The sequence below is a fragment of the Pradoshia sp. D12 genome, from assembly GCF_008935075.1.
Classification (GTDB): Bacteria; Bacillota; Bacilli; order Bacillales; family Pradoshiaceae; genus Pradoshia.
Genome location: NZ_CP044545.1, coordinates 337,501 through 568,186 on the forward strand (window position 1 = coordinate 337,501; position 230,686 = coordinate 568,186).

The window sequence follows — 230,686 nt, forward strand, 5'->3', positions numbered from 1 at the left end:
GTGCGGACGGGATAAGTGCTGAAAGCATCTAAGCATGAAGCCCCCCTCGAGATGAGATTTCCCATAGCGCAAGCTAGTAAGAACCCTGAAAGATGATCAGGTTGATAGGTCCGAGGTGGAAGTGTGGTGACACATGGAGCTGACGGATACTAATCGTTCGAGGACTTAACCAAATGAATCAAGCATACTTGCCAAACTTACATTATCCAGTTTTGAAAGAATGATTTCTTTCTAACCAAATAGTCCGGTAATGATGGCGAAGAGGCCACACCCGTTCCCATTCCGAACACGGAAGTTAAGCTCTTCAGCGCCGATGGTAGTTGGGACGCGAGTCCCTGTGAGAGTAGGACGTTGCCGGGCAATTTAAGAAACCAGTTCAGTTGATGAGCTGGTTTTTTTGTGCGGTTTTTTAGGGACCAAGAGAGATCATTTATACTTGTTTGGGCTTGATGGGATCGGGAAGGATTTTTCGTCAAGGGTACTACCTTAAAGACGTGTGGAAGCTATAGAAAAGCTGGGCTATTCAACACCTATGGGACATCTTTGCCTGATCTATGGATAAAAGGTGTCTGAAAGGTAGGTGAAGTGTGGAGGAAAGCAGCTATGCCCTACCTATGCCCTACCTATGCCTGACCTATGCCGGGTTAAAGGTGCTTCATAGGTAGGTGAAGTATGGAGGAAAGCCGTAAGAAAACATGTATAACACACTTATTAGTGAACATACGAGATAATAATAAAATTGGAAAACATATATTAAGGACTCAACCTGGAATTTCAGCTGGGAGACTCCTAAACCTTTTTAATCAAAATCTATAGGGAAGAAGGTCAGGAAAACGTAAGAGAATTGGTTCTTCACTTCTTCTTAATCACAAGCTCATGGATATATACTTACTGAATGTATCCAAGTTAACTAATCGATTGATTAAAAGAAATCCTTGCTAAAATCTCACCGTTATACTCACTCTATTGCTTGAACACAACATAATTGATTCATCTTTACATAGAGAAAGGTTAATGAAATATTGCATATTATAGTGAAAGAAATATATGAACTAAACATCTTTAGAGCATGTCACGAGTTTTAAATATTTCTTTGTAAGAAGAGGAACAGTTTCCTCTTTCATCAGGAGAATTAGTTGCCGTTTATTTTGGTGATGATTTTTATTAACTATGCAAAGAGATTAAGGATAAGGTTCGTATAATTCAATGAATATGGGCTCTTAATTGGCGATTCCTCATTTAAAGGCTATTTGCATAGGGTGGTGCTCCTAAATAAAAAAATAAGCATCCATATTCAAAATCAAGATAGTTCTTTAACTAAACCTTAATACAGAATTATCACTTGTATGAGGAAAAAAGATTGGCTTACAATAACACAAAGGATATATTTGGAAGGTTGGCTGTATTGAGAGTGGCCAAGAGGAGTCTTAAACTTTTAACTAATCAATGGCCTTTTGGAATAACGCTAATAGCACTTTGCATATTTGCATTCTTTAGATTTTTTATAGCAGACTTAGAAATGAAACATGGGTGTATTGTATTACCTTATTCCTTTTTCGCTTGTATCACTGAGTATAGCTGTAGTTGGGCTGCCGCTAGAAAGGAAAAATGATAAGAAAGTGATCATTAGATCTGTCTTTTCGATAGTCATGTCTCTTTTATTAATTTTACTATTATGTTTTATCTACATAGCTCCAATATTCTTCCCTTTCGGAATACCACCGTTATTTTAGCGAACCCATCAATGTTAGGTTCGCTTTTTTATTGATTCAATACACTTCACCATTGCAAAAACTAAGTGATTAGCTTTTTTAAAAGCAGCTAACGGGGCACAGGTTAGTGGATGAAGGAAGTCACTTATACAGTGTTGTATTTAGTATGTTATATAAACAAAAGGGGGTAGTAGGTTAATTAATTATCTATACTATGATAAAAGGAAAGGTACAATCAGAGCTCTCATGCCTTTAAATATAGAGGATCATCTGTAAATAAGGAGGGATGAAATGAAAAAACCACTGTATTTTCTAATCTTCTTGTTGCTCTCTGGGTGCGCACAAAGCGATGAACAACTACCATTAACGGAAAATGCGAGAATTTGCAAAGGATTCTAGAGGATAAAGGATATGATGAGCTGTCCTATGAAGGAGAGAGGACTAGGACGTATACGATAAGTGACTTAACGAAACTTCCCGCTAAACAGGACTGGGCTGTCCAATCCATCGAACCCGAGCCCTATTTGAATAAAGAGATTCATTTAGTCCGTTTTTTCGTTAAAGGTCATCCATTAGATAATGAGTTCCAGGAGGGGAAAATAAGTGTAACGGTCATGATGTGGAACCGAGAAGTGATTGGAGGAACCTCGTTCCCCTATTCCAAACACAATGATATGCTCGGAGGATCCTATTCACTGGACGGGAAAACCAGTGAAGAAATTCAAAGTAAATAGCATATGACATAAGGTTTAATACTGGATATTAAAAACGAAGTATAACTTTACCAGTCATGAACTAATTAATCAGGGGATCTAAAAGAAAGACCGGAGCTGAATATGTTGAATGTTGGGTTGATTAAAAAAGAAGATGTTCTATACTCTTATAAGTTTATCGGCTGGATTGCTGGGTTTTAGTGAAGGTACGAAAGCTTTCTGGAAAGATTGCATTGCATCATTATAAAGAAGAGAATCAATCGATCCATCAGTAATAAAAGATTGTCTTATTCTATAGAAGAAAAAGAAAGTATCAGTAAGTAACGTTTTATATAGTAATTAGAGTAATATCAACATTCCTATATATACTTTGTCTCATGCAAGTATATTGTCACACTGAAAGAAGGTATACCATCTAATATAAAATAACAAGTTTCCGAGAAGATGCTTACCAGGTTGTTTAAGGAAATCCACTATTTTTTTTATGGTTCTGTGTTGGCCATCTCTTTATACATATATAAATAAGACAAGCTAACTGTGTGATTAACGGAGTTATGTAAAAAAACCGATCTTTTTTTCTGCATTATAGAAATATCAATTTTGCGTTTAATTAGCTTCGTTTCTTCTTGATATGGTAAATCGTAAAGTGAGCATAAATATCTCATGCATGCTAACCGCCTCCTGTAGAAGTAGTTTTGAACAAGCTGAGAGTTTCGACGTGAACTGAAATACAGATAGAATCGCTAAATATAGAGGAGATTCGAAGAGATAGAAAAATACATATAAATTCCAGTTTTATATTACTCGAAATAGTGGTATTATAATTAAGTCGCTATGAGATAGAAGGCGGATAAATCCTTGAATGCAAACTTATAAAAAATAATTTATAAAAAGGGTTGCATTCATAAAAAATATAAGTTATTATATAAAAGTTGCTTCTGCAACGCGAAACATTTTGAGAGATTGTTAGTGAATAATATCAAAAAGAAAATGCTTGACAAAAGCTAACTGAATTGATATGATATAAGAGTCGCTAACACGACAGATTGTTCTTTGAAAAATAAACAAAACGAAACGCCAAGCAAGTCTAAAAACAAGAGATTTTTAAAATCTCGTCAATTTGCTTTAAAATTTAGCTAGATCAAACATCTTTCGGAGAGTTTGATCCTGGCTCAGGACGAACGCTGGCGGCGTGCCTAATACATGCAAGTCGAGCGAATCTGAGGGAGCTTGCTCCCAACGATTAGCGGCGGACGGGTGAGTAACACGTGGGCAACCTGCCCCTAAGATTGGGATAACTCCGGGAAACCGGTGCTAATACCGAATAGTTTCTAACACCTCATGGTGTTGGAAGGAAAGTTGGCTTCGGCTAACACTTAGGGATGGGCCCGCGGCGCATTAGCTAGTTGGTGAGGTAACGGCTCACCAAGGCAACGATGCGTAGCCGACCTGAGAGGGTGATCGGCCACACTGGGACTGAGACACGGCCCAGACTCCTACGGGAGGCAGCAGTAGGGAATCTTCCGCAATGGACGAAAGTCTGACGGAGCAACGCCGCGTGAGCGAAGAAGGCCTTCGGGTCGTAAAGCTCTGTTGTCAGGGAAGAACAAGTACCGTTCGAATAGGGCGGTACCTTGACGGTACCTGACCAGAAAGCCACGGCTAACTACGTGCCAGCAGCCGCGGTAATACGTAGGTGGCAAGCGTTGTCCGGAATTATTGGGCGTAAAGCGCGCGCAGGCGGTCCTTTAAGTCTGATGTGAAAGCCCACGGCTCAACCGTGGAGGGTCATTGGAAACTGGGGGACTTGAGTGCAGAAGAGAAGAGTGGAATTCCACGTGTAGCGGTGAAATGCGTAGAGATGTGGAGGAACACCAGTGGCGAAGGCGACTCTTTGGTCTGTAACTGACGCTGAGGCGCGAAAGCGTGGGGAGCAAACAGGATTAGATACCCTGGTAGTCCACGCCGTAAACGATGAGTGCTAAGTGTTAGGGGGTTTCCGCCCCTTAGTGCTGCAGCTAACGCATTAAGCACTCCGCCTGGGGAGTACGACCGCAAGGTTGAAACTCAAAGGAATTGACGGGGGCCCGCACAAGCGGTGGAGCATGTGGTTTAATTCGAAGCAACGCGAAGAACCTTACCAGGTCTTGACATCCTCTGATAACTCTGGAGACAGAGCGTTCCCCTTCGGGGGACAGAGTGACAGGTGGTGCATGGTTGTCGTCAGCTCGTGTCGTGAGATGTTGGGTTAAGTCCCGCAACGAGCGCAACCCTTGATCTTAGTTGCCAGCATTCAGTTGGGCACTCTAAGGTGACTGCCGGTGACAAACCGGAGGAAGGTGGGGATGACGTCAAATCATCATGCCCCTTATGACCTGGGCTACACACGTGCTACAATGGGTGGTACAAAGGGCTGCAAAACCGCGAGGTCGAGCAAATCCCATAAAACCACTCTCAGTTCGGATTGCAGGCTGCAACTCGCCTGCATGAAGCTGGAATCGCTAGTAATCGCGGATCAGCATGCCGCGGTGAATACGTTCCCGGGCCTTGTACACACCGCCCGTCACACCACGAGAGTTTGTAACACCCGAAGTCGGTGGGGTAACCCTTACGGGAGCCAGCCGCCGAAGGTGGGACAGATGATTGGGGTGAAGTCGTAACAAGGTAGCCGTATCGGAAGGTGCGGCTGGATCACCTCCTTTCTAAGGAAAATAGACTTATTGGCCAGTAGTTTTGTTTAGTTTTGAAGGAGCAATCCTTCGCAATAATCGTTCTTTGAAAACTGGATAATGTAATGTAAGGCAAAGTAAATGCGTTTTAATAAAAACCGAGTAAGAGTTTTTTAACGGTTAAGTTAATAAGGGCGCACGGTGGATGCCTTGGCACTAGGAGCCGATGAAGGACGGGACTAACACCGATATGCTTCGGGGAGCTGTAAGTAAGCTTTGATCCGGAGATTTCCGAATGGGGAAACCCACTGCCCGTAATGGGGCAGTATCTTACACTGAATTCATAGGTGTATGAAGGCACACCCGGGGAACTGAAACATCTAAGTACCCGGAGGAAGAGAAAGCAAATGCGATTTCCTGAGTAGCGGCGAGCGAAACGGAATCAGCCCAAACCAGATGGCTTGCCATCTGGGGTTGTAGGACACTCATTGTGGAGTTACAAAGGAACGGGGTAGATGAAGCGACCTGGAAAGGTCCGTCAGAGAAGGTAACAACCCTGTAGTCGAAACTTCGTTCCCTCCCGAGTGGATCCTGAGTACGGCGGGACACGAGGAATCCCGTCGGAATCCGGGAGGACCATCTCCCAAGGCTAAATACTCCCTAGTGACCGATAGTGAACCAGTACCGTGAGGGAAAGGTGAAAAGCACCCCGGAAGGGGAGTGAAAGAGATCCTGAAACCGTGTGCCTACAAGTAGTCAGAGCCCTTTTATGGGTGATGGCGTGCCTTTTGTAGAATGAACCGGCGAGTTACGATCCCATGCAAGGTTAAGTTGATGAGACGGAGCCGCAGCGAAAGCGAGTCTGAATAGGGCGTTTGCAGTATGTGGTCGTAGACCCGAAACCAGGTGATCTACCCATGTCCAGGATGAAGTCCAGGTAACACTGGATGGAGGTCCGAACCCACGCACGTTGAAAAGTGCGGGGATGAGGTGTGGGTAGCGGAGAAATTCCAATCGAACCTGGAGATAGCTGGTTCTCTCCGAAATAGCTTTAGGGCTAGCCTCGAGTTTAGAGTCTTGGAGGTAGAGCACTGTTTTGGACTAGGGGCCCTCATCGGGTTACCGAATTCAGACAAACTCCGAATGCCAAAGACTTATACTCGGGAGTCAGACTGCGAGTGATAAGATCCGTAGTCAAAAGGGAAACAGCCCAGACCACCAGCTAAGGTCCCAAAGTATACGTTAAGTGGAAAAGGATGTGGAGTTGCCCAGACAACCAGGATGTTGGCTTAGAAGCAGCCACCATTTAAAGAGTGCGTAATAGCTCACTGGTCGAGTGACTCTGCGCCGAAAATGTACCGGGGCTAAACGTATCACCGAAGCTGTGGATGCATACCGTATGGTATGCGTGGTAGGAGAGCGTTCTAAGGGCTGTGAAGCATGACCGGAAGGACATGTGGAGCGCTTAGAAGTGAGAATGCCGGTATGAGTAGCGAAAGAAGGGTGAGAATCCCTTCCACCGAATGCCTAAGGTTTCCTGAGGAAGGCTCGTCCGCTCAGGGTTAGTCGGGACCTAAGCCGAGGCCGAAAGGCGTAGGCGATGGACAACAGGTTGATATTCCTGTACCACCTCTCTTCCATTTGAGTGATGGGGGGACGCAGTAGGATAGGGTAAGCGCGCTGTTGGATATGCGCGTCCAAGCAGTTAGGCCGATGAGCAGGCAAATCCGCTCATCACATAAGGCTGAGCTGTGATGGCGAGGGAACTAGAGTACCGAAGTTCCTGATTCCACACTGCCAAGAAAAGCCTCTAGCGAGGAAGAAGGTGCCCGTACCGCAAACCGACACAGGTAGGCGAGGAGAGAATCCTAAGGTGATCGAGAGAACTCTCGTTAAGGAACTCGGCAAAATGACCCCGTAACTTCGGGAGAAGGGGTGCTCATTAGAGGTTTATAGCCTCGAAGAGCCGCAGTGAAAAGGCCCAGGCGACTGTTTAGCAAAAACACAGGTCTCTGCGAAGCCGCAAGGCGAAGTATAGGGGCTGACGCCTGCCCGGTGCTGGAAGGTTAAGAGGAGCGCTTAGCGCAAGCGAAGGTGCGAATTGAAGCCCCAGTAAACGGCGGCCGTAACTATAACGGTCCTAAGGTAGCGAAATTCCTTGTCGGGTAAGTTCCGACCCGCACGAAAGGCGTAACGATCTGGGCACTGTCTCAACGAGAGACTCGGTGAAATTATAGTACCTGTGAAGATGCAGGTTACCCGCGACAGGACGGAAAGACCCCGTGGAGCTTTACTGCAGCCTGATATTGAATTTTGGTACAGCTTGTACAGGATAGGTAGGAGCCTTTGAAGCCGGAGCGCCAGCTTCGGTGGAGGCATCGGTGGGATACTACCCTGGCTGTATTGACATTCTAACCCGCACCCCTGATCGGGGTGGGAGACAGTGTCAGGTGGGCAGTTTGACTGGGGCGGTCGCCTCCTAAAGAGTAACGGAGGCGCCCAAAGGTTCCCTCAGAATGGTTGGAAATCATTCGCAGAGTGTAAAGGCACAAGGGAGCTTGACTGCGAGACCTACAAGTCGAGCAGGGACGAAAGTCGGGCTTAGTGATCCGGTGGTTCCGCATGGAAGGGCCATCGCTCAACGGATAAAAGCTACCCCGGGGATAACAGGCTTATCTCCCCCAAGAGTCCACATCGACGGGGAGGTTTGGCACCTCGATGTCGGCTCATCGCATCCTGGGGCTGTAGTCGGTCCCAAGGGTTGGGCTGTTCGCCCATTAAAGCGGTACGCGAGCTGGGTTCAGAACGTCGTGAGACAGTTCGGTCCCTATCCGTCGTGGGCGCAGGAAATTTGAGAGGAGCTGTCCTTAGTACGAGAGGACCGGGATGGACGCACCGCTGGTGTACCAGTTGTTCTGCCAAGAGCATAGCTGGGTAGCTACGTGCGGACGGGATAAGTGCTGAAAGCATCTAAGCATGAAGCCCCCCTCGAGATGAGATTTCCCATAGCGCAAGCTAGTAAGAACCCTGAAAGATGATCAGGTTGATAGGTCCGAGGTGGAAGTGTGGTGACACATGGAGCTGACGGATACTAATCGTTCGAGGACTTAACCAAATGAATCAAGCATACTTGCCAAACTTACATTATCCAGTTTTGAAAGAATGATTTCTTTCTAACCAAATAGTCCGGTAATGATGGCGAAGAGGCCACACCCGTTCCCATTCCGAACACGGAAGTTAAGCTCTTCAGCGCCGATGGTAGTTGGGACGCGAGTCCCTGTGAGAGTAGGACGTTGCCGGGCAATTTAAGAAACCAGTTCAGTTGATGAGCTGGTTTTTTTGTGCGGTTTTTGGGATTGAGGTTGAGTTATCAGCATGATTAGTAGGTTGGAAAGAAGACATAAGTTGAAAAAATGGGACAAAGATGAGTAAAATCTGAGGGAAAGCCAAGCTTTTTAAAATTGTTATATCTACCCATGACAATTCATATTAAGCACATTTCAGCTCAGATTCTGACATCACTTATATACGTCTTACCGTACATACTTTGATGTGTTTTTGCTGGAGAATAGGTGTGAGACGGCACAGTGTTAAACTGAAATTCCTATCCATAAAGAAGAAAACTTTTGCCAGTCCACGCTTACACCAGTCACATAAAATTCTGTAACAAAACTTCCGAAAAGAGTACTAAATGGGATACACTACTAGTAGAGTAAGTAACAGAAAGGACGAGGGTCGATTGGCTAAGCCAAAGAAACAAAAGTTTGAATTGCAGGAGAATGAAAGCATTGATGAATGCTTGGAGCGTATGAAAAAGGAAGGATACTTTCCCGTAAGACGTATGGAGAAACCAATTTTTAAGGAAGTGAAGAATGGCGATCAGATAGAATATATTCCGGTTGCACGCCAGATTATTTTTGAAGGCAAATCAATTGATTGAAAACCGAACGATATTGCATTAAATAACAGAAGTGTTCGGTTTTTAGTTGACATACAATTAGCCCTATTGGTAAGATAGGTACGAACAATAAGCATTAAAATAAATAATTCTCTCATATAATAGCGGGGATATGGCCTGCAAGTTTCTACCCAAAGACCGAATAAATTTTTGGACTATGAGAGAAAGCGGACCTCACCTTATATGTGAGGGCATAGTACTTGTCCTAAGTGCTCGGTTTGGCATAGCATATAAGCTGTGTGGACTGCTTTCTCTTTTTTGAAAGTGTGTTCATGCAGCTTTTTTATTTGGAGGCGAAAATGATGAATGACCTTAAGGTTGGAGTAATCATGGGAAGCATATCAGACTGGGAAACGATGAAGCATGTATGTACTATTCTGGATGATTTTAAGGTGGCTTATGAGAAAAAAGTAATTTCAGCTCATAGAACGCCTGATTTAATGTTTGAATATGCCCAAAGCGCGCGAAGTCGTGGAATAAAAGTGATTATAGCCGGTGCAGGCGGAGCAGCCCATTTACCTGGGATGGTAGCAGCCAAAACTACTTTGCCTGTAATTGGTGTGCCTGTGCAATCCCACGCTCTAAACGGTTTGGATTCTTTGCTGTCTATTGTTCAAATGCCGGGTGGTGTTCCTGTAGCAACGATGGCGATTGGCAAAGCCGGTGCAAAAAATGCAGGTCTTTTAGCAGTACAGATATTAGGGACCTTCGAGCAAGAATTGGCTGAAGAACTTGAACAATATAGATTAAAAATTCAAAGACAATCAATTGAAAGTTGTGATGAACTTGAGTAAGCAGGCACCAGTTATTTTACCTGGCCAGACGATTGGGATAATAGGTGGCGGCCAGTTGGGGCGAATGCTGGCATTGGCAGCCAGAAATTTAGGTTTTAAGATAGCTGTGCTTGATCCAACGCCCAACAGTCCTTGCGGCCAAATTGCGGATATGGAAATCACGGCCCCATTTAATGATGTAGAGGCTCTGCAGCGCTTGGCAAAGATAAGTGATGTACTCACATTTGAATTTGAAAATATTGATGCTGATGCGTTAGATCAACTAACGGGTAATCCATATATTCCGCAGGGTACGGATATATTAAGAATTACGCAGGATCGGGTTCTTGAAAAACAGGCGATTGAGAAATCAGGTGTCAAAGTTGTCCCGTTCGAGGTCATTGCAAGTTTTGAGGATCTTCGTCAAGCTATTTCTAAACTTGGCTATCCTTCTGTCTTGAAAACAGCGCGAGGTGGTTATGATGGAAAAGGACAGCTTGTTATACGGGATAAAGGAGATTTAGCCAAAGGCTCTGAATTGCTGAGCCATGGAGTTTGTGTTTTGGAGAGTTTTATACCGTTTCAAAAGGAAATTTCAGTGATAGTAACTCGAAAATTGGATGGTTCCATACGGGTGTTTCCTGTTGCAGAGAATATTCACGTCAATAATATTTTGCATCAATCGATTGTCCCGGCGAGAATCAATGAAAACACCCAAATCCATGCAATCGGATCGGCTGTACAATTGGCAGAATCATTACAGGTGGTTGGTACATTAGCCGTTGAAATGTTCCTGCTCGACCAGGATGATATTTTGGTGAATGAATTAGCGCCGAGACCTCATAATTCCGGACATTTTTCGATTGAGGCTTGTGAAACCTCTCAATTTGAGCAACATATAAGAGCGGTGTGTAATTGGCCGCTTGGTCATACTGAATTACATTCCAGTGCGGTAATGGTCAATGTTTTGGGTCAGCATTTAGAACCGGTTATAAAGGCTTTAGGGAATGAGCCTGATTGGAAAGTACATATTTATGGGAAGCGTGAAGCGAAGAAAGATAGAAAAATGGGGCATATTACAGTCTTAGGAGAGCATCCGATGGAAATATTAGAGATGCTTAATCAATCAAATATATGGACTGAACAAACAGGAGACAAAAAAGAAAAGGTGGATATGAAATAATGATTGAACGTTATACAAGACCGGAAATGGGAAAGATTTGGACAGAGGAGAATCGTTTTCAAGCATGGCTCGAAGTAGAAATTTTGGCTTGTGAAGCCTGGGCAGAGCTTGGTGCAATCCCTAAAGAGGATGTAAAAGTAATGAGAGAGCGTGCTTCCTTTGATGTGAATCGTATCAAAGAAATTGAAGAAGAAACCAGACATGATGTGGTTGCCTTTACGCGTGCCGTTTCAGAATCGCTGGGAGAAGAACGGAAATGGGTTCATTATGGTCTGACTTCTACAGATGTAGTCGATACGGCTTTATCTTATTTGCTCAAGCAGGCCAATGATATTTTAATCGCTGATGTGGAGCGGTTTATTACAATTTTGGCAGAAAAAGCGAAGGAGCATAAATATACGGTTATGATGGGACGTACTCATGGCGTCCATGCTGAACCAACGACATTTGGTTTGAAAATGGCATTATGGTATGAAGAAATGAAGCGGAATCTAAAAAGACTAAAAGAAGCTGCAGATACAGTAGAGTATGGTAAAATCTCCGGTGCTGTTGGAACATATGCGAACATTGATCCATTTGTAGAAAAGTTTGTGTGTGAAAATCTTGGGATCAAACCTTCTCCAATCTCTACCCAAACCCTACAGCGCGACCGACATGCACAATACATGTCTACATTAGCATTGATTGCGACTTCTATTGAAAAATTTGCAACTGAAATTCGTGGTTTGCAAAAGAGTGAGACACGTGAAGTAGAGGAATTTTTTGCGAAGGGGCAGAAGGGTTCTTCCGCTATGCCGCATAAACGCAATCCAATCGGTTCGGAGAATATGACTGGGTTGGCCCGTGTGATTCGCGGCCACATGATGACGGCCTATGAAAATGTTTCACTTTGGCATGAACGGGACATTTCACATTCTTCTGCTGAAAGAATTATCCTCCCGGATGCGACCATTTTATTGAACTATATGTTAAACCGCTTCGGTAATATCGTGAAAAACTTAACGGTGTTCCCTGATAATATGAAGCGTAATATGGACCGCACTTATGGTCTGATTTATTCACAGCGTGTATTGCTTGCTTTAATTGATAAAGGATTGTCTCGTGAAAAAGCGTATGATACCGTTCAGCCTAAGGCGATGGAGGCATGGGAAACACAGATTCAATTCCGTGAATTGCTAGAAGCGGATGAAACAATTACGGCCTACCTGTCTACTGAAGAATTGGATGATTGCTTCGATTACCATTATCATTTGAAAAATGTAGATTTCATTTTTGAACGTATGGGGCTGTAATTTTAACGAGGGGCACTACTTAATAAAGGTTGAGGGGTGCCCCTTTTACATTAATTCCATCCGTGTTTGGCTTATCAGGATTATTACCATATAGGAGGATATCCAATTGGCGAAGAATGAACTTCTTTACGAAGGCAAGGCAAAGCAAATTTATGCAACTGATAATCCGGAAATCGTCCTAATCCGATACAAGGACTCAGCAACTGCATTTAATGGGGAAAAGAAAGCAATGATTGAGGGGAAGGGACATCTGAATAACCAAATCACGAGCCTGCTATTCGAATGGCTTCACCTTAAGGGTATTGAATCGCATTTTATTAAAAAAATATCAGAAACAGAACAGCTCGTTAAACGAGTCACCATTATTCCTTTAGAAGTAGTAGTCCGCAATGTTGCTGCCGGCAGTTTTTCTAAAAGATTGGGTGTAGAGGAAGGAACACCTCTTAAAAGGCCGATTGTGGAATTTTATTATAAAGACGATAAGCTTGGTGATCCGCTATTAACAGAAGATCATATTAACGTCCTGGACCTTGCTACAGCTGGAGAAGTCGAAATATTAAAAAAACAGTCTATGCAAATCAATGAAATGTTGCGAAGCTTATTTGCTTCTATGGACATCAGATTAATAGATTTTAAGCTTGAGTTTGGCAAAGATGAGAAGGACCATGTCCTGCTTGCGGATGAAATTTCACCGGATACTTGCCGTCTTTGGGATTCGCATACAAATGAAAAGTTGGATAAGGATATATTCCGCCGGAATCTCGGCAGTTTAACAGATGCCTATAAAAAAATTCTTGCTAAGCTGGAGGACGTTCAACATGTATAAAGTAAAGGTTTATGTCACTCTTCGTGAAAGTGTATTGGATCCGCAGGGAACTGCTGTACAAAAGTCATTGAATGCCATGAATTTCCCGGAGGTTCGGGATGTGCGAATTGGCAAGTATATGGAGTTGGAACTCTCTGAATCTACTGCTGATGTTGATGAGGCGGTCCGCAATATGTGCGAAAAATTGTTAGTCAATACGGTCATTGAAGATTATCGATACAGCATAGAGGAGGTAATCGGACAGTGAAATTCGCCGTAATCGTCTTTCCGGGATCCAATTGTGATATTGATATGTATCATGCCGTTCGTGATGAGGTTGGAGAAGATGCGGAATATGTTTGGCATACGGAAACGAGTCTCGAAGGCTTTGATGCTATCCTGCTGCCTGGAGGGTTTTCGTATGGTGACTATTTACGGTGCGGTGCAATTGCCCAATTTTCACCCATTATGGAGGCTGTGAAAAGAGCGGCATTGGATGGTATTCCGATCCTCGGTGTGTGTAATGGATTCCAGGTATTACTGGAGGCGGGATTGCTGCCGGGAGCTATGCGGCGTAATGCTGATTTGAAGTTTATTTGCAGACCGCAAAAGTTGAATGTTGTGAACAACGAAACTCCTTTTACGAGCTCCTATACCAAAAATGAACAAATCACTATCCCGATTGCTCATGGCGAGGGAAATTACTATTGTGATGAGGAGACGCTGGAACAGTTAAAGACACAAAATCGAATTCTGTTTACGTATGATAGAAATCCAAATGGCAGTCATCAGGATATCGCGGGAATTATGAATAAGCAAGGCAATGTTCTTGGGATGATGCCCCATCCGGAAAGGGCTGTTTCCTCCTTACTTGGCAGTGCCGATGGAATCAAGTTATTCAAATCGATTGTTCAATACTGGAGGGAAACAAATGTCGTTAATGCTTGAGCCAAGTCCAACCATGATTAAAGAAGAACGAATTTATGCCACAATGGGATTGACGGATGATGAGTTTGCCAAGATAGAAAAAATTCTTGGGCACTTGCCAAACTATACAGAAACTGGTTTGTTTTCAGTTATGTGGTCTGAGCATTGCAGCTATAAAAACTCAAAGCCTGTATTAAGGAAGTTCCCAACAACAGGTAAACGTGTACTGCAAGGGCCCGGAGAAGGTGCGGGTATTGTGGATATTGGTGACGGGCAAGCGGTTGTTTTTAAAATTGAAAGCCATAACCATCCCTCCGCAATCGAACCATATCAAGGTGCAGCCACAGGCGTGGGTGGAATCATCCGCGATGTCTTTTCCATGGGGGCTAGACCGATTGCCATGCTGAACTCCTTGCGTTTTGGAGAATTAACAACTCCACGGATGAAGTATTTGTTTGAGGAAATTGTAGCTGGGATTGCCGGATATGGAAACTGTATCGGAATACCAACTGTTGGTGGTGAGATTCAGTTTGATCCTTCCTATGAGGGGAATCCTCTTGTAAATGCGATGTGTGTCGGCTTAATCAATCATGAGGATATTAAGAAGGGTCAGGCGCATGGAGTTGGAAATACAGTTATGTATGTCGGGGCAAAAACAGGTCGTGATGGCATTCATGGAGCAACCTTCGCCTCGGAGGAATTAACAGATGATTCTGATTCCAAACGGCCAGCCGTACAAGTAGGGGACCCATTCATGGAAAAGCTTTTACTTGAAGCATGCCTGGAGCTTGTAAAATCGGATGCACTTGTAGGAATACAGGATATGGGCGCAGCTGGATTAATCAGTTCCTCTGCAGAAATGGCCTCCAAAGCGGGATCCGGAATTGAAATGAATTTAGATAGGATTCCTCAGCGAGAAACAGGAATGACACCTTATGAAATGATGTTATCTGAATCACAGGAGAGAATGCTGATTGTAACCAAAAAAGGACGGGAGCAAGAAATCGAAGAGCTGTTTGGAAAGTATGGCCTTGAAGCGGTCGATGTGGGCACTGTAACGGAAGATAAAATGATTCGCTTAACATATAGAGGCGAAGTGGTGGCAAATGTACCAGCAGATGCACTAGCTGAGGAGGCGCCAGTTTACTATAAACCGTCCAAAGAGCCTAATTATTTTCAAGAGTTTCAAGCGATGGAAGATGAAGTACCTGTCATCAACAACTATACAGAAACTCTGCTATCGTTATTGGCACAACCGACTATAGCGAGTAAGGAATGGGTTTATGACCAGTATGATTATATGGTACGCACGAATACGGTTGTAGGGCCAGGTTCTGATGCAGCCGTCGTTCGTATTCGCGGCACGGAAAAAGCGTTGGCGATGACAACAGACTGCAATTCCCGCTATCTCTATTTAGACCCGGAAACAGGCGGTCAAATTGCGGTGGCTGAAGCAGCACGTAATATTATTTGTTCAGGCGGTGAACCGTTGGCGATTACAGACTGTTTGAACTTCGGGAATCCGGAGAAGCCTGAAATTTTCTGGCAGCTCGAAAAAGCGGCAGATGGATTAAGTGGAGCATGTCGTGTACTAGGGACACCGGTGATTGGTGGGAATGTTTCCTTGTATAACGAAACAAATGGAGAAGCGATCTACCCGACACCGGTCGTTGGCATGGTTGGACTTGTTCATAATCTCAAGCATATCACCACTCAATCCTTCAAAGAAAAGGGAGATTTAATCTACTTAATAGGAGAAACATATGCTGAATTCGGCGGTAGTGAGCTGCAAAAATTCATGAATGATGGACGGATTTTTGGTAAAGCGCCCCATCTGAATCTTCAGGTTGAAAAAGACCGGCAGGAAAAGCTGTTGAAAGCGATTCAGGCAGGTGTAATAAAGTCAGCTCATGACCTGGCAGAAGGAGGATTATCCATAGCACTTGCAGAAGGATTGTTTGGCGCAGAAAACCTTGGTTTTGAAGTGAATTTAGAGGGGGATTTGGCCACCCGGTTGTTTGCAGAATCACAATCCCGTTTCCTTGTGACTGTATCGCCTGAACAAGTCGGACCTTTCAAAGAAATTATTCCGGAAGCGGTTCAAATAGGTATTGTAACAGATACAGAAAAATACGTTATTCATGCCGGCCAGGAAGAGACAGTTATTGATATTGAAGCAAAACAACTACTGATAGCCTGGAAGGGAGCCATACCATGCTTGCTGAAATCCGTGGACTAAATGAAGAATGTGGATTGTTTGGAATCTGGGGACATACTGAAGCATCTCAACTAACCTATTATGGTTTACACAGTCTGCAGCATCGTGGACAGGAAGGAGCGGGAATGGTCGTTACAGATGGCCAAGTATTGAAATCGCATAAAGCAGAAGGACTTGTGAATGAAGTTTTCAATCAAAAGATCATTGAGGATATGAAGGGACGGAGCGCAATCGGCCATGTTCGCTATGCGACAGCAGGAGGAGGCGGAGTGGCAAATGTTCAGCCATTTTTGTTTAATTCTCAGACTGTCGGTAGTTTTGCTCTCGCTCATAATGGAAATTTGGTAAACGCAACCCAATTAAAAAATCAGCTTGAAATAGATGGGAGCATTTTTCATACAACCTCGGATACAGAGGTCCTGGCCCACTTAATTAGGCGCTCTGGTTCAGCTTGTTTTAAGAAGCGAATAAAGCAGGCTTTATCGTTCGTCCAAGGGGCCTATGCATTTCTGGTCATGACAGAAACAGAAATGATGATTGCTGTGGACCCACATGGATTGCGTCCTGTCTCCATCGGACGAATCGGTGAAGGATATGTAGCTGCATCTGAGACATGTGCCTTCGATTTAATAGGTGCTGATTATATTCGGGATGTTCGGCCCGGAGAGCTGGTGACGATTAATGATGACGGCATCCAATCAGAGTATTTTGCTGAATCACAGGGCAGAGCCATGTGCAGTATGGAGTATATTTATTTTTCAAGACCCGATAGCAATATAGATGGTATTAACGTTCATACGGCCAGGAAGAACCTGGGGAAACAACTGGCTATTGAAGCGCAAATTGAAGCGGATGTTGTCACAGGTGTACCGGATTCAAGTATATCGGCAGCTATCGGTTATGCCGAAGTAAGCGGGATTCCATATGAGATGGGGTTAATTAAAAATCGATATGTGGGACGGACCTTTATACAGCCATCCCAATCTCTACGTGAGCAAGGGGTGAAAATGAAGCTGGCCCCAGTGCGCGGTGTGGTCGAGGGCAAAAGGGTCATCATGGTGGATGATTCGATTGTAAGGGGAACGACCAGCAGGAGGATTGTGACGATGCTTAAAGAAGCCGGCGCAAAAGAGGTACATGTGTGCATTAGCTCTCCTCCAATCAAAAATCCCTGTTTTTATGGAATTGATACATCGTCCAAAGAAGAGCTGATTGCCGGGTTTAACTCGGTTGAGGAAATCAGGGAGATGATCGGAGCAGATTCTCTGACCTTTTTAAGTGTGGAGGGGACGGTTGAGGCAATTGGCAGGCCTTTTGGTGGCGAGTATCGAGGTCAATGCATGGCATGCTTTACGGGGAACTATCCAACTGAAATTTATGCCACCGATGATCAGGCATATGAAAAAATAAAGTAACGGCAATAGATTATTGACAGGAAGTATGAAAGGATGGTCACTTTGGCGAACGCATATAAACGTGCAGGAGTGGATATTGAAGCAGGCTATGAATCCGTCTCACGTATGAAAAAGCATGTAAGCCGTACACAAAGACCAGAGGTACTCGGTGCTTTGGGCGGGTTCGGAGGTATGTTTGATTTGTCGGCATTGTCCCTTAAGGAGCCTGTACTCGTTTCGGGAACAGATGGAGTCGGGACTAAATTGTTGCTCGCTATGATGATGGATAAGCACGATACAATTGGTGTTGACTGCGTTGCCATGTGTGTAAATGATATTATTGCCCAAGGTGCAGAACCATTATATTTTCTTGACTATATTGCTTGCGGAAAAGCAGAACCGATAAAAATTGAGGCAATCGTAAAAGGAATAGCGGATGGATGTGAGCAGGCAGGCTGTGCCTTAATTGGCGGTGAAACGGCTGAAATGCCTGGAATGTATTCTGTAGATGAATATGATCTGGCTGGTTTTACGGTTGGTGCGGCAGAAAAAAGGAAGCTGATTGATGGAAGCCTTGTACGAGATGGCGATGTATTAATTGGGCTGCCTTCAAGTGGGATTCATAGCAATGGGTTTTCGCTAGTGAGAAAGGTATTACTTGATGAATCGTCAATGAAATTGGATCAATTTATCAAAGAGTTGGATTGTATGCTTGGAGAAGAATTACTGCGTCCAACTAAGATTTATGTAAAACCCATCCTTGAAGTTTTGAAGTCCGGCTCAGTTCATGGAATCGCCCACATTACCGGAGGAGGATTTATCGAAAATATACCGCGCATGCTTCCGGATGGATTTGGGGCGGAAATTAAAAAAGGAACATGGGAAATTAATCCGATTTTCAACCTTATAAAGGATAAAGGATCACTTGAAGAGAATGACATGTATTCGATTTTTAATATGGGGATTGGCATGGTTCTAGCTGTACAGGCTGAAAAAGCGAGTGAGCTAATTGGTACCCTGAATCAATTGGGGGAAGACGCAAAAAGAATCGGTCGGGTGATTCAAAAAGAAGGCGTGCATTTCCGTTGATTTACAAAAAGGCAAAGACAATTTAGTAGCTTATTAAGTTGAAATCATATAAGACTAAGGGAGAAGCTATGAAAAAAATTGCTATATTTGCATCAGGTAATGGCAGTAACTTTCAAGCGATAGCAGAAGCGGTGGAAAAAGGAAAATTGTATGCCTCGATAGAATTGCTGATTTGTGATCATCCAGGTGCTTACTGTATAGATAGGGCGGAAAAGTTAAATATTCCGGTATTATCCTTTTCTCCAAAGGATTTTCCTTTGAAAGAGGATTATGAACAGCAAATTTTACAGGAGTTGCAGGCGAAAGAAGTCGAGATGATTATTTTGGCAGGCTATATGCGATTAATTGGCTCAGTGCTGTTAAGGGCCTATCCTAATCACATTATTAATATTCATCCTTCTTTATTGCCAGCCTTTCCAGGAAAAAATGCCGTTTTGCAGGCGATAGAAGCAGGCGTCGAAGTGACGGGGGTTACGGTTCATTATGTAGATGAAGGCATGGATACGGGACCGATTATTGCACAGAGAGCCGTCTCGATACATAAAGGGGAGAGCGTGGAGGAGATCCACAGGAAAATTCAGCAGGTAGAGCATAACCTATATCCACGCATTATAGAGCAGTTAAGCAACGAACAGGAGGAGAAAGTATGAAAAAGCGGGCATTGATCAGTGTATCAAACAAAGAGGGGATTGTAGAATTCGCCAAAGGAGTTACGGAGCTGGGCTTTGAGATTATTTCCACAGGTGGAACCAAAAAAACATTGTCGGATCATGGTATTCCAGTTATCAGCGTCAGTGACGTGACAGGTTTTCCGGAAATAATGGATGGGCGCGTAAAAACTTTACATCCCTATATTCATGGGGGTCTCCTTGGAAAACAAAACGATGAATCCCATATGGCTCAGCTTGAAGAACAAGGGATTGCTCCTATTCAGCTAGTTTGTGTGAACCTTTATCCATTCCAAGAAACGATTGCTAAACCAGGCGTGACAGTTGAAGAGGCAATCGAGAATATTGATATTGGCGGTCCTGCAATGCTGAGGGCCTCTGCTAAAAACCATGAGTCTGTAGCAGTTGTGGTGGATCCTGCTGACTATGGAAAAGTACTTAATGGTTTCCGTAATGGAGAACTTTCCTTATTGGATAGAAGAAAGCTGGCGGCAAAGGTTTTTCGCCATACAGCGGCTTATGATTCCCTGATTGCTGAATACATGACAAATTTGGCAGAAGAGGATCAGCCTGAAAACTATACTGTTACATACACGTTAAAGCAACCACTTCGCTACGGTGAAAACCCTCATCAAAAAGCTGCGTTTTATGCAAAACCACTTGGCTCTACTTTTTCAATTGCAGCAGCCAGGCAGCTGCATGGTAAGGAATTATCCTATAACAATATCAATGATGCAGATGCTGCCCTGCAAATCGTGAAGGAATTTGAACAGCCGGCTGCTGTTGCTGTGAAGCATATGAATCCTTGCGGCGCAGGAACTGGAGACACTATTTATGAAGCATTCCAAAAGGCATATGAAGCGGATCCTACATCTATCTTTGGCGGTATTGTTGCGTTAAATCGGGAAGTAGATGCTGAAACGGCGAAACTGCTTCATGAAATTTTCTTGGAAATTGTGATTGCCCCATCATTTACTGACGAGGCATTAGAGGTCTTAACATCTAAGAAAAATATTCGCTTACTTACTATTCAATTTGAGGGAAGAGAGAAAAGGGAGAAAAAACTATCTTCCATTACAGGCGGTTTACTTGTCCAAGAGTCAGATGAGGCAACTATACAGGATGCAGAGCTTCAGGTTGTTACAAAAAGAGAACCTACTGAAGCTGAATGGAAAGCTCTTCAATTTGGATGGAAACTCGTAAAGCATGTTAAATCAAATGCAATCATCGTAACAGATGAGCAAATGACACTGGGAGTAGGTGCTGGTCAAATGAATCGTATCGGCGCTGCGAAGATTGCCTTAGAACAGGCTGGTGAAAAAGCGAGAGGCGCCATTATCGCATCAGATGCATTCTTTCCAATGGATGACACAGTGGAAGCCGCGGCCAGAGCCGGGATTACCGCTATCATTCAGCCAGGCGGATCAAAGCGAGATGAGGACTCTATAAAAAAAGCAGATGAGTATGGTATTGCGATGGTTACTACCGGAGTACGGCATTTCAAACATTAAGAGGGAGAGACACGAGATGATGAAAGTACTTGTTATAGGGCGTGGAGGTCGCGAACATGCATTGGCCAGAAAATTTGCTGAGAGCAAGCGCGTTACAAAAGTATTTGTAGCACCAGGCAATCCCGGAATGGCAGATGTTGCTGAGATTGTGGATATCCAGGAGATAGATCATACCAGATTAGTTGATTTTGCGAAAGAAAATGAAATAGAACTAACATTTATAGGTCCGGAAACTCCTTTAGTGAACGGAATTGTAGATGAATTTCTGGACCATGACCTAATCGTATTCGGACCCACCAAAGCTGCCGCCATAATAGAAGGAAGTAAGTCTTTTACGAAGGATTTGCTGAAAAAATATGATATTCCTACAGCAGAATATGAAACATTTACGGATTATGAAAAGGCAGTCCAATATGTAAAGAAAAAGGGTGCACCAATTGTTATTAAGGCGGATGGTCTTGCAGCAGGCAAGGGTGTAGTCGTCGCAATGACGGAAGGGGATGCGCTCAGTGCCTTGAAAGAAATGCTGCTCAATCAAAGGTTTGGAGAGTCTTCTAAAAAAGTTGTGATTGAGGAATTTTTGATTGGGGAGGAGTTCTCCTTTATGGCTTTTGTAAATGGAGAAAAGGTCTATCCGATGGAAATTGCTCAGGATCATAAACGTGCTTTTGATGGTGATAAAGGTCCGAACACAGGTGGAATGGGAGCTTACTCTCCTGTTCCGCACATCAGTCAAGACATGGTTAGCCAGGCGTTAGCGAAAATTCTGATACCGACAGCAAAGGCAATGGTGAAAGAGGGTAAATCATTCACCGGGGTCCTTTATGCCGGATTAATCGCTACTGCTGAGGGTCCAAAGGTGATTGAGTTTAATGCCCGATTTGGTGACCCGGAAACACAGGTCATCCTACCAAGGTTAAAGTCAGATTTTATGGATGTGGTTGAAAACGTTCTGAATTCTGTCGATATGGATTTGGAATGGTCTGAAGAAAGCGCCCTTGGAGTCGTCATGGCAGCTAATGGCTACCCAGGTGAGTATGAAAATGGCAGTATTATAAAAGGCTTAAAGTATGTTGATATCGATACACATATTTATCACGCAGGGACAAATAAAAATGAACTGGGTGAGTTTTTGACAAATGGAGGAAGAGTCCTCTTACTAACTGCACTCGGTAAAACACTGGAGATTGCCCAGAAAAAGTCTTATCGGGAGCTAGAGGGAATTCAATGTAATGGTCTCTATTATCGCCATGATATTGGAGAGCGTGCTATTGAAAAATATAACGGTTAGAGGCTGTTTATTAGCTAGTTAGTAATGCAAGGAACATTAAATTGGCTACTGGTCGACCTGAAGAGGTCGGCCTTTTTCATATGCCAAAAAGGTATGCAGAGGAGCATGGTTAACATTGGCAAAAAGTGATCCAATCACTTTATGTTTAGTAATAAGATAAATTTTAAATCGCTTCAAACAAACTTCAACAAATCAGAAGGGAATTCGCGTAAAATCTATTAATATCGCTCAATCACAGTATAATTCGCTCTATTCTCTGAAATTCGCTCATAAATCCTCTAAAATCGCTCAATAATCTTTGTTTTCGCTCATTTATTTTTAAAATCGCTCAATAGTTTAACAATTTCGCTCATATACCTTTAAAAAACAATAATATTCTTAAATATTAGACTAGAAAAATCATTAATTGATTTTCTGCGACAAAAATCACTAAAAAGATATCATCTTTTAAATAGAAATGATGTTTTCTGAAGAAATATAGGATAGTTCCTATCCACATGTTTTTTCTTCCTGCATCTTGAGAGCGATAAAATAAATAATGCGGCTTTACAGGTTTAGTTTAAAGGGGCAAGGGAAGAGTCTATTTGGGGGTTGTCCAATCTTTTTCCTTTATTAAAGGGAACTTTTTAATGTGATTATACGTAAAAGTCATATATCCAAAAATACTTATAGTTATTTAATAATGCTGAAATGTAAAGAATTACAAATTAATTTCATTCTTTAATGCTCTAAATAATAAAAATATGTTAGTATATTGAAAAGGCTTACATTTTAATTTTAAAAATGGAAGGGCGATGCTTCCGTTTTTTTAAATATAAGAAATGATGTTTTGCGAAGGGGGTATTTTTATGCTTGGACAACGATATAGATGGAAAAATAAACAACTGCGCGAGCATGTTCATGTGATAGATGGTAAAGTAGCGCCAACTCTTGTTTTAACGAATGCCGTGTATTTGAATCAGGTGTTTAAAAAGTGGATGAAGGCGAATATATGGATCTATGAAGATCGAATTGTATATGTCGGGGATAACATGCCTGTTATACAGGACGGGTATGAGATTGTAGACTGTACGGATCAATACCTGGTACCAGGTTATATTGAACCGCATGCCCATCCATATCAATTATATAATCCGGCTACTCTTGGCATGCATGCTGCTCAATATGGAACAACCACCTTAATCAATGATAACATGCTTTTGTTTACTCTTTTGGACAATAGACAAGCGTTTGCACTGCTGAAGGAATTACGTCATCTTCCAATCAGCATGTATTGGTGGGCCAGATTGGATTCTCAAACTGAGCTGAGAAATGAAGAGATGGTATTCTCGCATTCTAATGTAAAGAGCTGGCTTGAGCACGATGGAGTCCTGCAGGCTGGAGAGCTAACAGGATGGCCGCGTCTTCTTGATGGAGATGACATGATGCTTCACTGGATACAGGAAGCAAAAAGAATGAGAAAGAAAATTGAAGGACATTTCCCGGGCGCTTCTGAAAAAACATTATCTAAATTAATGCTGCTTGGTGCGGATTGTGATCATGAGGCTATGACAGGAGAAGAAGTCATTCGCAGACTGATGCAGGGATATGATGTGTCCTTGAGGCATTCATCCATTCGTCCGGATTTACCCCGTATTTTGGATGATTTAAAAGAATACGAATTGAACTCCTATGATCGATTATTTTTTAATACAGATGGTTCAACACCTGGATTTTATAAAGATGGATTTACGGATCAATTAATCTCGATAGCAATTGAAAAAGGTGTGCCTATTATTGATGCGTATAATATGGCTTCCTTAAATATAGCCCGCTATTATAATATCGATTATTTACACGGAAATATTGCGACAGGACGAGTAGCCAATATTAACTTCCTGTCTGCCAAGGATCAGCCTACTCCTCACTCTGTTTTATCAAAAGGGCAGTGGGTGAAAAGGGATGGAAGACAGGTTGAAACGAATCGAACATCGATCGCCTGGAAAGACTTTGGCCTTAGCCCTCTGGAGCTTGATTGGGAGCTTACAGATTACGACTTCCAATACTCAATGCCATTTGGCATCAATATGGAAAATAGCGTCATCACTAAGCCATATTCGATTCATATTGATATTTCAAGAGAAGTTTTGGATGAAGACCATGATGAGAGCTTTTTTACGTACCTAACAAGAGATGGTAAATTCAGAATCAATACGATATTAAAGGGGTTTGCCAACCGTTTGTATGGATTTGCTTCATCCTTTTCTAACTCTGGGGATATATTGTTGATTGGAAAAAGTAAGAAAGATATGAGACTGGCTTTTAACCGAATGAAAGAAATCGGTGGGGGAATTGTGATTGCAGAGAAAGGTGAAATATTGTTCGAAATGCCTCTGGAGCTGCAAGGAATGATGTCTAATCAAGAACTCCCGATTTTAATAGAAGAAGAAACTAGATTGCGAGAAATATTGACTGAAAAGGGATACCCATTCGAGGATCCGATTTATTCTTTACTGTTCTTTTCCTCTACTCATTTACCTTATATAAGGGTAACACAGGCAGGATTATATGACGTTATGAATAAATCTGTACTCTTTCCGACTATAATGCGTTAAAATAATAAAGAATAGAGAAAAATAAAAGGTAGATCATGGTGGGTTAATTTCACTTTAAGGGGTGTAGGGCATGTTGAGGAAAGCTGGGTTCATGGTGGCTTTAGTTTTTGTCCTTCTGGCAGGGTGTTCAGGGAATAAGGAAGAAACCATTATTGATAAACCTCAAACTGATAAAGAAGAGGTAGCTGCTAAGCCGGTGAATACGTATCCGTTAACGGGTGTGGGAACGGACGAAGAGGTCAACCACAGGGCTGTATCGGTTATGGTCAATAATCATCCCAAAGCAAGACCACAGTCTGGCCTATCTAAAGCAGATGTCGTATATGAGGTTTTAGCTGAAAGTAATATAACTAGGTTTTTGGCTATCTACCAAAGCGAATTTCCCGAAAACATTGGGCCAATTAGAAGTGCGAGAGATTATTATATAGAGATTGCCAAAGGATATGAAAGCCTGTATATTTTTCATGGCTGGAGTCCTGATGCGAAAAAGCTGATTCAATCTGATTATATAGACCACTTGAACGGACTTAACCATGACGGGACACTCTTCAAACGATCTTCTGATCGAAAAGCGCCGCATAATTCCTATATCACCTATGAAAATATCTTAGAGGGTGCACAAAAAGAAGGTTATTCAATGGAAGAGAATACCCCGCCGTATAGCTTTTTTTCCGACGATGAAACAGGATTAATTTCCGGTGAGGACTATAAAGTTGCTGCTCTATCTTATGGATCTCTAGATTATGATGTGACCTATAAGTATGATTCGGCGAGTGAAAAGTATACACGCCATACAGCGGGAGTACGCACGGAAGATCAAGATACGAAAGATCCCGTTCTACTGGATAATATCCTTATTGTGGAAGCTATTCATAAGGTGATTGATGATAAAGGCCGCAGGAGTATTGATTTAACTGCGGGCGGAGATGCATACTTACTGCAAAAAGGTAAACGCCTGGAGATTCAATGGGTAAGTAAAGATGGTCGAATTGTACCTGTATCCGGTGAAACGGAAGTAAAATTGGTGCAGGGAAAAACATGGATTAATATTATTCCGGATCAACCGGGCTTAAATAATAGTGTCAAACTCTCAAATGATTAGGAGGAACCTGGATATATGCAAATTAACAAACTAAAAGGGAAAGAGTTGGATCAATTATTCAACGCGATATTATCCTTGAAAGATCTCGATGAATGTTATCGTTTCTTTGATGATTTATGTACGGTGAATGAAATACAATCTCTTGCCCAACGCCTCGAGGTTGCCCGAATGCTTGAAGAAGGTAAAACGTATCATATGATTGAAACTGAAACCGGAGCAAGCACTGCAACTATTTCAAGGGTTAAACGTTGTTTGAATTATGGGAATGATGCGTACTCAATGGCACTGGGAAGATTAAAAGAAGATAATGCCTGAAATAAATAAAAGCAAGCAGACCGCGTGGAATATGCACATCGGTTGCTTGCTTTTTTATATGTACTCAGGCTGGGAACGTATCATCTAATTGACAATTAAGTAGGCGCGCACCAGAGTAGAACACATATTTATAACCAGTTAGATAACAGTTGTGCATATGAATTTTCTAACTCTTTGGGAACTCTAAAAGGAATGCTATAATGGTTAAATGGAAATTAGAATGGGGGCTGTTTTGCATGTACGATTTTCGCGAGTGGAAACATGTGTTTAAACTCGATCCTAATAAGGAAATTTCAGATGAAGCACTCGAAAAGGTTTGTGAATCGGGTACGGATGCTATTATTGTCGGAGGAACAGATGGTGTTACACTAGAAAATGTTCTGGACTTAATGGCCCGCGTTAGGCGTTATACATTGCCTTGTGTGCTTGAAGTATCAAATATAGAATCCATAACCCCGGGATTTGATTTGTATTTTATACCATCTGTTTTAAATAGCAGGAATCCGGATTGGATTCTTGGTTTGCATAAAGAAGCAATTAAAGAATTTGGCCACATGATTAATTGGGACGAAATGCATGTGGAAGGATATTGCATCATGAATGCTGATTGTAAGGCAGCAGATTTAACGGATGCCAATACCGATTTGACGGAAGAAGATGCGGCAGCCTATGCTCTTGTGGCAGAAAAAGTATTAAATTTGCCTATTTTTTATTTGGAATACAGCGGAAAGTATGGGGATCCAGCACTTGTCAAGACCGTTAAAAATACATTGATGAATACAACGCTATTCTACGGCGGAGGGATTACAAGCATCGAAAAAGCTGAGGAAATGTCCAGCTTGTCAGATGTAATTGTAGTCGGAAACCTCGTCTATGAGGATTTAAAAACGGCTCTCTTGACAGTAGATTCTGCCAAAAAGAATAAATAAAATTGTCGTTAAAGCCATTGGATGAAGTATAATAAGAACAAATGTTCGTTAGGGTGGTGTCATAATGCAATTCTTAACAGATCGACTGTTAACGGGATTAAATAATAAACAAAAAGAGGCTGTACAAGCTACGGATGGACCTTTGCTAATTATGGCCGGAGCGGGCAGTGGGAAGACAAAGGTACTTACCCACCGCATTGCCTTTCTAATTGTAGAAAAAGAAGTAGCACCGTGGAATATTCTTGCCATTACGTTTACCAATAAGGCAGCAAGAGAAATGAAGGAAAGAATTCAGGGAATCCTAGGCGGCGCTGCAGAGGATATTTGGATTTCTACTTTCCACTCAATGTGCGTGCGAATCCTGCGCCGTGATATTGACCGAATTGGTATGAATCGCAATTTCTCAATTCTTGACCCAGGTGATCAGCAAACGGTTATTAAGCAAATAATGAAAGAGAAGAATATTGATACGAAGAAATTCGATCCTAAGACGATTCTTGGTTCCATTTCCTCTGCCAAAAATGAATTGATCAACTATGAGGAATTTGCGAACAGTGCAGGCAATTACTATGAGCAAACAGTAGCTGATCTTTATACAGAGTATCAGAAGCGACTCCGTAAAAATCAGGCATTGGACTTTGATGATTTGATTATGAAGACATTTGAACTTTTTGATAAGGTTCCGGAAGTACTGGAATTCTATCAAAGAAAGTTTCAATATATTCACGTGGATGAGTATCAGGATACGAACCGTGCACAATATATGCTTGTAAAGAAATTGGCACAGCGTTTTAAAAACCTATGTGTAGTTGGTGATTCCGATCAGTCCATCTATCGCTGGCGTGGTGCTGATATTGCCAACATTCTCTCCTTTGAAAAGGATTATCCTGATGCCAATGTTATTTTGCTTGAGCAGAATTATCGCTCCTCAAAACGGATTTTAGCGGCTGCCAATGGAGTAATTAACAACAACCTGAATCGTAAGGAAAAGAATTTGTGGACAGAAAACCTGGAAGGGAATAAGTTGGCATATTACCGTGCGGACAGTGAACAAGGTGAAGCACAGTTCGTTGCTGGAAAGATTAAAGAGCTGACAGAACAGCAAGGGAAGAAGCTATCTGATATTGCCATTTTGTACCGTACGAATGCTCAGTCAAGGGTAATGGAGGAAGTTCTGCTTAAATCCAATATTCCATATACGATTGTTGGCGGTATTAAGTTCTATGATCGTAAAGAGATTAAAGATATTCTTGCTTATCTGCGACTCATTGCCAATCCGGACGATGATATTAGCTTGCGCAGGGTCATCAATGTTCCAAAGCGTGGAGTTGGAGCAAGCTCAGTTGATAAAATTGCTAATTATGCTGCCGATCATGATATTTCTATGTATCAGGCTATGATGGAGCTTGAATTTATTGGACTTAGCGGTAAAGCTTATAATGGGGCTGCTGAATTCAGGGACCTAATTAAAAACTATACGCAAATGCAGGAATTCCTGTCTGTTACAGAATTAATAGAAGAAGTCATTGAAAAATCAGGGTATCGAAAGTCGTTGGAAATTGAGAAGACGATTGAAGCAGAAACACGCCTAGAGAATATTGATGAGTTCTTATCTGTTACGAAAAACTTTGAAAAGGGCAGTGATGATAAGAGCCTGGTTGCCTTCTTAACAGACCTTGCTCTTGTTGCGGACATTGACCGTATGGATGAGGATGAAGCCGTGACAGATGGCGTTGTATTAATGACACTTCACTCGGCAAAAGGGCTGGAATTCCCTGCTGTATTCCTGATTGGACTTGAAGAAGGTGTCTTCCCGCATAGCCGTGCCTTAATGGAAGAAGCGGAAATGGAAGAAGAACGACGGCTTGCTTATGTTGGGATCACACGGGCTGAACGTGAATTATTTATTACGAATGCACAGATGCGTACATTATATGGACGTACTAATCTGAACCCTGTATCTCGCTTTATTAAAGAAATTCCACAGGATTTAATTGAACTGTTAAATCCGCCTGAAGAGCAAAGGCAGTCAAGACCTTCCTTTATGCATTCAGGTTCAGGTACAAGAACTAGAACGGGTATAAATGGTGCCGGTCTTAACAATTCAGGAATCAATGGTGCAGCAAGACCTAAAACTGTCGGAAGATCGATGATGAATGAGTCCGGCGGAGAAAAACTCGACTGGCAGGTTGGCGATAAAGCGGCCCATGGTAAATGGGGCGTAGGTACAGTTGTCAGCGTAAAAGGAAGCGGAGACGGTCTGGAGCTGGATATTGCATTCCCATCTATGGGTATCAAACGACTCCTTGCCAAATTTGCACCAATCACAAAACAATAGTCCGCAAGAGAAACATTGAGTAGAGAGGGCTGAAAATATGGATATAAAAGAAGCGCAAAAACGAGTGGCTGAGCTTCAATCACTATTAAACCAATATGGATATGAATACTATGTTCTCGACCAGCCATCAGTTCCTGATTCTGTATATGATCAGACGTATAAAGAGTTGGTGGAATTGGAGAGTCAATATCCGGAGCTGCAAACCCCAGATTCACCTACTCAAAGAGTTGGTGGACAAGTGCTTGATACGTTTGCAAAAGTAGAACATATTACACCGATGCTAAGTCTTGGTAACGCCTTTAACGAAAGTGATTTGCGCGATTTTGACCGCCGAGTAAATTCAGGGCTTGGTACAGACCGATATTCTTATATATGTGAATTGAAAATAGATGGACTGGCAGTTTCCCTGCGTTATGAAGAAGGGCTATTTGTTAAAGGGGCTACAAGAGGAAATGGAACAATTGGTGAGGATATTACTGCTAATCTTAAAACCATTCGTTCCATCCCACTCCGATTGAATGAACCAGTTACATTTGAGGTACGCGGTGAGGCATATATGCCAAAGAAATCGTTTGTTTCCTTAAATGCAAAGAAGGAAGAAAATGGGGAAGAGCCATTTGCCAATCCACGAAATGCAGCAGCAGGATCCTTGCGTCAGCTTGATCCACGCATAGCTGCTTCGCGGAATTTGGATATTTTCCTTTATGGGATTGGTGAAACAGGAGAAACAGGTGTTGAATCCCATGGTGAAGGACTTGACTTTCTTCAAAAATTAGGATTGAAAACCAATCCGCATCGCAGAAGATGTGCTACGATTGAAGATGTATTAGAGTATATTGAGGAATGGTCAGCCAAAAGGCCTGAGCTTGATTATGATATTGATGGAATCGTCATCAAAGTCGATTCACTTTCTCAACAAGAGGAATTAGGATATACTGCAAAAAGTCCAAGATGGGCGATTGCATATAAATTCCCTGCAGAGGAAGTCATCACTATTCTTCGCGATATTGAATTGACTGTCGGTCGTACAGGCGTTATTACGCCAACCGCCTTATTGGACCCGGTAAGAGTAGCAGGTACAACAGTTAAACGGGCTTCCCTTCATAATGAGGACCTAATCCGTGAAAAAGATATTCGGCTTGGAGACCATGTTGTCGTCAAAAAAGCCGGTGATATTATTCCGGAGGTTGTCAATGTTCTGTTTGATAAGCGGACAGGGGAAGAAAAGGAATTCCATATGCCAACGCATTGCCCTGACTGCGATAGTGAGCTTGTTCGTTTGGAAGGAGAGGTAGCTTTGCGCTGCATCAATCCAAAGTGTCCAGCTCAGATTAAAGAGGGGATGATTCACTTTGTTTCACGAAATGCCATGAATATTGATGGTCTGGGTGAAAAAGTCATCATTCAATTATTCGATGAATCGTTAATTAAGGATGTAGCGGATATTTATAAATTGACATATGACCAGCTGATTAATTTGGAGCGTATGGGGGATAAATCAGCGAACAATCTTTTGAACGCTATTGAAGCATCTAAGAGCAACTCATTGGAGCGCCTTTTATTTGGACTGGGAATCCGCCATGTTGGTGCTAAGGCTGCAAGAATCCTCGCGGAAGAATTTGAAGACATGGATCGTCTAATGTCGGCAAATGTAGCTGAATTGACAGCTATTAATGAAATTGGGGACAAAATGGCTGATGCGGTTGTGACTTATTTTAATCAGGAAGAATGCCAGCAATTGATCGATGAATTAAAAAATGCTGGGGTTAATATGCTCTATAAAGGTAAAAAGAAAAATATCGCTGAAGCTACAGATAGTTATTTTTCTGGAAAAACCATTGTACTTACAGGAAAGATGGAAAAGTACGGACGAACTGAAGCAAAAGAGTTGATTGAAGCTTTAGGTGGAACTGTAACGGGTAGCGTAAGTAAAAAGACAGATTTAGTAATAGCCGGAGAAGATGCCGGATCAAAATTAAAAAAAGCCCAGGATTTAGGAATTGAAATATGGGATGAAAGCAATTTACTGGAAGAACTGGGCAAGCAGGGATAGAGGTGTAGGGATGAAGCGTTTGATAGCAATAACCATGGTACTGGCACTTATGCTTGTAGGCTGCGCACCACAATTTGATAAGGATGAGGTAGTAGAGGATAATACCGAGAAAGATTCCAAGAAAGAGTCTTCCATTATTCCCGAATATCAAATCTCCGACAATTATTATCAAACGATGCTGCCTTATCAGATAAGCAGTTCCAGAGGTCTTGTGGTTTCAAACATTAATACGCGACTTGATTTGGAAGAGTTTGAAACAGGGCTGATGAGATTGTCTCATGACCCATTCTCAACGGAGGAATATATTTTTAGAGAAGGTCAGTTATTGGACACGAAAACGATTAAAAGCTGGCTGAATCGTAAATATACAAAAGGGCAGTTGAAAGAGAACAAACTGACTGCTGAGGACAACGTCGGCTTAAACCCTTTAGATGATGGGAAGGGTGATATTGAGGAAAGATATGAGAAAAATCCAGAATATCTTGCCCATATTTTAGAGCATGATTATCTGATCAAAACAGATGATAATAAAGTTGAGTTGGGCGGCATTTCGATAGGGCTTGCCTTGAATTCAGTATTTTATTATCAAAAGGAAAAGTATGGGGAAACGTACGAAATAAAAATTGAAGAAGATAAACTGCTTGAAGAAGGTCAAAAAATTGCAGCTGAAGTTGTGAAACGAATTAGAACAATGGAAGGCGGAGAAACCGTTCCGATTATGGTTGCTTTATTTGAACAAGGAAGCAAGGATGCGGTTGTGCCTGGGAATTTTATTTCTTATACAAAAGTAGGAGAGAAAAGTAATAAGATTTCCAAATGGACAAACGTACAAGAAGAGTATTATTTGTTCCCATCCAATAAAGCAACAAAGGATTTCCGTGATGATGCAACGACCTTTGCTAATTTTAAGCAGGATGTTGAAGAATACTTCCCTAATTTTAATGGAGTAATTGGAAAAGCCTTTTATGTGAATAAAGAATTGCAAAAGCTGACCATCTCCATAGATATGCAGTTTTACGGAAAAACAGAGGTTATTGGATTTACACAATATGTGGCTGGATTGGTGAAATCGAGTTTCCCTGAATATTTATCGGTGGAGACAAAAATTGCATCTTCCAATGGACAGGAATCACTCATTGTGAAAAAGGCAAATTCCAAAGAACCAGATGTGTATATATATAATGAATAAACAGAGCTACCCATTGTGGTAGCTTTTTTGTGGATATAGATATGTAGTTAGTTTCTTGTGAAGATTTTGAATATAAACTATATTAGATGACTTACAAGCTTCCAATAGAGTAGAATAAAAAGGGGTTACTACAGAAATATAGGGAGGGAATCAAATGGTACAAGCATATAAGCACGAACCACTTACTGATTTTTCTGTAAGCGAAAACAAAAAAGCGTTTGAGGATGCTTTGGGATTAGTAGATAGCTATCTTGGCAAGGACTATGATTTGATTATCGGTGGAGAAAGAGTATCTACAGATGATAAAATTGTTTCCATTAGCCCATCAGATAAAAAAGTAGTAGTAGGCCGCGTTTCCAAGGCAAATAAAGATTTAGCAGAAAAGGCAATGCAGGAGGCACTAAAAGCTTACAAGACTTGGAGTAAAACGAAACCTGAAGTGCGTGCAGATGTTTTATTTAAAGCAGCTGCCATTATTCGCCGCAGAAAGCATGAATTTTCTGCCATTATGGTAAGAGAAGCGGGAAAACCATGGGTTGAAGCGGATGCGGATACAGCTGAAGCAATTGATTTCCTTGAGTACTATGCTAGACAAATGTTGAAATTAAAGAATGGGCAGCCGGTACAAAGCCGTCCTAATGAATATAATAGATATGACTACATACCACTGGGAGTGGGAATTATTATTTCCCCATGGAACTTCCCATTTGCGATTATGGCCGGTACATGCGTAGCAGCTGTTGTTACGGGTAATACAGTATTGCTAAAACCAGCTTCCACAACACCGGTCGTGGCTGCTAAGTTCGTAGAGGTTATGGAAGAGGCCGGTCTTCCTGCAGGCGTTATTAACTTTGTACCTGGAAATGGAAGTGAAGTGGGAGACTATCTTGTTGATCATCCGCAAACTCGTTTTGTCAGCTTCACAGGTTCCCGTGAAGTTGGAACCAGGATTTACGAGAGAGCTTCTAAGGTACAGGAAGGCCAAATTTGGCTGAAGCGTGTTATCGCTGAAATGGGCGGTAAAGATACAATTGTCGTAGATTCAGATGCTGATCTTGAATTGGCTGCCAAGTCAATCGTTGCGTCAGCGTTTGGATTTGCCGGACAAAAATGCTCTGCTTGTTCAAGAGCTGTTATTGTAGAAGATGTGTATGATAGAGTACTGGACAGAGCGATTGAATTGACAAAAGAATTGACTGTAGGAGATCCGACCGATTCTGCTACATTTATGGGACCAGTCGTGGATGCTTCTGCATTCAAGAAAATAACCGAGTACATTGAGATTGGCAAAAATGAGGGTCGCCTCATGACAGGCGGAGAATCGGATGATTCCAAAGGATTCTTTGTTCAACCGACCATTATAGCCGATTTGGCACCTGATGCTCGAATTATGAAAGAAGAAATCTTCGGTCCTGTTGTAGCATTCAGCAAAGCCCGTAACTTTGATGAAGCAATTGAAATAGCTAATAATACAGATTACGGATTGACAGGCGCTGTAATTACTAGAAATCGTGCACACCAAGAAAAAGCCCGTGAAGATTTCCATGTTGGAAACCTATACTTTAATAGAGGCTGTACAGGTGCGATAGTCGGCTACCAACCATTTGGCGGCTTCAATATGTCCGGTACGGATTCAAAAGCAGGCGGTCCTGACTACTTAACATTGCATATGCAAGCTAAAACTACATCTGAAACCTATTAATATATATGGCTATATTAAAGCTCCTCTCCGATTGTTTTCGGTGGGGATCTTTTTTATTAACAGGGGGAATAAGAGTCTATTAACATAAAAAATTTGATTGAGGGGGAAATCAAATTTTTTAAGCAAACTATCAAAAATAATAAGCTTTTGAGTTTCTTGGGTAAGAAAACTAAGACTTTTAATGGAGAAATGAGCGAAAGAGCACTTTATTGGGCGGATTTTGGTAGGAATTGAGCGGAAATAGATCCTAATGAGTGATAATCATAGTTTTTTAGCGATTGTTACTTTGATTGAGCGAGATTATCAATCAGTCGTCTTGTGTTCAAGATAAAGTTAAGAATATCAAAATGGTTATTGTCTATGAAATTCATACTATACCTGTAATCTCTAAATATTACATTTCTCCTTAGTTTGTGAGATGTTTTACCCTATTTTATAAAATATGCAAAATTTTACTGCAAAATAGTTTGCAAAAACCACAAACTGTTATATAATACAAAATATAATAATTTTTCTGTTTTATAACAAAACATACAGGTAAAGGAAGTGAATGTCTTACATGGCAGTACAAACGAATGGAATCAATATTCTTGGAAAAATGGAGAATGGTTTTGATGAGATATTGACTCCGGAAGCTCTTGAATTCATTGAGAATCTGGAAAGGCACTTTGGATCAAGGCGAAAGGAATTGCTTGAGCAGCGTACCAAGCGCCAAGAAGAAATTGATAATGGTAAACTTCCAGACTTTTTGCCGGAGACAAAAAGTGTTCGTGAAGGTGATTGGACAATTGCACCTTTACCACAGGACCTGCAGGATAGAAGAGTTGAAATTACAGGACCTGTAGATCGGAAAATGGTGATTAATGCTTTAAATTCAGGCGCTAAATGCTTTATGGCTGATTTTGAAGACGCCAACTCCCCAACATGGAAAAACAATATTGAAGGCCATATTAATCTCCGCGATGCTGTAAACCGTACAATTACTTTTGAAAATCCAAACGGTAAAAAATATAAATTAAATGAAGAAACTGCTGTTCCCATCATTCGACCAAGAGGTTTTCATTTGGAAGAAAAAAATGTCACGTTGGAAGGACAGCCGATCTCCGGTGGACTTTTTGACTTTGGACTTTACTTCTTCCATAATGCAAAGACCTTACTCGAAAATGGAAGCGGTCCCTACTTTTACTTGCCTAAAATAGAGAGTCATCTGGAAGCACGCTTATGGAATGACGTCTTCGTTTATGCACAAAATCACCTAGGTATTCCACAAGGTTCCATTAAAGCAACTGTCCTCATTGAAACCATCCTTGCAGCATTTGAAATGGATGAAATTCTGTATGAATTGAAGGATCATTCAGCCGGTTTAAACTGTGGAAGATGGGATTATATTTTCAGCTATCTGAAGAAATTCAGAAACCATGATTCTATCATTCTACCGGATCGATCTGTTGTCACAATGGCTGTGCCATTCATGTCTGCCTATTCCCAGTTGGCCATTAAAACCTGCCATAAACGGAATGCACCAGCTATTGGCGGCATGGCTGCACAAATCCCGGTTAAAAATGATGAAAAAGCAAATGAAGAGGCCTTTGCCAAGGTAAAGGCTGATAAGGAACGCGAAGCGAAAAATGGCCATGATGGAACATGGGTCGCCCATCCTGCTCTTGTACCAGTGGCAAAGGAAGTATTTGACCACTATATGCCGAAGCCGAATCAAATCGATAAAAAGCGTGACGATGTTCAGGTTACAGCAACTGATCTCCTCGAGGTGCCAGAGGGCTCCATCACAGAGCAAGGTGTTCGGACTAATATTAATGTTGGAATTCAATATATAGAATCCTGGCTTAATGGAAGAGGTGCAGCACCGATTAATAATCTGATGGAGGATGCAGCTACTGCTGAAATCTCCCGAGCTCAAGTGTGGCAATGGTTACGTCATCCTAAAGGTGTATTGGATGATGGACGCAAGATTGATATGGAGATGTACAAAACATTAAAAGAAGAAGAGCTGCAAAAGATTAAACAGGATCTTGGTGAAGAACGTTTTGAGAATGGGCGTTTCACCGAAGCAGCAGAGCTTTTTGATAAATTGATTATCAGTGATGAGTATTATGACTTCTTGACTTTACCTGCCTACGAAATTCTATAAAACAAATCATTAGGTTTCATATAAAAGGAGGAAGTACAAAAGATGAGAGAAGAACTGATTAAACAAATAGAGGCTGAGTGGAAAGATGAAAGATGGGAAGGAATTGAACGTTCTTATACAGCAGAAGATGTATTAAAACTGCGTGGTTCCATGCAAATTGAACACACTTTAGCAAGAAGAGGTTCCGAAAAGCTTTGGAATTACCTTAAAACAGAGGATTATATTAATGCGCTAGGTGCATTAACAGGTAATCAGGCTGTCCAACAGGTAAAAGCAGGATTAAAAGCGATTTACTTAAGCGGATGGCAAGTTGCTGCAGATGCGAACCTTTCCGGAAATATGTATCCTGACCAATCTTTATACCCAGCCAATAGCGTACCGGCTGTCGTAAAACGTATAAACCAGGCGCTTCAACGTGCGGATCAAATCCACTACTCAGAAGGTAAAGAAGATATCGATTGGTTCCAACCGATTGTTGCTGATGCTGAAGCAGGCTTTGGCGGTCAGTTGAATTGTTTTGAACTGATGAAAGGCATGATTGAAGCAGGTGCAGCAGGTGTTCACTTTGAAGATCAGCTATCTTCTGAAAAGAAATGCGGCCATTTGGGCGGTAAAGTACTTCTTCCAACGCAAACAGCAGTGAGAAACCTAATTGCAGCTCGTCTTGCTGCAGACGTAATGGGTGTCCCAACTATTCTGATTGCCCGCACGGATGCGGATGCAGCTGACTTAATCACAAGTGATATTGATCCTACTGATAAGGAATTTATCACAGGTGAAAGAACTCCTGAAGGATTCTATCGTACGAAGGCAGGCATTGATCAAGCAATTGCAAGGGGACTTTCTTATGCACCATACGCAGATTTAATCTGGTGTGAAACATCTGAGCCTAATCTTGAGGATGCGAAGAAATTTGCCGATGCCATCCATGAAAAATATCCAAATAAAATATTAGCCTATAACTGTTCACCATCCTTCAACTGGAAGAAAAAATTGGATGATGATACCATTGCAAACTTCCAAAAGGAAATCGCGAAAATGGGCTACAAATTCCAATTCGTTACACTTGCCGGATTCCATGCCCTGAATCATAGCATGTTTGAATTAGCAAGAGGATACAAAGAGCGCGGAATGGCTGCCTATTCTGAGCTGCAACAGAATGAATTTGCAAGCGAACAATACGGCTACACAGCAACAAGACACCAACGTGAAGTAGGAACTGGCTATTTTGATGAAGTAGCACAGGTTATTACTGGAGGAACTTCTTCTACAACGGCCCTAAAAGGTTCTACGGAAGAAGAGCAATTCCAAGAAGCCTAATATACAAAAGGAATCTGAAACTTATTCAGATTCCTTTTTTTATATTTGGAAAATGAATCTCCAAACTATTTGAATAACCGAAGTATTTTCGAGCTATTCTGCTGACAAAAAACAGGTCATAGGTGGAAAAAGGTTGAGTTATCTATCGGGTCTTTGAAAGAAATGTATAAGTGACTGGTCAAAGAAGGAAGATTGATTTATAAAAAGGTGTAGTATGTCGTATTTTATCAACAATTGAGATTAATGGATTTTTCAAATCACGACAAACTTTTCCCGGGCAATAATTCGGTGATCAGGGGAATAATTCCATCTTTCTTTATTTAATTGTCTATAAGCTAGTTTCTGTGGTTAATTCCGATTGCTTTAACGCGCGAAAGTTTGGTATTATCATAATAATTGTATTTGGAGCACGTAGCAAAATGGAGGTGTATGAAATGACTCGCATTTCAAAAGAAGAAGTAAATCATGTTGCTAATTTGTCAAGATTAGCTATTACAGAAGAAGAAACTGAAAGGTTACAAAAACAGTTGGATTCAATTATTACGTTTGCTGAACAATTGAATGAGTTAGATACTGAAAATATCGAACCTACTACACATGTTTTACATATGAAGAATGTCTTGAGAGAAGACAAGGCATCTAAAGGATTGCCTAGGGAAGAAGTACTGAAAAATGCTCCTGACCATCAAGATGGACAAATACGTGTACCGGGAATAATGGAGTAGTCAGGGAGGGAAAATCATGTCTTTATTTGATCGTAAAATAGCGGACTTGCATGAGTCGCTTCGTAAAAAGGAATTATCAGTAACAGATCTAGTTTCAGAATCCTTTTCTAAAATAAAAAAAGTTGAAGACAATGTAAATGCATTTCTAACATTAAATGAGGAAAATGCATACAAAGAAGCTGAAAAACTGGATGAACAGCTAGTTTCCGGAGAAATCGGCGGTCCTTTATTTGGAATGCCAATTGGAATTAAAGATAATATTGTAACTAAGAATCTTCGCACGACCTGTGCCAGCAAAATATTGGACAATTTTAACCCGATTTATGACGCAACAGTTGTGGAAAAGTTAAAACAAGAGCAAACCATCACAATTGGTAAGTTGAACATGGATGAATTCGCGATGGGTTCTTCCACAGAAAATTCAGGTTACAAAAAAACAGCTAATCCATGGGATTTAGAACGTGTGCCTGGAGGTTCTTCAGGTGGATCAGCGGCTGCGGTTGCGGCTGGTGAAGTCCCATTTAGCCTGGGGTCAGATACAGGCGGTTCTATCCGTCAACCGGCTTCCTTCTGTGGGGTTGTAGGGATGAAGCCGACATACGGACGTGTATCCCGTTATGGTTTAGTAGCATTTGCTTCTTCATTGGACCAAATTGGGCCGATTACACGTAATGTAGAGGATAATGCTTATTTATTAAATGCCATAGCCGGACTGGATCCAATGGACGGAACTTCAGCGCATATTGAGGTGCCAGATTTTACAAGGGCATTAACTGGTGATGTAAAGGGGCTTAGGATTGCTGTTCCGAAAGAATATCTTGGCGAAGGCGTGACTGAGGAAGTACGTCAGTCAGTCCTCGATTCATTGGCAGTTCTGGAGAAATTGGGAGCAACATATGAAGAGGTATCTCTGCCGCATTCTAAATATGCTCTATCAACGTATTATTTATTGTCTTCTTCTGAAGCATCTGCAAACCTTTCTCGTTTTGACGGTGTTCGTTATGGACATAGAACGGAAAACCCACAGAACTTGCTTGAAATGTATAAACAATCGAGAGCCGAGGGCTTTGGGGATGAAGTAAAAAGACGGATTATGCTTGGTACCTTTGCATTAAGCTCCGGTTACTATGATGCATACTACAAGAAAGCACAAAAAGTACGTACATTAATTAAACGGGATTTTGAAAACGTATTTGATCAGTATGATGTCATTGTAGGACCAACTACACCGACACCTGCATTTAAATTGGGTGAAAACACAAATGATCCGATGACGATGTATATGAATGATATTTTAACTATCCCTGTCAATCTTGCTGGAGTGCCGGGAATTTCCGTTCCTAATGGATTTAGTAAAGGCTTACCGCTTGGTTTACAAATTATTGGGAAGCATTTTGACGAAAGTACGGTTTATAAAGTTGCCCATGCCTATGAACAGGCAACAGATTTTCATAAACAAAAACCGTCTCTACAGGAGGTGGAGTAATTTGAAATACGAAACAGTCATTGGGCTTGAGGTCCATGTTGAATTAAAAACCGAATCAAAAATATTCTCCTCCTCTCCGAACCAATTTGGAGCGGAGCCTAATACGAATACATCCGTTATCGACTTAGGATATCCAGGTGTTTTACCGGTGTTGAATAAAAAAGCAGTTGAATATGCTATGAAAGCAGCAATGGCACTGAACTGTGAAGTGGCGACTGATACAAAATTTGATCGTAAAAACTATTTCTATCCGGATAATCCGAAAGCTTATCAAATTTCACAGTTTGATAAACCGATTGGTGAAAATGGTTGGATTGAAATTGAGGTAAATGGTGAGAAGAAAAAAATCGGAATTACTCGTCTTCATTTAGAAGAAGATGCCGGGAAATTGACACACACTGCTGATGGCTATTCTTTGTGTGATTATAACAGACAGGGAACACCGCTTATCGAGATTGTTTCTGAGCCGGATATTCGTACACCTGAGGAGGCGTATGCTTACCTTGATAAACTAAAAACGATAATTCAATACACAGGTGTGTCTGATTGTAAGATGGAAGAAGGAAGCTTACGCTGTGATGCGAATATTTCCTTACGCCCATATGGTCAGGAAGAGTTTGGTACGAAGACGGAATTGAAGAACTTAAACTCCTTCAACTTTGTTCGTAAAGGACTTGAGTTTGAACAACAAAGACAAGCGGAAGTACTGAATGAAGGCGGAGAAATCCAGCAGGAAACTCGCAGGTTTGATGAAGCGACAGGTGCTACCCTTTTGATGCGTGTTAAAGAGGGCTCTGATGATTATCGTTATTTCCCTGAACCAGATTTAGTTGAATTATATATCGATGATGAATGGAAAAGCCGTGTGCGTGCGGAAATTCCTGAATTGCCGGATGCAAGGATCAAGCGTTATACAGAAGATTTCGGACTGCCGGCATATGATGCGGGTGTGCTAACTGTTACAAGGGAAACAGCCAATTTCTTTGAAGCAACAACGGCTGCCGGTGCTGAACCTAAGCAGGCTTCCAACTGGATTATGGGTGAGCTTTCAGCTTACTTAAAAACGTCTCAAAAAGAACTGCATGACACGGCTCTTACTCCAGAAGGATTAGCTGGCTTAATCAAATTGATTACGGATGGTACAATCTCTTCGAAAATTGCTAAAACTGTATTTAAAGAATTAGTGGAGCATGGTGGAAATCCTGAAACGATTGTAAAGGAAAAAGGTCTTGTACAGATTTCTGATGAGGGAGCCTTACGTACAATCGTCACAGAAATATTGGATAAGAATCCTCAATCCATTGAGGACTTTAAAAATGGTAAGCAAAAAGCGGTTGGATTCCTTGTTGGACAAATGATGAAAGCAACAAAAGGGCAAGCCAATCCGCAAATGGTCAATAAATTGATCATGGAAGAGCTTCAAAAAAGATAAATGGTAACTGACAGCCTCCCTATATGTATGGGAGGCTTTTTAAGTATCACTGGAAAGCCAACAGTCTTTGTCGGCTTTTTTTAGGTTCCTCTCTGTCGGAAAGTTTGATATGGTAGATATATACATATTTTCAGATTAGTCAGTTATTTAGGTGTTAACAACTTTGGTAAGGTGGAGGTTTTTTTGATGAGTAGAAAGAATATACATGATAGAGAAAAGGGGTGAAAGGATTGAAGTATGAAAAGATGACGAAAACAAGTTACCTGATTGGGCTGCTCTTTGGGTTGAGCGCGATCATTTATTTTTTTGCGGCCAACTGGGGAGGAATGGACCGCTATGTGAAAATAGCATTAATCGTAATTTTAATGCTTTTATTTTACGGAGTAAGCTATGGCTTTTCAAAATGGAAGCAGCATCAGCAGGACGTAGGAGCCTGGATATTCTGGGGAGGATCAATCGCATTTGGAGTAGTGGTAGCACTTTTGGGGCAGGTATATAATTCACACGCTGATAGCTATACATTATTTTTAGTGTGGCTGATTCCCTCTGTCCTGTTAGCTGTGTTTACCCAATATCCGATATTTTTTGTTCAATCCTACATACTTTTGAATATAACGGTATACACGTATTTCTTTCCTTTAAATAGCTGGATTGATAGAAGTAATACAGAGCACACATTAATTCTTCTGGGAGTCATTATGTTAAACATTGCTTGTCTGTATGGCTTCTCAAAAAGAGGACCAAGGCTTATTTCTTATTTATCCAGCGCCTGGATTCAGTTATTATCTATTGAACTGACTATCCGGTGGACATCTATCTATTTATTTAATGAGGAGCATGCTTTTTCTTATATCGGGATCTTTGTCTATCTGGCAGTTGCCCTCATTTCGGGCTGGATTTTCTATGACTATATGAATAACAGACAGAATAAAGTAGTTATTGTCATTGTTTCTTTAGGAATTTCAATTAATCTCATAGCGCAGTTTATCATGGTTTCATCATGGATAAATGGATTCTTAGCATATTTTGTTGGGTTACTTATTGCAATCACCCTCATTATTTTGGGCTCTAAATGGCTGGCTAAATTCACTGCTTCCAAAACAAATGATGAAAATAACTTTCTCCCAACACTTATTAAGCTAGTCTTTGTTTTCCTGGCAGTTTTACTTTTATCCTCCTCTTTAATCGGTATGCTTTATTTGATTGGATTAGGTGAGGATATCGCATGGTTAATGGTGAGTATGGTCATTCTCGTTCCAATTGGCAGTCATATTGGCAGGGAGCAATCCATTCTTCGATACACAGTGATGTTGACGGGCTGGCTTATTTCATCTTCGATTCTGTGGTATCACTCAAGCGTTGTTCTAATCATCTATTTACTCCTGATTGGCTATACAACCTGGCGTGAAAGAGAGAGAATCATATACCCATTGGGTTTAGGTGGGACGATTTATGCAGTGGTACTTCTGCTCTATGAATTATTCTCAGGAATATCAGGTGAGTTGGTCGTCATACTACTGATTGCATTAGCCTTTGGACTTTACTTTTGGCTAAAAAATCCATATACAAAAGGATGGAACCTGGTTGCGATTCTGACACTTTGGCTCATTCTTACATTTTTCTCGGAAAACAGTGTGCTTTACTACCTTTACAATTTCAGTTATCTTTTCTTCCTGGTTTATTTTACATACCGTGTTGTACATAAAAGAAATCACTGGTTAGAGTATGCCGCTATTCTTTATCTGATCGGATACCTCGCTTATAAATACTATGATTTATTTTGGACACTGCTCCATAAGTCGATTACCTTTGCGATTGTAGGAGCAATATTCTTCTTTATAGCAATTTATCTGGATAAGAAAACAGAAAGAAACAATAGCACGGGGCGATTCGAATTTGTCCTAAGGAGTGTGCGTAAATGGGTACCAATTGTATTCGTTCAGCTAATCATCCTGATCGTGATTATTTTTCAGAAGGAAACGATCTTACGGAATGGGACAGATATTATCTTAAAAGTAGAGCCGGTTGACCCGCGTTCTATTATACAGGGGGATTATGTTCAATTATCCTATAATATTAGCCAGATAGATTCCGATGAACGTTATGATCGTGTATATGTGCTTGTGGAAAAGAATTCAAAAGGGATTTATCAAATGAAAGGGATATATGATACTATAGAAGAAGCTAAAAAAGAAAGAACAGATGACCATCAAGTGATTGTTACAGGAAAAGCAAATGGAAATACGATTACCTATGGCATTGAGAATTTTTTCATTGAAGAAGGCACGGGGATAGAAGTAGAACAGAATGCTAAATATGCAAATATAAAAGTCGGCAGTAATGGGGATGCCATTTTGATCAGTGTATCATCAAATCTGCCCGAAGATAAGTAAAATTAGCAATTGTTTTATCACGGATGTATAATAGTAGAGGTATTTTTTTTGACAGATATATTAACTCCGAATTTGTAATATAGGATGATGATTGATTATGAAAAAGGCAAGGATAATATACAATCCTACCTCCGGGAAAGAAGCATTTAAAAGACAGTTACCTGAGGTTTTGGAAATTTTAGAGAAGGCTGGATATGAAGCTTCCTGTCATGCAACTACTGGAGCGGGCGACGCGACAAGAGCGGCACAAATTGCTGTGGAAAGGCGCTATGACGTGGTTATTGCAGCGGGTGGAGATGGAACGATATATGAAGTGGTAAATGGATTGGCCGAACAGGAATACCGACCTAAATTGGGAATTATCCCAGTAGGTACCACAAATGATTTTGCTCGCGCTTTACGTATATCAACGAAATCGATACTTGAAGCTGCTGAAACTATTGCAGAAGGGCTTACGATTCCAATTGATATTGGAAAAATGGATAATCGTTATTTCATCAATATAGCAGCTGGTGGCCGCTTAACCGAGCTTTCATATGAAGTGCCAAGCAAGCTGAAAACCAGACTGGGACAGCTGGCCTATTATATGAAAGGGTTGGAAATGTTGCTTCCGTCTCTTAAGGCGACTCCGGTGTCAATAGAATATGACGGTAAACTGTTTGAAGGTGATGCAATGCTTTTCCTTGTTGCTAACACGAACTCAGTTGCTGGTTTTGAACGCTTAGCACCAGATGCTTCCCTCAATGATGGTATGTTTACGCTTTTAATTCTAAAGAAAATTAACCTGCCAGATTTTGTACGGATCGCAGCGTTGGCTTTACGAGGAGAGCATATTCATGATCCGTCTGTGATATATGTGAAGGCGAACCGCATTAAAGTACATTCATCCGAAAAGCTGCAGTTAAATTTAGATGGAGAGTTTGGCGGTTTGGCACCTGCTGAATTTGTTAACCTCTATCGTCATTTGGATGTATTCGTGCCGGAAAGCGTACACGAAAAGCAGAAAATAACAGATCGGCATATACTTGTTTCAGACGATGCCGTATTTGAGAAGCCAGATTTAGACCAACTTCTTTAAGAGGTTGGTTTTTTTATCCCGTTCAAACTAGCATAGACACCTCTATATTAAACGTAAGCAGAAGTTAAATTGGAAGATAAGCGCCAGCAGAACCTGAGTAGTCAATTACTCCTCAATGGGAGATGAATGAAAACCCGTTTGAGCAAAGTTTCACTTTATGGTAAAATCCATGGATTATCTGTCTGTCCTGTTTTATGATACAATCATGAGTACTCAATAAAAAATCGAGGTTAGCAAAGAATGACTGAAAAGAAAAAAGCGCCAATTCAAAAAAATGATTATATAGATGTTGTATTTGAAGATCTGACTCATGAAGGCTCCGGAGTTGCAAAAGTGGAAGGGTATCCTATTTTTGTTCCGTTTGGTTTACCGGGAGAAAAAGCCCGCATTAAAGTGACCAAAATTAATAAAGGCTATGCCTTTGGCCGCTTGATGGAGCTATTGGAAGAAAGTCCTGATCGAGTAGAGCCTCCCTGTCCAATTTATCGTCAGTGCGGAGGCTGCCAGCTTCAGCATTTATCCTATGAAGGCCAGCTGAAAGCAAAGGAAAAAATGGTTCGGGAAATTATGGCGAGAATCGGAAAACTGCCTGATGTACCGGTCCATCCAGTACTTGGTATGGAACAGCCATGGAACTATCGTAATAAAGCCCAAGTACCTGTTGGAGAAATGGAAGGCGGCTTAGTTGCCGGCTTTTATGCTAAACGTTCACATGAAATTATTAATATGGATGAATGTCTGATTCAGGTTTCAGAAAACGACGATACGATCCGCACAGTGAAGAATATTTGCGAAAAGTACCGTGTCCGTGCCTATGATGAACGGAATCATAAAGGATTGCTTCGTCATATTATGGTACGTCATGGACAAGTGACTGGTGAAATTATGGTTGTCCTTGTAACAAGAACACCTGAGCTCCCGCATGCGAGAGAAATCATCAAAGAGATTATTGATGCAGTTCCTGGGGTTAAATCCATTATTCAGAATGTGAATTCCTTGAAGACAAATGTTATTCTTGGGTCGAAAACAACAGTATTATGGGGAGCAGAAGTGATCTATGATTATATCGGTGATGTTAAATTTGCCATCTCTCCGCGTTCCTTCTATCAAGTGAATCCTACTCAGACGAAGGTTCTCTATGATAAGACGCTGGAGTATGCGAATCTATCAGGTAACGAAACGGTTATTGATGCTTATTGCGGAATCGGTACAATTTCCTTATTTTTAGCACAAAAAGCCAAAAAGGTATATGGAGTCGAAATCGTCCCAGAAGCAATCGAAGACGCCAAAAAGAACGCAGAACTAAACGGCATCACCAATGTCGACTTTTCGGTAGGCAGTGCTGAAACCGTCATCCCGGCCTGGTATGAAGAAGGAATCACAGCAGACGTATTAGTTGTCGATCCACCACGTAAAGGCTGTGACGAAAATCTCTTAAACACCATCGCAGAAATGAAGCCGAAAAAAGTCGTCTATGTTTCCTGCAACCCAGCAACATTGGCACGTGACTTAATGTATTTGGAGGAGCATGGATATCAAACGGTGGAAGTGCAGCCTGTGGATATGTTCCCGCAAACGATGCACGTAGAGTGTGTCTCGCAACTTATTTTAAAATAAGGCAGTAAGCCCTCTAAATAGGGGGCACTGCCTTTTTTCGTTTCTTACAAAGGAATTACGAAGTGATACTTAATCCTAATTTCCTCACTAGATTTACAAGTAATTTTTTCTACAAAAATTTGTAGTACCTGTGGAGTTAAGTAATAGAATTGCCCTCGTGGTTTTTAAATAAAACCTTATAAATCTTATCTTTTATAAAAAAGTTTCATAAGAAATCATTTAATAAAATTGGAGTATTACTTCCTTTCTATTTGTCTATACTGATAAAAATAGATTAGGAGAGTAATAGGATGATACTATCTGAAGCGTGGGATTTATATAAAGCTGATAAACAGATCCAAGGATATTCATTTCAGACTTTAAAAGCCTATAATGTCCAATTAAACTTGTTAATCCGGAATCTCGGTGATCGATCCCTTGATGAAATAACCACCGATTCATTAAAGCTTTATCTTGGGAATGTTGCTGATCAATTAAAGGCTGCTAGCCTGAGTCATAGGATACGTTTTATAAAGTCGTTGTTTAGATGGGCTCAAGATGTAAATGTCCTGAATGGTAATCCAGCCGCGAAAATTAAGGAACCGAAACTAGATGTCCGCATACCAAAGTTTTTAACTGAAGTAGAAATTGAGCATTTAAGAGAAGCTTGTGATACAACATTAGAAAATGCATTGTTCGAGTTTATGTATTCAACCGGTTGTCGAATTGGGGAAGCCGTTAATTTGAATCGACAATCTATTAATTTTTCTAACCAGTCCGTAATTGTCTTAGGTAAGGGAAATAAAGAAAGAGAAGTTTACTTTAATACTAGGTGTGATATCTGGTTGAAGAGGTACCTGGATGAGAGAACAGATGATCAAGAAGCTTTATTTGTAACCGTACGTGCTCCTCATCGTATGAGCATAGCTCAAATGAGATATATCATAAAACAGATATCGAAAAGATCTGGCATCAATAAAAGTATTCACCCCCATCAGTTGAGACATAGTTATGCCACTACTTTATTGAATAATGGGGCAGCTTTAGAAGTCATTCAAAATTTGATGGGACACGAAAAGAGCGAAACGACTAAAATTTACGCTTATTTAAGTGGGGCATTGCGAAGGGAGTTATATAAAAAGTTTTTCTGATACGATCAAGGGCATTGATCCAAGAAGGATTAATGCCTTTTTATGTTGAACCTCTTATAGAGCTAAAGGGCAGTTTAGTTCAATAAGAAACAACCATTTTATAGCAATACACCCTAAATCAAATGTTATAATTAGGAAATTGTTTTTTTAGTTTGGGGGATGAAAATGCTAAAGAGAAAATATGCAAACTGTTCAAAATGGAAACGTGTCTTGGATAAAAAATATGCACAAGTGTTTTTAGATACTAAAGAATTTAAGGGCTATATATCCCTATTACAAATAATTAAAGTTGCTGAACCATTATTCTTTCGATATAAGGCACAGAATATATGTATTGTTGATGATGGTTATATGTGGCTTCAACAATTCCCCTTAGAAAAAAAGCATTCAGTAACGACAATGTTTGATAATAACGGGAATATAGTGCAATGGTATATTGATGTTTGCCTTGAGAATGGTGTAGATAATGATATTCCCTATTTGGATGATTTGTATTTAGATATCATTTTGTTGCCTTCTGGAGAAGTAATTCAAAAAGATGCTGATGAGCTTGAAGAGGCTTTTTTTAATGGAATTATTGACAAACCTCTTTACGATATAGCTTGGGATGAGGCACAAACCCTTACTGAGTTAATAAAAAATAAAAGCTTTGAATTGATTGATTTATCTCATCATCATAAAGAATTCTTAGCCAATGAATTAAAAAAGCCTGATTAATCCCTTTTGTAATGAATTTCTTATGGAAGTAACGGGGCAGGTTAGTTGCATAAGAAATATAATATATAAACCCTTTTAAAAAAAAGTGAGTAATTACTCACTTTTTTTTATTGAAAACCAGTTAACTTGGAATTATAATCAACCTAAGTGAGTAAACGCTCACTTTTGAAAGGAGGATTACATAATGAATGAAACTAATACTATTCAAATACAAGCAGTAACGAAAAGTTTCGGCAAAAAAGTGGTATTAAAAGATATCAACTTAGATATTAAACAAGGTAGTATCTATGGTTTTATAGGGCCTTCAGGAGCAGGAAAAACAACCTTGATAAAGTTGATTGTTGGAATGGATTTTCCTGATGAAGGTTACGTCCATTTATTAGGTGAAAAAATGCCTAATTTAAACATCTTGCAAAAAATTGGCTATATGGCACAATCAGATGCCTTATATGAAGCACTTACTGGTAAAGAAAATCTTATGTTTTTCGCATCGCTCTTTAAATTAAACAAAACTGAAAAACAGAAACGGATTGCCTATGCAGCACAATTAGTTAACTTGACCGCAGATCTTAATAAAAGAGTGTCAGCGTACTCAGGTGGTATGAAACGTCGATTATCTCTTGCAATCGCTTTAATTCAGGATCCCCAAGTTTTGATATTAGACGAACCTACTGTGGGAATAGATCCTGAATTAAGATTAAGTATTTGGAATGAGCTGTTAAGATTGAAAAACGAGGAAGGCAAAACGATTATTGTAACGACTCACGTAATGGATGAAGCCGAAAAATGTGATTATATCGCAATGGTTAGAGATGGTTCATTCATAGCATCTGGCACACCTCGCCAATTGAAAGAACAATATAATGTCAATAGTTTAGATGAGGTATTTTTGGATGCTGGGAGGAAAGTACAATGAGAACAGTAGCACTTATTAAGAGGATTTTATTGCAAATACTTAGAGATAAGCGTACATTGGCTCTTCTCTTTGTTGCTCCATTATTAGTATTAACACTAATGAACCTAGTCTTTAATGGAAATACCGTTGATCCTGTTTTAGGAGTTGCTAATGGGAATCAGCAAATCATCGAAAAATTAGAAGACGCAGATATTGTAGTAAAAGAATATAACAAAGTTTCTAATGTTAAGGATATGATACTTGATAAAGATTTAGATGGTTTTTTACAAGTGGAAGGCGATCAAACAACCTTAACTTTACTGAATGATGATCCGACAATAGCAAAAAGCTTAGAAATGAAAGTAAAGCAAATTGATACTCAAGCAAAGCAATTAAAATTGATGGGGACTAACGCAATACAGAGTGAATTGCTCTCACAAGATTCCTTGAACACAAATTATGTTTATGGCAGCAGTGAAACAGAGCTTTTTGATACCTTTAGTCCTATTTTAGTCGGGTTCTTTGTCTTCTTCTTCGTCTTCTTAATCTCTGGCATAGGCTTATTAAACGAAAGAACAACTGGCACGTTGGAACGACTATTAGCAACCCCTATTAAAAGAGGAGAGATTGTCGCAGGATACCTTGTTGGCTATGGTTTACTGGCATTGATACAGACAGTTATAATCGTTTTGTTTGCGATAAATGTATTAGATATGGTTTTAGTTGGTTCCATTTGGACTGTTATGTTAATCAATGTCATCATCGCCCTTGTAGCCTTGTCACTTGGAATATTATTATCTTCTTTCGCAAGTTCCGAGTTTCAGATGATTCAGTTCATACCAATTATTATTGTGCCACAAATATTCTTCTCAGGTATTTTCTCCATTGAGGGAATGGCGGATTGGCTACAAGTATTCGCAAACTTTATGCCGTTGTATTATGCAGCAGATGCATTAAAAGGAGTAATGTACGAGGGCTTAAGTTTATCTGAAATTAGTAGTAATCTATATATTCTATTGGCTTTTGCAGCAGTATTTATCGTTTTAAATTTGTTTGCTTTGAAAAAGTATCGTAAGCTATAATACGGAAGCGATACAGCTTTACGCAAAGATGGTGATTTAAATGGTTAATAATAATCTACTGGATGAAATGGCTAAAATACTTGAAAAATCCAATAAACAAACGGTTAAGCAAAAGAAAATTATTGAGGTTGCTATCACCTCTTTTGCGGAAAAAGGATATTCAAATACATCAACATCTGAAATAGCTAAAAAAGCAGGCGTAGCAGAAGGAACAATTTTCAAACATTATGGAACAAAGGAAAATTTATTGTTATCTATTATGGTTCCTTTTCTAAAAGATTTTTTTCCTACGATGGCAGATGAACTCATTGGGGAATTAATGAATGATAAGCGTTCTTTTGAGGAATTCTTAAGAGTTCTTTTAACAAATCGTAGTGCTTTTCTTGCGGAAAATAGAGAAATATTTCAGGTGTTCATTAAGGAAATATTTTATAAAGAGGAACTTAGAAACGAATTCCTTCCCTTTGTTTTAGAAGTTGGATCCAATCACTTAATAAAAGTGATTGAAGCGTTTAAACAACGGGGCGAAATTAGAGATATACCGAATGAAATAATTTTAAAAATGCTAGGCACTGTAATAGGTGGATTATTTATTTCTAATTTTGCATTGTTAAATAAACATTCGGTTAGCGAAAATGAAATTGAGGAAGCCATATTTTTTATACTGAATGGTCTTGGACAATCTCCTCAATAGAGGGATTTTTCTTTGAAGATTATGGATAACCTCTCTTTTCATTTAAAGGCAGCTATATTTTAGCTGCCTTTCCTTTTTATACAGAAAAATGATGGAATTATGCCAATTCACATAATAAACATTGTGAATGTTTGTACTTAAACTAACAGGGGCGTTGATCCAAGAAGAAGGATTAATGCCTTTTTGTGTTGAATTTCTTATTGAACAAACGGGGCAGGTTAGTGGAAGAAGATAACAAAGAATTGTTAAGGCATATAGTCTGGAACAATTGGTTAATAAAATGACAGGGGAGAATGATATAGAAACTTCTATTTTGTATTATAAAATACATCAAAGCAATGTTAAACCTAATGACTATATTAATTGGGCTTTGAGGATGTTGGAAAATGATTATTCATCTTTTTCTTTGAATATCCTTTCTTCTCTAAGAGAACCTCTTAATATCTTTGAGGTGGAAGGTTATTTTAGAAATGCTGTAAGTGAGCTAAGCATAAAGGAACCAACATATACAGAATGTGCAGAATTTTACATTCATCAATTATCAAAAAAGATACTAGAAAATGAAAATAATGCGATTGATATAGCATATCAGATTTATGAGATAGTTCAAGACCTAGATTATCCCGAAGACCTAGAAGAATGGTACAACATCAGCGAATTTTTAGATGATTTTAAATATGGAGATAATCATTCTAAATTAAGTAAGGTCGCCTTAATTAGAACTATCGTGAACGAAGCAAAAAATCACTTAAGAAGAAACAGCAAGTAAAGGTTCTTATTTAACTACGGGGGTGTTGATCCAAAGGAGGATTAATGCTCTTTTTTGTTGAATTCCTTATTGTAGAAACTGGGCAGTTTAGCGGAAGAAGGAATGTAATACTTTAAGGGGGATTACTATGCAAGATTTAGAAGTCAGGAAAAAGTTCTTTTTGTCGCTTCTTATTTTCCCGCCAATTGGTCTCTTGATTAGAACATACGATGAACTGTCATTGGTAAAGGAAGGCATACTGACTACGGATATGTATGTTTTGATTTTAATTACAATAGTCGGAACAGTTGGGTATGTGAATGCCAAAAAGAAAAATAAACAGTAAATAGATGTCAGTATGTTCTAGTCATTATTAGACAAACGGGGCAGTTTAGTTAAAGAAGAAAATGAGGAAGCGTGCGATAGATTATTCTATGCACGCCTTTTGTTTAAGGGATATCTATTATTATTGGTTCTACAGGTGAATGTGTTTCAGCATATGATGGCCAAACAGTTAAAGTTGTATTTCGCAGCAATTTAGGAATAACTAATTTTCTAACAATAGTTGTCTCATCTCCATTTGTTAGTTGATCGATTTTCCCATCACTTGTTCCTTCCTCTGTTAATTTAGCATTACTGTCAACATTCAGCATTGCAAAAGAGGAATCTAATTTCCCCTTTGGATAAGTTACGCTATAAATGATGGCAGTAGAAGCTTTACCAGTTATAACAGAATCCACTTTAAATACCACATCGCCCTCTGGATTCGTGCTTTCTTTGTTTTCAAACACGTATTCCTCGACTGGGTTTTGTTGCACAGGTACATCAAATTGCCAATTGCCTTTGTTCATCCCTATTTCTTCAAAGGAAATGGGAATGGTATCATTCTTAGGCAGGTCCTTATATGGATAAACAATTCGGATATGTCCAGTATATCCATCTCTCGTTTTTGTCAAAGTAGTCAGTTCCTTTGTCTCATCCGCCAATGGGTCGCCATTAAACAATTCATATAATGCATAATAATATCCATCTTTCTCCTGGAGATTCCCTTTCACATCAAACGTAATTCCAATTAGATATCCGTCATAGTATGCACTTGTTAACGCAACATCCACACCATTGCTTGTAAAGGTCTGATTGAGCTCCTTCACTAGATTTTGCTTTTCTAAGTTCCTCCCAACCATATCGTTAAAGGTTGCATACAAACCTCCGATTATTGGTGCATCCGCCAACACTCTTGAAAAAGAAGGGACGATGAAGCTAGAAGACATTAGGGTTACCGCAGCAGCAGTTGTCATAAGCCAAGTCTTTAAAATAGATTTTTTCCTTTTCTTAGGTCGTTGTTCTTCTACCGATCGACTAATCCCCATTTTTATTGATTGTAAAACATCTTCTTTTGGTACATCGACTTCGTTAACTTTGTTAGAGAATGTGTTTTTGTCCATTAAAATAATCCCCTCCTAATAACTTTCGTAACAGTTTTTTTCCACGGCTCAAATATGTTTTAATGGTATTCTCAGGTGTGTCTAAGGTTTTGGAAATTTCCTTCAAACTCATATCGTTATAATAGAAAAGGATAATACTCGTCCGATATTTTTCTGGTAATTTCCCTATCGCTTCAGTAAGGTCTATCTTTTCATCAATTTTTTCTCTCGGTAAGGTGAATTGTTCTGCTAAAGCAACTACATTTTGCCTTTTCTTTTGAACATCATACGCACAGTGAATGAGAATTCTTGTTATCCAAGTTAAGAAAAATTCTTCGTGCCTTAATTGCTTTATGGAGGAGAATGCCTTATAAGCTGTCTCTTGTATGACATCTAGAGCATCATCTCGATTTCCAACATACAGATATGCTGTTCTATATAAGCGATCGCTATGTACAATTAGCAATTGTTCAAATGCTTCTGAATCACCCTGAATCGCTTTTCTGATTAAAATCAACTCATCCAACTTTTTTCCCTCCTTTCACTCATTAGAGGTGGATATATGTTAAAAGGTTTCATTTTTTTTAAATATACTATTTTATCGGTTTAGATGTTAGGAGTATGAAATTGATTGGGAAATGAAATATCAAATTATAGGTGGTTTTTTAGTGATTAGAGAGTTTCTCTATTGAATTATTGTTAATAAATACACTTAAACTAACAGGGGCATTGATCAAGGAGGATTGGTGCTCTTTTCTGTTGAACTTCTTATAGAAGTATCGGGGCAGGTTAGCTTTAAATGCTCATTGTTATTTACATATTTAACCACTTGCATTACCATTGAAATATCATTGATTTAAGAAGGTGTGGAATTTGGATTTATTGATGTTTTGTTTATTGTTCGCTGGGATTTTTGCGATATATAATGCCTTAAGAGTTTTGAATAACAATATTATTGATCAAACAAAAGAAATAAGAAAATTAAACAAGTCATTAAACAAAGAAAAGGATTAATGACTTGTTTAATTTCATTGGCTCAATCAATTTATATAATTGGTCGATTGAGTCTTTTTCTATGCTGCTAAAGGGGCAGGTTAGTTGAAGATCGATATTAAACTTATGTTCAACAATCGGTCCATATTGTCAAGTAAATATTTACTTGTATAGCATTACATCAGGTAAGACCGTATCGTAAGTAAGTACGGAATTATAAAATATCTACCTGAGATGCTGTTTAGTCAGCATCTCAGGTAGATATTTTAATTAGGATATGTTAAATTTCAACGTTGAAAAATGAGAGAAGATTTTAAGTGGTAATTAGTAGTAGATTTAATTTTCTTATTAAATAATTGTAGATAGCCGTAAAGGAGGCTATCCCTCTTTTTCTTAACATTCAATTTTAACAGAGCTAAAGTCTTAAAAATTTTACGGTTTGTTAGAATGTGGGGTTTATCATTCACATCTATTTTCATTTTACATTTTGCTACGAATAATAACATTAATGTTATACTCCGTTGGTAGATTTACTACTAAAATAGTATTTATAATTACATATGAGAGGATGAAAAGTATGATTAATATGAATTTATGCTCGATGAGAAAACGTCATAATCTAACTCAGGAGCAATTAGCCCAAGAATTAAATGTTTCACGTCAAGTAATTGCAAAATGGGAAAAAGGCGAATCGACACCAGATTTACACCATAGTATGAATATTGCCAATTTCTTCGGAGTAACCTTAGATGCGTTAGTAAACCATAACCCAGAAGAAATGGGTATAGATATTCCACCCAAAGGCCAGCATTTTTTTGGGACAGCAACAGTAGGGGAACGTGGTCAAATTGTAATTCCCAAAAAAGCCCGTGAAATTTTTCAAATTACCCCAGGTGATTCAGTCGTTATTATAGGGGATGAGGATCGTGGGTTGGCGTTAGCACCTGAAAAAATGATTAAACAGTTTTTAAATATGGTGAAAAATCATCAAAAAGAGGAGGAATAAATTAATGAGTGCTGCAATTGAACTTCAAGGTTTATCAAAACGCTTTAAAGAAAAAGTTGCCGTTTCTCCGATGACACTTACGATTAACCAAGGTGAACTATTCGGACTCCTTGGAGTAAATGGTGCTGGTAAAACGACAGTTATCAATATGTTAAGTGGCCTTGCCAAACCGACTTCAGGAGATGCGCTTGTACTTGGGCATTCGCTTAGTAAAGAGTTGCCAAGTATTCGGGGATTACTCGCTGTCTCACCTCAGGAAACGTCCATTGCACCAAATTTATCTGTGCGCGAAAATTTATTATTAATGGCACGCATTCACGGCTTTTCGAAGGATGAGTCCATTGAAAAAACGGAGGCTTTAATTAGCCAGTTTTCACTACAGCCTTACGAACATCAACGTGGTAAAAAATTATCCGGTGGTTGGCAACGAAAGTTAAGTATTGCAATGGCTCTCATTGCAGATCCAAAAATTTTATTTTTAGATGAACCTACATTAGGGTTAGATATTATTAGCCGCCAGGAACTATGGGCAATGATTAATAAACTGAGAGAGACGACTACAATTGTACTTACGACGCACTATTTAGAAGAAGCGGAAGCATTGTGTGATCGCATTTGTATTATGAGGGATGGCGAAATAAAGGCACTAGGTACAGTAGACGAGCTCCTTACAACAGCAAGTAAAGAAAACTTTGAGGATGCATTTGTGCATTTCGTAACAGGAGGCGAATTATAATGAGGGCATTGGCATTTGCTGGACGTTGTACGAAAGAAATTGTACGTGACCCGATTTCATTATTTTTTGGTATAGTCTTTCCAATCATTTTACTTATGATTTTAACTGCGATTAATCGCAATGTTCCAGAAGCACTTTTTAATATTGAACATTTGACACCTGGCATCGCAGTATTTAGCCTTTCTTTCATTGCTTTCTTTGCAGCACAAACGTTAGGAAAAGACCGTTCTACTTCTTATTTAATAAGATTGCTAACTACTCCTATGAAAGCAAGTGATTTTATTATTGGATATACGCTTCCTTTAGGGATATTTGCTGTGCTTCAAAGTATTACTTGTTTTATAACCGCTTACTTTTTAGGTTTGGAGCTATCTTTCAACCATGTATTTGCATTTATTGCCTTACTCATTACATCTACTATTTTCATAGGAATCGGACTGTTATGTGGCTCCTTATTTAACGAAAAGGCAGCAGTAGGCTTATGCGGAGCTTTATTAACTAACTTAACAGCATTTTTATCTGGCGCATGGTTAGATTTATCGTTAGTTGGAGGAGCTTTTGAAAAAGTCGCTTATGCCCTGCCATTCGTCCACGCTGTTGATTTAGTTCGAGCAATTGTGGCAGAAGACTTTAGCGCAATGTTTCCCCATTTATATGTTGTGGTAGTTTATGCAGCTGTCCTTTTTAGTCTTTCGATTTTTATTTTCAAATATAAAATTCAGCAAAATTAATTGTTAATCAAACTTACGTTACTTAAACGTAGGTTTTTTTATTAAAATTAATAGCTCTGTTAAAGTTGATTATTGAAATAGAAAGCGCTAGCCTCCGTTACGTTGCTGAAAATAAAAAAATACTTTCTTAGACAAATTAGAAAATGAGCTTAAAAGCTGATTGTTATTCAATTAAAAGGCGCAATTGTTGAATAAGATTGCTTCTCTTTTCCTTATTGAACTAACGGGGGCGTTTGTTTAAGAGCAAGTATACCGACTTTCTTTCTGAAGGTGCCTGTTTTCATATCTCGAATAAATATTAGACAAAAGCAACAATCCTTACGAAAACAGGTAAAGATGTTGATAAACCCACCAACATCCCATTGTGTTGCCACATACATTCCACACACGTGGAAAGTGTAGCAAAATTAGTATTGAAATAAGGCAGTTGCCCTTTGGCGCTGCTTTTTTCTTTTCCCTGTAATTAGATTTAAGTACTGTACTTTTTCAATATATAGCAGTAGAAAATTTTCTTAATGATTTCAATCGGTAATACTATTTAAAAAAATTTGGTAGTCGTATCCTCATAATTCTTTCGCCTTTCAAGTCCAATACAGACCCATAAAAGCAAGCTATATTTTTCTATGTATTTATATCTACTCTCATTCTTAGCTCCCCTTTGCTGATTTCTATTCGGGAATATTTCCGTTTTCCTTGCTCTAAAGAAAACGTTCCCTTTGGGTTTAAAGCAAACTGCTAATAGACAAGTGAAAAAGGAGGGTATCAAAAAGAGCGAAACCACAGATGTGATTTCGCTTACTCCTTAACTATATCGCTTAATTCCATTGACCCGCTTTTTCTAATTTTTCTTTACCTTTGAACGCAATGATGATTAACAAGACACTTAACAGAATCATCCCTGCAACAGCATATAACACGTATAGATAGCTGCCCGTTGCATCAAATACAAACCCATAAGCAGGGAGCGCCGTAATACCTGCTAATGCTAATCCTAATGCTGCCGTTCCATAAATGGCGCCATATTCTTTCGTGCCGAAGATAGAAGTAGTCAATAACGGTCCTAGCGTTCCAACTGATGAAGAAACAAATCCAAATAATCCGATTGCCACTGAAAATACCATTGGATTGTCTGGTATGAAGATCAATAAGAAAACGGAAATCAATCCGACGAACATGGAGAAAAAGGTGGTTTTCTTTGCACCCATTTTATCGGTCAAGAAACCGAACACCAATGATCCAACTAAAACACCAAACATGAACACACCCATGACATTTCCGGCAAACTGGACATCATACCCAATGCTTTGTGCGTAAGGGGCAATAAATTGAGCAAAACTTGCAACCGCGGTAATTAAGAATAAAAAGAATAATAGAGCATAAAAGGCCAATGACTTTTTCGCCACTGCGGCTGTGACACCTTTGTTTTCTACCGTTTGTGCATCTTGTTTCGAATCGTTAGCTTCTACCTTGTCTAAGCCATAAGGTAATAGACCTTTTTGTAGTGGTGACATACGAATGAACAGTAAAACCACTGGTATTACAATGACAATCGCCGCAATCCCAACAATGATGTAAGAAGTTCTCCAACCTTGTGAGGCAATTAACGTTCCTACATTCGGTTGAATGATCGCCCCAAACATACCGCTCGCTGCCATCATAATACCAAGGGCTAGTCCGTTTCGTTTTTTAAACCATTGGTTTATAAGAACGGGACCTGCCAATTGTGTCACAAGAACACTACCGACAGACAGCGGAATCGCTAATAAATACCAGCCCCATACCGAATTCATCATTCCAAATAACGCAAATGCACCACCTTGTAACAGAATGGATACAATCAAGACCATACGAATATCGTATTTACCCATTATCTTTCCGGCAAACGGCAAGAATACCATCATCGCAATGGAAGAGACACTCAAGTATAGGGTAAGTTGTCCCATACCAACGCCTAAATCTTCTGACACAGGTGTTAAAAATAAACTAGCAGCATTATTTATGCCACCACGTGCAACACCCATCATAATGGCTAACCCAAACAATACCCACCAAGCAAAATGAATTTTTTTCTTTTTCTGTTGCATGTTCTACCCCTCCTGTCCCTGTATAATTTTTTCTTTCCATAACCCTTTGCTTTCGCAAAAAAATATATCAGTATGTTCTATATTTATTTTACCTTATAAAAAAGGAGAGTTACAATTTTGACCTTCCTCTTTTTTATATACTCACATAATACCTTTATCGAAGCTTAGTAGGATTAACACCTGTTTTTAATATAGCTAATGAAAAGTTCAAAGATTTTACTCAGTATATTGTTGAATCGGCTATATCAATAAGATCAATAGAAAGTAAGATTGGCAATTTAAAGGTGAAGCAACATAAGAGACATTTGGGACTTGCAAATAATTTGGCTGTTAGAAGCCAACTTACGCTTTCTATATATTCTTTTAGGTTATTTAAAAACATCACCAACATCCCATGTGTTGTCAATTACACTCCACACACGTGGAAAGTGTAGCGAAGCTTATATTAAAATAAGGAAGTCAGCCCTTTTTTGATCTGACCCAAGAAAGTTAGAAATAAATAGTCATGCTGCTTTGAGGACCTGAGTCCGTTATTCAACCGGGTTTAGGTCTTTTAATTTTGCCTTCATTCGTTTGTGATTGTAATAATGTGCCATCCAAACTTATGAAAAAGTGGCTATAAACTATTCGATTGGTAAATTCGAAACGAAGGGATATGAATGGACATATAAAGCGGAGAGTAACTGTGTTTTAGCAAAAAGGCAAGCCGGTGAAGTGTTTACGATAAGTAAAATTTCACCGGCTTTTTTGCATGCGAAAACGTGAAAAGAAAGGCCTTGCTATATATAATATTTGAAATTGAAGTGAAGAGAGGGGTGAAATGAGATTAACTTTACGATTTGTCAGTAAATTCGAGGGCAATTACTATGAAAATTGCGGTACATGGAATTTATGGCTAACAGGGATCGGAAGCGAACGTTTTATTTATGCCCTCATAGCATTTTCAGCTCTTTTATCTGGTTATCCATTGTGTGGCCTAATGAACATGGTAAAGTCGCTTGAGCCTTGATGCATGCAAGTTCTGGGAATCTAATTGAAAATGCCCAAACAAGTCTGCATAGTTGACTACTTGGGCATTTTTACCTATGGAAAATCATTTGAACGAGAGCAAACGCAAAGAAATCCATTAGGTCCATCTGAAAATTCCACTAAGCCTTTGTATTGAATTTCATATGTTTAATACCAAGGAAATTTTGGAGATTTAAGGCTAAGCCTCCTAGAAGAGTAGCTCGTTCATTAAGTTTGCTGTTTCGAACAATTATACATTTAGAAAAAGTGCTATATAGATTATTTTTTAACATTGTCATCATTTCAGGAATTTCGCGGTAAAGAGAACTATTTAAAACGATAACCTCAGGGTCGTAATGGGCAATCATATTATTTATACCGAAACTTAAATAGCGTGTATTCTCCTTGACGACTTTTTTGGCATCAGTATCCCCATTGTTATAGTATTCTCTTAAAATAATTGCATTGACATAATCCATATCTTTTAATTGTGCAAAATATTCAAAGGAAGCTTTATTTGAGGCATAGGCTTCTAAACACCCGAGATTCCCGCATTTGCACTTCTTACCGCCAGCAGAGATAATTTGGTGGCCAATCTCTCCAGCGAACCCATGCGAACCAGTTTGTATAATTCCGTCTCGGACGATACCGGCACCTATACCTCCATGAATATTAATACTGATTAAACTAGAGGATTCAGATGTAAAAGTATACTCACCTAGCGCTGATAAGTTAGCTTCGTTTTCTAGAAATATAGGGTAATCAATTAGGCTTTCAGTTATTTCACGGAATCGAATCTTATCTAAATTGTAATGTGGAGTAAAAATAATATTTCCATTAAAAACAGGTCCATGAACAGCGATTACTACACCAATAATATCGTAGAGCGATTTAGGCTTTATCTTATCAAAAGAAGAGAATATCTCAGAAAAATAAGATCTGACGGTGTCTTCATTTAAGGTAATTGGTTTCTTCTCAATGTAGGAAATTTCTTCACCATCAAGATAAGTTAATAAGGCGCGAATGTAATTATATCCAACATCAATAGAGATAGAGAGACCGGATTTTCCATTGTATTGTAGCTTGATGGGTTTACGTCCGCCTAAATTACTGCTTTGACCACTGCCTGTTTCAGTGACTAAATTGTCATCCAGTAATTTCTTAACGATGCTAGAGACAGTAGCTTTAGTTAAACCAGTTATGGTAGCCAGTTCAGCTCGTGACACACCTAGATTATTAATAATCGTCTCCAGACAAAGGGATTCATTTTGAGTACGTATAATATAATGAGAGTTTTCCATATCATAAACACCTCCTTTGTTAATTTATTTATTAAACATACTAACTAATATACTAATAGATTTTTCATGAATTTACTAGTCATTTGTTGGAAAAGTAGTAATTTACTAGTCATTTGTTGGAAAAGTAGTAATTTAGTATAAATTTATTATAGTGCGAAAATTACTTGACTACTAAAATGAAAGCGACTACAATCAAGTTAGTAAAACATATAAACAAACTAACTTGCTTAGTTTGGGAGGAGGATTTCAGATGACTTATTTTCCGAATGTAGGAAAAATCAAGTATGAGGGAAAAAACTCAGATAACCCGTTTGCTTTCCGTTATTACAATCCAGAAGAGGTTGTGGCCGGCAAAACAATGAAAGAACATTTGAGATTTGCGGTCGCATACTGGCATACAATGACACAAGATGGTAGTGATCCATTTGGTTTGCCTACAAATCAACGAACTTGGTTTGGTGAAACAGCAATGGATACAGCTAGAAACCGTGTGGTCGCTTTCTTTGAAATTTTAGAGAAACTAGGCGTTGAATATTTTTGCTTCCATGATGTGGATATTGCGCCGGAAGGTAATTCTTTAGAAGAGTTCTATAGAAATCTAGATGAAATTACTGATTTGATAAAAGAACAAATGGATAGAACTGGAATCAGATTACTGTGGAATACCGCAAATATGTTTAGTCATCCAAGATATGTAAATGGAGCAGCTTCTACTAATAATGCAGATGTATTTGCTTATGCAGCGGCACAAGTCAAAAAAGGGCTTGATATTTCCAAAAAGTTGAACGGCGAAAATTATGTGTTCTGGGGCGGCCGTGAAGGCTATGAAACACTATTGAATACAGACATGGCTCTTGAACAAGATAATATTGCGCGTTTATTCAAGATGGCTGTAGCTTATGGAGAAAAGATTAATCATAAACCACAATTTTTGATTGAACCTAAACCAAAAGAGCCATCTAAACACCAATATGATTTTGATGCTGCTACCGCATTACAGTTTATCCAAAAATATGATCTTACTGGTGAATTTAAGCTGAACCTTGAAGCAAACCATGCTACACTTGCTGGCCACACATTTGAACATGAGATTGAAGTTGCACGCATAAATAATGCCTTAGGATCTCTCGATGCGAACCAAGGTGATGTTCTGCTAGGTTGGGACACAGACGAATTCCCAACAAATGTTTATGATGTTACGATGGCCATGTATGGTGTACTAGAAAATGGAGGAATTGCACCAGGTGGTATTAACTTTGACTCTAAAGTGCGTCGTTCCAGCTTTGAAATGGAAGATTTGTTCTTAGCCCATATTGCCGGTATGGACACATTTGCTAGAGGACTAAAAGCAGCGGCTAAATTAAAAGAAGATCGCTTCTTTGATAGTTTGAAAGAAAAACGCTATGCCTCTTTCTATGAAGGAATTGGAGCTTCCATTGTTAATGGCAAGGAAGACTTAGAAAGCCTGACAGAATACGCATTAAAATTAGATGACATCAAATTGGAATCCAGTCATATTGAATACGTGAAATCTCGCTTAAATGACTATCTATACTAAAAAGGATTTACATCTCCAGTCACAGTGTATAAGCTACTTAATCTTTTAAACCTATTATATAGTATTGATTTAACAGGGTACCGTCTTTATGGAATAGCGTATAAAGAACTTAAGAATGGAGTTTATCATGAAAATTACAAATCCTATTTTAAAAGGCTTTAATGCAGACCCTTCTATTATTCGCGTAGAAGATACCTATTATATTGCGACTTCTACTTTTGAGTGGTTTCCAGGTGTAAGGATTCATGAATCAAAGGATTTGATTCATTGGCAATTAGTTTCGCATCCATTATCAACTACTGAATTGCTGGATATGAAAGGAAATGCGGATTCTGGGGGAATATGGGCGCCGGATCTATCTTACGCTGACGGGAAATTTTGGTTAGTTTATACTGATGTGAAAGTGGTAAACGGTGCGTTTAAGGATTGTACAAACTATCTGACCACCTCAGAAAATATCCATGGCCCTTGGAGTAAACCAATCAAATTAAATGGAGTAGGCTTTGATGCTTCCCTTTTTCATGATGATGACGGGCGGAAATATCTGCTGCAAATGGAATGGGATCATCGAGAATACCATCATCCATTTAATGGTATTAAGTGCACGGAGTATTCTGTGCAGGATGAACGCTTACTTCCAGAAACCGCAAAGATTATATGGAAGGGTACGGATGTAAAACTGGTTGAAGGTCCACATCTGTATAAATTATTCGGAAAGTACTATCTTTTCTGTGCCGAAGGCGGAACAACTTATACACACCAAGAAGTTGTAGCTAGATCTTCTTCGATTTATGGTGAATATGAAAGTCAACCAGATACGTTCCTGACCGCTTTTAATCATCCTGATCATCCTTTGCAAAAATGTGGGCATGGGTCTTTAGTGGATACACCGGATGGAGAATGGTATTTCGCCCATTTAACGGGACGTCCATGGCACCATTCTTACGAATCTAGCCATGATCCTCGTGGCTGGTGTACGTTAGGAAGAGAAACTGCGATTCAAAAAGTTGAATGGTCGAAAGATTTATGGCCAATGATTGTTGGTGGAAAACAAGGATGCGTTGAAGTGGAACCGCCTAAAAATGTGGTGCCAAATAGTTATCCTTCTAACTATTTGGTGATGGATGATTTTGATCAACCAGAGTTAAACATTCACTTTAACACTCTACGTGTACCATTTACAGAACAAATTGGAAAAATCAAAGATGGTCATCTTGTATTGATGGGCTCTGGAAGCTTAACTAATCTGCATGAAAATTCACTTGTGGCTAGAAGATGGCAGGCATTTGAATTTGAAGCAGAAACAAAATTAAGCTATCACCCAACAACTTTTCAACAAATGGCTGGACTGACTAATTACTACAATAGTCAGCATTGGTCCATGGTTCAAGTAACCTGGAACGAGCTTAATGGTCGTGTAATTGAAGTGACTGAGAATAATCGTGGTGTACTCACTAGCTATTTAAAGGAAAGGGCAATTGCCATTCCAGAAGAAGTTCAATATGTTTACTTTAAGACGGTTGTGAAGAAGAGCTATTATACATATGCTTATTCATTTGACGGATTAACGTGGATAGATATTCCTGTCCAATTGGATGCCAAGATCCTATCTGATGATTATGTGAATCAAAGCTATGGCGGTTTCTTTACAGGTGCATTTGTAGGAATGGTGAACGTAGACTATTCTGGTTATGAGCTAGAAGCTAAATTTGATTACTTCAAGTATCAAGAAAAATAAATAAATTGTAGCTCTTAGTTACTTATTTTCTGAGAAAGGAGGATTAAGATACCATGAAAGATGAGATTTTATTTTCAATGACTGGTATTGAAAAAAGTTTTGGCAAGGTTCATGTATTAAAGAATACTCAATTTGAAGTCCGTAAGGGCGAAATTCATGCATTGATGGGTGAAAATGGTGCTGGCAAGTCTACCTTGATGAATATTCTAGCGGGACTATTAGATAAGGATGCTGGTGAAATTACTTTTGAAGGAAAACAGATAAGCAAAATGACACCAGATCTTGCATCCGAATTAGGAATTGCTTTTGTACATCAGGAATTAAACTTAGCAGAGGATTTATCAGTTGCAGAAAATGTCTTCATCGGACGTTTGCCGTATATCAATAAGTTTCTTGGGATAATTGATTTTAAAAAATTATATGAAGATACACAGTACTGGCTGAATATGGTTGGAGCTAAGGTGAAACCTACAGATCTTGTAAGCTCTCTTTCTACGGCAAATAAGCAGTTGATTGAAATTACAAAAGCTTTGAGCTTGAATGCTAAAGTAATTATTTTTGATGAACCAACAACGTCTCTTTCTGATAAAGATGTAGAAGTATTATTTATTATTATCCGTCGCCTAAAAGAGAAAGGCTTTTCGAGTATCTATATCTCTCACCGCATGAGAGAGATCTTTGAATTATGTGAACGGATTACAATCATGCGTGATGGAAATTACATTGCGACGGAGGAAGTAAAGAGTTTATCAGAAGACCAAATTATATCCATGCTTGTTGGTAGGGAAATAAAGGATTTATATCCCAAACAACCTACCGATATTGGACCTGTGCGCTTACATGTGAAAAACTTCACATGTAAGGCCGGGAAAGTAAATGATGTGAGCTTCGAAGCAAAGCGTGGAGAAGTAGTAGGATTTGCGGGGTTGGTTGGTAGTGGTAGAACTGAAACGATGCGATTGCTTTTTGGAGCTGATCGCCTAAAATCGGGAGAAATCACTATTGATAACCGTAAAGTAACCATAAAATCTCCAGTAGATGCAATTAAGAATGGGATTGGATTATTGACGGAGGATAGGAAGCACCAAGGGCTTTTCTTGGGACTATCAATTAAGGACAATATCACAATTACTAGCTTGAAACAATTCCTTCTCAATCAGAAGCAATTAGTCAAAATCACCAATGATTCCGTTGAAGAGGTGAATATAAAAGTTAGTGACATCGATAATCCAGTTTCTAGTTTATCAGGGGGAAATCAACAAAAAGTCGTACTGGCTAAATGGTTAAATGCGGATAATCAAATTTATATTTTTGATGAACCGACAAAAGGAATTGATGTAGGTGCAAAATCAGAAATCTATGCAATTATTAATCAGCTTGCTCTTCGAGGGAAAACCATTTTGATTGTTTCATCGGAAATTCCTGAATTATTGGGTACTTGCGATCGCATTCATGTCTTCCATGAAGGAAAGATAACCGGTGAGTTAATTGTTTCTGATTATAAGAATAGAAAAGATGAAGCACAAGAATTGATTATGAAATATGCAACTGGGAGTCAATGATAAATTTCTTATCCTAGGGAGTCGTTCATCAAATCATACTTACTATGAATGATAGGAGCAAAAACATGGAAAAAGCGGGAAAAAGAATAGACTTAAAATCCCTATTTATGAATTATTCAGTGTATATAGTTTTAATCGTTCTACTGGTATACTTTTCAATCGCAAATAGTGATTTTCTTAGTTCATACAATATTGAGAATTTCTTGCAACAAATACCACCTGTAGGAATCTTAACTGTTGCATATGCCATGATTCTGATTTGTGGTTATGTTGATTTATCGATTGGTTATGTAGCAATGGCCTCTGGTATGGTAGGTTTATATGCTGCTAATAGCGGGCTTCCAGCGCCTGTTGTGATCCTCCTTGCATTGATGACAGGTGCAATATTAGGAACGATGAATGCTTTGTTAATCAAAAAGTTCGACTTACCTTCATTTATTTTGACTTTAGGTTCATGCTATGTAATTAAAGGTATGCTTGGATTTTTCACGAACGAACAATTTATTGGTTCAGAAGCAGAGTGGTTAAGTGGATTAGCCAAAACACCTATTGGTACTGAAACTGTAAAAAGTAACACATTGATATTCATTGTGATAATCGTATTATTTGTCTTTATCATGAAAAAGACACGTCTTGGAAAAAATACATATGCTGTTGGTTCTAATCAGGAGGCAGCACGCCTATCTGGTATCAATACGGACCTTCATATTGTCAAGGTCTTCATTATTGAGGGTATTCTAGCAGCAATTGCCGGTCTATTGATTGTGTCTAATTTAGATGGCGGTGCTTCAAAAGATGCCAATGGTTTGGATTTATTCGCCATGGCAGCTGCGATAATGGGCGGTACATCATTTAGTGGCGGTATTGGTACTATTGGCGGAGCTGTAGCTGGGATCATGACTTTGCAGGTATTCAAAAACGGATTAACTCTTATGGGAGTGAATTCTTTCTTGCAGGATACGGTAACAGGTCTTGTAATCATCCTGGCAATCATCATAGATTACTTCAAACGCAAAGCAAGTCGCTGATCTTGTTTTGAGCAAAAGGGTAACAAATAAGAATTGGAGTTTATTTCTACTCAAATAGATAAGGTAAAGGAGATAGTCTATCATGTTGAAAAAAGGGAAAAAACTAGTTACTGGACTCACTATTGCAACATTGTTATTAGCTGGATGTGGGAAAGAAGAAAACACTGCGAGTGGAGCTGAGGATAAGTCCTTGTATTTTGTTCCTATCGTAGATACGGGTGCCTATTGGAATCCGATGAAAAAAGGAGCAGAGGATGCAGCGAAAGAATACGGTTACACATTAGTAACGAAAACCTCCCCATCCGCTGAGCCAAGTAAGAAAGAAAAACATATTGGATTTATTAAGGAAGCAACAGCAAAAGACGTTGCAGGTATTGCAGTTGCGCCTATTGAAAAGAAAGCATTTGTTTCTCCAATCAAAGCAGCAATGGATAAAGATATCCCTGTAATCACTTTTGATGCAGATTTAGAAAATGAGGCAGATCGTACAGCTTATGTTGGAACAGATAACGTATCTGCCGGTAAAGAATTAGGGGTTCAAGCAGCTACAGAAATGAAGGAAAAAGGGATTACAAGCGGTTCAATTGCAATTGTTTGTGTAGACGTGGCACAGCCGACGATGATTGACCGTGAAAAAGGGATAAAAGAAGGCTTTGAAGAAGTTTATGGAGCTGACGCGAAGAATTTCAAATTCTTAGCTACTATCCAGGATAATGACCAACCATCTGAATCTAAGAAGCAATTAGAAGGTTATATTTCTGCGAATAAAGATTTAGTAACTGTATTCTCACTTGGTTCTGAAGGTCCAGATGTAGGTGTTATGAGTGCAATTCAATCACAAGGAAAAGCTGGAAAAATTCTTCATTATGGATTTGACTATACTGATACTTGGTTAAAAGGTATTGAAGATGGCCGTATTACTGCTATTGTTGATCAGGATGCCTATCAAATTGGTTATCAAGTAATTGAAAACCTAGTAAAAGTAATCGATGGTGAAGAAATTGATTCTACAATTCCAATTGACGTTAAATATGTTAAAGCTGATGATTTGAAAGAATATGGAGAAGGAAAAAGTAAAGTAAAAACTAGCTCTACTGACGATGCAGAATAATAAGCATAGTTCGTCATTTGGAAGATAAATAGAATGAGAGATAAACAGACTGTTTATCTCTCATGTATTAGAATGATCGTTTAGAGGTGAAAAAATGGCATACGTCTTAGGGCTAGATTTAGGTACTAGTGCAATAAAGGGATTATTAGTAAACAAAGATGGAAATCTGGTTGCAGAAGCGACGGCAACATATCCATTGGATACCCCGCAAATAGGATTTAGTGAGCAAAATCCAAAGCATTGGATAGAAGCTGCCAATCATGTAATGCTTGAGCTTTTAGAAAAGGTTCCTGATATGAAAGAGTTGTTAGAGGGAATTAGCTTTTCTGGGCAAATGCACAGTTTGGTATTGTTAGATGAGAAAGATAAGCCACTACGTCCGGCCATTCTATGGAATGATGTTCGTACCACCGAACAATGTAAGGAAATTAAAGAAAAAGCAGGGGAACTGATTCTTTCCCATACTAAAAACATTGCATTAGAAGGGTTTACTTTGCCTAAGATCCTATGGGTTCAAAAGCATGAGCCGGAAATTTGGTCAAAAGTTAAACGCATACAGTTACCTAAAGACTATTTACGTTTCTGGTTAACTAATCAATATCATATGGACTTTTCAGATGCCGCTGGTACCTTGATGTTAAATCAGGATACAAAGGAATGGGATCATGATATTTTAAGCAGATTTGATATTCCAAAGTCAATTTTACCAGATGTCGTACCTTCAACTAAAGTCGTTGGTTTCTTGAAGCCCGAGCTGCAAGAATATTATGGTTTTTCTCGTGACGTCAAGATTATTACGGGTGGAGCAGATAATGCATGTGCTGCAGTTGGAGCTGGTATTTTGCAAGAGGGTATTGGTATGTGCTCTATTGGAACCAGTGGTGTTTTTCTCTCATATGAAGAAGATGCCAAAAAGAATTATCAAGGAAAATTGCATATGTTTCATCATGCTATGGATGATGCAAACTATTCAATGGGTGTCACCTTAGCTGCAGGAAATAGTTTAAACTGGTTTAAACAAAATTTTGCACCAAATCAATCATTTGGGGAACTTTTAGCTGATATTAATTCTGTGGCTATTGGCAGTGATGGGCTTCTTTTTGCTCCATATATTGTTGGTGAAAGAACACCGTATAGTGATAGTCAGATTCGCGGAAGCTTTATTGGAATCGATACACATCATCAATTAAAACATTTTGCAAGAAGTGTATTAGAAGGTATTACTTTCTCTTTGATGGACTCAAAAATAATCATGGAGGAAATTGCAGATAAGAAATTCGATCGTATTGTGTCAGTGGGCGGTGGAGCCAAAAATAATGACTGGTTACAAATGCAGGCGGATATTTTTGATACAGCCGTTGTTAACTTAACGACAGAACAAGGGCCAGGTTTAGGAGCTGTAATGCTGGCAGCAGTTGGCTGTGGATGGTTCTCTGATTTAAATGATTGTGCAGCGCGTTTTGTTTCTTATAAAGAAGAAATCATACCTAAAGCAGAGAATGTAGAAAAATATAAAGAAGTTTATGCGCGTTATCGCAAAGTATATGAAGGAACAAAAGAGATTTGTCATAGTTACTTTGGCAAATAAGGTCTGAGGTATAACAAGTAAGATGAACTGGTTTAACGTTTGATGGGAATTGGAAGGAGATCTTATAAATGACAAACTTTGATTCGAAAGATTATTTAGCAAAAGTTGACGCGTGGTGGCGTGCTGCTAACTATATTTCAGTAGCACAAATGTATTTAAAAGATAACCCACTGCTTAGAGAATCAATTCAAGAAAAGGATATAAAAACCCACCCAATTGGGCATTGGGGGACAATTTCTGGTCAAAACTTTATTTATGCACATTTAAACCGTGTTATCAATAAATATGATTTAAATATGTTTTACATAGAAGGCCCCGGACATGGCGGTCAAGTGATGGTAGCGAATTCGTATATTGATGGCAGCTACACTGAAATATACCCGGAAATTACACAGGACGAAGCGGGTTTAAAAGAGTTATGTAAAATCTTCTCTTTTCCAGGAGGTATAGCATCACACGCAGCACCTGAAACACCTGGATCTATTCATGAAGGTGGAGAACTTGGATATTCATTAGCACATGCGACAGGTGCCATTTTAGATAATCCGGATGTAATTGCAGCAACTGTTATTGGTGATGGAGAAGCGGAAACAGGCCCGTTAGCAGCAGGCTGGTTTTCAAATGTATTTATTAATCCAGTCAATGATGGAGCTGTCTTGCCAATTCTTTACCTAAATGGCGGGAAAATTTCAAATCCGACTATCTTAGAGCGTAAATCAGATGAAGAGTTAGCGCAATACTTTAAAGGTTTAGGCTGGGATCCTATTTTTGTTTCTGGAACAGACCCGGAAGTAGTCCACCCATTAATGGCTGAGCAATTAGATAAAGCTATTGAGCAGATTAAAGCTATACAAACCGAAGCTCGCCAAGAAAAGGCTGAGGTAGCCCAACTCCCTAACTGGCCAGTTCTCATCGTTCGTACACCAAAGGGATGGACAGGCCCTAAAGAGTGGGATGGAGAACCAATTGAAGGCGGATTTCGTGCCCATCAAGTGCCAATTCCAGTAGACGCTCATCATATGCAGCACATTGATGCGTTGATTGATTGGTTGAAATCCTATCGTCCAGAAGAGTTATTTGATGAAAAAGGTGCAATTGTTGAGGAAATTCGTGAGATTTCACCAAAAGGCGATCGCAGAATGTCTGCTAATCCAATTACAAATGGCGGCATTGATCCAAAACCAATGAAGATTACGGATTGGAAGCAATATGCGATTGATACGACGAAACCTGGAGCAGTAGTCGCACAGGATATGGTGGAATTCGGCAATTTTGCAAGAGATCTAGTTCTGGCAAATCCAGATAATTTCCGGATATTTGGGCCTGATGAATCCAAATCGAATCGCTTAAACAAAGTTTTTGAAGTAACGAATCGTCAATGGTTAGAAGCCAAACATAATGATTATGATGAATGGATCGCTCCGGCTGGTCGTGTAATCGATTCACAGTTGTCTGAACATCAATGTGAAGGTTTCTTGGAAGGGTATGTTTTAACTGGGCGACATGGGTTCTTTGTAAGCTATGAGGCATTTTTGCGTGTAGTAGATTCAATGATTACCCAACATTTTAAATGGTTGCGTAAGGCTAAGGAACAATCATGGCGTAAGAACTATCCATCATTAAACTTGATTGCCACTTCAACTGTTTTCCAACAGGATCATAATGGTTATACACATCAAGATCCAGGATTGTTAACGCATTTAGCGGAAAAGAAACCGGAATTCATTCGAGAATATTTGCCAGCGGACACTAATACAATGATGGCTGTCATGGCAGAGGTTTTGAGTTCAGAAGAACTAATTAATCTGGTTGTTTGCTCAAAGCATCCACGTCCGCAATTCTATTCTGCCGAAGAAGCGGAAATTTTAGTGAAGGACGGCTTAAAAATAATTGACTGGGCATCCACTGAAATTGATGGTGAAGATCCAGATGTTATTATTGCAGCGGCAGGAACAGAGCCTAATTTAGAAGCCTTAGCTGCTGTTACAATACTAAATAAAGCATTCCCTGAACTTAAAATTCGTTTTATCAATATTGTAGATATTTTAAGATTACGCCATCCTGATATTGATCCAAGAGGTCTAACGGATGAAGAATTTGATCAGTATTTCACGAAAGATAAGCCTGTTATATTCTGTTACCATGGTTATGAAGGAATGATTCGTGATATTTTCTTTGATCGTCATAATCATAAACTATATATTCATGGTTATCGTGAAAATGGTGACATTACAACACCATTTGATATGCGTGTTTATTCTGAAATGGATCGTTTCCATGTTGCAAAAGATGCAGCTAATGCAGTATATGGTATGGGAGCAGCAGATTTCGCAAAACAAATGGATGAAACAATCAGCTTCCATCATAGCTACATTCGTGAGCATGGAGTAGATATTCCGGAAGTTATAAATTGGACTTGGGGATTAGAAAAAAAAACAGCTTATTAGAGCTTAATAAATGATTTCATAAAAACTCCCTTAGATTCAGCAACAATCTGAATCTAGGGGAGTTTTTTTGATTCATTGCTGACATTATCCTTTTTGTTCTTGCCAGTTATTCCTTCGTTAAAGCTTACAAATCAAGGATTGTTAGATGTTGATACATTTACGTTTGTGGATGTAAGTGTGTAAATTAAACGAAGAGGCCTCTCGAAAGTCTTCAATCATGCTTGAGAGGTCTGTTTCCACTTGTTTGTAGCTAAATGCGTATGAATCATTCACGTAAATTTGTTCAACAATCCATCGAATGCGGTATCTACATATGTAGTTAAGTTAGTGGGAAATTCTTTAATAATCGGGTCTTCTCCGGTATTGGCAGGATAGTAAGGTGTGCATTAATAGTACAGTCATAGATGCAAGGTTCTGGTAAATAAATTGTCCTGCTACATTGTGTTTAAACGCAATGGTACATCACCATACTGCTAAAGCTCGAATAGCTGGTCTTATCGTATTAAAGACGTGAGGTGACCTCAAAAAGTTAGAGTTATAATGAAGCAACTGGTTGGCTGGTATGAAGACGGTATTCAACCGGAATCATACCAACCAATTCTTGCTTGATGCGTTTTGTATTGTAATAGTTAATGTATTTGTTAATCTTATTCTTTAATTCTTCATAGGTACATAAAGGTTCTCCATAATACATCTCTTGTTTCAGTACGCCAAAAAAGTTTTCCGTCGGTGAATTGTCCAGGCAGTTGCCCATATGGGACATACTTTGGAATACTTGTCCATGAAGGTACTTCTGTACAACTTTGTATTTAAATGATTCGCTGTATTTAGTCAAAATAAAACACCCCTAAAGTTAGTTTTTTTAACTCTAACTTTAGGGGTGGACTTCAATGTGTCTTTCGACTTTACAAGGTTGCCCGGTTTTGCGCCAAATCGCCACAATATTGCCAGTTGTTCAGGGAAAGGAAGATGTATGCCATTGTAGAGAAGTATTTTTGCTAATGAAAATATATTAATGAACTATAGGATAGAACGAATTGAATTGAAATTATTTGATAAAATATTCAGAGAAATATTACTATAATTATATAATATATTAGTATGATTTATACTGTGTTGCTTAATTCATAGGTGCTCCATGCGCCATGCTATTACACCATATGGCATTAGGAGCATATTAATTACTTGGGGCAAATTCAGAACAAGGAGGTGGACATTATGCAGGAGAGATTTCCGGGTATCGTGTGGTTTTGCGATCGCTGCAATGCTTGCCTGAGCGAGCAGCCGGGTTTTGATGACCATCACTATGTTTGGAAATGTACAGAGTGTGGTCATAAGAATAGCATTTCTTCGGATACAATCTATGAATCTAAGGATGATTTCAGAAATTATGACGGTTAAGTACAATTGGCTTGGGATTTCTTGAGTAGACTGCTTTATAAATATAAAGGAGGGTAAGCAATGGCTAATTTAAAATTTCCAAGAAGTGGACGATTTGTTCCATTCGGTGTACTTAATAATGAATCTGATAAATCTAAAGAATTAGGCGAGTATGATGGTATCAATGATATTGAAGATATAGACGATATTGAAGAATTAGATGAGTCATTAAGTGTTTACGAAGCAGCGGAGATATGGGCTTCTCACGGGAAAGATGAAGATTATATGTTTGGTTATACTGAAGAAGAATTGGAAGATGCTCTTTAAAATACAGCACCCTGCTAGCTTTATATAGTTAGCGGGGTGTTAGGCATCTTAGGGGTTTGCATTCCATTCTTGTAGGGGAACTACATATCCTATTTTGAATAAATCGATACATAATAAGCAACCGGCCTATACTAATGATTTTTTATAAATGGCCAAAAAGAAATTGATGGGACTTCATACACATTGGTTCCAGGTCTAATTGATTCACATGTCCACATTGAATCTAGTATCCTCGGTGAAATGCGTGACAAGTCCGGGGAAATTCGGAGGAAAAGGGTTTATGGCCTGGACATACTCGGGCTATGCCTGGCCTATCCCTGATCAAAGGAAGGTCAAATGCTATTCAAGTCCATATGAAGTATGAATCAAACTCCTTCATCCCTATCCATAAAATACAAATCACATTGCCCCCCTCTTATTAGGGATATTTCGTTTTTTTGTCAATCTTATGCATGTATTCTTCTGTAATATTCGTGTTTGTTGTATTAATAGCGAATATTAATCGTTATTTTTTAAAAATCGTACGGATTTTTTATTGACGAACTTACCTCTTGTTGATATGATTGGTTTGTACTGATTAATGTTATTTTAATATAATATAAAGGCTATGACTTAAATATTTCTGCTGGGGCATTAAGAATAGTGTAAATAGATTTTTTCAGTTGGAATTGGATATGTTCTATAGCCAGAAGAAAAAATTAATAGTAAAGATGATATAGGAGGATAATATCTTGAAGCGAAATGCAAAGAAATTGGTTATGTTAGTATGTATTGCCCTACTGACTTTTGCTATGGCAGCATGCGGGAAAAGTGAAGATAAAGAATCCGGAAGTAATAAAGATGGGTTAAAAATTGCGATTGTAACAAGCCTAACTGGTGTTGACGATGGCAACTTTAACGAAAATAACTACAATGGTATTTTAAAATTCATCGAAAACCATCCAACAGCTACTGTAAAAGCTATTAAAGAAGAAACGGGTGATCCTGCTGCGGGAGTACAAGCCGTTGCTGATATCGTGGCAGATTATGACGTGATTGTAACACCTGGCTTCCAATTTGCTGGAGTTTCCAGTGTTGCTTTAGAAAATCCTGATAAGAAATTTATTTTAATTGATTCTGAGCCTACACCTGTAGGTGACCAAAAAACGTTCGATAATATTTACTCTATGACTTTTGCCGAACAAGAAGGTGGCTTTTTTGCCGGAATGGCAGCAGCACTTGAAACAAAATCAAATAAAGTTGCAGTCGTAAATGGAATTGCTTATCCATCAAATGTAAACTATCAATTTGGTTTTGAATCTGGCGTAGAGTTTGTTAATAAAAAGTATGAAAAAAATGTTGAGGTTGTTGAGTTATCTGGATATGCAGGAACTGATGTCAACGGAGTGGATGTTGGCGGTAACTATGCAGGATCTTTTGGAGATGAAGCAACAGGAAAAGTAATTGGTAATGCATTGATTAAAAAAGGTGTAGACCAAATCTTTGTTGCAGCAGGTGGAACGGGTAACGGTGTGTTCACTGCTGTTAAGGAAGCGAAAGGCGATGTTAAAGTAATTGGTTGTGACGTTGACCAATTTGATGATGGTGTAAATGGTTCTGAGAACATTGTATTAACATCTGCAGCTAAATTTATGGGCATGAACGTTGAAAAGCAATTGAATGCAATTGTTGACGGAAGCTTTAAAAGCGGAAACGTAGTTCTTCATGCAGATTCAAATTCTACTGGATTTATAAAAGAAGAAGGACGTCACCAATTATCAGAAGATACCCTTACGAAAATGAATGAAGCGTACGAGTTAGTGAAAGAAGGCGAAATCGTGCCGGCATCTAACTTTAATGGTTATACGCCAGAAAAATTCCCAGGGTTGTAATATTCATTAGAAAAGCATGATGGAATAATCGTTAGAAGTTTATCCCTTCCTGATTTACTGGATCAGGGGGAGGGTGAACTTCTAATTTTTTCCTTTCCATTTAATGTGATAAAGGAGAAGAAAGATGTCTGATTATATTGTAGAGATGAAACATATAACCAAACGATTTCCTGGAATAGTAGCGAATGATGATGTCTCTATCGGCATAAAAAAGGGAGAAATCTTCGCCTTACTTGGAGAAAATGGTGCTGGTAAATCAACGTTGATGAGTATGCTGGGTGGCATGTATGAGCCGGATGAAGGCGAAATCTATATCCGGGGTGAGAAAGTGAATATCAGCTCACCTAACCATGCGGCGAAGCTCAACATAGGGATGGTCCATCAGCATTTCAAACTGGTATCAGATTACACGATTACAGAGAATATTATTTTGGGAATCGAGCCAATCAGAAAATTTGCAGGTCTCTTTCCATATGTGGATATTCGAAATGCCAATCGAAAAATTGAAGAACTGTCCAAAAGCTTTGGCTTAGAAGTGGATCCTACGAAAAAAATAGCAGATCTGAACGTTTCCATGCAACAACGAGTGGAAATTCTTAAGGTACTTTATCGTGAAGCGGATATCCTTATTTTTGATGAACCGACTGCAGTCTTAACGCCGCAGGAAATTGAATTCTTGCTGGATATTATCAAAGGTCTACGAGACGGCGGGAAAACAATCATATTGATTACACATAAGCTAGAAGAGATCAAGAAGGTGGCTGATCGATGCGCCGTATTGAACAAAGGCAGATTGGTCGATGTCCTGGATGTAGAGACAACATCAGTTAATCATATGGCTCAATTAATGGTAGGCAGAGAGGTAAACTTTGAAGCTGAGAAACTACCTGCTGAGTTTAAAGAGGAAGTATTAAAGGTAGAGCATCTAACCGTTAAAAATGAAGATGGGTTTGAAGTAGTGAAAGATGTATCCTTTACCATTCGCAGCGGTGAAATCTTTGCCATTGCAGGGGTTGCAGATAATGGACAGGTTGAAATAGCGGATGCAATAGCTGGACTAACAAAAGTCAGCAACGGAACTATACATCTTAATGGCAAGGATATCACGAATGAAACAATAAGAAGCAGAACAGAAGCAGGTATATCGTATATCCCTGAAGATAGACAAAGCTTTGGCTTATTTTTGGATTTCGATTTAGCTACTAACCTAGCATTAAAGCAGTATTATAAGGAGCCTTTTTCTAGTAAGTGGATGCTAAATAAAGAGGAATTCGAGCGATCTGGCAGTGAGTTGATTGATAAATATGATATTAGAAGCGGACAAGGCGTCAAAACGCAAGTTCGTTCGATGAGCGGCGGTAATCAGCAAAAAGCCATTATTGCTCGAGAAATCGAATTACAATCACCTCTTATGATCTTCGTTCAACCAACACGGGGAGTAGATATTGGCGCAATCGAAAATATCCATAAGATGATCATTCAGGAACGTGATCGTGGAAAAGCGATTCTCCTTATATCATTGGAGCTAGATGAAATTATGAATGTAGCAGATACGATAGGAGTTATCTATAATGGCCAACTTCAAAAGATTGCTAGCAGAGAGTCATTAACGACCAATGAAGTCGGTGAATATATGATGGGGGCAAAGCATGAGTAAAGATAGAAAGAGTAATAACTTACGTAGTAGTCTTATTCGGCTAATAAATAATGAGAAGTGGCAATCAATCTCCATTCCATTAGTCGCCATAATTATAAGTTTTATTGCGGCAGCTATTGTCATACTTTTAATGGGTAAAAATCCTTTGCAGGCGTTCTACAACTTATTCCAAGGGGCAGGAATTTTACCGAAGCCATTTTATGCTGGCTATAAAAGCATGCTGACTGATTTCATGAGTTTGCTGAACGCGATGACGCCGCTGTTATTTGCGAGCTTGGCAGTTGCTGTCGCATTTAGAGCGGGTCTATTTAATATTGGGGTTGCCGGTCAAATGCTCGTCTCTGGTTTTTTTGCGACGATTATTGTCGGCTACAGTGGCTTGGATGCGGTAATCGCAAAGCCGCTTGTTTTACTGATTGGTATAGTCACCGGGGGACTAATGGGAGGATTAGTTGGGTGGCTCAAATATAAATTTAACATCAATGAAGTCGTATCTACGATTATGTTGAATTATATTGCTCAATATGTCATCAGCTTTTTTATTCAAATGTATTATATTGATCCAGTCTCAAGGCAATCTAAATATATTTCTGAAGCAGCAAGATTAACATTGGCGAATGTTGAAATAGGAAATCTGAAAATGGATATTCCGTTAGGCTTTGTTTTGGCCATCATTACCGCTATTCTAATAAAGATTCTCATGGACAAAACGGTTGTTGGATTTGATATTAAAGCGGTAGGCTCCAATCGTAATGCTGCAAAATATGTGGGAATTAATGTGGGAAGAAATACAGTCCTGGCAATGGTTATATCGGGTAGTTTGGCTGGACTTGCAGGTGTCACATATTATTTAGGTTATTACGCTTCTATACAACCAAAGGTATTATCAGACATCGGCTTTGATTCCATTGCTGTAGCCCTATTAGGAAACTCTCATCCAATTGGTGTTATTTTTTCTTCCTCACTCATATCAATCATTGATCAGGGAAGCACATATATGAGTTCACAGGCAGGAATCAGACAAGAAATTTCTTCTGTGATCATCGGGTTGATCCTATTGTTTAGTGCATGTGGTGTATATCTGAAGTATAAAATTAGCCGCATGAATGAAAAAGCAGCGGAACGAAAGGAGAGTAAATCATAATGGATACAGTACTTATTGATGGTCTATCCTTTGCTTTGCCTCTTTTTATTATAGCAATTGGCGGTATATACAGTGAAAAGAGTGGTATTACCAACTTAGCACTTGAAGGATTTCAAGGTTTTGGGGCATTCATCGGGGCGCTGTCAGCTGTATTAATCGCAAATGCCTTTGGTACAGATATTCAAGATTTGTTTTACGTAGCGTTACTATTTGCCATGATCGGCGGAATGGTTTTCGCAGTTATTCACGCTGTACTATGCATTAAGTTTAAGGCAAACCAAGTTATCAGTGGTGTCGTCATTAATATACTGGCGTTGGCTTTAACAACATTCTTAACGACACAGATCAATGCGCTTGTCTTCGGAACTGCTTCGGACAAGTTCCAGTTAGGTGTCATGGAGCGGTTTACTATTGCTGGTTTAGCCGATATACCAGTAATAGGTGCAATCTTTACGAATGTGTATCCGTTTGAAGTAATTATCATCGCGATTGCCATTTTTGCTTGGTATCTTTTATATAAAACAAAGTTCGGCATGCGCTTAAGAGCGTGTGGGGAAAATCCTCATTCCGTTGATGCAGCAGGTGTAGATGTTGCGAAACTCAGGTTTACAGCAGTCTTAATATCAGGTCTATTATCTGGTCTGGGCGGCATGTGTTTTGCCTATTCCATTTCAGCTAACTTTTCTTCCAGCATTTATATGGGATATGGGTTCTTAGCCATTGCCGCATTAATTTTCGGTAATTGGAAGATTGTCCCGACGCTAGCTGCGTGTCTTTTGTTTGGTTTTGCGAAATCTGGTGGAGCTTTTATTGCTCAATCAATGGCATTGCCAAGCAGTTATACTGATTTATTTATGATATTGCCGTATGTATTAACATTATTGTTATTAATCTTCTTTTCTAAATCAAACCGTGCTCCGAAAGCGTTAGGTGAGATTTATGACAAAGGAAAGAGATAAATAAATTTACTAAGCAGTTTCCATGGGCTAACATGTTAAATTTGGTTGACGCAACGTGTGAGTATCGATAAATTACGGTCTAAGATAATGCACACTCTTATCGTGCGTCGACATAAGGTGGAAATATACCTAGTGTGTGGACATACAGTCCACATGTGGATAGTGTAGCAAAGCTTATAATGAAAAAGGCAGCAGCCCTCATTGGGGCGCTGCCTTTTTAGGTTTCTTACAATGAATTTACAAAGCTGGATTTAATGTGAATTGTCTTATCTGATTGTCAGGTTACCTACCAAATGCTATCCCAAGAGGATTGCAACTTTCGCAATAGAACAATTTGGCCGATATGATACGAATCGTGCATCATGATATTGCTGAGTAAACGCTCAATAGAGTACCTGTTAGCTGCATACAAAGTTTTTAGCTTTTCATCCTCAAGGTCCGCCGCAATGACCGTTTTTAATTTACTCATGACTTCATTAAGGCGCTGCACTGTCTGGGCCCATCTGATTTCGTCTTCTGGATCCCCTGGATTTCCAAAGGTTTCTTCATTGTTTTCTGGCTTATGCGGATTCTCAGTTCCCTTAATTCGGTGGATTACATCTTCATTCCAAAATATCAAGTGATTGACAATTTGCCAAATCGAATTGCTGTTTTCCGAACTTCTCCATGCCGCCTCAGCTGCAGTGACTCCATGAAGTGCCTGATTCATGGAAGCAAACCATTCATTCTCATGGCAGTGCATGTCGAGTTGTTCTAAAAACACTTTAGTTACAACTTGCATACAACCAATCTCCTCTCTGTTTGGGATAATTTAAAGTAAAAATCTGACAATAATAATCCTATAATCTATTTAACAAAAAGCCACTCATACGCATAAAATAACCATCATTTTGGACTGTTGGCTATATAAGGACGAATATATTCTCAATAAAATGCTCTATACATTTATATTGAGAATACAACCAAACTATAATACTCTGACTTTATTCGGCGCATCCAGCATGTATTCCTTCCACATAACAAATAAAGTTCTTATATATGGGATAGGTAGGCTATGCTTAACAAATTCCTCATAAACCTACGATTATTCCTGGTGATAAAAGCTATTGATCCCATACCAGGAAGTTTAAGATTAAAATAATAAGGTAAATGCTTCTTTTCACAAAAATAAATTTAGTAAAAATATTTTCATTGACTATCACTGCATGCGTTGTTAGAATGCAAAAAAGGTTTACGAAATAAAAACAACTAAATTATAAAAATAAACTCGTATAATCTTGGAAATATGGTCCAAGAGTTTCTACAAACTAACCACTTTAATTAGTTCGTCTACGGGAATAGATACGTACAGAATGTATAGTAAACTGCTATATTTTATTTATACATCCTTCTACTTTCTTATTTTTCCCGCCGAGCAAAAAATGAGGAGGAATAAGATGAAAACCCCAAAACAAATCAAATCCCAAATACTAGCGGCAAGAAATATCAGTTTACCTGAGTTAGTTATTAAAAATGTTCAATTAGTAAATGTGTTTACGGATGAAATGGAGCGTGCAGATGTTGCCATTCATAATGGTAAGTTCGTAGGTATCGGCCACTATAATGGTAAAAAGGAAATCGATGGCACTCCATATACAATGGTTCCGGGTTTAATTGATTCACACGTCCACATCGAATCTAGTATGCTTTCTCCTTCTCAATTTCAAAAAGCTGTTTTACCGCGAGGGATTACAACTATTATCACAGATCCTCATGAAATAGCTAATGTCCAAGGATTAAAAGGAATAGAATGGATGTTGCAGGACAGTGAAAACTGTCTATTGAATTATCGCTATCAACTGCCGTCCTGTGTCCCGGCAACTTCCTTTGAGGACAATGGAGGGACTCTGACGGCTGAGGATCTTGCGCCGTTTTATAATCATAAGCTTGTGCTTGGCTTGGCGGAAGTGATGGATTTCCCTGCAGTATTATCTGGTCAGGAAGATATAATGGCAAAGCTGTCAGGGGCAATGATCAACAATGTTCCGATTGACGGACATGGTGCCGGTTTAAGCGGAAAAGATATTAATGCCTATTTGACAGCGGGTATTACAACGGATCACGAATGCGTAAAACCAGAGGAAATGATTGAACGCGTCAGACGAGGTATGTATGTGATGCTTCGCGAAGGCTCTGCTGCCCGCAATCTTCATGATTTGTTAGCCGGCTATAGTAAAGAGCTTTCACATCGTTTAATGTTTTGTACAGATGATAAGCATATAGATGATCTATTGGAAGAGGGAAGCATTGATTATCATGTACGTGAATGCTTAAAGGCTGGAATCGATGTATATTCTATTATGAGAATGGCATCTCTTAATGCATCTCAATGCTATAATCTAAAAGGAAAAGGGGCAATTGCGCCTGGCTATGATGCTGATTTTATTTTATTGAATGCCATTGAAGGCTTTGATATACATTCTGTTTGGGTAAACGGAATCCGTTACGAAGAAGATAACGAACAAGAGAAAGAAGCGTCTTTTGAAAATACCGTTATATTGGGAAGCTACTCAAAAGAGCTTTTGCGTCTGTCATTGACTACTGATATAGCGAGGGTAATTGAAATTATTCCTAATTCGATTGTGACGAAAAAAGCGCAATACAAGGTACCGGTTGTCAATGGCCTGTTTGTGCCAAGTGAAGAAGAGGATTTCGTGAAAATGGCTGTAGTCGAAAGACATAAAGGTACAGGAAGTGTAGGAGTCGGTATTGTAAAGGGCTTCCGTCTGCAAAAAGGAGCTATTGCTACAACGATTGCTCATGATTCGCATAATATTATCTGCATCGGAAAGAATGATGAAGATATGGATGTCGCAATCAGGGAGCTTGAGAAAATTGGCGGAGGTATTTCAATTGCTTGCAATGGAGAGACAATCGCTTCATTATCATTGCCTGTGGCAGGATTAATGACAACTATCTCACCTGAAGAATTAAATAAGCAATACAGCCAGTTGCTGATTGCACTGTCATCACTTGGAATTACGGATGAATTCTCACCTTTACTAACATTATCCTTTTTGGCCTTGCCAGTTATTCCTTCGTTAAAGCTTACGAATCAAGGATTGTTTGATGTTGATACATTTACGTTTGTAGATGTAAGTGTATAAATTAATCAGAGGGGCCTCTCTAAAGTCATCAATGATTTTTGAGAGGCCCTTCTTTGTTTGTGCTAGTGCGTATGAATCCTCCCCAGTAAATTTGTTTAAAAATATCCATTGGATGGAGCACCTGTATGTATAACTAATTCAGTGAAAAAGTGTCGCAAAGCTTATTGAAATGAGGCAGTATCCCTGCGTAATAAGGGCGCTACCTTTTTATATTTGAGAATGCAGTGATTATTGGATAACTTTATAAGGTGGATTCGACAAACCTAGTGTAAGCACATACCCTTCTGCAGCATCAATCAATAATGTAATAAAAGTCTTTTTGTTTTCCATCTTGTAATATCTCCTTTGTATACTTCATTTGATAGTTTTATCTTACCTATTTGATGTTTGTGAATTGCAAAAGAAATGTTTACTAAATGTTAAAATGAAAAAATATTATCTATATATAAAAGAATCCTATAAACGATTACCGTTTATAGGATGTTCTACTTCCCTTATGAAATCTATTTTAATAATTCCTCGCTTAAAGACAGTATCTTTGGTGCTAGTTTCTCTCGTTTTCTTTTTGTTATTTTCACATATATGGGATAGGCAACGCTTATTAGCACAAGTCCTAAAAAACCTATGATTATTCCTGGTATTAAAAGCTGTTCACCCCATACTAGACAGCAGCTCATACCTATTCCAAACAATAATGTTCCTATAAGGCCTGACATAATGGCCAAGATTGTTCCTGGTCTTTCTGCACTTTTATCCAAATTTCGTAACTGTTCGAATGGATCATCTTCCTTTTTCATATATTTCTTTTTAATAGCTTCTATTTCTGCCTGCCTTTTTGCAGAATATATATACTCAAATTTACTATTTTCCATCATTGTCCTCCATTTCTGATTTATATTTACGCATAAGACAATATTTCTATAATTTTATTTGATGACGCTCTCCCTTAAGTAGACAGTAAACGTACTTCCTTCTCCTAATGTACTTTGTACATGAATATCGCCACCAACTATATCAATCACTTTCTTTACCAAAGCTAGTCCCAAACCGTTTCCCTGCACAGCATGGGAAGTATCCCCCTGATAAAATTTTTCGAAAATATGCTTCCCTGTTTCCGGGCTAATGCCACAACCGCTGTCGCTGACTTCTACAAATGCGGTAAGTCCTTCTTTTTTCACCTTAACACCAACAGCTCCGCCATTATCTGTAAACTTTATCGCATTTGAAAACAGATTGTTCCATACTAGACTTAACAGTTCGGCATCTTCGTGTATGAAAATATCTTCCTCTAGATCGGTTTCAATATTAATGTTCTTACTTGCCCATGACTGTTCATATAGAAGTAAACATTCGCGAATCTGTTCTGTTAAATTATAGTATTTTCTCTCAGGAAAGATTTGTTGATTTTCCAGGCGATTTAATTTCAATATATTTGTAATCAGACCAGATAATCTTCTTGTCTGCTCGGTAATGGCCTTTGCATATTCTACCTTCTGTTTTTCTGAAAGGGAATGTCCCTGAAGCAGTGTTCCATAATTTTGGATAGCCGCAAGGGGAGTCTTAATTTCATGAGAGACATTTGAAATGAAATCTGTTCGGAGAGTTTCTACTCCAGACAACTCTACAGCCAGCTCATTAATCCCTTTGATAATTGCATCGAATTCATTGCTACTTTTTTCATTTCTAATATAGGGAATCTGTGTCTTGAAATTGCCGGACATTATTTCATCCAGACCTGCCTGAATCCGTGCTATTGGTTTTCTTACCATCAAGGTACGGCGAATTTCATCAATCATACTGAAAATAAATGTGAGAATGATAACGTTTAAGAAGGTAATGGGAACAGCAGCTTTCATTTCTTCCGTCGTCAAATCAACCCAATGTAAAAACAGTACCAGATTGCAGGTAACTACAAATGCCATCAGTATAAAAAATATTAGGAATCTCCCAAAATTAAATAAAAACTTTTTCCTATTTCGTTCATCTGTTGTAATTTTCATTTGAGCACCGTTTTATATCCTAATCCATGCACGGTGACAATTTCAAAATCCTTGCACGCAGAAAACTTATCTCTCAATTTTGTAATATAAACATCCACTACACGTGGTCCGGACTGGGATTCGGCATCCCAGAACTCATCCATCAATTGAGTTCTTGTAAATGTTTTCTTTGGGTATGACAACAGCTTATACAATAACTTGAATTCTCTTACTGTCAGATTGATTTCTTCCTCGTTCAAATAAGCTGTATGCTCTTCGATATCAAGCCTCAGCTGGCCAATTTCGATTTTTTTATTGGATGCAATTTTTGCCCTGCGGAGCAATGCTTCCAGTCGAAGGAGTAATTCATCCAAATCTACAGGTTTAACCATGTAATCATCCACACCGGCATGGAATCCTTTTCTTTTTGATTCGAGATCTTCCTTTGCTGTCATAAATAACATAGGGATATCATTGTTCAATTCCCTAACAGACTTAGCAAATTCAAATCCATCAATCCCCGGCATCATTATGTCAGAAATAATTAAATCAAATATATGGTCAGTCATCGCATCATAGGCATCATTGACATTTTGAACACCTTTAGCTTGATAGCCGTTTAGGTTCAAATAAGTACAGACTGTCTGATTTAAATTTTCATTATCTTCTACTACTAATATTTGAAACATATGTATTCTCCTCGTTGTATTTTTGACATTATAGCATGTGATTGTTTACGAAATGTTAACGTATTATTAAAACGTCTAATAGATAAATAAAAGATATGCTATAAGAACCATCAGAAGAAGAAATTGGTCTATTGTTGACTGATACTAATGAGAGCCTAATCTAGAGTCTTTAAACAAAACTGATTCAATAATGATTACGATGTGAACATAGCTTGTATAAAAATTAAAAAATGCAGAAAAATATAGTGGATGATAGATGGTTATTTTTGCATATCTGATCTTTTGTAATATAAAAATGAGGTGACCGATATTTGTACAGGATTAAGTATTCAATCTCAAGAGGGTAAGTGGTTTTTTGGAAGGAATATGGATTTAGCCTATTACTTCAATCAAGCAGTTATGATTATCCCAAGAAATTATCAATATCAAGATAGAGTCTCAGGTAATATGGTAACCAATAAACGCGCTATCATTGGAATGGGGACGGTAATTGATAACCATCCTCTTCTGGCGGATGCTATGAACGAAGTTGGCCTAGCCTGCGCAGGATTAAATTTTGAAGGGTACGCGTACTTTGAGAAAGAACCGATTGAAGGGAAAAATAATATTGCACCCTACGACTTTATACAATGGGTTTTATCAAATCACGAAACAGTAGAAGAAGTTAAACGTGGAATTGAGCATTTAGAACTTGTGGATTGCCCAATCAATGAAAATACACCTGTTTCAATGCTTCACTGGATGGTTACAGATAAGACAGGAAAGGCTATTGTGGTAGAAAAGACAAAAGACCGATTGACTGTACATGACAATCTGATAGGAGTTTTGACCAACAATCCTACCTTTGATTGGCATTTAACTAACTTGAATGAGTATTTACATCTGACACCAATTTCACCAAAAGAAACAAAATGGGGCAAGCAAACATTAAAAGCACTAGGCATTGGAGCTGGAACATTAGGGATACCCGGAGACTTTGCTTCCGTTTCCAGATTTGTAAGGATAGCTTATATTCGTACACATATGCCTAAAATTGAAGGAGATATACATTCTATTACACAATTTTTTCATATGCTGGATTATGTAAAAATGGTTAAAGGAGGGGTCCTTACAGATGATGGGTTAGAGGATGGTACAACCTATTCTTCTTGTATGGATCAAGAAAAAGGTGTTTATTACTATAAAACGTATGAAAATAATCGTATCAATGCGATAGATATGCATAAGGAACAATTAGAGGGGACAAATCTTAAAATCTTTAAATACCTCACAAACCAGGATTTTAATTATCAGAATTAGGTTTACCTAAGAGTTTACATAAGCGAAAAATATTTCGTAACTTATATTAAAAGGCACTCCGTCCTTAGCTAATGGGACGCTGCCTTTTGATTTTTCCAGTATTGGATTTATCAATATGTATAGACTCCGGAAATGCAGGCATTTTCTCGGCAAGTGAGTGAAGGAGTTGAGCAGATATTGTCTTCGGATTGAAAGGATCTTCATTAAGTTGATTAATATCTTTCATTATTCTAGGTAAGCTCAGTTAGTAGTAATATCCACTGGCAAGCATCTACTTGTTTAGTATTATCTATGATGCTGGTTTTTCTATGTTTATTAACTCTATTCACTTAAAGTGAGAAAATGCGTATAATAATGAATATTAAAAGAGAGAAATGGAGTAGTATATCAAATGGTTCAATCAATCAATACAAAAGTCGAGTTAGTTATTGATGCGACCTCACATAACGGGCTTCCTGAATACGGAAAAATTATGATTGGTGACAAAGGATTTGAATTCTTTAATGAACGTGATGCTCGTAAATTTATTCAAATTCCTTGGGAGGAAGTTGATTATGTGATTGCTTCTATCATGTTTAAAGGGAAATGGATTCCGCGTTATGCTATTCAAACTAAACGAAATGGGACATTTACATTCTCCTCGAAGGATTCAAAAAAAGTTTTGCGAGTCATTCGTGAACATGTTGATCCCGCTCATATGGTGCAATCATTAAGTTTCTTTGATGTGGTCAAACGCGGTATGAGTAGTATATTTAAAAAGTAATAGTTTTAAAAAAAGATAAGTTAGTACTTGTCTTTTTTTTGTCAAAAAAAAACAAAAATTGCACGGTATGTAAATGTCCTTGGCAAAGAGGCTTTGGACATAGAAAATTTTAATCCTGCTTGAAAGCGGATTATATAGCGTGCTATAATCACTAAGAAAGTTTATTGAAATTTTCGAAAAGCTAGTCTAAATAACCATCTCCTTTATTTTTTACGCGATACTACTTCGATTAGATGTAAGTAAAAAGTATTGATTGATGAAGAGAAAAAGGGGAGTCTTTGTACCTATAACTTCATTTAATCACTTTTTTTTATGTCTTTTTTTGTCGAATATAGTCGTTTTCAGATGGTTGGAAAACACATCTATAGAAATATAGAAATAGACGTGTTTTACCGTATTAGTTTGCTTGTAACAATAATAATAGGAGGTAAAAAGATGGTAGGGATTATCATTGCTAGTCATGGTGAATTTGCGAATGGTCTCTTGCAATCTGGAGAAATGATCTTCGGAGTACAAGAAAATGTAAAAGCTGTTACATTGATGCCGAGCGAAGGACCTGATGATGTAAAGGCAAAAATGAAAGAAGCAATTGCCTCTTTCGATAACCAAGATGAAGTCTTATTCTTAGTCGATCTTTGGGGTGGTACTCCTTTCAACCAAGCCAATAGCTTGCTTGAAGATCACCAAGACAAATGGGCAATCGTTGCTGGTATGAACTTGCCAATGTTGATTGAAGCTTTTGCATCTCGTTTTTCAATGAACAAAGCACATGAAATTGCCGCTCATATTTTGGGCACTGCTAAAGAAGGAGTTAAAGTTAAACCAGAAGAGTTAGAACCCGTTACAGAGGTTAAACCTGCTGATAAACCGTCAACTGCAGGTGCGCCTGGTAAATTTGAGTACGTGTTAGCTCGCATCGACTCTCGTTTGCTTCACGGACAAGTAGCGACTGGTTGGACTAAAGCAACAAATCCTACTCGTATCATTGTTGTATCTGATACAGTAGCTAAGGACGATCTTCGTAAGAAATTAATCCAACAAGCTGCTCCACCAGGTGTAAGGGCACATGTTGTTCCTGTACATAAAATGATTGAACTTGCAAAAGATGATCAACACTTTGGCGGTCAGCGCGCATTGCTTCTTTTCGAAAACCCGCAGGATGCACTTAGGGCGGTTGAAGGTGGCGTTCCATTAGAGACAATCAATGTTGGTTCTATGGCACACTCACCTGGTAAAGTTCAACCGAATAAGGTATTGGCATTCAATCAAGAGGATATTGAGGCTTTTGCTAGTTTAAAAGAGCGTGGTTTGAAATTTGATGTACGTAAAGTTCCGAACGATTCAAAAGGCAACATGGACGAGATTATCAAGAAGGCTCAAGAAGAGTTAAACAAACAAAAATAATCATGATTATCACGAAAAAAAGGGAGGATAAATCATTATGGATTTGACTATTATTCAAATAATATTAGTCCTTTTCGTAGCATTCTTAGCCGGTGTAGAAGGAATTTTGGATGAATTCCATTTCCATCAGCCAATTATTGCATGTACGTTAATCGGCTTAGTTACAGGAGAACTTGTACCTTGTCTTATCTTAGGCGGTACGCTTCAAATGATTGCTTTAGGATGGGCAAATATTGGAGCAGCCGTAGCACCGGATGCTGCGTTAGCATCAGTTGCATCTGCTATTATTTTAGTTTTAAGTGGACAAGGTCAAGATGGAGTATCTTCTGCAATCGCGATTGCAGTTCCGCTTGCAGTTGCTGGCCTTTTATTAACAATTATCTGTCGTACGATTGCGACTGCATTTGTTCACTTTATGGATGCTGCAGCTGCAGAAGGAAATATCAGAGTAGTAGAATTTTGGCACATTGCTGCAATCTGTATGCAAGGATTACGTATTGCAATCCCAGCTGGATTAATTTTAGCCATTGGTGCAGGTCCGGTTCGTAGCTTGCTTGAATCTATGCCAATGTGGCTGACAAATGGTTTAGCTATCGGTGGTGGAATGGTTGTAGCTGTTGGTTATGCAATGGTTATTAATATGATGGCTACAAAAGAAGTATGGCCATTCTTTGCAATTGGATTCGTATTAGCAACTGTTACAGAAATTACACTTATTGGTTTAGGTGCTATCGGTGTGGCTCTAGCACTCATCTATTTAGCTCTTTCTAAACAAGGCGGTTCAGGTAATGGCGGAAATGGTAATACAGGTGATCCAATAGGCGCTATTATTGATAATTACTAAGAAGGAGGAGGACAGAAAGTGGAAAAAGAATTGAGATTATCGAAAAAAGATCGTATTTCTGTTTGGTGGCGTTCAACCTTCATTCAAGGTTCTTGGAACTATGAACGAATGCAAAACGGTGGTTGGGCGTATGCAATGATTCCAGCTATTAAAAGATTATATAAAACAAAAGAAGACCGCTCTGCTGCACTAAAACGTCACTTAGAGTTCTTTAACACTCATCCATATGTAGCTTCACCTATACTCGGGGTAACTTTAGCGCTTGAGGAAGAACGTGCAAATGGTGCACCGGTTGATGACGTAGCTATTCAAGGTGTTAAAGTTGGTATGATGGGACCTTTAGCGGGTATCGGAGATCCAGTTTTCTGGTTCACGGTTAAGCCAATCCTTGGTGCGTTAGCAGCTTCTCTTGCCATGACTGGTAATATACTTGGACCGATTCTTTACTTCGTTTTATGGAATCTTATTCGTATGGGATTCACTTGGTATACACAGGAATTTGGTTACAAAGCAGGATCTAAAATTACAGATGACTTATCTGGCGGGTTACTTCGAGATATTACTAAAGGTGCATCGATACTCGGGATGTTTATCCTTGGTGCATTAGTTAACCGTTGGGTTTCTGTTAAGTTTACGCCAACTGTATCTACCGTTCAGCTTGATGAAGGTGCCTATATTGATTGGGATAAGTTACCTGCAGGAGCAGAGGGAATTAAAACAGCGTTGGAACAACAAGCTGCTGGTCTATCATTAAGTGATGTTAAAGTAACAACTCTACAACAAAATTTAGATAGTTTAATCCCAGGCTTATCTGGATTGCTATTAACACTTCTTTGTATGTGGCTGCTTAGGAAGAAAGTATCACCAATCGTAATGATCCTTGGATTGTTCGTCGTTGGTGTTGTCTTCCATGTATTAGGCATCATGTAAAAATAAATTTATAAAGCTTGTTCAGACTTATACAAAGATAGATTATAAGACTGTTAAACAAATAGGGAAGCACCTCCTGAAATTGAGCGAATCATTTTCAGGGGGTGCTCTTTATATACCGCCAGAAACTTGATCATTACTACTATATACATATCAATGGAAACCATTTTGAATTAAACTATTGCTTAATAGAAGAAAAAGTATAAATTTATATTTTAGGAGGCTGCCATGCTTACAATTGGCTATATTGGAAATGGGAAAAGCACGAACAGATACCATTTACCGTTCGTCCTGCAAAGAAAGAATATAAAGGTAAAGACAATTTATCAAAGGAATCCTAAACATGAAAGCTGGGATCGGATTCCAGGGGTCACTTATACATCTGACTTAGATCAACTGTTAAATGATAAAGATATACAACTCATTGTAGTTTGTACAAAACATGACAGTCATTATGAATACGCCAAATTGGTATTAGAACATAATAAACATTGTTTAGTTGAGAAGCCTTTTATGGAAACCTCCGAGCAGGCAAAAGAAATATTTGCAATCGCGCGTGAGAAGGGACTAATTGTTCAAGCTTACCAAAACAGACGCTTTGATAGTGATTTTTTAACTGTTCAAAAGGTTATCGAAGAAGGGAAGCTAGGAGAACTGCTGGAAGTAGAAATGCATTTTGACTATTTCCGCCCCGAAGTACCAGAATCCACTACTACTTTCGATCCTGCTATGTCATTTTTATATGGACATGCATGCCATACATTGGATCAGGTTATCAGCTATTTCGGCAAGCCGGATCACATCCACTATGATGTTAGGCAATTATTGGGGCAAGGCAAAATGAATGATTATTTTGATTTAGATCTATATTATGCTGAATTGAAGGTTACTGTAAAATCCAGTTATTTTAGAATTAAAGAAAGGCCTAGCTTTGTAGTTTACGGTAAAAAGGGATGCTTTGTGAAAGCAACGAAGGACCGCCAGGAAGAACACCTAAAATTATTTTACATGCCGGATAACAAGGATTTTGGAGTAGATACGCTAGAACATTATGGTGTACTGACATATGTTGATGAAGAAGGTACCATCCATGAAGAAAAAGTGAAATCCATCAATGGTGATTATGGGTTAGTGTATGATGATTTATATGAAGCCATTATGAATGGTAAAGATAAAACTATTACAGATGAACAGACACTGCTGCAAATGGAAATATTAGAAACTGGCATTAAGAATTTAAAATAAAATAAAATAAAATTAAATGATAGAGACAGCCCCCAATACGGCACACTATGCATGGTATTGAGGGCTGTCCACTTTTTTAGGAAAACACAGTTGTATGTGATGCTAACCAGCCTCACATATCTTATTGATCTTTTTGCTCGTAGAGAGCCAGAAATGCACATTCTATTGCGCGCAAAGTATGGGCTGGAATTCCGCCGCCCATATTATTCCACAGATCAGCGAATAGTCTAGGACTATGACCTTCACGCAGTAGCTTTTTGGCGTATAAGACTATCATATTCGGATCGCGTTGATGACGTAGCAAGCACATCGGAGACGGATAGTCTTCACGAAGTCTATTTTCCATCTCAAGAGCTTCTCTTTTCGAAATGGCAGTCAGTGTCGGTTGAATTTTTTCCCACTCATCGAGCATAATGGGTATCCATTGGCAATTGTCCTCATGGTAGAAGTAAGTCTCCTGACCATTGGTCTGATAAATAATTTCTGCACCTTCGTTAAATTCACGATAATAGGTTACGAAAATATCCGTATACAGATTGGAAATTTCCCAATACATATCATATTCATGCAGGGGTGCAAATGCATCAATTAGCCTACTGTAATACCAGCTCTGCTGCTCTTTTCCACGGTTGAACCTGGTCCATAGTTCGTCTCCGCATTCAATATAGTCTGCTTTAATACTGCGGAGATTGGATAGTTTGTCCGCGCAGGCAAGTAAGAGCTCTTCAAAGCTAGCTGACTCTGTCATGTAGTCGATGGTATGCTGCTTTCGCTCTTCCCAGCTGCGTGACTTGTCCTCGCTGTTTGACTGAATAAGGGATAAAACTAAAGGACCAAACTCGTTTTCAATTGCATCAGAAGTCTCGTCTGTATCTTCCAGAACGTCATGTAGCAGGCCTGCAATAATCAGCGCAGTATTACAGCCGGCAGAGGTTAGAATCTGGGCAACCTCGAATGGATGAGAAATATACGGAATATCGGTTCCTTTACGAGTCTGTCCTTGATGTGCTTTCGTTGCAAAGAGAATTGCTCGATGCAGGATGGCATTTCCGAACCACGTATTTGGCGTATATAGTGTACACTCTTCATCTGCCTTTTCGACTTCAGGTATCTTTTTAACCTTAGATGAATCTATCCTCTTTTCCGTCATTGAGTTTCCCTCCTTCATTTCTTTTCCTCTTATAGTTAGGGATATATTATATAAAAATAATTATAACATCTATAAGCTAAGACTGATGAGGAAGACAATCAAGTGAAATATCGTCTATTTGATTTCTTCTGTTCCATTCCATTAATATATTGGTTCTCTTACTAGGAATTATTCAGATTAGCAATTCAATATCTTAGTAAAATAATTTGGAAATAAGTAAGTAATGAATATGAACATGGATGATGTACTTTACCATTGACCAGACTGGACCTAATTTTCCTGGTTTTCTTTGTACTTTTTGTTCATAATAAGGGATAATATGTTCAAAATTTCTATAGTTTGATAAAAAGTGCCCAAGCATGCTATAAGTGTAAAAGAAGATTATTTCTGTTTAGTTTTGGGATAGATTTTTATATGATATCCCATTTAATGAGAGGATTGGAATTTGAATATGAAAGAAAATTTTTGGCGTGATCTACCACGACCTTTTTTTGTACTGGCACCAATGGAAGATGTGACGGATGTTGTTTTTCGTCATGTCGTGAGTGAAGCTGGGAGACCTGATGTGTTTTTTACAGAGTTTACAAATTCGGAAAGCTATTGTCACCCTCAGGGAAAAGAGAGTGTGCGTGGACGTTTAGCCTATACAGAGGATGAACAACCGTTGGTAGCCCATATTTGGGGTGACAGGCCTGAAAACTTCCGAAAAATGAGTATTGGTATGGCGGAGTTAGGGTTTAAAGGCATAGATATCAATATGGGATGTCCCGTACCTAATGTAGCTGACAATGGGAAGGGAAGTGGTCTGATCTGCCGTCCCGAAGTTGCAGCCGATTTAATACAAGCAGCTAAAGCTGGGGGATTGCCGGTAAGTGTGAAGACGCGGCTTGGTTTCGCGGATATAGACGAATGGCGTGATTGGCTGACACATATATTGAAGCAAGACATTGCTAATCTTTCTATTCATTTGCGTACAAGAGATGAAATGAGTAAAGTAGATGCTCATTGGGAGCTTATTCCGGAGATTAAGAAACTTCGTGATCAGGTCGCACCCGATACACTTTTAACGATCAATGGAGATATCCTTGACCGTGAAATGGGATTGAAACTGGCTGAACAATACGGTGTAGATGGGATTATGATTGGGCGTGGTATTTTCAAAAATCCATTTGCCTTTGAGCATGAGCCAAAGGAACATAGCAGTAAGGAATTGCTGGATCTCTTGAGGCTGCATTTAGATCTCCATGATAAATATTTAGAAGTAGTAGCTCGCAAGTATACACATCTTCATCGTTTCTTTAAAATCTATGTCCGTGGATTCCATGGGGCTGGTGAATTAAGAAATGAGTTGATGAATACGAAGTCCTCAGATGAAGCGCGTGCATTGATCGATAAATTTGAAGAGCTTAATGGGATGGACGAAAAGTAAGAAGCAATCGAATGAGAAAATTGTTGCTACTTCTCTATAGTAGAACGGATTTCAAATCTGTATGGTATGTTATGAAGTAATCCTAATCTTAAAATAACCCTTGGAACTGCGTGTTTTCCGCATGTCTAAGGGTTTTTCCTTTAGAATAATCTATTGCTGCTTCTAGTATTGTAGGATTAACTATCTATCGATTTAAATATTTTAATAATTCAAATTATTCATGATATTATTCTTCCTCCGATTTATAATGAATAAAATAGGGTTTAGTGGAGGGAATACATTGAAGAAAAAATTGATAGTACCAGTACTTTTAACATCCGCTATATTAGTAGGCTCGATTCCGGCCGGAAGTGTAATTGCACAGCCAGTTAATTCGAAAGCAGTTAGTAAGGAGTGGAATGAGAGGGCTAGCGTTCCTTTATTCGTGAAGGAGCGGTCTGCTGAAAAATACTCTTCTAGTACCCCTTCCAATGCTTTGAATTATTTGAAGAATAGTCAAGGAAAGACTGGAATCAGTAATCCGGAGAAAAACTTGAAGGTGAAAGATGTACAAAAGGATGAACTGGGCATGACGCATATCCGCTTTAATCAGACGGTAAATGGAGTAAATGTTGAAGGTTCAGACATTATCGTTCATTTTAATAAGGATAATGAAGTTGAATCCGTTAATGGTAGGATGAATCAGACACTTAGTGAATCAAAAGTGAATACAGCTGTCTCTTTAAGCAGTGAAAGAGCAGTAAAAGAAGCCTTATCCTCTGTTAAAGCCCCTGAAGAGCTGACATATGAACCTACTACTGAATTGGTTGTCTATCCTTTTAAAGGAGAAAACCATACAGTCTATAAAGTAAATGTTAACTTTATGGGTGTGGAACCTGGAAACTGGTTTGTCTTTGTAGATGCACAAACGGGTGAGATAATTGATCAGTATAATGCCATCATGCATGCCGCTGAAAGAAAAACACAAAAAGGTACAGGAATCGGTGTGCATGGAGAACGCAGAGAATTACACATTACCCGTGTAAAGGAAGCGAATTCTGGTACTAAGTTTTCTTTAGCGGATTATGCTCATGCTAACCTTGGTGGAATTGAAACATACGATGCCAAAAACGATAACACTTCCAGTAATGATACGCTTTATGTAGGGAATTCAGCTTCATTTATCAAAGACTACGATCGTGCTGCTGTCGATGCGCACTATAATTCCGAAAAAGTATACGAGTATTTTCTAAACAAGCATGGCCGTAATTCTCTAGATGGAGAGGGAATGGCAATTATATCTAAAGTCCACTATGGTACCAATTATAATAATGCTTCCTGGAACGGACGTTGGATGACCTACGGTGATGGAGATGGAGAGTTTATGATTTCTCTGGCAGCAGGTCTTGATGTAGCTGCTCATGAAATGACCCATGGTGTAATTTCTCACTCAGCTAATCTGGTTTACCGGAATCAATCAGGAGCACTAAACGAGTCTTTTGCTGACGTGTTTGGTGTACTAGTTGATGATGGTGACTGGGAAATGGGAGAGGATATTATGGCACCAGCTGCCAAAGCTGAAGGGGTGACGGTATTGCGCAGTTTAAGTAATCCTAACAGTGTAATCGTCAGCAACGAGCAAAGAAGAGAATATAGCACAAATGGTGGTGTCTATCCAGACCATATGGATGAGTTTTATCATATGCCGACTTCCGTAGATGGCGGTGGTGTCCATGTTAATTCATCTATTACAAACCATGCTGCATACCTGATCGGTCAAGAACTTGGAAGAGAAAAATTGGGGAAAATCTACTATCGAGCTTTAACGGTTTATTTAACCTCTAATTCCAATTTTAGCGATGCTCGGAACGCAATTGTGCAGTCTGCTATTGATTTGTATGGTGAAGGCAGCGAGGAAGAGGCGGCCGTACAATCTGGTTTTGATGCGGTGGGAATCTATTAATTCATCCAGATGACTTGAAGGAAGGTTAGTTTATATTTATTTGCTCCCTTAGACGATGAGTTTAAGGGATTTTTTATGTGCATATATAAACTATTAGCGATCTAGAGTAGGAAATTTCTACATTAAAAAGAGGCTGGGACATAACTAAATTTACTATGTCTAAAACCGAATGATGTATTTGATTTTTATTAATCTAAATAGAAAAAGCCGAACTATTATTAATAATTGATGTTAACACTGCATTATATAATAGTTCGGCTTTTATAGATGCTGGAGACCTTTTGTCCCAATCTCTTTTCGTCTCTTATTGAGGCAATAATATCAATGTCTGATACTCTAATTGGCTCATTGAGTTTAGTTAGGTGATAATCTCCTGTCGCCCAGTCGGAGATATCCTTTCTATTCTCATTTATTGTTTTATATAAGCAAGTCCTAGACACCCTGGACCGGTATGGCTGCCAATGGATGGGCCGATTTCGGTGATGAATACTTGCGCGAAGGATTGTTCTAATTCAAGATCAGCTTTTAAGGATAATGCATGATCAAGATTATTAGAGTGTAAAATACAAATCATTTCTCTCTCAACATTTGAAGCTAGGAATCTTTCTTTGATTTGCTTGGTTGCACCGGATGTTTTTCGAGCTTTGCAGACAGATTCAATGACTCCATTATCTGTAACAGAAAGGATTGGCTTGATTCCGATTAGTCCACCAATCTTCGCAATAGCCGGATTTAGTCTGCCACCTCTGGCTAAGTATTGTAAGTCATTCACGTAAAATTCCACGTGGAAGGATTGTTTGTTTTCTTCCAGATATTCAACAATTTGGTCGTAGGAATACTTCTCATCTCTCATCATGCAAGCTTTAACCACTAACATACCCATAGCCATAGAACCGGTCAAGGAATCGATTACGGCGATGCGACTTTCCGGATATGAATCTAGTAATTCCAGACTTGCCAATCTAATATTATTAAACGTGCAGCTTAATGCGCTGGAAAGAGTTACACAAATGATATCATTTCCTTTTTCCAATTCTTCTTTTAATACTTGAATTGCGGCTGAAGGAGAGCTGGCACTGGTCTTGGCAACCTCGCCATTTGCTAATCTATTATAAAACTCCGTAATTTCCATTTTACGTTCGGAACCGTACTCTATTTGATCCTCAAACTGAAAATGAAGAGGAATTAATTTTATTCCATATTTTTCGATTACCTCTGCTGGGATATCGCAACTTCCATCGGTAATAATTGATATATTCTTCATGAAAACCTCCGTTAGTTATTAAACACTGTGTTGTATAAAATTTGTTATCATTGTATAATGTTGCCCCGGAAGCATCAATCATCAATTTTAATCAGAATGAAAGTTATTAAACAGAATGGGACGATTTGTTTAAGAATAGGAGTCAGAATGGATGGAAGATCGCAGAATAAGATATACCAAAAAAGTAATTAAAGACACATTTATTGAATTGTTAGAACAAAAGCCAATCAATAAAATTACCGTAACCGAGCTATGTGCAAAGTCTGAAATCAATCGGGCTACCTTTTATCGGTACTATGAGGATGTATATGATTTGATGGAGAAGCTAAAGAGTCAATATGTGGATGAACTGAAGGCAGCTATCTCCATTTCAAAGGACGACTACACGATCTCGGGATTTACAAGTGAAATTCTTGAGGTGATTCTAAGAAATAAGGAACTGAGCAGAATTCTCTTTACTTTGAAGAACGGAAAAGACTTTCTTGATGATGTGTTAGATATTGCCCATATGAAATGTATAGAAAAGTGGAATCGTTACGGGAAAAATGTACCGCAAACACAAGTGGGGTATCTATCAACGTTCATAACTGCTGGGACAATAGGTATCCTGAATGAATGGATTCAAAATGATTACAAGGAGTCTCCCTCAGAGATTGCCAATCTGATTGAAAATATAAGTCACTACGGTCTGGCGAAGATTATTTATGGGAAGTAAGTAAAGATACCTGAATCAAAAAAAGTAAAAGATATTCTACTGGCCCTAAATTTTTTCATAGAGCTTTTTTTCGTAATATAGGGTCTTTTCCTTATGCAATAAATAGGAGAAACCAGTATCTTGTTAACTTTACTGCGCATTTGTTTAAAACAATCAATTTCCTATGATGAATAAATTAGGCGGATAAAAGCAGTGGATAATTGTAAAGTTAGTAAATTAAGGAAAGTGAAGGGCAGGCTTAGAAATCAATAGCGAATCAACAAAGCCTTCCTTTCAATAGTGTATTTACTCTATTTCTAACTAGTTCTTAACCGAAAACTCTACTGGATAATGTTTTTATATATTTTATATTAAAAATGGTAAAGTAGAATATATCGAATAAAAGACTAGGTGGTAATAAAAAATGAAAGAAGTCATACAAAAGGTTTTAGAGTTCAGGGATGAGCGGAATTGGGGACAATATCATAATGAGAAAGATTTAGCGATTTCGATTTCATTGGAAGCGAATGAATTATTGGAGAATTTCCAGTGGAGAGATAGCGAAGAGGCAGCGGCTGATTCAATAGACAATATAAAAGAAGAAATGGCCGATGTATTTATCTATCTCTTGCAGTTAGCGGATAAATTGGATATCAATCTGGAAGAGGAAGCACTCAAGAAACTGAAGAAGAACGCCATAAAATACCCGGCTCCGGCAAAGAAATAGTCATATTATGAATCATATTCAGCTTACAATCATGTGTGATGTGGAGGTGCGGTATGAGTACAAGTACAGTAAAAATACAGACACTGCCTTTTAACAAGGCATCAATAAATCGCCTGAGCGGGTATTATATTGATTATCCTGTCGTGTATTTTCTGAACAATGAAACTACGGTCTATATAGGCGAAACAGTGGCAGTCAAAAATCGGATGAGGGACCATCTGAATAATAATGAACGAAAATCATTAAGTAAGATGTCCTTAATTATCCATAATAAATTTAATCGTTCTGCTACATATAATATAGAAACGAAGCTAATCAATTATTTCTTGGCGGATGAGCGTTATAAGCTGCAGAACAAGAGTCAAACTGCAAAGAATGTAATGCATAATTATTATGAAAAACAATACTATGACGAACAAATTTTTGATGAAATTTGGACTGAACTTTTAAAAAGAAAAATTGTCGATCATTCAGCACAAGCAATTGAAAATAAAGATATCTTTAAGTTATCCCCCTTTAAGGTATGCAAAGAACATATAAAGGATGAAAAACCGTTTGTTTTTCTTATTAAAGGGGAAGCGGGTGTCGGAAAGAGTGTTGTCTTAAGTTCGGTTTTTAATAAAATACAAGAGCTCGCCAAGGAAAAAGATAACGATTTATCCAAAACTGAAAACTATTTATTAGTTAATCATTCTGAGATGTTAAAGACCTATAGAAAAATAGCTGGAAATGTTAAAGTACTTTCTAAAAAGAATTTTGAAAAGCCGACAACATTTATCAACAAGCGAAAGAAATTGGGGAAAAAGGCTGATATCGTTCTAGTAGATGAAGCTCATTTATTGTTAACAAAACCTGATAGTTACAATAATTTCAATGAAGAAAATCAATTGGAAGAGATCATTAGACATAGCAAGGTAGCCATTATCGTCTATGATGACAAGCAAGTCTTGAAAATGAAAAGTTACTGGGACGAAGAAAAGCTATACTCAATCACAAAGAGCTGTAATACAGGGAATTATGTACTGACAAATCAATTTCGAATGCGTGCCTCCGATAATATGGTCAATTGGATTAATTATTTTGTGGAAAAGAAAATTACACCGATGCCGATTGAAGACGCATATGATTTTCGGATTTTCGAATCGGCAGCAGAAATGTATAAAGTAATCCAAGAGCAGAATAACAAATTTGGTTTGGCGAGAATTGTGTCCACCTTCGATTATATACATAAGAAAGATGGACAAACCTATTATGTGGAAGAGGATGGTTTTAAACTTCCATGGAATAATGATTATGGAAATCATACATGGGCAGAAGAAGCAAATACCATAAAGGAAGTAGGATCCATTTATACAATTCAGGGCTTTGACTTAAATTATGTTGGGGTTATTCTAGGTCCATCAATCGGCTATGATAAGGAAACAGATATGTTAAAAATCATTCCTGAAAACTATAAGGATACAGAGGCCTTTAGGGGAAGGAATGAGTATAAAAACAGTGAAGAAATTATGGAAAGAATTATTTTAAATTCACTTAACATACTGATGAAGAGGGGCATACATGGCCTGTACATATATGCACATGATCCGGAATTAAGGGACAGATTGTTAAAACTTCAAGAAAATAGATTTCCTAGGCAGGACACAAGAAGCTGATTTCATTATAAGAGGCAAAACCCTTAACCAATCTGAATAAGGGTATAAGGTGTTTTGTCTGCCTCTCTTTAAATAAAAGCTTCCATCTTCATTAAAAACGACAAATAGTTTATAATTATCTGTAAATAGTAGAAATTTTAGTCGAAGAATCATTATAATGGTATGAGATATGGTAAAAAATGAGATGAAAGGGTTTCTTAAGTAGAGCCTTTCTTTTTGCTTTGTTTAAACAGGAGAGCTTGCTCTTTTTTACAAATTAGGGGATGAGGATGGTTATAATGAGCAACATGCAGAAGAAAACAGACGTTATCTTAATTGGTGCCGGGATTATGAGCGCGACATTGGGGGCAATACTTAAAGAGTTAGCACCTGAATGGAACATCAAAGTATTTGAAAAACTTGCAAGTGCAGGGGAAGAAAGCTCAAATGAATGGAATAATGCAGGGACGGGTCATTCTGCACTGTGTGAGCTTAACTATACATCTGAAAAAGCTGATGGATCTTTAGATATTAGCAAGGCTATCAATATTAATGAGCAGTTTCAGCAATCGAAGCAGTTTTGGTCATATTTGGTTAACAGCAATTTGATTCAAAATCCACAGGATTTTATCATGCCAATTCCTCATATAAGTTTAGTGCAGGGAGAGGATAATATAACTTTTTTGAAAAAGCGTTTTAAAGCGCTTTCTAAAAATCCTTTGTTTGAAGGAATGGAATTTACAGAGAATCCAGAGAAACTAGAAGAATGGATTCCTCTTATAATGGAGGGACGCTCAACGGATGAACCGATTGCAGCCACAAAAATTGATTCAGGAACCGATGTTAACTTCGGTGCGTTAACACGTATGCTGTTTGAACATTTACATAGTAGCGGTGTAGAAGTCAATTATAGTCATAGTGTAGAAGATATTAAACGTACCACTGATGGTCTATGGCAGGTGAAGGTGCATGATTTAGAAGATGGTAAACTTGAGTACCATACGGCACATTTCGTCTTTATCGGTGGAGGAGGCGGAAGTCTCCCTTTACTTCAAAAAACAGGCATTCCGGAGTCCAAGCATATCGGAGGTTTCCCTGTAAGCGGACTGTTTATGGTTTGTAACAATCCGGAAATCGCTGAAAAGCATTATGCAAAAGTATACGGAAAGGCTAAGGTTGGTGCACCACCAATGTCTGTTCCTCATTTAGACACACGATATATCGATAATAAGAAAACGTTATTATTTGGGCCATTTGCCGGTTTTTCGCCCAAGTTCTTAAAAACTGGTTCCAACTTTGATTTATTTGGGTCCGTAAAACCGAATAATGTTATTACGATGCTGGCGGCGGGAGTTAAAGAAATGGCATTGACTAAATATTTGGTTCAGCAAGTCATGCTATCGAATGAGAAGCGTATGGAGGAATTACGTGAATTTATTCCAAACGCCAACAGCGAAGATTGGCATACAGTTGTGGCAGGCCAACGTGTGCAAGTAATCAAAGATACAGAAAAAGGAAAGGGAACACTTCAATTTGGTACAGAAGTGGTCAGTGCTGAAGATGGTTCGGTTGCTGCATTGCTCGGAGCCTCTCCTGGAGCCTCTACTGCTGTTCACGTTATGCTTAAAGTATTGGATAAATGTTTCCCTCAAAATATGAAGGAGTGGGAACCTAAAATAAAAGAAATGATTCCATCTTATGGTCTATCTTTAATGGAAAATCCTGATCTTTTCAAAGAAATTAATCAATCAACTACAGAAACACTGGGACTTTGTACAAAAGAAATGATCTGTAACTAAGCATAGCTTAATTATAAATAAGGGCAACTCACTATACTAAGCGGGTTGCCCTATCTTTATTTTATGAACAGTAGAAACAACCCTGCACTAGACTTACCAATGCAGGGTTGTTTTATTAGTACGTATTAAGTTCATTAATTGGAGTCTGAATAATGACTGGTTTCTTTTTAGGGTCTAACCATTTCAAAATCTTTTTCACGTTTGCTTCAGATGTTGCGGTGCAGCCTAAAGTATAGCTGTTGCCAATGTGGAAGAAGATTGCGCTTCCCTTATAAGGTGTTCGCTTCGTATTGTAGTTGATTACAAACCCATATGTGTAGGCTGATATATTCATATTTTCTGCACTTTTCCATTGACCCTTGGTTTTCTTTTTGGACTGCCAAGTGTTGTATAGTTTCGATTTCGGATCATCAACCCATACGTCATCCGCTGTGATTTTACGATAATTCAGCTTTGTTCCGGGATTTGCTTTTCGGCCAAAAGCTGTACCGATTGTATACTTCCCAATCGGAGACCTCTTGCCACTTTCTTTCATGTCCTTTTCCTTTGCAAATCCATACTTCCCAATATAACCTTTGGTTATTAATACAGGTACCCATTTTCCTTTAGAGTTCCTCTCGAATGTGCGGATTTCAGCTTTCGATGTATTATATCCACTTGAAGTAACGAGAATGAGTTGCTTGTTGCTTTCGACTGTCTTTAAGCCTTCAGCTAAATTTTTCGGAGCTGCGGGCTTTTTGGAAGTTAAATAGTTACTGGAAGCCCAACCGGTTTTGCTGCCAATGATTACTTTGCTCCAAGAGCCTTTCGTTTGAGTTACTTTAACTGAGCTGTTCTTTTTAACAGTTGTAACTACTTTGTACTTAGTTCCGGCTCCACTGCGAATATTTAATGTACTTGCTGTGACATACATCGTTTTAGAAGTTACTTCTGCAACAGGTTTTTTAGATGTTAAATATTTGCTGGAAACCCAGCCAGTCTTGCTTCCAACCGTTACTTTTTCCCATGAGCCTTTCGTTTGAGCTACTTTGACTGAGGTATTCTTTTTAACAGTTGTAACAACTTTGTATGTAGTTCCTGGACCACTTCGTACATTTAGTGTACTGGCCGTTACATATTTGGATGATGCAGCTTGAACGTTATTTTCCACGGGAAGACCTGAAAGAATCACGAACAGTGCGATTATGATTGCAATCCCCTTTTTGATCATGTATTCACTTCTCCTTAATAATTTATGTACTTCCTTATTCTATTTACTTCTAAATGTAGTCGTAAACGAGCTCTTCTTATTTTACTAGATTTAAATTTTTTAATCATGTGGTCCTGCCCAATTTCGTTCTATTGTTCTATGAATTTTACGAATATTTAATGAAATATTTTTAAAATTAATACATGGTTTACCAATATAGCAGATCTCAAGTAATAATTTTCAGCCAATGGATGAATGTTTATGCTAATTGCCATCGGGAAGAAGAAAAAAGAAGTGATAGAAGGGGAAAGGAGGAAATATAAAATGGAAAAAACAATTTTTATTACTGGAGCAGGGAGCGGACTCGGCAAAGGATCGGCTATTGGTCTGGCGAAAAAAGGTCATCATGTCATAGCGACGACTGAGACGACATCTCAGAAAACAGCGCTTATGCGGGAAACGAGAGACTTGGGAATAAATATGGAAGTTTTTAAGCTCGATATTACCAATCCTATTGATTTAAGAGAAATTGATAAATATGATTTTGATATTTTTGTGGCGAATGCCGCGATTAATGAAGGTGGACCGCTCGCTGAAATACCAATGGAACGGTTCCGCGCTATCTTTGAAGTGAACGTTTTTGCCACGCTTGAGACAGCTCAAATCGCTGCAAGAAAGCTGGTTAACAAAGGTATGGGCAAAATTGTTTTCTTAAGTTCAATGGCAGGCATTATGACAACTCCTTATGCAGGTCCATACGCAGCGACCAAGCATGCCATTGAAGCAATGGCTTTGACATTAAAGGATGAATTAAAAGAGTTTGGCATACAGGTGGCGACTATTAACCCGGGTTCATTTGATACGGGTTTCAACGATCGGGCTGTAGAAGAAAAATGGAAATGGTTTAATGAGGAAGAACACTTTACCCGTAAAGAAGATATGAAAGCAATGGAAGAGGGATTGAAAAATCAAATGGATCCAGAGGATATGATTGAAAAAATGATAGAAATTATCCCGGCAGAACACCATAAATTCCGTACAGTTTATCCAGAGCAAACAGAAAAACAGATGAAGGAAGCTGAACAGAAAAAGTGGGGGATGGAAGTTTAATTAATATACTTTCACTCTTTTTTCTCTTTAACTACTAATTGTCACATTGTGTCCAACTTTTGATCTAGTAGGTTAGGTGTTTTAGTTTTATTTAAATTTAAATATAAGTTAAAATATTCCTGAAGCAAGAATATCATTTTTTTCGGGTAAACTTACTTTCTTTTATGTCTAGGCAAAATTAGGCTATGTTAAAGTCCGTTATGTTGGCTAAGCAGGTTTTACTTGAAATGGATCTGAGGACATTGGGTATGTCTCGCTTTTATGCTGGATTAATACGAAGTGTCACAGACAAATCCAAGTATAAATTTTAAAATCCGTATGGATAAACAGAGCCTATACTTTAATGAGGAGGTAGTTCAAAATGAAATTAGAGGGAAAAGTAGCGGTTGTAACAGGTGCAGCATCCGGAATGGGGAAAGCGATTGCAGAGCTTTATGCAAAAGAAGGAGCTAAAGTCCTTGTAACAGATCTTAACCTTGAGGGTGCCGAAAATGTAGTCGAAGGGATTACAAACAATGGTGGTACAGCGAAAGCATTGCAAGTGAACGTTGCAAAGCTTGAAGATATCGAGGGAATGATTGATACAGCTGTTAGTGAATTTGGTACATTAGATATACTTGTTAACAATGCAGGCATTATGGATGGTTTCGAACCTGTTGCGGATATACAAGATGAAAGATGGGATTTAATTTTTGATGTAAATACAAAAGGTGTTATGCGTTCCATGCGTAAGGTCGTTCCATTATTCCAGGAAAAAGGCCAAGGCATAATTATAAATATTGCTTCTACTGGTGGATTAAACGGTGCTCATGCAGGTGCAGCCTATGGTGCTTCCAAGCATGCGGTGGTTGGTCTTACTAAGAACACAGCCTTTATGTATGCAAAAGAAGGCATTCGCTGTAATGCAATCGCACCAGGTGCGGTTGAGACCAATATTTCTGCATCGATGGGAAAAGTTAATGAATTTGGAATGGGACGTTCTAGATTAGCACAAGCTGCGATTCCTAAAGTGGGACAGCCGGAAGAAATTGCAGCAGCTGCCTTATTCCTTGCTTCTGAGGATTCCAGCTTTGTAAATGGTACAGTTTTAGTAGTTGATGGTGGTTGGACTTCAGCATTCTAATAAATATTAAATAATTGATTACAATTAGGCAGCTTGTTTCTCTGATTTAGAGGGACAAGCTGCTTTTCTTTTGAATAAGAAAATATATATTTAAATAACAAAATTTCACATAATCACTTTAAATAAAATATATTCAGTTAATAAATATTATTTTAATATAATTAATTGACAGGTGACAGGTTGTCACTTATAGTAGTCTTACTTGATAAACTGTCATGAAACTGACCAGACTAATTACATCAAGAGACTAATAAGTAAAGGGTGTCATCAAACGTATATGAAAGTACTTGAGTTGCATCATGTGAACAAACAATACCCGATTGCAGATGGTCAATACTTCCCTGCTCTTAAAGATGTTAATGTTTCCTTTGAGAAGGGAGAATTGGTCTCCATCATTGGTGAATCAGGAAGTGGTAAATCCACTCTAATGAATCTGATTGGCGGGTTGGATTCTGATTTTACCGGTTCCGTTCAGTTTGAAGGGAAGAATATTGGTGAGTTTAATGAAAAAGAAATGGATGAATATCGAAAAAATAAAATAGGCTTTATTTTTCAAAGCTTTAATCTGATTCCGCATTTGTCTGTCCTCGATAATGTCACGATTGCGATGACTTTATCGAATGTAGGGAAAGAGGAACGCATTAAAAGAGCGGAGGAGATTCTAACTCAGGTTGGTTTGAAAAATCATATTTATAAAAAGCCAAATCAATTATCCGGCGGTCAAAAGCAAAGGGTTGCGATTGCGCGTGCATTAATTAATGATCCTGAAATCATCATTGCCGATGAACCAACCGGAGCACTTGATTCTGAAACAACGGAACAAGTATTGGCGATCATAAAAGATATTGCTAAGCAAGGTAAGCTGGTTATTATGGTTACTCACTCTGAGCGAGTAGCGAACCATTCCTCAAGGGTAATCCAAATTGCAGATGGGAAAATTATCCGTGATGACAGAGGAGAACCTCTAGAACAAATGGAACCTCAATCCAATCAAGTGGAAAAGAAGGTTGGTGAAAACCTTAGCTTTGTGGCGGCCGTGAAACTTGCATTTCTGAATATGAAAGAGAAGCTTGGTAGAAATGTTTGGGTTTCATTAGGAGCAAGCATAGGAATCATGAGTGTCATCTTTTTCCTTTCATTAGGAAATGGTGTGAAGACCTATATGAATGACTCTATGAACAGTATGGTGAATCCGCTTGTCGTAGAAGTTAATATGCCTTCTGAGGAAGAGGAACTTCCGCCATCAGTGGATGAAAATCAGGCAATGATGCTATCGATGATGGGAGAACAGACACCATTTGAGGAAAAGGATATCGAGAAATTATCCGAAATCGAGCATGTTTCTTCAGTGGAAAAGGGATTTAATCTCATCTCATTTGGCTCCAATGCGGTTAAATATGGAGACAAAAAGGTTGATTTGATGATGATTACAACCATTTCATCTAACATAACAGATACGAGTATTAAGGAAGGCACTTTACCTGGAAAACAAGAAATTCTCCTTGCGGAGGGTACCGCTGAAAAATTAGGCGGAGATATGATCGGTAAAGATGTTAACGTAACGCTAATGCTTAATGAACAGTTATATGAAAAAACCTATACGGTTAGTGGAATTATTTCATTAGGCAGTCAATTTGCAGCGATGGATTTAATCTATGCCAATTATGAGGATCTGGTACAGCTTGCAGAGGATAACGGTCAGACATTGGATCCTACAAGTATCTATTTAGTTGCAGATAATGAAGAGTTTACGGAAGATATAAAAGCAAAAATCAAGGATATGGGCTACAATGGTTCATCGCAAGAAACAATGACAGCTATGATGAACGAAATGCTGGATGTTTTGACATATGTATTAACCGGGATTTCAGGCATTTCACTTTTTGTTTCAGCAATCATGATTTTGGTTGTTCTCCATATTAGTGTTGTTGAGCGTACGAAGGAAATCGGGGTCCTAAAAGCGATTGGTGCAAGACGCATGGATATTAGAAGAATTTTTGTATCTGAAGCATTCCTGATTGGATTATCGAGTGGAATTATCGGTGTTCTGGCAGCCTCTTTATTAACCTTTGTAGCTAATAGCCTTTCAACTAAATTAATTGATTTTGAAATTGTACAAATAACCCCAGCATATCTTGTTTTCGGTGTTGCTGCTAGCATCATTATTAGCATGCTTTCTGGACTTATGCCCGCCAATAAAGCGGCTAAATTGGATCCAGTTGACTCTTTACGCAGAGAGTAGGAAAGTATATGCCGAGTCAAACATTTGTGAATTTACCAGCGGAAAAGAGAATCAGGATTATTCAGGCTGCTAAGGAGGAATTTAGCCAATATTCCTTCTATGATGCATCAATTAATCGAATTATTAAAGAAGCGCAAATTCCTCGGGGAAGCTTCTATCGTTACTTTGAAAATAAAGAAGATCTGTTTCTGTATTTATTAAATGAATATAAAAGTGACCTCTTGGATCAGATTAACAGCAAGATTAACGCCGGGGTAAACCTCTTTTCAATTCACTTTCTGCTATTTGATTATATAACTAAGAAAGCGATGGATCCTGCTCATTCCAAGTTTTTGGTCAATGTATTTACGCGGACGGATAGTAAGCTAGCTGAACATTTAATGAGCTTTACGGATGTACGTGAAATGGAAGAGAAACAAGAGAAGTTTCTGAATCTAGTTACTGACACTCATTTACTAAAGGTTGAAATAAAAGAGGAATTGTTTCAAGTTATTGAGATATTGAGAACTATCACATTCAATCAAATTATCCTGGCGTTAAATGATCTTTCGACTGTAAGCCAAAAAAGAAAAGACATGGAGCGTCAATTTCATTTTATTAAATATGGTGTACTGAAATAAACAAAGTAAAAGCCTTGAACGTGTGTTCTAAACAGGTTCAAGGCTTTTTATTATAGTCAGGTAGCTTCCACTCGATCTGCAAATATATGAATATTATCTTTAAGAATAGAAGGCTGTTGGTCTGCCGGGTACGATTTTAATGCTATTTTGGCAATGAATTTCTCGAAAATTCCCAATGCGTGAGAACGAATTTCTCCACCGAAGCAGTCAATTGCTGTTGCTTGCTCAAGTAACTCATCTGGAAAGTTGGTTTGAAAGTATTTTTCAGCATTTCCGACATCAGCGCAGCAAATAAATAGACCGACCTCTTTCTGTTTAAAATCTTTAAGATGGTTTTTTACGAATTTTTTAACCGACGAATGAAGTTTCCCATAACGGATGGGACCGCCAATCAAAACAGTATCATAGGCATCCAGCGAAGGATCAGTGTGCGTAAGATCAACTAATTTTGCATGCCCATTAAAGTCTTGTTCAAGGATATGTACGCATGTTTCTGTAGTTCCGCTTTTTGAAGCATAAGCAATCAATATGTTCATGACTAATATGGCTCCCTTCTAAGATGACGTGTCTATATAAAGCATATACCCTTTTTGTCATCCTACCAAGGGGAAATATCAGAAACTTCTAATATTATCTGACATTAGGTTTTAGAGATAGAGGGCAATCTGTAGAAATAATCTTTGGCCGCAAGTAGTTGATTGGTCCGCCAGCTACTTATCCATGGAAAAGGTTAATAGGACAAGAGAGAGGTGTATAAAGCCAATAAAAAATCCTGTCCGCTGGTTTAGCGGACAGGATTTAACATTTATTAATAGGCTATGCTGAATAAACCTTTAATGTGTGAAAGATAACGGATATTACTTGCTTCTTTCATCATTGTAGCCGGTAAGCCTTTTAATGGTGTTGAGTTCCCGCCAATAATGGCTACGCCATCTTTACGTCCAAGACTTGCTAATGTTCCTGAGTTTACTGGAGCAAATACTTCAGGAAGAGTACCCTTAATGGATGCCGCAATATTATAACCAATCAATTCACCCATTTGCCAAGCCATTTGTGCAGTTGGCGGGTATGGTCTCGCACCAGGAGCAGGGAAGACAACTGCACTGTCACCAGCAATATAAACATCAGGATGTGAAGTAGATTGTAGATATTCATTAACAGTAGCACGGTTACGATCTACTGCTAAACCAGATTCGCCGATAACAGGAAGGCCTTGTACACCGCCAGTCCATACAAATGTGTTGGCGATAATTTGTTGGCCATCTTTTAATTCAATCACATTTCCGTTTACACCTGTGACAGGAAGTCCAGTCAAGAATTGAACTCCACGATTCTCTAAGCTTGTCATTGAACGTTCAATTAAATGATCAGGAAGCATAGGTAAAATTTTTGGACCTGCTTCAACTAAGATAAATTTAAGCTCAGAAGGATCAACCATATATTTTTTAGCTACTTTAGGGGTTGTATCTGCAATTTCTCCAACTAATTCAACACCGGTTAGTCCGCCGCCACCGATTACAATGGTTGCATCGGCTGGATTTTTAGTTTGTGCATATTCTTTAATTCGATCTTCGATATGCTTGTTAATTTTATTAGCATCCTCTGCTGATTTTAAGACCATACTATTTTCTTCAAGTCCAGGAATGCCAAAATAAGCAGTTTGGCTGCCTAATCCAACGACTAATTTATCATAGGTTAAGATTTTTCCGCTTGAAAGGGTTACCTTTCTTTCATCTGCTGATATAGATTCAACTTTAGAGATGATTAGATTAATATCTTTTCCTTTAAACAAACGATCTAATGGCATAGCAATTCTGCCTTCGCTAATATTGCCTGCTGCCAAACGATGCAGTTCAGTAATGATTTGATGTGTCGGATATTGGTTAACAACTGTAATAGTAGCTTCTTCAGATGTTAAATGCTGACGTGCTGATAATGCTGAAAGAAGACCGCCATACCCTGCTCCTAAAATAACAATTTCTTGTGCCATGATATGTTCCACCCTTGTTTGTAATATTTTTAATCTAGTATTTTATTAAAATCATTTAATAAGTGCTTTTTGTATAAATGAATAAGCTTTTATTTAGAACGTTCGTTGCTTACTTGAAGATAAGCGCTGGCAAAACGAAGAACCTTTTGGATTTGAGGATCTTTTAGCATTTTCATCAAACCGAATACACTGATCACTTCTTTGCTTTGTTCAGCTCTTTCCTTTGCTTCCATAGCATTGACAGCTATATGTTTGGCTGTTTTCGTAACAGGCTCTGCAAATTCCTTCGCTGTACTGGCAAAATCGTTTACTAATACTTTATCAGTAGCGACGGATTGAGCGAATTCATATGATTTGTTCAGTGCTATTACAACTTCAGTTAATTGTGGTAATTGATTTAATAGTGTAACTAATGATTCCTGAACCTCTGGTTTTGATAATTGTTTTAACAATTCTTCTTGTGAAGCAACCGGAGAGGATTGTGTCTCTGATTGCTGTTTCATTGTGTCTGACATAGCAAATACCCCATTTCTGTTTGTTATAGCGAAAAATTAAATTAGTTATATTTATATAACCATAAATCCTCTACTTTAAGCATACTCCTTGTGTATAAATTCACAAAACTTTTTGCTCGAAAAAAGCGCTTTCATAACAAAAAGAATACTATTTACACTATATTGATAGTGAAATATTTCATTCATCAATAGTTACCGTTGTAATTTTGATTTATAAATAATGAAAACAGGAGGATTTTTGAGGATGATAAATATGTGTAAATCTAAAATAGTTAATGGGGAGAGAGTGTGTTTAGGGCATTTTATAATAGTGAAATAATGAAGGAATAAAAAAATAGACCCTCCGAGGAGAGTCTACTTCCTGATTATTCTTGTTCACCAATAATCGTTTCGGCAATGTTTTTGGCATGATCGCCGATACGTTCAAGATTACTTAAAATATCAACGTAAACGAGGCTTGCTTGTGCAGAGCAGGATCCATTATTTAAGCGGATGACATGCTGCTTTCTTAATTGGCGCTCCATCTTATCGATTTTACGTTCCAATTCAAGCACCTTATATGCACTTTCCTTATCTTGATTCTCTATTGCCGCCATCGCTTCTTTGACCGCTTCTATAGTTAGTGTGAACATTTGAGACATGCCTTCTGTGGCCTCATCTGTAAATGTTGCTTTATTTGTATTTTTATACTCTGCAAATTCCAGAATATTTTCGAAATGATCGCCAATGCGTTCGATATCTGTAATGGTATGCATTAGAATATTATGTTCGTCAGATTCATTAGCAGACAGTGAACTTGTGGAGACTTTAACAAGATAATCTGTTATTTTGTGATCTAAATTATTAAGAGCCTCTTCAATTTGATTACCTGTATTCAATGAAGCAGTTTCATTAGTTAACAGGTAGTTATACGTTTCTTCCAATCCTTTAATAGCAAACTCGCCCATTCGCAAAGTTTCCTTTTTCGCCTGTCCAAGTGCAATAGAAGGAGATTGGTCGATGATTCGTTCATCCAGATGCTCTGGTTTATACTCAATAACAGTATCTTTTCCTGGAATGAGTTTAGTAACAATCCACGCATATACACCAATGAATGGAATCATGATCAGTGTGTTTGTAATGTTGAATGTTCCATGTGCAAAGGCAATGGTCATTTCCGGATTTAGTCCAAGTGTTTGTTGGAACCAGCCAATAAGGGACGTAAATGGAACGAGCAAAATCATAAAAATGATTGTACCGAACACATTGAAAAGTATGTGTACACAAGCAGCACGTCTAGCGGCAACTGATGCACCAATCGATGCAAGAAGGGCAGTGATAGTTGTTCCGATGTTATCTCCGAATAGTACCGGTAAGGCACCTTGCAGGTCAATAAGCCCTTCACCAAATAATCCCTGAAGGATTCCGATTGTAGCACTGGAGCTTTGTACTAATAATGTAAAGACTGTTCCTACTACAACACCGAGTATGGAATAATCACTTAAGCTGACAGTTAGATCATGAAACCATTCGAAGGTACGTAGAGGCTTCATTCCACTGCTCATAAGCTCTAGGCCATAGAATAATAATCCGAATCCAAATAGGATTTGACCGAAGTTGTGCAGCTTTTGGTTTTTAAAGAAGAATAATAAAAATGCACCGACAAAGATAATTGGTAATGCATATTCGCCAACATCAATACCGATAATGAAGGCAGTAATGGTTGTACCGATATTTGCCCCCATGATGACACCAATAGCCTGGCGGAGTGTCATAAATCCGGCACTTACCAATCCAACCGTGATAACTGTTGTACCTGAACTACTTTGAATTAAAACTGTAACTAGAATACCAACCAGAATCCCCATAATAGGGTTGGTTGTATATTTATCCAATAGATCTCTTAGTCGATCACCTGCGGATTTTTGGAGTCCATCCCCCATGTATTTGATACCGAATAGGAAGATACCCAATCCGCCGAGAAATTGAAAAAGCATTTCTTGAATACTTACATCCACTGTTTACACCTCAACATTATTTTAGAAAAATATTTTCGATTATCATTATTATTGACAAGAAGTTGAAAGTAAATACTAAACAGTCATATTTAACTATAACTTTACGGTTCCTTTACGTTCGTGTAATTTATCAATAAATTAAAAAAATATATTATTTTAAAATATAGGTTTTTGAAGAAAAACAGTGTATGGTTACATTGAATTCTGGATAGAATTAATGATTTCTATAATAGATAACAGTACCAGATATGAAAGATATGTATACTCTAAATCCTCAACTGAATGAAGAACAGTAGAAAATATGATAGACTTAATAAACAATATTTTCGGGAGAAGAGGGGGATGATTGGTGTACCTTTCCGTGAAAGAAACAGCAGAATACTTATCATTGCCGGAATCCTATCTTGAAACTCTTATCAAGCAAAAGAAAATCCGGGCTATATTTGACGGGGAGCAGTATTTGATTAACAATGATCAATTCTCCAATTATCAAGAGCAGCTGCAGGAATATAAAAAGCTTTTCCAGGAATGGTTAACTGAACTGATTCCTGAAGATTGGGATGCAAAAGATGAGGATTAATAAAACAGGGGGGGCAAATTTTGCCTTCTTTTTTTTGCTTAAATCCTTATCCCATCTTCATTGCCAATTAAACAGTTAGTAACAACCAATCTTTGCATCTAATTGTAATGTCTGCACTCATTTTTTGATATGATTTATGTAGCGTTCGTAATTATAAAAAATTCTTATTATAGGTAAGCATGCTCCTTTATTGGGGTACTAGTAAGAATATAATGGCACTTTTGAAATTATGATTTTTATTTTGGTAGGCGAGGGAGAGGTTACTTATGAATCTAGCAACAATTGGTACTAGTAGCATTACAGAACAATTTATAGATGCAGTTTTAGAAAGCGATGGTCTTTATCTAAAGGCGATTTATTCAAGAAATTTGGATAAGGCGTCTCGTTTTGCGAATAAGCATGAGGTCGATCTTGTTTTTAATCAGCTGGAGGAACTAGCTAAATGTAAGGAAATCGATATTGTCTATATCGCTTCTCCGAACTCATGTCATTTTGAACAAGCGGTTTTAATGTTAGAAAACGGGAAACATGTCATATGTGAAAAACCGTTATTCTCTAATGTGGCAGAGCTGGATCAGGCATATCAAATCGCTAAAAGGAATAACGTCTATCTTTTTGAAGCCATCAGAACCCTTCATACACCCAACTTCAAGTTACTGCAGGATAATATTAGACGAGTGGGGAGAATTCGTAATATAAACTTACAATATATGAAATACTCTTCCAGATATGATCAACTACTGGAGGGGGAGATTCCTAATATTTTCTCAGCTGATTATTCAGGTGGTGCTTTGGTGGACCTAGGTGTTTATCCTCTTGCCATGGCCTTCGCCCTTTTCGGAAAACCTATCTCGACCAGCTATACTCCAGTTATGCTTGATAGTGGCGTTGATGGAGGAGGAACACTAATCCTCAAGTATTCTGATTTTGTATGTACAATTGTTTGCTCGAAAATAGTTAATTCCTATGGGTCAAATGAAATTCATGGGGAGACGGGGAATATTATCTTTCCTGGATCAGGAACCATTCAAAAGCTTGAGTATATTGATAGAGAAACAAAAGTGTGCGAACCCTTTTCAATTCCTCAAAAAGAGAATGATATGGTGTATGAAATTGATACCTTTATCGATATTATCAACCATGATAAACAGCCAGATTATCAAAAGCTAATTGAGATTAGTAGAGGGGTACTGGAAATTACAGAGTACTCCCGAAAAGAAAGTGGAATTGTATTTAGTACAGAAAGAGAATCTGAATAATTTTTTAATAGAAGGCTGCCGGCAGGGCGGTCTTCTATTTTTTATAAGCAGAGATGTTTATTAATTCAAAAAAAATACACAATTTATAGGTTTGTTTTAATTAAGGGGTGGAAAGGTAATAGTGGGAAAAACTTTGCTTTATTCTATTAATCATAAGTTCAAGGAGGAGAAGTGAGCATGATTAGGGACATTATAAACAAAACGTTTTCTATGGGAATTGGAGCAGCTGTAACAAGCAAGGAACAAATTGAAAAATTAGTGGATGAATTGGTGAAAAAGGGTGAAGTAACTCAGGCAGAATCTAAATCAATGGTGGAAGATCTAGTGAAAAAGGGTAATGAAGCCCGGACAGAATTTGAACAACAAATTAATTTAAAGGTTAAGCAACGTCTGGCAGAAATGGATCTTGCCACAAAAGAAGACATTGCACGATTGGAAAATCGAATTGCTTTGTTAGAGGAGAAAAATCAATAACAACACAAGTTTATGAATGAGCAGGTTAGGGGGGAAGCAGATGCTTGAAAAGAGAATACGTCACTTTAATCGGTACCAGGATATCATCCGTGCAATGATTCATAATGGATTTGGATCCATTGCCAAAGAACTGGGATTATCCGATATGCTACCGTTTGGAGGGCAGTGGACGTTTGAAGGCAAGGAGGTTAAAAATCGGCCGGCTGCCGAGCGGATTCGTGCCATTCTTGAGGAATTGGGCCCGACTTTTGTAAAGCTTGGGCAGATGCTGAGTACAAGACCTGATATCGTTCCTCCTTCCGTTATTTTGGAATTGGAAAAGCTGCAGAATCATGTGCCTGCCTTCTCCCCTGAAGAAGTCAAAAAGATTATCGAATCGAATCTGGAAGCAACAATTGATGAACTGTTTTCCGACTTTACAGAAGAAGCATTGGCTGCGGCTTCTATTGGTCAAGTACATAAGGCTGTTCTTCATACAGGGGAAGAGGTCGCTGTAAAGGTGCAACGCCCTAATATCCAGGGTAATATTGAGACAGATCTAGAAATCTTGCATAATATTGCTAGATTGGCAGAAAAGCGATTCAGCTGGGCTAGAGATTATGGCATAAGTGATATAGTGGATGAATTTTCTCAATCCTTACATCAGGAACTGGATTATGGAATTGAGGGAAGAAATTCCGAAAAAATAGCTAATCAATTTATCGATAATGACATAATTAAGATACCATCTATTTATTGGGACTACTCTACTAAGCGAGTATTAACGATGGAATATGTAGAAGGTATTAAAATAAATGAAATCGAAATGCTAGATGAACTTGGGTTTGACAGGCAACTAATCAGTGAGCGCTTTACGGATGCGATGATGAATCAAATCTTAATCAACGGTCTGTTTCATGCAGATCCACATCCAGGCAATGTCCTGATTCAACCTGGAAATCGAATTGTTTTGATTGATTTCGGTAATATTGGACACCTGGATACACGGATAAAGTATGCATTTGCAACATTGATTATTGCCTTAAAACGAGGTAATACGGATAGTGTCATGCGTGCAATCCTGAAGCTGGGCTTCACACCTGATGATATCAATTATGATAAACTGCGATCTGATGTAGAAGAAATTATCGATAAGTATTATGGTCATCCTTTAAATACTTTAAATATGAGTGAAGCAGTGAATGACTTCTTTACATTAACCTACTTACATCATATCCGTATCCCATCTGATTTGACTATGCTGGGTAAAACCTTCCTTGCAGTGGAAGGTGTTGTAGAAACATTGAATCCGGAATTCAATATTATTGATGTAATTGAGCCGTTTGGGGAGAAGTTGATTAAAGAAAGACTGAAGCCTAAAAACCTGGCGGACTCCTTGTGGAACAAAGTAGTGGAATACTCGGATATCCTGGACGAAATGCCTCGCAATATAAATGAATTGATGAATAAGCTGAAAGAAGGTAAATTTCGTGTACAAATAGAAGTGCCGCAACTAGATGTGTTCCTTGGTAAAATGGATAAGGTCGGGAACCAGCTTTCCTATGCGATTATTCTCTTGTCCTTTAGTATTATTATGGCAGGCTTGATTATAGGATCATCATCTAGAGGGAGCGGTTCTATATTATGGCAAGTGCCTATTATTGAAATTGGATCGATTATCGCCACCTTAATGGTACTGTATTTACTTTATTCAATTTTTAAATCGGGCAAATTTTGAGAGGAAGTTTTTAAGTGGGAAACGTAAAGACGAATGCACTGCGCCTTTTAGATCAAAAAGAAATTGAGTATGAAATATTTCAATACGAAAATCGCGATGGGAAAATTGATGGTATTTCCGTTGCAGAGAAGATAGGCCAGGATTATCGTCTTGTCTATAAGACTCTCGTTACCATTTCAGGGACTGGCTCTGTTTATGTATTTGTGATTCCTGTAGATTCAGAGCTAGATTTGAAAAAAGCAGCTAAAGTTTCTGGTGAAAAGAAAGTTGAAATGCTGCCTATGAAAGACATACAAAAATATACGGGGTATATCCGCGGTGGCTGTTCACCGGTTGGGATGAAAAAGCAGTATAAAACATACATAGATGTATCAGCTGAAATTCAGGAAAAAATTATAGTCAGTGCAGGAAAAATAGGAGTGCAAATGAAAGTAAAGGTTGCTGATTTACTTACATCAGTAGTAGATGGCGATTTTGCTGACGTTATACATGGGTGAAAGGTCTGATTAGGGCCTTTTTTTCTTGTAATTTAGGGAGATTAGTAAACAGATACACCGGATTTAATAAGTATTGGGTCCTTATTTTTCTCTGTATGAAGTGATGAGTTCTATTTAATGTTGGGTCAGTAGTTTGTATGTAATGAAAGTCGGGTTTTGAAATATCTGGATAAGACTGTTTACAATTTTTGGGTGAATGCCATATGATAAAGTGGGGATTGAAATTTTTTACATTTGAAATAGGGGGAGCTATATGAATAAGAAATATACCCACTTTGAAACTGCAGCTATCCATGCCGGATATGAATCAAACGAACATCAAGGAAGCCTTTCTATGCCAATCTATCAAACTTCCACCTTTACATTTGAATCTGCTGAACAGGGGGAACAGCGATTTGCCGGTACAGATAATGGATTTATCTATTCGAGATTAGGCAATCCAACCGTACGCTCATTAGAAGAGAAGATAGCAGTATTGGAAGGAGCTGAGGAAGGAATTGCATTTGGGTCTGGTATGGCTGCTGTATCAGCTGTTTTAATGGAACTTACCAAGGCAAATGACCATATTCTATGCTCACTCGGTATTTATGGTTGTACATTCGATTTATTAGTCATGATGAAAGAGAAGTATAACATCCATCATGACTTTAGTCCGATGGAAACAGAGGAACAAATACAGGAGTTAATTAAACCTGAAACAACGTGTATATTTGTTGAAACGCCAATAAACCCAACTATGAGAGTCATTGACTTGGAAATGGTGGCACGGGTGGCTAAAAGAAATGGGATCCCCGTCATTGTGGACAATACATTTCCTTCGCCATACTTGCAACAGCCCCTTCAGCTGGGATGTGACATAGTTGTACACAGTGCAACAAAATATATTTGCGGACATGGGGATGTTGTAGCGGGCTTGGCTGCGGGTTCCCGTGAATTCATATCACGAGTTAGAAAAACAATGTTAAAGGACGTCGGGGGAATTATGGCGCCTTTTGATGCATGGCTATTGTTAAGGGGAATCAAAACCTTGCCAATTCGGATGGACCGTCATAGCGAAAATGCTCAAAAAATTTATGAGAAGCTTAAAGAACATCCAAAAGTTGAGCGGATTTATTATCCTGGAGATAAGCAAAACGTTGGATATGAGGCAGCTATGAAACAAATGCGTCAGCCAGGAGGGATTATCGCTTTCGAAATAAAAGGCAGTAAAGAGGATGCACAAGCCTTCCTTAACAGGATGAAGCTTATTAAAATTGCAGTCAGCTTAGGTGATGTTGAAACATTGATTTGTCACCCGGCTTCAATGACTCATGCTATTATTCCGGAATCTGAACGATTGGAAATGGGTGTTACAGACCAATTGCTGCGTGTATCCGTTGGATTGGAAAACTGGCAAGATCTATGGGGGGATATAAAACAAGCGCTGGGAAATGATTAGGTATAACTATAAAGGGGCTGAATCTTTATTATAGAGATTCAGCCTTTAACGTATGGAGAATAGCTCTTGTTAGGATTTCGATGCCTTCTATTATACAGGAACGATCAAATGTCATATTTGGGTGATGAAGTCCGGGAGTTAAATCAGCACCAAGTGCCAGCATGGTTGCTTTTATGGAAGGGCGAAGTTTCGTATAAAAGTGAAAATCGTCACTTCCGGGAGTTAACACTGTAGGGCTTAATGCTTTATGCCCCATTGTATCCAAAATAGCTTTTTCCATAAACTGAGCCGCCTTGGCGGAGATGATGGAAGCCGGTGTATCTGGATATGGTTCTAGTTGGATATGAATGCGGAAGATTGATTCTAATTGAGCAAAGGTTTGCTTTATTTGCTCTTTAATGATGTTCAGGTCTTCATTTGATTGAGCCCTGGCATCAATTCCAAACAAAGCAGTACCTGGTATAACATTTAAATTTTCATTACCTGTTTCGAATCTGGTGATTTTGATGGAATGTGGTTTCATCGGCGACAGTTTAATTTGTTGAAGCAGCTGATGCATCATAATTAGGACATCTATTGAACTTGTCCCTAAGTGAGGCCGCGCTCCATGTGCATCTTCTCCAATGATTTTTCCTGAAAGATGGTAGGTTGCCCCATGATTGATCGCAGGAGCTGCCATGCCAAGAGGCAGCTCTTCTATTGGACGAAGATGGAGACCGTATAAATAATCAACGTCATCTACAATTCCAAGATTCGTTACAGCCTTGGCACCTTCACCCGTTTCTTCTGCCGGCTGAAAGATAAATCGAACTGTTCCTTTTTCTTTTTCAGTCTCAGTCAATTCTTTGAGCATCAAGGCTACACCCAAAACGATTGACATGTGCGCATCATGTCCGCATGAATGATTAGCTCTAAAGGTTCCATCACATTCCTGCCAAAGGGCATCCATATCCGCTCGTAAAGCAATGACTGGCTTGCCGGAGCCTATTTCAGCAGCTAAACCGGGAAATGAGGGGAAAGCGTTACACTTAACCCCTTCTTCGATTAATCGCTTTTCAATAAAGGCTGCAGTTTCATGCTCTTTCCAGCTTATCTCAGGATGTGAGTGTAAATATTCAAAAATGGAATGTATATAGGGTTCAAGTTGCCTAAGTTTTGTCTTCAAAGTATATGGATCCTTTCATTAGTTGTCCGGCAATACTGTTTAGTAACCTGTTATGATAGTGTACGCATCTTTTGTTGAAAGTTTCCTTCGGATGAAATTGTATATTATTTCAACTATTATAAATACTTAGGTACAATGGATTTAAGGCTGTATGAAGGGGAGAAATAAATGAATACATTAGATGAAATTCTTGCTTATAATCGTGAATTTGTAAACAAGGAAGAATACTTGCCATATGAGACCACTAAATTTCCCGATAAAAAAATGGTTATAGTAAGCTGTATGGACACCAGGCTGGTTGAGTTGTTACCAAAGGCCATGAATATTGCTAACGGAGATGTCAAAATTATAAAGACTGCCGGGGCAATCGTAAATCATCCATTTGGCGGTGTGATGCGTTCCATCATTGTGGCAATTCATGCATTGGGAGCAAGAGAAGTATTTATTGTAGGCCATGAGGATTGCGGTATGGCTGCCATGGATCCAAATCAATTGATTGGACAAATGACTGATAATGGAGTACCTAATGAGACCTTTTCTACTTTGGAGCATGTAGGAATAGATGTGAAGCAGTGGGTTAAGGGCTTCTCTAATGTCCATGAAAGCGTAACGGAAAGTGTTAATCTGGTTAAGAATCATCCGTTAATGCCTGCATATATACCAGTAACGGGAATGGTTATTCATCCATCGACCGGGGAATTATCTGTTGTCGTCAATGGATATGAAAAAGTGAAATCGGAATAAGTTTATTAATGAATGACGTGGGGACACGTCATTTTTTGATTAAAGGGACTGCGACATATTAAAGAATAGTTAGTATTAGACATTTGTTGAAGTCCTTTAACGATAGGGACTAAATACGACGAGTTACATTAATATGTAATTTAAAAACTCGTCAATCATGAATCCGCATCGAATAGGTGCTGCGTAAACATGAATAGCGGGTTTTTTATTTAAATCTGCACTAATCCATCCAGTTTTTCAACTAGATTATCAAGTTCATTAAAGCTATGAGAAATACCGGTTATTAGCTGGTTTTGCTCTTTGATATTAGCGAGAATCTCCTGTGAGGATGCAGAACTTTCCTGTGTAAAGCTGGATATTCGGATAATCTCTGTTGCAATCCTTTGAGATTTGGCTGTAAGCGGATTGAGTATGTTTTGAACTTTATTGGCCTACTTAGAACCCCCCTTGTATAAGAAATATAGAGGGTCTTGGATGACTTTTTGAGGAATATTTTTGAATTTAATTACGGTGTTTACAGAGGGATATTAGCTAGGGGATTTTTGGAAAGGCGAAATAAATAAGAGCCAGATAAACTGGCTCCATGCTTACTGTTTTTCGGGCTCGTATTTCTTTTCGCTGGAAGAAGTGCTCTTCGTAGCAGTCTTATCTTTTTCTTCAAGATTTTCTTCTCGTAAATCTTCGATAGGAATGGTGTCTACATGCTGTTCATCTTCAAATCTATCGAGCATATGCTCTTTGTCAGTCATTGAGTTTTCAGGATTGTCCATTTTTTTCTTCGATAATGGTTTTTCCTTTGTCATGTGTATTCACTCCCATTGTTCGTTTCTTATTCTATACCCCTATAGAATAAGAATACACATTATTTGGAAGTGAAGGACTCTTTGTGAGTTGAGTAATGGGCTAGCCATTTTCGATTAACTTCAAAACCCATTCCGGCTTGTTCAGGAACTTGAATGACACCGTTCTCGACAATCACGCTAGGGGACGTGATATCTTGCTCCCAATAATGGCTGGAGCTCGAAATGTCACCAGGCAGATTAACCTGTGGCATGGAAGCCAGTGCAATCGTATGGGCTCGGCTAATTCCAGATTCAAGCATACCGCCGCACCAAACGGAAATATTATTGGCTTCACAAAGATGAAGAATTTTAATGGCTTCTGATAAACCGCCGACTCGTCCAATTTTCAAATTAATCACTTTGCAGCTACCCAGAGCAATTGCTTGTTTGGCGTTCTCGAATGATTGAATGCTTTCATCCAGGCATACCGGTGTTGTGATATGTTGCTGAAGAATGGCATGCTCATAAAAATCGTCAAAACGAAGCGGCTGTTCAATCATCATTAAATCAAATTCATCCAGCGCTTTTAGGAGGTCCATATCTGCTAAACAATAGGCTGAATTTGCATCAGCCATAATGGGTAAGTGTGGGTATCTCCTACGAACTGTCCGAATAAGAGAGATGTCCTGACCGGGTTTGATTTTAAGCTTAATTCTCTTATATCCCTGCTCAAGGCTATGATCAATCAGGCGAAATAAATGTTCATCTGAGGTCTGCAGTCCAATACTAACTCCTGTTTCAATCTCATTTTTAGTTCCACCTAAAGCTCTCGATAAGGATTTATTATTTTTCTTCGCATATAAATCCCAAATTGCGCCTTCGAGAGCCGATTTAGCCATTGGATTTTTGCGAACGGGAGAAAAAAGATGCTGAAGTTCATCCGGATGATAGATTGGCTGCTGGATGAGTTTGGGGATTAAAAAATCTTTCATAATATGTGCAGCAGTTTGGAGTGTTTCCTCCGTATACCAAGGTTCTCGGAAGGCAACACATTCACCCCACCCAACCATACCGTCGCAATCAACCATTTCAATAATAATCATTTCTCTATCCTTCAAGCTTCCAAAGCTAGTAGTAAAGGAATTCTTTAGTTCCATTGAAATATAGTGGAGAGTAATCTCTTTAATATTGATAGAAATATCCATTGTAACCGCTCCTTTAATTGTAAGAATACCGTAACATATCTAATTAGCAACGGCAAAATAGAGAGCTATACTATTAATATTTAACTGAATATTCGACCAAATACTGCTATAATTTTAGAAAAAGATAGAAAAAGTGGGGGGATAAGGTATGGGTCATTGGAATACAAAGGAAGGGATTTTGGAGTTATTATACCGCCTTGTAAAAGTGCCAAGTGTAACGGGAACAAGAGGTGAGCTGCGTATGGAGGACGAAATTTCTGCGATCCTTAAGGAAATGCCTTATTTTCAAAATTACCCCGATCAAATATACAGAAAAGAAATTACAGGAGATCTATTAAATCGAAAAGCAGTTGCTGCGTTTTATCAAGGTAGTAAAACGAGTAAAAAAACAATTATACTTTTAAGCCATTATGATGTAGTTGGGGTTGAAGATTACGGACGCCTTGCACCGCTCGCTTTTTCACCATTGGAATGTACAAGTGCAATGGCAGAGGAAAACCTTTCAGTTGATGCCGAGCAGGATTTGAAGTCTGGAGAGTGGATCTTTGGAAGAGGAATTATGGATATGAAAGCCGGACTTGCTATTCAGATGGCTTTACTATCAGAAGCTGCCGAACATGGCAATTTGAAACATAACTTATTATTTTTAGCTACACCGGATGAAGAGAGATATTCGGCCGGAATGTTTGCGGGAGTTGAGTTGATTAAGGGACTCAAGGACCAATATCAACTGGATTTGGAAGTGGCCATTTGCTCGGAGCCGAGTTTTGGTGCATATCCAGGAGACCGTACAAAATATTTTTATACAGGATCTGTGGGTAAGTTATTGCCCTTAATTTTTTGTGTAGGAACTGAAACACATGTAGGCGAACCGCTTGAGGGCATGAATGCCGCCTGGATGGCAGGTGTGATAGCGGAAAGACTGGAGTTATCCTTAGCCTTTTTAGAACAAGAACGCGGGGAACAGAATCCTCTGCCTACGATCTTAAAATTAATGGATCTAAAAGAAGCATATAATGTCCAAACGCCAACTGCAGCATATGTACTAGCTAATATCCTTACGCTAAAGCAAAATCCGGAAGAAGTCATAAACAAGCTGAAAGATATTGGCGAAGAAAGCAGCAGGTATATAGAAGGACGGTTATCAAATATTTATGATTTACTTGGGTATGGAAGACATGGTTCAAGAAAACCTAACCTTAAGCCCAGTGTATATACTTATCAAGAGTTATTTGATAAAGGCTGTAGAGAATATGGCCATATGTTTATGAAAGAAATAAACGCAAAGATTGCATTGCTCGAACAGGACGCAGGCATGAATATGGCCAAATTAACAGCTGAAATTGCAGATGTAGTGGCAGCGTTTTTCAAATCAGAGGCCCCTTTTTATATGATCATGCTCGCTCCACCTTATTATCCACACGTTTATTTGGAAGATGATGAAAGGGATCAGAAAGCAAAAGGTATAGTAGAGCACTGCGTTAGGATCGCTAAAGAGAAATTTAATGAAGAAATAAAGATCATGTCTTATTTTCCAGGGCTTTCCGATGTAAGCTATTGCCGTTTACGTGATCGTGATTTAGTGATGCCGGTGTTAGAAAATGAAATGCCTCTATACGGGAAGGGGTATAATCTTCCGCTTTCTATTATTGGGGAATTGGATATACCAGCCGTAAATATCGGTCCATATGGTAAGGACGCACACAAACGTACAGAAAGGCTGCATATTCCATTTTCCACTGAGGTTGTTCCCAAATTGCTTAAACAAGTGGTCTATGGCTGCCAATAATGATGTTCTTTTTGTACTATATTGCCTCAACTTACCTGCCATAATTCTCGCCTTTCTGTAGAAAATGATAATAAGGGAAGGAGGTAGGATTATGGCGAGAGGTAAAGGTTTTAATCATAAACGTAAAAGTCATCCTGGGAATTTTCCTCACCATGCTGAAACGGGTGGAAATCAGGAACAACATACAAACCACGAACAATATATTGTGACGAAGGAAGCCTTTAAAAATAGATCAGACGTGCATAAATGACAGAATTGTTATATAATGGTATCTATAAAGGCATCTGTATTTAAGAACAGATGCCTTTTATAGTACAGTTTAGCTTTCAGAGTGGATTTTACTATAACAGTTTTATTTACTGTCAAGGGTTCCTGATATTAGAATTATTCGAAAATAGAAAGAAAAGATTGATTTAACAACGTTGTTTTCGATTTCACCAGATTGTCATAATTTACATGTTCACTTTTTCACATATAATGTGTATTATAAGAGTATAGAAAGCTGTTATATAATTTAAAAAAGCTGAACATCTAGAAATTTGAAATAATGTTCCTGAACGTAATATTAGGAGGTAAAATAAAATGGCAATGGTTATGGATAATGTAACTAAAAAAGATGCATGGAGAGGCTTTGCTGGCGGAGATTGGCAGAATGAAGTTAACACACGTGACTTCATTATGAAAAACATCACTCCATACACAGGAAACGATGAATTCTTAGAAGGCCCAACAGAAGCTACAAAAGAATTATGGAAGCAAGTAATGGAACTTACTAAACAAGAACGTGAAGCAGGCGGCGTCCTTGATCTTGATTCTAAAATTGTTTCTACTATTACATCACATGGTCCTGGATATTTAAATAAAGAACTTGAAACAATTGTTGGTTTCCAAACAGATAAACCATTCAAACGTTCTCTTCAACCATTCGGTGGTATCCGTATGGCGGTAGCTGCAGCTGAATCTTACGGATTCACAGTAGATGAAGAAGTGCAAAAAATCTTCACTGATTACCGCAAAACACATAACCAAGGTGTATTCGATGCTTATACGGATGAAATGAAGCTTGCTCGTAAGGCTGGTATCATCACTGGTCTTCCAGATGCATACGGACGCGGACGCATCATCGGTGACTACCGTCGTGTAGCATTATACGGTGTAGACTTCTTGATCGCTGAACGTAAGAAAGATTTGAAAAACTACGGATTAAGAACAATGTCCGAAGAAGTTATTCGTCAACGTGAAGAATTAAGCGAGCAAATCCGTGCTTTAGGTGAATTAAAACAATTAGCTGAGATTTATGGTTATGATATCTCTAAACCAGCTACAAATGCAAAAGAAGCAGTACAATGGTTATACTTTGCTTACCTTGCTGCAATTAAAGAACAAAACGGTGCAGCGATGTCACTAGGACGTACATCTTCCTTCCTTGATATTTATATCGAACGTGACCTTCGTGAAGGCACATTAACTGAACAAGAAGCACAAGAGATCATCGATCACTTTGTTATGAAGCTTCGTCTTGTAAAATTTGCTCGTACACCTGATTACAACCAATTGTTCAGTGGAGACCCTACTTGGGTAACAGAATCAATCGGTGGTATGGCATTAGACGGAAGAACACTTGTAACGAAAAACTCTTTCCGTTTCTTGCATACATTAACAAACCTTGGACCAGCTCCAGAACCAAACTTGACTGTATTATGGTCTACGAAGTTCCCAGAAGGGTTCAAACGTTTCTGTGCAAAAATGTCTATCCAAACAAGTGCGATTCAGTACGAAAACGATGACATCATGATCAGAGAATACGGCGATGACTACGGTATTGCTTGCTGTGTATCCGCAATGCGTATCGGTAAACAAATGCAATTCTTCGGAGCACGTGCAAACCTTGCAAAAGCATTGCTTTATGCAATCAACGGTGGGGTGGATGAAAAACTTAAAATTCAAGTTGGACCGAACTTCAAAGCAATTACTTCTGACGTGTTAGATTATGATGAAGTTATGGCTAACTTCGATAGCACAATGGAATGGCTTGCAGAGCTATACATCAATACATTGAATGTAATCCACTACATGCACGACAAGTATAGCTATGAGCGTATTGAAATGGCATTACATGATGTTGAAATCCTTCGCACAATGGCAGCGGGAATTGCTGGATTGTCTGTAGTAGCCGACGCATTAAGTGCGATTAAATATGCACAAGTTAAACCAATCCGTGATGAAAATGGTGTAGCAGTTGACTTTGAAATCATCGGTGATTTCCCTAAATACGGAAACAATGATGATCGCGTAGATAGCATGGCTGTTGAGCTTGTTCGTAACTTTATGACTAAATTGAAAAAGCATAAAACATACCGTAGCTCTGTGCACACACAATCCATTCTTACAATTACTTCTAACGTAGTATATGGTAAGAAAACTGGTAACACTCCAGATGGACGTCGCGCTGGCGAACCATTCGCACCAGGTGCGAACCCAATGCACGGACGTGATACAAAAGGTGCTCTAGCTTCTCTATCTTCTGTATCTAAGCTTCCATACGATTGCTCTTTAGACGGTATTTCTAACACATTCTCTATGGTGCCAAAAGCACTTGGACGTGAAGAAGAGCAACGTGAAGCGAACCTTGCTGCAATCTTGGATGGTTATGCTTCCAAGGAAGGTCACCACTTGAATATCAACGTATTCAATCGTGACACATTGCTAGCTGCTATGGAACATCCAGAAGAGTATCCACAATTAACAATCCGTGTATCTGGATACGCTGTTAACTTCATCAAGTTGACTCGTGAGCAACAAATTGACGTTATCAATCGTACGTTCCACGAAACTATGTAATATAGAAGTACTTGTTACTAGGAGGTCTCCCTGTATTAGCAGGGAGACTAACTTTTAACTTCCAATTGGATATTTTTAGAAAAGAAAGGATGGGATCTCATGACAACATATGGAAATATACATTCCGTTGAAACATGCGGCACAGTAGATGGCCCGGGGATCCGCTACATTGTCTTTACGCAAGGTTGTTTGTTGCGCTGCCAATATTGCCATAATGCCGATACGTGGTCAATTGGAACAGGCAAGCAAATGAGTCCTGAAGAAATCGTTAAAGATATTGAATTATATAAACCATTCATGGATGCATCAGGCGGGGGAGTTACCGTCAGCGGCGGAGAACCGCTATTGCAAATTCCTTTTATTATAGAACTGTTTAAATTATGTAAGGAAAGAGGAATTCACACGACCATTGATTCCTCAGCTGGCTGTTTTTCGAGATCACCAGAATTTTTAGAGCAATTCGATGAACTGCTTGAATATACAGACTTAATCCTACTGGATATTAAACATATAGATAGTAAACGCCATATTAAGCTAACTGGTAAACCGAATGAACATATTTTGGATTGTGCCCGTTATCTTTCTGACAAAGGACAACCGGTTTGGATTAGACACGTACTAGTTCCAACGGTTAATGACCAGGATGAATACTTGGAAAGAATGGGTCAATTCTTAGGTACACTTAATAATATTGAAAAGGTAGAAATCTTACCATATCATCAATTAGGTGTTTATAAATGGGAAACACTTGGCTACAAATATCCACTGGCGGGAATCCAATCTCCTAGTGATGAACAAGTAGAGCATGCCTACAAAATGCTAACCAAGTATATGAAAAAGCCAGCTTGAAAAGTAGAGCGAAGACTAAATTAAATAATTAAAGGCACAAACAATAGGTGTTGCGCTTAAAAAATAGTAGGATAAACCACATGAAGGTTTATATCCTACTATTTTTTTGTTATAAATGAAAGATAAAGTAAATTTCAAAGGAGGGGTACAATTGCTAATCAATTGGAAAGCAGAAGATAAAAGATGGATAATTGGTCAAATTCAACAATATTTTCAAAAAGAGCGTGATGAAGAGATTGGAGAACTGGCTGCTGAGAATATTTTGGAGTTTTTCACAGAAACGTTAGGACCTCATTTTTACAATGCTGGAGTGAAGGATGCAGGGAAACATGCTGAAGCATATGCTGCACGCTTGGAAGAAGACTTATACGCATTAATGCGACCAATAAAAAAATAGATGCTTTAAAAACCTTCCTGAAAAGAAAAGGAGAGATCAGAGTCTATAGTGAAATACCATCAAGTAAGATGCTGACTGGTTAAGACAGTATGCAAGCTATACTCGATGAAAAGGTCTACACTTTTTACAAGTGGGTAAAAAAAAGGCAAAATAAAAAGGTGAAGGATGTCCGCCTGGAAAATAGAGTTTATATTCTTTTAGCACCTACATAACGCTTCTTCCAATATGAAGAGCTTAATGAATCTATTTTTACACCTTTAGATACAGAGTGAATGACTTTGTTGCTGCCAATATAGATTGCTACATGGGAAACTCCTTTTCCAGAAGTATTAAAGAAAACTAAATCACCTTTTTTTAACTTAGATTTAGCGATCTTTTTCCCCTGTTTATACATACTGGTTGAGGTCCTTGGAAGTTTCTTTCCTGCCGCTTTTTTGTAGGTATACCCCACAAAACCAGAACAGTCAAATCCTTTAGGTGTTGTTCCGCCGTATCGATAAGGCGTTCCTACATATTTTTTCCCGGTTGAAACAACTTTGTTAGCTTTACTTGTCGAAATAGCGGCTGAGGCTTTAGATTCAAATGGTCCAAATGGCACAAGCGTGGATGACAGAAAAATAGCAAGAGCAATAATTATTTTTTTCATAGTGACCCCCGAAATGTTTTTTTGGCAGCATTGTTAAATCTTACCGCCTTTTTCTCTACTTTTTTACTATAACTAAAATACTAGTTTCTATGGTTACAGCATTATTGAATTTAATTTACAAAAATATTACAGAAATTTGGTTACTTCGACATATTTGTTAAAAAACCCCATATTATATTCATGGAAGATTAAATGATAGAGGGGATAAAGTTAAGTCATTCTCCTCAGAATTGCTATTGCAAGGTATCTGTAATTGTTGATTCAACTCTTAATCGATTAAAAAAAGTGATGTTTTCATCACTTTTTTTTATGTCTTTTTACCTAAAATTGATTCTCATATCTTTTTAAAAGCTTATTAGTGTTAAGGAATTTATTGAAATGTCGATACTAGAAGAGATAAAAGAATAGTAGAAAACGGGTGAATTATATGGACAAGTCTTCAATCATAGGGATTATGTTGGCCATCGTTTCAGTAGGTGTTGGAATGGTGCTAAAAGGTGTTGATATCGCAGTTCTCGTCAATCCAGCTGCTATATTAATCATTTTCTTAGGAACGGCTGCTGCTATATTAGTTGCTTTTCCAGTTAATGAATTGATTAAGCTTCCTAAGCTATTTGGCATCCTTTTTTCAGAAAAAGCAATGGTCTCAACGGAAGAATTAATTCATACATTTTGTGATTGGGCACAAACAGCTCGTAAAGAAGGTTTGCTGGCACTAGAAAAAATTTCAGAATCAGTTGAAGATCCGTTTTTAAGGAACGGCTTGAATTTGGCGGTTGAAGGACAAAGTGCAGATTATATTCGCGACATCCTATCAGAAGAAATAGATGCCATGGAGGAAAGGCATGCTGTTGGGGCTCAGATATTCACACAGGCTGGCACCTATGCTCCGACCCTCGGGGTACTAGGTGCAGTAGTAGGGTTAATTGCAGCCCTGGGTAATATGAGTGATACAGAGGTACTGGGCCATGCCATAAGTGCAGCATTTGTTGCTACATTGATGGGAATCTTTACGGGATATTTACTGTGGCACCCGTTTGCGAATAAATTAAAGAGAAAATCTAAACAGGAAGTACGTATTAAAGAGATGATGGTAGAAGGCATTCTATCTATATTAGAAGGTGAAGCACCAAGGACTATAGAGCAAAAACTATCTTCTTATTTACCTGCTGTGGAAAGGAAGAAGTGGTTGGAAGGTGAGATGAGAAACAATGTCCAGGCGAAAAAAGAAATCTCAGCATGAGGAGCATATGTCCGAGTCCTGGCTGCTCCCATATAGTGACTTATTAACCCTATTATTAGCGTTATTTATTGTCTTATTTGCTATGAGTTCTGTAGATGCCCAAAAGTTCTCTGAACTATCACGAGCCTTTAATAAAGCATTAGATGGAGGAACAGGTGTTTTTGAGCATCCGAGCCCAATGCCTGAAGGGATGATGACAGAAACAGACCCAGAGAAATTTGATGGGAAAGAGGAAGAAGGAACAGAGGAAGCCAGTCCTGAATTGGAAGAATTAAAGGTAGTCCAGGAAAAAATAGATACTTATATTAATGACAGTCATTTAAAAACCAATTTAGAGACATCTCTGACAGAGGAAGGGTTGCTGTTAACCATTCGTGATAATGTATTGTTTGACTCGGGGATCGCAATGGTCAGAGAGAGAGATGAAATAATTGCTAAGGAAATATCTGAACTGCTTGTAATGGAACCACCCAGAAATATTATCATTAGCGGACATACGGATAATGTTCCGATTCGTAATGCAGAATTTGAGTCAAATTGGGAATTAAGCGTTATGAGAGCTGTTAACTTTATGAAGCTTCTTCAAGATAATAAAAAATTAAAACCGGAATGGTTTAGTGCAAAAGGCTTTGGAGAATTTAAACCAGTATCGCCTAATACCACTGACAGTGGGCGGGAGAAAAATAGACGCGTAGAAATCCTCATCATGCCCCGTAAAACATTAATTGGTGAGTAGTGGATTATCCGTTAAGTTGGTTAATGAATTTAGAAGGGGTATCTGAATTTAGATAGGATGAGGCTTAGTTCAAAAATTTTGGAGACATTGGAAAATAGTGAAGTCTATTAGGGAAATGTGGAAATCTTTAAACGAGTGACTTGGGCAGTGTGAATATCATTCACACTGTTTTTATATTCCTTGATTACATAAAAGAGAATGTTTATGAAAATTTTGCCGAGGGAAAGATGAAACTGTAACTATTATTTTTCAAAAAAGGAGATTGATAGTATGAGAAAAAGAATTGCATGTGTCATAACGGATATGTTTGAAGATGTAGAATATACAGACCCTGCTAAGGCTTATAAGGAAGCTGGTCATGAAATAGTAACCATCGGCTTTGAAAGTGGACAAAATGTTGAAGGTAAGCAAGGAAAAGAAACGGTGGAAATTCAAAAGGGCATTGATGAGGTAAAAGCGAATGAGTTTGATGCTTTATTTATTCCGGGTGGATTCTCTCCTGACATTTTAAGAGGAGACGATCGTTTTGTTTCTTTCGCCAAGGAATTCATGGATGCAAAGAAACCAGTATTCGCAATTTGCCATGGTCCGCAATTGTTGATTACTGCAAAAGCGCTGGAAGGAAGAGATTCAACAGGTTACAAATCAATTAAAGTTGATCTCGAGAATGCAGGTGCCACTTATCATGATGAAGAGGTATTTGTATGTGGAGAACAATTAGTAACAAGCAGGCAGCCTGATGATATCCCAGCTTTCAACAGGGAATCCCTTGCATTGCTGTCCAAATAAAATGAAGCTCCTCTGTTCATTGAACAGAGGAGCTTTTATTGCCTATTTACTTTCTCAATTTGCCAATCTCTTCGACAATTGCTTGCATTTCACTAGGGCTGAAGCGGTCCTTGGACATGACCATTTCATATATCTCCAGTAAATCCTCATAGGAGCTATCATTAAAGCTGTCTGCACGCATAGCTGAACTGTTGATCATTTGTAATTTTTCTTGGATGCCATTAATCATAATTTTAATATTCTCAGTGGATTTAACCGATAAATCTGCCACTTCATTCATCCCTTCCGCACTAGATAGAAATATCATTCCATGGAATTCGCTATCTGTCAAATTCAAGTTTCAAATGTCTTTCGGTGCTTATTTTGTTTTTCACTATTAATAATTCTGATAATGATTTTTGTTTCAGCTATAATCACAGCTGAAAGTCCGAGGAGGCCAATCAAGTTAGGAATTGCCATTAAAGCATTCATAATATCAGCAAAGCTCCAAACAAGATCAAGGGAGCTTACGCAGCCAATAAAAACAGCTAAAACAAAAACGATTCGATAGCTAATCACGGTCCTATCTCCAAATAAGTAGGAATAGCATTTCTCACCATAATAAGCCCAACCAATAATTGTGGAGGCAGCAAAGAAAATTAACCCGATTGAAACGATGTAGGAACCAACAGGACCTAATAATAAATCAAAGGAGACGGATGTCAGTTCTGCTCCTTCTAATCCACTATGATATTGGTCTGCCATTACAAGTGAAATTCCTGTTATTGAGCAAATAATGATTGTATCAATAAATACTTGCGTCATTGATACAAGTGCTTGTCGGGCAGGAAAATCCGTTTTAGCCGCAGCTGCCGCAATCGGAGCTGACCCTAAACCAGCTTCATTCGAAAAGACACCTCTAGCCACACCCCAACGGATTACAGTACCGATTGCACCGCCAGCTACTGCCTGTCCAGTGAAGGCATCTGTGAAAATCAGTTTAATTGCATTTGGAACGAGTTCAGCATTTAAGATAAGAATTAAGATTCCACAAATTAAATAAAAGGCGGCCATAACCGGTACAAAATAGGAGGTGACTTTACCGATGCTTTTAATGCCTCCGACTAACACAAGAGCGGCAAAAATAGTCAGGACAATCCCGGTTACCCAGGTTGGGATGGAGAAAGTATCATGAATCGTGTTGGCTACTGAATTAGCTTGGACCATATTACCGATTCCAAAAGCTGCAATCGCACCGAAAATCGCAAAGGCGACGCCAAGCCATTTCATTCTCAGCCCTTTTTCTAAATAATACATAGGTCCACCTGACATTTCACCATTAGCATTTACGATTCTGTATTTAACCGCAAGTACTGCTTCTCCGTATTTCGTCGCCATACCAAAAAAGGCAGCAACCCACATCCAGAAGACGGCCCCTGGTCCACCGCTGACGACTGCTGTAGCCACTCCAACAATATTCCCAGTTCCGACTGTTGCTGCAAGAGCAGTCATTAAAGCCTGGAAATGGGAAATATCTCCGTCCGATTTTTTATCCTGGCTTTTAGTGAAGGCCAATTTTAATGAATAAGGCAATAATTTAATTTGTAAAAATCCAATTCGAAATGTTAAATAAATACCTGTACCAACAATTAAAATTAAGAGGGGTGGCCCCCAAAGAAAATTACTTATTGTTTCTAAAAGTACAGTCAAATCTTTTGAAAACTTATTCAAAAAGTCAATCAAGTAAATTCACCCTATCTGTATGTTGTTAATATTAAGAATATTCTTGAAACAATTTTGCGTCAAGATAAAAAATACTTAATTGACATTTTATGTTTAGAATTCCGCTATTATAGGTAAATCAATAAATATAAGAATAAGCAAGTAAAATTAATTCGGGAGGGATAAATAATGAGTAGAAGCAGTCAAAAGAGCAATAAGCTATGGTTAGGAATTTTAGGTGGAGCAGCAGCAGGTTTTGCAATCAGCCTATTGGATAAGAACACTCGCAAAACAGTAATGACAGGCGGCCAAAAAATGATAACGAATGTTAAATCGATGGCTAAAGATCCGAATTCTATAGTGGAAAATGTGAAGGAGATGTCTGGTAAAATTCGTACAAACATAGATCAAATTGGTCAGGATGTATCTTTTATATCTGAAAAGGTAGATGAAATGAAAGAAATGCCACCGCAAGTAGCAGGGGTTATTAAGGAAACAAAAGAAGTACTGGTAGACAAAAAATCTTCTGATGGTTCGGCTTCTACGACAGAGAACAGTAATACTTCCTCTGTATCTGATGATATAAGTACCACTTCTACGCGCAAATAAAGTCAAACAAGCTGAATAGAGGTGGTACTGGAATGGAAGGTAGGAAGAAGTATGTAAATAAAAGCGTATTTAAACATTTATACGATAAAATTCAAGGTGATGAAGTAACAGGCTTGGCAGCGCAATTAGCCTATTACTTCTTACTTTCAATTTTTCCGCTCTTAATATTTGTTATCACGTTATTGCCTTTTTTGCAGGTTTCCCAAGCGGATTTGATGGAGCTTTTGCATACGTATGCTCCTGCAGAATCGGCAAATTTATTAGAATCGAGTTTAAAGGATGTCATGGCTAACCAAAACGGCGGCTTGTTATCTTTTGGTATCTTGGCAACGATGTGGTCAGCATCCAACGGGACCAATGCCATTATAAAGGCTCTTAATCATGCATATGATGTTGAGGAAACCAGATCATTTATTAAAACAAGAGGATTAGCTTTGATTTTAACCATTGGATTAATCCTGGTTGTAGTGGTTTCTTTGCTATTGCCAGTGTTTGGGAAATATATTCTCAATATTGTATTTGATTTCCTAGGATACGAGCCTTCCTTTGTTTATGATTTACTGCGCTGGGTGATTTCTATTGCTGTCATTACCTTTGTATTTTTAATTTTGTATTGGATTGGGCCCAACCTTAAAATGAAATGTAGAGACGTTTTACCAGGGGCAATCTTCGCGAGTGTCGGATGGGCGCTATCATCGTGGGCATTTTCAGTTTACGTGAGTACATTTGGTAACTATTCTTCCACATATGGCAGTCTCGGAGGCTTGATTGTTTTAATGCTTTGGTTATATATATCAGGTCTTGTCATTATTGTAGGCGGAGAAATTAATGCAGTATTGTCCAGAAATAAGAGGCACTGGACGATTAAATAAGTAGAGCGTGGATTCAAATTATAATGGTTCAGAACTAATGTGCGGACGAACGGTGATTGATTATTAAATGAACAGCCACCGTAGTTTTAGGAAGATTTGATGTGTTTCAGATTAACTTCCCATGAATAAAGAAAATAGAGGCCGTCCGGAAAGTCATTAACAGACTTACAGGATAGCCTCTATTTGTATTCTATTTAGATTTTAATAAACGGAGACTGTTTAGGATGACTAATATGGTGCTGCCTTCATGGCCGATTACACCGAATGGTAGGTCGAGAGCCTGAAAAAAGTTTGATACAACTAAAATCATAATGACGGAAATTGAAAAGATAACATTTTGGCGAATGATTCGGTTCATTCGTTTGGATAATTGAATGGCTTCTGCTATTTTTGGTAAGTCGTTTTTCATGAGAACAATATCAGCTGTATCAAGAGCCACATCAGATCCTTCACCCATGGCAATTCCGACAGAAGCAGTAGCTAACGCAGGCGCATCATTAATGCCATCCCCAACCATGGCAACGGTAGTATATTTCTCTCTAAGTTTTTTAACTTCTTCTACCTTTTGTTCAGGTAAACATCCAGCAACAAACCCAGATAAATGGCTTTCTTTGGCGATTACCTTGGCAGTGTGCTCGTTATCTCCAGTCAGCATGCATGTATATACATCCAGTTCCTTCAATGCTTCGAGAGCATCGGCAGTCTCTTTACGAATGATATCTTTTAATGCAATTATTCCTGCAATACCTTTCTCATCTTTTACATAGGACAATGTTTTCCCTTCAGACATTAATTCAAGTGCCGCTCCATTTTTAAATGACATGGCGGCTTCTTCGCCTACAAAACCCTTCTTCCCAATCTTCCAATAGTGCCCATTTGCATGTCCTTGAACACCAAATCCGGATATTTCTTCAGATTCTACGCGCGGCATGGTCTGTGAATAAAGCTGTTCAACATGCTTAACAATGGATTGTCCCAGCGGATGATTCGAATTCTGTTCAATGGAAGCTACACTTAATAAAAATTCTTTTTGATCGATGTCATCGCGGATTAAAATATCCGTCACAACGGGTTTCCCCTGAGTTAGTGTCCCTGTTTTATCGAAAGCAATGGCCTTTACATTGCCTAGGTTTTCTAGATGGATACCGCCTTTGAATAAAATCCCACTTTTAGCGCCATTCGAAATCGCGGATAAAGTAGCCGGCATGATAGAAGCAACTAATGCACATGGAGAAGCTACCACTAACAAAACCATTGCCCGGTAGAAGGTCTCTGTCCAGGACCAACCCAGAACAAAATGTGGGAGAAACAACATAATTCCAACGACAACAAGAACAACTTTTACATACGTATCCTCAAATCTTTCAATAAATAATTGAGAAGGAGATTTTTCACTTTGCGCATTTTGAACAAGTGTGATAATTTTTTGGAATAAAGTTTCACTGTTAGGTTTTGTAACCTTAACTTTTATGGTTCCATGTCCATTAACCGTCCCTGCAAATACCTCGTCTTGAATATATTTGCTGACGGGAATCGATTCTCCGGTAATTGCAGCTTCATCAACAGCAGTCTCTCCAAATAAGATTTCTCCATCTGAGGGGATGCGTTCCCCAGGCTTAATTAAAATCAAATCTCCAACTTGCAGGGAAGAAACCGGTACTATTTCTTCAGTGTTATCGACTATTCTCAAAGCCTGTTCAGGCTGCAAATCCATTAATGAAGAAATTTCTTTGTGACTTTTATTCATCGTATACGTTTCAAGTGCACCGCTCAAAGAGAAAATAAAAATCAGGATTGCTCCCTCAGTCCAATATCCGATAATGGCTGACCCAATCGCTGCCAGAATCATCAAAAGCTCTACGTTCAGTTTTCTCTCTTCAATCGTCTGAGTGATGCCTTCTTTAGCCTTGGCATAACCCCCAATTACATATGCCAGTATATAGACGAAGGCAGATGAGGCATTCAAATCCTTTGTTGATAATAGCCAGCCGCATAAAATCAGAATTCCGCTTAAACCGGCAGCCAAGAGCTCCCAATTGGACGTAAGTTTAGAGGTGAATTCTTTCCATCTATTATATTGGCTAGGTGAATTTTTCAAGCTTGATTTATTTAGTGCTGTTTCCATGTGAATAACCTCCTTGTAATTGAGAATAGATCTCGTTGTTTTTCTTTTCTAATTGAGAATGATGTTCAAAATCATTAGGCTTATAAAATAGCGGATGCTGCCACAAATACTGTGACAGCAACATTTTTCTTTCTTATTTATAATAATTATTATCTACATATTAGTATAACATGAGTCGCTAAAGAAGTTAAGTGAATTTATTTGGAAAAGAAAAAATAGCAATTTTCTACCTTGCTTATTTGTGGATAGGGGAAATTTTAACTGAAGATGCGTGAAGGTGAATATGAGATAAAATTGAGTGGATGAATAAATACAGCAACAATTACAGTAATAAAGTCGAATGAAAAAACCTCTGCTTACACAGAGGTTTGAATCTGGTCATTAATTGGATTTCTTTTAAATCTGCTAAGAGCGATGAAAATCAGTAACAGGATAACACTGATTACAAGAAGGAAATTCCCATTAGGCAGATATTGAATGGCCAAGCCGCCAAAAAATGGCCCAGAGATGCTTCCAAGGCTAAAGACTATTCCACAAATAATATTGCCGGCAGGAAGCAGTTGTGTAGGCAATAGATCGGTCATATAACTGATTCCTAAAGAGAAGGTGGAGCCGACAAGCATACCTGCAATAAAGAAACAGATAAATAAACCTGTAACGGTTTGTTCAATTAAGGCAGCTGTTAAAAAGATGGAAAAACCGCTAAAAAGAACATATTGAAGAACGCGTTTCCTCCCTAAGGAATCACTTAAAATTCCTAATGGGATCTGGGTAATAATGCTGCCTGCTGCAAAAGCAGGCAAGATGATGGAGACTTGTTGAACATCCATATTAATTCGTAAAGCATAGATAGGGAAATTTCCATTTAGGGATGCTTCCAAAAATCCATAACCAAAAGGAGGCAAGAACGCAACCCATGCATACTTGGCAACTTTTTTGAAACGATGTAAGGTACCGAAAACATTGGTTGTTTCCAAATCTTCATCTGGAAATTCATTTTTTAATAAAAAGACGGTCAACCAAGCAATAAGACTGATTGCTGATGCAACGATAAAGGGTAATGCCCGATTAACTTCAATTAAATTAGTCAGTAATGGCCCAACTGCGAAACCTATGCCGAAGGATAAGCCATAAATGGATATATTTCTGCCTCTCTTGTTTACTGGCGTAAAAGCGGTTATCCAGGTTTGGGTTGTGAAATGTAAGGTATGATCTCCAATTCCGATAATCATACGGAGAATGAACCAAAACCAGAAAGAATCTAGGATCGGAAATAACAGAAACGCAATAATCACCGACAGTCCGCCGAAAAAAATCAGGGGTTTATAACCAAATTTTCGCAGAGGAATTTCCATGAAAGGTGAGATTAATAGTATTCCCAGATATAGTCCTGTAGCATTTAATCCGTTTAGACCGGAGCTTACTCCATCCTGTTCAAAAATAATGGCAATTAAGGGTAACAGCATTCCCTGTGAGAAACCTGACACAGCAACTAGAATAATAAGTGCAGAAAATCTAATTTTTTGATAGTTCATAATTATCTCTCCTATATCTATCTGAATCAATATTAGAGTTGTTCACAAACTTTAGCAAGGAGATTTTGAAGACTAATCTAAAGGTAATTCGGGAATAAATGAATATATTTTAGATTAGAAAGAAGGAATTCAAGGGATGGGACAAAAAATATTTTCTGCAATGCTAATGATTGGCCTACCGGTATCCATAGCCGGCTCCATTTTACATTGGCCAAGTCTGCTCATGTTTGCTGTTTATTGTTTAACGATTATTGCTCTGGCAAGTTTTATGGGGAGGGCGACAGAAAGCTTAGCAATCATATCCGGACCGAGGATTGGAGGATTGCTAAATGCAACATTTGGAAATGCTGTTGAGCTGATCATCTCCATTTTTTCTCTTAAAGCGGGACTGGTGGGAATTGTATTGGCTTCTTTAACAGGAAGTGTCATCGGTAACTTATTATTAGTTAGTGGGGCTTCATTTTTCTTGGGTGGTATTAAGTATAAAAGACAAAAATTTAATGTATTTGATGCCAGGCACAATGCAGGGCTATTAACATTCGGTGTATTAGTTGCATTTATCATTCCTGAAGTATTTGCCGGAGAGATGGAAAGAAGTAACCAAATGGTCATGAGTACAGGCATATCCATTATCCTGATCTGTTTATATTTGGCTGCTTTATTCTTTAAATTGGTCACCCATCGCGGTGTCTATCAACGTAAGGAAGACTTGTCTTTTGCAGAGGAAGAAACTGAAGAAGCAGAGTGGAGCAAAAAATGGTCGATTATGGTCCTAGCTTTGGCAACAGTGGCAGTAGCCTATGTATCTGAGAATTTGGTACATACATTCGAAGACGTAGGGAATCAATTGGGCTGGTCTGAATTATTTATCGGGGTTATCATTGTAGCAATTGTCGGAAATGCAGCTGAGCATGCATCTGCCATTATTTTCGCTTACAAAAATAAAATGGACATTGCTGTTGAAATTGCTGTTGGTTCTACTCTACAGGTGGCCATGTTTGTAGCACCGGTACTTGTTCTGGTATCTTTATTATTTGAAACGCAAATGCCACTTGTCTTTACATTGCCTGAACTTGTGGCGATGGTGCTATCTGTCTTTTTAATGATTGTAATAACGAACGATGGGGAAACAAACTGGTTTGAAGGACTCACCTTACTTGCTGCTTATTTAGTGATGGGGATAGGTTTCTTTCTGTTATAATAATAAATTAAAAAAGACTCTGATCTACTATGGATTCAGAGTCTTTTTTATGTTTTTCCAATTTGCTTCATCATAAGTCATGTCTAACTAAATTCTAATCCTTCCAAAAATAAATGTATCTTTTCAAAGGTAGATATTTCTGTTTTAAACAGTCATGTTAGTTAGCCCTATAGGTCACATCCTTTATCTTTATTGTCCTGATTTGTGACGAAATCTACATTAAGTTTTCCGTGTGAGGATGGTTTCGATAAGCATTCCTCCCTGCAGTTATTCCGGCTGTTGATTTCGCCTCCTTTACGATATGTTGGTTTTAGTATAGCACCTTCCTGTAGTTTTGTAAATATTCTGAATTTTACAAAACTGTGACAAAAAATACTGGTTTGTAATGTGCTAAATAAACAGTTAATATAGCTTAACAATCTGTTAATTCTAGTAACTGCAAGGTGTAATAAAACAATCCTGATTTTTGAATAGTTTTTTTGCTTAAGAGGGAAAATAACGGAACAATCATTCTTTTTTGTATGTAAGAAAGGAGCTTCAAGCATGAGAAGAAATTTTTTTATCATGATCGTTATAGCCATGCTCGTTATTATTCCAACCCAGCATAACTGGGCTGCCTCAAAAGAAGGAGCAGACCCTACGGTTGAGGAAGCTAAGTATAAAATTCCGGAGTCCGTTTTATCGATCAATAAAGAAAACACATATCCCAATTCCAGTCAGGACACGCCAATGCTTGAGCCAAGTGAGTTATCCAAACAATTGCTTAAGTCCAGCAACGTTAAAATAGAAAATCCTGAATTAGTTCACATGCTTAATGAAACCAATATCGGAACCAATCCGGTTGCCTTTTGGTATAGAGCCACTGTTTACTTAGGTAAGTGGGCTTTAAATTATGAATCGATGGAAACCTCTCCAAACTGGGAGTATCAAAAAATCAATACGAATTTTTATGATAACCGTGGCGGGGATACGAATTTCCAAATTCATTATGTCCAAGAGACACAAAAAGTGGTGCGCGGAGGATTGACAGCAAAAGTACCTTCCAGTCAGGATATTCAAAAAATGATGCTGGCGAGAGCATCAGAAAAATCTAAACTGCCACTGGCATTTGAGACCATCATAGGTAGCGGTACAAAAAAAGACAGAGTATACAATATACCGCCAATGAGACTTGGCTACCTCTATGGGTATGCGCCGGCAATAAACGAGAAGGGTAAAGTCACATATGGTGAGGTCTATTTAGTATTGAAAGGAAGCAAACGTGAGATTGTAGTAAGGAATGTAACCTCACAAGGGATTGGAGCCTGGATTCCTATTCAAGATCATGTTTCATTCCAGTTCAGAGCGGTCAACCGACCATATTGATTGCCGTTTAAGTCTGCAAGCTTCAGCCGGTTTTGGTTGAAGCTTCTTGCTTTTGGGTAAAATAGAAAATGGTCAGTTGCGAAATAGGCTACTATCGTTTAGGATAATATTTATGATGAAAGGAGCCGGATTAGTTTGACAACACCGATTTATAATAAAGATGAACAAGTAAAATACTTAAAAGACCGACTTGAGTTATTTATGGAGGTTTTAGACCGGATTGAGCCTGAAACAGCGGATATTGAAGATATTGACCGCCTAATTGAAATCGTGGATTCAATTGAGGAGAAGTTTCAAAGCTTTCAAAATCGACCGGAAACAGAACCTAATAAAGAGGTATAAATGAATAAGATTATATGGCAAATCCGTTATAAGCGGATTTGTCTTTTTTATATTATATCGTTAATGCAATCATTCGCTGTGCTGCATAAATTCCCTTACTCTGATTAAAACTATCTTTATCAAAAGTATATTCAGGAGGGAAAATAGTGAAAAAATGGCTTATCACCGGATTATCTGCCATCATGCTTTCGGGGACATTATTCCTGGGCGTTGCTGAGGCGATTTCAAACGTACAGTATGGTTGGGGCTTTAATAAGGGAAAGAATGAACAGCCTGCTGATGCAGGGCCTAAATATAATGCAATCGTTGAAAAATACGGTGCTGTTTATAAAGTAAACACGAAAAAGAAAGAGATTTACTTAACGTTTGATAATGGCTATGAAAATGGATATACGGAGAAGGTACTGGATGTACTGAAAGAACATAAAGTTCCGGCTACCTTTTTTGTTACAGGTCATTATTTGAATACAGCTGAACCGTTAGTGAAAAGAATGGTGAAGGAAGGGCATATAGTTGGCAATCATTCATGGAGCCATCCCAATTTCACACAGGTATCGGATGATAAAATAGCTGATGAACTGGAACGGGTTAAGAAGAAGACAGAGGAATTAACAGGGCAAAAGGATATGTCCTATATCAGACCGCCACGAGGAGTATTTAGTGAACGAACTTTACAGGTGGCAAATGATCTGGGCTATAAACATATTTTATGGTCGGTTGCTTTTCTTGATTGGGATGTGAATCGTCAGCAGGGGTGGAAGCATTCCTATGATCAAATTATGGCTCAAATTCATCCTGGTGCCATTTTGCTCTTACATTCTGTGTCTAAGGACAATGCAGAAGCACTTGGCCAGGTGATTACAGATTTAAAAAAGAGAGGGTATACCTTTAAAAGCTTGGATGATATGAATTGTGAAAAACCACAGAAGACACCACAAAAACAGAAAATAGACATAAAGATATAATGTGCCTAAACAAAAAACCGCTTACAAATAATAAGCGGTTTTTAGTATTAATATTGAAAAAACAACGGGCATCATATTTATCTTGAGAAAATGGTAAGATAAGGGCATTCCTGTGTGGGGTTCCCTTTTTGATGATTGGATTCCTGTCAATCGATTTGGGAGCCTTTCACTTTCATTTTCATTGACAGTATGGAATCGAAAAACATTTAAGATTGAGGAGTGTAAACAATACAGCCAATTTTACTGGAGTGGTCCTGAACAAGGACATCTACTGAATACTTGCGCAATATCCAAAGAATGATAAGGTCCCCTAATGATCCGATAGTCATAAACAATCCAATAAAAAACCAATAATCATTTCCGTTTAAAAATGCATAAATTAATGGCACGATTCCGAGGACAATCGGTAATAAAACACTGATCCGATAAGCTTTGATCCTGATTGGTATTTTGCAATGGGCATAAGGAGTAAGATACTTCCATAAAACACCCAGTTTAACCTCACTTATTTTGGCTTTCCCGAAAAATATGTAGCCTACTAGATGCAGTACTTCATGCATGAAAATTAGGAGGATGTATCCAACAGCCAGTTCAATTAAAAAGAATAGGTCAATCTCACCGATTTTCCAAATGAACCAATAGGGGATAAGCAATCCGACCATAAGAGTGAAAGTACTGATCAAAATTGGTTTATTTAAATCTTCCATTTCACGAGTTTCATCTATTATTTGATATGATTTCAAGGAATCAGCCAGCATCGGAAAACCTCCAGTTATAGATTACTATTAGTTTATCATATAAGAAGGATATATTTGGTGATTTTTAAGACTCCAGCTATCTTGTCTCACTAGTATAGATCAATCTCTATAAGCTATAATGGATGGTAGAATGATCAATGAATGGAGGAGGGAATTCATGCTTACAGAAGCAAGCTCTCTTTTAAAGAAGTATTTTGGTTATGATTCTTTTCGCAATGGACAAGCCAAAATTATTGAGCAGGTGCTACAAGGAATCGATACACTAGGAATTATGCCGACAGGCGGAGGTAAATCAATTTGTTATCAAATCCCGGCGATGATAATACCGGGCGTTACCCTCGTTATTTCTCCATTAATCTCTCTCATGAAGGACCAGGTAGATTCACTGGATCAGGCCGGAATACCCGCCACCTTTATTAATAGTTCCCTAACCGCGAGTGAAGTGAATGATCGTTTGTATGACATCCAGCAGGGGGCCTATAAGCTCTTATATTTGGCGCCTGAAAGACTGGAATCCCATGGCTTTATTGAGGATATCCGTCAATTGCCGGTTGGATTAATTGCTGTAGATGAAGCTCACTGTATATCACAATGGGGTCATGATTTCCGCCCGAGTTATTTACGCATCCAATCATTAGCCGAACAATTGAATTCCAATCCGGTTGTCCTTGCCCTGACAGCAACAGCAACTCCGCGAGTGCAGGCAGATATTCGCCGGTCCTTGAATATTGAAGAGTCACATACGGTTATAACTGGCTTCGAACGGGAAAATTTAAGCTTCCAGGTCGTGAAAGGGCAAAATAAACAAAAATATATTGATGCGTATGTAGGAAAAAATAAACAGGAATCCGGGATTATTTATTGTGCCACACGAAAAACAGTGGACCATCTATATGAACGTCTCCAACAAAAAGGTATATCAGTTGGGAGATATCATGCGGGTTTATCAAGTACAGAACGTGAAACAGAGCAAAATAAATTTTTAAGTGATGAAATTACTGTCATGGTCGCAACGAATGCGTTTGGGATGGGGATAGATAAATCAAATGTACGATATGTGATTCATGCTCAAATGCCTAAAAATATGGAAAGTTACTATCAGGAGGCAGGCCGTGCCGGACGTGATGGCTTGCCGAGTGAATGTATATTGCTTCAATCTGAACAGGACGTTCAGGTCCAGCGCTTTTTGATTGATCAATCGTTTGGTGATGAAAACCATAAAAATCAAGAGTTGCAAAAGCTCTATCAAATGCGTGACTATTGCCATACTCAAGGATGTCTGCAGGCCTATATTCTGCATTATTTTGGTGAGCAGGAGGCAGATGACTGCGGGCGGTGCTCTAACTGTCTGGATGAACGAAGTGCGAAGGATGTGACAAAAGATGCCCAAATGGTCTTATCCTGTATAATCCGAACTGGCGAACGTTTTGGAAAAACAATGATTGCCCAAGTGTTAACTGGCTCATCCAATAAGAAATTGCTTGAACAAAACTTTCAATCCTTATCAACGTATGGGTTAATGAAAAATCAATCAACCAAAGAGATCGCTGAACTGATTGATTTTCTAACATCTGAGCAATTAATTGGGATTACGGGTGGGCAATATCCGCTCTTATATGTCACAGCTTCCGGCAAAGAAGTGTTGCTAGGGAAACGTGCGGTAATGAGAAAAGAAGCTGTGCGAATCACCGCTATTTCAACAGATGATCCTTTATTCGAAGTGCTGCGTAATTTGCGAAAACAAATTGCAGGAGAGGAAAAAGTGCCTCCATATTTGATATTCTCCGACCAAGCTTTGCGCGATATGTGCGTTAAACAACCGCAAACCAAAGATGAGTTCCTTGAGGTGAAGGGAGTCGGAGCTCAAAAGACAGATAAGTATGGTGAGCGATTTGTGGAAGTGATCACAGCGTTTATAAAGGAAAATGATTATGAAGCACCAATTGTAGAACAAGAGGGGAAAATGCCTGCGATGAAAAAATCCAAGGCGGGTACTGCCAACTCACATATGGATACGTATGAATTATATAAACAAGGGCTTACGCTGAAGGAGATTGCAAAAGAAAGAGATTTATCTTCTCAAACAGTAGAAAGGCATCTATTCCGATGTGCAGAAGAAGGATTGCCTCTGAATTGGGAGTATTTCTTCTCACCTGAGGAGGAAATCCAGATTCTACAGGCGATTGAGGAAGTGGGGAATGATTTTTTAAAGCCAATTAAAGAGCATCTTCCTAATGAAATCAGCTACAGTGCGATTAAAGCGGTAATAACGAAGAAGAACATGGATACGGCTCCAATTTAATGGGCCGTTTTCCTATGTACCCATATAGCTGCAAAACCTGTTATAATAACTGGACTAGTCCATAAAGGAGTGATAATGATGTGGAAAGAAACCATTCATGTAGAAGCTCCCTATGATTTTGACCTGGTATTGGAAAGGATCGGTCTTGATCCTCTGTATGAAATAGATTACCGCAATCGCTTGATTCAGGTCCCTTTACTGATTAATGGTAAGCCCAATGTTTATACCGTCCAAGCGATCGGTACGGTAGATAAGCCGGCCTTTACGATTAGCGGCAAAGAAGAACAAGTATTGGCGACGGATCGTTTAATGGAGATTTTTCAGTGGCATCTGCCACTTTCAGATATACATGCTCACTTTGGAGAGACGAAGCTCAATGATATTTTTACTCGCCATCGCGGTACCCCGCTTATTTTAGAATTCGACCTATATGGCTGTCTCGTGAAAAGTATTATCCATCAACAGCTGAATATGGCGTTTGCTCAAAAACTAACGAAGGATTTTGTCACAGCCTATGGGTATCAGAAGGACGGAGTATGGTTTTATCCATCTCCAGAGACAACCGCTGCTCTCACAGTAGATGAGTTAAAAGGAATGAAATTCAGCGGCAGAAAAGCAGAGTATGTCATTGGCCTTTCAGAAAAGATTGCAAGCGGTGAACTCAGGTTGGAAGAGTTGCGCACAAAGACAGATGAAGAAATTATAGAAGAATTAACAAGAATTCGAGGTGTAGGCAGATGGACGGCTGAAAACTTCCTGTTATTTGGTCTTGGCCGCCCGAATTTATTTCCAAAAGCAGACATCGGCATTCAGAATGCTATTAAGCTGCTATATAACCTAGAACGAAAGCCAACAATGGAAGAGATGGAGCAATTCAGTAAGGAGTGGCATCCTTATTTAAGCTACGCTTCACTTTACTTATGGAGAAGCATTGAAAAACGGAGGAATATTGATGAACCAACAGGCAACATTAGTCCGTGAAGGACAAGAGATTTTACTAACTATTAAACGCCTTGGCATAAATGGTGAGGGAGTCGGCTACTATAAACGTCAGGTTGTATTTGTACCGGGTGCTCTGCCGGATGAAATTGTAGAAGTAAAGATTACGAAGGTCCATCCGAAGTATTCGGAAGGTCTTGTCAAAAAGATTAAAAAGGCATCGCCACATCGAGTCGAAGCACCATGTCCGGTTTATGACGTATGTGGTGGATGCCAATTGCAGCATTTGGAATACAGCCAACAATTGAAGGAAAAACGTGATATCGTTATTCAATCATTGGAGCGCCATAGCCAATACGATGCCAGCAATGTAGATATCCGTCCAACAATTGGGATGGAGAATCCATGGAATTACCGTAATAAAAACCAATTCCAGGTTGGCACCAATGAGACTGGAGAGTTGATTGCCGGCCTTTATGCGGCAAATACTCATAACTTGATTGATATTCCAAATTGTATCGTTCAGCATGAAGCAACGAACAAGGTTACTCGTACAGTATTGGATATTTTGCAGGAATTTGGATTGCCATCCTATGATGAGAAAAAGAAAAGCGGGATTGTTAAAACGGTCGTAACCCGTGTCGGCTTCTCATCGGATCAGGTCCAAGTGGTGATCATCACCATTTCTGAAAAGCTTCCTAAGAAGCGCCAAATCATAGAAGAAATCAACAAACGTTTACCGGAAGTCGTTTCCATTGTTCAAAACGTGAATAAAGAACAGACTCCGCTTATATTCGGCGAAAAGACGATTCATCTGTGGGGAGAAGAAGCAATTGAAGAAGAACTTGGCGATTTATCCTATGAGCTATCAGCGCGTACCTTCTTCCAATTGAATCCAGTACAAACCGTGAAGCTCTATGATGAAGTGAAAAAAGCAGCTCGCCTTCACGGTCATGAACGAGTAGTAGATGCTTATTGCGGAGTAGGAACGATAGGATTGTGGCTTGCGGATTTTTGTAAAGAAGTTAGAGGCATGGATGTCATTCCGGAATCAATTGAAGATGCCATTCAGAATGCTAAAAAGCATCATATGGATAATGTCAGCTTCGAAGTAGGCAAAGCAGAAGTTCTCATGCCTAAATGGCTGCGCGAAGGCTGGAAGCCAGATGTCGTTGTCGTCGATCCGCCAAGAAGCGGCTTGGATCATAAATTAATGGATGCCATCCTGCGCACACGTCCAAGAAAAATCGTCTATGTATCCTGTAACCCATCCACACTGGCCAAGGATTTGGACTACCTAAGCAAAAAATACAGACCAAAATATATCCAACCAGTGGACATGTTCCCACAAACTTCTCATATTGAGTGCGTTGTGGAGATTATGTTGAAGGTGTAACCAATAAAAATACTCTTGGCTAACTAAATAAACATTTGTTAATCGACCCAGTTTTCGTATAAATAATCTTTTATGAAAACTGGGTCTTTTTTTATTGAATCCGATTAGCAGATAGGTTTGTCTATTTAATATAATTTTTTGAACATGTCCTGCTACCTAAACCATTTACAAATTCCCCTTTAGCAAAAGCGGGTTTGAAATTTGGACAGGAATGTGTTTGATGAAATCTTTTAATCTTATATCAAAATAATCCTCTATATCCCGTTTTAGTATCTCTTCTAGTAGAATGAATTCCATTACAATATAGTCTAGATCGAAAACATTATATAGATCTTGTTCTGCCCAGATTGATTTCACTCTGGCCTTATTGGAAAAGGGGATTAATGACAGGATAGCTCCATTCTCATAGTCAGCATATTCAATCGTGTAATAATGGAATTCCGGTGTAGGATTCTTCTTCGTAATCTCTTCTTTCCATCTATACAATGCTTTATAGAATTCGAGTATAGCTAGTTCTGTTTCAAAGTATAATTCGTTGTTGATTTTTATTGTAAATGTGGCATCCACGGCTAATATGGCAGGCACATCCCTTTTATGCTTTTTTGAGATCATTTCTTTATCTACTACAAAATTGTATTCAAACTTTATTTTGTTTGAAATACTGTCCATGTCTTCGTCACCCTATCTCTATTCTAATTTTGTCTCTTCCTAAAATGCTGGAGGCTATTTTAGTTAAGCTATATATAATAGAATTCGACAAAAAAATGATAAATCTTTCTTTTAGGTTCCATATTTAATCCAGTATTCTTTCTCGGTTTTCTAAATGAACGCTTAGATAACGAAGCAGAGACCTGGAATTGTCCAAGAATTAATCAAGTTATATAAAGAATATTGTTTTGTTAATCGAGGAAAGTAAATATAAGTTAATTAGTTGATTCATCCAAGTCTAAAAAGGAATTATAGTATCGATATTACTTTTGTAATGAGGTAGTATACCTGAAGACTCCGAAAAATACATTTGCCAGATCGATCCTTGTTTCGTGAATTATACGAATTCGGGTCTTTTTTTTTTATCATCCATCCCCCCTGGTGGTTATATACATTTATTGTGCACGAAAGAAGGCATCTATTGATGTCTTTTTGATGTTTATATAAACGTCAAACCAATCAAAAATAAACTTTATTCCGCTTCTTTTGGTATGCTCATAATGATTGGTGGTTTGGAAAATATTTTATTTTCTGTAACCTTTTTTATATTTATACGTGGTATTAGTGAGAGGGGGTAATGAGGCTGATTCAATAGATAGTCTCTATAGCACTTATTTTTCTGATATATATCGTTTCCTTTTCTCTCTTTGTCATAATCATCATACAGCGGAGGACCTTGTTCAAGAGACCTTCTTTCGTGCCTATTTATTGAGAATTATCAAAGTGGAAGTGTAAAGGCATGGCTTTTTACGGTAGCATATCATGCATATATTGATCATCATAGAAAGCATAAAAGAGTAACAATTCAGGATGAAGGCTATTTTTCTAGATTTTTAGATAAGAACAGAGCGATTGATGAAACGATTGTGATTCATGAGGAAATAGAAGAGCTATTACGTGAAGTGAATGCATTACCTGAAAAACATAAGATGGCAGTACTGCTTTGTGACTTTAATAGTCTATCATATGAGGAAGCTGCTGAAGTAATGAAGGTTAGTAAGGCATATGTAAAAGTTCTTTTATTTCGCGGGAGAAAAGCAATAAGGAAAAGAAGGAGTAAAGAATATGAGTGATGAATTTAAAAAGCGCCTGGAATCATATGAAAAAGGTGAACTTTCTGCAGAAGAGGCAAAAGAGATTGAGAAAGAACTGGAGAGCATGGAGAGATATTTGGAAGAAACTGATGAAGAAAATAGGGGAAAGTTAACTGATTCTGATATTGGCATAAAAAAACAACAACGAATTATGAAATTTGCAAAATGGAAGGCGAGATTTCAAACAGCACTTATGGCTATAGGTTTATTTCTTCTATTCTCATTCTTTTCTTCCATCCTAACTCTGATGTATTACTCGTTCGGGACTCCTGACCGACTAGAGAAATTACGTAATATCGTTGATTACAGTCTGACTGTAATGAATCCTTATGGTCATATGGATGGTACAAGTACGAGCACTTCTGCCTATTTTGGAATGACAGCCTCAAAAGATATAAATAAGGTTATTGGAGATGATACGATCAAAGTAGGTGAAATGGAAACTGATTTTTTCTTCTCAAGGATGTCATATCCCGAAGTTACCTATTTCAGCCCTATATCTATTAACAGTCCTGCTTTTATTTATCCGGTCTCAAGCCCACGAGGTTTTTCAGGGTGGGAACGATTAAAAAAGGTTCCGGAAGGGACGGTTGTTTCAGCCTATGTTTCATTTACTGATTTACTAGAGACAGAAGAGGTATTTTCATTATTCGAGACTAAGGATATGAGATTAATATGGCTTGCAGTGGATACTGGTTTTGAAAAGAAAGAGACCAAGTGAACCAACTTGGCATGAGGATGATATGATTATAGATTTTCGACAAGAGGAAAAAGCTTTTTTTGGAACTGAAATAGTTTCTGAGGGGTTTTCCTCACCGGAATATGAGGTAGGCGAAGGAGAACCACTGCATAAGCAATTCCGAAAAACACTGCAATTCCTGGAAAAATATGAAGGAAAAGCTGAAAAGTTTTATATGGGAGAGCTAAATCTATCAAAACGTATTCAATACATGGAGAAGCATGGTTATAAGCATTACGGGGCTGTTATTACAGGACCAAGAAAAGAAGTATTAAAATTACAGGATGAAGGAAAAGTAAGTGAATTAGAAGTAGACGAAATAGAATTTTGGAATTGGGAAAGTGAACTCTGAAAATAGTTTGAGTAAAACTTTTGTTATGCGATATTCAGGCAGTTAAATAGAGATAGCTTAATGAACTAATTGGGTGCTCTTATTCTATTCTAGACTGTCATAAAAGAGCACGGATAAACAGGATTTGCTAAACCGGTGTTGGTAGACTGAGTTTAGAAAGGAGAGTGCTTACATGGAGGGACTTCAAAGGATGCTCGACAGCATCGAGTATATAGAAGATAATTTGGAACAGTATCTTTGTATGGAAGATATTGCTGAAATTGCCTGTATGTCAAAATTTCATTTCCAGCGGATGTTCAGTATACTGACGGGATATACCGTAAGTGAATATATTAGGAATCGCCGTCTCACAGTTGCTGCGCAGGAACTGGTATATTCCAAGTCGAAGGTAATAGATGTTGCACTGAAATATGGCTATGAAACTCCGGAATCCTTTACAAAAGCATTCCGGAAAATTCATGGAATCAATCCGTCATCTGCAAAGAAAAATACTCAATCCTTGAAGGCTTATCCGAGGCTCTCTTTTCAAATTCAGTTAAAGGGTGATGTGGGAATGGATTATAAGATTGTCGAAAAGGAAGCATTTAAGGTTGTTGGGAAAAGCATACGCACGAGTACTAGTGGGGGAGAGAACAATCGGAAAATAGCCTCTTTCTGGGATGAATCTAATCAGAATGGATTCGCCGCTGTACTTGCTAAAAATAGTGGATCTCTTGGATTAATTGGAGTTTGTATGGACTTTGATAAACTACAAGAAAATCTAACTTACTTGATCGGGGCAGAGAAACATATAGAACATGTCCCAAATGATTGGGAAGAACGACAGATTCCGGCTGCTACCTGGGCTGTTTTTCCTGTTCATGGCGCTATGCCTGATGCCATGCCAAAGGTGTGGAATCGAATTTTCTCTGAATGGTTTCCGGCAACAGGCTATGAGCATTCGGGTGGACCTGAGATGGAGGTTTACTTAAGTGATGGAGATCCATCTTCTAAGGATTATTATTCAGAAATATGGATACCAATTAAAAAATAAATAGAAGGATAAGCTTATAAATTAATCGAGCGGATTCATTAAAGAAGCAATGTAGTGGGCTACATTGCTTCTTTCTATTTGAGAGATGGAGAGACTTGAATTTAATAGGGGATCTTGCCCTAGTGTTTTCTTTTTGACCTTCATATGAGAAAGATATTTGTAAGTAATTAACAATTATCTTGTATTGCAAGGTAGTGTGGTTTAAACTGGTAATATACCTTGCAATGCAAGATAAAAAGAGTGGTGGATTATAGATGTCGCAAACCCAGATGATGAAGGGTATATTGGATGGTTGCCTTTTGGCTATTATCAAAGGAAAAGAATGTTATGGATATGAGATGGCAGAACGTTTAAGTGAGTATGGATTTGAGACAATCAGCGAAGGTACCATTTATCCATTATTGCTCCGAATGCAACGGGAAGGACTTATTACGTCTGTTCGCCGGGATTCAATTGCTGGACCAAAGAGAAAATATTATTCATTAACAGATGAAGGACAGGTAGCTTTAGAAAATTTTCTGGTTAGATGGGGTTACCTTGAGAACAGCGTAAACGCGGTCATTAAGAAAGAAATTGAAGGATGAGGTGATGCAAAAGTGGAGCAACTTCAACTGTCTGATAAAAGTCAGAAGTTTATTGATGATTTAAAGATATACTTGTTTTCAAGTGGAAAAAATGATCAGGAGATTAATGATATTACGAAAGAACTTGAGGAGCATTTATATGAAGCCGAGCTAAATGGTAAATCTATTGATCAGATTATTGGATCTTCTCCTAAAGAGTATATGCAGAGTATCTCCAATGAAATGAGGACGGATTATAAAGCATGGGTAAAATATATACCCCTGATTATAGCTGGAGCAATGTCATTTTCGATTTTCGGAGATCTTTTGAAAGGTACATTAAGCTATAGTGTATTAAAAATCATTGGAACGGCTGTGTATTGTGTGCTCTTTTTTATCGGAGTAATGATTGCATTTCGCTATACAGCCAGGAATCAAGTGTCTAAAATTCGAGAGTTTTTAATATTATTAGCCCCTATTTTCATTAGTATGGTCGTCTTTATGGGTTTGCTTGTCGCTGATTCAATCTATCCTACACCAACCATTAACTTTGGTGTTTTAGGGAGTACAGTCATCGGCTTACTTTTTCTTTGCTTTATCGTTACATTCTCCATTTGGGCAAAAACCGCAATCCTGCCCGTTTTTTTAATTTCATTTCACTTACCGACCATCGTATTAGCTCGAACAACTTTAAATGAAGAATTGCAGTTAATTATGGGTTTAGCTATAACATATATATTGATCGGAATTTATTTATTTTATGAAGTGAGAAAAACAAAATCATAACAAAAGTTTTTTGAGGGTTATCCGGAACGTTAGTTTTACTGACTTTCTGGAGGACCCTTTCCTATCTTATTCAATTGATTTCCTATAACAAGCCGGTTAACTAGGAATGCAGGTTAGATTAAGAAGGATTTATATGTTTTAATCGAATTATTTAACCAAATTTTAAATTTGGAGGATTATATGACTGCCTTTGCGTTTTTGTTTATTCTAAAAATTGTTTTCTTAAAGGTTACTATAATAAGAGTAAAATAATATAAAATAAAACTGAAACTGAGGAGGTTATTGAAGTGAAAGAATGCCCATTTTGTAATCCTGAAACAATAGAACTGCAAGAAGTTGTTGTAAAAAATGAACATTGTATGTTTCTGCAAATGCCACAAGAAGTATTAGTCGGCTCAGGATTAATAGTTCCAATAAAACACCGTGAAACAGTGTTTGACTTAACAGAAGATGAATGGTTTGCAACCTATTCATTACTGCAAGAAGTGAAAGATCTCCTGGATGAAACATATCGACCTGATGGGTACAATATTGGTTGGAACTGCAATGCAATTGGAGGTCAACATATCATGCATTCTCACCTACATATTATTCCTCGATTTAGTGATGAACCCTATGCTGGCAAAGGACTTAGACACTGGCTGAAAAGTTTAGAAAATAAGAGATAATGGTAACTAATTCGAGCCTTACTTATCTAAAAAGTATAGGAGAGTTTTTATGAAGATTTACTGGTTATTAGTGTTTTTAATTTTTATCATTTGGTACAGAGTATCTCTACCATACGCCGAACCAAGTTGGTGGTCTATCTTTTCCTCGAGCCGTTCAACGCATACACCTATGATGGAGCAAGTTTCTTTAATTAAAGCAATTTTTATAGCTCTTATATTTTTTGCTTTGGCATCTCCAGTGCGTCAAATAATCCAAAAACGTAAGTAGCCATGTTTATAATTCATATAGTAAGTGGAATTCTCACTTAAATTTTCAGGGCGTTGATCTTAGGAGGATTAATGCCTTTTCGTGTTGAATTTCTTATGGAGATAAAGAAGCAGGAATGTTAAACAATAGACAGAAACTAAACGGTGGCAAATTTATATTGAGGGGTATTTGTGAAATGTCAAAATACGAAAAAGAAGAAATTCTAACTGGAGGAAATGTCTCAACCGTATATCGTTTAGGAGATACCGTTCGAAGAGATTTAAAGCCAGACAGTACGAAAATTCACAAGCTATTAATACATTTAGAAAATAAAGGATTCACTTATGCACCTAAATTTTTTGGTATTGATGAAAAAGGTAGAGAGATTTTGTCATATATAGAAGGTGAAGCGGGTAATTATCCTTTAAAGGGATATATGTGGTCTGATGAAGTTTTAAAAGAAATAGCTCAGATGCTTAGTCTCTACCACGATTCAGTGAGTGATTTTTTAATTGAAGAAGATTGGAAGTCGATAGATAATACTCCGCAACCATTCGAGGTGCTTTGTCATAATGATTTCGCTATATATAACATTATCTTTAATCGTAAACGACCGGTAGGTATAATTGATTTTGATGTTGCTGGCCCTGGACCGAGACTCTGGGACATTGCCTATACCCTTTATACTTGTATTCCTTTAAGTAGAGCTTATCAATCTGAAACAGGTGAAGAAGTTATTTATAATTTCTTAGACCACGCTATGAAAATAAAACACAGAGTAAAATTGTTTTTTGAATCCTATGGAAAGGAAGTGGAAGAAGTTTTTTTAGAGATGGTATTGTTGCGATTACAAGGGCTATGTAAAACAATTGAAAGAAAAGCTAAAGAAGGCGATAGTAATTTTCAAAAAATGATAGATGAAGGACACCTTGAACATTATCAAAATGATATCAAGTTCATTAGTGAACACGGAAAAGAGTGGATGTAAAAGGGGAAAGGTTGGAATTGACAGGGGAAAGAGCAGAAGGCCAAGTTGACCAAAAGATGTCTTTCTATGTTGAATTTCTTATGGTATTAAAGGGACAAGTTAGCTAAGAAGGATTTATTGCGGATTTACAGAATGTTACAATTCGAAGTGAGATAGTCTTCAAAAAAATAAAAGGGAAAAAGGAAGTGATTGATATGTCCATCGGAATTCTTGCCCTTGTAACTATGACAATATGGATTATACAAATTAATGAGTTCAATAAACCTGAAGAAAAACAAGACAATAGAAAAACAATAGTCTTAACTTCCTGTGGGTGTTTGTTAACAACAGTTTTGACCGTCCATCTTTTTCAAAATTTCATCGCCTAAGGTAGTAGTTCTTTAATAGTGTTATAGCAATTATATGGAGGTGTTATTGTTGAATGAGGACAAAGATAAGCGTAACAAAAATAAGATAGACACCGAGGATGGTTGGAATAGAACCGTTTATGGAAGTCCAACAATAGGGGGAATAGTCGTAGTCGGTGCCATTGTTCTATACCTATTATTTAAATAATATTTATTAAAGATGTCTAAGTTGAACAAGGATGATCAAAAGTTGGTCATTTAATTTTTCTTTTTACATTGTTAAAATCCTTCGAAAATAGCCCTCTCAACTGAAGCTGCTTTATTATTCTAAGACTAAATGATAAATAAAGAGCTGCAAAGTTGCAGCTCCTTAGAGTGGCTAGGTTATAAGAGTTGTATGGTTGGCAATCAATGCTGTTATCTTAGGCTGCTGGAGAGCTCTGTGAAGATAACTCCAAGTCCATAAGCTCCAGCATCAGGATAACCCAGGCTTCTTTCTCCAACCGTACCAGCACGTCCCATGCGGGCGACGATTGTTTCTGTATATTTAGCGCCTTTAACAGCAGCTGCTGCCCCATTTTCAAAGGCAGTTTTAAAGTCTATTCCAGCTTTTGCGCACTCAGACCAAGAGTCAGCACATGGAACTAAAGCATCAATCAGAGTTTTGTCACCGACGACTGCACCTCTACCAAATGAACGTTCTCCAGTTACTTGTATTCCTTTAACAGCTGCCTGTAATAGGTTTGCAAACTCCTCGATCGTTAATTCATTTTTATCGCCTGCGGCTTTGCCGGCTGCACGGAATGCAGAACCCCAAATTGGACCGGACGCTCCACCACAATATTCCATAATGACCATCGAGCATGCATCAAGGAATGTTCCAATAGATAATGGTTCCTGATTTAAGATAGAACTCCATTCTCGTTTCAATTGCTTGAATCCTTTAGCAACGCTCATACCAAAGTCTCCGTCACCGGCATGAGAGTCAAGCTCGCAGAATGGTATCTCATTGCGGATAATGACTTCGCTCATTTTATCAATGAGATAGATGATGTTCTCTAAGGAAAGGACATCATCGTGGATTACAGCGTATTCCTCACTTGTCGCTGTATTGAATGAAACGGTCTTTTCTTCAATCTCATCAACAGGGTCGGTATACTGAACACCCTCAACAGGTGCATCCACTTTAAATGCCGCAGCAGAACATTCGCTTGATAATAATGATTTCAGCTCATCATCAAGCTTCATAATTGTCAAGGATACTCCAGCCATATCAATACTTGTCATATAATTGCCGACAAAGGTTCTATAAACATGAATATTTCTGTTACTCATTTCTCTCATAACCGAATTGTTAAATAAATAGAGTTCTTGAAGTGGAGTACTTCCGAAGCCATTTACAAGAATAGCAATATCAGATGTTTCATCCCCATCTTGTCCAAAATCCTTTAGAAGATCATCTATCATTTGTTTAGCCAACTCATTTGCAGAAATCAATTTTTCTCTTCTGATTCCTGGTTCTCCATGAATGCCGACACCGTATTCGATTTCATCTTCTTCTAATTTGAATGTCGGAGTTCCTTTAGCTGGAACGGTACAGGATGTAAGAGCTGCCCCGATGCTTTTTACATTTTCTGCGGCTTTTTCTGCAATTGCTTTTACCTGCATAAGGTCTCTGCCTTCTTCGGCAGCTGCACCGGCAATTTTATGAACAAGTACAGTTCCTGCAACACCGCGGCGTCCTACAGAATACAGACTGTCTTCAACGGCTATATCGTCAGCTACTCGAACATATTCAACCTGGATACCATCCTCGATTGCTAAAGCGGCACCATTTTTAAAGTTCATGATGTCACCGCTGTAATTTTTAATAATCATCAGGACCCCTTTTTGACCGGCAGCTGCTTTGATTCCCTGATACACTTGTATTTGTGATGGCGAAGCAAACACATCCCCGCATACTGCAGCATCAAGCATACCTTTTCCGACAAAGCCCGCATGTGCAGGTTCATGCCCACTGCCTCCCCCGCTAATTAAGCTCACTTTGTTTTCATTTATTACTCGTTTCTTAATAATTTTATATTTCTTCAGAAACTCGAGTTCCGGATGTGCCATGATTAATCCATTAGCCATCTCCATTACGAGGTTCTCAGGTTTATTTATAATCTTCTTCATTTGTATTACCTCCCGTTTCTATTAAAAATTGGTAGTCTTGCTAAATTTATTCATACTGTTAACAGTATAATGTAAGCGTTTTAAAGTAAACGGACAAATAACCGTATTTGTCAAAATAGCCGTAATTATATCATTTTTGTATAATTAAATTACAATTTTAATAGGGAAGGTAACCCATGACCTCATCGATTATCACACAAAAAATAATTGCAAAATCATTAAAAGATTTAATGGTAACTGAACCTTTTCATAAAATTTCAGTAAGCGACATTATGGTAAACTGTAAGATGCGAAGGCAAACATTTTACTACCATTTTCAAGATAAATATGAATTGCTTGGCTGGATTTATAAAGAAGAAACGAAGGAAAATATTACAGACTTTATTGGATATGAAAAGTGGGAGAACATCTTTCATTTGTTATTGGAATACTTCAGTCAGAATCGACGATTCTATCAAAATGCATTTAAAGTAGAAGAGCAAAATTCCTTTAACGAATACTTATATGAACACACAAAGAATTTGTATCTTGAGATTATTACTAACCGTTTGGACGGAAGCGGATTAAAGGTTTCTAATGAAAGGAAAGAATTAATGGCTTCTTTTTATAGCTATGGGTTTGTAGGGATAATCAAAGAGTGGATTGAGAAAGATTGCACTCTCGAATCTTCCACGATGTCATCCTTGATGAAATATATGATAAATGATCAATTACTGCCATTTCTGCAGGAGTGAGCAGCGAGAGGGAATAAGAATGAAAAAAATAATTAATGATGTTCAGCATGTTGTAAGAGACATGTTGGCTGGATTTTGTTTTGAACATAAAGAAAGGGTTTCTTATGAGCCCAAGCATGATATTGTTTATCGGAAAGATTTAAAAGATATAAGAGAGGAGGTAGTCATTATTAGCGGAGGCGGCAGCGGACACGAACCGGCTCATTATGGATATGTAGGGAAAGGAATGCTCTCCATTTCTGTTAATGGAGAAATTTTCACGCCGCCAACAACTGAGCAAATAGTAGCCGCCATTCGGATGATTGATAAAAATAAGCGTGTCTTGCTCATAGTCAAAAATTTTAAAGCAGATTTAGAGAGTTTTTTGATGGCTGAATCCATCGCCCAAAAAGAAGGCTGGACTGTTGATCATGTCATTGTAAGTGATGATGTCTCCATTGAAGACGACAATTCCTTCAATAAGCGGAAACGTGGTGTGGCTGGTACTGTGTTTGTCCATAAAATACTTGGAGCTGCTGCACGTGAGGGATATTCTCTAAACGAACTAACGGAAATTGGCCAGTCTGTCATCAATCATTTACATACATTGGGAGTTGCACTTTCACCGGTAACCCATCCTGAGACAGATAGAAGGTCATTTATACTACAGGATAATGAAGTATTTTACGGAATTGGGATTCATGGTGAAGTGGGATACCGGAAAGAAGAATTTCATTCCTCTGAAATTTTAGCCATAGAGCTTATGAATAAACTTAAAAGTCTTTATCGATGGAAAAAAGGAGATCGATTTGCCATTTTGGTGAATGGGTTAGGGGCTACACCGCTGATGGAACAGTATATCTTTACCAATGACATCCGACGTTTATGCGAGCTGGAAGGCTTGGATATTAGATTTGTGAAGGTTGGAAACCATTTAACTTCCTTAGATATGAAAGGTATTTCATTAAGCTTACTCAAAATAACGGATTCTGTTTGGGAAAAATGGTTAAAAGCAGAGGTGGAAGTAGCTAACTGGTAGTTAAGATTTGATTAGTGCACAGTCAAATACCATATATAGCAGAAATAGAGTAAAGCCCTGTTTATGCTCGGGTATCATAACGAGCATAAACAGGGCTTTTCTTTTTCATTAAGTAATTTAGTAGCACCATATGAAATAAAATATATTCATAACTATTGCTTAATGTATCTCTAAATCTTTTACTGTTTCTCCTTCAACTAACACTGGCTGATAATAGGTTTCGTTTGGTAAATCTCGTTTTCCTTGCAATTTCTTAATGAGCCAATCAGCTGCATCACGTCCCATTTGTTCCTGTGGGTGGGTTAATGTTGTCAGTGCAATAGTAGCATTTTTGGCAATATAGGAATTGTCCTGCCCGATTATTGATAACTTCTCTGGAATGGAAATATTAAGCTGTTTACACACATTTACTACTTCTAAACCGACTTCATCGTTATAGCAAACAATCGCGGTTAATAGGTGAATATTTTCCTCTAAAAATTTCTTCAAGCTAGCTGATAAATTGGGCTTTGTTTCTGTATCGAATGTAAGCACATGCTCAGGTCGAAATCCTAATTTGGCTTCTCCAAGCGCTTTTATATATCCCTTCATTCGATATTTTCCCTGTAGGTCATCTGATTTTGATATTAGCCCGATATGTGTATGTCCCTTCGAAATTAATTCCTTTGTTGCGAGATAACTGGACTGGACGTCATCAAGACAAAGAAAGGGAACACTTAATTCTTCATAATAAGCATTAATCATAATGAATGGAACCTCTTGTTCTTTAAATGACAGGTAATAAGAGATGTTTGGATTATATAGATTGCTTTTCGTAGGCTCTATGATCAAACCATCCACTCCAAATGACAGCATCATTTCCAAAGCTTTCTTTTCCTGTTCGACATCATTATTTGTACTGGCTAATAATAACGAATAATTCTCTTCATTTAATCTGCCTTCAATCCCTCGAATAATGGAGGGGAAAATATAATCAGAAATGTAGGTTGTAATGACTCCGATTGTTTTAGTGTTAGATTGACCGCCAGATTTTGCTTGATATTGGTTACTGACATAAGTGCCAGACCCTTTTTCACTTCTTAAAAATCCTTCGTTTGATAGTTCTAAAATAGCTTTACGAACAGTTTGTCGGCTCACTTCGTATTTTTCTTGGAGGGAAGCTTCAGTAGGGATTTGGTCACCAACTTTATAATCTCCCGAAAGAATCTTGCTTTTTATATCATCAATGATGACCTGATATTTTGGTTTCATTTATAGCTCACTTCCTTCATTGGTGCTCTTGCACTAATTGATTGATTCGAAATAGTTGTATGTACATATTTTACTTTGAATTAGTAAGAAATAAAATAAGCAATCTAATTCTATTTTATAAGTAACATCTTTCATTAGTTCTTTTAATAGTATACCCAATAAATGGTTTTGTGGGTCTTTGTTTGATTTGTACTAAAATCGAGAATGTTAAATTTGTGTGTACTAATTACACATTAGTTGACATTTGTACGTACAAATAAATATAATCAAGTTAACAAATAGAAAGCGTAATCATTCCGGATATTGAAACCGCTATCAGATGGGGGTTTATATGAGAAAGAACAAAGCAAACATACAAGAGGCAATTGCTAGGGGAGAGACTTCTCTTGGAATTGAATTTGGTTCTACACGTATCAAGGCAGTGTTAATTGATCATAATTTTGAAACGGTTGCATCTGGAAGCTATGAGTGGGAAAACCGCTTGGAGGATGGTTTTTGGACATACAGCCTAGTCGATATTATTACTGGACTACAAGCAGCGTATCATGAGATGAAGCAAGAAGTTGAAAGAAACTATGGGATAACGATTCGGAAGATTGGTTCTATTGGAATCTCAGCCATGATGCACGGATATATGGCCTTTGATCATACAGGAGAATTACTTGTTCCGTTTCGTACTTGGCGTAACTCAACAACGAGTGCGGCAGCTAAAGAATTGACTGATACATTTAAATTCAATATCCCAGAACGATGGAGCGTTGCTCATCTTTATCAAGCTATCTTAAATGAAGAGAAACATTTGCCGCGTATTGATTATGTTACGACTTTAGCAGGTTATATCCACTGGTTACTGACTGGTAATAAAGCGATCGGTATTGGAGATGCTTCAGGTATGTTTCCAATCGATGAATCAACAAAGAATTATAATGAATCAATGGTTAAGCAATTTGATGAACTAATTTCCACGAAGGGTTGTCCTTTGAGCCTAGAGGAGATTCTTCCTAAAGTTTATCTTTCAGGAGAACAAGCTGGTGAATTGACTGAAGTTGGGGCAAAAATTCTTGATCAATCACAGAATTTACAACCAGGTATTCCGCTTTGTCCGCCGGAAGGTGATGCGGGTACAGGAATGGTTGCTACAAATAGTGTGAGAAAGCGTACTGGTAATATTTCAGTAGGAACATCAGTCTTTGCCATGATTGTACTGGAAAAAGAACTCTCAAAAGTGTATCCGGAAATTGATTTAGTAACAACACCTGATGGCAGTCCTGTAGCGATGGTTCATGCTAATAACTGCTCCAGTGATTTAAATGCCTGGCTGAAATTATTCCGTGAGTTCTCTGAAGCAATGGGCCAAAAGATAGAAACGGATCAATTATATGAAGTGATGCTGAATAAAGCTTTGGAGGCTGAACCGGATGCTGGCGGATTGCTAAGCTATGGCTATTTATCCGGTGAGAATATTACAGGATTAGATGAGGGGCGACCGCTATTCGTACGACCTCCTGGTAGTCAGTTTAATTTAGCAAACTTTATGCGAGCTCATCTTTTTACTGCATTTGGCGCATTAAAAATTGGAATGGACATTATGACTAAAGAAGAAAGTGTTGAAATTGACGGCATTTTGGCTCACGGCGGATTATTCAAAACACCTATTGTAGGTCAAAAAATCGTCGCAGCTGCCATTGATGCACCAGTATCCGTTATGGCAACAGCCGGAGAGGGCGGTGCGTGGGGGATGGCTATTCTGGCTTCTTACATGATGAACAAAAATGAGAAGGAATACTTGGAAGAATTCCTTGACCAAAAAGTCTTTTTCGAGGTTGATAGTCAAGAAATATATCCGGATCAGTTTGATGTTAAAGGTTTTGAGAAATTTATAGAGCGATATAAAAAAGGTCTTGTAATTGAGCAGGCAGCTGTCGATCATTTGATTTTATGAGTCCAAGTTTGGAGGGGTTCAAGTGTTAGAAAAGTTAAAAGAGGAAGTATTTGAAGCAAATTTAGAATTGCCCAAGCATGGACTCGTCAAATATACATGGGGAAATGTAAGTGCAATTGACCGTGATAGTGGCTTATTTGTTATCAAACCGAGCGGTGTTGATTATAAGACGATGAAGCCAAGTGATATGGTGGTTGTTGATTTGGATGGTCAGGTGGTTGAAGGGGAATTGAATCCTTCATCAGATACAGCAACTCATGCAGTACTTTACAAGCATTATTCAGAGATTGGCGGCATTGTGCATACGCACTCAACCTGGGCGACTATATGGGCTCAAGCAGGTTTAGATGTTCCGGCGATGGGAACTACTCATGCCGATACATTCTATGGTTCCATTCCATGTGCAAGGTTTTTAACTCAAGAGGAAGTTGACCGTGGGTACGAAGTGGAAACTGGAAAGGTCATTATCGAAACATTTGAACAACGTGGATTAGATATATTGGCAGTTCCCGGTATTTTACTTCATGGACACGGACCATTTACTTGGGGCAAAGATGCAAAATCAGCGGTTATGAACAGTGTGGTATTAGAAGAGGTCTCAAAAATGAATTTATTTACACGAGAACTAAATCATTTTGCTGAAGAATTGCCACAACGTATTTTAGATAAGCACTATCTACGTAAACATGGAAAAAATGCCTACTATGGGCAAAAATAATACAAACTATCAAACTACGAAAAGAGGATTATTATGTCTAAAGTAAAAGAGTTTTGGTTTGTCGTAGGTTCACAGCATCTATATGGGGAAGAAGCACTGGCGGAAGTCAAAGCACACGCACAAACGATGACGGATGCCTTAAATGAAAGCGGTATATTACCTTACCCGCTTGTATTGCAGGATTTAGCTGTAAGTGCAGATAAAATTACAAGCATTATGAAAGAAGTGAACTATCGTGATGAGGTTGCGGGCGTAATTACTTGGATGCATACCTTCTCACCAGCAAAAATGTGGATTCGCGGAACAAAATTATTACAAAAGCCATTGCTACATTTAGCAACGCAGTTTAACGAAAGTATTCCATGGGAAACCATTGATATGGACTTCATGAATCTGAATCAATCAGCTCATGGTGATCGTGAATATGGATTTATCAATGCGCGTTTGAAAAAGCAAAATAAAGTTGTAGTAGGTTACTGGAAACGTGCTGAAGTCCAAAAGCAAATAGCAGAATGGATGGATGTAGCGGTTGCTTATAACGAAAGCTTCAATATAAAAGTTGCTCGTTTTGGTGATAACATGCGTAATGTTGGAGTAACCGAAGGGGATAAGGTAGAGGCTCAAATTCAATTTGGATGGACTGTTGACTACTTTGGTATAGGCGATCTTGTTCAATATGTGAATGACGTTAAGGACGAAGAAGTGAACGATTTAATTGCTGAGTATGCGGAACTATATGAATTTGATTATGGCATATACAGCAAAGAAGATTGGGAAAAGAGCGTGAAGGTGCAAGCAAGCTATGAAATTGCCATTAAGCGTTTCCTTGATGATGGTGGTTACAATGCATTCACAACTAACTTTGAAGACTTATATGGCATGAAACAGCTTCCTGGCCTTGCAGTGCAACGTTTGATGGCCCAAGGATATGGATTTGCTGGTGAAGGGGATTGGAAGACTGCAGCCCTAGATCGCTTACTTAAAGTGATGAGCCATAACCAATCGACTGGATTTATGGAGGATTACACTTATGAACTAGCTGTTGGGCAAGAAGCTGCTCTTCAATCACATATGCTTGAAGTAGATCCAACATTAGCTTGCAACAAGCCAAAAATTGTCGTATCTCCATTAGGTATCGGTGATCGTGAAGATCCGGCTCGTTTAGTTTTCGATGGTAAGGCAGGAGATGGTGTTGTTGTTTCAATGGCTGACTTTGGTACACATTACAAGCTTTTGATTAATGAAGTTTCTGCTTTTGAGCCAACTGTTAAAGCACCTAATCTTCCAGTAGCACGTGTACTATGGGAAGTAAAGCCAAACTTCCAGGATGGGGTTAAAGCGTGGATTGAGAATGGCGGCGGTCACCATACAGTTGTTTCATTGAATCTGACAACAGATCAAATTATCACGTATGCAAAGCTTGTTGACTTAGATTATGTAGTTATTAGGTAATGGCTTTATCCTCCGAGGGGGCTTATGCTTTCTTGGAGGATAATAGATTATCCCAGAAGGTAGAATAAGATGCTTTTATTTGTAAGCGTGTTCTTTGTTTATATATATGAAAGCGTTTAAGATGAAGAAATAAAACTAAATGTTTTTGGATTCATTATATTTGATTCAAAAGTACCCTAATGCGTTATTCATTAAATTAAACAGAGCATCTCTATTATTAAATAGGCAACACCTACTATCATGTAAGACAAGCTATGAACGTAAATATTCTATTAAAAACTTACTGGTATTATAGCAATTTTGCAGGACTTGAAAACGCTTTTATATATGTTAAGGCTATTAATAGTCTTAGTGGTAGGATTTCTAGCAATATATTTTTGCACCTAGTGGAGGGAACATTCATGGTTAATGAAAAGAAAATATCAAGTCGCTTTATTTATTTCTTTGGAGCTTTTGCCGGCATTCTTTTTGGTTATGATATAGGTGTTATGACGGGAGCATTACCTTTTTTAGAAAGTGATTGGAGCCTCGAAGGAAGAGCTACCGCTATTGGTTGGATTACCTCTTCGGTAATGTTTGGAGCTATTTTTGGAGGTGTCGTAGCTGGTCAGCTGTCTGACCGTTTAGGACGACGCAAAATGATTTTAATATCTGCTGTCATTTTTGTTGTGGGATCCATATTGTCAGGCATAGCCCCCCATGATGGAATACTATTTTTGATTGTATCACGGATGTTTCTAGGACTAGCTGTTGGGGCTGCCTCTGCGTTGGTTCCAGCCTATATGTCGGAAATGGCGCCTGCAAAATTGCGCGGTCGTCTGTCAGGAATAAATCAAACCATGATCGTTTCTGGGATGTTGCTCTCATACATTGTTGATTATCTATTGAAAGACCTGCCAGAAACTATGGCATGGCGGATGATGCTTGGTTTGGCTGCAGTACCTGCTATCATCTTATTTTTTGGAATGTTAAAGTTACCTGAATCACCAAGATTTTTAATTAAGAATAATAAATTTGATGAAGCTCGTAAGGTATTGGGCTATATTCGTTCAAATAAAAAAGATATTGATGCTGAAATAAAACAAATTCAAGAAGCTGCAAAAGAAGAAAAAACGGTAAGTCAGAAAACGTCTTGGGGAACTCTCTTAAGTGGTAAATACCGTTACTTGGTCTTTGCGGGTGTAGGTGTAGCAGCTTTTCAACAATTCCAGGGTGCAAATGCCATCTTCTATTACATTCCTTTGATTGTGGAAAATGCTACGGGTCATGCAGCCAGTTCCGCGTTGATGTGGCCAATCATTCAGGGGATTATCCTCGTAATAGGTTCATTAGTATTCCTGGTCATTGCTGATAAATTTAAGCGCCGTACTTTATTAACAGTTGGCGGAACCATTATGGGACTCTCCTTTATTTTTCCGGCCATCTTAAACATACTAATTCCTAATGTGAATCCGATGATGATGGTTGTTTTTCTAAGTATCTATGTTGCGTTTTATTCATTCACATGGGCTCCTTTAACTTGGGTCATAGTTGGAGAAATATTCCCGCTAGCCATTCGCGGACGTGCGTCAGGATTAGCTTCATCATTTAACTGGATTGGTTCTTTCTTGGTCGGATTGCTTTTCCCAATCATGATTGCTTTTATGCCTCAAGAAGCTGTTTTTGCCATCTTCGGTGGTATTTGTTTACTGGGAGTCCTATTTATACGGACATGTGTTCCTGAAACTCGCGGTCGCAGTTTAGAGGATATAGAGAAAATTGGAGAAAGTAAACAGGCTAAGGCGAAAAGTGCATAAAAAGTAACATATTAATTGCTTATCGAAATGCAGTAAAGCTATACAGTAAGCAGTCCCTGATTTCTATACTGGAATCAGGGACTTTTTTTATTCATTCATTTATCTGAAGTGCCTGTGTTTACTTAAGGGGAATTCCAGTTTCATTGCTCCATCTCTATTTTTTCGCTATTATTTTACTATAACTCAATGAATACAGGTGAAGAAATGAAACCGAATGGTGGAGTAAAAGAAGATAATTATAAAGTGTTCGCATTGCTAAGCAATTATTTAAATAAGGCGCCCGATTTTGTTGATAGAGAAGAGATAAATGAGATTGTTCAGTATGGCGTATCTTATGAGCATGCATTTGCGGTCATTTTAGCGGCTGCTTTTGGATTGGATATTGTGGATAAGATGGATGATAAGAATCTATTCAACAATTACTTTAATGGAATGTTTTTTAAATTGGATGAAAAGGAATATTGCGAAAACCCTTATTATAAGAATATCAAGATCCCAACGTTGAAGATTGGTAATAGTGAACTAAAATATGAAAAGTATAAACCGTTTGAGGGTTTTGTATGCAATGATATTGTCAAAACAAAAGAAGGCAGGCAAATCCCGCAAATCGGTTTTTTTGAAACAGAATTTGAGTATCCAGCTATTTTAGAAAACGAAAGAATATGGATGACGGTAACGCCTAATGAAATCGAAACCATGAAAGAACCGATTGAGCAGGCGTTTGGAAATGTACTTACATATGGATTGGGACTTGGTTATTATACCTATATGATTTCTGAAAAAGAGAATGTTGACAGCATCACGGTAGTCGAAATGAATGAAGACGTGATTAACTTGTTCCAAACGTATATATTGCCGCAATTCAAAAACCATCAAAAGATTAAGATCATTAAAGCTAATGCCTTTGAATATGCTCAAAAATCTATGGCCAAGGGTCAATTTGATTTTGTTTTTACGGATTTATGGCATGATGTTTCGGATGGAATTGATATGTATTTAAAAATGAAGTTATTTGAAAAAAGATGTCCAAATACGATATTTACCTATTGGATTGAAAAATCAATTAAATGTTATTTATAAAACATGGATGAGAAATCCTCTTTCAAAGTTTGAAGGGGGATTTTTATAGTTAGTAAAGGTATGTTTTCCTGAAGAGTATATAAATAAGACGTTGGTCAGGGGCGATAATCGTTCACTGAGAAATAGGTCAAAAATACCACATTGTTTATTTTAGCTTTATGCTTATAAAGATGGTACTTTTGTATTAAGTGAGTAGGAAATTGTATAACCAAAAGAAAACAAGAGGTAGTTGAACTTATGAATGAGAAGGTCATAAATAATAGTGATAAATGTTATGTATTGGCTGAAGAGAAGGCTGAAAAGTATTTTGAATCCTTGCGTGCGCAGGTGATTGAAAAGAGCTATATCGATGCATTAACGAAAGATATTCAATCGTGGAAGCAGAATCATATTCGTCATCGATCCTTAGCTTCCCTTTTTGCTCATAAAAATAAAAAAACAACAAATAAGGAGTATCATCAGTATATAAGCTGGTTGAATAAGAGAGGGAAACTGGAGCAGTATCTTCATCGAAGTATTTCATATATCTATCTGAGAGATTTGGGCAAAGCCCTGGACAAGCCTGAAACACAAACTAAAATCAAACAAGTCGTGGATACGCTCATCTCTCAATTAGTTACAGATAAATTTGAAGAAGCTAGTGAGTTTGATTTGTTTAGTACACACGGTTTGTACAGATGGGGCCAAAAGGAGAATATCGAGTCAACAGTCATCTGGCTATTCGACAAGCTAAGAATCGTGTCATCCTCTATACCGAATGGAATGGATGCCGAAAATGCCCAACGTAAATTAATCAAAATCATAGGTGGAGTTATGATGCACGTTAGGGAAGAGATGGGCTCTGATATTTCCCCGGAGGAACGGGCACAGAAACTTGATGAAGCCATTCGGCTAGGATATTCCTATGGTCTGACCTATCCTTTTATAGATGATTTACTAGATGCAAATGTTTTATCCGATGAGGAGAAAAAGCAGTTTTCAACTATCATTAGAATGACGCTTATAAATGGGACAGTCCCAGAAATAGACGAGTGGTCTGGTAAAAATGAAGAACTTATCCGGTTTATTCATTCAGAACTGAAGGAAGCATTCGAGTATATTAAAGGTTGCCAAAGCCCTGAAAATTCCAGGATATTTTTCGACCAGGCGTATGTGTTTTTTCATTCACAGGAAGTAGACCGAGTTAAAGAGTTAACAAATGAACATTACACCAATGAAGATTTGTTTATTCCAATCATATTAAAATCATCATCTTCACGATTGATCGTTCGTTCTGTTATTAGTGCACCAGAGGATGAAGGGTTTAACAAACGCACGTTTTACTATGGAATATACAATCAATTGGCAGATGACTTTGCGGATTTATTTGATGATATGGATGCAGGAGCGGTCACTCCATATACGTATTATCTAACCTATCATGATAAGCGTCCTGACCTTATTAACCCATTCGAATTATATTGGACGGTTATTTTCAACTTGATTCATCATGTATATGATTCTGATCCACATGCTTGTGAGGTCATACTAGATCGAGCAATTAATGGCCTAAAAAGAAATAAAGAACGATTAGGTACTAAGCAGTATGATGAATTGATGAATTTATTAACAGCAAATATGCCGACATTTAATCGCCTTATCCAAACGATGGTTCAGAAAGCAGATGATGTGGATTTCTTTGATAAATTGCTCCGAGATCATATCCTTTCCAATATGAGAAAGGATCGTCAAGAGGAAAGCGAATTTGCTAACACAATAAAGAGCATTCGTCAGGAGATTAATCAATATCTGCCTATTAATCAACTAGAATCTACACTTTTGACGAATGATCCAATCATTGATGCGGCAAATTACAGTCTTGAAGGTGATGGAAAGAGGCTAAGGCCAATCGTGACCTGGATGATGGGAGTCAGGGAGTATGGGCTGGATTCTACAGCGATTGTGCCGCTTCTTAAATCCCTGGAATATATGCATACGGCATCTCTTATTCTCGATGATCTGCCATCTCAGGATAATGCGCCTATTCGAAGAGGCCGTGCTACCTTGCATACGGTCCATAATACAGGAATAGCAGAAATAACTTCAGTATATCTTATTCAGAATGCTATGAAGGAACAAGCATCACTGAAACAGTTTGATGCTGCGTCTGTTCTACAGTTAATTCGATATTCATCCCAGGTAGCCATGGATATGTGCAGAGGGCAGGCAATGGACTTGGAATCGAAAGGGAAAATGCTGACTTTAGAGGAATTAAACACGCTTTCCTTCTACAAAACAGGAATCGCATTTGAGGCATCACTCATTATGCCTGCCATTCTTGCTCAAGTAGGGGAATCCGAGATAGAGAAGTTAAAAAAATTCGCCCATCATGCCGGAATCGCATTTCAAATTAAAGATGACTTGCTTGATCTGGAGGGGGATGACCTTTTACTTGGAAAACCAGTCGGACAGGACAAAGAGAATAATAATTCTACATTTGTATCAGTTCTTGGCAGGGAGGGTGCTCGTAAAGTAATGTGGGATCATTACTGCTATGCTATGGAAGCTATTGTACAGATTTCACCGAAGAGTTCATTTTTAAAGCACTTATTGAATTATATGGTGAACAGACAGCGCTAAAGTGGTTATCTGTTCGCTGCCTTATAGCAGAGAACATCCAGAACATAAAAATGCCCCCGGTTTTAAAACCAGGGGCATCTTTTTTCTTATTTAACGCCTCTCATGTATTTTTGGATGGTTGGTGAGATGAAGTAAATAATAATTGAACATAGAATTGCGAATCCACCGATTAATCCAAAATACAGGAGTTCCGTTTCCGTACTATAAAGTTTTACAAGCTGTGCATTTATGGCCTGTGCAACAGCACTAGCGAGGAACCATAGGCTCATCGTTTGAGCGGAGAATGCAGCAGGTGCCAATTTAGTTGTAGCAGATAAACCAACAGGAGATAGACAAAGCTCTCCAAGTGTGACGATTAGATAGCTCAATATGAGCCAATAAGGACTGACAAGTGAGTCACCGCCACTTAGGTATCCTGGTACAAGCATCACGATAAAAGATAGACCCGCTAATAGCAAGCCAATTGAAAATTTTCTGGAAGTTGAAGGCTGCTTATCCCCTAGCTTCATCCATAACCAAGCTGCAACTGGTGCAAAGATGATTACGAAGAGGGCAGGCATTGCCTGTAGCACACCCGGTGCGATTTTAAAGCCTAACAAAGTTAAATTAGTTCTCTCTAAAGCATAAATATTCAGTAAATTAGAGCCTTGTTCATAAATAGCCCAGAAGATAACTGCTGACAGGAATAATGGAATATAGGCAAGTAATCTTGATTGTTCTTCTGCAGTTGTTTTAGAGCTTTTGTACATCCAAACAAAGTAAACGACTGGTATAATAACTGCCAAAATAGTTACGAGTAAAACAAATCGATCAATGGTTAGCCAACCGATTGTAATCAGAGCATAGAAAAGGACAATTAATAGAGCAATTGTTACCCCAAAATAAAGAGCAAATTTCTTTTTGCCTTCAGGGCTTAATGGATTAGGTGGCTGTGTTCCAATGGTGCCCAGATTTTTCTTTTTCGTAATAACAAATACGATTAATCCAAGAAACATACCTACAGCAGCAGCTGAAAAACCTGCATGGTAGCTATCGTAATGCCCGCGTAATCCTTCTACAACAAATGGAGCTATAAAAGCACCTAAATTAATCCCCATATAGAAGATACTGAATCCTGAGTCCCGGCGATTGTCGGCCTTTGTATATAAGTCACCAACAACACTGGAAATGTTCGGCTTTAGCAATCCGGTACCAATGATAATTAAGAACATACTGGCAAAAAAGGCTTCAGCCCCGAGCGGTAATGCCAGAACAACATGACCAAGCATAATAAAAACTCCACCGTAGAATACGGTTCTGCTTGTCCCAAGTAAACGGTCTGCAACCCATCCACCGATAATACCTGATAGATAGACTAAAGATCCATAGATTGCAGCAATTGACATGGCTGTGGTTTGATCAAACCCCAGTCCGCCCTTGCTAACTTCAGCGTATAAGTAGAGGACCAGGATGGCCCGCATTCCATAATACGAAAAACGTTCCCAAAACTCTGTGAAAAATAATGTGAAAAGTCCTTTAGGGTGTCCGAAAAAACCTGTGTTCGGAATGCCTGGAACACCCGACTGTTTGTTTAATTTAACCAAAAATTCTCTCTCCTTTAGCATGATGTAGTACAATATACCATTTTATTTTAGATTAACTAAAAAATCAAAATTGAGAGACTATAATTTTGTTTATTTAATAGAAATATGTCGAAAAATGTTAGATTATGTGTGATAAATAAAGAAGAATAAATAATGTTTAATAGAAAATGCCCCAAAGTTATTGATAACTTTGGGGCATTTTTATTTAGGCTTCTATTTGATTTTTTAGTTTTGCATATTCTTCATCAGAGAATACTCGTGATTTCGTAATGAAATGACAATCTTCTATACTATCAAGTGAAAAGGCTGCTCCTCTTCCATCAGTAGCATCTAGGATCAATTGAGTATGTTTCCAGTACTCATATTGCATCTTATGGATATAAAACGGTGCTCCTCCAATGGAACCGAGGTATACATCAGAATCCCCCGTTTTAAAATCATCTTCCTTATAACACATGGGAGCAGATCCATCACAGCAGCCTCCGGATTGGTAAAACATAATAGAGCCGTGAGTTCTTTTTAATGAATCTATTAATTGAAGTGCCTCTTCGGTTGCTACGACACGTTCTACCATTTTAGAGTCACTCCTTTTAGAAGAAACCTTGAGCATTTTTATCATAGCTTACTAACAAACATTTTGTTTGTTGGTAATGATCTAACATCATAGCATGGTTTTCACGGCCGATACCGGATAATTTGTAACCGCCGAAAGCAGCACCTGCTGGATATTGATGATATGTGTTTGTCCATACACGACCAGCTTGTATCGCACGGCCGGCACGGTAAGCAAGATCTCCACTGCGGGACCATACACCGGCACCTAATCCGTACAAGGTATCATTTGCAATTTCCATTGCTTCGTCAAAATCTTTGAAAGTCGTTACACTAAGAACTGGACCAAAGATTTCTTCCTGGAATATACGCATTTTGTTATGACCTTTGAAAACAGTCGGTTTAATATAGTTACCATTTTTAAGGTCTTCACCAAGGTCATTTTCTTCTCCGCCAATTAAACATTCAGCACCTTCTTCTTTGCCGAGTTTAATGTAGGATAAGATTTTTTCTTTTTGTTCATTTGAAGCCTGTGCGCCCATCATAACTTCTGTGTCAAGTGGGTTGCCAATCTTAATAGCTTTCACACGCTCTAATGCACGTTCCATAAATTTATCATAGATTGATTCCTGGATTAATGCACGGGAAGGGCATGTGCAAATTTCACCGGAGTTTAGAGCAAACATCACTAAGCCTTCGATTGCTTTATTTAAAAATTCATCATCTTTGTCTATTACATCTTCAAAGAATACGTTAGGTGATTTACCGCCAAGCTCCAATGTGACAGGAATAATGTTTTCAGTAGCATATTGCATTATTTGGCGTCCCACTGCTGTAGAGCCAGTAAAGGCAATCTTCGCAATACGTGGATTTGTTGCAAGTGGTTTCCCTACTTCAATACCAAAACCATTTACGATGTTCAGAACACCCGCTGGGAGTATATCCTGAATTAACTCAACAAGAACCATAATGGATGCAGGAGTTTGTTCAGCTGGTTTTAATACGATGCAGTTACCTGCTGCTAATGCCGGGGCAATCTTCCAGACAGCCATTAGAATTGGGAAATTCCAAGGAATGATTTGACCAACAACACCAAGTGGTTCTTGGAAGTGGTAAGCTACTGTATCATTATCTAATTGAGTAGTTCTTCCTTCTTGTGTACGAATGGCACTTGCGAAATAACGGAAGTGATCAATTGCCAAAGGAACATCAGCATTCAATGTTTCACGTACTGCTTTCCCGTTATCCCAAGTCTCAGCTACTGCGAGCATTTCCAGGTTTTCTTCTAAACGATCTGCAATTTTATTTAAAATACGTGCACGTTCAGCAGTAGAAGTTTTCCCCCAAGCTTCTTTTGCTGCATGTGCCGCATCTAATGCTAATTCAATATCTTCAGCAGAAGAACGAGCAGCCTTTGTAAAAACTTCTCCAGTTACCGGAGATTTATTTTCAAAGTATTGACCTTTAACAGGTGCAACCCATTTTCCGCCAATAAAGTTATCGTATTTCTCTTTGAAATGCACAACTGCGCCTTCTGTATTTGGATTTGCATAAATCATGTTGATATCTCCCCTATGTTCGTATTGAAAACTCTTAAATGTAAAGTTTTGATGCCATTTTGGAATAAAAATACACCAGTAAAGCGTTTTCTATACTATTATTTGTCTAATTTGATAAAATTTCAAATAATATGACTGTGAATATAGGAGAAATATGATGTATAAGTGTAGTATAGAAATAGGAAAAAAATGTGTCTTCCATTACTCGTTACTAGATAGATAAATTTTGCAGGTTATCTATTACATCTAAAGAGAATTATTCACCCATGAATGGAACAAGAGATTGGAGACAGGCTGTTTAATTTTACTAACAGCAACCAACAGATACGGGCGCTCTTATTCTGCCGAAATGCAGCGCTGCAAAAAAAAATGATCTATATTTAATTCAGTCGGCAAGAGAAAAATAAGGTGGTAATAGCATGGATATTGCGGTGATAGGATCCAATATGGTCGATCTAATTTCCTATATTGATAGAATGCCAGAAGAGGGAGAAACACTTGAAGCACCTAGCTTTTCAATGGGGTGTGGAGGAAAAGGGGCCAACCAGGCAGTGGCAGCTGCAAAACTGGGCTCCAAGGTCATGATGGTTACGAAGGTAGGCGATGACATTTTTGCAGATAACACCATTCAAAATCTTAAACGCTATGGAATTGATACAGAATTTACGAATAAGGTCCCCGGAAGCAGCAGCGGGGTCGCACCAATCTTTGTAGATTCGGATTCCAAAAATCGTATTTTAATCATTAAAGGGGCCAATCAGTACCTTTTACCTGAGGATGTCGATAAAGCGGCCGAAAAGCTCAAGACATGTTCTTTAATTATTCTTCAGTTAGAAATCGCGCTCGAAACCGTTTATCGGGCGATAGAATTTGGGAACGAGCATGGGATTCCTGTTATTCTGAATCCTGCTCCTGCTACCAAAAATTTGGATTTCAATTATGTATGCAAATGTGACTTTTTTGTTCCCAATGAAAGTGAACTGGATATCTTGACTGGCATGCCTGTTTCAACGATTGAGCAAATTAAAGCTGCTGCAGTCAGCCTGATAGATAAAGGAGTTAAAAATGTTATCGTGACGATGGGAAGCCGAGGCGTGATGTGGATAACCGATAGAGGAACGCAAATCGTTGATTCATTCAAGGTTGATGCTGTAGACACAACGGGGGCCGGAGACGCATTCATCGGCTGTTTCGCCTATAATTATATTCAGAATGGGGATATTGTCCAATCGATAAAAATGGCTAATGCCTTTGCAGCATTAAGTGTCACAAAACGTGGTACACAGAATTCTTATCCAAGTATGGATGAAGTTAAGTTGTTTTTAAGCAAAAGAATTGAAGCGTAAGCAGGATTTTAATTAAAACTTGGTTTTTAGTGAATTAAAGGATGGCTCTTAGTGATGGAGTCATCCTTTAATATTTAAGTTATTTTACACAAATATATGACTAAGATATTTTTAGGGGTTATTAAGATTACCTTTCTATTGTTCAAGTGTTTGTCATAAAAACAAATATAATTCAGATTAATCAGTTAATAAATTTGTTATCAATCGATATAATGATATAATAAAAGTGTTCTGTATTATGCGTTTCTAACAAAATTTTAGGAGATGACCAATATGAAAGCACTCAGATGGTACAATGCTAAAGATTTAAGGTTAGACAATTTAGAGGAACCTACTGCCAAAAAGGGAGAAGCAAAAATTAAAGTTGAATGGTGCGGTATTTGTGGAAGTGACTTACACGAATATACAGCCGGTCCAATTTTTATCCCAACCGAAGAGCCACACCCATTGAGTAAGGAGAAAGCTCCGATTGTAATGGGACATGAATTTTCTGGACAAGTTGTAGAGGTTGGCGAAGGCGTAACCAGAGTCCAAGTTGGTGACCGTGTTACAGTTGAGCCCGTCTACTCCTGTGGAAAATGCGAAGCTTGTAAACAAGGAAAATATAATCTATGTGAGCTAATGGGCTTTTATGGTTTAGCAGGAGGCGGTGGAGGATTCTCTGAATACGCTTCTATACCGGAACATATGTTACATAAGCTGCCTGAAAATGTTTCATTTGAACAAGGGGCACTCGTAGAACCTTCAGCTGTTGCTGTACACGCTGTTAAACAAAGTAAACTTAAAGTTGGCGATAAAGCAGCGGTATTTGGAACAGGACCAATTGGTTTATTAGTTATTGAAGCGTTAAAAGCAGCTGGTGCGGCTGAAATTTATGCAGTAGAATTATCAGAACAACGCAGGCAAAAAGCAGAAGAACTTGGTGCTATTGCTATCGATCCGAATCAGGGTGATGTCGTTGAACAATTAACTAAATTGACAAATGGCGGTGTTGACGTTTCATATGAAGTAACAGGAGTACCGATTGTTTTAAAACAAGCTATTCATTCAACTAAATTTAATGGTGAAACGATGATTGTTAGTATTTTTGAAAAAGAAGCGTCTATTCATCCAAACGATATTGTTATGAAAGAACGTACAATCAACGGTATTATTGGATACCGTGATATATTTCCTGCTGTTATCAATTTAATGGCTCAGGGCTACTTCCCAGCTGACAAACTCGTTACCAAACGAATTAAGTTGGATGATGTGATTGAAGAAGGCTTTGAAGGTTTATTAAACGAACGAAATCATATTAAAATATTAGTAAAAGCTGAATAATCATTGTACAAATGCAAATATGATAATCATATATAGAAACTAAAATGGCCTTCTCTTCAAATGGAATGGCCATTTTAGTGTTTATGGATTTATTAGTAAGAAAGCAACACGTGGTGTATTGGATTTTGAGGTGTATTATACATTTCTGAGTATACAATTCTGCTAAAACACGTAATTTAGTCGTATTTGTGGAAGTTAGTTGGAGATGTATATATTTTAATAATCTGAATATATAAAATCGTTCAATATGTATTTACTTTGCTAACTATTATAATTATAATAAGTATGTGAAACATTGAGCAAGTTAATATGCATACGGAGGATTGATTGGAATGAAAGCAGCTGTAGTGAGTGCAAAGAATCCTGGTAAAGTAGAATTAGTTGAAAAGGAGCTTCCTAAGTTAAAACCCGGTCAAGCTTTAGTTGATGTAGAATATTGCGGAGTATGTCATACAGACTTGCACGTAGCAAAAGGTGATTTCGGTGCAGTTCCGGGAAGAATTCCTGGACATGAAGGAATCGGCATTGTGAAAGAAATTGCAGACGACGTTACAAGTTTAAAAGTAGGAGATCGTGTCAGCATTGCCTGGTTCTTTAAGGGATGCGGAACTTGCGAATACTGTGTGACGGGAAATGAAACCTTCTGCCGCAGCGTACAAAACGCCGGCTTCACGGTTGATGGAGCAATGGCTGAGCAATGTATCGTAGAAGCGGACTATGCAGTTAAAGTACCTGAAGGTCTTGATCCAGCTCAAGCGAGCAGTATTACATGTGCAGGGGTAACTTGCTACAAAGCAATTAAAGTTTCTGATATTAAACCTGGTCAATGGATTGCTATCTATGGCTGTGGTGGATTAGGTAACCTTGCGATCCAATATGCGAAAAATGTATTCAATGCAAAAGTAATTGCAGTGGATATTAATGATGATAAATTGGCATTGTCCAAAGAAGTAGGAGCAGATCTTGTATGTAACCCATTAACAGATGGAGATGCAGGTGAGTGGATTCAGGAGAAAGTTGGAGGAGCTCATGCTGCAGTTGTTACAGCTGTTTCCAAAGTTGCCTTTAACCAGGCTGTTAACTCTGTTCGTGCCACTGCTAAAGTTGTTGCAGTAGGATTACCTCCTGAAACAATGGATTTGGCTATCGTGAAAACCGTATTGGATGGTATTCAAATCGTTGGTTCCTTAGTTGGTACACGTAAGGATTTAGAAGAGGCTTTCCAATTTGGAGCAGAGGGCAAAGTAGTGCCAATCGTTGAAACAAGATGCTTGCATGAAGTAAATGATATTTTTGAAGAAATGGAAGCAGGTAAAATCCAGGGCCGTATGGTCATCGATATGCACAAACACGAATAATTCCAATCAATAACCTTAAGTAATAAACCTCAAGCAGAATACTATAGAAAAAAATGCACTCCAATTGTTAAGTGTAATCTAACAACTGGAGTGCATTATTATTTTTGCTTTTGCTCTATTATCATAATCTCTTCTTTTTATGATAGTTATATAAAATGAACAATAAGACAAACCATAATGGTGTAAGCAGCATTGCTAAGCGTGTTTCCGCAGCAATGAGCATTACAATCAGTATGAAAGCAAACATACCTAGGATTACATAATTTATAGCTGGTGTTAATGGAGCTTTGAATGTAGATTTAGCTCTTAAATCAGGTCTTGTTTTTACATATTTGATATGCGAGATTAAAATAATGCTCCATACCCAAATGAAACAGATGGCGCTGATTGTTGTGACGATTGTAAAGGCCTGCTCTGGTATCAGCTTGCTAAGCAGTGCACCGACAGAAACTACAATAGTAGAAGTTAATAATGCATTGCTCGGTACATGGTGTTTATTTAATTTGCCAAGTTTTTTTGGTGCTTCATTATGATTGCTTAAGTTGTACATTATCCGGCTGGTTGAGAATAAACCGCTGTTTGCAGCAGAGGCTGCCGATGTTAATACAACAAAGTTGATAATACCTGCCGCCATTGGAATCCCGATTAAGGCGAAGACACCTACAAATGGGCTGCTTGTCGCACTTAATTGATCCCAAGGATTGATGCATAAAATAACAAATAAGGCACCTACATAAAACAGTAAAATCCGTACCGGGATTTTGTTGATAGCAGATGGAATGTTTTTTCGTGGATTAGCTGTTTCAGCAGCAGATACACCAATAAGTTCAACTCCGACGAAGGAGAAGACAACCATTTGCAGTGATAGTAAGAACCCTGATATTCCATTCGGGAACATGCCGCCATGATTCCAAAGGTTAGAAACAGAAACAGTTCCGCTATCTGTTTCAAATCCAATCACAAGCAGTACGATTCCTACGACAATTAGTGCAACAATAGTGACGACTTTAATAATCGCAAACCAGAATTCCAACTCACCAAACAGTTTGACGGTTAATAGATTTAATCCTAATAGAATTACTAAACAGATGATGGCAGGCACCCATTGCGGGATATCAAACCAGTATTGTGTATATAAACCAACAGCGATAATATCAGCCATGGCTGTCATAATCCAGCAGAACCAATACGTCCAGCCAGTCACAAATCCAGCCCATGGACCCAAATATTCAGCTGCGAAATCGATAAATGATGTATGATTTGTATTGGATAAAAGTAATTCACCCAGTGCTCTCATAACAAAAAATAGAGCTACTCCGATAATCAGATAAGAAAATAAGATGGATGGACCGGCTAAATGAATGGATTTTCCGGAGCCTAAAAATAAGCCGGTTCCAATTGTGCCCCCAATTGCTATTAATTGTACATGACGATTTTTTAAATCCCTTTTTAACTCTTGCTTAGCCAAGTTGCATGCCCCCGTTTAATCTTAGATGTCTAAAACAGGCACCTAGTAAAATAGATATTTATCATTTTTCTCGCTTGATTTAGATACTATGTCTCACCTCACTATTGATATTGGAAAATAAAAAAAGAGATTGGTTGTCTCCAATCTCTAAAAGGGCAAGAATAACAAAAATCGTTACCATTCTGTCCTTTTGCCTGAGATTGTGAATCCTTCGGCGCTGTATAAATACAGTCTCTCCAGAAGCTGCTCCCGCCATAGTTTTATCCACAGCGATCAAAGCGTGCTATATTAAATTATCAATTATCAGAGTATGTTACCTTATTAACATAATTCTGAAAAAATGTTATGGAAAAAATGCTATCACTAAATTATTATGTTGTCAAACTAAGTACATGTAATTAAATGATTTGTTGAAGCATATGGAAGAGACCAAGATTTACTTGAAATATATTTAACCCATATGCTTTTGAACAATCAATTAATGATACTAAACAAGCTTCAGTTCTGATAAACCATTACAATAAGTATTAAATAGTAAAGAAAGGTACTAGGTCTCTCTCTTTTTTTGTTTACTAATTTAAACATCTTGAGGAGTATTCCTTCAGATATATAAGCATGGCAGTGAGGTTAAGGGGAAGGCCAGAATCGAAAGCTCTCTTTTTCATGTTTATCTTAGCAGTAGCACAATTCATTCTGAAAAAAAGACCAAATCCATAAGGGATTTGGTCTTTAATCTACATTATTAAAAGGCAAATTCAAATTTAGAGTTCATCCGCTATCCCCAGCAGGATAATACCGAAGATAACAACTGCGATGATCATGTATTGTTTTTTAGTCAGCTTCTCTTTTAGGAAGATTCGTGACAGGATAATTGAAAAGATACTGTAAGAAGCAATCAATGGTGCTGCGATAATTGCATAGCCTGATGCCATGGCAAATACGTAGAAAAATTGACCAATCGTTTCCAAAATAGCTGCTATCCCTTTATCGCGCTCTTTAAATACATGGAAGGATTCCTTCTTTATAAAGCGAAGATAGATAAAACATACGGCAGCGCATAGGAAAAAGGTATATTCATACGCAAGTAAAGCTGAATTTTCGCTGATTAGATTCAATTCATCCAGATAGATGGCATCCGCAAATGTAGCAAGTCCATCAATAATGCAATATAAAATTGGGAAGATAATAGCCAAGAAACCAATTTGGTATTTTTTATCGATATGCTCGGAATTCAGTCGACGAACTTCATCTTCTGCTCTTTTTTCCAGAACGGCAATTCCCACAATCCCAAGAGTGATAATGATAATCCCAAGTACTTCAATGATACTTAGCTCATGAGTGAAAAAGATGAAGAGCAGAATGCTTGTTACGACACCTGAGGAATTCTGTATTGGTGAGGCGATAGACAATTCAATATAGCGCAAACCAATATACCCAAATGCCATGGAAAGGATGTATAAAGAAGATACTGGTAAATAATGAATCATCTCCATTGGATTGAACTGTATATCTTTTATAATCATATAGGCTGTTGCATGAATTCCCATGACAAGACCAACCATGATGATAATTTTAATATGGCTGTACTTGTCGTTGCTGTCTGATCCCTTTTTATAAAATAGGTCAGCACCACCCCATGCTAAAGCTGTTAGTAGTGAAAAAATAAACCACATAACGATTCTCCTTGTTGAAGTTTAATAAGCTTTCTGAACCCCGTATAACAAGACATACAGAATCGTTTACTCAAGTGAGAAGACGTTACTGCTGCTATTGCAAAACGGAGAGCAGAGCTGTGAATAAAAATGAATTTTAATAGAGTCACAGAGTCAAGAATATAATTTCATTGTAAACTGTGTCAAGGGATTTAAAGGATGAAACTATAATAGAAGTGTGCATTTAATATAACAATAGTAATGAAAGGGCTATCTTTTTGTTTTTCTTAATTTTTCAAATATAATAAAGGGAGAATTAACAATTATAGAAGAGGATGGAAAGTTCGCTAACCAGGGGAGATGGCTATGTTAGATTTAGTCCCAATTATGCTTGAAAAGGTAGGCATTATTGTCATTGTAGCCTTTTTAATTTCTAAAATGAATTCCTTTCGCCAAATCATTCACCCAGACCATAATCTAAATGAGCAGTTGAAATTATTTCTATTATTCGGCATGTTTGGGGTTATTAGTAATTATACTGGAATAGAAGTTTATCATTCTATGGTTGAAGAGAATAGATGGCTTTCAGCTATTGGAGAAGATAGTGCCATTGCTAATACAAGAGTGATGGGTGTTGTGATAGGCGGATTATTGGGAGGTCCCGTTGTTGGAGGAGGAGCTGGTCTGATAGCCGGTATACACCGTTATACATTGGGAGGGTTTACAGCCTTTTCCTGCGCCCTTTCTACCATCCTGGCCGGAATATTGGCAGGGTATATAGGCAACAGAAGAAAAAGGAGCGGGGGTCAGATAACTCCTTTGTTTGCTGCAGGAATTGGGATGTCCCTCGAAGCTTTGCAAATGGTGATTATCCTTGCGACTGCCAAACCTCTTGAGCATGCATGGAGCCTCGTGCAGTTTATCGGTTTACCAATGATCACCATGAATGGATTCGGAACACTATTATTTATGCTGATCGTTCAGTCTATAAAACGTGATGGGGAGATAGCGCGTGCGAATCAAACCAATCAGGCATTTTTAATTGCGGACCAGACTCTTCCGCATTTTCGACAGGGCTTAAACACCCAATCATGCAAAGAAATATCAAAAATTATGCTTAATTTAACCGATGCAGATGCTGTCTCTATCACGGATGAACATTTGGTTCTTGCACATTTGGGGGCAGCCTCCGATCATCATAAACCTGGCGTGAAGCCGAGTACTGGGCTGACTAAAAAAGTACTTGAATCAGGATATGTTTCAATAGCCAAATCGAAGGAGGAAATCGAGTGCAGGCATAAGGACTGTCCGCTCGTAGCTGCCATCGTCCTCCCTTTAAAAGTGAAGGGGGAAATCTCTGGAACTTTAAAATTGTATTATACAAAGCCGGATAAATTAGACAGAGTTCAGCAGCAGTTAGCAGAGGGGCTGGCTAATTTATTTTCAACTCAGCTTGAGCTGGCAGAAGCGGAACGGCAGGCGAGGCTTTTAAAGGATGCTGAGATTAAAGCCCTGCAGGCTCAGATTCATCCACACTTCTTATTTAATAGTTTAAATACGATATCTGCCTTATGCCGGACTGATCCTGATAAAGCTCGTAAACTACTATTGGAATTAAGTTTATTTTTTCGAGGCAATTTACAAGGAGCCAGACAGTTGCTGATCCCGTTAGAAAAAGAGCTGGAAAATGTAAAAGCCTATTTATCTTTAGAGCAAACACGTTTTCCTCATAAATATGAAGTTAATTTTGATATAGAGAATGGATTAGAAAATGTATTGATTCCCCCATTTTTATTGCAGCCTTTGGTAGAGAATGCGATTCATTATGCATTTCCACAAAGAAAACAGTTTGGGAAAATTAATATACAAGTGTGCTCAAATGGCAATTATATGAGAATGATTGTTGCGGATAATGGACAGGGGATTGTGGAAGAAAGATTGAAAAGTCTGAGCAAGCAGGTTGTACCGTCAGCCGGTGGAAACGGTACAGCCATTTTTAATATTAGTGAACGCTTAAAAGGTATTTATAATAACCAAGCCCATTTTAAGGTTGATAGCAAAGTGGGTGAGGGCACCACTGTTAATATCTTAATCCCGCTGGAAAGTAAAGGAGGTGACGAGCAGGATGCTGCGAGCCTATGTAGTGGATGATGAACCATTAGCCAGGGACGAATTAAAATATTTACTAGCAAGAAGCAGAGAAGTGGAGGTCTTGGGTGAAAGTGATTGTATAGAAGATGCATTACATGATATTCCACTGTTAAAGCCGGATATTGTCTTCTTAGATATTGAATTAGCGGGAGAGAACGGATTACATTTAGCCGCTAAACTAGAAGGACTGAACCCGGTTCCAGCTATCGTTTTTGCGACTGCCTATGACGAGTATGCTCTTCAGGCTTTTGACGTAAATGCGGTAGATTATCTTTTGAAACCCTTCAGTGAAGAACGTATTCATAAGATGCTGGACAAAGTTAAAAAGCTTCATTTACACACAAAGGAGCCTGGAAAAGTAGATACCAGTAATCTTCAATGTAAGGGAAAAATAGCTGTTATGACAGAAGAAAAAATTATATTGCTTACATGCAATGATATCGTATTCCTAGAATCATACGAAGGAAAGTGTAAAATCCGGGCTGTTAATCATCTTTATAAAGTAAGTGAGGCACTGATTGGATTGGAAAAAAAATTGCCCCGGACACAGTTCTTTCGGGTACATCGGAGCTATCTTGTGAATATCGATCATATCGTGGAGATATTACCATGGTTTAATTCAACCTATAACTTACGTATGTCGGATGGTTCCGAGGTTCCAGTCAGTCGAACCTATGTAAAGGAACTGAAACAATTACTAGGATTATAGGATTGATTTGCTATTCATTAGTTGTAAGTTGTAATTCATCCCATTTATTTTGCGGTTCATTTTGAAAATGAGGTGTAAGTGTTTTCATTTGATACTATGATAGTATAATACGTATGCAAAAAAAGGGGGAACACTAAAATGAATGCGATTACAATTGTTATCGGCTCGATTTGTATCCTTTTAATAGCCTATCGTTTGTATGGGACATTTATGGCGGCAAAGGTGTTGAAATTATCTAATGATAAACCAACACCAGCTGAAAAGCTTGAGGATGGTCAGGACTATGTGCCAACAAATAAATGGGTGGTATTTGGACACCATTTTGCAGCCATTGCTGCTGCAGGCCCATTGGTTGGTCCGATTTTGGCAGCTCAGTTTGGTTATTTACCCGGACTGATTTGGCTATTGGTTGGGGCAGTAATTGGAGGAGCAGTTCATGATACAGTTGTGCTCTTTGCCTCTATGCGCCGCGATGGTAAATCATTATCCGAGGTAGCAAAAGAAGAACTTGGGCCTGTAGCGGGATTCTGTACTGGATTGGCCATGCTATTCATTATCACAATTACGATGGCAGGTTTGTCATTGGTTGTACTTGGAGCACTTGAAAGAAACCCATGGGGTACATTTGCGGTAGGGATTACAATTCCGATTGCGATGTTAGTGGGAATCTATCATAAAAAGACAGGGAATTTAAAAGTCCCGACGACCGTTGGATTTATCTTAATTATGCTAGCAATTTTCTTTGGTCCACAAATTCAGGGAACATGGTTAGGCGATTTCTTAACGCTTGAAAAGAGCACTCTTGCTATTATTTTACCAGTCTATGCCTTTTTCGCTGCTGCACTTCCTGTTTGGTTATTGCTTGCACCACGTGATTATTTAAGTACATTCATGAAAATAGGAGTTTTCGCAGCACTTATTATTGGTGTATTTATCGTTAACCCTTCAGTTGAGTTTCCTGCTATTATTCCAGATTTCATTAACGGTGGAGGACCAATTGTGGCCGGCCCAGTATGGCCGTTTATTTCAATCACAATTGCCTGTGGTGCCATTTCAGGTTTCCATGCTTTTGTTGGTTCAGGTACGACTCCGAAAATGGTCAGCCGTTGGAGCGATATTAAAGGCATAGCCTTTGGTGCGATGTTAGTAGAATGTTTAGTGGCTATTATGGCATTGATTGCTGCAGTTGCTCTTCAGCCTGGTGATTATTTTGCGATAAACTCATCACCTGAGGTCTATTCAACATTAGGAATGGAAACAGTCCATTTAGATAGATTGGAAGAAGCAGTAGATATGGACCTTGAAGGAAGAACAGGTGGAGCCGTAACACTTGCTGTTGGTATGACGGAAATCTTCACCAGTGTACCATTCTTCCAACACTTAGCTTCCTATTTCTATCAATTCGTAATTCTGTTTGAGGCGGTATTTATTTTAACAGCGATTGATTCAGGAACCAGGGTTGCCAGATATCTCATCCAGGACTTCTTCGGAGACTTTATTAAACCTTTGAAACGAACAGATTCTCTTGGGGCTAACATTTTTGCCAGTGCATTAGCCTGCTTTATTTGGGGATATCTATTATTCTCTGGAGATATCAGTTCCGTCTGGGCACTGTTTGGAGTATCCAACCAGTTGATGGCGTCAATCGGATTGATTGTCGGAGCTACAGTTGTTTTGAAAATTGCAGAGAAACGCTGGTATATGCTGACATGCTTAGTCCCATTGGCGTATCTATATGTTACGGTTAATGTGGGTGGATTCTGGATGATTAAGAATGTCTATTTGAATCCGGATGCAGGTGGATATAATGTATTGAACGGTGTTCTATCCATTATCATGCTTGCGTTAGGTGTAGTGATTATGGTGGCTTCCATCATGAAATGGATTAATCTATCCAAAATACCACAAGCAGAATTGGTTAAACAGTCAGAGGAAGAACTGATGAAAACGATGTGAAAAATTAGCAGGTAAAGGGTCCGAATAAATGGTCTCTTTACCTGTTTTTTATGTTTAAAAGCGAATTATTGAAGCTTAACGGAGAGGGATTTTAGGAAAGGAATGCCCGATAATGTAAGAATCAGTTTTTCCTTTTTTCGTACATTTTTATGAATATAAAATAATACTTGATCGGATGTAATTTGATAATAATGATTCAGAGTTTTAGGTTTACCAGGCAATGCTACAAGTTCTTGAACACCGGGTCCGCAGCAGGCTTTAACATCCAACGTTTTAATGGTTACTTGATCTCCTTTTGATGAAATCCACTTTTTTGATTCTTCGTCCATTTCAATAATCATTTTTGGTGCCTCCTTCAAGTGAGGTATATTCTTAACTATAATGGATGGGATTTTAGTTTCCTATAAAAATGCATTATAATAGAGTGATATAAGCTTTTTATAGATTGTTGAAGAGAATACAACAGAATGGGATTGGTGGAGCCAATTTTTATATACACATATGCATGCAGTTCAGAGGAAGAACCTTTATGCAAAATGGAATTCAGGGCGTTGTTTGATATGAATCCTGATGATTTTGTTTTTAAAAGTACAAGAAAAGTCGATCCAAGCCGAAGTCCCTTTATTAGGGAAAGAATAGAAGTACTGACCGAAGGGGATAGTTTGGAGGCCCTTTATCACAAGGCAGACAAACTTTCCTTCCCGGATCAGACATTCAAAACAATCTTTGTGAAAACGAATGATCTAGAGGATAAAGTTAGCTTTAGTCAACGAAGAAAGATTGAACGGGAAATCGGATTAAAAATCCAGGGTGAAGCTGATTTGGAGAAGCCGGATATCGTTCTTGGCATCATTACTTGCGGCGGTAAATGGTATGTAGGTATTTATGAAAAAAATGAAGCGATCTGGTTGCATCATCAGAAGAAACCACGAGAGTATTCGACAGCTCTCAGTACTAGAATGGCAAGAGCAGTTGCTAATATCGCGGTTCCCAACCCTGTTGGTGTGAAAGCGATTGACCCATGCTGTGGAATTGGGAATGTATTGGTAGAAGCCTTGTCGATGGGGATTACGATATGTGGACGTGATATCAAGCCATTGCCAGCTATTGGCGCCAGAGAAAATGTAGCTCATTTTGGATATAGCTGTGATATTGCAATAGGGGCAATTGAGGAAGTTACCGACTATTACGATGCAGCTATTATTGATTTACCCTATAATTTATGCCATACAGCGAGCCCGGAGGAACAATTATCCATTTTAACGCATGCCAATCGCATTGCAGACAGAATTGTTGTTGTTACCGGGGAACGAATTGATGACATGATTAAGGAAGCTGGCTTAACTATACAGGATCGATGTCAAGCGAAGAAGATTGGGTTTACAAGAGAGATTTTGTTATGTAATTAGATTAATAAATAAAAAAGAGGGTGGCACCGATTTTGCCACCCTCTTATTCTATATACTTTTAAACATCTACACGCTTAACGAAGAAAGAAACTACCAGTCCGATTATGGAGGCAATTAACGCAAATAGAAAGGCGTTTTGCACACCGGCTGTCAAAGCTTCAGAGGCAGCAAGCGGATTATTGGGGTCAGCCGTAGCCAAATAGCTTGCCTGGCCAGCGGACATGATGCTGACAGCAATAGCCGTACCGATCGCTCCGGCAATTTGTTGAAGTGTATTCATGACCGCAGCTCCATCAGGGTAATACTGTCTTGGCAACTGGTTTAAGCCATTTGTTTGCGAAGGCATCATAAGCATGGCAACCCCAATAAACATACATGTGTGTAAGATGATAACTGTTAGTTGTGAAGTTTCAGTTGATATATTAGTAAATAAGTAAGTAAATATGGTTGTTAATATAAAACCTGGGATAACCAAATATTTTGGCCCGAAGGTATCAAATAATTTCCCCGTAATTGGTGACATAATTCCATTCACAATACCGCCAGGCAATAAGACAAGGCCGGCTGCAAAAGCTGACAATAACATTCCGCCCTTTAAGTACATAGGCAATAGGATTGATGAGGATAAGATGATCATCATACCCAAGAATACCATTAAAAGTCCAATAGAGAACATAGGGAACTTAAATACGCGTAAATTCAGCATTGGCTGTTCCATTTTAAACTGGCGGAATGAGAATAGGATTAGGCTGAGTACCCCAACAATGATCGGTAAAAGAACTGCTGGGTCGCTCCATGAGCCAGCACCCTCCCCGGCACTGCTGAAACCAAAGACGATTCCTCCAAAACCAATGGATGAAAGAATAATAGAAAGAATATCTATCTTGGGTTTTGTGATGGTTGATACATTTTGCATATAGATGAGACCATATACGAATGTAAAAATTAGCAAAGGTAAGCATAGCCAGAAAATTGATTGCCAACCCAGACTGTCTACGATTAATCCTGATAGGGTTGGACCAACAGCAGGTGCAAACATAATGACAAGCCCCATCATCCCCATAATTGTTCCGCGTCTATGAGGTGGGAAAATAACCAAAATAACATTTGTCATTAATGGAAGTAAGAGACCTGTTCCTATAGCCTGGATGACACGGGCTAGAAGGAGTATTTCAAAATTAGGTGCCAAAGCTCCTACTAATGTTCCTGCAATAGAAAAAATGAGGGAGGCACTGAATAGTTGTCTGGTAGTAAACCATTGAAGAAGCAATGCTGTTACAGGCACAAGAATACCAAGTACTAGTAAGTAGCCGGTTGTTAACCATTGAACGACATGTGGTTCAATGCGAAAGTCCTCCATAATATTGGTGAATGCCATATTTAAGGCAGTTTCACTAAAGAGTCCGATAAAAGCACCAATCATTATAGCAATCACGATTGGAAGTGGCTTAATCTGCTTATTTTCTAAGTTTGTAGCATGATTATTACTCAAATAATATTCCCCTTTCATTATGTATAATTACTAGACCAGTCTATATAATATGCTGATTAAGGATATACATCTTTGCTTATTTCTTTATTATATCGGGCAGACATTTAGAGATGTTTAGTAAAGGCTGTCCATTTAAATTGGTTAGCGACCGGGTGATGGCTCCTTCTATCATTGAATTAACCAATAGACTTAAACGGTGCGCTTTTTCTGGTTCAAAGCCATCTTGAAGCATTTTATCATAATAAAGTGTTTCCCAGCCTTCAAATGCTGCCTTGCACGCTTTGCGTAAAGGTTCGCTCATTAAGGAAGTTTCCGCTGCCAATAATCCAATTGGTAAACCTTCAAAAAGGTCATTTTCATTGAAATGTTGAGCGATTTTTTTAATATGATATTGGAATGCCTCTAAGGCATGATCATACTGATTCATGGCCAGCTTAATATCATTTTCAATTTGAACGGCCATTTTATTGACTGCTTCTACGGCCAGTTGTTCTTTACCATCAGGGAAGTGATAATATAAAGACCCTTTAGGGGCACCGCTTTCTTTCAGAATTTGATTTAAGCCTGTTGCATGATATCCCTGTATGTTGAAAAGGCGAGTAGCAGCCTCTAAAATTTTTTGACGCGAGTCCATTTTTGCACTCACATGAAATCCCTCTTTTCAAGTATAATGACTGGTCTATATAAATGAGTGACTGTTTTATTCTATAAGATGGCTGTATTTTATGTCAATCATTCGTTGCAGGTATATATTTTCGAGAGTAGATAGATTAGAAAGGGTGGTTGAGGTAATAAATTAGTTCTTCCAATGAAAAGAGATGAGTAGATGGGGTTGTAATAGAAATGGTCCCTTAAGGCTAAGGGACCATCATAACTTTAAGCAGCTAATAGCTGTTTCTTGATTAATATTTCTCGATCGGCAGCATAAACAGGGCGATAGCCGTTTGTAATTAGGTTTTTAATATAGATTTTATTATAGATAAAGGCGAAAACGCCGCTTGTTAGCAATGCGCCTAATCCAAATAGAAAAAGATTGATTGTGATGGATATACCAAGCATAATAATCGCCCATTTATAGTCTTTGCGAAATAAAGCAGGGAATATTCCAAAAAAGAGAGTAGTCCAACTGAAGCCAAGCTTGACCTCTTTTATAATGCCATCCTTGTTTATTAGAGATATTTTCATACAATCACTCCTGGTTCATATAGTTCCATCATAAAAGAATTTTTAAAATGAATACATGGTAGTTTATAGAAGCATGTGTATGGTATGCAGATAATTTGAGTAATAGGGAAATATCTATCATATAGGATAAAGGGCCGAACAGAATGAGGGGAATGGTAGGTATAGGAGCTCTTACTTTGGCAAACTCATAATAAGAAAAACGGACAGCGACTAGAACTCGCTGTCCGTTTCGTATAGCTGTATCGATTTTTACCAATCCCAAAGCAAGACGAACATGGAACCGAAGATGGTAACTAGGGCTACAAATAATGCATAAAGGATATTGGTATAGAGTGTTCTTCTTTCCTTGGATTCATTAATATGCATGAACAGGAATATCTGCAAACTTGCTTGTAAGCCAGCTGTGATAAGCAAAATAGCCATTTTAAATCCAAATGATATCTCCAGGAAAAGAACTAATAATGCTGCCACTGTTAGAGCGATGGATGATAAAAATCCTATGATATGCTCTTTAGGGAATAACTTAGCCATTTTACATCAGTCCTTTCAGGTAGACGAAGCTGAAGATGAAAATCCAAACAACGTCCAGGAAGTGCCAGTACAGTGAAAAAATAAATGCTTTATTGGCAGTAAGGTGATTAATTCCGCGTCTGCTCACTTGAATCAGAATAGCGATTCCCCATAGAATGCCTCCGGTTACGTGGGCTCCGTGTGTTCCAAGCAATGTAAGTAATGCAGAAGTGAAGCCGCTTGTTTGGATGGAAGCTCCTTCGTGTACATAATGGAAGAACTCATAAATTTCAATGCCTAGGAAGGCTAATCCAAGGACAAGCGTAATCGAGAACATAACCATCATTGCTTTTTTCATGCCCATCCGCATAGCGTGAATCGCGATCCCAATCGTAAAACTACTTGCCAAAAGAATAAAGGTTTCAGCTAAAACCCCACCAAGAGCGAAGATATCGCTCCCGGAAGGCCCATCACCTGTACGATTTTCCAGTACAAAGTAGACAGTAAACAGTGTAGCGAATAATACGATCTCTGCTCCAAGGAAAATCCAGAAGCCCAGTATCTTAAGCTGATTTTGTTCAGTACTATATTCCAATGGTTGAGAGGCATCTAATTTCATTCTGTCTCACCTCGCAATTTTCTTTCTTCTTCTTCAATTTCTTTCACAGATATATGGAACCCATGATCATCATTGAAGGAACGTACAAACATCAAATAGATAATTGGAACCGCAGCGATAATGGCTGGAATCCACATACTAAATACCATAAAGAATCCCCAGAAGAAGAAGGCCACTGCCATTAGAAACGGTTTAAAGTCACTGCTAGGCATGTGTATTTCTTCGATTTTTCGTGTGAACAGATTATGTGTACCTTTTTTGTGATCCCACCAGGAATCTACAGAATCCACTTCAGGAGTAATGGCAAAGTTATAGGCTGGAACAGGTGTTTTCGTTGCCCATTCCAATGTACGGCCACCCCATGGATCTGAGTCTCCTTTTAGTCTTGGAGCATAACGGAAGCTCCAGTAGAAGCTATAAACGAGAACGATGAATCCAATTGCTAAACCGACAGCACCTAATGATGCGATAAGGTTCAATGGTCCATACCCAGTTTCTTCAGAGTACGTATACATTCTTCGGTTCATCCCTTTAAGTCCCAATGCGAATAGAGGCAGGAATGTGACATTGAATGAAATAGAAATAATCCAGAATGCGATTTTTCCTAATTTCTCGTCTAATTTAAATCCAAAGATTTTAGGGAACCAGAAATACATACCCGCAAGTACCCCAAACACTGTACCCGGTATTAAAACATAGTGGAAATGGGCTACCAAGAACATTGTATTATGATATTGATAATCCGCACTTGCCATCGCTAGCATAACCCCTGTGACTCCACCAAAGGTGAAGATTGGTATGAATGCCAGGGCATACAGCATTGGCGTGGTAATTTCAATTTTTCCTTTATACATCGTAAGGAGCCAGTTAAATATCTTAACTCCTGTAGGTACAGCGATTAACATCGTAGTAATCGAGAAGAAGCTGTTTGCCATGGCACCTTGACCCATCGTATAGAAATGGTGAACCCATACAGTAAAGGATAGGGCAGAGATGGCAAGCATACTGAACACCATTGATTTGTATCCATACAGATTTTTTCTCGCGAATGTTGAAATAACCTCACTGAATATACCAAAGGCAGGAAGAATAACGATATATACTTCAGGATGGCCCCATACCCAGAACAGGTTAGCCCAAAGCATATCCATTCCGCCATCTTGCATAGTGAAAAATTGTGTACCAAACAAACGGTCAAACATCATTAAGGCAAGAGCTACTGTTAAAACAGGGAAAGCAAAAACGATAATGATGCTAGTGATTAAAATAGACCATGTGAACATTGGCATTTTCCATAGAGTCATACCAGGTGCTCTCATTTTTAAAATTGTAACGATAAAATTAACACCCGTTAGCAGCGTCCCAATACCGGCAATCTGAATCGCAATACTGTAGTAGTTATTCCCCACAGTAGGGCTGAATTCTATACCTGCAAGCGGGAAGTAGGCTGACCATCCGGCATCCGGTGATCCACCAATAACGAACGAGATATTAAATAACATTGCTCCGGCAAAAAATAACCAGAAGCTGATTGCATTTAAATAAGGGAAAGCAACGTCACGCGCCCCAATTTGAAGAGGCACTACAATATTCATTAAACCAATGATAAATGGCATTGCCATAAATAAAATCATAACCACGCCATGCGTTGTAAAGATTTCGTTATAATGCTGTGCATCAAGCAGTCCGTTTTCAGGCCTAGCCAACTGGCCACGCATTAATAAACCATCAACACCGCCGCGGAATAACATAACTAAAGCACAGAGAATGTACATAACCCCAATACGTTTATGATCAACAGTGGTAAGCCATTCATCTTTAAGCCAGCGCCATTTCTTAAAATAAGTCAGGCCGATAACAATAGCCAGCGAAACGGCGACAATACTTACCATTGCGCCATAGATTAACGGGCCACCATGTACTATAAATTTATCCCAATCCAAGGTTGTAACTCCTTTCTTATGAAAGCTTTAATTTTAATGATTTGAATGATCTTCGTGCTCTGTATTACCTTTTTCTGTATCTTCATCAAACGTGTTGTCTGCATCATCGCTCTCGTTTGATGGAGATGGCTCAGAACCATGATGATGTCCTTCAGGTGGAGGGCTGAAATCCAAGTGAGTAGAAGAATATGATTGTCTGCCGACGTGTGCTGTATCAAGCAGCTTTTCAAATTTTTCTTCTGTTAACTTGCCTTCATTTGCTTTTACTTCACTAACCCATTCTTCGAAATCATCTGGAGTCATAGACAGTGCTTCAAAATCCATATGGGCGTAACCTTCACCACTGAAGTTTGCATTTCTCCCCATCATGGAAGCAGGTGTTTCAGCTACAAAATTTAATTTTGTTACCATGTCACTCATGGCGTATTTCTGGCCACCGAGCTGTGGAATCCAGAAGCTTGTAATTGGTCCGTATGAATATAGACGGAATTCTACTACTCTATTAGTTGGAATGTTTACATAGTTAACCGTTTCAATACCTTGCTCTGGATAACTGAAATGCCATTTCCAGTTTGAAGAAGCTGCGTAGATAACCAATGGTTTTTGATCTTCATAGCCTTTTGGCTTTCCTTCTACTTCAAATGTAGTTTTAACTGTGACTACAGCTAATATGGCTACAATAATAATTGGTATGACTGTCCATGTTATTTCAAGCGCCTTGCTGCCTTCCATATGTGGCGGCTCGTAATCTTTTGGAGCTTTGGATGCTCGGTATTTATATAAAATAACGATAAAAAGTACATATACTACAAGCACAACAGCTGCCATTAAAGCCATTGAGAAAAGAATGGCATTGGATTGTGTTTTTGCAACAGGACCATTTGTGTCGAATACAACCCAGTCACATCCCGCTAACATAAGAATAGACGCCATCATGGAACTCAAAAGTGCCCATTTTTTATTCATATTTTTCCCCTTCCTAATGTAATAAGTAAATTTAAGCTATGTAAGGGAAATTCATGTAAATCTGCACACCTTAATAGTTATAATTTCCCTTGATTGCTGCTATTTAGGTATAATTCTTCCTTTTTCCATAGCCCCTGATTTTCAATATAATAACTGAATTTCAAAATTACAAATATATGAAACTAAAAGAAGACATGGAAATCTTCAATTTTGACAAAGTTGTGAACAAATTAACAATTAATTATATTCTTAGAATTTATTGTAAAATTGTCGCTTTAAAGTAGCATTTTTATGTGAATACTAGGATGTGAAATCTGAAAACGCCTATTATATAGAAAAAGGCTTTCGATCAGTATCAAAAAGGCTTAAACTTATGAATAATCTAGATAAGTGAAACGGAGTTATACAATGAACGAAAAAGATTATGATGATTTATTACATATAAAAACAGTCGGTAATCAAACTGGATTTTATAATTCTATGCATTATCACCGATATGAGCCGACTCCGTATTGGGTTTTAGAAAAGTTATTGGATGAGTATGACCTTAATAGTGATGATCATATGGTCGATTTTGGATGCGGAAAGGGGAGACTAAATTTTTTTCTTCATTACAAAACAGGGGCATTTGTAAGTGGGGTAGAAATGAATGAACAATTTATTAATGAAGCTGAGGAAAATCTCAAGAACTATAATTACAAGGGGAAAGACCGAATTCAATTTCACTGTTGTCTGGCAGAGGAGTTTCAAATTCAACCAACTTATAATAGGTTTTATTTCTTTAATCCTTTTACGATACAAATATTCCGCCAGGTTCTAACGAACATTCTGTTGTCCGTTGAAGAAACATATCGCGAGGTACACCTAATATTATATTATCCATCTGAGGATTATATATATTTTCTTGAAAATCAATCTGTGTTTGAACTACACAAAGAGATTGTTCTAAATGAAACGAATCCGTTTGAGAGAATACTGATCTACCGGCTAGCTTATTAAATTGAAAAAGGCGTTCCCATTGGAATGCCTTTTTTCGTATAAAATATCAGAAGGTTTATGGAGTAGTGGTAGATTCAGTAATATAAACAACCAATTTGTAGCTCTTTAGGGCAAACAGCCGGATACCTATCATTAATTTGGGCTTGGCCTTTTTTCTGTTTTTTCTTCATATGGTTCCACATGAACATGGACACGATAGACTCCATGATCCTTCATTAAATCCTTTTCTACAAGAGTAGCAATATCATGGGCTTCTTTAATATTTAACGTGTTGTCTACCAAAATAATGATATCAATGACTTCATTATTTCCGTAATTTCGTCCCATAATTTTTTTAATTCCTTTAACCCCTTCTATTTGGTCAATGGAATTTTGATAGATTTTAATCTTAGACTCATCAAAGCCATCTGATAAGTAATGGGATGCTTCTCTAAAAATATCCCAGGCTGTTTTGCAAATCAATAACCCTACGAGTATGGCAGTAATTGTATCGAGGAAAGGCATATTTAGCTGGGAGCCGAATATGCCAATTGCTGCTCCAATACTGACATACGCATCAGAAATATTGTCTTTGGCAGCAGCTTTAACGGAATGGCTGTTGATTCTTTTTGCTAGCTTTATATTATAGCGATAGACGAAGTACATGACGAGGGCGGAAAAAATCGCCGTGTATGCTGCCGTTATATCAGGTATATTTTTTTCCCTGCTTAAAATGGATTGGAATCCATCCGTTAGAACTTGGATACCTACTGTCATCATGATAAAAGAAGATAGGAGAGAGGCAATCGACTCACTTTTCCAGTGCCCATATGCATGATCGCTATCGGGAGGCCGCTGGGAAACTTTTAAACCAATTAATACAGCTACTGAGGCAATGATGTCAGTTATATTGTTCAGCCCATCTGCACGTAATGCTTCAGACTCACTTATATATCCAACAATCAGCTTTAATATGGAAAGAAATACGTATGCAGCAATGCTTAGGATTGCTCCGCGTTCACCTAATTTAAGGTCCCTGTATTTTTGTTTCTCCAAAAAGGTCACCTCAAGTTTTTTATTGAATTCACCATTACTTATTAGTATAGAATAAATCCATAAAAAAGAGCATTCCAATTAATTAATCATTTGGAATACTTTTGTTTTTTATTTCCCGATTAATTCACGCTGATGCAATTCATTTTCAAATCTTTGATGAATGACGTGAGTGCCATCCCTGCGTTTGATAATGAATGGTTGCCAGTTGATGAGAACTGATTATACGTGCAAGGATCAGATAGTAAATGGACTGAGGAAAAGATTAAAAATCGTTATTTAGAAATGTTTTATCCATCTGAACAAAAATGGCGTGATAAAGCAATTGATGATTATGAGTAAGGTCTAACGGGAATATTGACTAACCGTCAAGTAATACAATAGATTTGAATTATGAGTCTACACCGAAGATACAGCATCCTATTGATAAATCAAATATCGGGGGTATTAAGGCGTATGAATCCATTTATGAAAGCCGCTGTTGAAGAAGCGTATGAAGGAATTAAACAAGGGCATGGCGGACCTTTCGGAGCTGTCATTGTCAAGGATGGTAAAATCATTGGAAAGGGCCATAATATGGTGGTTAAGGAGCTTGATCCAACCATGCATGGAGAAATAGTTGCGATTAAGGAAGCATGCCTTCATGAAAATCATTATGACCTATCCGGAGCAGAGCTTTATACAACGGCTGAGCCTTGTCCTATGTGCTTAGGGGCCATCCTTTGGGCAGGTATCACGACTGTTTATTATGGATGTGATCGATTGGATACAGATAAAATAGGGTTTAGAGATGATGTCTTTTATAAAATGATTGATGGGAAGCGTTCATATGATTTACAGCGAGTTGATCATGAAGAATGTAAGGGATTATTCAAGGCCTATCAAGCAATCGAGAATAGAGTTATATATTAATAGTGATTCGGAAACTGAATAAATTTTTTAATCAAGACCTGATGTAATACCGTCCAGTCCAATCTAATCATAAAGGAGAATAAACATGTCCAATAGTTCTCATGTTATCCCAACTAATGATTTCAGAAAAATCTTAATGGGACGCCGTTCCATAAAAAGTTACGATCCTATGGTTAAAATCAGTCATAAAGAGATGACAGCAATATTCAGTGAAGCAACCAGCGCACCATCTTCAACGAATCTACAGCCTTGATTTTTTCTTGTTATAGAAAGCGATGAGGCAAAAGCAAAATTGATGGATATTGCCTCACCGACCAATCATAAAAAAATTGATACATCAGCGGTGACGATTGCAATTTTTGGCGACTTGCACAATACATTAAAAGCTGATGAGATTTATAGCGCAAATGTAGAGCTTGGGTATATGCCTGCTGAATATAAAGAACGCCAGCTTGAAGGTGTTTTAGGATGGATTGCTTCACTAACTGAACAGGATCGCAGAGATATCGTCATGACCGACTGCGGCCATGTAGCTATGCAATTGATGCTTGTGGCTCGTGCTCACGGATATGATACCAATCCTATTGCGGGATTCGATAAAACCCGTATTAATGATGTGTTTGGATTGGATCAAGAACGACATGCTCCGGTCATGATTATGACCATGGGTAAGGCGGCTGATAATGGATTCCCGACTATGCGTCTTGCAGTAGACAAAGTTGTCGAATGGAAATAAAGAGGTCACAAATGAATGTGTATGGTAGGGGCAGGTAATAACCTGCTCCTTTTCTATTGACTATGATAAAGGGATATTCTGCGACAGTCTCCTGTATATTTAAGTAACTGTCACTATTCTTTAAAGTAGTTAGTTAACCTTTAAGGATTTGATTGTAAAGTTTATGGTGTCGCTTACTAGATGTCTGCTATATAGAAATTCCCCTGCTATATTCAACGAATAAGTCAGAATAACAGAGATGGAGAAAACAATTTGTTTTCTCCATCTGTTTTATAAAAGCACTGTATAGGAAACCTCATATATTTAAATTCCCCATACCATGCCTGCAATACGGGTATACTCAACATTATTTAAAAATAACTGCAATGCTTGTAACATACCTGTAGTATCAGTAAAGAATCCTCGATTATTAAATACCTGTCAATAATTATTTTATAGGATAAAAGTGGGGATTTTACAAAAAGAGGGACTTGATATCCGGAATATGGAAAAAAGAGAGATTTAAGCAGGACTGTTGATATATCAATATATTAAGTTAGGTGTGCGCTATATGAGAAGGATGTCTATTATCCTATCTCGAGCTGTCTGGTAGTTTATGGTTCAAATGTTACAAAAAACTCATGTTACGATGTCTTTGTCGATTAAACAAACATCATGACAGGAGGAGATTTACCAATGAAACATAAACTTATCGTTACAATTGCAGCAGCCGCAGCGCTTTCCATTACAGCTATAACAGGAGCGGAGGCAGCCAGTGTATCTTCTAAACCGAATACAACAACTTCATATAAAGTGATGATCAGCGGAGGCATTATTAAATTCCCATGGGGATCTGTTCAACTTCCAACTATTGATAAACCAAGTCAGGATACGGATTCTGGTTCAAACAATGCCGTGGAACAAAATAAACCAAGTACGGATGCTCCAACTGTGGAAGAAGATAATTCTGATTCCAATGATACAGAATCAAACGATTATGAAGTAAGTGCATATGAGCAGGAAGTACTAGAACTTACTAACGCGGAACGTGAAAAACAAGGCTTAAAACCTTTAACACTAGATACAGAGCTAAGTAAAGTAGCGCGTATCAAATCAGAGGATATGCAGAAGAATAACTATTTCAGTCATACAAGCCCAACTTACGGATCTCCATTTGATATGATGAAACAATTTGGCATTTCTTATAGAGCGGCAGCTGAAAATATTGCTATGGGTCAACGCACGCCAGAAGAAGTAGTAAATGCGTGGATGAATAGTGACGGTCATAGAAAAAATATCTTAAGCTCCAGCTATACACATATCGGAATTGGTTATGTGGAGAACGGCAACTACTGGACACAAATGTTTATAGGCAAATAAGAGAGTACTATAAATATAGATTTTATATAGACTGTCCCAAAAGGAAGTGAAAACTTATCTTTTGGGACATTTTTTTATTAGCATTAATGAATGTTCCAAGCTAGAAAGCCTTTTCCTGTGTTTTTTTCCTGGCAGCATAGTATGTTATACTGTGATTTAATATTCTGGTATAGCAATTTATAGGTAAGGAAGGGAAGCTATGAAGCAGCTGATCATATCAAAAACATTGATATTTATCTTTGTTATCCTTTTTGTGACAGGCTTTGAGGCTGTGTTTGGGCAGCATAATGTTTTGATTGGGGTCACGACTGTGGTTGCTCTGCTCATGTATTTAGAGAGGGATTTTACTGTATCCCCATGGAAGAGTTTCATGCTGATTTTGGCAGTCAATTTGTCCCAAGGAATATTTGGTCAACTGGCCTTGATCAATCCCTGGGTAGGAATTTTAGTAAACTTTATCGCTATGTTTATTGTAGGATACTTTTTCACATCTAACATAAAAGGACCTATCCAAATTGCGGTTGGTTTGCAATATTTATTCATTTTGACCGATCCAGTTCCGTTGGAGGAATTCCCATTGAGACTAATGTCTCTGGTTGCAGGGGCTTTGATTATCATGATGGTACAATGGGTATTTAATAGAAGGAAATTATCTAAAAGGGGCAATCATTATTTCTTGCAGGTATGTAGCCATTTGCAAGAAAAGTTAAATCGTATTCGAGATAACCAGCCTGATCAAGAGTTGGATTCCATCATTCTGTCTGATATCAACGAGTTCAGGAAGGTGATTTATTTTCGGAGTGTCAAGGGTTATTATCTGACTCACGAAGGCAGAGTTCGTTTGAAGATTTCGGTCTGTCTTGAAAAACTGCATTTGATGTTAAACCGCAAAGCTGCAAGTGACTACCCAGAGGATGTCTTGGATGCTCTGAATTTTGAATTGAGACAGATGAGGGATTACGCCAATAAAGGGTCAAGCTTATCTGATGATTCATTGAATAATCTAAACATAGCGCTTAACAAACATGAATCCGCATACATAGTCGAAATGATTAGTACGTTGAAATTATTGCGTGAATTATTGAGGTACCTTCATACCAGTGAATCATCTGAACTGAACAAGGTTGAGAGTGTGGTAGAGATTCCTAGAGGCTACCGGAATACCTATCAATTTTTAAAGGACATTAATCGACATTCAGCTCGTTTCACATATGCACTGCGATTGGGTATCACTATTGCAGCTGTTGCTTTAATCGTTGATTATTTTAACATCAATGAAGGACGCTGGATTTTATTTACTATATTTTCTGTGACGCAACCTTATTATGAGACAGCTAAATATCGCTTCAAGGAACGCGTGATCGGCACTTTAATGGGAGCGGCTATCTTTGTACTATTATTTAGTATTTTTCATGAAACGACTATACGCTCCTTCCTGGTCTTGCTGGTTGGGTATTTGAATGGCTATGCGGTGAAGTATAGAAATGTCGTATTGACTGTCACGATATCTGCTCTTGGAACAGCTGCTCTCACGGGCGACCCGACGCTCCTGTCAGTGAGAAGAGTTATGCTTGTACTGATAGGGATAGGTATTGGTATGCTTGCAAATCGTTTATTACTTCCACATACGCTGGAAAAGGGTACAAGAGATTTGATGAAAAGCTACAAACAAGTATCCAAGGAATTACAGCGTGAAGTGTCCGCTTATTTAAACCAAAGAAATAATGCGCATACAATCAATCATTTATTTGCTGTTTCCGCTTTAATGGAGGAAAGAATTCTTTTAAATAATCAAATGCTGCAGCTTGAAGAAATGGAAAACTTTCTATCATCTCAGCGCCGTTTGAATCATGCCATTTATGATATGTTCTTGCGGATGCAAAGGGAGGATGTAGATGTCCATCTGATGAGAGAAATATTAGTAAAGATCGATTCGATTCTGGCTTTAGAAGGGGATTGTGTAAATGAGCAGGCTGGTCAATTATATGACAGACTTCAGCTTTCTAATTCCCTGGAAGAATACGTGTTGTTAAAGGACGCACTGCGAATATTAAAAGGATTTAGAAAGCAGGCTTACTTCAAATAGAACTTCTATATTAAATATTGCGATATCCTAAAAATAAAAATGAAAGGGCATACAAGCTCAACTTTTCTTATTTAAATTGCTGAGGAACAAGAAGAAGCATGAGATGTATGCTCTTAAATGGTAGAGAAAAAGTTCTACTTTAACTAATGAAAAATAATAGAAAGATAAGCTTCACATAATTCATTTTATGAGGTGGGAGAGATGGATAAACAATGGTGGAAAGAAAGTGTCGTGTACCAGGTTTATTGGAGAAGCTTTTATGATAGTGATGGGGATGGATATGGAGACTTAAGAGGGGTAACGAGGAAGCTTGATTATATAAAAGAGTTGGGTGCAGATGTAATCTGGCTCAATCCTTTTTATCTTTCTCCTGATAAAGATAATGGATATGATATTTCCGATTATTATTCCATTATGCCGAAAGCGGGCAGTATGGAGGATTTTGAGGAATTAATGAGGGAAGCACAAAAACGAGATCTAAAAATTATTATGGATTTAGTCATAAATCATACTTCAAATGAGCATGATTGGTTTAAAGAATCCAGATCCAGCAAAGATAATCCAAAAAGAGATTGGTATATTTGGAGAGATGGAGACCAAGTGAACCCTCCCAATAATTGGCGTTCTTACTTTTCCCCGTCAGCATGGGAATATGATCAACGGACTGGTCAGTATTATTTTCATTCATTCGCAGCTGAACAGCCCGATTTGAATTGGGAGAATGAAGAAGTCCGTAAAGAAATATATCGAATTCTAAATTTTTGGTTAAAGAAAGGGATTAATGGATTTAGGCTAGATGCAATTGCCCTGCTTGCGAAGCCGGAGGATTTTCCGGATGCAGACGATCCGGATGATATTCGTTATTTGGCCAACCATCCCAAAGTTCATGATTATTTGCAGGAGATGAATGAACAGGTATTCCGTCATTATGATGTGTTAACCGTAGGGGAGGTAGCCTTCGTGACGCCGGAGCAAGGGTTATTATATGTGGATAAAAACCGCCATGAACTGAATACCTTGTTTCATTTTGAAGTTTGTGATGAAATGCCAACCTGGGACTTAAAGAAATTTAAAGAGATTCAGGCGCGCTGGTATGAAGGATTGAAAGAGAAAGGCTGGAACTCACAATTTATTAATAATCATGATCATACAAGAGTGGTAACCAGATATGGTAATGATAAAGAGTATCGTGTTCAATCAGCCAAACTATTTGCTGCGTTGCTGCATTCTTTGCCGGGTATGCCTTATATTTATCAAGGAGAGGAAATAGGAATGACAGGGATTCGCCTTTCTTCTATTGACGAATATAACGATATTGCGATGAAAAATCAGTATGCTGAGTTGGTGTCAAAGGGATGGGACCCGAATACGGTTCTTAGAGATTTGCAGCCATTAAGCAGAGACAATAGCCGTACACCGATGCAATGGACCAATGAAGAACATGCGGGATTTACAACAGGTACACCGTGGATTCGAGTTAATCCAAACTATAAATTAATCAATGTGAACAATGAATTGTGTAATTCAGAATCAATCTTTTATTTTTATCAAAAGCTTATTGAATTAAGAAAAAAGCACAAGGTTTTCGTATATGGGGATTATCAGGAATTATTTAAAGGACACCCTCATCTTTATGGATACAAAAGAAGCTACGCTGATGAGACGATTTACATTGTCTCTAATGTTCAATCAAAGCCTACACAAATTGAGCTGAACAATGAAATGGATTTGGAGGGGACATCTATTCTGATTTCTAACTATAATGAAACGACAAGCACAAAATTAAATGCCTATGAAGCACGTATTTATTTAAAAAAAGCTTAGCTGGGATAATTGATTCCAAAAGCAACAATATAGAACAAACAAAAGATAATTAAAATAAGACTCCGAATGATTCAGAAGGTCGTTCTGAAAGTGAAAATGTAGTTCCGAACCATTCGGAGGAGAGCTCCGAGAATCAAAAAGAAGATAAAGACGATAGAATCCAAAACATACCTGGCACTTCTTAGACTACTCATATTAGTTAGATAATCAGGTATATTTCATTAGTTATACTGATTTGGATTCTAAGGGGGTAAATAAAAGGAATTTAGAGGAGAGGCAGGTTTCAAAGCCTGTTTCTTTTCTTTTGGATAAATAGAATTAACTAGGGGTGTATGTACATAATACATATTATTATTGTGGCTACTTGGTATCTATTTAAGTAATGCCGTTATCTAACGGGGGATTAAGATGGAGAAAATCATAAAAAGGATCATCATCATAATTTTGATTACCGGATATTTTAATATGGGAGCAGGGATAGGTACAGCTGAAGCCATTCAGGAAGAATTAACGGTTGCGCTGTCTCCGAATGCGATTAAAGGATTTGACCCTTTTCTGTATACACAGGCAAACGGTTCTCCTTTAATTCAAAGTACTTTATTATCCTTTGATAAGGATATGGGAATTACATATGATTTAGCTGATGAATATCAGGTCAGTGAAGATAAAATGACCTGGGAATTTAAAATTAGGGATGATGCATATTTTTCGAATGGGGAACAAGTGAAAGCGAGTGATGTAGCTTTTACCTTTAATACTGCTAAGTACAATGGATGGCAGGATTTATCTTTGTTAAAAGAAGTCAAGGTGATAGATCAATACACTATCCATTTCCGATTGGAGAAACCCTTGTCAACCTTTAGTTATACAGCTGCTCAGCTTGGAATAGTCCCTGAGAATCATTATGATGAATTATTCACATTGAATCCTATTGGTTCAGGTCCTTATATTCTGGAGGATTGGAATGCAGGAGAGCAGGCGGTTTTTGTCAGAAATGAGCAATATTATGGGAAAAAGCCTATCTTTAAAAGGATTATCATTCTTTTCATGAATGAGGAAGAAGCCTATGCAGCGGCGCAAAAGGATCTGGTAGATGTCGCTCAAACATCTCCCGCATTTGCAAATGTCGGCGTAATAGATGGAATGGATATCAATGCTTTTAAAGGTAGTGATCAGTATGGAATCTCCTTTACTGCTGCCCCAACGAAATCGGATGTCTCTGCCAAAGAAACTGGAAACGAGGTAACGAGTGAATGGCCCATCCGCCAGGCAATTAATTTAACAGTTAATCGTGATTACCTCATAAATGAAGTTCTATATGGATATGGAGAAGCAGCCTATCATGATGCTGAGCGGCTTCCATGGGGCCACAAAGATACAGAGGTTAAATATAATAATATCGACAAAGCTAAAGAAATTTTGCAAATTGCGGGATGGATTGATAATGATGAGGATGGTGTATTGGAAAAACAGGGAATAGAAGCGAAGTTTAAGCTTTTATTTTTGGAGTCTGACCCCATAGCGCAGTCCATGGGGACATTACTTATGCAACAATTAGCTGAAATTGGAATCTCAGTAGAAGTGGTTGGTCAGAATGAGAAGGAAATCAATTCAAATAAGTTTAATAATCCGTTAATTATGCGTGTAGGTAATCATAGTCCGATTGATTTGTATCATAGGTTCCATAAAGATAATTCTAAGGTGAATTTACATATATCTGCTGAAGTGAATCAGTTGGTTGAGGGAGTGCTCGCTAGCGGTGATTTTAAAATATGGCAATCAATTCTGAGGCAGACCGCGAAGGATTTACCATGGATATGGTTGGTCCATCCAGATCATTTATACTATACAAAGAAAGGATTAAATTTAGGGGAGCTGGCATTTCAATCAAATGAACAGCCTCTATCTTTGTTAAACAATATAGAAGAATGGACTTGGGAATAATAAGAAAAACCTCTCCTGTTACTGGGAGAGGTCTTGTGTTTTTTGTAAGTTGATTTGTTCGTCTGCTCTCTTTGGTCGTTTAACAAAGAAGGCAAGGATAAGAGCCAATACAGCAATAAATGTCGCTATAAAGAATGCATCGTTAATCCCATCTACTGTTGCTTGAGTATAGATTTGTGCCTCCAATTGAGCTATTTCTTCTGGACTTGGTTGACCGGTAAGCTTACTCATTGCTTTTTCTGCCAATTCTTCCGCATGTATTTTCGTACGTGATGTCATAACGGAAACAAGTAAGGCGGAACCAATTGCACCGGATACTTGATTAAGTGTACTGTTCATAGCTGTACCATGTGGATTTAATCGGGCAGGCAATGAATTCATCCCGTTGGTCATAATCGGCATCATGACCATTGACATACCGAACATACGAACAGAGTACATCACAATTAATGTTCCATAAGTAGTTTCAGTTGTTAATTGACTGAAGAAATAAGTTGTAGCGACTGTGATGGTTAAACCGATTATGGCAAGAATCCGACCGCCAAATTTATCAAATAATTTACCTGTAATTGGTGACATAATTCCCATAATGATTGCACCTGGAAGCATTAATAAACCAGAATCTAATGGGGATATACCACGTATATTTTGCAGGTAAATTGGCATTAAAATCATGGCTGAAAACATCGCCATATTCAAAACAATCGATATAGCTGAAGATAAGGAGAACATTGGATATTTATAGACACGGAAATCGAGCATCGGCTTTTCCAGTTGAAATTGGCGAACAATCAACAAAATCAAGCCAATTACACCTGCAATCAGTGTACCGAATACTTCAACATCATCCCAGCCTTTACTACCCGCCGAGCTGAATCCATATAATAACCCTCCGAATCCGACACTTGAAAAAATAACGGATAATACATCCAATGAAGCGTTACTTTTTTCTTTCTTATCTTTTAATTTAAAAATCGATAGTAGTAAAACAATAACGGCAAACGGGATGATCATATAGAACAGATATCTCCATTCATAATGTTCAATAATCCACCCTGATAATGTAGGACCAATTGCAGGGGCAAAAATCATAACAAGCCCTAAAATCCCCATCGCACCACCACGTTTTTCAATTGGGAAGCTCGTTAAAAGAACATTCATTAAGAGGGGCATCATAATGGCAGAGCCTGCTGCTTGAATCATTCTTCCAACCAATAATAATGCGAAGCTCGGTGCAAATCCGGAAAAGATTGTTCCGATTGTAAATAGAATCATCGCGGTTATAAATAAGTGTCTAACCGAGAACTTCTGAATTAAAAACGCTGTTGATGGAATGATAATTCCGTTTATCAGCATATAACCTGTTGCGAGCCACTGAATCGTTGTTGGCTCAACTTTAAAATCCGCCATCATGGACGGAAGGGCAACATTCAATAATGTTGAATTCAATATAGATACAAATGCACCGGCTAAAAGAATGGCTATAATCCCATAATTGGGACGCATTTGTTGTCTTTCTGTTGCTGTCATGTACTTCTCTCCTTTTGATTTATACTATATGTTTAATTATTAGACTCATAATTCATGTTGATTATATTACTCTCTTTCTTTTCGTTTAGCAATTAAAATAATTTAGAATATATAAATTTGTATTTACCCTAAAAATAAGCTAATATACACTCAAATAACTGAAGTCATAGGAATGGATTGAGTTGTTATGAACGTAAGAAAAAAGCAAGTTATCAGCCATGCAAAGAAACTTTTCATTGGAAAGGGATATAGAAATACGTCTATTCAAGAAATTATTGAAGATAGCGGGATCTCCAGAGGAACATTTTATAATTATTTTCCTTCTAAAAGTGAACTTTTCAAAGCTGTATACGATTCCTTCCTTGAAGAGTATCACCAACAGCGAGATGAATTAATTATTGGGAGGGATCTCAGTAATATAGACATCTTTATAGAGCAACTTTATGTACAAAGGAAATCACATTCGCATAATCAATTATTTGCCCTTATTGAAGATGTAATGGTATCTAATGATATTGAACTAAAAGATTATTTGAAACAAACGAGATGGTTATATTTAAATTGGATTCACAAACGCCTTGTCGATATTTTTGGGGTGGAGAAGAAACCGTATTTGTTAGATTGTGCAATTATTCTATCCGCCATGGTCCAACACCACATGCATTTTTATAGTATTGCAAAAGGAGATCTTGATGCGAAAAAAGCAATTCGTTATTATTTAGATCGCATAAAGGTGATTGTTGATGATGTAAGTAAGAATGATGTTGTTTTAATAGAACCGGAAGTGTTAACTATGTTTATTCCGGAGGGTCCAAAAGGAAACAGGGATTTTTGCTACGATTTAATCCAATCCGTTAACCAACTAAAGACTTACCTTGAACAAGAGGTTGTTGATGCTGAGTTTCGTGCGGAAAAGCTACAAATAATCGAATTCCTGCAAGATGAACTATTGCATAATAAAGAGCCGCGACATTACTTAGTTAAAAATATGATTGCTTCATTAAATCATGATTCTATCTTGAGGGGTACTTCCTGCTATGGAAGGTTTAGAGAAATCATCATGGAATGGTTGAATAAATAATAGAAGAGCCATGTTAGCAAGTAGTTTGCCATAGCATGGCTCTTTTTGGGCGAGTCATTTTGTTATGGGCTATTTTGATACAAATTTAAGACCAATGGCAGAGATTAAAATGAGTAATATGAAAATAATTCGTTTTAAGCTTTTCGCTTCTCCAAATAAAAGCATGCCAATTAATGCTCCTCCACTGGCACCAATACCAGTCCATACAGCATAGGCAGTACCCATGGGAAGTGTCTTCATTGCGAATGATAGACAGAAAAAGCTCCCCGAAAAACCGACAATCAAAAGAAGCAGAGATAAGAGATCCCTATTTTTATTCAATCTATTAATCATGCCGACCCCAAATATTTCTAAAAATCCAGCGATAACCAGTGCAAACCAGGCCATTATTAGTTAGCCTCCTTTTTGGAGGTGTCTTCATCAGTCACTATTTTTAAACCAATCACACCTATTAATAAGAGAAGAATTAATGCTATTTTCTCTATTTTTAACGGTTCATCAAAGAAGAGAATCTCCGCAATAACCGTTCCAGCTGTTCCCAATCCGACAAAGACAGCGTATACCGTCCCAACCGGCAGGTAGCGGCTTGCATCAATCATCATATAAAAGCTGATACAGATTGCAGCAAGTGTAATCAGCCACATCCATATACTGTCTGCATTTTTAAGACCGCTTACCCAGATGATTTCAAAGAAGGCCCCTATAATAACCTTTAACCAATGTCTGTTCATCAAAACAACTCCCTAGTGATATAACAATATAGCAGATTGTTTGTACTGTTGTTCATTTTAGCAATTATAAAATTGGTTTGCGAGTAGAAGAATCGAGAAAGAGTTTGATAAACTAATTATATAAGAAAGGTACGGGGGTGAAATAAGATGGATGATCCAACTATTTCGACCAAGGAATTAGTAAAAAAAATTCGCTATATAGACGACACCTATCCGAAAGAGGAACTTGATCTTCTATTGATTCGTGAGGATGCTATTCCTGAACTATTGAGTATATTAGATTTGGTTCGCAAGGAACCAGAATTGTTTCTTAGTGAACCTGATCGAATTGACCATATTTATGCAGCTGTTTTGTTGGGACAGTTAAACATCAGAGAAGCATTTTATCCATTTTTACAAACATTAAAATTACCGGATGATAATGCATTGGAATTATATGATGATTACCTGGTTACAACGGCTGGCCGTATACTTGCTGATACATATCCCGGTGAAATAGTTATGGATGGAAATATCCCTTCCATGCCGGATTTGGATGCATTATTTGATTTAATTGATGATCAATCTTTGGATGAGTGTATTCGTGCTACTGGAATTCAAGCAATTACATCCCTTGTCCTGCAAAAACGTATATCAAGGGAAATGGTTGAATATTACTTTCATGATCTACTGCAGGGGGATTTGGTAGATGAATCAGGTTATATGTATACCATTCTAATTGATTCATGTATGGTATTAAATTTCCGAGATTTATATGATGATATCGCAGAGGTTTTTGCCCAAAAGAAAGTGAATGCCCTTGATATGTCGCTCGATGATGTGGAGGAGCAATTTAGGAACTATGATCCGTTATATGCAGATGATTGCCGGCCCATTACAAATGTTCATGAAGAGTTCACTTGGTGGGCTGGTCATTATCAACCCGGAAATTCACAGGCTTCCAGAAGCATAAAAGTGGGCAGAAATGATTCATGCCCATGCGGAAGCGGGAAAAAGTATAAGAAATGCTGTGGGAAATCTTGATTTATACACTTTATGGGTTTTAGCCCCCGTATGTACAAGTTGGGTTTGTGTACATATGGGGGTATTTTGTATGCGTTAAAAGGGAACTTACTCTACGATTTTGATGGAAGATTAAAGGAGCTATTTACTATAATGCTGTTTCAGGTCTTTGAGAGTTAATATTGTACAATTATTGTAATTTTTCAGAGTTTCAATACGTTCGTCACACTTTATTCCTACATTTAAGCTTATAGGAAAATGGAAGGTTACTATTAGAAATATAATAAATAAACAATTATTTATATATTTGGGATTTTTTATAATATAATTCAACTAAGCTAAAGAAATGTTAGAGAAAGTGGTGGATGAGATGGATTTGAAGAAGTCAGATCGACTAAGTAGCGGTGACAGGATAGCTACTGCCAGTTTTTCTTGGGGTGGGGCAGGAGATCCAGATATTCGCTGGCGTTATCAGATAGGGAAAAAACGGTTGGAGGAGTTTGGTTTAGAAGTTATTGAGCTGCCTCATACATTAAAGGGATCAGAGTATGTATATAATCATCCAGAAGAACGGGCACGCGATTTGATGGATGCCTTTCAAAATCCATCGATTAAGGGGATATTCTCTTGTATTGGCGGAGATGACAGCATTCGAATGCTGCCATACATTGATTATGAGGTAATCAAAAATAATCCAAAGATTTTCCTTGGCTATTCTGACTCTACCGTCACGCATTTTATTTGTTATAAGGCAGGGGTAATGAGTTATTATGGTCCTTCGATTCTGGCTGAATTTGCAGAGAATGTAGAGGCTTTTGATTATACGAATCATTGGGTGAAACGGGTTTTATTTTCTGGTGAACCTATTGGCGAAGTTGGACCGCCATCTGAATGGACAAGTGAATTTATCCCTTGGGAAAAGCAAAACTGGACACGTAAAAGAAAAACATCACCGCATAGCGGTTATGAGTTATTACAGGGAGAGGGAATACATAAGGGGAAATTATTAGGAGGATGCATGGATGTGCTGGAAATGCTTAAAGGGACTGTAGTGTGGCCTGCAATTGATGAATGGAAGGATAAACTGATATTTTTTGAGACATCAGAAGTGAAAGTGAGTCCGGATCTGTTTCTTGGATGGCTGCGAAATTACGCGGCGCAGGGAATTCTGCAAAATGCTAAGGGTTTATTATTTTCCAAGCCATATGATGATTGTTATTACGATGAGTATAAGGAAGCAATCCTTAGTGTGGTACGGGATGAGCTAAAGTTAACGGATTTGCCGATTCTATATAATATGAGTTTTGGACATACGGCTCCAATGAGTATTATTCCTCTCGGGGCTATGGCTGAATTGGATTGTGAAAGAAAAACATTTAGCATACTTGAAGCGGGTGTGAATTAAGGTTCGAGGTTTACACACTCCCGAAGCAGGGACTATGAAGGTAACTAAAGCTGAAATAGGAGTTTTAGAGGTCAATCTTCTAAGAAGGGGGAGGTTGAGTAGCCTTCCTTTTAATATTCCATAGCTCTTCATTGAAAGCAGATAAATATGCCATTAGAGGGTAGGTTAAGAACTTCATAGGGGGAAATGTATGGAATATAGGGGACCTAGTGTTTATGATCAGGAAGATTTTTTTTTGGATTATATGAAAAGAAGAAGTAGGAAAGATAGTCCCAATAATGCTATTGAAACTCCAATCATGTATGAGCTAATACAAGATTTTCAAAATAAAGATATACTAGATTTGGGCTGCGGTGACGCTTCCTTCGGCAAAGATTTAGTAGAACGCGGTGCAGCGTCCTACAGTGGAATAGAAGGCTCTGAACAAATGGTGGAAGCAGCTAAGAGGAACCTATCACAAGTGAATGGAAGCGTGCATCTTCATACGATGGAATCATATACATACGGAGAAGAAAAGTTTGACATTGTAACTTCCAGATTTGCAATCCATTATGTAGCTGATATTGATGCTTTGTTTCAAAATATCGATTTGTCTTTAAAAGAGGAAGGTAAGTTTGTTTTCAGTGTTCAGCATCCTCTTACGACCGCATCTTTTAATAGTAAAAAAAAAGGTGATAGACGTGAAAATTGGATTGTGGATGACTATTTCCTGGAGGGGGAAAGAAAAGAACCTTGGATTGAACAAATCGTGGTGAAATATCATCGAACAGTCGAACAGTATTTTAGAGCGCTTATCAGTTCTGGATTTTCAGTGGTTGATTTGCGAGAAGGTACACCTGTGCGTGATAACTTTACCGATGAGAAAGAATATAAAAGAAGGCTTAGAATTCCAGTTGTGCTGGCATTTTCGTGTATAAAAAATAAAAACGTATGAAACAGAACACCTGGCTGATGTGGGTGAAATTGTACTGAGTGGTTCAGTCTATAAGTGTATAGAGGTTGATCAAAAGTAAAAACTCTTTTTCTCTAAAGAAAAAGAGTTTTTACTTCGCTAATCCAATTCTTTAATTAACTACTCGTTTTGCTCCTACATAACGTTTCTTCCAATAATCGAGATTCATATCTTGTGTTTTAACTCCTTTTGATGTAGCGCCAATGAATTTATTATTGCCGATATAAATGGCAACAAATGATACCTTTTTCCCGTCCGTTTTATAAAATACTAGATCCCCGGCTTTTAATTTGTTTTTGGCAACGGAAGTACCTGTTTTATATTGATCGGCACTGGTACGTGGTAATTTTTTTGCAACGCTTTTTGAGAATACATACTGTGTGAAACCGGAGGCATCGGACCCTTTTGGTGTTGTTCCGCCCCATTTATATGGACTGTTCGTTATTTTTTTTGAATAAGCAACCGCCTTTTGACTTTTAGACTGTGCTGCATCAGCATGCATTGGGCTGAAGAAAGTTGAAAAGAGTAGAAGAACGGCTGTTACGACGGCAAACAGAATAGAGGATTTTCTTGCATGTAAAGCTAACGTTAACATCCCTGCTTTCAAAGATTTTTTTGACACAAGGATATCTTATTATTGAGCAGAGCATTTTATGATTCAAATATTACTTTCTTACCTTCCTGCTTAACCTCCCCTTTTTTGTGAAAATAAAAGTATAATAGCACTGTAAACTATGAAATATATGAGGGAACAGCATGATTTTATTGAAAAATACAAGAGTTAAAGGAATTTTACTGGTATTAACTGCCGGTATATTATGGGGAGTATGCGGAACAGTAGCGCAGTATTTATTTCATTATGCCGGATTTACCCCGGAATGGGTTGTGGGTATTCGCTTGCTTGTATCTGGGGTGGTTCTCTTGATTCTAGCCTCTTTAAAAGTAAAGAGTAGGATAGGTGCTATTTGGAAGGACAGGAAAGACGCAATAAGTCTTTTATTGTTCAGCATTTTAGGTTTATTGGCTGTGCAATACACATTTTTTATGGCTATCAATTATTCCAATGCGGCTACAGCCACCGTTTTACAGTACTTAACACCCGTTATCATTACCTGTTATTTTGCCTTAATTTCAAAAAGGTTGCCTACAAATAAAGAAATCCTTGTTGTAGGTTTGGCCATATTAGGGACATTTTTGATTGCAACTAAAGGAAATATGCATAGTTTATCCATTTCGGTTAGTGCTTTGATGTGGGGAATTGGTTCGGCATTCGCTCTGGCATTTTATACTTTGCTTCCGCGTAAGCTGCTTCCTAAATGGGGTTCAACTCTCGTTTTAGGCTGGGCAATGCTAATAGGAGGAATTTGCTTTTCATTTTATAATCCTCCATGGGAGTTTCAGGGAGATTGGAGCTTTTATGCAATACTTGCTGTTATTTTTGTGATTATATTTGGTACGATTGTTCCGTTTATATGCTATTTGGAAAGTATGAAATATATTCGAGCTACAGAGGTAAGTGTGCTGGCATCTGTGGAACCAGTTGCTGCAGCGGTTGTATCCATACTTTGGCTGCATGTTACGTTTGGAATAGCCGAGTGGCTTGGTACAATCTGTATTATCAGTACCGTCTTCATTTTAGCCCTTTTTGATAAACCGGCAGGGAAGAAATCCAGTGATAATCATTGAGTAAAACAAACAGGATCCCAATTTGTTTAAGAATTGGGATCCTGTTGCTGTTTATCGGTACGAATCATGGCTGGGATGAAATAAATGATCTTCCGCGTTTCTTACAATAGAAAAATGTTCTATATTGTAATGGCCATGAAGTGTTTTATTATGATGGTTTATGATTTGTTCCGGGCTTAAAATGTCATTGCCGATTGTGGAATGTCCATCACCAACTAAAGTGACATCGAAGCCATTAATAGTAGCGGTTCTGACTGCACTATCAATACAATGCTGTGTTTCGCAGCCCATTATAACAATATGATTAATTTCATTAGATTTTAAATAATTTAATAGTCCAGTTCCGTGAAAGGAATTCGTTGCTGCTTTGTCAAAGAATTTTGTTTCCACAGGTAGATGAATTTCATCATGAACTTGAAATCCTTTCCCTTTACCTCCGGCTATATCAAGATCTCTTACACAAACTATCGTGGCATTTGCCTCTTTTGCCTTTTTAATTACTAAATTAATATTTTGAATAAGCTGTTCTTTTTTAAAAACAGCCCTCATGTCTTGATTCCCATCTATTAGTTCCTGTTGTGCATCAATAATTAATAATAGTTGATTCAACTGATTTTCCCCTTTCTAATTTGGGGAAGCGCTCTTTTATGTAGCTGTATTCCCCTTGGTTTTTTTTGAGTTGTGATATAGTCCCATATTCATATAATTAACCTCCTTGATAATATAGTGCCTAAAAATTAATAAATGTAATTTTCAGACAATTAAACCTTAACATAGCTTCTTTTAAAAAGATACGCAAAAATAAAAAAGCCACCGATCTAGTCGGCGGCTGTATTGCTGTAATGAACGTTGATTAAATACTTTTATTTCGGTTAAACAGATAGCTTTCGCCCTTTTCGTATAGAGCGATGGATTGTCTAATCCATTTTTGTTTAGGAATAATTTTGTGAACGAGCAAAGCCGCACCTATTCCAAGAAGGGCACCTACTAAAATATCAACGGGGTAATGGACTCCTACATAGATTCGGGAAATAGAAAGAAGGAGTGCAAGTGCTGTCCATAAATACCAAAATCGTTTACGAAAGAGAGCAATGGTTATACAAACTGAGAAGAATACAATTGTATGATCACTCGGAAAAGAATTTCCAACCTCTTTTTCAATTAACTTGTTTACATCGGACCAAACGGCAAATGGCTGATGATGTGAATAAATCATACCAATTAACTTGCCCGTTACTTCGGCGATAAAAAAAGCAATAACAGCACTGACAACCATTAATTTATTTCTAGTATTACGAGTTAGCCAGTAAAACAACAGAACCAGTATTAAGCAGTATACTGTATATTCAGCAAAAAAAATAAAAAGTGGATTGATGTCCGGATACTCTTTACCAATGTCATTGACTGCACGAAATAATGTGATATTTGCTTCAGAATTAGTCATTTTTTCATTTCCTCCCAAGTTATTCTATTATGGATAATTTACTTAAATATTTCAAGAGATTCTATATAGTATTTGTATTCTAGACGATATCGTTTAGCTGTATGAAAGGATTATGATAAAATTTAACAAAACTAAGAATAAGAGGAGGCTAAAAATGAAACTGCCTTTATCGGGGACGGAACGGAGTAATCTTCGTAAAAACAGGGTTCGAATAGACCAAATACCAACGAAAACAACAGAGGAATTAAAAACCATACTGAATTGTTCTGCAGATCGGGCTAAGGAGTTAAAAGGTCTGTTAGACTTTCAGCAAATCCCTTCAATCGGGCTGGGTGCATCTAAAATGATGGTACAAGTACTGGGATTCTATTCTGTAAACGACGTTAGAAATGAAAATCCTGCAGAATTATTCGACCGCTATGAAGAATTGGTTGGATGCCGTGTCGATCCATGTGTGGAAGATCAAATCCGCTGTATTGTTTATCATGCCAATGAATTGAATTGTGTGTTAGTATGGTCTGATTTTACGGACGAGCGGAAGGCATATCGAAATACGCAGGGATATCCTCCTACTCGCCCTGAGAAGTAGTAATCCCCTTGTATGCCCTCTTTAGAAGAATCATTGAAAAAGCCCATATAAATAGGAGGCCAATATGAAAAAAATATTTCGCTTGTTACCCCCCTTTTTGATTATGATGGCTCTGCTTGGTTGTTCAAAGGAAGAGAAAAATGACACGGTTGTTAAACAGACTGAGACAGATGAAAAGCAGCCATATGAGATAGAAGTCGTTGCTGAAGGTCTCAATGTACCATGGGAAATGGTTATAGCCGATGATGGACGAATATTTTTTACGGAACGGCCTGGCCAAATAAGAGAAATCCGTAATGGGAAAGTAAGGGAAGAACCTCTCCTGTCTTTGCCAGCGCCTTTTATCAGTGAAGGGGAGGGAGGATTACTTGGACTGGCACTGGATCCTGAATTCCAAACGAATCATTTTATGTATACGTATCACTCCTATGAAGATAATGGTGAAATCAAAAATCGTATTCTTCGTCTTGTAGTAGGTGACAATCAAGCAAGGATTGATAAAGTGATCCTTGATGGAATTGTTGGAGATACAAATCATAATGGTGGGAGAATTATGATTGGACCAGACGGGATGCTTTATATTACAGCAGGAGATCGGTATGAACCTGACTTAGCCCAGGATAAGACAAGTATGGGCGGTAAAATTTTTAGAATCCATCTTGATGGTTCCATTCCGGATGATAATCCAATTGAGGGGTCGCCTGTCTATAGCTACGGGCATCGCAATCCGCAGGGACTTGCCTGGCATCTTGTTACAGGAGATTTATTCAGTTCGGAACATGGTCAATCAGCACATGACGAAATTAATTTGATTGAAGCAGGGAAAAACTATGGATGGCCAATAATTCAGGGGGATGAAGCAAAAGAGGGAATGGAAACGCCGATTGCTCATAGCGCAACTGAAACATGGGCCCCGTCGGGAATGACATTTGTCTCGAAGGGTGAATGGAAAAACCAATTGCTGATTGCCAATCTGCGTGGCGTGCAGGTTCTTAAGGTAGAGCTTGATGAATCCGGAAAACAGGTGAAAAGCATAGAATCGCTCTTTAAAGATCAGTATGGGCGCATCAGGAATATCATCGAAGCGCCGGATGGAACCTTATATATGATGACGAATAATAGGGATGGCAGGGGGAATCCATCAGACAAGGATGACCGCATCATCAGGTTGATTCCTAAAACGGGTATTTGACTAATCTATACGAATATGGAAAAAGTGAAGATCCTAAGTCAGGAGACCTACCATTCTTTTTTAACACTACAACACCTACGTGGAGATAGGGAGGTGTGAAAAGTAGTAAACCTAAGTTTTAGGGAACGTTTTTTAAGCATTTCTATCTTTTTAGTAGAAGAGGATAGAAATGCTTTTTAGTTTGGGCTTTTTTAGATAGGGGGACTAGCATGTTAAACAGTATTTGGGATATCCGAGAATCGGAGAACCAAGATTTAAGATTAGCACTTCATATTTAAGAAATCATTCTAAAAATGAAGTGTTTTTTGCATTAAAATAGATAAAAAGGAGAGATGGAGAGGGAGTTGAGATGCATCCCACGCTGTCCGGTCTCTTGGTCAATTAAAGACTGATAGAGTACGAGGACATGTTGATTCATAGAATCCAGCTGTTTCAGCACTTTGTTCGATGAAGAAAATTCACTTTTAACATAGAACAGTGAACCTAAGTTTAAATATATCCAGATAAATCCAATTGATAATAAACTCCAGAAGAAACGATGGCCAATTTGCCATTTGAAGACTTTTTTATACAGAGTAACTCACTCTTTCTAATGGGATTAAAAATTATTTCTACAATATTTTACAGTTTAATTATAGGTTATTTTGTAAACTTTTGGATTTATTTATATATCCTAAATGGAGTGCTGTATAGAAGTTACGATATAGTATTCTCTAAATTTGGGGAATAAATATACGTTAATATTCGATATATACCATTTTCTTTTATACTAGGTGAATTTGGAATTGATTGTTAATAGAATTCATTATCTGAGGTCAGTATAATAATAAGGTTGCGATTATTATCATATTATTATGGAGAGAAGAATCAGCATGCTTAAACAATATATTCACGATTTGCATAATGAATTTGCCGGCTATAATTCTGAAAAGCTACGCAAAGATATTATGGCTGGTATTACAGTAACCGCTGTTGCACTTCCTTTATCTCTAGCGTTCGGGGTGAGCAGTGGGGCGGATGCGGCTGCTGGATTAATTACAGCGATTCTTGCAGGATTAATTATCAGTATGCTATCAGGCGCATCCTATCAAATATCAGGACCAACGGGAGCGATGTCTGCTATATTGATTGCTGTTGTTGCCCAGTATGGACTTGATGGAGTATTTATTGCCTGTTTGCTGGCGGGTATCCTACTGGTGATTGCCGGTCTACTGAAATTTGGCCGTGTCGTTTCTATCATACCGATGCCAGTTATAACGGGGTTTACATCAGGAATTGCTATCATTATAGCGATGGGACAAGTAGATAACTTTTTTGGAGTCGAATCGAGCGGAGAGAATCCAATTGCCCAAATCATGTCTTATATAGAGAATGGTTTTAATCCTGATTTTGCTACATTATTAATTGGTATTATAACAGTTGTCACGATGATTGTATGGCCGAAAAAATGGAACGCCATAATCCCGTCATCCTTAGCAGCCTTACTGATTGTTTTAATTATTAATACCGTTTTAAAATTACCGGTTGCGGTCGTGGGAGATATACCGAAAACATTTTTTCCGGAAAATCGACTGGTATTTAGTGATTTATCCCTCGCTAAAATAGAAGCCTTGATATGGCCGGCAATCAGTATTGCGGCATTAGGAATGATTGAAAGTTTATTATGCGGAGCATCTGCCGGTCGCATGGTTGGAGAAAAAATGAATGGGGATCGGGAACTAGTTGCACAGGGAATTGGGAACATGATTATCCCATTCTTTGGCGGTGTTCCGGCTACTGCTGCGATTGCCCGTACGAGTGTAGCGATTAAAGCTGGTATGGTAACAAGATTGACGGGGATTTTCCATGCGATTGGTTTGCTTTTGTCAATGTTTCTCCTCAGCCCAATTATGTCGAGTATACCGATGTCTGCATTAGCAGGTATTTTGATTGTGACGGCATGGCGGATGAATGAATGGGAAAGTATTCATTATATCTTTTCTCACAAATTCAAAGGCGCTATCTTTAAATTTTTGCTAACATTGCTAGCTACTGTTGTGTTTGATTTAACGGTTGCCATTGTTGCAGGAATTGTCCTTTCAGCCATATTGTTTGTTATTAACAGTGCCGACGTAGAAATGAATGTCAGTAAAGTTGATATCGAAAAATTGGAAGGAAAAGGGATAAAATCAAATCAGACATACGAAGATATTCGGGTAGTTTATCTCACCGGTCCTATATTCTTTGCAACGGTGAGCTCTTTGACTGAGCGCCTTGAAGACATTAATCAAGGAGTTATGATCCTTTCTATGCGTGGAGTATCCTCCATTGACGGTTCAGGAGTACAAGCTATGGTGGAATTCTGTGAATTAAAGAAACAAGAAGGTGTAAAAATCATCTTTAGCGGAGTACAGCGGAGAGTTCTTAGCAGATTTGAAAGAGGTGGTATTCTGGATGTTGTTGGAGAAGACAATATATTCTGGAGTACTGACCAGGCGCTTGCAAAAATTAATCAAATACAAGGTTAATATAAAGATGGAAGGAGAGTGCCGAGTAGGCTACTCTCCTTTTTTTGATGCAAGCTAAGATAGCTTTTTACCTAATATTAGATACCGTTCTTTTGTCTTTTCATTAGGGAAGAAGGAATCATCAATGACAATCCATCCTTTTCTAACATATAGATTCCGTGCAGCCAGATTGGATTGTTGGGTTGTTAATATAGTTGTATCAAAAGGTATGTCTTTCATTAGGGAATCATGTAATAGTGATCCGATTCCTTTTTGGCGCACGGATGGATGAACACATAATTCAACGAACTCAAAACAATTTGCCAGCCATTCATTGGATAAGTCAGGTTTCAAATGGCTTGTCAATAGTTCGCGATAATATTGGCCTGATAGAGAAGCATAACCATAGGCAAATCCAACAGGCATTTCCTCTTCATCCAGGCATACAAATCCTCTGAAACCAGCGTAGTCCATGTGCCGCATGAATCGTTCTGTACAGTCGGTATTAATATTCCATATTTGTTGATACAGAGAAACGATTGGCTTAAGCAAATCATCTGTTCGATTCCACTTTACCATTTGTATCATAATTTCTTATTCAAAGATTGAACTGATTTGTTGGATTTCTTCACGGGATAACATAACTTCCAGTGTTTTAAGATTATCAACGACTTGTTCCGGCTGTTTTGCGCCAGGGATAACAACATCAATTGAATCCTGCGCCAAGTACCATGCCAGGACAAGATGAGCGATTTCAACGTCTTTAGCTTTCGAAATCTTTCGCAGTTGTTCTACTTTTTCTAGGTTTTGCTTAAAAAGTTCTGCCTGAAATAATGGATTACGGGAACGTCCATCATTAAAAGTAGAATGCTTTGTGAATTTTCCGGTTAAAAGACCAGAAGCCAGCGGGAAGTATGGGACAAAGGAAATTTTGTGTTGGGCGGTATAGGGGAGAAGCTCTTTTTCAGCATCTCTTTTAAATAGATTGTACTCAGATTGGATTACATCCACGTATCCATCTTTATTGGCTTCTTTTAATTGCTCCAATGAAAAATTGGATACCCCGATCGCACGGATTTTTCCGGCATCTTTTAGTTTCTTTAAGGCGCCGACTGCCTCGTCCTTTGGTGTATCCTGATCTGGGAAATGAATGTAGAAGAGATCTATATAATCTGTACGTAAACGCATTAGACTTTCTTCCACAGTTTTAATAAGGAATGCAGGGGAGTTATCAACTACAACATCATTTTCAATGAATTTATGAGCCCCCTTTGTAGCTATAACAAGGTTTTCACGATTGCCTTTTTCTTTAACAATTTCTCCAATTAATTCTTCTGACCGTTCCGGGCCATAAATATAGGCAGTATCAATAAAATTCACGCCATAATCGATGGCAGTCCGTACGATTTCCCGTCCTGTTTCCTCATCGAGATTTGGGTAGATATTGTGGCCTCCAACTGCATTAGTTCCAAGACCTATCGGATTTACAAGTAAGTCTGTTTTACCTAGCTGAATTTTGTTATTCATAAAAAAACCCCCTTAACATGTAATGATTCAATCATAGCAAAGGTAAGGAAGTATATGGAAATGATAGGGTTTAGAAATAGATAAATAGCTAAAGGCCCTAAGAGATAATCTTAGGGCCTTTATGCAAGAGGGGGGGATTTATGTTCTATGGCTTTTATGATGTGTTCTACCATTAGTATAATTCAAATGATAACGATTATCAATATCATTTAGATGAAAAAGATATTAAATTTATTACGAATAAGTAACTAAATTTTCGAGGGGGAATTTGAATCAATATAAAAGCAATAAATTTGGACGAATTCATAATCCGAAATCATTAACTGCTGAACCCAGCAAACCAATGATTAGCTTCTTCCATGTTTACTTGTTACAAATCATAACCTGCTTACGAATGAGCGTTATGTTTGCTACCCTTTTTGTAACTCACTAGAATAAAGGTCATACAAAGGAGGAATAGTTCATGAATGAAAAATACGCTTCTCTTTTTGAAAGCTTTACACTGCCAAATGGCGTTACGCTGAAAAACCGATTCATACTCGCTCCAATGACACATTACTCTTCTAATCCTGATGGTACGATTTCCGATCAGGAGCTTCCATATATCGCGCAGCGTTCCAAGGATATCGGCTTAGTCATCACTGCTGCAACAAATGTATCCGATAACGGAAAGGCGTTCCCAGGACAGCCATCCATTGTACGCGATACATATATAGCAGGTCTGAAGAAGTTAGCAGATACAATAAAAGGCGAAGGAGCTAAAGCAATCATCCAACTTCACCACGGTGGACGGGAATCAGGAGCAGATCTTGTACCCAATGGGGATGTAGTTGCTCCAAGCGCTGTAGAAAAAGAAGGTGCAGCTACACCACGTGCACTGGAAACTGCAGAAGTACAGCAAATCGTTGCTGATTTCGGCGAAGCAACTCGACGTGCTATCGAAGCTGGTTTTGATGGCGTCGAAATTCATGGTGCAAATGGGTATATTATCCAACAATTCTACTCTCCATTTTCCAATCGCCGTGAAGATGAATGGGGCGAGCGCTTGCGTTTCCCCTTGGCTGTCATCGACTCAGTCAGAAGTGCTGTTGATAAACACGGCTCCAAAGACTTTATAGTTGGTTATCGTTTCTCTCCTGAGGAACCGGAAACTCCTGGATTAACGATGAAAGAAACACTTGAGCTGATTGATGCTCTAGTGGAAAAGCCATTAGATTACCTGCATGTTTCTTTAATGGACTTCCATTCCACAGCTCGCCGCGGTGCGGATGCGAGCGCCAAACGCATTGATTTGATCCAGGAACGCATCAATAATAGAATGCCTCTTATCGGCGTTGGATCCTTGTACTCTGCCGAAGACGTGGCTGCAGCCAAAGATACGGGAGTACCATTGATTGCCATGGGACGTGAATTGTTAATCGACCCGGAATTCGTTACAAAGCTCAAAGAAGGACGCGAAGACGAAATTACCAGCTTGATTGATCCTACTCGCGAAGATCGTCATGGCCTTCCAGAACCGCTTTGGAACATCATCCTGCAGACAAAAGGCTGGGTTCCGACGAAAGAATAGAAGGGGATAGCAATAAAGGAAAATTCAACATGGTACTTATGCCATAAAGAGATTTTGAGTATAAAAAGATAGAAGGATTGCTTTTAAAAACCTCTCGTATGAGAGGTTTTTTTAGGCTTTTTTTCTGTTAATTCATGATTTGTTTTATTGATTGAGTGAGCTGCAACTAACCTGTCACTTCTCAAATTCAAAGTAAGTCTATCCTCATCAATGTGGTCCGTCTTGAGAATGTTCAGGTCACTTTTACTGCGTCCCATTCACTCATAAAACTGAGAAAAGGCCGATTGTGCTATGGTATATTGTAGTTAAATGAAGAAAAGGATGTTCGGTATATATGCATATAACAATAATTGGATCAGGTATAGCAGGTTCGGTTACCGCATATAAGCTTGCCAAGGCGGGCTTACAGGTAACTGTGATCGATCGTTTTGATAAAGGACAAGCGACAGATGCTGCAGCAGGGATTGTTTGTCCATGGCTCTCCCAGCGTCGAAATAAAGATTGGTACCAGCTGGCCAAAGGTGGTGCTCGCTATTATCCAGAAATAATTGAAGAACTTCGTCAAGATGGAGAAACTGAAACAGGTTATGCCCGTGTAGGTGCATTGAGTCTGCATGAGGATCCGAAAAAACTGGATGCGATGCTTCAACGTGCTGAAATGCGAAAAACGGATGCACCGGAGATGGGCAAGATAAGCTTTCTTAACGAAAACGAAGCAAAACGGTTATTTCCTTTGCTTACTGAAGGATATGGAGCGGTACATATCAGCGGTGCTGCGCGCGTTGATGGACGGGCTTTACGAAATGCCTTGCAAAGGGCAGCTAGGAAATACAATGCACGATTCGTATCAGCCGAAGCACAGCTTTCTATGAAAGCAGAACGAATCGTTGTGACAGCTGGCAATGAAGAATGGATGCCTGACCAGGTCGTAGTTACTGCTGGGGCTTGGGCAGGTCAATTATTAGAACCCTTAGGATATCAGATGCAAGTCAGCTTTCAGAAAGCGCAGATTTGTCATTTACAGCTGCACAATATTGACACACATGATTGGCCGGTAATTATTCCGCCTAACGATCAATACCTGCTTGCTTTTCCAGATGGAAGGATAATAGCTGGTGCTACGCACGAAAACGATGAAGAGATGAATACCGGGGTAACGGCAGGCGGTGTACTGGAAGTACTAACTAAAGCAACTAAGCTTGCTCCCGGTCTTGCGAATGCGGGTTTGGTCGAAACAAGGGTTGGCTTCAGGCCTTTTACGCCAGGCTTTCTTCCAGTATTCGGCCGCATGCCGCATCACTCTAATCTTTATGTCATAAATGGCCTAGGGGCATCAGGTCTGACGATGGGTCCATTTATCGCTTCACAGCTCTCAAAGTTAATAGTCGGGCAAGAAACGGATATCGATATATCCGCCTATAATCCAGAAGGTGCTCTTTGTTATACTCAAAATAGAAAACCATTCAACTCTAGGTGAAACATCACTTCCTGAAGATGGCATTGTTATATAGATGAATTATACATTCATTAAAAGGCCGCTATAATCCCTGGCTTTTACATGCTATTTTAAAACGTCGTACAGATGGATGTATCATTCCAAATGACTGCTAATAGTAATGTAGTCTAATATGCTGGATTGTTATAAAATGGTAATATGTGATTGGTTGATAAATTTAGAGAGGCAGGAAAAAGTAGTGGAAACTATTTATAGCCATGAAGATTTGCTGAAGATGATGGACCAATTATTAAAAGAAAAAACCAGGTTTGATTGGGATCAATTTTATTTAAATCGTGATCGGAATGTACCTTTTTTTTCTAATCAGCCTGATGAAAACTTGGTAGAGTATTTCGATAAGGGCTTGTTTGTTCCAGGGAGTAAAGTATTGGAGTTGGGATGTGGTCCCGGGAGAAATGCAGTCTTTTTTGCTGAAAAAGGTTGTCATGTTGATGCCGTAGATTCATCTGAAGAAAGTTTGAAATGGGGAAAAGAGCGGGCTAAAGAGAGTGGATTAACAATTAACTTTATACATAAAAATATATTTGAATTAGCTATTGATGAAGGAAGCTATGATATTGTGTTTGATTCAGGATGCTTTCATCATATAGCACCTCATCGGAGGGGTACCTATAATAATTTAGTTAAAAGAGCACTAAAAACAGATGGCTTGTTCGGCATTACGTGTTTTCTTGAAAATGGGAAGTATGGCGGATCAGATATAACCGATTGGGATGTGTATAGATTTTGGAGCCTAAAGGGAGGTTTGGGGTTTACAGATCAAAAATTAAGAGACATATTTAAGGATCTGAAGGAAATCGAAATAAGAAACATGAGACAAACAGATTCAATGAATGGTGTATTTGCTGAGGAAGGTTTTTTAACAGCTATATTTAAAAAGTAAATTTAAATATTATAAAATATAATAGATTTAAAAGAGTGTGGCATCGTTTAAAGAACTTTGCCACACTCTTACTGCGTTCTCTATTGATGCGCTTTTAACCACATCATTGCCGTATAAGCATGCATGGCGGCACCGGTTGGTAGGATATCTTCATTAAAAACTACCTGTGGATGGTGCATGGGAAGTCCATAATGAGGGTCCTCTTCTTTTGTGCCGGCTCCCAGCAAAAAATAAACGGTAGGTACTTCATAACAGTACGAAGCGAAATCTTCAGAACCCATGCCTCCGCCTTCAAAAGAGATGACAGATTGTTTACCGACTACATCACTCACATAAGAGGACAATTGATTGGCCAAGTCTTTATCATTCGTTAAGGGCGGAACAGATGCAACAATCTCTATTTTAGCTTCACCTCTAAACATTTCAGCTGTTGATGTTACTATTTTCTCCATCCTTTTGTAAATGAAATCTCCTAAATCCACATTTAAGTAACGAATCGTACCTTCTAAGATGGCTTGGTCAGGGATTACATTATGTGTACTTCCTGCCTGAAACTTTCCAATCGTGATAACCACCGATTCGGTTGCTGAGATTTCTCTTGCTATGATTTCATGGATGGAGGTATAGATATGCGCTGCAATATTAATTGGGTCAACGCCGGTTTCAGGCATGGCTCCGTGACACCCGACACCTTTAACAGTAATTCTAAAGATTGTACAACCTGCGATTGCGGTTCCAAGCCCATATAATACCGTATTAGTTGGTGTACCGGAATGTACATGTAAGGCCATTGCTGCATCCACTTTTGGATTCTCCAAAACGCCCGACTTCAACATTAATTTTGCGCCCTTGAAGCCTTCTTCATTTGGCTGAAATACGAGCTTAACGGATCCTTCTAGTTCGTTCTCATATTGTTTTAATAATTTGGCAGCTCCTAGTAGCATAGTTGTGTGCATATCATGCCCACAGGCGTGCATATTTCCATTTGTTGCTTTAAACGGGTAATCTGTCTCCTCTTTAATCGGCAGAGCATCCATATCAGCCCGCAAAAGAAATGTTTTTTTTGCATCAGGTTTCCCTGCCAGTGCTACAATCCCACTTTCACAGATTTCTTTTGGTTCATAGCCAAATTCCTTTAACTTCTCCATTACGTATTTCGTGGTTTGAGGAAGATGGTCGCCTACTTCAGGATTTTGATGAATTTGTCTTCTATATTTGATTAATTCCTCTTTCATAGCCCGTGCATTTTCTAAGAATTGATTCATACATACCTCCTGCATGCCTTCATAGTTTGTTTCTTCGTATTTTGTGCATTGCAGGCAGTTTATATTACCGTTCTTCAATATAAATTGGAATAAAGTTCATAAATTTAGTAAAGGGGTTAAGAAAATAAATAGAGATCTAAAGAGTCTCTAGATTTGATTAACTTTATATATAAAAGCCGAAAATAACATAGATTAATTATCAGCATAGCAAATAGAGTTTACTCTAAGCCTTGAATAAACAAGCGAGGGAGACAAACCTAATGGCTAGTCTCTAAATCTGTTAAATAAGCAATGCATCGTTCTGCAAATTCTAGTACATGATTAGGAATTGGGTATAAGCCTGTTTCTTCTGCGGGTTTTTTTCTGATTTCCCAAAACTGATTCATTAATTCCTCATTCCCTTGAAATGTATCATTTGATAGTTTAATTAAATCAGAAGCAATTTGGGCTCCTATTTCAGATTCGGGTTTAACTTTGTTTTGAATACAATACTCAATTTGTTTTAGTAAGAACATATACTGTTGCGTTGTTTTATCATTGCTGCTTAGATTTGGTATGGATTTCTGTAAAAGTAGCTTTTCATCCTGATGGAAGTAATCAATCCATTTTTTTGAGTTATTTTGTGAATTTTGAACCAGTTTTAAAACATCTTCCCATGATAAGGATTCTTGCAGCTCGCTCATATTAATTAATGATGTAGTATTAGAAATGCTTGTTTGAATATTCGTGAGTTGATCTTGTAGATAATTGTAGTGTGAGATGAGAATTTGTTGGAAGGATAGACTGTCTAATATATCGCGAATAGTTTCTAACGGAAGGGAAAGGGATTTGAGAATAATGATTTTTTCAAGTTTGAATAAATCATCTTCTGAATAAGATCTCCTCCCGTTATCTGCTTTATAACTAGGGGTAAGCAAATTAATCTGATCATAATAACGCAGGGTGCGAACGGATATATTTCGCTGCTTAGCTACCTCTCCTGTCGTCCATTGTTTCATTTCATTTCCTCCTGAAAAAAACTTGCAGGTGACGTAACGTCATCTAATATAGTTGGATTATACCATATATAGGGAGAGGGCTATCGGATGAAAATGAACTGGAAAGAACAAGATGATTGGGGGCTAAAGGAATTCATATTATTAATCCTTTTGGAATTTGTGTTTGTAATTGGTTTTGTGAAATTGATATTTAAACCAATTATTACCAATTGGCTCGAGAATGATTTATATTCAGGGACATTAATTGGACTAATAATAGCCATTATTTTAATTTCAGGTGTTTATTATATTGCTCTTAATCCGAAAAAATTATCTTGGAACGAGGTAGGGATAAAATCATTTAATGTGAAAGTTTGGAAGCTTATTATTCTGTATTCAACTATTTTATTAGTTGGTTCGGTGATTATAATCTTGTTTACTAGTCTTATAGGTAATTCGTGGGAGAATAACAAAACAGAGGCTTTACAGCAAAATGTAACTTTATTCACCTTTTTAATTGCTTTTATCTCCGCAGCTATTATATCTCCAATATATGAAGAAATCTTTTATCGAGGATTTTTATATCGCTGGCTGCGTACACGGATAGGATTTGTTGGAGCCATTTTACTTAGTTCAATCATTTTTACGATCGTACATATTCCGACCTATAATGTGATGCCAGTAAATTTCTTCAGTGGTATCATTTTTGCGCTGGCATATGAACGAACTAATTCAATTTGGCCAGCGGTTATCATTCACGGTTTGACTAATGGGATTATGGTTCTGCTGACAAGCTTCAGTTAAGGAGGTTGCTCCCGAGAGTTGAAAGATACCGTGTAATTATCCAGGTTTCCAAAGCTGATACTATTAAGTAATGGCCATTTGAGGCGATATTGAACAATTAATTTAGATTCATAGGGATATATCAACAGGTGAGATGAAAGGTATTAATTCAAAAAGGATTAATACCTTTTTATGTTGAATTATAAATGGTAGTAAAAGCTCGAATTTGTAGAGGGAATCTTCGGAACAGGGGAAATTGGAGGTGTGGAAAGTGGTTAATATTTTAAAAGCGAATGCAAGTCATGTTGAGGGGATTGCGAAAGTATGCAGTGATGGGTACTGGGCAACTTATAACGAATTACGATCTGAAGAATATATTAAGAGAGTTATAAAAGAGTTTTATAATCATGAAAGAATTCTGAAGGAAGTAAGTGAAACTGGGGTAGAATGGGGTGGCTATTTTGTTGCTGTTGAGGAGAACAAAGTCATTGGGGCAATTGGAGGCGGTATGATCGATAAGACTTCTGGGGAGGTCTTTGTCTTATATCTTAACCCCAATAGACGTAATGAAGGAATTGGGACAAGGTTATTAGATGTTCTTACAAAACAACAAAAAGAGGAATTTCATGCAACTGAGCAATGGGTATCTGTAGCAAAGGGAAATCAAAAAGGAATTCCTTTCTATGAAGCAAGAGGATTCATTTTCAATAATGAACAAAGAGGATACGGAAATACCAAGGAAGAAAACTATATCTCATTAAGATATGTTCGTAAGATATAACTGTAATTTTTGATGAAAAGGGAAGAATGTATATGAAAAATAAGATTGTGTTTTATATCTTAATCATCAGTTTAAGTATAAACTATTTTAGAACTGCTCAAAAAAGAAAAGCACAAGTGCATCGGCACTTGTGCTTTAATCGTTTACTGCGGAGCGTTAATATATAATAATCCTTCCGCTCTTTCAATCGTTTTATTGCCATAGTCATCTTCTGCGGTTACTTGAACGGCTGCCCCGTTTGCTTTGATATTTTTAGTGGCAGTATAGTAGCCGACATAGTGTCCTTCCGATGTCTCACGCATTGGAAGCTCAAGTGCATTTGAGACGCCAAGGTTTGTGACTGGAGCAAGGATTGAGAAGGTAGCGTCTAGCCCAGGTTCACTATCAAATTCGATTTTGACAGAATCGCCGCTTTCCAATACTTTGTCCTCAGCAGGAAGTATGTTGGAAAGTTCAGGTGCCGTATAATTGGCATCAATTGTGATGATCTTTTTAATGCTGTTGCCTGCTTTATCCTTAGCTTGAACAGTAATCTCATTTATACCTTCATCAAGAAGGATACGCTTGCTGAATTTCCCGTCGCTTACAGTTGCAGTTTGACCATTTACTTTAACCCAATCCAGATTGGCATCAGCAATTGTTCCTGTAACTGTAACGGTTTCTTTATTTGTTTTAGAACCATCTGTCGGTGAAGTAATAGTCAGTTCAGGTTTATCCTGATCAAGTGTAATCGTAACTGGTTCAGATGGGTCTGTTGAACCGACATCAGTTTTTGCTTTAGCAGTCAGTGTATTTGCACCATTTTTCAACTCGACTGCAACTGAGAAGTCGCCACTTGCATTCGTTTCCGTAGTAGCAGTTTGTTCTCCATCATTGAATAAATCAATGGTTGTTTCAGGAGAAGATTTACCCTCAACTGTCACAGATTTTTTATTCGTAAATGCTCCATCTTTAGGAGAAGTGATGGATGGTACTTGTAATTCATAGTTGACGGTCGCACGGATCATGTAGTTTCCTTCAGCCTCTGGTGATTGAGACCATGCACCGCTTACACCTTGCCAGCTGCGTTTAGCATTTGGACCGTCCTCATCAGTTGCCAAGCCAGGTGAATTAGGATTTGCTTTTGTTTGTGTATAGACAATGAAGAAGTCTCCTTCTACCATGATGCCGTGTTCGGCAAGGTCAACATGTGTCCAAGTGCCGTCACGTAAAGCTGTCTCGTTGAAAGGACCTGCCAATTTAGTACCAGGACCGCCGTTTGCACCACTGGCATCATAAACGGATACTTGGAATTCAGTACCGCCTGGGACTGGCCATTCCATATCCCAGAAGCGAAGGAGTGCACCAGTTACTAGAGCTTGATCTTCCCCTTCTTTTAATGACATTTTAACAGCCCAGCTATTGCCTGCCGCATTGAAGGATCTGGCATTTTCAGCTGTTCCATCATCATACTTAATCTCACCTGCATAGCCAATGAATGGACGTAACTCAACATTTTTAACGACTGGTTCGCCTGCTTCAATGGTTACAGTTGTTTCGGAACTGTAGTAGGATGGTGCAACAAATTTTAGTGTGTAGGTACCCTCGTATGCAGTAAGGGAATACTCGCCATCTTCATTTGTAGTCACAGGCGTAATGGCAGCATCTTCCACAAGGTAAACTGTGGCGCCTGCAACAGGATTTCCTGTTACTTTATTTGTAATTGTACCGCTGACAGTACCTTTAGGAATTTCCTGTAGTGTAAAGTTTGCGGTAGCAACTCCACCATCTTCAA

General features: G+C 38.4%; 193 protein-coding genes, 5 rRNA genes, 2 pseudogenes and 3 riboswitches (2 of these 203 running past the window's edge). Of the genes and pseudogenes, 147 read left to right on the forward strand and 53 right to left on the reverse strand.

All coding sequences use genetic code 11. The annotated features are described in order from the left end of the window. The 42 genes from F7984_RS01805 to F7984_RS02010 all read left to right on the forward strand — a co-directional run. Positions 1–173, forward strand: a 23S ribosomal RNA gene (locus tag F7984_RS01805) (it extends 2,763 nt beyond the left edge of the window). 70 nt (positions 174–243) lie between these two features. Continuing rightward, positions 244–360: ribosomal RNA gene (gene rrf, locus F7984_RS01810) — 5S ribosomal RNA — on the forward strand. Positions 361–2,095: 1,735 nt separating this feature from the next. Beyond that, a complete protein-coding gene (locus F7984_RS01815; protein ID WP_077248007.1) occupies positions 2,096–2,446 on the forward strand; it encodes a hypothetical protein in 351 nt (116 codons plus the stop codon). A gap of 1,128 nt (positions 2,447–3,574) precedes the next feature. Then, positions 3,575–5,127, forward strand: a 16S ribosomal RNA gene (locus tag F7984_RS01820). Between the two features lie 145 nt (positions 5,128–5,272). Further along, positions 5,273–8,209: ribosomal RNA gene (locus tag F7984_RS01825) — 23S ribosomal RNA — on the forward strand. Between the two features lie 70 nt (positions 8,210–8,279). Further along, positions 8,280–8,396, forward strand: a 5S ribosomal RNA gene (rrf, locus tag F7984_RS01830). The 16S, 23S and 5S rRNA genes sit together here, the layout of an rRNA operon. A gap of 437 nt (positions 8,397–8,833) precedes the next feature. Beyond that, a complete protein-coding gene (locus tag F7984_RS01835; protein WP_066108532.1) occupies positions 8,834–9,034 on the forward strand; it encodes an NETI motif-containing protein in 201 nt (66 codons plus the stop codon). 92 nt (positions 9,035–9,126) lie between these two features. Then, a riboswitch (purine riboswitch) is annotated at positions 9,127–9,230 on the forward strand. 94 nt (positions 9,231–9,324) lie between these two features. Next, complete coding sequence (purE, locus tag F7984_RS01840; RefSeq protein ID WP_413242778.1) at positions 9,325–9,846, forward strand: 5-(carboxyamino)imidazole ribonucleotide mutase; 522 nt, start codon at positions 9,325–9,327, stop codon at positions 9,844–9,846. Next, on the forward strand, positions 9,833–11,008 hold the full coding sequence (gene purK / locus F7984_RS01845) for a 5-(carboxyamino)imidazole ribonucleotide synthase (protein ID WP_066108528.1): 1,176 nt from the start codon (positions 9,833–9,835) through the stop codon (positions 11,006–11,008). The genes purE and purK overlap by 14 nt, the downstream gene beginning before the upstream one ends. Then, positions 11,008–12,300: an adenylosuccinate lyase gene (purB, locus tag F7984_RS01850; RefSeq protein WP_066108525.1), complete on the forward strand. Its 1,293-nt coding sequence runs from the start codon at positions 11,008–11,010 to the stop codon at positions 12,298–12,300. Before purK ends, purB begins: the two co-directional genes overlap by 1 nt. A gap of 100 nt (positions 12,301–12,400) precedes the next feature. Beyond that, on the forward strand, positions 12,401–13,126 hold the full coding sequence (purC, locus tag F7984_RS01855) for a phosphoribosylaminoimidazolesuccinocarboxamide synthase (RefSeq protein ID WP_306821563.1): 726 nt from the start codon (positions 12,401–12,403) through the stop codon (positions 13,124–13,126). Beyond that, on the forward strand, positions 13,119–13,373 hold the full coding sequence (gene purS, locus F7984_RS01860) for a phosphoribosylformylglycinamidine synthase subunit PurS (protein WP_066108519.1): 255 nt from the start codon (positions 13,119–13,121) through the stop codon (positions 13,371–13,373). The genes purC and purS overlap by 8 nt, the downstream gene beginning before the upstream one ends. Further along, a complete protein-coding gene (gene purQ, locus F7984_RS01865; RefSeq protein WP_066108516.1) occupies positions 13,370–14,053 on the forward strand; it encodes a phosphoribosylformylglycinamidine synthase subunit PurQ in 684 nt (227 codons plus the stop codon). Before purS ends, purQ begins: the two co-directional genes overlap by 4 nt. After that, positions 14,037–16,271, forward strand: a complete 2,235-nt coding sequence (gene purL / locus F7984_RS01870; RefSeq protein WP_140462127.1) for a phosphoribosylformylglycinamidine synthase subunit PurL — start codon at positions 14,037–14,039, stop codon at positions 16,269–16,271. The genes purQ and purL overlap by 17 nt, the downstream gene beginning before the upstream one ends. Then, positions 16,247–17,665, forward strand: a complete 1,419-nt coding sequence (gene purF / locus F7984_RS01875) for an amidophosphoribosyltransferase (protein WP_139892760.1) — start codon at positions 16,247–16,249, stop codon at positions 17,663–17,665. The genes purL and purF overlap by 25 nt, the downstream gene beginning before the upstream one ends. Before the next feature lie 42 nt (positions 17,666–17,707). Further along, positions 17,708–18,733, forward strand: a complete 1,026-nt coding sequence (gene purM, locus F7984_RS01880) for a phosphoribosylformylglycinamidine cyclo-ligase (protein ID WP_140462128.1) — start codon at positions 17,708–17,710, stop codon at positions 18,731–18,733. 68 nt (positions 18,734–18,801) lie between these two features. Beyond that, on the forward strand, positions 18,802–19,383 hold the full coding sequence (gene purN, locus F7984_RS01885; RefSeq protein ID WP_066108508.1) for a phosphoribosylglycinamide formyltransferase: 582 nt from the start codon (positions 18,802–18,804) through the stop codon (positions 19,381–19,383). Then, the gene (gene purH, locus F7984_RS01890) at positions 19,380–20,912 is read left to right on the forward strand and encodes a bifunctional phosphoribosylaminoimidazolecarboxamide formyltransferase/IMP cyclohydrolase (RefSeq protein WP_140462129.1); all 1,533 of its coding nucleotides are present in this window, start codon (positions 19,380–19,382) and stop codon (positions 20,910–20,912) included. Before purN ends, purH begins: the two co-directional genes overlap by 4 nt. Positions 20,913–20,931: 19 nt before the next feature. Beyond that, positions 20,932–22,203: a phosphoribosylamine--glycine ligase gene (gene purD / locus F7984_RS01895; protein WP_140462204.1), complete on the forward strand. Its 1,272-nt coding sequence runs from the start codon at positions 20,932–20,934 to the stop codon at positions 22,201–22,203. 848 nt (positions 22,204–23,051) lie between these two features. Beyond that, on the forward strand, positions 23,052–24,797 hold the full coding sequence (locus tag F7984_RS01900; protein WP_066108501.1) for an adenine deaminase C-terminal domain-containing protein: 1,746 nt from the start codon (positions 23,052–23,054) through the stop codon (positions 24,795–24,797). 70 nt (positions 24,798–24,867) lie between these two features. Further along, positions 24,868–25,899, forward strand: a complete 1,032-nt coding sequence (locus F7984_RS01905) for a DUF3048 domain-containing protein (protein ID WP_140462130.1) — start codon at positions 24,868–24,870, stop codon at positions 25,897–25,899. A 15-nt stretch (positions 25,900–25,914) separates the two neighbouring features. Next, entirely contained in the window at positions 25,915–26,214 is a 300-nt protein-coding gene (locus tag F7984_RS01910; protein ID WP_066108496.1) for a YerC/YecD family TrpR-related protein, read from the forward strand. Between the two features lie 236 nt (positions 26,215–26,450). Beyond that, the gene (locus tag F7984_RS01915) at positions 26,451–27,143 is read left to right on the forward strand and encodes a heptaprenylglyceryl phosphate synthase (protein WP_066108493.1); all 693 of its coding nucleotides are present in this window, start codon (positions 26,451–26,453) and stop codon (positions 27,141–27,143) included. Positions 27,144–27,207: 64 nt separating this feature from the next. After that, positions 27,208–29,481, forward strand: coding sequence for a DNA helicase PcrA (gene pcrA / locus F7984_RS01920; protein WP_066108490.1), 2,274 nt, complete (start codon positions 27,208–27,210; stop codon positions 29,479–29,481). Between the two features lie 37 nt (positions 29,482–29,518). After that, positions 29,519–31,534, forward strand: coding sequence for an NAD-dependent DNA ligase LigA (ligA, locus tag F7984_RS01925; protein ID WP_066108485.1), 2,016 nt, complete (start codon positions 29,519–29,521; stop codon positions 31,532–31,534). Positions 31,535–31,544: 10 nt separating this feature from the next. After that, on the forward strand, positions 31,545–32,723 hold the full coding sequence (locus tag F7984_RS01930; RefSeq protein ID WP_066108482.1) for a CamS family sex pheromone protein: 1,179 nt from the start codon (positions 31,545–31,547) through the stop codon (positions 32,721–32,723). Positions 32,724–32,877: 154 nt separating this feature from the next. Further along, positions 32,878–34,425, forward strand: coding sequence for an L-glutamate gamma-semialdehyde dehydrogenase (gene pruA / locus F7984_RS01935; protein ID WP_066108479.1), 1,548 nt, complete (start codon positions 32,878–32,880; stop codon positions 34,423–34,425). Positions 34,426–34,984: 559 nt separating this feature from the next. Further along, positions 34,985–36,574: a malate synthase A gene (gene aceB, locus F7984_RS01940; RefSeq protein WP_066108474.1), complete on the forward strand. Its 1,590-nt coding sequence runs from the start codon at positions 34,985–34,987 to the stop codon at positions 36,572–36,574. Between the two features lie 42 nt (positions 36,575–36,616). Next, positions 36,617–37,894: an isocitrate lyase gene (gene aceA / locus F7984_RS01945; protein ID WP_139892755.1), complete on the forward strand. Its 1,278-nt coding sequence runs from the start codon at positions 36,617–36,619 to the stop codon at positions 37,892–37,894. A gap of 434 nt (positions 37,895–38,328) precedes the next feature. After that, on the forward strand, positions 38,329–38,619 hold the full coding sequence (gene gatC / locus F7984_RS01950) for an Asp-tRNA(Asn)/Glu-tRNA(Gln) amidotransferase subunit GatC (RefSeq protein ID WP_066108467.1): 291 nt from the start codon (positions 38,329–38,331) through the stop codon (positions 38,617–38,619). 16 nt (positions 38,620–38,635) lie between these two features. Continuing rightward, complete coding sequence (gene gatA, locus F7984_RS01955; RefSeq protein ID WP_066108465.1) at positions 38,636–40,105, forward strand: Asp-tRNA(Asn)/Glu-tRNA(Gln) amidotransferase subunit GatA; 1,470 nt, start codon at positions 38,636–38,638, stop codon at positions 40,103–40,105. 1 nt (position 40,106) lies between these two features. Next, a complete protein-coding gene (gatB, locus tag F7984_RS01960) occupies positions 40,107–41,537 on the forward strand; it encodes an Asp-tRNA(Asn)/Glu-tRNA(Gln) amidotransferase subunit GatB (RefSeq protein WP_140462131.1) in 1,431 nt (476 codons plus the stop codon). 230 nt (positions 41,538–41,767) lie between these two features. Next, the gene (locus F7984_RS01965; RefSeq protein WP_140462132.1) at positions 41,768–43,930 is read left to right on the forward strand and encodes a GDYXXLXY domain-containing protein; all 2,163 of its coding nucleotides are present in this window, start codon (positions 41,768–41,770) and stop codon (positions 43,928–43,930) included. A 97-nt stretch (positions 43,931–44,027) separates the two neighbouring features. Then, complete coding sequence (locus tag F7984_RS01970; protein WP_139892753.1) at positions 44,028–45,008, forward strand: diacylglycerol kinase; 981 nt, start codon at positions 44,028–44,030, stop codon at positions 45,006–45,008. 240 nt (positions 45,009–45,248) lie between these two features. Next, positions 45,249–46,625 (forward strand): 23S rRNA (uracil(1939)-C(5))-methyltransferase RlmD, encoded by a 1,377-nt coding sequence (gene rlmD / locus F7984_RS01975; RefSeq protein ID WP_140462133.1) that lies wholly within the window; start codon positions 45,249–45,251, stop codon positions 46,623–46,625. 290 nt (positions 46,626–46,915) lie between these two features. After that, positions 46,916–47,755 (forward strand): tyrosine-type recombinase/integrase, encoded by an 840-nt coding sequence (locus tag F7984_RS01980; protein WP_140462134.1) that lies wholly within the window; start codon positions 46,916–46,918, stop codon positions 47,753–47,755. Between the two features lie 165 nt (positions 47,756–47,920). Next, entirely contained in the window at positions 47,921–48,472 is a 552-nt protein-coding gene (locus tag F7984_RS01985) for a ribonuclease FAU-1 family protein (protein ID WP_140462135.1), read from the forward strand. Between the two features lie 184 nt (positions 48,473–48,656). Further along, positions 48,657–49,388, forward strand: coding sequence for an ABC transporter ATP-binding protein (locus tag F7984_RS01990; protein ID WP_066108437.1), 732 nt, complete (start codon positions 48,657–48,659; stop codon positions 49,386–49,388). Further along, entirely contained in the window at positions 49,385–50,449 is a 1,065-nt protein-coding gene (locus F7984_RS01995) for an ABC transporter permease (RefSeq protein WP_066108436.1), read from the forward strand. The genes F7984_RS01990 and F7984_RS01995 overlap by 4 nt, the downstream gene beginning before the upstream one ends. Before the next feature lie 40 nt (positions 50,450–50,489). Then, on the forward strand, positions 50,490–51,143 hold the full coding sequence (locus F7984_RS02000; protein ID WP_139892750.1) for a TetR/AcrR family transcriptional regulator: 654 nt from the start codon (positions 50,490–50,492) through the stop codon (positions 51,141–51,143). A gap of 268 nt (positions 51,144–51,411) precedes the next feature. Beyond that, positions 51,412–51,912, forward strand: a complete 501-nt coding sequence (locus tag F7984_RS02005) for a hypothetical protein (protein WP_192796828.1) — start codon at positions 51,412–51,414, stop codon at positions 51,910–51,912. Between the two features lie 127 nt (positions 51,913–52,039). Then, a complete protein-coding gene (locus F7984_RS02010; protein ID WP_140462137.1) occupies positions 52,040–52,237 on the forward strand; it encodes a hypothetical protein in 198 nt (65 codons plus the stop codon). A gap of 103 nt (positions 52,238–52,340) precedes the next feature. Here F7984_RS02010 and F7984_RS02015 read toward each other — a convergent pair whose 3' ends face one another. Next, the gene (locus F7984_RS02015; RefSeq protein ID WP_140462138.1) at positions 52,341–53,336 is read right to left on the reverse strand and encodes a DUF4179 domain-containing protein; all 996 of its coding nucleotides are present in this window, start codon (positions 53,334–53,336) and stop codon (positions 52,341–52,343) included. After that, entirely contained in the window at positions 53,314–53,841 is a 528-nt protein-coding gene (locus F7984_RS02020) for a sigma-70 family RNA polymerase sigma factor (RefSeq protein WP_140462139.1), read from the reverse strand. Before F7984_RS02020 ends, F7984_RS02015 begins: the two co-directional genes overlap by 23 nt. 1,044 nt (positions 53,842–54,885) lie before the next feature. Between F7984_RS02020 and F7984_RS02025 the strand changes: the two genes are divergently transcribed. Genes F7984_RS02025 through F7984_RS02035 form a run of 3 tightly spaced genes read left to right on the forward strand, consistent with a single transcriptional unit; the run spans position 54,886 to position 56,781 of the window. After that, positions 54,886–55,314: a helix-turn-helix transcriptional regulator gene (locus F7984_RS02025; RefSeq protein ID WP_066108432.1), complete on the forward strand. Its 429-nt coding sequence runs from the start codon at positions 54,886–54,888 to the stop codon at positions 55,312–55,314. A 4-nt stretch (positions 55,315–55,318) separates the two neighbouring features. Further along, a complete protein-coding gene (locus F7984_RS02030; protein ID WP_066108428.1) occupies positions 55,319–56,050 on the forward strand; it encodes an ABC transporter ATP-binding protein in 732 nt (243 codons plus the stop codon). Beyond that, complete coding sequence (locus F7984_RS02035) at positions 56,050–56,781, forward strand: ABC transporter permease (RefSeq protein WP_066108426.1); 732 nt, start codon at positions 56,050–56,052, stop codon at positions 56,779–56,781. Before F7984_RS02030 ends, F7984_RS02035 begins: the two co-directional genes overlap by 1 nt. 815 nt (positions 56,782–57,596) lie before the next feature. Here the strand turns inward: F7984_RS02035 and F7984_RS02040 are convergent. Continuing rightward, positions 57,597–58,865: an MFS transporter gene (locus F7984_RS02040; RefSeq protein ID WP_066108425.1), complete on the reverse strand. Its 1,269-nt coding sequence runs from the start codon at positions 58,863–58,865 to the stop codon at positions 57,597–57,599. 612 nt (positions 58,866–59,477) lie between these two features. Here F7984_RS02040 and F7984_RS18860 point away from each other — a divergent pair. Next, on the forward strand, positions 59,478–59,630 hold the full coding sequence (locus F7984_RS18860) for a hypothetical protein (RefSeq protein ID WP_187393502.1): 153 nt from the start codon (positions 59,478–59,480) through the stop codon (positions 59,628–59,630). Positions 59,631–60,013: 383 nt separating this feature from the next. On the opposite strand, the gene F7984_RS02045 is transcribed toward F7984_RS18860, so the two are convergent. Next, entirely contained in the window at positions 60,014–61,174 is a 1,161-nt protein-coding gene (locus tag F7984_RS02045) for an ROK family transcriptional regulator (RefSeq protein WP_066108420.1), read from the reverse strand. A gap of 250 nt (positions 61,175–61,424) precedes the next feature. On the opposite strand from F7984_RS02045, the gene xylA reads away from it, so the two are divergent. From xylA to F7984_RS02085, 8 genes and pseudogenes are all read left to right on the forward strand, one after another. Continuing rightward, on the forward strand, positions 61,425–62,732 hold the full coding sequence (gene xylA / locus F7984_RS02050; protein WP_140462140.1) for a xylose isomerase: 1,308 nt from the start codon (positions 61,425–61,427) through the stop codon (positions 62,730–62,732). A gap of 127 nt (positions 62,733–62,859) precedes the next feature. Further along, positions 62,860–64,470 (forward strand): glycoside hydrolase family 43 protein, encoded by a 1,611-nt coding sequence (locus F7984_RS02055; RefSeq protein WP_066108416.1) that lies wholly within the window; start codon positions 62,860–62,862, stop codon positions 64,468–64,470. A gap of 53 nt (positions 64,471–64,523) precedes the next feature. Continuing rightward, positions 64,524–66,032, forward strand: a complete 1,509-nt coding sequence (locus F7984_RS02060; protein WP_066108411.1) for a sugar ABC transporter ATP-binding protein — start codon at positions 64,524–64,526, stop codon at positions 66,030–66,032. A gap of 65 nt (positions 66,033–66,097) precedes the next feature. Beyond that, positions 66,098–67,060: an ABC transporter permease gene (locus tag F7984_RS02065; protein ID WP_077248174.1), complete on the forward strand. Its 963-nt coding sequence runs from the start codon at positions 66,098–66,100 to the stop codon at positions 67,058–67,060. Positions 67,061–67,142: 82 nt separating this feature from the next. Then, complete coding sequence (locus F7984_RS02070; protein ID WP_066108405.1) at positions 67,143–68,171, forward strand: sugar ABC transporter substrate-binding protein; 1,029 nt, start codon at positions 67,143–67,145, stop codon at positions 68,169–68,171. Between the two features lie 94 nt (positions 68,172–68,265). Continuing rightward, positions 68,266–69,759 (forward strand): xylulokinase, encoded by a 1,494-nt coding sequence (gene xylB / locus F7984_RS02075; protein ID WP_066108401.1) that lies wholly within the window; start codon positions 68,266–68,268, stop codon positions 69,757–69,759. A 68-nt stretch (positions 69,760–69,827) separates the two neighbouring features. Beyond that, positions 69,828–72,206, forward strand: a complete 2,379-nt coding sequence (locus F7984_RS02080; RefSeq protein ID WP_066108398.1) for a phosphoketolase family protein — start codon at positions 69,828–69,830, stop codon at positions 72,204–72,206. A gap of 66 nt (positions 72,207–72,272) precedes the next feature. Further along, positions 72,273–72,389: pseudogene (locus F7984_RS02085) on the forward strand (adenine deaminase C-terminal domain-containing protein); the annotation flags it as partial. 352 nt (positions 72,390–72,741) lie between these two features. Here the strand turns inward: F7984_RS02085 and F7984_RS02090 are convergent. Beyond that, on the reverse strand, positions 72,742–73,041 hold the full coding sequence (locus F7984_RS02090; protein WP_066108397.1) for an IS3 family transposase: 300 nt from the start codon (positions 73,039–73,041) through the stop codon (positions 72,742–72,744). A gap of 383 nt (positions 73,042–73,424) precedes the next feature. Between F7984_RS02090 and F7984_RS02095 the strand changes: the two genes are divergently transcribed. The 6 genes from F7984_RS02095 to F7984_RS02120 all read left to right on the forward strand — a co-directional run bounded on the left by F7984_RS02095 (position 73,425) and on the right by F7984_RS02120 (position 79,544). Next, positions 73,425–73,607 carry a Sec23/Sec24 zinc finger-containing protein gene (locus F7984_RS02095; RefSeq protein WP_066108395.1) on the forward strand — a complete coding sequence of 61 codons (183 nt, stop codon included), beginning with the start codon at positions 73,425–73,427 and terminating at the stop codon, positions 73,605–73,607. 60 nt (positions 73,608–73,667) lie between these two features. After that, complete coding sequence (locus F7984_RS02100; protein ID WP_066108394.1) at positions 73,668–73,913, forward strand: hypothetical protein; 246 nt, start codon at positions 73,668–73,670, stop codon at positions 73,911–73,913. Positions 73,914–74,644: 731 nt separating this feature from the next. Beyond that, a complete protein-coding gene (locus F7984_RS02105) occupies positions 74,645–75,784 on the forward strand; it encodes a BMP family lipoprotein (protein ID WP_218975792.1) in 1,140 nt (379 codons plus the stop codon). Positions 75,785–75,908: 124 nt separating this feature from the next. After that, positions 75,909–77,441 carry an ABC transporter ATP-binding protein gene (locus F7984_RS02110; RefSeq protein WP_140462141.1) on the forward strand — a complete coding sequence of 511 codons (1,533 nt, stop codon included), beginning with the start codon at positions 75,909–75,911 and terminating at the stop codon, positions 77,439–77,441. Beyond that, positions 77,434–78,585 (forward strand): ABC transporter permease, encoded by a 1,152-nt coding sequence (locus tag F7984_RS02115; protein WP_140462142.1) that lies wholly within the window; start codon positions 77,434–77,436, stop codon positions 78,583–78,585. Before F7984_RS02110 ends, F7984_RS02115 begins: the two co-directional genes overlap by 8 nt. Then, positions 78,585–79,544: an ABC transporter permease gene (locus F7984_RS02120; RefSeq protein ID WP_139892747.1), complete on the forward strand. Its 960-nt coding sequence runs from the start codon at positions 78,585–78,587 to the stop codon at positions 79,542–79,544. Before F7984_RS02115 ends, F7984_RS02120 begins: the two co-directional genes overlap by 1 nt. Positions 79,545–79,830: 286 nt before the next feature. Here the strand turns inward: F7984_RS02120 and F7984_RS02125 are convergent, their stop codons facing one another. Continuing rightward, a complete protein-coding gene (locus F7984_RS02125) occupies positions 79,831–80,325 on the reverse strand; it encodes a DinB family protein (RefSeq protein ID WP_139892746.1) in 495 nt (164 codons plus the stop codon). A gap of 466 nt (positions 80,326–80,791) precedes the next feature. After that, a riboswitch (purine riboswitch) is annotated at positions 80,792–80,896 on the forward strand. Between the two features lie 84 nt (positions 80,897–80,980). On the opposite strand from F7984_RS02125, the gene ade reads away from it, so the two are divergent. Further along, a complete protein-coding gene (gene ade / locus F7984_RS02130) occupies positions 80,981–82,690 on the forward strand; it encodes an adenine deaminase (RefSeq protein ID WP_066108381.1) in 1,710 nt (569 codons plus the stop codon). Positions 82,691–83,193: 503 nt separating this feature from the next. On the opposite strand, the gene F7984_RS02135 is transcribed toward ade, so the two are convergent. From F7984_RS02135 to F7984_RS02145, 3 genes are all read right to left on the reverse strand, one after another. Next, positions 83,194–83,562 carry a hypothetical protein gene (locus tag F7984_RS02135; RefSeq protein WP_139892769.1) on the reverse strand — a complete coding sequence of 123 codons (369 nt, stop codon included), beginning with the start codon at positions 83,560–83,562 and terminating at the stop codon, positions 83,194–83,196. Between the two features lie 54 nt (positions 83,563–83,616). After that, on the reverse strand, positions 83,617–84,612 hold the full coding sequence (locus tag F7984_RS02140) for a HAMP domain-containing sensor histidine kinase (protein WP_222861906.1): 996 nt from the start codon (positions 84,610–84,612) through the stop codon (positions 83,617–83,619). Between the two features lie 74 nt (positions 84,613–84,686). Next, entirely contained in the window at positions 84,687–85,358 is a 672-nt protein-coding gene (locus tag F7984_RS02145) for a response regulator transcription factor (protein WP_139892744.1), read from the reverse strand. Between the two features lie 300 nt (positions 85,359–85,658). Here F7984_RS02145 and bsh point away from each other — a divergent pair, with 300 nt between their 5' ends. The 6 genes from bsh (at position 85,659) to F7984_RS02175 (ending at position 91,843) form a co-directional block, all read left to right on the forward strand. Next, positions 85,659–86,657, forward strand: a complete 999-nt coding sequence (gene bsh, locus F7984_RS02150; RefSeq protein ID WP_219847598.1) for a choloylglycine hydrolase — start codon at positions 85,659–85,661, stop codon at positions 86,655–86,657. Positions 86,658–87,048: 391 nt separating this feature from the next. Next, positions 87,049–87,420 carry a DUF956 family protein gene (locus F7984_RS02155; RefSeq protein WP_066108374.1) on the forward strand — a complete coding sequence of 124 codons (372 nt, stop codon included), beginning with the start codon at positions 87,049–87,051 and terminating at the stop codon, positions 87,418–87,420. Positions 87,421–87,855: 435 nt separating this feature from the next. Continuing rightward, on the forward strand, positions 87,856–88,824 hold the full coding sequence (locus tag F7984_RS02160; RefSeq protein ID WP_066108371.1) for a mannose/fructose/sorbose PTS transporter subunit IIA: 969 nt from the start codon (positions 87,856–87,858) through the stop codon (positions 88,822–88,824). A gap of 37 nt (positions 88,825–88,861) precedes the next feature. After that, positions 88,862–89,668, forward strand: coding sequence for a PTS mannose/fructose/sorbose transporter subunit IIC (locus F7984_RS02165; protein WP_066108368.1), 807 nt, complete (start codon positions 88,862–88,864; stop codon positions 89,666–89,668). A gap of 18 nt (positions 89,669–89,686) precedes the next feature. Next, entirely contained in the window at positions 89,687–90,598 is a 912-nt protein-coding gene (locus F7984_RS02170) for a PTS system mannose/fructose/sorbose family transporter subunit IID (RefSeq protein ID WP_140462143.1), read from the forward strand. A gap of 228 nt (positions 90,599–90,826) precedes the next feature. Next, positions 90,827–91,843 (forward strand): oxidoreductase, encoded by a 1,017-nt coding sequence (locus tag F7984_RS02175; protein WP_066108362.1) that lies wholly within the window; start codon positions 90,827–90,829, stop codon positions 91,841–91,843. Positions 91,844–91,964: 121 nt separating this feature from the next. Here the strand turns inward: F7984_RS02175 and F7984_RS02180 are convergent, their stop codons facing one another. Then, on the reverse strand, positions 91,965–92,993 hold the full coding sequence (locus tag F7984_RS02180; RefSeq protein WP_066108359.1) for an HD domain-containing protein: 1,029 nt from the start codon (positions 92,991–92,993) through the stop codon (positions 91,965–91,967). Between the two features lie 451 nt (positions 92,994–93,444). Here F7984_RS02180 and F7984_RS02185 point away from each other — a divergent pair, with 451 nt between their 5' ends. Both F7984_RS02185 and F7984_RS02190 read left to right on the forward strand, forming a co-directional pair. Then, on the forward strand, positions 93,445–94,422 hold the full coding sequence (locus tag F7984_RS02185) for a tRNA dihydrouridine synthase (protein ID WP_066108600.1): 978 nt from the start codon (positions 93,445–93,447) through the stop codon (positions 94,420–94,422). 280 nt (positions 94,423–94,702) lie between these two features. Further along, positions 94,703–96,364 (forward strand): M4 family metallopeptidase, encoded by a 1,662-nt coding sequence (locus F7984_RS02190; protein WP_140462144.1) that lies wholly within the window; start codon positions 94,703–94,705, stop codon positions 96,362–96,364. A 409-nt stretch (positions 96,365–96,773) separates the two neighbouring features. On the opposite strand, the gene F7984_RS02195 is transcribed toward F7984_RS02190, so the two are convergent. After that, complete coding sequence (locus F7984_RS02195; RefSeq protein ID WP_140462145.1) at positions 96,774–97,628, reverse strand: DegV family protein; 855 nt, start codon at positions 97,626–97,628, stop codon at positions 96,774–96,776. Between the two features lie 151 nt (positions 97,629–97,779). Between F7984_RS02195 and F7984_RS02200 the strand changes: the two genes are divergently transcribed. From F7984_RS02200 to F7984_RS02215, 4 genes are all read left to right on the forward strand, one after another. Continuing rightward, a complete protein-coding gene (locus F7984_RS02200) occupies positions 97,780–98,343 on the forward strand; it encodes a TetR/AcrR family transcriptional regulator (protein ID WP_140462146.1) in 564 nt (187 codons plus the stop codon). A 403-nt stretch (positions 98,344–98,746) separates the two neighbouring features. Next, entirely contained in the window at positions 98,747–99,049 is a 303-nt protein-coding gene (locus tag F7984_RS02205; RefSeq protein WP_066108347.1) for a nucleotide pyrophosphohydrolase, read from the forward strand. 53 nt (positions 99,050–99,102) lie between these two features. Next, entirely contained in the window at positions 99,103–100,704 is a 1,602-nt protein-coding gene (locus F7984_RS02210; RefSeq protein WP_140462147.1) for a DUF2075 domain-containing protein, read from the forward strand. 278 nt (positions 100,705–100,982) lie between these two features. Continuing rightward, positions 100,983–102,482, forward strand: coding sequence for a malate:quinone oxidoreductase (locus tag F7984_RS02215; RefSeq protein ID WP_140462148.1), 1,500 nt, complete (start codon positions 100,983–100,985; stop codon positions 102,480–102,482). A 115-nt stretch (positions 102,483–102,597) separates the two neighbouring features. Here the strand turns inward: F7984_RS02215 and F7984_RS02220 are convergent, their stop codons facing one another. Further along, entirely contained in the window at positions 102,598–103,692 is a 1,095-nt protein-coding gene (locus F7984_RS02220; RefSeq protein WP_066108340.1) for an SH3 domain-containing protein, read from the reverse strand. 303 nt (positions 103,693–103,995) lie between these two features. On the opposite strand from F7984_RS02220, the gene F7984_RS02225 reads away from it, so the two are divergent. The 4 genes from F7984_RS02225 to F7984_RS02240 all read left to right on the forward strand — a co-directional run bounded on the left by F7984_RS02225 (position 103,996) and on the right by F7984_RS02240 (position 108,766). After that, positions 103,996–104,781, forward strand: coding sequence for an SDR family oxidoreductase (locus F7984_RS02225; protein WP_139892739.1), 786 nt, complete (start codon positions 103,996–103,998; stop codon positions 104,779–104,781). 361 nt (positions 104,782–105,142) lie between these two features. Next, positions 105,143–105,904, forward strand: a complete 762-nt coding sequence (locus F7984_RS02230) for an SDR family oxidoreductase (protein WP_066108337.1) — start codon at positions 105,143–105,145, stop codon at positions 105,902–105,904. A gap of 277 nt (positions 105,905–106,181) precedes the next feature. Continuing rightward, a complete protein-coding gene (locus F7984_RS02235; RefSeq protein ID WP_139892738.1) occupies positions 106,182–108,146 on the forward strand; it encodes an ABC transporter ATP-binding protein/permease in 1,965 nt (654 codons plus the stop codon). Between the two features lie 8 nt (positions 108,147–108,154). After that, positions 108,155–108,766 (forward strand): TetR/AcrR family transcriptional regulator, encoded by a 612-nt coding sequence (locus F7984_RS02240; protein WP_066108333.1) that lies wholly within the window; start codon positions 108,155–108,157, stop codon positions 108,764–108,766. Positions 108,767–108,822: 56 nt separating this feature from the next. On the opposite strand, the gene F7984_RS02245 is transcribed toward F7984_RS02240, so the two are convergent. The 4 genes from F7984_RS02245 to F7984_RS02260 all read right to left on the reverse strand — a co-directional run bounded on the left by F7984_RS02245 (position 108,823) and on the right by F7984_RS02260 (position 113,268). Further along, positions 108,823–109,302, reverse strand: coding sequence for a flavodoxin domain-containing protein (locus tag F7984_RS02245; RefSeq protein ID WP_066108330.1), 480 nt, complete (start codon positions 109,300–109,302; stop codon positions 108,823–108,825). Positions 109,303–109,574: 272 nt separating this feature from the next. Beyond that, positions 109,575–110,756 (reverse strand): NAD(P)/FAD-dependent oxidoreductase, encoded by a 1,182-nt coding sequence (locus F7984_RS02250; RefSeq protein WP_140462149.1) that lies wholly within the window; start codon positions 110,754–110,756, stop codon positions 109,575–109,577. Between the two features lie 89 nt (positions 110,757–110,845). Continuing rightward, positions 110,846–111,271: a DUF1641 domain-containing protein gene (locus F7984_RS02255; protein ID WP_140462150.1), complete on the reverse strand. Its 426-nt coding sequence runs from the start codon at positions 111,269–111,271 to the stop codon at positions 110,846–110,848. A 365-nt stretch (positions 111,272–111,636) separates the two neighbouring features. Beyond that, positions 111,637–113,268 carry a Na/Pi cotransporter family protein gene (locus tag F7984_RS02260; protein WP_175354313.1) on the reverse strand — a complete coding sequence of 544 codons (1,632 nt, stop codon included), beginning with the start codon at positions 113,266–113,268 and terminating at the stop codon, positions 111,637–111,639. A 349-nt stretch (positions 113,269–113,617) separates the two neighbouring features. Here F7984_RS02260 and F7984_RS02265 point away from each other — a divergent pair, with 349 nt between their 5' ends. From F7984_RS02265 to megL, 6 genes are all read left to right on the forward strand, one after another. Beyond that, a complete protein-coding gene (locus tag F7984_RS02265) occupies positions 113,618–113,848 on the forward strand; it encodes an excisionase family DNA-binding protein (RefSeq protein ID WP_140462151.1) in 231 nt (76 codons plus the stop codon). Between the two features lie 266 nt (positions 113,849–114,114). Continuing rightward, positions 114,115–115,107: a Gfo/Idh/MocA family protein gene (locus F7984_RS02270; protein WP_066108319.1), complete on the forward strand. Its 993-nt coding sequence runs from the start codon at positions 114,115–114,117 to the stop codon at positions 115,105–115,107. 177 nt (positions 115,108–115,284) lie between these two features. Beyond that, entirely contained in the window at positions 115,285–115,581 is a 297-nt protein-coding gene (locus F7984_RS02275; RefSeq protein WP_225983642.1) for a phasin family protein, read from the forward strand. Between the two features lie 40 nt (positions 115,582–115,621). Beyond that, positions 115,622–117,298, forward strand: a complete 1,677-nt coding sequence (locus F7984_RS02280; RefSeq protein WP_066108315.1) for an ABC1 kinase family protein — start codon at positions 115,622–115,624, stop codon at positions 117,296–117,298. A gap of 14 nt (positions 117,299–117,312) precedes the next feature. Continuing rightward, positions 117,313–117,795, forward strand: coding sequence for a Cys-tRNA(Pro) deacylase (gene ybaK / locus F7984_RS02285; protein ID WP_066108313.1), 483 nt, complete (start codon positions 117,313–117,315; stop codon positions 117,793–117,795). A gap of 253 nt (positions 117,796–118,048) precedes the next feature. Further along, entirely contained in the window at positions 118,049–119,233 is a 1,185-nt protein-coding gene (gene megL / locus F7984_RS02290) for a methionine gamma-lyase (protein ID WP_066108311.1), read from the forward strand. A gap of 28 nt (positions 119,234–119,261) precedes the next feature. Here the strand turns inward: megL and F7984_RS02295 are convergent, their stop codons facing one another. After that, positions 119,262–120,398 (reverse strand): amidohydrolase, encoded by a 1,137-nt coding sequence (locus F7984_RS02295; RefSeq protein WP_066108308.1) that lies wholly within the window; start codon positions 120,396–120,398, stop codon positions 119,262–119,264. Between the two features lie 168 nt (positions 120,399–120,566). On the opposite strand from F7984_RS02295, the gene F7984_RS02300 reads away from it, so the two are divergent. Further along, positions 120,567–121,142, forward strand: coding sequence for a beta-class carbonic anhydrase (locus F7984_RS02300; RefSeq protein ID WP_066108306.1), 576 nt, complete (start codon positions 120,567–120,569; stop codon positions 121,140–121,142). Between the two features lie 587 nt (positions 121,143–121,729). On the opposite strand, the gene F7984_RS02305 is transcribed toward F7984_RS02300, so the two are convergent. Both F7984_RS02305 and menC read right to left on the reverse strand, forming a co-directional pair. After that, positions 121,730–121,945, reverse strand: a complete 216-nt coding sequence (locus F7984_RS02305; RefSeq protein WP_066108303.1) for a hypothetical protein — start codon at positions 121,943–121,945, stop codon at positions 121,730–121,732. 59 nt (positions 121,946–122,004) lie between these two features. Next, a complete protein-coding gene (gene menC / locus F7984_RS02310) occupies positions 122,005–123,123 on the reverse strand; it encodes an o-succinylbenzoate synthase (protein WP_139892768.1) in 1,119 nt (372 codons plus the stop codon). A 154-nt stretch (positions 123,124–123,277) separates the two neighbouring features. On the opposite strand from menC, the gene F7984_RS02315 reads away from it, so the two are divergent. The 5 genes from F7984_RS02315 (at position 123,278) to F7984_RS02330 (ending at position 129,005) form a co-directional block, all read left to right on the forward strand. Continuing rightward, positions 123,278–124,918: a M20/M25/M40 family metallo-hydrolase gene (locus F7984_RS02315; RefSeq protein ID WP_066108300.1), complete on the forward strand. Its 1,641-nt coding sequence runs from the start codon at positions 123,278–123,280 to the stop codon at positions 124,916–124,918. A 91-nt stretch (positions 124,919–125,009) separates the two neighbouring features. Beyond that, positions 125,010–125,168 (forward strand): hypothetical protein, encoded by a 159-nt coding sequence (locus F7984_RS18865; RefSeq protein ID WP_175354311.1) that lies wholly within the window; start codon positions 125,010–125,012, stop codon positions 125,166–125,168. 332 nt (positions 125,169–125,500) lie between these two features. Next, positions 125,501–127,759, forward strand: coding sequence for a formate C-acetyltransferase (gene pflB, locus F7984_RS02320; RefSeq protein ID WP_139892733.1), 2,259 nt, complete (start codon positions 125,501–125,503; stop codon positions 127,757–127,759). A 99-nt stretch (positions 127,760–127,858) separates the two neighbouring features. Next, entirely contained in the window at positions 127,859–128,608 is a 750-nt protein-coding gene (gene pflA, locus F7984_RS02325; protein ID WP_066108295.1) for a pyruvate formate-lyase-activating protein, read from the forward strand. Between the two features lie 151 nt (positions 128,609–128,759). Further along, entirely contained in the window at positions 128,760–129,005 is a 246-nt protein-coding gene (locus F7984_RS02330) for a DUF2164 domain-containing protein (protein WP_066108292.1), read from the forward strand. Positions 129,006–129,192: 187 nt separating this feature from the next. Here the strand turns inward: F7984_RS02330 and F7984_RS02335 are convergent, their stop codons facing one another. Continuing rightward, positions 129,193–129,651 (reverse strand): C40 family peptidase, encoded by a 459-nt coding sequence (locus tag F7984_RS02335; RefSeq protein WP_066108289.1) that lies wholly within the window; start codon positions 129,649–129,651, stop codon positions 129,193–129,195. Positions 129,652–130,078: 427 nt separating this feature from the next. Between F7984_RS02335 and motA the strand changes: the two genes are divergently transcribed. The 3 genes from motA (at position 130,079) to F7984_RS02350 (ending at position 132,419) form a co-directional block, all read left to right on the forward strand. Further along, a complete protein-coding gene (motA, locus tag F7984_RS02340; protein WP_140462152.1) occupies positions 130,079–130,894 on the forward strand; it encodes a flagellar motor stator protein MotA in 816 nt (271 codons plus the stop codon). After that, a complete protein-coding gene (gene motB, locus F7984_RS02345) occupies positions 130,863–131,630 on the forward strand; it encodes a flagellar motor protein MotB (RefSeq protein ID WP_140462153.1) in 768 nt (255 codons plus the stop codon). Before motA ends, motB begins: the two co-directional genes overlap by 32 nt. Positions 131,631–131,900: 270 nt before the next feature. Then, positions 131,901–132,419, forward strand: coding sequence for a type 1 glutamine amidotransferase domain-containing protein (locus F7984_RS02350; RefSeq protein WP_140462154.1), 519 nt, complete (start codon positions 131,901–131,903; stop codon positions 132,417–132,419). A 46-nt stretch (positions 132,420–132,465) separates the two neighbouring features. On the opposite strand, the gene F7984_RS02355 is transcribed toward F7984_RS02350, so the two are convergent. Next, entirely contained in the window at positions 132,466–132,699 is a 234-nt protein-coding gene (locus F7984_RS02355) for a DUF1128 domain-containing protein (protein ID WP_066108582.1), read from the reverse strand. 53 nt (positions 132,700–132,752) lie between these two features. Further along, positions 132,753–134,138, reverse strand: a complete 1,386-nt coding sequence (locus tag F7984_RS02360; protein ID WP_375138421.1) for an alanine/glycine:cation symporter family protein — start codon at positions 134,136–134,138, stop codon at positions 132,753–132,755. A 171-nt stretch (positions 134,139–134,309) separates the two neighbouring features. Between F7984_RS02360 and F7984_RS02365 the strand changes: the two genes are divergently transcribed. Together F7984_RS02365 and F7984_RS02370 are read left to right on the forward strand one after the other, a co-directional pair. After that, the gene (locus tag F7984_RS02365) at positions 134,310–134,729 is read left to right on the forward strand and encodes a YtxH domain-containing protein (protein WP_140462155.1); all 420 of its coding nucleotides are present in this window, start codon (positions 134,310–134,312) and stop codon (positions 134,727–134,729) included. A 32-nt stretch (positions 134,730–134,761) separates the two neighbouring features. Further along, positions 134,762–135,601, forward strand: a complete 840-nt coding sequence (locus tag F7984_RS02370) for a YihY/virulence factor BrkB family protein (RefSeq protein ID WP_066108277.1) — start codon at positions 134,762–134,764, stop codon at positions 135,599–135,601. A gap of 190 nt (positions 135,602–135,791) precedes the next feature. Here the strand turns inward: F7984_RS02370 and F7984_RS02375 are convergent, their stop codons facing one another. After that, entirely contained in the window at positions 135,792–137,726 is a 1,935-nt protein-coding gene (locus tag F7984_RS02375) for a heavy metal translocating P-type ATPase (RefSeq protein WP_140462156.1), read from the reverse strand. 356 nt (positions 137,727–138,082) lie between these two features. After that, entirely contained in the window at positions 138,083–139,261 is a 1,179-nt protein-coding gene (locus F7984_RS02380; protein ID WP_140462157.1) for an MFS transporter, read from the reverse strand. Between the two features lie 136 nt (positions 139,262–139,397). Here F7984_RS02380 and cax point away from each other — a divergent pair, with 136 nt between their 5' ends. The 4 genes from cax to pdaA all read left to right on the forward strand — a co-directional run bounded on the left by cax (position 139,398) and on the right by pdaA (position 143,134). Next, a complete protein-coding gene (cax, locus tag F7984_RS02385; protein ID WP_066108268.1) occupies positions 139,398–140,462 on the forward strand; it encodes a calcium/proton exchanger in 1,065 nt (354 codons plus the stop codon). A 543-nt stretch (positions 140,463–141,005) separates the two neighbouring features. Then, entirely contained in the window at positions 141,006–141,827 is an 822-nt protein-coding gene (locus F7984_RS02390; RefSeq protein ID WP_140462158.1) for a YfkD famly protein, read from the forward strand. A 135-nt stretch (positions 141,828–141,962) separates the two neighbouring features. Next, a complete protein-coding gene (locus tag F7984_RS02395; protein WP_066108258.1) occupies positions 141,963–142,169 on the forward strand; it encodes an SE1561 family protein in 207 nt (68 codons plus the stop codon). Positions 142,170–142,351: 182 nt separating this feature from the next. Next, positions 142,352–143,134 (forward strand): delta-lactam-biosynthetic de-N-acetylase, encoded by a 783-nt coding sequence (gene pdaA / locus F7984_RS02400; protein ID WP_140462207.1) that lies wholly within the window; start codon positions 142,352–142,354, stop codon positions 143,132–143,134. 206 nt (positions 143,135–143,340) lie between these two features. Here the strand turns inward: pdaA and F7984_RS02405 are convergent, their stop codons facing one another. Then, the gene (locus F7984_RS02405) at positions 143,341–143,892 is read right to left on the reverse strand and encodes a DUF3267 domain-containing protein (RefSeq protein ID WP_066108256.1); all 552 of its coding nucleotides are present in this window, start codon (positions 143,890–143,892) and stop codon (positions 143,341–143,343) included. A gap of 157 nt (positions 143,893–144,049) precedes the next feature. Here F7984_RS02405 and recQ point away from each other — a divergent pair, with 157 nt between their 5' ends. The 3 genes from recQ (at position 144,050) to rlmD (F7984_RS02420) (ending at position 148,529) form a co-directional block, all read left to right on the forward strand. After that, complete coding sequence (recQ, locus tag F7984_RS02410) at positions 144,050–146,194, forward strand: DNA helicase RecQ (RefSeq protein ID WP_140462159.1); 2,145 nt, start codon at positions 144,050–144,052, stop codon at positions 146,192–146,194. A gap of 78 nt (positions 146,195–146,272) precedes the next feature. After that, the gene (locus F7984_RS02415) at positions 146,273–147,175 is read left to right on the forward strand and encodes a DNA-3-methyladenine glycosylase family protein (RefSeq protein WP_139892766.1); all 903 of its coding nucleotides are present in this window, start codon (positions 146,273–146,275) and stop codon (positions 147,173–147,175) included. Continuing rightward, positions 147,147–148,529, forward strand: coding sequence for a 23S rRNA (uracil(1939)-C(5))-methyltransferase RlmD (rlmD, locus tag F7984_RS02420; RefSeq protein ID WP_139892728.1), 1,383 nt, complete (start codon positions 147,147–147,149; stop codon positions 148,527–148,529). Before F7984_RS02415 ends, rlmD (F7984_RS02420) begins: the two co-directional genes overlap by 29 nt. A gap of 165 nt (positions 148,530–148,694) precedes the next feature. On the opposite strand, the gene F7984_RS02425 is transcribed toward rlmD (F7984_RS02420), so the two are convergent. Beyond that, positions 148,695–149,198, reverse strand: coding sequence for a DUF7878 domain-containing protein (locus tag F7984_RS02425; protein ID WP_066108243.1), 504 nt, complete (start codon positions 149,196–149,198; stop codon positions 148,695–148,697). A 603-nt stretch (positions 149,199–149,801) separates the two neighbouring features. Between F7984_RS02425 and F7984_RS19240 the strand changes: the two genes are divergently transcribed. The 11 genes from F7984_RS19240 to F7984_RS18875 all read left to right on the forward strand — a co-directional run bounded on the left by F7984_RS19240 (position 149,802) and on the right by F7984_RS18875 (position 156,262). Continuing rightward, on the forward strand, positions 149,802–149,972 hold the full coding sequence (locus tag F7984_RS19240; RefSeq protein WP_225983643.1) for a sigma factor: 171 nt from the start codon (positions 149,802–149,804) through the stop codon (positions 149,970–149,972). 35 nt (positions 149,973–150,007) lie between these two features. After that, a complete protein-coding gene (locus tag F7984_RS02430) occupies positions 150,008–150,310 on the forward strand; it encodes an RNA polymerase sigma factor (RefSeq protein WP_257469181.1) in 303 nt (100 codons plus the stop codon). Further along, on the forward strand, positions 150,303–151,052 hold the full coding sequence (locus F7984_RS19245) for an anti-sigma factor (RefSeq protein ID WP_258188248.1): 750 nt from the start codon (positions 150,303–150,305) through the stop codon (positions 151,050–151,052). The genes F7984_RS02430 and F7984_RS19245 overlap by 8 nt, the downstream gene beginning before the upstream one ends. Beyond that, complete coding sequence (locus F7984_RS19250; RefSeq protein WP_225983644.1) at positions 151,030–151,422, forward strand: anti sigma factor C-terminal domain-containing protein; 393 nt, start codon at positions 151,030–151,032, stop codon at positions 151,420–151,422. Before F7984_RS19245 ends, F7984_RS19250 begins: the two co-directional genes overlap by 23 nt. A 172-nt stretch (positions 151,423–151,594) precedes the next feature. After that, a complete protein-coding gene (locus tag F7984_RS02440) occupies positions 151,595–152,455 on the forward strand; it encodes an AraC family transcriptional regulator (protein WP_140462160.1) in 861 nt (286 codons plus the stop codon). 254 nt (positions 152,456–152,709) lie between these two features. Continuing rightward, positions 152,710–153,039: a PadR family transcriptional regulator gene (locus F7984_RS02445; RefSeq protein ID WP_066108236.1), complete on the forward strand. Its 330-nt coding sequence runs from the start codon at positions 152,710–152,712 to the stop codon at positions 153,037–153,039. Between the two features lie 12 nt (positions 153,040–153,051). Beyond that, entirely contained in the window at positions 153,052–153,804 is a 753-nt protein-coding gene (locus tag F7984_RS02450; RefSeq protein ID WP_066108233.1) for a DUF1129 family protein, read from the forward strand. Positions 153,805–154,091: 287 nt separating this feature from the next. After that, the gene (locus F7984_RS02455; protein ID WP_066108231.1) at positions 154,092–154,472 is read left to right on the forward strand and encodes an HIT family protein; all 381 of its coding nucleotides are present in this window, start codon (positions 154,092–154,094) and stop codon (positions 154,470–154,472) included. A 443-nt stretch (positions 154,473–154,915) separates the two neighbouring features. Beyond that, positions 154,916–155,707 carry an aminoglycoside phosphotransferase family protein gene (locus tag F7984_RS02465; protein WP_066108226.1) on the forward strand — a complete coding sequence of 264 codons (792 nt, stop codon included), beginning with the start codon at positions 154,916–154,918 and terminating at the stop codon, positions 155,705–155,707. 194 nt (positions 155,708–155,901) lie between these two features. Beyond that, on the forward strand, positions 155,902–156,075 hold the full coding sequence (locus tag F7984_RS18870; RefSeq protein WP_181162047.1) for a hypothetical protein: 174 nt from the start codon (positions 155,902–155,904) through the stop codon (positions 156,073–156,075). Positions 156,076–156,124: 49 nt separating this feature from the next. Further along, the gene (locus tag F7984_RS18875) at positions 156,125–156,262 is read left to right on the forward strand and encodes a hypothetical protein (protein WP_180350018.1); all 138 of its coding nucleotides are present in this window, start codon (positions 156,125–156,127) and stop codon (positions 156,260–156,262) included. Positions 156,263–156,471: 209 nt separating this feature from the next. Here F7984_RS18875 and dhaK read toward each other — a convergent pair whose 3' ends face one another. After that, positions 156,472–158,229 (reverse strand): dihydroxyacetone kinase subunit DhaK, encoded by a 1,758-nt coding sequence (gene dhaK / locus F7984_RS02470; RefSeq protein ID WP_140462161.1) that lies wholly within the window; start codon positions 158,227–158,229, stop codon positions 156,472–156,474. Between the two features lie 176 nt (positions 158,230–158,405). Here dhaK and dhaS point away from each other — a divergent pair, with 176 nt between their 5' ends. Together dhaS and dhaQ are read left to right on the forward strand one after the other, a co-directional pair. Beyond that, complete coding sequence (gene dhaS, locus F7984_RS02475; protein ID WP_066108222.1) at positions 158,406–158,963, forward strand: dihydroxyacetone kinase transcriptional activator DhaS; 558 nt, start codon at positions 158,406–158,408, stop codon at positions 158,961–158,963. A gap of 19 nt (positions 158,964–158,982) precedes the next feature. Beyond that, complete coding sequence (gene dhaQ / locus F7984_RS02480; protein WP_139892721.1) at positions 158,983–159,981, forward strand: DhaKLM operon coactivator DhaQ; 999 nt, start codon at positions 158,983–158,985, stop codon at positions 159,979–159,981. Between the two features lie 159 nt (positions 159,982–160,140). Here dhaQ and F7984_RS02485 read toward each other — a convergent pair whose 3' ends face one another. After that, positions 160,141–161,232 carry a GntR family transcriptional regulator gene (locus tag F7984_RS02485; RefSeq protein WP_139892720.1) on the reverse strand — a complete coding sequence of 364 codons (1,092 nt, stop codon included), beginning with the start codon at positions 161,230–161,232 and terminating at the stop codon, positions 160,141–160,143. A 331-nt stretch (positions 161,233–161,563) separates the two neighbouring features. Here F7984_RS02485 and F7984_RS02490 point away from each other — a divergent pair, with 331 nt between their 5' ends. From F7984_RS02490 to F7984_RS02515, 6 genes are all read left to right on the forward strand, one after another. Further along, entirely contained in the window at positions 161,564–163,174 is a 1,611-nt protein-coding gene (locus F7984_RS02490) for a xylulokinase (RefSeq protein ID WP_140462162.1), read from the forward strand. 22 nt (positions 163,175–163,196) lie between these two features. After that, a complete protein-coding gene (locus F7984_RS02495) occupies positions 163,197–163,892 on the forward strand; it encodes an L-ribulose-5-phosphate 4-epimerase (protein ID WP_066108210.1) in 696 nt (231 codons plus the stop codon). 33 nt (positions 163,893–163,925) lie between these two features. Continuing rightward, the gene (gene araA, locus F7984_RS02500) at positions 163,926–165,344 is read left to right on the forward strand and encodes an L-arabinose isomerase (RefSeq protein ID WP_066108207.1); all 1,419 of its coding nucleotides are present in this window, start codon (positions 163,926–163,928) and stop codon (positions 165,342–165,344) included. Between the two features lie 401 nt (positions 165,345–165,745). Beyond that, on the forward strand, positions 165,746–167,140 hold the full coding sequence (locus tag F7984_RS02505; RefSeq protein ID WP_066108204.1) for a sugar porter family MFS transporter: 1,395 nt from the start codon (positions 165,746–165,748) through the stop codon (positions 167,138–167,140). Positions 167,141–167,326: 186 nt separating this feature from the next. After that, positions 167,327–168,220 carry a spermine/spermidine synthase domain-containing protein gene (locus F7984_RS02510; protein ID WP_225983645.1) on the forward strand — a complete coding sequence of 298 codons (894 nt, stop codon included), beginning with the start codon at positions 167,327–167,329 and terminating at the stop codon, positions 168,218–168,220. 237 nt (positions 168,221–168,457) lie between these two features. Beyond that, positions 168,458–170,839 (forward strand): polyprenyl synthetase family protein, encoded by a 2,382-nt coding sequence (locus F7984_RS02515; RefSeq protein WP_140462164.1) that lies wholly within the window; start codon positions 168,458–168,460, stop codon positions 170,837–170,839. Between the two features lie 86 nt (positions 170,840–170,925). Here the strand turns inward: F7984_RS02515 and F7984_RS02520 are convergent, their stop codons facing one another. The 3 genes from F7984_RS02520 to F7984_RS02530 all read right to left on the reverse strand — a co-directional run bounded on the left by F7984_RS02520 (position 170,926) and on the right by F7984_RS02530 (position 174,533). Next, positions 170,926–172,422, reverse strand: a complete 1,497-nt coding sequence (locus F7984_RS02520; protein ID WP_225983646.1) for a peptide MFS transporter — start codon at positions 172,420–172,422, stop codon at positions 170,926–170,928. A gap of 205 nt (positions 172,423–172,627) precedes the next feature. Next, on the reverse strand, positions 172,628–172,996 hold the full coding sequence (locus tag F7984_RS02525) for a DUF779 domain-containing protein (protein ID WP_066108193.1): 369 nt from the start codon (positions 172,994–172,996) through the stop codon (positions 172,628–172,630). 16 nt (positions 172,997–173,012) lie between these two features. Next, positions 173,013–174,533: an acetaldehyde dehydrogenase ExaC gene (locus F7984_RS02530; RefSeq protein WP_066108192.1), complete on the reverse strand. Its 1,521-nt coding sequence runs from the start codon at positions 174,531–174,533 to the stop codon at positions 173,013–173,015. A gap of 419 nt (positions 174,534–174,952) precedes the next feature. Between F7984_RS02530 and rbsK the strand changes: the two genes are divergently transcribed. The 3 genes from rbsK (at position 174,953) to adhP (ending at position 178,560) form a co-directional block, all read left to right on the forward strand. Beyond that, a complete protein-coding gene (gene rbsK, locus F7984_RS02535) occupies positions 174,953–175,879 on the forward strand; it encodes a ribokinase (RefSeq protein ID WP_139892716.1) in 927 nt (308 codons plus the stop codon). 273 nt (positions 175,880–176,152) lie between these two features. After that, on the forward strand, positions 176,153–177,202 hold the full coding sequence (locus F7984_RS02540; protein ID WP_066108186.1) for a 2,3-butanediol dehydrogenase: 1,050 nt from the start codon (positions 176,153–176,155) through the stop codon (positions 177,200–177,202). A 332-nt stretch (positions 177,203–177,534) separates the two neighbouring features. Beyond that, positions 177,535–178,560 carry an alcohol dehydrogenase AdhP gene (gene adhP / locus F7984_RS02545; RefSeq protein WP_066108183.1) on the forward strand — a complete coding sequence of 342 codons (1,026 nt, stop codon included), beginning with the start codon at positions 177,535–177,537 and terminating at the stop codon, positions 178,558–178,560. 121 nt (positions 178,561–178,681) lie between these two features. Here adhP and F7984_RS02550 read toward each other — a convergent pair whose 3' ends face one another. Together F7984_RS02550 and F7984_RS02555 are read right to left on the reverse strand one after the other, a co-directional pair. Continuing rightward, entirely contained in the window at positions 178,682–180,028 is a 1,347-nt protein-coding gene (locus F7984_RS02550; RefSeq protein ID WP_066108180.1) for an amino acid permease, read from the reverse strand. A gap of 172 nt (positions 180,029–180,200) precedes the next feature. Further along, positions 180,201–180,278: riboswitch (glycine riboswitch) on the reverse strand. A 511-nt stretch (positions 180,279–180,789) separates the two neighbouring features. Then, on the reverse strand, positions 180,790–181,701 hold the full coding sequence (locus tag F7984_RS02555; protein ID WP_140462165.1) for a DMT family transporter: 912 nt from the start codon (positions 181,699–181,701) through the stop codon (positions 180,790–180,792). A gap of 345 nt (positions 181,702–182,046) precedes the next feature. Here F7984_RS02555 and F7984_RS02560 point away from each other — a divergent pair, with 345 nt between their 5' ends. From F7984_RS02560 to F7984_RS02570, 3 genes are all read left to right on the forward strand, one after another. Beyond that, on the forward strand, positions 182,047–183,831 hold the full coding sequence (locus F7984_RS02560; protein ID WP_139892712.1) for a sensor histidine kinase: 1,785 nt from the start codon (positions 182,047–182,049) through the stop codon (positions 183,829–183,831). Then, positions 183,806–184,540 carry a LytR/AlgR family response regulator transcription factor gene (locus F7984_RS02565; RefSeq protein WP_139892711.1) on the forward strand — a complete coding sequence of 245 codons (735 nt, stop codon included), beginning with the start codon at positions 183,806–183,808 and terminating at the stop codon, positions 184,538–184,540. The genes F7984_RS02560 and F7984_RS02565 overlap by 26 nt, the downstream gene beginning before the upstream one ends. A gap of 138 nt (positions 184,541–184,678) precedes the next feature. Beyond that, positions 184,679–186,496 carry a carbon starvation CstA family protein gene (locus F7984_RS02570; protein ID WP_139892710.1) on the forward strand — a complete coding sequence of 606 codons (1,818 nt, stop codon included), beginning with the start codon at positions 184,679–184,681 and terminating at the stop codon, positions 186,494–186,496. Positions 186,497–186,561: 65 nt separating this feature from the next. Here F7984_RS02570 and F7984_RS02575 read toward each other — a convergent pair whose 3' ends face one another. Beyond that, positions 186,562–186,837 (reverse strand): CC/Se motif family (seleno)protein, encoded by a 276-nt coding sequence (locus F7984_RS02575; RefSeq protein WP_140462166.1) that lies wholly within the window; start codon positions 186,835–186,837, stop codon positions 186,562–186,564. A gap of 126 nt (positions 186,838–186,963) precedes the next feature. Between F7984_RS02575 and F7984_RS02580 the strand changes: the two genes are divergently transcribed. Further along, a complete protein-coding gene (locus F7984_RS02580) occupies positions 186,964–187,905 on the forward strand; it encodes a TRM11 family SAM-dependent methyltransferase (RefSeq protein WP_139892708.1) in 942 nt (313 codons plus the stop codon). Between the two features lie 58 nt (positions 187,906–187,963). On the opposite strand, the gene F7984_RS02585 is transcribed toward F7984_RS02580, so the two are convergent. The 7 genes from F7984_RS02585 to qoxA form a co-directional block, all read right to left on the reverse strand. Continuing rightward, entirely contained in the window at positions 187,964–189,397 is a 1,434-nt protein-coding gene (locus F7984_RS02585; protein ID WP_258188252.1) for a DHA2 family efflux MFS transporter permease subunit, read from the reverse strand. Between the two features lie 76 nt (positions 189,398–189,473). Next, a complete protein-coding gene (locus F7984_RS02590) occupies positions 189,474–190,031 on the reverse strand; it encodes a TetR/AcrR family transcriptional regulator (protein WP_151675545.1) in 558 nt (185 codons plus the stop codon). A 242-nt stretch (positions 190,032–190,273) separates the two neighbouring features. Next, positions 190,274–190,582 carry a hypothetical protein gene (locus F7984_RS02595; protein ID WP_066108154.1) on the reverse strand — a complete coding sequence of 103 codons (309 nt, stop codon included), beginning with the start codon at positions 190,580–190,582 and terminating at the stop codon, positions 190,274–190,276. 249 nt (positions 190,583–190,831) lie between these two features. Beyond that, positions 190,832–191,113 (reverse strand): cytochrome aa3 quinol oxidase subunit IV, encoded by a 282-nt coding sequence (gene qoxD, locus F7984_RS02600; RefSeq protein ID WP_066108151.1) that lies wholly within the window; start codon positions 191,111–191,113, stop codon positions 190,832–190,834. Between the two features lies 1 nt (position 191,114). Next, entirely contained in the window at positions 191,115–191,711 is a 597-nt protein-coding gene (gene qoxC / locus F7984_RS02605) for a cytochrome aa3 quinol oxidase subunit III (RefSeq protein ID WP_066108148.1), read from the reverse strand. Continuing rightward, on the reverse strand, positions 191,708–193,654 hold the full coding sequence (gene qoxB, locus F7984_RS02610; RefSeq protein ID WP_140462168.1) for a cytochrome aa3 quinol oxidase subunit I: 1,947 nt from the start codon (positions 193,652–193,654) through the stop codon (positions 191,708–191,710). The genes qoxC and qoxB overlap by 4 nt, the downstream gene beginning before the upstream one ends. A gap of 33 nt (positions 193,655–193,687) precedes the next feature. Then, entirely contained in the window at positions 193,688–194,620 is a 933-nt protein-coding gene (gene qoxA / locus F7984_RS02615; RefSeq protein ID WP_140462169.1) for a cytochrome aa3 quinol oxidase subunit II, read from the reverse strand. Positions 194,621–195,028: 408 nt separating this feature from the next. Between qoxA and F7984_RS02620 the strand changes: the two genes are divergently transcribed. Further along, on the forward strand, positions 195,029–195,619 hold the full coding sequence (locus F7984_RS02620) for a methyltransferase domain-containing protein (RefSeq protein ID WP_140462170.1): 591 nt from the start codon (positions 195,029–195,031) through the stop codon (positions 195,617–195,619). Positions 195,620–195,751: 132 nt separating this feature from the next. Here the strand turns inward: F7984_RS02620 and F7984_RS02625 are convergent, their stop codons facing one another. After that, positions 195,752–196,654: a cation diffusion facilitator family transporter gene (locus tag F7984_RS02625; protein ID WP_066108132.1), complete on the reverse strand. Its 903-nt coding sequence runs from the start codon at positions 196,652–196,654 to the stop codon at positions 195,752–195,754. A 453-nt stretch (positions 196,655–197,107) separates the two neighbouring features. Here F7984_RS02625 and F7984_RS02630 point away from each other — a divergent pair, with 453 nt between their 5' ends. The 6 genes and pseudogenes from F7984_RS02630 (at position 197,108) to F7984_RS02655 (ending at position 205,512) form a co-directional block, all read left to right on the forward strand. Continuing rightward, the gene (locus tag F7984_RS02630) at positions 197,108–197,563 is read left to right on the forward strand and encodes a nucleoside deaminase (RefSeq protein ID WP_066108129.1); all 456 of its coding nucleotides are present in this window, start codon (positions 197,108–197,110) and stop codon (positions 197,561–197,563) included. A gap of 85 nt (positions 197,564–197,648) precedes the next feature. Beyond that, positions 197,649–198,299, forward strand: a pseudogene (locus tag F7984_RS02635) (nitroreductase family protein). A 675-nt stretch (positions 198,300–198,974) separates the two neighbouring features. Next, entirely contained in the window at positions 198,975–199,658 is a 684-nt protein-coding gene (locus tag F7984_RS02640; protein WP_066108126.1) for a CAP domain-containing protein, read from the forward strand. A 199-nt stretch (positions 199,659–199,857) separates the two neighbouring features. Continuing rightward, positions 199,858–201,744, forward strand: coding sequence for an FUSC family protein (locus F7984_RS02645; protein ID WP_140462171.1), 1,887 nt, complete (start codon positions 199,858–199,860; stop codon positions 201,742–201,744). A 201-nt stretch (positions 201,745–201,945) separates the two neighbouring features. Next, entirely contained in the window at positions 201,946–203,568 is a 1,623-nt protein-coding gene (locus F7984_RS02650; RefSeq protein ID WP_140462172.1) for a glycoside hydrolase family 13 protein, read from the forward strand. 408 nt (positions 203,569–203,976) lie between these two features. Further along, a complete protein-coding gene (locus F7984_RS02655; RefSeq protein WP_140462173.1) occupies positions 203,977–205,512 on the forward strand; it encodes an ABC transporter substrate-binding protein in 1,536 nt (511 codons plus the stop codon). An 18-nt stretch (positions 205,513–205,530) separates the two neighbouring features. On the opposite strand, the gene F7984_RS02660 is transcribed toward F7984_RS02655, so the two are convergent. Further along, positions 205,531–207,042 carry a DHA2 family efflux MFS transporter permease subunit gene (locus tag F7984_RS02660; RefSeq protein ID WP_066108113.1) on the reverse strand — a complete coding sequence of 504 codons (1,512 nt, stop codon included), beginning with the start codon at positions 207,040–207,042 and terminating at the stop codon, positions 205,531–205,533. Positions 207,043–207,229: 187 nt separating this feature from the next. Between F7984_RS02660 and F7984_RS02665 the strand changes: the two genes are divergently transcribed. After that, complete coding sequence (locus tag F7984_RS02665) at positions 207,230–208,123, forward strand: TetR/AcrR family transcriptional regulator (protein ID WP_140462174.1); 894 nt, start codon at positions 207,230–207,232, stop codon at positions 208,121–208,123. Positions 208,124–208,192: 69 nt separating this feature from the next. Here the strand turns inward: F7984_RS02665 and F7984_RS02670 are convergent, their stop codons facing one another. Together F7984_RS02670 and F7984_RS02675 are read right to left on the reverse strand one after the other, a co-directional pair. Further along, the gene (locus F7984_RS02670) at positions 208,193–208,510 is read right to left on the reverse strand and encodes a DMT family transporter (protein ID WP_066108107.1); all 318 of its coding nucleotides are present in this window, start codon (positions 208,508–208,510) and stop codon (positions 208,193–208,195) included. A gap of 2 nt (positions 208,511–208,512) precedes the next feature. Continuing rightward, positions 208,513–208,854 (reverse strand): DMT family transporter, encoded by a 342-nt coding sequence (locus F7984_RS02675; RefSeq protein WP_066108103.1) that lies wholly within the window; start codon positions 208,852–208,854, stop codon positions 208,513–208,515. 147 nt (positions 208,855–209,001) lie between these two features. On the opposite strand from F7984_RS02675, the gene F7984_RS02680 reads away from it, so the two are divergent. The 3 genes from F7984_RS02680 (at position 209,002) to F7984_RS02690 (ending at position 212,195) form a co-directional block, all read left to right on the forward strand. Further along, complete coding sequence (locus F7984_RS02680; RefSeq protein WP_140462175.1) at positions 209,002–209,877, forward strand: DUF1186 domain-containing protein; 876 nt, start codon at positions 209,002–209,004, stop codon at positions 209,875–209,877. A gap of 325 nt (positions 209,878–210,202) precedes the next feature. Next, a complete protein-coding gene (locus F7984_RS02685) occupies positions 210,203–211,261 on the forward strand; it encodes a S66 family peptidase (protein WP_225983647.1) in 1,059 nt (352 codons plus the stop codon). 190 nt (positions 211,262–211,451) lie between these two features. Continuing rightward, complete coding sequence (locus F7984_RS02690) at positions 211,452–212,195, forward strand: class I SAM-dependent methyltransferase (protein ID WP_140462176.1); 744 nt, start codon at positions 211,452–211,454, stop codon at positions 212,193–212,195. A 130-nt stretch (positions 212,196–212,325) separates the two neighbouring features. Here the strand turns inward: F7984_RS02690 and F7984_RS02695 are convergent, their stop codons facing one another. Next, positions 212,326–212,808: a C40 family peptidase gene (locus F7984_RS02695; RefSeq protein ID WP_066108561.1), complete on the reverse strand. Its 483-nt coding sequence runs from the start codon at positions 212,806–212,808 to the stop codon at positions 212,326–212,328. Positions 212,809–212,969: 161 nt separating this feature from the next. On the opposite strand from F7984_RS02695, the gene F7984_RS02700 reads away from it, so the two are divergent. After that, the gene (locus F7984_RS02700; RefSeq protein WP_066108095.1) at positions 212,970–213,899 is read left to right on the forward strand and encodes an EamA family transporter; all 930 of its coding nucleotides are present in this window, start codon (positions 212,970–212,972) and stop codon (positions 213,897–213,899) included. Positions 213,900–213,950: 51 nt separating this feature from the next. Here the strand turns inward: F7984_RS02700 and F7984_RS02705 are convergent, their stop codons facing one another. Together F7984_RS02705 and F7984_RS02710 are read right to left on the reverse strand one after the other, a co-directional pair. Continuing rightward, complete coding sequence (locus tag F7984_RS02705) at positions 213,951–214,508, reverse strand: isochorismatase family protein (protein WP_066108091.1); 558 nt, start codon at positions 214,506–214,508, stop codon at positions 213,951–213,953. A 244-nt stretch (positions 214,509–214,752) separates the two neighbouring features. Next, a complete protein-coding gene (locus F7984_RS02710) occupies positions 214,753–215,343 on the reverse strand; it encodes an undecaprenyl-diphosphatase (RefSeq protein WP_140462177.1) in 591 nt (196 codons plus the stop codon). A 154-nt stretch (positions 215,344–215,497) separates the two neighbouring features. Between F7984_RS02710 and F7984_RS02715 the strand changes: the two genes are divergently transcribed. From F7984_RS02715 to F7984_RS02725, 3 genes are all read left to right on the forward strand, one after another. Beyond that, positions 215,498–215,932, forward strand: coding sequence for a helix-hairpin-helix domain-containing protein (locus F7984_RS02715; protein ID WP_181162048.1), 435 nt, complete (start codon positions 215,498–215,500; stop codon positions 215,930–215,932). A 64-nt stretch (positions 215,933–215,996) separates the two neighbouring features. Then, positions 215,997–217,124, forward strand: coding sequence for a PQQ-dependent sugar dehydrogenase (locus F7984_RS02720; protein WP_140462179.1), 1,128 nt, complete (start codon positions 215,997–215,999; stop codon positions 217,122–217,124). A gap of 872 nt (positions 217,125–217,996) precedes the next feature. Further along, positions 217,997–219,631 (forward strand): SulP family inorganic anion transporter, encoded by a 1,635-nt coding sequence (locus tag F7984_RS02725; RefSeq protein WP_066108084.1) that lies wholly within the window; start codon positions 217,997–217,999, stop codon positions 219,629–219,631. Between the two features lie 54 nt (positions 219,632–219,685). Here the strand turns inward: F7984_RS02725 and F7984_RS02730 are convergent, their stop codons facing one another. Both F7984_RS02730 and F7984_RS02735 read right to left on the reverse strand, forming a co-directional pair. Continuing rightward, positions 219,686–220,198 carry a GNAT family N-acetyltransferase gene (locus F7984_RS02730; protein ID WP_139892691.1) on the reverse strand — a complete coding sequence of 171 codons (513 nt, stop codon included), beginning with the start codon at positions 220,196–220,198 and terminating at the stop codon, positions 219,686–219,688. Positions 220,199–220,204: 6 nt separating this feature from the next. Further along, on the reverse strand, positions 220,205–221,137 hold the full coding sequence (locus tag F7984_RS02735; RefSeq protein WP_139892690.1) for an aldo/keto reductase: 933 nt from the start codon (positions 221,135–221,137) through the stop codon (positions 220,205–220,207). Between the two features lie 463 nt (positions 221,138–221,600). Between F7984_RS02735 and F7984_RS02740 the strand changes: the two genes are divergently transcribed. From F7984_RS02740 to F7984_RS02750, 3 genes are all read left to right on the forward strand, one after another. Next, a complete protein-coding gene (locus F7984_RS02740; RefSeq protein ID WP_140462180.1) occupies positions 221,601–222,707 on the forward strand; it encodes an NADH-dependent flavin oxidoreductase in 1,107 nt (368 codons plus the stop codon). A 334-nt stretch (positions 222,708–223,041) separates the two neighbouring features. Next, complete coding sequence (locus F7984_RS02745) at positions 223,042–224,184, forward strand: NAD(P)/FAD-dependent oxidoreductase (protein ID WP_140462181.1); 1,143 nt, start codon at positions 223,042–223,044, stop codon at positions 224,182–224,184. Between the two features lie 169 nt (positions 224,185–224,353). Beyond that, complete coding sequence (locus tag F7984_RS02750) at positions 224,354–225,106, forward strand: SAM-dependent methyltransferase (protein WP_140462182.1); 753 nt, start codon at positions 224,354–224,356, stop codon at positions 225,104–225,106. Positions 225,107–225,186: 80 nt separating this feature from the next. Here F7984_RS02750 and F7984_RS02755 read toward each other — a convergent pair whose 3' ends face one another. Both F7984_RS02755 and F7984_RS02760 read right to left on the reverse strand, forming a co-directional pair. Next, on the reverse strand, positions 225,187–226,371 hold the full coding sequence (locus tag F7984_RS02755) for a M20 metallopeptidase family protein (RefSeq protein ID WP_140462183.1): 1,185 nt from the start codon (positions 226,369–226,371) through the stop codon (positions 225,187–225,189). A gap of 257 nt (positions 226,372–226,628) precedes the next feature. Continuing rightward, positions 226,629–227,369, reverse strand: coding sequence for a MerR family transcriptional regulator (locus F7984_RS02760; RefSeq protein ID WP_066108066.1), 741 nt, complete (start codon positions 227,367–227,369; stop codon positions 226,629–226,631). Positions 227,370–227,456: 87 nt separating this feature from the next. Between F7984_RS02760 and F7984_RS02765 the strand changes: the two genes are divergently transcribed. Next, complete coding sequence (locus tag F7984_RS02765) at positions 227,457–228,152, forward strand: CPBP family intramembrane glutamic endopeptidase (RefSeq protein WP_066108063.1); 696 nt, start codon at positions 227,457–227,459, stop codon at positions 228,150–228,152. A 250-nt stretch (positions 228,153–228,402) separates the two neighbouring features. Then, entirely contained in the window at positions 228,403–228,912 is a 510-nt protein-coding gene (locus F7984_RS02770; protein ID WP_066108060.1) for a GNAT family N-acetyltransferase, read from the forward strand. Between the two features lie 143 nt (positions 228,913–229,055). Here F7984_RS02770 and F7984_RS02775 read toward each other — a convergent pair whose 3' ends face one another. Beyond that, positions 229,056–230,686: the final stretch of a S8 family peptidase gene (locus tag F7984_RS02775; RefSeq protein WP_181162049.1), read on the reverse strand. Its footprint extends 2,776 nt past the window's final position; the window shows 1,631 of its 4,407 coding nt (coding positions 2,777–4,407); its start codon lies off the right edge, out of view; its stop codon occupies positions 229,056–229,058.

Coding starts and splice junctions, on each gene's coding strand:
- purE (WP_413242778.1), top strand. CDS start 9,325: ATGCAGCTTTTTTATTTGGAGGCGAAAATGATGAATGACCTTAAGGTT.
- purK (WP_066108528.1), top strand. CDS start 9,833: ATGAACTTGAGTAAGCAGGCACCAGTTATTTTACCTGGCCAGACGATT.
- purB (WP_066108525.1), top strand. CDS start 11,008: ATGATTGAACGTTATACAAGACCGGAAATGGGAAAGATTTGGACAGAG.
- purS (WP_066108519.1), top strand. CDS start 13,119: ATGTATAAAGTAAAGGTTTATGTCACTCTTCGTGAAAGTGTATTGGAT.
- purL (WP_140462127.1), top strand. CDS start 14,037: ATGTCGTTAATGCTTGAGCCAAGTCCAACCATGATTAAAGAAGAACGA.
- purF (WP_139892760.1), top strand. CDS start 16,247: ATGCTTGCTGAAATCCGTGGACTAAATGAAGAATGTGGATTGTTTGGA.
- purN (WP_066108508.1), top strand. CDS start 18,802: ATGAAAAAAATTGCTATATTTGCATCAGGTAATGGCAGTAACTTTCAA.
- purH (WP_140462129.1), top strand. CDS start 19,380: ATGAAAAAGCGGGCATTGATCAGTGTATCAAACAAAGAGGGGATTGTA.
- purD (WP_140462204.1), top strand. CDS start 20,932: ATGAAAGTACTTGTTATAGGGCGTGGAGGTCGCGAACATGCATTGGCC.
- F7984_RS01900 (WP_066108501.1), top strand. CDS start 23,052: ATGCTTGGACAACGATATAGATGGAAAAATAAACAACTGCGCGAGCAT.
- F7984_RS01905 (WP_140462130.1), top strand. CDS start 24,868: ATGTTGAGGAAAGCTGGGTTCATGGTGGCTTTAGTTTTTGTCCTTCTG.
- F7984_RS01910 (WP_066108496.1), top strand. CDS start 25,915: ATGCAAATTAACAAACTAAAAGGGAAAGAGTTGGATCAATTATTCAAC.
- F7984_RS01915 (WP_066108493.1), top strand. CDS start 26,451: ATGTACGATTTTCGCGAGTGGAAACATGTGTTTAAACTCGATCCTAAT.
- pcrA (WP_066108490.1), top strand. CDS start 27,208: ATGCAATTCTTAACAGATCGACTGTTAACGGGATTAAATAATAAACAA.
- ligA (WP_066108485.1), top strand. CDS start 29,519: ATGGATATAAAAGAAGCGCAAAAACGAGTGGCTGAGCTTCAATCACTA.
- F7984_RS01930 (WP_066108482.1), top strand. CDS start 31,545: ATGAAGCGTTTGATAGCAATAACCATGGTACTGGCACTTATGCTTGTA.
- pruA (WP_066108479.1), top strand. CDS start 32,878: ATGGTACAAGCATATAAGCACGAACCACTTACTGATTTTTCTGTAAGC.
- aceB (WP_066108474.1), top strand. CDS start 34,985: ATGGCAGTACAAACGAATGGAATCAATATTCTTGGAAAAATGGAGAAT.
- aceA (WP_139892755.1), top strand. CDS start 36,617: ATGAGAGAAGAACTGATTAAACAAATAGAGGCTGAGTGGAAAGATGAA.
- gatC (WP_066108467.1), top strand. CDS start 38,329: ATGACTCGCATTTCAAAAGAAGAAGTAAATCATGTTGCTAATTTGTCA.
- gatA (WP_066108465.1), top strand. CDS start 38,636: ATGTCTTTATTTGATCGTAAAATAGCGGACTTGCATGAGTCGCTTCGT.
- F7984_RS01970 (WP_139892753.1), top strand. CDS start 44,028: ATGAAAAAGGCAAGGATAATATACAATCCTACCTCCGGGAAAGAAGCA.
- rlmD (WP_140462133.1), top strand. CDS start 45,249: ATGACTGAAAAGAAAAAAGCGCCAATTCAAAAAAATGATTATATAGAT.
- F7984_RS01980 (WP_140462134.1), top strand. CDS start 46,916: ATGATACTATCTGAAGCGTGGGATTTATATAAAGCTGATAAACAGATC.
- F7984_RS01985 (WP_140462135.1), top strand. CDS start 47,921: ATGCTAAAGAGAAAATATGCAAACTGTTCAAAATGGAAACGTGTCTTG.
- F7984_RS01990 (WP_066108437.1), top strand. CDS start 48,657: ATGAATGAAACTAATACTATTCAAATACAAGCAGTAACGAAAAGTTTC.
- F7984_RS01995 (WP_066108436.1), top strand. CDS start 49,385: ATGAGAACAGTAGCACTTATTAAGAGGATTTTATTGCAAATACTTAGA.
- F7984_RS02000 (WP_139892750.1), top strand. CDS start 50,490: ATGGTTAATAATAATCTACTGGATGAAATGGCTAAAATACTTGAAAAA.
- F7984_RS02010 (WP_140462137.1), top strand. CDS start 52,040: ATGCAAGATTTAGAAGTCAGGAAAAAGTTCTTTTTGTCGCTTCTTATT.
- F7984_RS02015 (WP_140462138.1), bottom strand. CDS start 53,336: ATGGACAAAAACACATTCTCTAACAAAGTTAACGAAGTCGATGTACCA.
- F7984_RS02025 (WP_066108432.1), top strand. CDS start 54,886: ATGATTAATATGAATTTATGCTCGATGAGAAAACGTCATAATCTAACT.
- F7984_RS02030 (WP_066108428.1), top strand. CDS start 55,319: ATGAGTGCTGCAATTGAACTTCAAGGTTTATCAAAACGCTTTAAAGAA.
- F7984_RS02035 (WP_066108426.1), top strand. CDS start 56,050: ATGAGGGCATTGGCATTTGCTGGACGTTGTACGAAAGAAATTGTACGT.
- F7984_RS02040 (WP_066108425.1), bottom strand. CDS start 58,865: ATGCAACAGAAAAAGAAAAAAATTCATTTTGCTTGGTGGGTATTGTTT.
- F7984_RS02045 (WP_066108420.1), bottom strand. CDS start 61,174: ATGGAAAACTCTCATTATATTATACGTACTCAAAATGAATCCCTTTGT.
- xylA (WP_140462140.1), top strand. CDS start 61,425: ATGACTTATTTTCCGAATGTAGGAAAAATCAAGTATGAGGGAAAAAAC.
- F7984_RS02055 (WP_066108416.1), top strand. CDS start 62,860: ATGAAAATTACAAATCCTATTTTAAAAGGCTTTAATGCAGACCCTTCT.
- F7984_RS02060 (WP_066108411.1), top strand. CDS start 64,524: ATGAAAGATGAGATTTTATTTTCAATGACTGGTATTGAAAAAAGTTTT.
- F7984_RS02065 (WP_077248174.1), top strand. CDS start 66,098: ATGGAAAAAGCGGGAAAAAGAATAGACTTAAAATCCCTATTTATGAAT.
- F7984_RS02070 (WP_066108405.1), top strand. CDS start 67,143: ATGTTGAAAAAAGGGAAAAAACTAGTTACTGGACTCACTATTGCAACA.
- xylB (WP_066108401.1), top strand. CDS start 68,266: ATGGCATACGTCTTAGGGCTAGATTTAGGTACTAGTGCAATAAAGGGA.
- F7984_RS02080 (WP_066108398.1), top strand. CDS start 69,828: ATGACAAACTTTGATTCGAAAGATTATTTAGCAAAAGTTGACGCGTGG.
- F7984_RS02095 (WP_066108395.1), top strand. CDS start 73,425: ATGCAGGAGAGATTTCCGGGTATCGTGTGGTTTTGCGATCGCTGCAAT.
- F7984_RS02100 (WP_066108394.1), top strand. CDS start 73,668: ATGGCTAATTTAAAATTTCCAAGAAGTGGACGATTTGTTCCATTCGGT.
- F7984_RS02110 (WP_140462141.1), top strand. CDS start 75,909: ATGTCTGATTATATTGTAGAGATGAAACATATAACCAAACGATTTCCT.
- F7984_RS02115 (WP_140462142.1), top strand. CDS start 77,434: ATGAGTAAAGATAGAAAGAGTAATAACTTACGTAGTAGTCTTATTCGG.
- F7984_RS02120 (WP_139892747.1), top strand. CDS start 78,585: ATGGATACAGTACTTATTGATGGTCTATCCTTTGCTTTGCCTCTTTTT.
- F7984_RS02125 (WP_139892746.1), bottom strand. CDS start 80,325: ATGCAAGTTGTAACTAAAGTGTTTTTAGAACAACTCGACATGCACTGC.
- ade (WP_066108381.1), top strand. CDS start 80,981: ATGAAAACCCCAAAACAAATCAAATCCCAAATACTAGCGGCAAGAAAT.
- F7984_RS02135 (WP_139892769.1), bottom strand. CDS start 83,562: ATGGAAAATAGTAAATTTGAGTATATATATTCTGCAAAAAGGCAGGCA.
- F7984_RS02140 (WP_222861906.1), bottom strand. CDS start 84,612: ATGGCATTTGTAGTTACCTGCAATCTGGTACTGTTTTTACATTGGGTT.
- F7984_RS02145 (WP_139892744.1), bottom strand. CDS start 85,358: ATGTTTCAAATATTAGTAGTAGAAGATAATGAAAATTTAAATCAGACA.
- F7984_RS02155 (WP_066108374.1), top strand. CDS start 87,049: ATGGTTCAATCAATCAATACAAAAGTCGAGTTAGTTATTGATGCGACC.
- F7984_RS02160 (WP_066108371.1), top strand. CDS start 87,856: ATGGTAGGGATTATCATTGCTAGTCATGGTGAATTTGCGAATGGTCTC.
- F7984_RS02165 (WP_066108368.1), top strand. CDS start 88,862: ATGGATTTGACTATTATTCAAATAATATTAGTCCTTTTCGTAGCATTC.
- F7984_RS02175 (WP_066108362.1), top strand. CDS start 90,827: ATGCTTACAATTGGCTATATTGGAAATGGGAAAAGCACGAACAGATAC.
- F7984_RS02180 (WP_066108359.1), bottom strand. CDS start 92,993: ATGACGGAAAAGAGGATAGATTCATCTAAGGTTAAAAAGATACCTGAA.
- F7984_RS02185 (WP_066108600.1), top strand. CDS start 93,445: ATGAAAGAAAATTTTTGGCGTGATCTACCACGACCTTTTTTTGTACTG.
- F7984_RS02195 (WP_140462145.1), bottom strand. CDS start 97,628: ATGAAGAATATATCAATTATTACCGATGGAAGTTGCGATATCCCAGCA.
- F7984_RS02200 (WP_140462146.1), top strand. CDS start 97,780: ATGGAAGATCGCAGAATAAGATATACCAAAAAAGTAATTAAAGACACA.
- F7984_RS02205 (WP_066108347.1), top strand. CDS start 98,747: ATGAAAGAAGTCATACAAAAGGTTTTAGAGTTCAGGGATGAGCGGAAT.
- F7984_RS02210 (WP_140462147.1), top strand. CDS start 99,103: ATGAGTACAAGTACAGTAAAAATACAGACACTGCCTTTTAACAAGGCA.
- F7984_RS02215 (WP_140462148.1), top strand. CDS start 100,983: ATGAGCAACATGCAGAAGAAAACAGACGTTATCTTAATTGGTGCCGGG.
- F7984_RS02220 (WP_066108340.1), bottom strand. CDS start 103,692: ATGATCAAAAAGGGGATTGCAATCATAATCGCACTGTTCGTGATTCTT.
- F7984_RS02225 (WP_139892739.1), top strand. CDS start 103,996: ATGGAAAAAACAATTTTTATTACTGGAGCAGGGAGCGGACTCGGCAAA.
- F7984_RS02230 (WP_066108337.1), top strand. CDS start 105,143: ATGAAATTAGAGGGAAAAGTAGCGGTTGTAACAGGTGCAGCATCCGGA.
- F7984_RS02235 (WP_139892738.1), top strand. CDS start 106,182: ATGAAAGTACTTGAGTTGCATCATGTGAACAAACAATACCCGATTGCA.
- F7984_RS02240 (WP_066108333.1), top strand. CDS start 108,155: ATGCCGAGTCAAACATTTGTGAATTTACCAGCGGAAAAGAGAATCAGG.
- F7984_RS02245 (WP_066108330.1), bottom strand. CDS start 109,302: ATGAACATATTGATTGCTTATGCTTCAAAAAGCGGAACTACAGAAACA.
- F7984_RS02250 (WP_140462149.1), bottom strand. CDS start 110,756: ATGGCACAAGAAATTGTTATTTTAGGAGCAGGGTATGGCGGTCTTCTT.
- F7984_RS02255 (WP_140462150.1), bottom strand. CDS start 111,271: ATGTCAGACACAATGAAACAGCAATCAGAGACACAATCCTCTCCGGTT.
- F7984_RS02270 (WP_066108319.1), top strand. CDS start 114,115: ATGAATCTAGCAACAATTGGTACTAGTAGCATTACAGAACAATTTATA.
- F7984_RS02275 (WP_225983642.1), top strand. CDS start 115,285: ATGATTAGGGACATTATAAACAAAACGTTTTCTATGGGAATTGGAGCA.
- F7984_RS02280 (WP_066108315.1), top strand. CDS start 115,622: ATGCTTGAAAAGAGAATACGTCACTTTAATCGGTACCAGGATATCATC.
- megL (WP_066108311.1), top strand. CDS start 118,049: ATGAATAAGAAATATACCCACTTTGAAACTGCAGCTATCCATGCCGGA.
- F7984_RS02300 (WP_066108306.1), top strand. CDS start 120,567: ATGAATACATTAGATGAAATTCTTGCTTATAATCGTGAATTTGTAAAC.
- F7984_RS02305 (WP_066108303.1), bottom strand. CDS start 121,945: ATGACAAAGGAAAAACCATTATCGAAGAAAAAAATGGACAATCCTGAA.
- F7984_RS02315 (WP_066108300.1), top strand. CDS start 123,278: ATGGGTCATTGGAATACAAAGGAAGGGATTTTGGAGTTATTATACCGC.
- F7984_RS18865 (WP_175354311.1), top strand. CDS start 125,010: ATGGCGAGAGGTAAAGGTTTTAATCATAAACGTAAAAGTCATCCTGGG.
- pflB (WP_139892733.1), top strand. CDS start 125,501: ATGGCAATGGTTATGGATAATGTAACTAAAAAAGATGCATGGAGAGGC.
- pflA (WP_066108295.1), top strand. CDS start 127,859: ATGACAACATATGGAAATATACATTCCGTTGAAACATGCGGCACAGTA.
- F7984_RS02335 (WP_066108289.1), bottom strand. CDS start 129,651: ATGAAAAAAATAATTATTGCTCTTGCTATTTTTCTGTCATCCACGCTT.
- motA (WP_140462152.1), top strand. CDS start 130,079: ATGGACAAGTCTTCAATCATAGGGATTATGTTGGCCATCGTTTCAGTA.
- motB (WP_140462153.1), top strand. CDS start 130,863: ATGTCCAGGCGAAAAAAGAAATCTCAGCATGAGGAGCATATGTCCGAG.
- F7984_RS02350 (WP_140462154.1), top strand. CDS start 131,901: ATGAGAAAAAGAATTGCATGTGTCATAACGGATATGTTTGAAGATGTA.
- F7984_RS02355 (WP_066108582.1), bottom strand. CDS start 132,699: ATGAATGAAGTGGCAGATTTATCGGTTAAATCCACTGAGAATATTAAA.
- F7984_RS02365 (WP_140462155.1), top strand. CDS start 134,310: ATGAGTAGAAGCAGTCAAAAGAGCAATAAGCTATGGTTAGGAATTTTA.
- F7984_RS02370 (WP_066108277.1), top strand. CDS start 134,762: ATGGAAGGTAGGAAGAAGTATGTAAATAAAAGCGTATTTAAACATTTA.
- F7984_RS02375 (WP_140462156.1), bottom strand. CDS start 137,726: ATGGAAACAGCACTAAATAAATCAAGCTTGAAAAATTCACCTAGCCAA.
- F7984_RS02380 (WP_140462157.1), bottom strand. CDS start 139,261: ATGAACTATCAAAAAATTAGATTTTCTGCACTTATTATTCTAGTTGCT.
- cax (WP_066108268.1), top strand. CDS start 139,398: ATGGGACAAAAAATATTTTCTGCAATGCTAATGATTGGCCTACCGGTA.
- F7984_RS02390 (WP_140462158.1), top strand. CDS start 141,006: ATGAGAAGAAATTTTTTTATCATGATCGTTATAGCCATGCTCGTTATT.
- pdaA (WP_140462207.1), top strand. CDS start 142,352: ATGCTTTCGGGGACATTATTCCTGGGCGTTGCTGAGGCGATTTCAAAC.
- F7984_RS02405 (WP_066108256.1), bottom strand. CDS start 143,892: ATGCTGGCTGATTCCTTGAAATCATATCAAATAATAGATGAAACTCGT.
- recQ (WP_140462159.1), top strand. CDS start 144,050: ATGCTTACAGAAGCAAGCTCTCTTTTAAAGAAGTATTTTGGTTATGAT.
- F7984_RS02415 (WP_139892766.1), top strand. CDS start 146,273: ATGTGGAAAGAAACCATTCATGTAGAAGCTCCCTATGATTTTGACCTG.
- rlmD (WP_139892728.1), top strand. CDS start 147,147: ATGAACCAACAGGCAACATTAGTCCGTGAAGGACAAGAGATTTTACTA.
- F7984_RS02425 (WP_066108243.1), bottom strand. CDS start 149,198: ATGGACAGTATTTCAAACAAAATAAAGTTTGAATACAATTTTGTAGTA.
- F7984_RS19245 (WP_258188248.1), top strand. CDS start 150,303: ATGAGTGATGAATTTAAAAAGCGCCTGGAATCATATGAAAAAGGTGAA.
- F7984_RS02440 (WP_140462160.1), top strand. CDS start 151,595: ATGGAGGGACTTCAAAGGATGCTCGACAGCATCGAGTATATAGAAGAT.
- F7984_RS02445 (WP_066108236.1), top strand. CDS start 152,710: ATGTCGCAAACCCAGATGATGAAGGGTATATTGGATGGTTGCCTTTTG.
- F7984_RS02465 (WP_066108226.1), top strand. CDS start 154,916: ATGTCAAAATACGAAAAAGAAGAAATTCTAACTGGAGGAAATGTCTCA.
- F7984_RS18870 (WP_181162047.1), top strand. CDS start 155,902: ATGTCCATCGGAATTCTTGCCCTTGTAACTATGACAATATGGATTATA.
- dhaK (WP_140462161.1), bottom strand. CDS start 158,229: ATGAAGAAGATTATAAATAAACCTGAGAACCTCGTAATGGAGATGGCT.
- dhaS (WP_066108222.1), top strand. CDS start 158,406: ATGACCTCATCGATTATCACACAAAAAATAATTGCAAAATCATTAAAA.
- dhaQ (WP_139892721.1), top strand. CDS start 158,983: ATGAAAAAAATAATTAATGATGTTCAGCATGTTGTAAGAGACATGTTG.
- F7984_RS02485 (WP_139892720.1), bottom strand. CDS start 161,232: ATGAAACCAAAATATCAGGTCATCATTGATGATATAAAAAGCAAGATT.
- F7984_RS02490 (WP_140462162.1), top strand. CDS start 161,564: ATGAGAAAGAACAAAGCAAACATACAAGAGGCAATTGCTAGGGGAGAG.
- araA (WP_066108207.1), top strand. CDS start 163,926: ATGTCTAAAGTAAAAGAGTTTTGGTTTGTCGTAGGTTCACAGCATCTA.
- F7984_RS02505 (WP_066108204.1), top strand. CDS start 165,746: ATGGTTAATGAAAAGAAAATATCAAGTCGCTTTATTTATTTCTTTGGA.
- F7984_RS02510 (WP_225983645.1), top strand. CDS start 167,327: ATGAATACAGGTGAAGAAATGAAACCGAATGGTGGAGTAAAAGAAGAT.
- F7984_RS02515 (WP_140462164.1), top strand. CDS start 168,458: ATGAATGAGAAGGTCATAAATAATAGTGATAAATGTTATGTATTGGCT.
- F7984_RS02525 (WP_066108193.1), bottom strand. CDS start 172,996: ATGGTAGAACGTGTCGTAGCAACCGAAGAGGCACTTCAATTAATAGAT.
- F7984_RS02530 (WP_066108192.1), bottom strand. CDS start 174,533: ATGATTTATGCAAATCCAAATACAGAAGGCGCAGTTGTGCATTTCAAA.
- rbsK (WP_139892716.1), top strand. CDS start 174,953: ATGGATATTGCGGTGATAGGATCCAATATGGTCGATCTAATTTCCTAT.
- F7984_RS02540 (WP_066108186.1), top strand. CDS start 176,153: ATGAAAGCACTCAGATGGTACAATGCTAAAGATTTAAGGTTAGACAAT.
- adhP (WP_066108183.1), top strand. CDS start 177,535: ATGAAAGCAGCTGTAGTGAGTGCAAAGAATCCTGGTAAAGTAGAATTA.
- F7984_RS02555 (WP_140462165.1), bottom strand. CDS start 181,701: ATGTGGTTTATTTTTTCACTACTAACAGCTTTAGCATGGGGTGGTGCT.
- F7984_RS02560 (WP_139892712.1), top strand. CDS start 182,047: ATGTTAGATTTAGTCCCAATTATGCTTGAAAAGGTAGGCATTATTGTC.
- F7984_RS02565 (WP_139892711.1), top strand. CDS start 183,806: ATGCTGCGAGCCTATGTAGTGGATGATGAACCATTAGCCAGGGACGAA.
- F7984_RS02570 (WP_139892710.1), top strand. CDS start 184,679: ATGAATGCGATTACAATTGTTATCGGCTCGATTTGTATCCTTTTAATA.
- F7984_RS02575 (WP_140462166.1), bottom strand. CDS start 186,837: ATGATTATTGAAATGGACGAAGAATCAAAAAAGTGGATTTCATCAAAA.
- F7984_RS02580 (WP_139892708.1), top strand. CDS start 186,964: ATGGGATTGGTGGAGCCAATTTTTATATACACATATGCATGCAGTTCA.
- F7984_RS02590 (WP_151675545.1), bottom strand. CDS start 190,031: ATGGACTCGCGTCAAAAAATTTTAGAGGCTGCTACTCGCCTTTTCAAC.
- F7984_RS02595 (WP_066108154.1), bottom strand. CDS start 190,582: ATGAAAATATCTCTAATAAACAAGGATGGCATTATAAAAGAGGTCAAG.
- qoxD (WP_066108151.1), bottom strand. CDS start 191,113: ATGGCTAAGTTATTCCCTAAAGAGCATATCATAGGATTTTTATCATCC.
- qoxC (WP_066108148.1), bottom strand. CDS start 191,711: ATGAAATTAGATGCCTCTCAACCATTGGAATATAGTACTGAACAAAAT.
- qoxA (WP_140462169.1), bottom strand. CDS start 194,620: ATGAATAAAAAATGGGCACTTTTGAGTTCCATGATGGCGTCTATTCTT.
- F7984_RS02620 (WP_140462170.1), top strand. CDS start 195,029: ATGAACGAAAAAGATTATGATGATTTATTACATATAAAAACAGTCGGT.
- F7984_RS02630 (WP_066108129.1), top strand. CDS start 197,108: ATGAATCCATTTATGAAAGCCGCTGTTGAAGAAGCGTATGAAGGAATT.
- F7984_RS02640 (WP_066108126.1), top strand. CDS start 198,975: ATGAAACATAAACTTATCGTTACAATTGCAGCAGCCGCAGCGCTTTCC.
- F7984_RS02645 (WP_140462171.1), top strand. CDS start 199,858: ATGAAGCAGCTGATCATATCAAAAACATTGATATTTATCTTTGTTATC.
- F7984_RS02650 (WP_140462172.1), top strand. CDS start 201,946: ATGGATAAACAATGGTGGAAAGAAAGTGTCGTGTACCAGGTTTATTGG.
- F7984_RS02655 (WP_140462173.1), top strand. CDS start 203,977: ATGGAGAAAATCATAAAAAGGATCATCATCATAATTTTGATTACCGGA.
- F7984_RS02660 (WP_066108113.1), bottom strand. CDS start 207,042: ATGACAGCAACAGAAAGACAACAAATGCGTCCCAATTATGGGATTATA.
- F7984_RS02665 (WP_140462174.1), top strand. CDS start 207,230: ATGAACGTAAGAAAAAAGCAAGTTATCAGCCATGCAAAGAAACTTTTC.
- F7984_RS02670 (WP_066108107.1), bottom strand. CDS start 208,510: ATGGCCTGGTTTGCACTGGTTATCGCTGGATTTTTAGAAATATTTGGG.
- F7984_RS02675 (WP_066108103.1), bottom strand. CDS start 208,854: ATGAACAGACATTGGTTAAAGGTTATTATAGGGGCCTTCTTTGAAATC.
- F7984_RS02680 (WP_140462175.1), top strand. CDS start 209,002: ATGGATGATCCAACTATTTCGACCAAGGAATTAGTAAAAAAAATTCGC.
- F7984_RS02685 (WP_225983647.1), top strand. CDS start 210,203: ATGTTAGAGAAAGTGGTGGATGAGATGGATTTGAAGAAGTCAGATCGA.
- F7984_RS02690 (WP_140462176.1), top strand. CDS start 211,452: ATGGAATATAGGGGACCTAGTGTTTATGATCAGGAAGATTTTTTTTTG.
- F7984_RS02695 (WP_066108561.1), bottom strand. CDS start 212,808: ATGTTAACGTTAGCTTTACATGCAAGAAAATCCTCTATTCTGTTTGCC.
- F7984_RS02700 (WP_066108095.1), top strand. CDS start 212,970: ATGATTTTATTGAAAAATACAAGAGTTAAAGGAATTTTACTGGTATTA.
- F7984_RS02710 (WP_140462177.1), bottom strand. CDS start 215,343: ATGACTAATTCTGAAGCAAATATCACATTATTTCGTGCAGTCAATGAC.
- F7984_RS02715 (WP_181162048.1), top strand. CDS start 215,498: ATGAAACTGCCTTTATCGGGGACGGAACGGAGTAATCTTCGTAAAAAC.
- F7984_RS02720 (WP_140462179.1), top strand. CDS start 215,997: ATGAAAAAAATATTTCGCTTGTTACCCCCCTTTTTGATTATGATGGCT.
- F7984_RS02725 (WP_066108084.1), top strand. CDS start 217,997: ATGCTTAAACAATATATTCACGATTTGCATAATGAATTTGCCGGCTAT.
- F7984_RS02730 (WP_139892691.1), bottom strand. CDS start 220,198: ATGATACAAATGGTAAAGTGGAATCGAACAGATGATTTGCTTAAGCCA.
- F7984_RS02735 (WP_139892690.1), bottom strand. CDS start 221,137: ATGAATAACAAAATTCAGCTAGGTAAAACAGACTTACTTGTAAATCCG.
- F7984_RS02740 (WP_140462180.1), top strand. CDS start 221,601: ATGAATGAAAAATACGCTTCTCTTTTTGAAAGCTTTACACTGCCAAAT.
- F7984_RS02745 (WP_140462181.1), top strand. CDS start 223,042: ATGCATATAACAATAATTGGATCAGGTATAGCAGGTTCGGTTACCGCA.
- F7984_RS02750 (WP_140462182.1), top strand. CDS start 224,354: ATGGTAATATGTGATTGGTTGATAAATTTAGAGAGGCAGGAAAAAGTA.
- F7984_RS02755 (WP_140462183.1), bottom strand. CDS start 226,371: ATGAATCAATTCTTAGAAAATGCACGGGCTATGAAAGAGGAATTAATC.
- F7984_RS02760 (WP_066108066.1), bottom strand. CDS start 227,369: ATGAAACAATGGACGACAGGAGAGGTAGCTAAGCAGCGAAATATATCC.
- F7984_RS02765 (WP_066108063.1), top strand. CDS start 227,457: ATGAAAATGAACTGGAAAGAACAAGATGATTGGGGGCTAAAGGAATTC.